The sequence below is a fragment of the Catellatospora paridis genome (assembly GCF_009720365.1).
GTDB classification, from domain to species: Bacteria; Actinomycetota; Actinomycetes; order Mycobacteriales; family Micromonosporaceae; genus Catellatospora; species Catellatospora paridis.
This window is the reverse complement of the sequence record NZ_WBZD01000021.1, coordinates 57214-284083: the sequence shown is the minus strand read 5'-3', so window position 1 is coordinate 284083 and position 226870 is coordinate 57214. Positions and strand designations below refer to the sequence as shown.

General features: G+C 72.2%; 219 protein-coding genes, 1 tRNA gene and 1 pseudogene (2 of these 221 running past the window's edge). 108 read left to right on the top strand and 113 right to left on the bottom strand.

Going from position 1 to position 226870, the window contains the following annotated elements:
• On the top strand, positions 1–197 hold the final stretch of the coding sequence (locus F9C41_RS35295) for a hypothetical protein (RefSeq protein WP_155391177.1). The gene continues 772 nt to the left of window position 1, outside the view; the window shows 197 of its 969 coding nt (coding positions 773–969); its start codon lies beyond the left edge, outside the window; it ends in the stop codon at positions 195–197.
• Between the two features lie 92 nt (positions 198–289).
• Here the strand turns inward: F9C41_RS35295 and F9C41_RS35290 are convergent, their stop codons facing one another.
• Together F9C41_RS35290 and F9C41_RS35285 are read right to left on the bottom strand one after the other, a co-directional pair.
• Complete coding sequence (locus tag F9C41_RS35290) at positions 290–1330, bottom strand: enoyl-CoA hydratase/isomerase family protein (RefSeq protein ID WP_155391176.1); 1041 nt, start codon at positions 1328–1330, stop codon at positions 290–292.
• A gap of 115 nt (positions 1331–1445) precedes the next feature.
• Positions 1446–2117 carry a GOLPH3/VPS74 family protein gene (locus tag F9C41_RS35285; protein WP_155391175.1) on the bottom strand — a complete coding sequence of 224 codons (672 nt, stop codon included), beginning with the start codon at positions 2115–2117 and terminating at the stop codon, positions 1446–1448.
• 294 nt (positions 2118–2411) lie between these two features.
• Here F9C41_RS35285 and F9C41_RS35280 point away from each other — a divergent pair, with 294 nt between their 5' ends.
• Positions 2412–3851: an APC family permease gene (locus F9C41_RS35280; protein WP_155391174.1), complete on the top strand. Its 1440-nt coding sequence runs from the start codon at positions 2412–2414 to the stop codon at positions 3849–3851.
• 76 nt (positions 3852–3927) lie between these two features.
• Here F9C41_RS35280 and F9C41_RS35275 read toward each other — a convergent pair whose 3' ends face one another.
• Positions 3928–5901, bottom strand: a complete 1974-nt coding sequence (locus F9C41_RS35275; RefSeq protein ID WP_155391173.1) for a primary-amine oxidase — start codon at positions 5899–5901, stop codon at positions 3928–3930.
• Between the two features lie 126 nt (positions 5902–6027).
• Here F9C41_RS35275 and F9C41_RS35270 point away from each other — a divergent pair, with 126 nt between their 5' ends.
• From F9C41_RS35270 to F9C41_RS35260, 3 genes are all read left to right on the top strand, one after another.
• Entirely contained in the window at positions 6028–6564 is a 537-nt protein-coding gene (locus tag F9C41_RS35270) for a GNAT family N-acetyltransferase (protein ID WP_155391172.1), read from the top strand.
• 4 nt (positions 6565–6568) lie between these two features.
• The gene (locus F9C41_RS35265; protein ID WP_155391171.1) at positions 6569–7036 is read left to right on the top strand and encodes a GNAT family N-acetyltransferase; all 468 of its coding nucleotides are present in this window, start codon (positions 6569–6571) and stop codon (positions 7034–7036) included.
• Positions 7037–7236: 200 nt separating this feature from the next.
• Positions 7237–7995, top strand: coding sequence for a formylglycine-generating enzyme family protein (locus F9C41_RS35260; RefSeq protein ID WP_155391170.1), 759 nt, complete (start codon positions 7237–7239; stop codon positions 7993–7995).
• 85 nt (positions 7996–8080) lie between these two features.
• Here F9C41_RS35260 and F9C41_RS35255 read toward each other — a convergent pair whose 3' ends face one another.
• The 8 genes from F9C41_RS35255 to F9C41_RS35220 all read right to left on the bottom strand — a co-directional run bounded on the left by F9C41_RS35255 (position 8081) and on the right by F9C41_RS35220 (position 14876).
• Positions 8081–9142 (bottom strand): hypothetical protein, encoded by a 1062-nt coding sequence (locus F9C41_RS35255; protein WP_155391169.1) that lies wholly within the window; start codon positions 9140–9142, stop codon positions 8081–8083.
• A 114-nt stretch (positions 9143–9256) separates the two neighbouring features.
• Positions 9257–10147, bottom strand: coding sequence for an aminoglycoside phosphotransferase family protein (locus F9C41_RS35250; protein WP_196280088.1), 891 nt, complete (start codon positions 10145–10147; stop codon positions 9257–9259).
• 105 nt (positions 10148–10252) lie between these two features.
• Complete coding sequence (locus tag F9C41_RS35245; RefSeq protein ID WP_155391167.1) at positions 10253–10696, bottom strand: hypothetical protein; 444 nt, start codon at positions 10694–10696, stop codon at positions 10253–10255.
• Positions 10696–11100 carry a hypothetical protein gene (locus F9C41_RS35240; protein WP_155391166.1) on the bottom strand — a complete coding sequence of 135 codons (405 nt, stop codon included), beginning with the start codon at positions 11098–11100 and terminating at the stop codon, positions 10696–10698. Before F9C41_RS35240 ends, F9C41_RS35245 begins: the two co-directional genes overlap by 1 nt.
• Positions 11101–11144: 44 nt before the next feature.
• Positions 11145–11783 (bottom strand): GOLPH3/VPS74 family protein, encoded by a 639-nt coding sequence (locus tag F9C41_RS35235; RefSeq protein ID WP_155391165.1) that lies wholly within the window; start codon positions 11781–11783, stop codon positions 11145–11147.
• Between the two features lie 80 nt (positions 11784–11863).
• A complete protein-coding gene (locus tag F9C41_RS35230) occupies positions 11864–12868 on the bottom strand; it encodes an acetamidase/formamidase family protein (protein WP_155391164.1) in 1005 nt (334 codons plus the stop codon).
• A complete protein-coding gene (locus F9C41_RS35225) occupies positions 12865–14328 on the bottom strand; it encodes an APC family permease (protein WP_407924769.1) in 1464 nt (487 codons plus the stop codon). The genes F9C41_RS35230 and F9C41_RS35225 overlap by 4 nt, the downstream gene beginning before the upstream one ends.
• 131 nt (positions 14329–14459) lie before the next feature.
• On the bottom strand, positions 14460–14876 hold the full coding sequence (locus tag F9C41_RS35220) for a helix-turn-helix domain-containing protein (protein WP_196280085.1): 417 nt from the start codon (positions 14874–14876) through the stop codon (positions 14460–14462).
• Positions 14877–15057: 181 nt separating this feature from the next.
• Here F9C41_RS35220 and F9C41_RS35215 point away from each other — a divergent pair, with 181 nt between their 5' ends.
• Complete coding sequence (locus tag F9C41_RS35215) at positions 15058–15777, top strand: FadR/GntR family transcriptional regulator (RefSeq protein WP_155391161.1); 720 nt, start codon at positions 15058–15060, stop codon at positions 15775–15777.
• Positions 15774–16496 carry a sterol desaturase family protein gene (locus tag F9C41_RS35210; RefSeq protein ID WP_155391160.1) on the top strand — a complete coding sequence of 241 codons (723 nt, stop codon included), beginning with the start codon at positions 15774–15776 and terminating at the stop codon, positions 16494–16496. The genes F9C41_RS35215 and F9C41_RS35210 overlap by 4 nt, the downstream gene beginning before the upstream one ends.
• 63 nt (positions 16497–16559) lie before the next feature.
• On the opposite strand, the gene F9C41_RS35205 is transcribed toward F9C41_RS35210, so the two are convergent.
• From F9C41_RS35205 to F9C41_RS35190, 4 genes are all read right to left on the bottom strand, one after another.
• A complete protein-coding gene (locus F9C41_RS35205) occupies positions 16560–17156 on the bottom strand; it encodes a GNAT family N-acetyltransferase (RefSeq protein ID WP_155391159.1) in 597 nt (198 codons plus the stop codon).
• On the bottom strand, positions 17153–18652 hold the full coding sequence (locus tag F9C41_RS35200) for an APC family permease (protein WP_155391158.1): 1500 nt from the start codon (positions 18650–18652) through the stop codon (positions 17153–17155). The genes F9C41_RS35205 and F9C41_RS35200 overlap by 4 nt, the downstream gene beginning before the upstream one ends.
• Positions 18653–18702: 50 nt before the next feature.
• Positions 18703–19320, bottom strand: a complete 618-nt coding sequence (locus F9C41_RS35195) for a GOLPH3/VPS74 family protein (RefSeq protein WP_269059018.1) — start codon at positions 19318–19320, stop codon at positions 18703–18705.
• A 253-nt stretch (positions 19321–19573) separates the two neighbouring features.
• Positions 19574–21418, bottom strand: coding sequence for a M14 family zinc carboxypeptidase (locus F9C41_RS35190; protein ID WP_155391156.1), 1845 nt, complete (start codon positions 21416–21418; stop codon positions 19574–19576).
• A gap of 164 nt (positions 21419–21582) precedes the next feature.
• Between F9C41_RS35190 and F9C41_RS35185 the strand changes: the two genes are divergently transcribed.
• The 6 genes from F9C41_RS35185 (at position 21583) to F9C41_RS35160 (ending at position 31049) form a co-directional block, all read left to right on the top strand.
• Positions 21583–21855 (top strand): Smr/MutS family protein, encoded by a 273-nt coding sequence (locus F9C41_RS35185; protein ID WP_120319484.1) that lies wholly within the window; start codon positions 21583–21585, stop codon positions 21853–21855.
• A 131-nt stretch (positions 21856–21986) separates the two neighbouring features.
• A complete protein-coding gene (locus tag F9C41_RS41920; protein ID WP_155391155.1) occupies positions 21987–23828 on the top strand; it encodes a tetratricopeptide repeat protein in 1842 nt (613 codons plus the stop codon).
• A gap of 122 nt (positions 23829–23950) precedes the next feature.
• The gene (locus F9C41_RS35175) at positions 23951–26551 is read left to right on the top strand and encodes a fibronectin type III domain-containing protein (RefSeq protein WP_230690239.1); all 2601 of its coding nucleotides are present in this window, start codon (positions 23951–23953) and stop codon (positions 26549–26551) included.
• 93 nt (positions 26552–26644) lie between these two features.
• Positions 26645–27667: an AAA family ATPase gene (locus F9C41_RS35170; RefSeq protein ID WP_155391154.1), complete on the top strand. Its 1023-nt coding sequence runs from the start codon at positions 26645–26647 to the stop codon at positions 27665–27667.
• On the top strand, positions 27664–28842 hold the full coding sequence (locus F9C41_RS35165; protein ID WP_155391153.1) for a DUF58 domain-containing protein: 1179 nt from the start codon (positions 27664–27666) through the stop codon (positions 28840–28842). The genes F9C41_RS35170 and F9C41_RS35165 overlap by 4 nt, the downstream gene beginning before the upstream one ends.
• The gene (locus F9C41_RS35160; RefSeq protein WP_230690238.1) at positions 28836–31049 is read left to right on the top strand and encodes a transglutaminase TgpA family protein; all 2214 of its coding nucleotides are present in this window, start codon (positions 28836–28838) and stop codon (positions 31047–31049) included. The genes F9C41_RS35165 and F9C41_RS35160 overlap by 7 nt, the downstream gene beginning before the upstream one ends.
• A gap of 73 nt (positions 31050–31122) precedes the next feature.
• On the opposite strand, the gene F9C41_RS35155 is transcribed toward F9C41_RS35160, so the two are convergent.
• Positions 31123–31401: a hypothetical protein gene (locus tag F9C41_RS35155; protein ID WP_155391151.1), complete on the bottom strand. Its 279-nt coding sequence runs from the start codon at positions 31399–31401 to the stop codon at positions 31123–31125.
• Positions 31402–31594: 193 nt separating this feature from the next.
• On the opposite strand from F9C41_RS35155, the gene F9C41_RS35150 reads away from it, so the two are divergent.
• Complete coding sequence (locus tag F9C41_RS35150) at positions 31595–32290, top strand: Clp protease N-terminal domain-containing protein (RefSeq protein WP_155391150.1); 696 nt, start codon at positions 31595–31597, stop codon at positions 32288–32290.
• A 145-nt stretch (positions 32291–32435) separates the two neighbouring features.
• On the opposite strand, the gene F9C41_RS35145 is transcribed toward F9C41_RS35150, so the two are convergent.
• From F9C41_RS35145 to F9C41_RS35135, 3 genes are all read right to left on the bottom strand, one after another.
• On the bottom strand, positions 32436–35681 hold the full coding sequence (locus tag F9C41_RS35145; RefSeq protein ID WP_407924768.1) for a lamin tail domain-containing protein: 3246 nt from the start codon (positions 35679–35681) through the stop codon (positions 32436–32438).
• A 168-nt stretch (positions 35682–35849) separates the two neighbouring features.
• Entirely contained in the window at positions 35850–36278 is a 429-nt protein-coding gene (locus tag F9C41_RS35140) for a hypothetical protein (protein WP_155391148.1), read from the bottom strand.
• Positions 36279–36333: 55 nt separating this feature from the next.
• On the bottom strand, positions 36334–37833 hold the full coding sequence (locus F9C41_RS35135; RefSeq protein WP_155391147.1) for a peptidase M16 family protein: 1500 nt from the start codon (positions 37831–37833) through the stop codon (positions 36334–36336).
• A 62-nt stretch (positions 37834–37895) separates the two neighbouring features.
• On the opposite strand from F9C41_RS35135, the gene F9C41_RS35130 reads away from it, so the two are divergent.
• A complete protein-coding gene (locus tag F9C41_RS35130) occupies positions 37896–38486 on the top strand; it encodes a hypothetical protein (RefSeq protein WP_155391146.1) in 591 nt (196 codons plus the stop codon).
• A 22-nt stretch (positions 38487–38508) separates the two neighbouring features.
• Here the strand turns inward: F9C41_RS35130 and F9C41_RS35125 are convergent, their stop codons facing one another.
• On the bottom strand, positions 38509–39351 hold the full coding sequence (locus F9C41_RS35125; protein WP_230690237.1) for an alpha/beta fold hydrolase: 843 nt from the start codon (positions 39349–39351) through the stop codon (positions 38509–38511).
• Between the two features lie 61 nt (positions 39352–39412).
• Between F9C41_RS35125 and F9C41_RS35120 the strand changes: the two genes are divergently transcribed.
• From F9C41_RS35120 to F9C41_RS35095, 7 genes are all read left to right on the top strand, one after another.
• Positions 39413–40207 carry a TetR/AcrR family transcriptional regulator gene (locus F9C41_RS35120; RefSeq protein WP_155391145.1) on the top strand — a complete coding sequence of 265 codons (795 nt, stop codon included), beginning with the start codon at positions 39413–39415 and terminating at the stop codon, positions 40205–40207.
• 98 nt (positions 40208–40305) lie between these two features.
• A complete protein-coding gene (locus F9C41_RS42245; RefSeq protein ID WP_407924605.1) occupies positions 40306–40383 on the top strand; it encodes a putative leader peptide in 78 nt (25 codons plus the stop codon).
• 159 nt (positions 40384–40542) lie between these two features.
• Positions 40543–41958 carry a sulfatase family protein gene (locus F9C41_RS35115; RefSeq protein ID WP_155391144.1) on the top strand — a complete coding sequence of 472 codons (1416 nt, stop codon included), beginning with the start codon at positions 40543–40545 and terminating at the stop codon, positions 41956–41958.
• A gap of 60 nt (positions 41959–42018) precedes the next feature.
• The gene (locus F9C41_RS35110; protein WP_155391143.1) at positions 42019–43062 is read left to right on the top strand and encodes a formylglycine-generating enzyme family protein; all 1044 of its coding nucleotides are present in this window, start codon (positions 42019–42021) and stop codon (positions 43060–43062) included.
• Between the two features lie 91 nt (positions 43063–43153).
• The gene (locus F9C41_RS35105; RefSeq protein WP_155391142.1) at positions 43154–43654 is read left to right on the top strand and encodes a potassium channel family protein; all 501 of its coding nucleotides are present in this window, start codon (positions 43154–43156) and stop codon (positions 43652–43654) included.
• A gap of 84 nt (positions 43655–43738) precedes the next feature.
• Positions 43739–44266, top strand: coding sequence for a SigE family RNA polymerase sigma factor (locus tag F9C41_RS35100; protein WP_155391141.1), 528 nt, complete (start codon positions 43739–43741; stop codon positions 44264–44266).
• Positions 44263–45435, top strand: a complete 1173-nt coding sequence (locus tag F9C41_RS35095; protein WP_155391140.1) for a hypothetical protein — start codon at positions 44263–44265, stop codon at positions 45433–45435. The genes F9C41_RS35100 and F9C41_RS35095 overlap by 4 nt, the downstream gene beginning before the upstream one ends.
• Positions 45436–45509: 74 nt before the next feature.
• Here the strand turns inward: F9C41_RS35095 and F9C41_RS35090 are convergent, their stop codons facing one another.
• Positions 45510–46382 carry a winged helix-turn-helix transcriptional regulator gene (locus F9C41_RS35090; RefSeq protein ID WP_155391139.1) on the bottom strand — a complete coding sequence of 291 codons (873 nt, stop codon included), beginning with the start codon at positions 46380–46382 and terminating at the stop codon, positions 45510–45512.
• A 579-nt stretch (positions 46383–46961) separates the two neighbouring features.
• Here F9C41_RS35090 and F9C41_RS35085 point away from each other — a divergent pair.
• The 6 genes from F9C41_RS35085 to F9C41_RS35060 all read left to right on the top strand — a co-directional run bounded on the left by F9C41_RS35085 (position 46962) and on the right by F9C41_RS35060 (position 51714).
• Positions 46962–47531, top strand: a complete 570-nt coding sequence (locus tag F9C41_RS35085) for a septal ring lytic transglycosylase RlpA family protein (RefSeq protein ID WP_230690236.1) — start codon at positions 46962–46964, stop codon at positions 47529–47531.
• Positions 47532–47557: 26 nt separating this feature from the next.
• Entirely contained in the window at positions 47558–48199 is a 642-nt protein-coding gene (locus F9C41_RS35080) for a hypothetical protein (RefSeq protein WP_155391137.1), read from the top strand.
• Between the two features lie 95 nt (positions 48200–48294).
• Entirely contained in the window at positions 48295–49995 is a 1701-nt protein-coding gene (locus F9C41_RS35075; RefSeq protein ID WP_155391136.1) for a proline--tRNA ligase, read from the top strand.
• A gap of 84 nt (positions 49996–50079) precedes the next feature.
• Positions 50080–51072 (top strand): GNAT family N-acetyltransferase, encoded by a 993-nt coding sequence (locus F9C41_RS35070; protein WP_155391135.1) that lies wholly within the window; start codon positions 50080–50082, stop codon positions 51070–51072.
• A 4-nt stretch (positions 51073–51076) separates the two neighbouring features.
• Positions 51077–51331 carry a hypothetical protein gene (locus F9C41_RS35065; protein WP_155391134.1) on the top strand — a complete coding sequence of 85 codons (255 nt, stop codon included), beginning with the start codon at positions 51077–51079 and terminating at the stop codon, positions 51329–51331.
• Positions 51328–51714, top strand: a complete 387-nt coding sequence (locus F9C41_RS35060) for a hypothetical protein (protein WP_155391133.1) — start codon at positions 51328–51330, stop codon at positions 51712–51714. The genes F9C41_RS35065 and F9C41_RS35060 overlap by 4 nt, the downstream gene beginning before the upstream one ends.
• A gap of 15 nt (positions 51715–51729) precedes the next feature.
• On the opposite strand, the gene F9C41_RS35055 is transcribed toward F9C41_RS35060, so the two are convergent.
• Positions 51730–52896 (bottom strand): LCP family protein, encoded by a 1167-nt coding sequence (locus tag F9C41_RS35055; protein ID WP_155391132.1) that lies wholly within the window; start codon positions 52894–52896, stop codon positions 51730–51732.
• A 186-nt stretch (positions 52897–53082) separates the two neighbouring features.
• Here F9C41_RS35055 and F9C41_RS35050 point away from each other — a divergent pair, with 186 nt between their 5' ends.
• The gene (locus tag F9C41_RS35050) at positions 53083–54051 is read left to right on the top strand and encodes a GNAT family N-acetyltransferase (RefSeq protein ID WP_155391131.1); all 969 of its coding nucleotides are present in this window, start codon (positions 53083–53085) and stop codon (positions 54049–54051) included.
• Between the two features lie 105 nt (positions 54052–54156).
• On the opposite strand, the gene F9C41_RS35045 is transcribed toward F9C41_RS35050, so the two are convergent.
• The 3 genes from F9C41_RS35045 to F9C41_RS35035 all read right to left on the bottom strand — a co-directional run bounded on the left by F9C41_RS35045 (position 54157) and on the right by F9C41_RS35035 (position 57479).
• Entirely contained in the window at positions 54157–55773 is a 1617-nt protein-coding gene (locus F9C41_RS35045; protein ID WP_155391130.1) for an IS200/IS605 family accessory protein TnpB-related protein, read from the bottom strand.
• 643 nt (positions 55774–56416) lie between these two features.
• Positions 56417–56854: an NUDIX domain-containing protein gene (locus F9C41_RS35040; protein WP_196280084.1), complete on the bottom strand. Its 438-nt coding sequence runs from the start codon at positions 56852–56854 to the stop codon at positions 56417–56419.
• A gap of 76 nt (positions 56855–56930) precedes the next feature.
• Positions 56931–57479, bottom strand: coding sequence for a TetR/AcrR family transcriptional regulator (locus F9C41_RS35035; RefSeq protein ID WP_155391128.1), 549 nt, complete (start codon positions 57477–57479; stop codon positions 56931–56933).
• A gap of 101 nt (positions 57480–57580) precedes the next feature.
• Between F9C41_RS35035 and F9C41_RS35030 the strand changes: the two genes are divergently transcribed.
• Positions 57581–58729 (top strand): FAD-dependent oxidoreductase, encoded by a 1149-nt coding sequence (locus F9C41_RS35030; RefSeq protein ID WP_155391127.1) that lies wholly within the window; start codon positions 57581–57583, stop codon positions 58727–58729.
• A 39-nt stretch (positions 58730–58768) separates the two neighbouring features.
• Here the strand turns inward: F9C41_RS35030 and F9C41_RS35025 are convergent, their stop codons facing one another.
• A complete protein-coding gene (locus tag F9C41_RS35025) occupies positions 58769–59470 on the bottom strand; it encodes an MBL fold metallo-hydrolase (RefSeq protein WP_230690235.1) in 702 nt (233 codons plus the stop codon).
• A gap of 132 nt (positions 59471–59602) precedes the next feature.
• Here F9C41_RS35025 and F9C41_RS35020 point away from each other — a divergent pair, with 132 nt between their 5' ends.
• Positions 59603–59917 carry a hypothetical protein gene (locus tag F9C41_RS35020; RefSeq protein WP_155391126.1) on the top strand — a complete coding sequence of 105 codons (315 nt, stop codon included), beginning with the start codon at positions 59603–59605 and terminating at the stop codon, positions 59915–59917.
• Between the two features lie 9 nt (positions 59918–59926).
• Here F9C41_RS35020 and F9C41_RS35015 read toward each other — a convergent pair whose 3' ends face one another.
• Positions 59927–60565 (bottom strand): DUF47 domain-containing protein, encoded by a 639-nt coding sequence (locus F9C41_RS35015; protein ID WP_230690234.1) that lies wholly within the window; start codon positions 60563–60565, stop codon positions 59927–59929.
• A gap of 34 nt (positions 60566–60599) precedes the next feature.
• Entirely contained in the window at positions 60600–61568 is a 969-nt protein-coding gene (locus F9C41_RS35010) for an inorganic phosphate transporter (RefSeq protein WP_230690233.1), read from the bottom strand.
• Between the two features lie 124 nt (positions 61569–61692).
• Here F9C41_RS35010 and F9C41_RS35005 point away from each other — a divergent pair, with 124 nt between their 5' ends.
• Positions 61693–62424 (top strand): DUF7873 family protein, encoded by a 732-nt coding sequence (locus F9C41_RS35005; protein ID WP_155391125.1) that lies wholly within the window; start codon positions 61693–61695, stop codon positions 62422–62424.
• Between the two features lie 22 nt (positions 62425–62446).
• A tRNA-OTHER gene (locus F9C41_RS35000) sits at positions 62447–62534 on the top strand.
• Between the two features lie 269 nt (positions 62535–62803).
• Here F9C41_RS35000 and F9C41_RS34995 read toward each other — a convergent pair.
• From F9C41_RS34995 to F9C41_RS34985, 3 genes are all read right to left on the bottom strand, one after another.
• Complete coding sequence (locus F9C41_RS34995) at positions 62804–64027, bottom strand: right-handed parallel beta-helix repeat-containing protein (protein WP_230690232.1); 1224 nt, start codon at positions 64025–64027, stop codon at positions 62804–62806.
• Between the two features lie 92 nt (positions 64028–64119).
• A complete protein-coding gene (locus F9C41_RS34990; RefSeq protein WP_230690247.1) occupies positions 64120–66090 on the bottom strand; it encodes a right-handed parallel beta-helix repeat-containing protein in 1971 nt (656 codons plus the stop codon).
• The gene (locus tag F9C41_RS34985; protein WP_155391124.1) at positions 66090–67397 is read right to left on the bottom strand and encodes a glycosyltransferase; all 1308 of its coding nucleotides are present in this window, start codon (positions 67395–67397) and stop codon (positions 66090–66092) included. Before F9C41_RS34985 ends, F9C41_RS34990 begins: the two co-directional genes overlap by 1 nt.
• Positions 67398–67624: 227 nt before the next feature.
• Here F9C41_RS34985 and F9C41_RS34980 point away from each other — a divergent pair, with 227 nt between their 5' ends.
• The 3 genes from F9C41_RS34980 (at position 67625) to F9C41_RS34970 (ending at position 69609) form a co-directional block, all read left to right on the top strand.
• On the top strand, positions 67625–68356 hold the full coding sequence (locus tag F9C41_RS34980) for a hypothetical protein (protein ID WP_155391123.1): 732 nt from the start codon (positions 67625–67627) through the stop codon (positions 68354–68356).
• A gap of 32 nt (positions 68357–68388) precedes the next feature.
• Positions 68389–68799 carry an RDD family protein gene (locus F9C41_RS34975; protein WP_155391122.1) on the top strand — a complete coding sequence of 137 codons (411 nt, stop codon included), beginning with the start codon at positions 68389–68391 and terminating at the stop codon, positions 68797–68799.
• Positions 68800–68922: 123 nt separating this feature from the next.
• Positions 68923–69609: a M23 family metallopeptidase gene (locus F9C41_RS34970; protein WP_155391121.1), complete on the top strand. Its 687-nt coding sequence runs from the start codon at positions 68923–68925 to the stop codon at positions 69607–69609.
• Positions 69610–69705: 96 nt separating this feature from the next.
• On the opposite strand, the gene F9C41_RS34965 is transcribed toward F9C41_RS34970, so the two are convergent.
• Both F9C41_RS34965 and F9C41_RS34960 read right to left on the bottom strand, forming a co-directional pair.
• Positions 69706–71217, bottom strand: a complete 1512-nt coding sequence (locus F9C41_RS34965; RefSeq protein ID WP_155391120.1) for an MFS transporter — start codon at positions 71215–71217, stop codon at positions 69706–69708.
• Between the two features lie 24 nt (positions 71218–71241).
• Complete coding sequence (locus tag F9C41_RS34960) at positions 71242–71802, bottom strand: TetR/AcrR family transcriptional regulator (RefSeq protein WP_196280083.1); 561 nt, start codon at positions 71800–71802, stop codon at positions 71242–71244.
• Between the two features lie 281 nt (positions 71803–72083).
• On the opposite strand from F9C41_RS34960, the gene sigK reads away from it, so the two are divergent.
• The 10 genes from sigK to F9C41_RS34910 all read left to right on the top strand — a co-directional run bounded on the left by sigK (position 72084) and on the right by F9C41_RS34910 (position 80100).
• Complete coding sequence (gene sigK, locus F9C41_RS34955; RefSeq protein ID WP_373311808.1) at positions 72084–72701, top strand: ECF RNA polymerase sigma factor SigK; 618 nt, start codon at positions 72084–72086, stop codon at positions 72699–72701.
• 132 nt (positions 72702–72833) lie between these two features.
• Positions 72834–73571 carry an anti-sigma factor gene (locus F9C41_RS34950; RefSeq protein ID WP_155391118.1) on the top strand — a complete coding sequence of 246 codons (738 nt, stop codon included), beginning with the start codon at positions 72834–72836 and terminating at the stop codon, positions 73569–73571.
• Positions 73572–73670: 99 nt separating this feature from the next.
• Complete coding sequence (locus F9C41_RS34945) at positions 73671–74315, top strand: fasciclin domain-containing protein (RefSeq protein WP_155391117.1); 645 nt, start codon at positions 73671–73673, stop codon at positions 74313–74315.
• Between the two features lie 105 nt (positions 74316–74420).
• Positions 74421–76016 (top strand): molybdopterin-dependent oxidoreductase, encoded by a 1596-nt coding sequence (locus tag F9C41_RS34940; RefSeq protein ID WP_155391116.1) that lies wholly within the window; start codon positions 74421–74423, stop codon positions 76014–76016.
• A gap of 31 nt (positions 76017–76047) precedes the next feature.
• Entirely contained in the window at positions 76048–76458 is a 411-nt protein-coding gene (locus tag F9C41_RS34935; RefSeq protein WP_155391115.1) for an ACT domain-containing protein, read from the top strand.
• 137 nt (positions 76459–76595) lie between these two features.
• Positions 76596–77720, top strand: coding sequence for a sensor histidine kinase (locus F9C41_RS34930; RefSeq protein WP_155391114.1), 1125 nt, complete (start codon positions 76596–76598; stop codon positions 77718–77720).
• The gene (locus tag F9C41_RS34925; protein ID WP_155391113.1) at positions 77717–78400 is read left to right on the top strand and encodes a response regulator; all 684 of its coding nucleotides are present in this window, start codon (positions 77717–77719) and stop codon (positions 78398–78400) included. The genes F9C41_RS34930 and F9C41_RS34925 overlap by 4 nt, the downstream gene beginning before the upstream one ends.
• Positions 78397–78930, top strand: coding sequence for a hypothetical protein (locus tag F9C41_RS34920; RefSeq protein ID WP_155391112.1), 534 nt, complete (start codon positions 78397–78399; stop codon positions 78928–78930). Before F9C41_RS34925 ends, F9C41_RS34920 begins: the two co-directional genes overlap by 4 nt.
• A 211-nt stretch (positions 78931–79141) precedes the next feature.
• On the top strand, positions 79142–79306 hold the full coding sequence (locus F9C41_RS34915) for a hypothetical protein (protein WP_155391111.1): 165 nt from the start codon (positions 79142–79144) through the stop codon (positions 79304–79306).
• Between the two features lie 101 nt (positions 79307–79407).
• Positions 79408–80100, top strand: a complete 693-nt coding sequence (locus tag F9C41_RS34910) for a hypothetical protein (protein ID WP_155391110.1) — start codon at positions 79408–79410, stop codon at positions 80098–80100.
• A gap of 14 nt (positions 80101–80114) precedes the next feature.
• Here F9C41_RS34910 and F9C41_RS34905 read toward each other — a convergent pair whose 3' ends face one another.
• Complete coding sequence (locus F9C41_RS34905; protein ID WP_155391109.1) at positions 80115–80948, bottom strand: hypothetical protein; 834 nt, start codon at positions 80946–80948, stop codon at positions 80115–80117.
• A 223-nt stretch (positions 80949–81171) separates the two neighbouring features.
• On the opposite strand from F9C41_RS34905, the gene F9C41_RS34900 reads away from it, so the two are divergent.
• On the top strand, positions 81172–83220 hold the full coding sequence (locus F9C41_RS34900; RefSeq protein ID WP_155391108.1) for an Hsp70 family protein: 2049 nt from the start codon (positions 81172–81174) through the stop codon (positions 83218–83220).
• Between the two features lie 83 nt (positions 83221–83303).
• Here the strand turns inward: F9C41_RS34900 and F9C41_RS34895 are convergent, their stop codons facing one another.
• Together F9C41_RS34895 and F9C41_RS34890 are read right to left on the bottom strand one after the other, a co-directional pair.
• Entirely contained in the window at positions 83304–83828 is a 525-nt protein-coding gene (locus tag F9C41_RS34895; RefSeq protein WP_155391107.1) for a hypothetical protein, read from the bottom strand.
• 97 nt (positions 83829–83925) lie between these two features.
• Positions 83926–85047, bottom strand: coding sequence for an AI-2E family transporter (locus F9C41_RS34890; protein WP_155391106.1), 1122 nt, complete (start codon positions 85045–85047; stop codon positions 83926–83928).
• Positions 85048–85061: 14 nt separating this feature from the next.
• Here F9C41_RS34890 and F9C41_RS34885 point away from each other — a divergent pair, with 14 nt between their 5' ends.
• The 4 genes from F9C41_RS34885 (at position 85062) to F9C41_RS34870 (ending at position 91393) form a co-directional block, all read left to right on the top strand.
• A complete protein-coding gene (locus F9C41_RS34885) occupies positions 85062–86477 on the top strand; it encodes an efflux RND transporter periplasmic adaptor subunit (RefSeq protein WP_196280082.1) in 1416 nt (471 codons plus the stop codon).
• The gene (locus F9C41_RS34880) at positions 86474–87271 is read left to right on the top strand and encodes an ABC transporter ATP-binding protein (protein WP_155391105.1); all 798 of its coding nucleotides are present in this window, start codon (positions 86474–86476) and stop codon (positions 87269–87271) included. The genes F9C41_RS34885 and F9C41_RS34880 overlap by 4 nt, the downstream gene beginning before the upstream one ends.
• On the top strand, positions 87268–88452 hold the full coding sequence (locus F9C41_RS34875) for an ABC transporter permease (RefSeq protein ID WP_155391104.1): 1185 nt from the start codon (positions 87268–87270) through the stop codon (positions 88450–88452). Before F9C41_RS34880 ends, F9C41_RS34875 begins: the two co-directional genes overlap by 4 nt.
• Positions 88453–88522: 70 nt before the next feature.
• Positions 88523–91393 (top strand): AfsR/SARP family transcriptional regulator, encoded by a 2871-nt coding sequence (locus F9C41_RS34870; RefSeq protein WP_155391103.1) that lies wholly within the window; start codon positions 88523–88525, stop codon positions 91391–91393.
• Positions 91394–91537: 144 nt separating this feature from the next.
• On the opposite strand, the gene F9C41_RS34865 is transcribed toward F9C41_RS34870, so the two are convergent.
• Positions 91538–92023: an NUDIX hydrolase gene (locus F9C41_RS34865; RefSeq protein WP_155391102.1), complete on the bottom strand. Its 486-nt coding sequence runs from the start codon at positions 92021–92023 to the stop codon at positions 91538–91540.
• Positions 92024–92162: 139 nt separating this feature from the next.
• On the opposite strand from F9C41_RS34865, the gene F9C41_RS34860 reads away from it, so the two are divergent.
• Positions 92163–92576, top strand: coding sequence for a YbjQ family protein (locus F9C41_RS34860; RefSeq protein ID WP_196280081.1), 414 nt, complete (start codon positions 92163–92165; stop codon positions 92574–92576).
• Between the two features lie 76 nt (positions 92577–92652).
• On the top strand, positions 92653–93492 hold the full coding sequence (locus tag F9C41_RS34855; RefSeq protein WP_196280080.1) for a SigB/SigF/SigG family RNA polymerase sigma factor: 840 nt from the start codon (positions 92653–92655) through the stop codon (positions 93490–93492).
• Between the two features lie 13 nt (positions 93493–93505).
• Here F9C41_RS34855 and F9C41_RS34850 read toward each other — a convergent pair whose 3' ends face one another.
• The 3 genes from F9C41_RS34850 to F9C41_RS34840 all read right to left on the bottom strand — a co-directional run bounded on the left by F9C41_RS34850 (position 93506) and on the right by F9C41_RS34840 (position 98237).
• Positions 93506–95602: an amylo-alpha-1,6-glucosidase gene (locus F9C41_RS34850; RefSeq protein WP_155391099.1), complete on the bottom strand. Its 2097-nt coding sequence runs from the start codon at positions 95600–95602 to the stop codon at positions 93506–93508.
• Entirely contained in the window at positions 95599–96789 is a 1191-nt protein-coding gene (locus tag F9C41_RS34845; protein WP_230690230.1) for a glycosyltransferase family 4 protein, read from the bottom strand. Before F9C41_RS34845 ends, F9C41_RS34850 begins: the two co-directional genes overlap by 4 nt.
• Positions 96790–96887: 98 nt before the next feature.
• On the bottom strand, positions 96888–98237 hold the full coding sequence (locus tag F9C41_RS34840) for an MFS transporter (protein ID WP_230690246.1): 1350 nt from the start codon (positions 98235–98237) through the stop codon (positions 96888–96890).
• A gap of 77 nt (positions 98238–98314) precedes the next feature.
• On the opposite strand from F9C41_RS34840, the gene F9C41_RS34835 reads away from it, so the two are divergent.
• Complete coding sequence (locus F9C41_RS34835; RefSeq protein ID WP_155391097.1) at positions 98315–99280, top strand: GlxA family transcriptional regulator; 966 nt, start codon at positions 98315–98317, stop codon at positions 99278–99280.
• A 118-nt stretch (positions 99281–99398) separates the two neighbouring features.
• Here the strand turns inward: F9C41_RS34835 and F9C41_RS34830 are convergent, their stop codons facing one another.
• Positions 99399–100304, bottom strand: coding sequence for a hypothetical protein (locus F9C41_RS34830; protein ID WP_230690229.1), 906 nt, complete (start codon positions 100302–100304; stop codon positions 99399–99401).
• A 34-nt stretch (positions 100305–100338) separates the two neighbouring features.
• Here F9C41_RS34830 and F9C41_RS34825 point away from each other — a divergent pair, with 34 nt between their 5' ends.
• The 5 genes from F9C41_RS34825 (at position 100339) to F9C41_RS34805 (ending at position 105601) form a co-directional block, all read left to right on the top strand.
• Entirely contained in the window at positions 100339–100545 is a 207-nt protein-coding gene (locus F9C41_RS34825; RefSeq protein WP_155391096.1) for a DUF2277 domain-containing protein, read from the top strand.
• Between the two features lie 105 nt (positions 100546–100650).
• Entirely contained in the window at positions 100651–101289 is a 639-nt protein-coding gene (locus F9C41_RS34820; RefSeq protein ID WP_155391095.1) for a flavin reductase family protein, read from the top strand.
• A 129-nt stretch (positions 101290–101418) separates the two neighbouring features.
• Positions 101419–102588 (top strand): sporulation protein, encoded by a 1170-nt coding sequence (locus F9C41_RS34815; protein WP_155391094.1) that lies wholly within the window; start codon positions 101419–101421, stop codon positions 102586–102588.
• 123 nt (positions 102589–102711) lie between these two features.
• Positions 102712–103068: a VOC family protein gene (locus F9C41_RS34810; protein WP_155391093.1), complete on the top strand. Its 357-nt coding sequence runs from the start codon at positions 102712–102714 to the stop codon at positions 103066–103068.
• A gap of 142 nt (positions 103069–103210) precedes the next feature.
• Positions 103211–105601 carry an ATP-binding cassette domain-containing protein gene (locus F9C41_RS34805; RefSeq protein WP_155391092.1) on the top strand — a complete coding sequence of 797 codons (2391 nt, stop codon included), beginning with the start codon at positions 103211–103213 and terminating at the stop codon, positions 105599–105601.
• 113 nt (positions 105602–105714) lie between these two features.
• Here F9C41_RS34805 and F9C41_RS34800 read toward each other — a convergent pair whose 3' ends face one another.
• From F9C41_RS34800 to cutA, 4 genes are read right to left on the bottom strand one after another with little or no spacing between them, the layout of a single operon-like run.
• Entirely contained in the window at positions 105715–107265 is a 1551-nt protein-coding gene (locus F9C41_RS34800) for an MFS transporter (RefSeq protein ID WP_269059017.1), read from the bottom strand.
• A gap of 48 nt (positions 107266–107313) precedes the next feature.
• Positions 107314–107454, bottom strand: coding sequence for a hypothetical protein (locus F9C41_RS34795; protein ID WP_155391091.1), 141 nt, complete (start codon positions 107452–107454; stop codon positions 107314–107316).
• 9 nt (positions 107455–107463) lie between these two features.
• Positions 107464–108090, bottom strand: a complete 627-nt coding sequence (locus F9C41_RS34790) for a DUF998 domain-containing protein (RefSeq protein WP_155391090.1) — start codon at positions 108088–108090, stop codon at positions 107464–107466.
• A 34-nt stretch (positions 108091–108124) separates the two neighbouring features.
• Positions 108125–108466, bottom strand: coding sequence for a divalent-cation tolerance protein CutA (gene cutA / locus F9C41_RS34785; RefSeq protein WP_230690228.1), 342 nt, complete (start codon positions 108464–108466; stop codon positions 108125–108127).
• Between the two features lie 134 nt (positions 108467–108600).
• Between cutA and F9C41_RS34780 the strand changes: the two genes are divergently transcribed.
• Positions 108601–108759, top strand: a complete 159-nt coding sequence (locus tag F9C41_RS34780) for a SigE family RNA polymerase sigma factor (RefSeq protein WP_196280079.1) — start codon at positions 108601–108603, stop codon at positions 108757–108759.
• A 134-nt stretch (positions 108760–108893) separates the two neighbouring features.
• Here F9C41_RS34780 and F9C41_RS34775 read toward each other — a convergent pair whose 3' ends face one another.
• The 4 genes from F9C41_RS34775 to F9C41_RS34760 all read right to left on the bottom strand — a co-directional run bounded on the left by F9C41_RS34775 (position 108894) and on the right by F9C41_RS34760 (position 113410).
• Positions 108894–110249 carry an extracellular catalytic domain type 1 short-chain-length polyhydroxyalkanoate depolymerase gene (locus F9C41_RS34775; protein WP_155391089.1) on the bottom strand — a complete coding sequence of 452 codons (1356 nt, stop codon included), beginning with the start codon at positions 110247–110249 and terminating at the stop codon, positions 108894–108896.
• 139 nt (positions 110250–110388) lie between these two features.
• A complete protein-coding gene (locus tag F9C41_RS34770; RefSeq protein WP_155391088.1) occupies positions 110389–111402 on the bottom strand; it encodes a LacI family DNA-binding transcriptional regulator in 1014 nt (337 codons plus the stop codon).
• Between the two features lie 107 nt (positions 111403–111509).
• Positions 111510–112250 (bottom strand): EcsC family protein, encoded by a 741-nt coding sequence (locus F9C41_RS34765; protein WP_155391087.1) that lies wholly within the window; start codon positions 112248–112250, stop codon positions 111510–111512.
• A complete protein-coding gene (locus tag F9C41_RS34760) occupies positions 112247–113410 on the bottom strand; it encodes an amidase family protein (RefSeq protein ID WP_155391086.1) in 1164 nt (387 codons plus the stop codon). The genes F9C41_RS34765 and F9C41_RS34760 overlap by 4 nt, the downstream gene beginning before the upstream one ends.
• Before the next feature lie 62 nt (positions 113411–113472).
• Between F9C41_RS34760 and F9C41_RS34755 the strand changes: the two genes are divergently transcribed.
• A complete protein-coding gene (locus F9C41_RS34755) occupies positions 113473–114564 on the top strand; it encodes a winged helix DNA-binding domain-containing protein (protein WP_155391085.1) in 1092 nt (363 codons plus the stop codon).
• Positions 114565–114635: 71 nt separating this feature from the next.
• On the opposite strand, the gene F9C41_RS34750 is transcribed toward F9C41_RS34755, so the two are convergent.
• A complete protein-coding gene (locus F9C41_RS34750) occupies positions 114636–116150 on the bottom strand; it encodes a multicopper oxidase family protein (RefSeq protein ID WP_230690227.1) in 1515 nt (504 codons plus the stop codon).
• A gap of 179 nt (positions 116151–116329) precedes the next feature.
• On the opposite strand from F9C41_RS34750, the gene F9C41_RS34745 reads away from it, so the two are divergent.
• The 3 genes from F9C41_RS34745 (at position 116330) to F9C41_RS34735 (ending at position 121019) form a co-directional block, all read left to right on the top strand.
• The gene (locus F9C41_RS34745) at positions 116330–117544 is read left to right on the top strand and encodes an MFS transporter (protein ID WP_155391083.1); all 1215 of its coding nucleotides are present in this window, start codon (positions 116330–116332) and stop codon (positions 117542–117544) included.
• A gap of 143 nt (positions 117545–117687) precedes the next feature.
• A complete protein-coding gene (locus tag F9C41_RS34740; protein ID WP_155391082.1) occupies positions 117688–118524 on the top strand; it encodes an alpha/beta fold hydrolase in 837 nt (278 codons plus the stop codon).
• Between the two features lie 71 nt (positions 118525–118595).
• Complete coding sequence (locus F9C41_RS34735) at positions 118596–121019, top strand: Tex family protein (RefSeq protein WP_155391081.1); 2424 nt, start codon at positions 118596–118598, stop codon at positions 121017–121019.
• A gap of 155 nt (positions 121020–121174) precedes the next feature.
• Here the strand turns inward: F9C41_RS34735 and F9C41_RS34730 are convergent, their stop codons facing one another.
• Positions 121175–121474: a hypothetical protein gene (locus tag F9C41_RS34730; RefSeq protein WP_155391080.1), complete on the bottom strand. Its 300-nt coding sequence runs from the start codon at positions 121472–121474 to the stop codon at positions 121175–121177.
• A 274-nt stretch (positions 121475–121748) separates the two neighbouring features.
• On the opposite strand from F9C41_RS34730, the gene F9C41_RS34720 reads away from it, so the two are divergent.
• A complete protein-coding gene (locus F9C41_RS34720; RefSeq protein WP_196280078.1) occupies positions 121749–124070 on the top strand; it encodes an Ig-like domain-containing protein in 2322 nt (773 codons plus the stop codon).
• Positions 124071–124181: 111 nt separating this feature from the next.
• Here the strand turns inward: F9C41_RS34720 and F9C41_RS34715 are convergent, their stop codons facing one another.
• Entirely contained in the window at positions 124182–124628 is a 447-nt protein-coding gene (locus F9C41_RS34715; protein WP_155391078.1) for an Rv0361 family membrane protein, read from the bottom strand.
• Positions 124629–124696: 68 nt separating this feature from the next.
• On the opposite strand from F9C41_RS34715, the gene F9C41_RS34710 reads away from it, so the two are divergent.
• From F9C41_RS34710 to F9C41_RS34700, 3 genes are read left to right on the top strand one after another with little or no spacing between them, the layout of a single operon-like run.
• Complete coding sequence (locus F9C41_RS34710) at positions 124697–125620, top strand: LLM class F420-dependent oxidoreductase (protein WP_155391077.1); 924 nt, start codon at positions 124697–124699, stop codon at positions 125618–125620.
• A gap of 34 nt (positions 125621–125654) precedes the next feature.
• Complete coding sequence (locus F9C41_RS34705) at positions 125655–126473, top strand: helix-turn-helix domain-containing protein (protein WP_155391076.1); 819 nt, start codon at positions 125655–125657, stop codon at positions 126471–126473.
• Entirely contained in the window at positions 126470–126853 is a 384-nt protein-coding gene (locus F9C41_RS34700; RefSeq protein ID WP_155391075.1) for a VOC family protein, read from the top strand. The genes F9C41_RS34705 and F9C41_RS34700 overlap by 4 nt, the downstream gene beginning before the upstream one ends.
• 133 nt (positions 126854–126986) lie before the next feature.
• Here the strand turns inward: F9C41_RS34700 and F9C41_RS34695 are convergent.
• From F9C41_RS34695 to F9C41_RS34645, 11 genes and pseudogenes are all read right to left on the bottom strand, one after another.
• Positions 126987–128261 (bottom strand): annotated as a pseudogene (locus tag F9C41_RS34695) (MFS transporter); the annotation flags it as partial.
• Positions 128258–128857 (bottom strand): winged helix-turn-helix domain-containing protein, encoded by a 600-nt coding sequence (locus F9C41_RS34690; RefSeq protein WP_155391073.1) that lies wholly within the window; start codon positions 128855–128857, stop codon positions 128258–128260. The gene F9C41_RS34690 and the pseudogene F9C41_RS34695, both read right to left, overlap by 4 nt.
• A 62-nt stretch (positions 128858–128919) precedes the next feature.
• Positions 128920–129831, bottom strand: coding sequence for an N-acetylglucosamine kinase (locus F9C41_RS34685; RefSeq protein ID WP_155391072.1), 912 nt, complete (start codon positions 129829–129831; stop codon positions 128920–128922).
• A 45-nt stretch (positions 129832–129876) separates the two neighbouring features.
• Positions 129877–131100, bottom strand: a complete 1224-nt coding sequence (locus F9C41_RS34680) for a family 16 glycosylhydrolase (protein ID WP_230690226.1) — start codon at positions 131098–131100, stop codon at positions 129877–129879.
• Between the two features lie 191 nt (positions 131101–131291).
• Positions 131292–132101: a carbohydrate ABC transporter permease gene (locus F9C41_RS34675; protein WP_155391071.1), complete on the bottom strand. Its 810-nt coding sequence runs from the start codon at positions 132099–132101 to the stop codon at positions 131292–131294.
• Positions 132098–132973 carry a carbohydrate ABC transporter permease gene (locus F9C41_RS34670; RefSeq protein ID WP_155391070.1) on the bottom strand — a complete coding sequence of 292 codons (876 nt, stop codon included), beginning with the start codon at positions 132971–132973 and terminating at the stop codon, positions 132098–132100. The genes F9C41_RS34675 and F9C41_RS34670 overlap by 4 nt, the downstream gene beginning before the upstream one ends.
• Before the next feature lie 6 nt (positions 132974–132979).
• Positions 132980–134386 (bottom strand): N-acetylglucosamine/diacetylchitobiose ABC transporter substrate-binding protein, encoded by a 1407-nt coding sequence (ngcE, locus tag F9C41_RS34665; protein WP_230690225.1) that lies wholly within the window; start codon positions 134384–134386, stop codon positions 132980–132982.
• A gap of 22 nt (positions 134387–134408) precedes the next feature.
• Positions 134409–135143 (bottom strand): sugar isomerase domain-containing protein, encoded by a 735-nt coding sequence (locus F9C41_RS34660; RefSeq protein ID WP_155391069.1) that lies wholly within the window; start codon positions 135141–135143, stop codon positions 134409–134411.
• 216 nt (positions 135144–135359) lie between these two features.
• Entirely contained in the window at positions 135360–136319 is a 960-nt protein-coding gene (locus F9C41_RS34655; protein WP_155391068.1) for a MurR/RpiR family transcriptional regulator, read from the bottom strand.
• 225 nt (positions 136320–136544) lie between these two features.
• Positions 136545–137945, bottom strand: coding sequence for a hypothetical protein (locus tag F9C41_RS34650; RefSeq protein WP_155391067.1), 1401 nt, complete (start codon positions 137943–137945; stop codon positions 136545–136547).
• Positions 137946–138212: 267 nt separating this feature from the next.
• Positions 138213–138416, bottom strand: a complete 204-nt coding sequence (locus F9C41_RS34645) for a hypothetical protein (protein ID WP_155391066.1) — start codon at positions 138414–138416, stop codon at positions 138213–138215.
• Between the two features lie 378 nt (positions 138417–138794).
• Here F9C41_RS34645 and F9C41_RS34640 point away from each other — a divergent pair, with 378 nt between their 5' ends.
• The 4 genes from F9C41_RS34640 to F9C41_RS34625 all read left to right on the top strand — a co-directional run bounded on the left by F9C41_RS34640 (position 138795) and on the right by F9C41_RS34625 (position 144661).
• Complete coding sequence (locus F9C41_RS34640; protein ID WP_155391065.1) at positions 138795–139577, top strand: AlkZ-related protein; 783 nt, start codon at positions 138795–138797, stop codon at positions 139575–139577.
• The gene (locus tag F9C41_RS34635; RefSeq protein WP_155391064.1) at positions 139564–140298 is read left to right on the top strand and encodes a dienelactone hydrolase family protein; all 735 of its coding nucleotides are present in this window, start codon (positions 139564–139566) and stop codon (positions 140296–140298) included. Before F9C41_RS34640 ends, F9C41_RS34635 begins: the two co-directional genes overlap by 14 nt.
• Before the next feature lie 247 nt (positions 140299–140545).
• Positions 140546–143941, top strand: a complete 3396-nt coding sequence (locus tag F9C41_RS34630) for a glycosyl hydrolase (RefSeq protein ID WP_155391063.1) — start codon at positions 140546–140548, stop codon at positions 143939–143941.
• A 162-nt stretch (positions 143942–144103) separates the two neighbouring features.
• Positions 144104–144661: a hypothetical protein gene (locus tag F9C41_RS34625; RefSeq protein WP_155391062.1), complete on the top strand. Its 558-nt coding sequence runs from the start codon at positions 144104–144106 to the stop codon at positions 144659–144661.
• Positions 144662–144726: 65 nt separating this feature from the next.
• Here F9C41_RS34625 and F9C41_RS34620 read toward each other — a convergent pair whose 3' ends face one another.
• Both F9C41_RS34620 and F9C41_RS34615 read right to left on the bottom strand, forming a co-directional pair.
• Positions 144727–145095, bottom strand: coding sequence for a nitroreductase/quinone reductase family protein (locus F9C41_RS34620; protein ID WP_155391061.1), 369 nt, complete (start codon positions 145093–145095; stop codon positions 144727–144729).
• Between the two features lie 34 nt (positions 145096–145129).
• Positions 145130–146449, bottom strand: a complete 1320-nt coding sequence (locus tag F9C41_RS34615) for a glycosyltransferase family 2 protein (protein WP_155391060.1) — start codon at positions 146447–146449, stop codon at positions 145130–145132.
• Between the two features lie 302 nt (positions 146450–146751).
• Here F9C41_RS34615 and F9C41_RS34610 point away from each other — a divergent pair, with 302 nt between their 5' ends.
• The 3 genes from F9C41_RS34610 to F9C41_RS34600 all read left to right on the top strand — a co-directional run bounded on the left by F9C41_RS34610 (position 146752) and on the right by F9C41_RS34600 (position 150238).
• On the top strand, positions 146752–148263 hold the full coding sequence (locus F9C41_RS34610; protein WP_155391059.1) for a methionine--tRNA ligase: 1512 nt from the start codon (positions 146752–146754) through the stop codon (positions 148261–148263).
• A 194-nt stretch (positions 148264–148457) separates the two neighbouring features.
• Positions 148458–149330, top strand: a complete 873-nt coding sequence (locus tag F9C41_RS34605) for a DUF72 domain-containing protein (protein ID WP_155391058.1) — start codon at positions 148458–148460, stop codon at positions 149328–149330.
• 92 nt (positions 149331–149422) lie between these two features.
• Positions 149423–150238: a glycosyltransferase family 8 protein gene (locus F9C41_RS34600; RefSeq protein WP_155391057.1), complete on the top strand. Its 816-nt coding sequence runs from the start codon at positions 149423–149425 to the stop codon at positions 150236–150238.
• A gap of 14 nt (positions 150239–150252) precedes the next feature.
• Here the strand turns inward: F9C41_RS34600 and F9C41_RS34595 are convergent, their stop codons facing one another.
• The 12 genes from F9C41_RS34595 to F9C41_RS34540 form a co-directional block, all read right to left on the bottom strand.
• Positions 150253–150927: a GAP family protein gene (locus F9C41_RS34595; protein WP_155391056.1), complete on the bottom strand. Its 675-nt coding sequence runs from the start codon at positions 150925–150927 to the stop codon at positions 150253–150255.
• A gap of 60 nt (positions 150928–150987) precedes the next feature.
• On the bottom strand, positions 150988–151527 hold the full coding sequence (locus tag F9C41_RS34590; RefSeq protein WP_155391055.1) for a hypothetical protein: 540 nt from the start codon (positions 151525–151527) through the stop codon (positions 150988–150990).
• 26 nt (positions 151528–151553) lie between these two features.
• Positions 151554–152036, bottom strand: a complete 483-nt coding sequence (locus F9C41_RS34585) for a hypothetical protein (protein WP_155391054.1) — start codon at positions 152034–152036, stop codon at positions 151554–151556.
• Between the two features lie 22 nt (positions 152037–152058).
• Positions 152059–153345, bottom strand: a complete 1287-nt coding sequence (locus F9C41_RS34580; RefSeq protein ID WP_155391053.1) for an MCE family protein — start codon at positions 153343–153345, stop codon at positions 152059–152061.
• Positions 153342–154658 carry an MCE family protein gene (locus F9C41_RS34575; RefSeq protein WP_155391052.1) on the bottom strand — a complete coding sequence of 439 codons (1317 nt, stop codon included), beginning with the start codon at positions 154656–154658 and terminating at the stop codon, positions 153342–153344. The genes F9C41_RS34580 and F9C41_RS34575 overlap by 4 nt, the downstream gene beginning before the upstream one ends.
• Complete coding sequence (locus F9C41_RS34570; protein WP_230690224.1) at positions 154655–155779, bottom strand: MCE family protein; 1125 nt, start codon at positions 155777–155779, stop codon at positions 154655–154657. The genes F9C41_RS34575 and F9C41_RS34570 overlap by 4 nt, the downstream gene beginning before the upstream one ends.
• Entirely contained in the window at positions 155779–156861 is a 1083-nt protein-coding gene (locus F9C41_RS34565) for an MCE family protein (RefSeq protein ID WP_230690223.1), read from the bottom strand. The genes F9C41_RS34570 and F9C41_RS34565 overlap by 1 nt, the downstream gene beginning before the upstream one ends.
• Positions 156858–157886, bottom strand: coding sequence for an MCE family protein (locus tag F9C41_RS34560; RefSeq protein WP_155391051.1), 1029 nt, complete (start codon positions 157884–157886; stop codon positions 156858–156860). The genes F9C41_RS34565 and F9C41_RS34560 overlap by 4 nt, the downstream gene beginning before the upstream one ends.
• On the bottom strand, positions 157883–159136 hold the full coding sequence (locus tag F9C41_RS34555) for an MCE family protein (RefSeq protein ID WP_155391050.1): 1254 nt from the start codon (positions 159134–159136) through the stop codon (positions 157883–157885). The genes F9C41_RS34560 and F9C41_RS34555 overlap by 4 nt, the downstream gene beginning before the upstream one ends.
• Positions 159137–159211: 75 nt before the next feature.
• On the bottom strand, positions 159212–160009 hold the full coding sequence (locus F9C41_RS34550; RefSeq protein WP_120319370.1) for an MlaE family ABC transporter permease: 798 nt from the start codon (positions 160007–160009) through the stop codon (positions 159212–159214).
• 1 nt (position 160010) lies between these two features.
• Positions 160011–160769: an MlaE family ABC transporter permease gene (locus F9C41_RS34545; protein WP_155391049.1), complete on the bottom strand. Its 759-nt coding sequence runs from the start codon at positions 160767–160769 to the stop codon at positions 160011–160013.
• A gap of 103 nt (positions 160770–160872) precedes the next feature.
• Complete coding sequence (locus tag F9C41_RS34540) at positions 160873–161829, bottom strand: ABC transporter ATP-binding protein (protein ID WP_155391048.1); 957 nt, start codon at positions 161827–161829, stop codon at positions 160873–160875.
• Between the two features lie 174 nt (positions 161830–162003).
• On the opposite strand from F9C41_RS34540, the gene shbA reads away from it, so the two are divergent.
• The gene (gene shbA / locus F9C41_RS34535; RefSeq protein ID WP_155391047.1) at positions 162004–162621 is read left to right on the top strand and encodes an RNA polymerase sigma factor ShbA; all 618 of its coding nucleotides are present in this window, start codon (positions 162004–162006) and stop codon (positions 162619–162621) included.
• Positions 162622–162676: 55 nt separating this feature from the next.
• Complete coding sequence (locus F9C41_RS34530) at positions 162677–163546, top strand: hypothetical protein (protein WP_155391046.1); 870 nt, start codon at positions 162677–162679, stop codon at positions 163544–163546.
• Positions 163547–163636: 90 nt separating this feature from the next.
• On the opposite strand, the gene F9C41_RS34525 is transcribed toward F9C41_RS34530, so the two are convergent.
• The 4 genes from F9C41_RS34525 to F9C41_RS34510 form a co-directional block, all read right to left on the bottom strand.
• The gene (locus F9C41_RS34525; protein WP_155391045.1) at positions 163637–165370 is read right to left on the bottom strand and encodes a lamin tail domain-containing protein; all 1734 of its coding nucleotides are present in this window, start codon (positions 165368–165370) and stop codon (positions 163637–163639) included.
• 83 nt (positions 165371–165453) lie between these two features.
• Positions 165454–166014 carry a DUF6939 family protein gene (locus tag F9C41_RS34520; protein ID WP_155391044.1) on the bottom strand — a complete coding sequence of 187 codons (561 nt, stop codon included), beginning with the start codon at positions 166012–166014 and terminating at the stop codon, positions 165454–165456.
• Between the two features lie 89 nt (positions 166015–166103).
• Positions 166104–166823, bottom strand: a complete 720-nt coding sequence (locus F9C41_RS34515; protein WP_230690222.1) for a GNAT family N-acetyltransferase — start codon at positions 166821–166823, stop codon at positions 166104–166106.
• Positions 166824–166866: 43 nt separating this feature from the next.
• A complete protein-coding gene (locus F9C41_RS34510) occupies positions 166867–168762 on the bottom strand; it encodes a serine/threonine-protein kinase (protein ID WP_155391043.1) in 1896 nt (631 codons plus the stop codon).
• A 219-nt stretch (positions 168763–168981) separates the two neighbouring features.
• On the opposite strand from F9C41_RS34510, the gene F9C41_RS34505 reads away from it, so the two are divergent.
• Together F9C41_RS34505 and mctP are read left to right on the top strand one after the other, a co-directional pair.
• A complete protein-coding gene (locus F9C41_RS34505) occupies positions 168982–169248 on the top strand; it encodes a DUF3311 domain-containing protein (protein WP_155391042.1) in 267 nt (88 codons plus the stop codon).
• A 2-nt stretch (positions 169249–169250) separates the two neighbouring features.
• On the top strand, positions 169251–170894 hold the full coding sequence (mctP, locus tag F9C41_RS34500) for a monocarboxylate uptake permease MctP (protein ID WP_155391041.1): 1644 nt from the start codon (positions 169251–169253) through the stop codon (positions 170892–170894).
• A gap of 92 nt (positions 170895–170986) precedes the next feature.
• On the opposite strand, the gene F9C41_RS34495 is transcribed toward mctP, so the two are convergent.
• The 3 genes from F9C41_RS34495 to F9C41_RS34485 form a co-directional block, all read right to left on the bottom strand.
• The gene (locus F9C41_RS34495) at positions 170987–171232 is read right to left on the bottom strand and encodes a DUF2630 family protein (RefSeq protein WP_155391040.1); all 246 of its coding nucleotides are present in this window, start codon (positions 171230–171232) and stop codon (positions 170987–170989) included.
• Between the two features lie 193 nt (positions 171233–171425).
• Entirely contained in the window at positions 171426–171845 is a 420-nt protein-coding gene (locus tag F9C41_RS34490; protein ID WP_155391039.1) for a PPOX class F420-dependent oxidoreductase, read from the bottom strand.
• Positions 171846–171906: 61 nt separating this feature from the next.
• Positions 171907–172476: an NADPH-dependent FMN reductase gene (locus F9C41_RS34485; protein WP_155391038.1), complete on the bottom strand. Its 570-nt coding sequence runs from the start codon at positions 172474–172476 to the stop codon at positions 171907–171909.
• Between the two features lie 86 nt (positions 172477–172562).
• Here F9C41_RS34485 and F9C41_RS34480 point away from each other — a divergent pair, with 86 nt between their 5' ends.
• On the top strand, positions 172563–173024 hold the full coding sequence (locus F9C41_RS34480; protein WP_155391037.1) for a MarR family winged helix-turn-helix transcriptional regulator: 462 nt from the start codon (positions 172563–172565) through the stop codon (positions 173022–173024).
• 190 nt (positions 173025–173214) lie between these two features.
• Positions 173215–173898 (top strand): SDR family NAD(P)-dependent oxidoreductase, encoded by a 684-nt coding sequence (locus F9C41_RS34475; protein ID WP_155391036.1) that lies wholly within the window; start codon positions 173215–173217, stop codon positions 173896–173898.
• 8 nt (positions 173899–173906) lie between these two features.
• Here F9C41_RS34475 and F9C41_RS34470 read toward each other — a convergent pair whose 3' ends face one another.
• The 4 genes from F9C41_RS34470 to F9C41_RS34455 form a co-directional block, all read right to left on the bottom strand.
• Positions 173907–174368: a tetratricopeptide repeat protein gene (locus F9C41_RS34470; protein WP_155391035.1), complete on the bottom strand. Its 462-nt coding sequence runs from the start codon at positions 174366–174368 to the stop codon at positions 173907–173909.
• A 177-nt stretch (positions 174369–174545) separates the two neighbouring features.
• Positions 174546–175376 carry a GNAT family N-acetyltransferase gene (locus tag F9C41_RS34465; RefSeq protein ID WP_196280077.1) on the bottom strand — a complete coding sequence of 277 codons (831 nt, stop codon included), beginning with the start codon at positions 175374–175376 and terminating at the stop codon, positions 174546–174548.
• Positions 175377–175485: 109 nt separating this feature from the next.
• On the bottom strand, positions 175486–176688 hold the full coding sequence (locus F9C41_RS34460; protein ID WP_155391033.1) for a CU044_5270 family protein: 1203 nt from the start codon (positions 176686–176688) through the stop codon (positions 175486–175488).
• A 9-nt stretch (positions 176689–176697) separates the two neighbouring features.
• Entirely contained in the window at positions 176698–177243 is a 546-nt protein-coding gene (locus tag F9C41_RS34455; protein ID WP_155391032.1) for an RNA polymerase sigma factor, read from the bottom strand.
• 125 nt (positions 177244–177368) lie between these two features.
• On the opposite strand from F9C41_RS34455, the gene F9C41_RS34450 reads away from it, so the two are divergent.
• From F9C41_RS34450 to F9C41_RS34440, 3 genes are read left to right on the top strand one after another with little or no spacing between them, the layout of a single operon-like run.
• The gene (locus F9C41_RS34450) at positions 177369–177905 is read left to right on the top strand and encodes a PadR family transcriptional regulator (RefSeq protein WP_155391031.1); all 537 of its coding nucleotides are present in this window, start codon (positions 177369–177371) and stop codon (positions 177903–177905) included.
• Positions 177902–178597, top strand: a complete 696-nt coding sequence (locus F9C41_RS34445; RefSeq protein WP_155391030.1) for an ABC transporter ATP-binding protein — start codon at positions 177902–177904, stop codon at positions 178595–178597. The genes F9C41_RS34450 and F9C41_RS34445 overlap by 4 nt, the downstream gene beginning before the upstream one ends.
• A complete protein-coding gene (locus tag F9C41_RS34440; RefSeq protein ID WP_155391029.1) occupies positions 178594–180054 on the top strand; it encodes an FtsX-like permease family protein in 1461 nt (486 codons plus the stop codon). The genes F9C41_RS34445 and F9C41_RS34440 overlap by 4 nt, the downstream gene beginning before the upstream one ends.
• 12 nt (positions 180055–180066) lie before the next feature.
• Here F9C41_RS34440 and F9C41_RS34435 read toward each other — a convergent pair whose 3' ends face one another.
• Together F9C41_RS34435 and F9C41_RS34430 are read right to left on the bottom strand one after the other, a co-directional pair.
• A complete protein-coding gene (locus tag F9C41_RS34435) occupies positions 180067–180630 on the bottom strand; it encodes a TetR/AcrR family transcriptional regulator (RefSeq protein ID WP_155391201.1) in 564 nt (187 codons plus the stop codon).
• Positions 180631–180662: 32 nt separating this feature from the next.
• Positions 180663–181460 (bottom strand): alpha/beta hydrolase, encoded by a 798-nt coding sequence (locus F9C41_RS34430; RefSeq protein ID WP_155391028.1) that lies wholly within the window; start codon positions 181458–181460, stop codon positions 180663–180665.
• Positions 181461–181603: 143 nt separating this feature from the next.
• Here F9C41_RS34430 and F9C41_RS34425 point away from each other — a divergent pair, with 143 nt between their 5' ends.
• Positions 181604–182074, top strand: coding sequence for an aminoacyl-tRNA deacylase (locus F9C41_RS34425; RefSeq protein WP_155391027.1), 471 nt, complete (start codon positions 181604–181606; stop codon positions 182072–182074).
• Positions 182075–182150: 76 nt separating this feature from the next.
• Here the strand turns inward: F9C41_RS34425 and F9C41_RS34420 are convergent, their stop codons facing one another.
• On the bottom strand, positions 182151–183602 hold the full coding sequence (locus tag F9C41_RS34420; RefSeq protein ID WP_155391026.1) for an aminotransferase-like domain-containing protein: 1452 nt from the start codon (positions 183600–183602) through the stop codon (positions 182151–182153).
• On the opposite strand from F9C41_RS34420, the gene F9C41_RS34415 reads away from it, so the two are divergent.
• The 4 genes from F9C41_RS34415 to F9C41_RS34400 all read left to right on the top strand — a co-directional run bounded on the left by F9C41_RS34415 (position 183601) and on the right by F9C41_RS34400 (position 186980).
• Positions 183601–184539 carry a DMT family transporter gene (locus tag F9C41_RS34415; protein WP_155391025.1) on the top strand — a complete coding sequence of 313 codons (939 nt, stop codon included), beginning with the start codon at positions 183601–183603 and terminating at the stop codon, positions 184537–184539. The two genes, F9C41_RS34420 and F9C41_RS34415, sit on opposite strands and share 2 nt — an antisense overlap.
• 2 nt (positions 184540–184541) lie before the next feature.
• Complete coding sequence (locus tag F9C41_RS34410; RefSeq protein WP_155391024.1) at positions 184542–185159, top strand: FMN-binding negative transcriptional regulator; 618 nt, start codon at positions 184542–184544, stop codon at positions 185157–185159.
• 86 nt (positions 185160–185245) lie between these two features.
• Complete coding sequence (locus tag F9C41_RS34405) at positions 185246–186358, top strand: LCP family protein (RefSeq protein ID WP_155391023.1); 1113 nt, start codon at positions 185246–185248, stop codon at positions 186356–186358.
• A gap of 88 nt (positions 186359–186446) precedes the next feature.
• Positions 186447–186980: a GNAT family N-acetyltransferase gene (locus F9C41_RS34400; protein WP_155391022.1), complete on the top strand. Its 534-nt coding sequence runs from the start codon at positions 186447–186449 to the stop codon at positions 186978–186980.
• Here F9C41_RS34400 and F9C41_RS34395 read toward each other — a convergent pair.
• Genes F9C41_RS34395 through F9C41_RS34385 form a run of 3 tightly spaced genes read right to left on the bottom strand, consistent with a single transcriptional unit; the run spans position 186977 to position 189133 of the window.
• Entirely contained in the window at positions 186977–187771 is a 795-nt protein-coding gene (locus F9C41_RS34395; RefSeq protein ID WP_155391021.1) for an alpha/beta fold hydrolase, read from the bottom strand. The two genes, F9C41_RS34400 and F9C41_RS34395, sit on opposite strands and share 4 nt — an antisense overlap.
• Positions 187772–187791: 20 nt before the next feature.
• A complete protein-coding gene (locus F9C41_RS34390; protein ID WP_155391020.1) occupies positions 187792–188535 on the bottom strand; it encodes an SRPBCC family protein in 744 nt (247 codons plus the stop codon).
• A 1-nt stretch (position 188536) separates the two neighbouring features.
• Positions 188537–189133, bottom strand: coding sequence for a winged helix-turn-helix domain-containing protein (locus F9C41_RS34385; RefSeq protein WP_155391019.1), 597 nt, complete (start codon positions 189131–189133; stop codon positions 188537–188539).
• Positions 189134–189304: 171 nt separating this feature from the next.
• Here F9C41_RS34385 and F9C41_RS34380 point away from each other — a divergent pair, with 171 nt between their 5' ends.
• Positions 189305–190126: a hypothetical protein gene (locus F9C41_RS34380; protein WP_155391018.1), complete on the top strand. Its 822-nt coding sequence runs from the start codon at positions 189305–189307 to the stop codon at positions 190124–190126.
• Positions 190127–190196: 70 nt separating this feature from the next.
• On the opposite strand, the gene F9C41_RS34375 is transcribed toward F9C41_RS34380, so the two are convergent.
• The 3 genes from F9C41_RS34375 to pip all read right to left on the bottom strand — a co-directional run bounded on the left by F9C41_RS34375 (position 190197) and on the right by pip (position 192614).
• Positions 190197–190664: a GNAT family N-acetyltransferase gene (locus F9C41_RS34375; RefSeq protein ID WP_230690221.1), complete on the bottom strand. Its 468-nt coding sequence runs from the start codon at positions 190662–190664 to the stop codon at positions 190197–190199.
• A complete protein-coding gene (locus F9C41_RS34370; RefSeq protein WP_155391017.1) occupies positions 190661–191248 on the bottom strand; it encodes a TetR/AcrR family transcriptional regulator in 588 nt (195 codons plus the stop codon). The genes F9C41_RS34375 and F9C41_RS34370 overlap by 4 nt, the downstream gene beginning before the upstream one ends.
• Before the next feature lie 415 nt (positions 191249–191663).
• Positions 191664–192614 carry a prolyl aminopeptidase gene (pip, locus tag F9C41_RS34365; protein ID WP_155391199.1) on the bottom strand — a complete coding sequence of 317 codons (951 nt, stop codon included), beginning with the start codon at positions 192612–192614 and terminating at the stop codon, positions 191664–191666.
• Between the two features lie 43 nt (positions 192615–192657).
• Here pip and F9C41_RS34360 point away from each other — a divergent pair, with 43 nt between their 5' ends.
• Together F9C41_RS34360 and F9C41_RS34355 are read left to right on the top strand one after the other, a co-directional pair.
• Positions 192658–193173, top strand: a complete 516-nt coding sequence (locus F9C41_RS34360; RefSeq protein ID WP_155391016.1) for a MarR family winged helix-turn-helix transcriptional regulator — start codon at positions 192658–192660, stop codon at positions 193171–193173.
• A gap of 155 nt (positions 193174–193328) precedes the next feature.
• Positions 193329–193592 carry a hypothetical protein gene (locus F9C41_RS34355; protein ID WP_155391015.1) on the top strand — a complete coding sequence of 88 codons (264 nt, stop codon included), beginning with the start codon at positions 193329–193331 and terminating at the stop codon, positions 193590–193592.
• A 42-nt stretch (positions 193593–193634) separates the two neighbouring features.
• On the opposite strand, the gene F9C41_RS34350 is transcribed toward F9C41_RS34355, so the two are convergent.
• A complete protein-coding gene (locus F9C41_RS34350) occupies positions 193635–194549 on the bottom strand; it encodes a bile acid:sodium symporter family protein (RefSeq protein ID WP_407924766.1) in 915 nt (304 codons plus the stop codon).
• Between the two features lie 132 nt (positions 194550–194681).
• Entirely contained in the window at positions 194682–195353 is a 672-nt protein-coding gene (locus F9C41_RS34345; protein ID WP_155391013.1) for a FadR/GntR family transcriptional regulator, read from the bottom strand.
• A gap of 431 nt (positions 195354–195784) precedes the next feature.
• On the opposite strand from F9C41_RS34345, the gene F9C41_RS34340 reads away from it, so the two are divergent.
• The 3 genes from F9C41_RS34340 (at position 195785) to F9C41_RS34330 (ending at position 199473) form a co-directional block, all read left to right on the top strand.
• The gene (locus tag F9C41_RS34340) at positions 195785–197050 is read left to right on the top strand and encodes a phosphotransferase family protein (protein ID WP_155391012.1); all 1266 of its coding nucleotides are present in this window, start codon (positions 195785–195787) and stop codon (positions 197048–197050) included.
• 273 nt (positions 197051–197323) lie between these two features.
• Complete coding sequence (locus F9C41_RS34335; RefSeq protein WP_155391011.1) at positions 197324–198583, top strand: L,D-transpeptidase; 1260 nt, start codon at positions 197324–197326, stop codon at positions 198581–198583.
• Between the two features lie 263 nt (positions 198584–198846).
• Positions 198847–199473: a hypothetical protein gene (locus F9C41_RS34330; RefSeq protein WP_155391010.1), complete on the top strand. Its 627-nt coding sequence runs from the start codon at positions 198847–198849 to the stop codon at positions 199471–199473.
• Between the two features lie 44 nt (positions 199474–199517).
• On the opposite strand, the gene F9C41_RS34325 is transcribed toward F9C41_RS34330, so the two are convergent.
• From F9C41_RS34325 to F9C41_RS34315, 3 genes are all read right to left on the bottom strand, one after another.
• Positions 199518–200396 carry a hypothetical protein gene (locus F9C41_RS34325; protein WP_155391009.1) on the bottom strand — a complete coding sequence of 293 codons (879 nt, stop codon included), beginning with the start codon at positions 200394–200396 and terminating at the stop codon, positions 199518–199520.
• 111 nt (positions 200397–200507) lie between these two features.
• Positions 200508–201224, bottom strand: coding sequence for a YqeB family protein (locus tag F9C41_RS34320; protein WP_155391008.1), 717 nt, complete (start codon positions 201222–201224; stop codon positions 200508–200510).
• Between the two features lie 144 nt (positions 201225–201368).
• Positions 201369–202214, bottom strand: coding sequence for a slipin family protein (locus F9C41_RS34315; protein ID WP_155391007.1), 846 nt, complete (start codon positions 202212–202214; stop codon positions 201369–201371).
• A 205-nt stretch (positions 202215–202419) separates the two neighbouring features.
• Between F9C41_RS34315 and F9C41_RS34310 the strand changes: the two genes are divergently transcribed.
• From F9C41_RS34310 to F9C41_RS34300, 3 genes are all read left to right on the top strand, one after another.
• Complete coding sequence (locus tag F9C41_RS34310) at positions 202420–203595, top strand: geranylgeranyl reductase family protein (protein WP_407924767.1); 1176 nt, start codon at positions 202420–202422, stop codon at positions 203593–203595.
• A 121-nt stretch (positions 203596–203716) separates the two neighbouring features.
• Positions 203717–204652: a transporter substrate-binding domain-containing protein gene (locus F9C41_RS34305; protein ID WP_155391005.1), complete on the top strand. Its 936-nt coding sequence runs from the start codon at positions 203717–203719 to the stop codon at positions 204650–204652.
• Positions 204649–205650: a hypothetical protein gene (locus F9C41_RS34300; protein WP_155391004.1), complete on the top strand. Its 1002-nt coding sequence runs from the start codon at positions 204649–204651 to the stop codon at positions 205648–205650. The genes F9C41_RS34305 and F9C41_RS34300 overlap by 4 nt, the downstream gene beginning before the upstream one ends.
• A gap of 6 nt (positions 205651–205656) precedes the next feature.
• Here F9C41_RS34300 and F9C41_RS34295 read toward each other — a convergent pair whose 3' ends face one another.
• Positions 205657–206013, bottom strand: coding sequence for a VOC family protein (locus tag F9C41_RS34295; RefSeq protein WP_196280075.1), 357 nt, complete (start codon positions 206011–206013; stop codon positions 205657–205659).
• Positions 206014–206094: 81 nt separating this feature from the next.
• Here F9C41_RS34295 and F9C41_RS34290 point away from each other — a divergent pair, with 81 nt between their 5' ends.
• From F9C41_RS34290 to F9C41_RS34280, 3 genes are all read left to right on the top strand, one after another.
• A complete protein-coding gene (locus F9C41_RS34290) occupies positions 206095–206679 on the top strand; it encodes an RNA polymerase sigma factor (RefSeq protein WP_230690220.1) in 585 nt (194 codons plus the stop codon).
• Positions 206679–207587: a hypothetical protein gene (locus tag F9C41_RS34285; protein ID WP_155391002.1), complete on the top strand. Its 909-nt coding sequence runs from the start codon at positions 206679–206681 to the stop codon at positions 207585–207587. The genes F9C41_RS34290 and F9C41_RS34285 overlap by 1 nt, the downstream gene beginning before the upstream one ends.
• Before the next feature lie 91 nt (positions 207588–207678).
• Positions 207679–208137, top strand: a complete 459-nt coding sequence (locus F9C41_RS34280; protein ID WP_155391001.1) for a VOC family protein — start codon at positions 207679–207681, stop codon at positions 208135–208137.
• Between the two features lie 76 nt (positions 208138–208213).
• Here the strand turns inward: F9C41_RS34280 and F9C41_RS34275 are convergent, their stop codons facing one another.
• Both F9C41_RS34275 and F9C41_RS34270 read right to left on the bottom strand, forming a co-directional pair.
• The gene (locus tag F9C41_RS34275; protein WP_196280073.1) at positions 208214–208909 is read right to left on the bottom strand and encodes a hypothetical protein; all 696 of its coding nucleotides are present in this window, start codon (positions 208907–208909) and stop codon (positions 208214–208216) included.
• A gap of 10 nt (positions 208910–208919) precedes the next feature.
• Positions 208920–209480, bottom strand: a complete 561-nt coding sequence (locus F9C41_RS34270) for a TetR/AcrR family transcriptional regulator (RefSeq protein ID WP_155391000.1) — start codon at positions 209478–209480, stop codon at positions 208920–208922.
• Positions 209481–209771: 291 nt separating this feature from the next.
• On the opposite strand from F9C41_RS34270, the gene F9C41_RS34265 reads away from it, so the two are divergent.
• Positions 209772–211022, top strand: a complete 1251-nt coding sequence (locus tag F9C41_RS34265) for a hypothetical protein (protein ID WP_155390999.1) — start codon at positions 209772–209774, stop codon at positions 211020–211022.
• Between the two features lie 22 nt (positions 211023–211044).
• Here F9C41_RS34265 and F9C41_RS34260 read toward each other — a convergent pair whose 3' ends face one another.
• Positions 211045–211551, bottom strand: coding sequence for a DinB family protein (locus tag F9C41_RS34260; RefSeq protein WP_155390998.1), 507 nt, complete (start codon positions 211549–211551; stop codon positions 211045–211047).
• A gap of 231 nt (positions 211552–211782) precedes the next feature.
• On the opposite strand from F9C41_RS34260, the gene F9C41_RS34255 reads away from it, so the two are divergent.
• Positions 211783–213207 carry a glycerophosphodiester phosphodiesterase family protein gene (locus F9C41_RS34255; protein WP_155390997.1) on the top strand — a complete coding sequence of 475 codons (1425 nt, stop codon included), beginning with the start codon at positions 211783–211785 and terminating at the stop codon, positions 213205–213207.
• 39 nt (positions 213208–213246) lie between these two features.
• Here F9C41_RS34255 and F9C41_RS34250 read toward each other — a convergent pair whose 3' ends face one another.
• The 4 genes from F9C41_RS34250 to F9C41_RS34235 form a co-directional block, all read right to left on the bottom strand.
• Positions 213247–214554: a GAF domain-containing protein gene (locus F9C41_RS34250; protein ID WP_196280072.1), complete on the bottom strand. Its 1308-nt coding sequence runs from the start codon at positions 214552–214554 to the stop codon at positions 213247–213249.
• Between the two features lie 185 nt (positions 214555–214739).
• A complete protein-coding gene (locus tag F9C41_RS34245) occupies positions 214740–216347 on the bottom strand; it encodes a GTPase family protein (RefSeq protein ID WP_196280071.1) in 1608 nt (535 codons plus the stop codon).
• Complete coding sequence (locus tag F9C41_RS34240; protein ID WP_230690245.1) at positions 216344–218068, bottom strand: GTPase family protein; 1725 nt, start codon at positions 218066–218068, stop codon at positions 216344–216346. The genes F9C41_RS34245 and F9C41_RS34240 overlap by 4 nt, the downstream gene beginning before the upstream one ends.
• Positions 218069–218201: 133 nt before the next feature.
• Positions 218202–219317, bottom strand: coding sequence for a TetR/AcrR family transcriptional regulator (locus tag F9C41_RS34235; RefSeq protein ID WP_155390995.1), 1116 nt, complete (start codon positions 219315–219317; stop codon positions 218202–218204).
• 104 nt (positions 219318–219421) lie between these two features.
• Between F9C41_RS34235 and clpX the strand changes: the two genes are divergently transcribed.
• Positions 219422–220681, top strand: coding sequence for an ATP-dependent Clp protease ATP-binding subunit ClpX (gene clpX, locus F9C41_RS34230; protein ID WP_155390994.1), 1260 nt, complete (start codon positions 219422–219424; stop codon positions 220679–220681).
• Positions 220682–220691: 10 nt separating this feature from the next.
• Here clpX and F9C41_RS34225 read toward each other — a convergent pair whose 3' ends face one another.
• Positions 220692–221612 (bottom strand): ornithine cyclodeaminase family protein, encoded by a 921-nt coding sequence (locus tag F9C41_RS34225; RefSeq protein WP_155390993.1) that lies wholly within the window; start codon positions 221610–221612, stop codon positions 220692–220694.
• Between the two features lie 117 nt (positions 221613–221729).
• On the opposite strand from F9C41_RS34225, the gene F9C41_RS34220 reads away from it, so the two are divergent.
• Positions 221730–223172: a sulfatase-like hydrolase/transferase gene (locus tag F9C41_RS34220; RefSeq protein WP_155390992.1), complete on the top strand. Its 1443-nt coding sequence runs from the start codon at positions 221730–221732 to the stop codon at positions 223170–223172.
• Between the two features lie 4 nt (positions 223173–223176).
• Here the strand turns inward: F9C41_RS34220 and F9C41_RS34215 are convergent, their stop codons facing one another.
• A complete protein-coding gene (locus F9C41_RS34215) occupies positions 223177–223707 on the bottom strand; it encodes an NUDIX hydrolase (protein WP_155390991.1) in 531 nt (176 codons plus the stop codon).
• Between the two features lie 65 nt (positions 223708–223772).
• On the opposite strand from F9C41_RS34215, the gene F9C41_RS34210 reads away from it, so the two are divergent.
• The 3 genes from F9C41_RS34210 (at position 223773) to F9C41_RS34200 (ending at position 226472) form a co-directional block, all read left to right on the top strand.
• Positions 223773–224372 (top strand): maleylpyruvate isomerase N-terminal domain-containing protein, encoded by a 600-nt coding sequence (locus tag F9C41_RS34210; RefSeq protein ID WP_196280070.1) that lies wholly within the window; start codon positions 223773–223775, stop codon positions 224370–224372.
• Between the two features lie 65 nt (positions 224373–224437).
• Entirely contained in the window at positions 224438–225232 is a 795-nt protein-coding gene (locus F9C41_RS34205; RefSeq protein ID WP_155390989.1) for an N-formylglutamate amidohydrolase, read from the top strand.
• Positions 225233–225281: 49 nt separating this feature from the next.
• Positions 225282–226472 (top strand): GNAT family N-acetyltransferase, encoded by a 1191-nt coding sequence (locus F9C41_RS34200; RefSeq protein WP_155390988.1) that lies wholly within the window; start codon positions 225282–225284, stop codon positions 226470–226472.
• Between the two features lie 62 nt (positions 226473–226534).
• Here F9C41_RS34200 and F9C41_RS34195 read toward each other — a convergent pair whose 3' ends face one another.
• Positions 226535–226870: the 3' end of a hypothetical protein gene (locus F9C41_RS34195; protein WP_155390987.1), read on the bottom strand. 2775 nt of this gene lie beyond the right edge of the window; only the last 336 of its 3111 coding nucleotides appear in the window; its start codon lies off the right edge, out of view; its stop codon occupies positions 226535–226537.

Here is a 226870-nt window from a genome sequence, read left to right as displayed (position 1 = left end):
CACACACCCATGCCCTGGCGCTGCACGATCGCAGCCTGCTCACGTTCGCACTCTGCGAAGCCGGCATGTGGGAACAGGCGGGCGAGCAGTTCGAGGCCACGAACCATCGGGTGTACGAGTACCCGTGGTACTACAAGGCGTACTCCCAGCGCCACCTCGTCGAAGCACACCGCAGAGCGATACGCGGCCGCCGTTAGCCCCGTGACCGCAGCGGTTCACCGCGCACAGCCGGCCAGTCGACACGGGGTCGCCCGACTCGGCTCCTTGCCTTCGACCACGATCATCGCTTTCACCCGCGAAGGTCGAGGTCCTCGGCCGTGGGAGCGAAGTAGCCGGCGATCGTGTCGACGTCGACACCGGCGAGGTCGGCCGGCTTCCAGTGCGGGTTGCGATCCTTGTCGATGATCTGGGCGCGTACCCCTTCGGCGAAGTCCACCGATCTCAGCATGGCCGCCGACAGCCGGTACTCCTGCTCCAGCGCGGCTTCCAGCGACGGCAGCCCGGCCGCGGTGCGCAGCGAGCGCAGGGTGACCACCAGCGCGGTCGGTGACTTGGCGGCGATCTCTGCGGCTGCCGCGCGCGCCGCCGGGGCAGGGTCGGATCGCAGCCGGTCGAGGATCTCGGATACGGAGTCGGCGGCGTAGCACCGGTCGATCCACTCCCGGCCTGCGGCCAGTTCGCCCTCCGGCACGGCGAGCGCGTGCGAGGCCACGGCACTGGCGGCGTCGGCGCCGGCCAGCGCCGCGGCCAGCCGTGGCAGCCGATCGGCAGGCACGATGTGGTCGGCGAGCCCGGCGTGGACGGCGTCGGCGGCCCCGATCGACGCCCCGGTCAGGGCCAGGTGTGTGCCGACCTGCCCGGGTGCGTGCGACAGCAGCCAGCTGCCGCCGACGTCGGGGTGGAAGCCGATGCCCACCTCCGGCATCGCCAGCCGGGAGCGTTCGGTGACGATCCGTACGCCGGCGTGTGCGGAGATGCCGATGCCGCCGCCCATCACCAGGCCGTCCATCCAGGCCACGATCGGTTTGCGGTATCGGGCGATGGTGGCGTTGAGCCGGTACTCGCGGGCCCAGAACTCCAGTGACCTGCTGCCGCCGGACACCGCGTCGGCGTGGATCGCGCGGATGTCGCCGCCCGCACACAGCCCGCGATGACCGGCGCCGGTGACCAGCACCGTCCGGACCCGGTCGGAGGCGGCCCACAGGTCGAGGGCCTGCTGCATGATCGTGACCATCTCGGTGGTCAGCGCGTTGATGGCCCGCGGCCGGTTGAGTGTGATCCGGCCCAGTTGGCCGGTGAGCCGGGTCAACACGGACGGCGGGGCACTCACGAGGCAGCCTCTCTCGCGGCACCAGTGGCTCTTCGATCAACTCACGAAGATCATCATGGTATAACAGCGCCACTTGTCGATGGCCGCGCGACGGCACCCCTCCGGGCCCTGATGGTCAGCGGCGCACCCGCCGGGCCAGGGCCGCCTTCGTCGTCGACACACCCTTGATGATCGCCTGTTCGGCGGGGTGCATCCGGTCGAGCAGCAGAGCAGAGTTGTACGCCGCCTCGTCCGGCCCGACCGTGGGGATCGCCTCCCACATCTCCATCGCCGCGACCAGCCCCGCCAGCACGGCGTAGTGGGCGTCGGCCGGCGCCTGCCGGCGGCCCGGCGGGTCGCGCAGCACGCCCAGCATCAGCGAGCGCGGCCGCGCCGCGGTGAACGGGTTGACCGCCACCAGGCGGCTCTGCCGGCTGAGCACGCCGCGCTGGACCTCCTCGATCACCGCCTGTCGCTTGAGCCGTTCGGCGACCAGCAGATACAGGTCCTCGCGCAGGTAGTCGATCCACGACGCGGCCGGATGGGTGACGGGCTCCTGGCCGGCGACCTTGCCGAGCACATGGTCGAGGACCGGGTCACCGGTGAACGTGGGCGTGGTGCGCACGAGCACCGCGCCCTCCTCCAGCGCGATCGCGCGCTGCCAGCCGAGCTCGATCAGCACGGCGGCGGCAAGGCCGAGACCGAACACCTCGTCGCCCGCGTGCCGCTTGCCGGTGTATTCGTGGTGGCCGATGAGAAACAGTTCGTCGGCCACGGCGAACCTGTCCGAGACGGAGAAAGTCGACATGGGGATCCTAGGTGATCACTACTCGGCGGGGGGATCGTTTCCGCATGCCGCGATGCATGCTCTCGTCTGTGCAAATTGGAAAGGCTAGTGGACATCACCGATCCGTTCAACTGCTCAGACATAGACCTTAGCGAACTACATTAACGAAGCGTTACATGTATTGATCCATGTACCTGCACGCATTACTATGCACCGACCGTTCACCCCGAAACCAGGACTAGAGGAACCATGAGCACCTCTGAACAGACACGGGGAGCCGCGATCCCCTCGGGCGCTTCGTCGCCCTTACCGCCCATGCTGGCCCCCGCCGACCTGGGCCTGGCCCGCCGCCGGCTCAGCACCAGCTCGCTGGTCTTCTTCACCGTCTCGGCCAGCGCCCCGATGACCGTCCTCGCCGGCGGCGTCGTCGCGACGTTCGCCGTCACCGGCTCGGTCGGCGTGCCGCTGGCGTTCCCGCTCGTCGCCGCCGCACTGGCGCTGTTCGCCGTCGGCTACGCCGCGATGAGCCGTCATGTCGTCAACGCGGGCGTCTTCTACGCCTACGTGTCACAGGGACTCGGCGGGGCGCTGGGGGTCGGCGCCTCGTTCGTGGCCCTGCTGGCATACAACGCCATCCAGATCGGCCTCTACGGCCTGTTCGGCGCCGCGCTCGGCGGGTTCGTCGAGGCCAACGGCGGCCCCGCACTTGCCTGGTGGGTATGGGCACTGGCCGCGCTCGCCCTGGTCGCGATCCTGGGCCTGCTGCGCGTCGACCTCAACGCCAAGGTCCTCGCCGTACTGCTCATCGCCGAGGTCGCGGCCGTCGTCCTGTTCGACTTCGGCGCGCTCACCAACCCCGCCGGCGGCACCGTCACCTTCGACGGCCTCGACCCGGGCAACCTGTTCGGCCCCGCCATCGGCGGCGTGCTCGCCTTCACCGTGGCCGCGTTCGCGGGCTTCGAAAGCGCCGGCGACTACGCCGAGGAGGCCAAGGACCCCCGCCGCACCGTCGCCCGGGCCCTGTACGTCGCCATCGCCATCACCGGTGTCCTGTACGCGCTGTCGGCGTGGGCTCTGACCGTCGGCGCGGGCCCCGACAACGTCGTCGCCCAGGCCCAGGACCCCGCCGCGGGCCTGCCGTTCTCACTGATGGCCGCGCACTTCGGCGACACCGTCGCCAACATCGCGAACCTGCTCCTGCTCACCAGCGTGTTCGCCGCGCTGCTGTCGTTCCACAACACCGTCGCCCGGTACCTGTTCGCCGCCGGACGCGAGAAGGTGCTGCCCGCCGTCCTGGCCCGCACCGGCCGGCGCACCTCCGCGCCGTTCGTCGGCTCGCTGCTGCAGACGATCCTGGCCGTCATCGTCGTGGCCGTGTTCGCCGCGCTCGAACGCGACCCGGTGATGGAACTGTTCACCTGGCTGTCCTACGTCTCGGCCGTCGGCCTGCTCGTGCTCATGGTCGGCACGTCGGTCGCAGTGCTGGCGTACCTCAACCGGCACTCCGGCGCCGAGACGCTCTGGCAGCGCACCATCGCCCCGGTGCTGGCCACCCTCGCCCTCGGCGCGATCACCGTCATGACGATCGTGAACTCCGACGCGATGCTGGGCGCCGAGGCAGACTCGCCGCTGCGCTACATCCTGCCGGGCCTGGTCGGTGTCGCCGTCGTGCTCGGCGCCGCCTGGGGCCTGGTGCTGCGCTCGGCGCAGCCCGCCGTGTACGAGCGGATCGGCAAGGGCGGCCCGGCGGAATGAGCCGCGCCCCACGGGGGGCCACAGATGTAAAGGATGGGGCGGACGCCGACGCGTCCGCCCCATCCTTACGCCCTGTTCAGGACGAGCAGCAGCCGCCGCTGTCCCCCTCGGCCGCCGGTGAGGCGCAGTGCGACGCCGTCGAGGCGGGCACGTCCAGCGTCGGGTTGCGGTCGAAGAAACCGACCGGCTTGAGCGTGAACCCGGCCCGGTCCACCGGCATCACCGGCCAGTCCTCGGTACGCGGGAAGTGCGTCAGGCCGAACGTGTGCCACAGCACCACGTCGGTCGCCGTCAGGTCCCGGTCCTGTGCCGTCCACGCGGGCAGCCCCGTGCCGCCGGCGTGCTGGTTCGGCAGGTCCCCCGACGGGTAACGCTCCGCCGGGTCGTAGCGGGTCACCCACAGGTGGTGCGTCGCGAACGCCGCCCGCTGCGAGATCGACGCCGTCGGATCCGCGGCCAGCACCGGCTGGCCCTGCGGGTACAGCGCATAGCCGACCGGCTGGCCCAGCCGGTTGTGCTTGGCCGGGTTCACCACGTGCCAGGCGCGGGCGCTGGCCGGCTCGGCCATCCTCGCGCCCTGCGACTCGCGCTCCACCGGCGTCACCAGCTTCGTGAACGCGTTGCCGTGCGGGTTGTCCGGCCCGACCGGCAGCCGCTGCAACTGCACCTCGTTGACCGTGTTGGCGACGCCGTCGACGGTCATGTCCAGCCGGGCGCACCACATGTGCTGGTGGTACGGCCCGCCCAGCCCCGGCGCGACCTCGTCGGCGAACGGGCTGCCCGGCACGTACGACGAGGTGAACATGACACCGGTCGCCTTGCACTCCAACTCGATCGTGCCGTCCAGGTACAGGTACCAGTAGAAGCCGTAGTCGTAGTTGCCGACCGTCACGAAGAACGAGATCACCAGCCGCCGCTGCCGGCGCGTCTCCGACGAGCCGGTGAACAGGTCGGTGTGCTTCCACAGCACCCCGAAGTCCTCCTCGTGCATGCAGATCGCGTTCGGCCGCGGCTGCGGCTCCCCCAGGTCGTCGGCGACCACCGCGTCGAAATAGTGGATCTCACCGAGGCAGTCGCAGCCCAGCTGCAACGCGTTGACCTGCGCCCCCAGGCTGTACTCGCCCGCGTCGAAGTAGTTCTGCCACCACCGCGCCGGCGACGGGTCCGCGTACGGCACCACCATCTCGGCGATGCTCGCCCGGTAGATCACGTCGCGGCCGTTGAGCGACAGCTGGTGCAGGGTCAGGCCCTCGCGGGCGTCGAACCCGATCCGGAACTTCCAGCCCTCCCAGCTGACCACGTCGTCGTCGACGGAGAAGCTCGGCCCCTCCGGCTGGGTGATCTCGATCGGCTTCAGCGTGGTACGCAGCGGGCCGACATAGGCCGGGTCGTCGTGGTTGTGCTCCTCGGCCGGCACCGGCAGCAGCACGTCGTCGATCAGCTCGATCACCCGCCGCTGCGTCAGGTCGACGTAGGCCACCACGCCGTCGACCGGGTGCGCCCACGGGTGGTCGGCCTCGCGGTGGCGCACGAACGACAGCACCCGCACCATCCGCCGACCCTGCTCGTCCGGCTTGGTCGCCGCACCCGCCGACAGCGGACACGGACACACCAGGTCCAGGTCGGTGATGCCGCGCCGCGCCATCGCCGCCTGCCAGCCCGCGTCCGCCTTGACGATCTCGTCGGCCGCGATGTACTCCTCCAGCATGATCGCCGGCTGACCGTCCCGGACCGGGTCCAGCACCCGCCGGCTGTCCACCTCGCCCTTGGACAGCGACACCACCGTGTCGGTCGCCACCCCGGTCGCGACGTCCAGCAGGATCACCCGGGCCCGCCGCGGCACCAGCGCACCGCCGCTGTCGAGCACCTCGCCCTTGACCGGCTCCTCCAGGCCCACATACGTGAACCGGGTGCTCTCCTGGACCAGCCCGGCGGCACTCAGCACGGCACGGGCCTGGCGCATCTCCTCAGCACTGAGCCGGGCCAGCGGGTGCGCACCGGCCGGTTCAGGCCGCTGCGAAGGTATCTGGTGCAGCGCTGAAGAACTCATCAGTGCGCCTCTTTCATCGGCAATCTCGGACACGCGAACATCCTCATCGCAGTAAAGTCCGATGTCGAGCCCGAACATCGCGCGACGGCGCTCTATGCCCGACAGCGGTCGATCGGAGTCACGCCCATGTTCGATGCCCAGCCCACCCTGACCGGTGCACTCGTCCACGCCAGGCCGCTGCGCGAGGCCGACTTCGACGGCCTGTACGCCGTCGCCGCCGATCCGCTGCTGTGGGCCCAGCACCCGCAGCAGGACCGGCACCAGCATGACGTCTTCCGGCGGTTCTTCCTCGACGCGCTCTCCTGCGGCGGCGCGCTCGCGGTCGTCGACGCCCGCGACCACCGCCTCATCGGGACGTCCCGCTACCACGGCCACGACGCACAGCGCCGCGAGATCGAGATCGGCTGGACGTTCCTCGCACGCTCCCACTGGGGCGGCGCCTACAACGGCGAGCTGAAACACCTGATGCTCCACCACGCCTTCAGGTTCGTCGACACCGTCGTCTTCCTGGTCGGGCCGACGAACGTACGCTCGCGGCGGGCGGTGGAGAAGATCGGCGGGGTGCGCTCAGGCACGAGACCGGACGCGAGCGGCTCACCCAGCGTGGTCTACCGGATCGCGTCCGACGACTGGCCCGAGGGCCGTGCCGGCAAGGCAGGCTGAAGCGATGGAGCTCGTGGACGTCGAGGTCAGACTCTCTGTCGAGAGTGAGCGCCTGGCGCAGTTGATGGAACTGTTCGCCGCCGAATGGTGGACGGCGGGCCGCCGCCCCGACGATGTGGCAGCGATGTTGACCGCCTCCGACCTGGTCTTCGCCCTCGTCGAACGGTCGACCGACCGCCTCGTGGGATTCGCCCGCGTCCTCACGGACGGCGTCTACCTGGCCTGCGTACTCGACGTGATCGTCGCGTCTCACGCCCGCGGCTCAGGTATCGGCCGCGTGCTGCTCGACGCGATCGTCGACCATCCCAGGTTGGCCGGTGTGCGCAGCATCGAGCTCGTCTGCCAACCCGAGCTCATGCCGTTCTACCGGAACTGGGGCTTCACCGAGGAGGTCGGCCGGTCGCGGCTGATGCGGCGATCCTGCGACCCGCGACTGGCACCGGCTCCACCACCGCCGCGTGATCACAAATGACGCGGGTCGGCTTCACGCCTGTGTGAAAGGGCCTGATCGGCCGGGCAGACACCCGCGAGTAGCTGGTACGGCCGTCACGGTTGTTCGCTGGGCTGCTGCAACTCGCGCTGGCGGTATTGGCTGCCTCGAGCGGGTGCACAGTGCCGGCGTCGCCTCGTGCTCGCCCAGCCTGTGCGGCCGGGCTGCTAGCGTTCGGCGCCATGTGGACTGAGGAGATCGTGGCCGGGCGGCCGGCCCAGCGGCACATTCCGTCCGGCGTGATCTTTCGGGCGGTGCCGGGCGGGATCTTCCGCATGGGTCTGTCAGAGGCGGAACTCGCGGCGGTCCGCGCAATCGAGCGCGCCGGAGGAACCGAGGACACACTTGAGCCGTTCTTCGCCAGCGCCGGGGCTGCCCAGCCGGTACGCGAGGTGCGGGTCGAACCGTTCCTGATCGCCCGGCACCCGTTGACGGTCGCGCAGGTCCGGCACTGGCTGCCCGAGTACTACGACGACTACGCCAACGCGGACTCCGGCACGGCCCGGCTCGAAGACGACCTGGACGATCTGCTCGAGGCGCTGCCGTTCAGGCTGCCGAGCGAGGCTGAGTGGGAGTACGCGGCCCGGGCCGGCACCACCACCTTGACCTTCTACGGCGACGGGAAGCCCGGCGAGGACCTGCTGCTCGACGACTTCGGCGATGAGCAGCGGACGGCCGCCGCCGAGAACGCCTTCGGGCTGGCCGCGATGGGCTCGGCGAACGAGATCTGCACCGACGTGTGGCTTCCCGGGTTCGTGGGCGCCCCAGCGGATGCCCGCCCGCGCACAGGAGACGGACCCAGGGTGGTACGCGGCGGCGCCGCCGACCTCTACCCGTGGCAGGGCTGCGACGAATGGCTGCTCCTGCTCGCCGCGACCCGCTATGAGCACGCTCAGTTCACCGCGGTCCGCCCGGCCGTGCCACTGCCACCCCGCAGCTAGTCGGAGCCGCCGGGCGAGACGGATGCACCGCAATGCCTGCCATGCCACTCACCGGACAGCAGCTCAGCCGACGACCCGTGACTGTCTAAAAAGGATCCCGAACGTACCCGAGGTTCATGCGGTCGTAGATCGCGCGCAGCCACGGCAGGCGGACCTCGGGCAGCCGGGCCAGCGTGTACACGAACAGACTCCGGTCCAGGCTGAAGGGCCGTGCCGGCAGCAGCGCCGACGGGTCGTCGCGATGGATCTCGTCACGCAACGAGCCGCCTCCCCGAACAAGCCTGCGGTCGCGAGGAAAGGCCAGAATCGCCCACATGTCCCAGGCAAGCGGCACCACAGCGGCCGCCCCGACCTGCGGCCAGTGCTCGCCGGTCCGCGGATGCTGCGGCACGAGCGCGATGTCAGCCGACACCGCAGGCAGGCCCGGTCCGGCCAGGGCCAGGGTCCGGGCCAGCGGTCCCGGTGGGAGCAGCGCGTCAAGCGGTCGACGGAACACGTCGGCGACCGGGCCGTCCGGGACGATCACCGGGGCCCCGCCGGACACGGCCAGCAGATGGGCCAGCCCGATCCCGGCGGCGGCCTCCCACCGCGAGTCCCAGCGGCCGTCCGGCCTGACCAGAGGTGTTCCGGGCCTGCGGCGTCGCAGCGTCTCCCAGTCGACCGGCGGGTCGGTCGCCGGTTCGCCGGGCAAGCCCCGGACCGCCCGCGGGTCCAGCCACACGGCCTGCCAGCACTCGCAGTCGTCGACGTAGGCCGCCACCGCGGTGCCGCACCGCGCACAGGCCATGTTGGGTCCGGCCCGGCCGTCCAGCCCGTAGCAGCCGACCAGGCGGTCCGCTATGAAGACGGTCTCCCGGATGTCGCCCGTCGCGACCGCGACGACACCCGTCGGCCCGTACGGCACCGAATACACCGGCGCGTACACGCCACGCGCGGCCGCCTCGACCTCACCGACCTCGTCCCAGAGGCGGTGCGGTGGTCCATAGGCGTGGGGGCGCACCGCGTACGTTCCGGGCTCCATCAGCACGCCGAGCAGCTCGTGGCCGAAGTGCCGGTGGGCGTGGGCGTCGGCGTGGGCGGGAAGCGGAACCTGCGACACCGGCACGGTCAGCGTGGCACCACAGCGCGCACATGCGAACACCGTCATGCCATCCTCCGTGCGTCACACGGCTACCGCAGGGATCGCCGCGTCCGGGCCCTCGCCCAGATGTTCATCATGTCCAGCGGGTCAACCCGAATACGAGGGCCCGGTGGACGGATGTCATCCCGCGGCCAGGATGCGCGCCAAGGTGCGCCGGCCCATCAGGCTCATGGCCGGATTGCTGTCGACGTAGTACCAGGCCGCGCCGATCGCCTGCTGGAAGGCCCAGGCCTTGCCGCGCTCCCAGGTCGCGCCGTCGCAGCCGAGTTCGGCGCGCAGCACCTGCCGTGGTCCGGCTTCGAGCAGATGCCACGCGCCCACCAGGTCCAGCGCGGGGTCGGCCGGTCCGAGCCCACCGACGTCGAGCACCCCGGCCAGACGCCCGCCGGAGACGAGCACGTTGCCGGGGATGAGGTCGCCGTGGTTCATCACGTCCGGGGTGTCACCCCGCGGCAGGTCACGCAGCCGCGACCACAGCCGCCGCAGCCGCGGCACGTCGAACAGCTGCTCGCTGTGACCGAAGCAGGTCTGCACCCAGTCGTCGTGCCTGCGCAGGTCACCGCCGCGGCCGCCGCCGCTGAACCGCCGCCCGCCGGTGCCGATGGCGCGTACGTCGGTGATGAACCTGGCGAGGTCACGTGCGAACGCCTCAGAGTCGCCGGGATCGTCGTCGGTGGCGATGACGCCCGGCACCCACGTCTGCACCGACCACGGCATCGGATATCCCGGTCCGGGCTCACCGAGCGCCACCGGTTCGGGCGTCGGGAACCGCGTACGCGACGCCAGCTCGCGACCCGCGGCCGCCTCGGTCTCCAGCTCACGGCGGGTCTTCGCGACATCGCCGGGCTGCAGCGGGAAGCGGCCGGTGAGCCCGTCACCGATGCGGAAGATGGCGTTGACCGTGCCCTGCGAGCGCAGCTCGGTGACCGGCAGGTCCTGCCACTGCGGGAACTGCTCGACGATCAGCGCGCCGACCGTCTGCGGGGTGACGGTGAGCTGGTTGGCATGCATCTGCACTCAGGCAGCATTCCTTCGATCGCGCCAGCTCGGCAAACGAATTCGCCACGGACGCAGTAGAGGGCGGAAATCGCGGGTCCTTGCGGCACGACCGCATGCTCAGCCCAGGTTGGCCGCGTCCGGGCCTTCGCCCCAGATGTTCATGGCGGTCCAGCGGGTCAGCCCGTAGACCAGCGTCCAGCCGACGGGTGTCAGGTAAAGCGCCACGATGACGTACGCGGCGATGGTGCCGGCCTGGATCCGGTCCCGCAGCGACTGCTCGCCTTCGCCTTTCAGAGCCCGCCGTCCGCGCCAGGCCAGCAGTGCCGCGAGCAGCGGCACGAGCCACGCCGCGACCATGGCGAGCAGGGTGAGCACCCCGAACGGCTGGGTGATCGAGCCGCGGACCGACGTGCCTTCGGGCAGCGGCCCGTAGACCATGTCGTAGACGCTGTTGCTGTTGCCGCCGTGGACGCCGCCGAGCAGCGCGTACAGGAAGGCGAACACGGCCAGCCCGAAGGCCCAGACCAGGGTCAGCTGCGCGCGCCAGAGTCGGTCGGTCATCAGTCGAGGATCCAGTTCAGCAGCAGGCGGCCGGGCGGGGTCAGGGTGAAGGCGATGAACGCGACGGTGAGCCCGCCCGCGAGGTACATCCACCGCCGCAGGCCGTCGGGCATCTGGCGGCGTCGCCTGGCCAGCGAGGTGAACGACATCAGCAGCGACAGCGTCGCCAGCGGCGGGCCGACCATCGCGATGAGGATGGCGGGCACGGCGAACCACCCCAGCACGCCCGGGAGCGCGTCGCCGGGGGCCTGGCAGCCGATGTCCGCCGAGCAGTGCGTGGTCCCCTGGAAGGTGAACAGGAACAGGTACGGGATCGCGGCACCTGCGACGTAGAGCGCGACGCTCGCGAGCTGCGCGGCGACGAGCAGCCGGGCGGCGAGGAAGCGGGGCGCGGGCGCTGACACGCTCGGAGCATACGATTCGCCGATCTTCGGCACCAGGTCCATGGTCAGCCGTGTGCCTGCAGGGCGACCGCGGCGACGGCGGTGTCGACGGCGGCGAGCAGGTCCCGGTAGGCGGGGGCCAGGCGGCCGGGCAGTTCGGCCAGGCGCTGGCGCACGGTCGACGGGGACAGGGTCGGGGCGACGATGTTCAGGTCGACGGCGTTGGCGATGCAGGCGAGCAGCGCCGAGTGGGGGTCGAAGTCGGCGGGGCGGCCGATCAGGAAACCGAGCCGCACCACCGAGCGGGTGGCCTCGTTGGGGTCGGTCGCGGGGAAGCGGACCTGCACCCGGCCGGTGAAGCCGCGGCTGGTCTCGCGTTTGACGACGCCGCGGCCGACGAGGCGGTAGGCGACGAGTTCCTTGATGTCGCCGCGCAGGTGCTCGACCCACTGATGCACGCGGTGACCCGGGCCGACCCGCTGCAGCAGTGCCACGATCTGGTCGACGACCGGGTCGCCGTTCTGTTTGGCGGTCCAGCCGGTGACGCGGCCGCCGTCGACGGTGAGCGTCTCGGCGATGAGCAGTTCGCCGAGTGCGGCCGCGGCCAGGCCGACCGACAGCACGTCGTGGTTGAGCTTCGGCTTGCCGCTGTATTCGTCGTGCCCCATCACGAACAGCTCGTCCGCGAGCGCCAGCTCTGGCATCGATTCCCCCCAATGGACCCCGGAAACGCGTTGTGGCCGGAGCGGTCGCTCCGGCCACAACGCCTGATCTGTTCCTGCTGTTACCGGTATGCCGCGCCCAGCGCCTTGAGCCGCTGGTGCACTCCGTCGTACGCGCCGGCGCGTCCCAGGTACGCCTTGGCCACCTTGGCGACCATGGTGTAGTTGGTGTCGCAGACGTTGCCGACGGGCGCCTCCCCGGCCTGGCTGACCAGCTGCAGCGCGTCGAGCAGGTCGAGGCCGGTCAGCTCGGACACCCAGGTCACCAGGTCGTGCTGGCTGATCCGGAACGCGTCCTCCAGCGGCCGGGCCGAGCCGGTCGCCATCAGGTGCGTGTCGGACTCCAGCCGCGGCCACGGCGTGCCGACGCCCTTGATCAGGTCGACGACGAGCACGGTCTCCATCGCGGCCTCGACGGCGACGCCGGACACCTCGCCCTGGCCCTGGCGGGCGTGGCCGTCACCGACGGCGAACAGGGCTCCTTCGACGTTGACGCCGAAGTAGGCGGTCACGCCGGCCCGCAGTTCCGGGGTGTCCATGTTGCCGCCGTGCGCGTCGGGCGTGATCGTCATCCGGGCCTCGAACGCGCCCGGCGCGACGCCGACCGTCCCGTGCATCGGGTCCAGCGGCAGGTCCACCGTGAAGTCCGAGTTGCGGGCCGAGTAGCGGGCCACGCCCGCGGCGAGGTCGATGTCGTACACCCAGACCCGCTCCTCCAGCGGCGGCTGCAGCGTCGCGGTGTGCGACGTCGACGTCAGCGCCCCGAAGTGCGGGAAGGTGCTCGACACGGCCCAGTCGCGGGCCGGGGTGATGGACACGAAGTGCAGCGCCAGGGTGTCGCCCGGCTGGGCGCCTTCGACGAAGAAGGGGCCGGTTACCGGGTTGAGGTACGGGAAGCGGCAGACCTGCGAGGGCAGGTCGCCGAATCCGCGCACCACGCCGCCGAAGCAGTCCTCGGTGCGGATCTTGAGCACGTCCCCGGGGCGGACCTTGGCCACGGGCGGGTTGGGCCCGAAGGTGTAGGCGAGCTGCTCCGGTGTCGGGTTGAACTCGATGTACTCGCTCACGCGGCGTCCACGCCGCCCTCGGTGCCGCCGACGCCGGACAGCTTGGGCCGGCGGCCCATCGCGAACAGCACGCCGAGCACGACCAGGCCGAGGCCGATCCAGATGAAGCCGGTGATCTGGGTGTAGAGCTTCATGTTGATGAGCACCGCCACCAGCAGGCCGGCGCCGACCACCGGCACGACCAGGTGCAGCAGCCAGTTGCGGCTGCCGTTGCGCACCACGTAGTGCCAGATGACCGCGGCGTGCAGCGCCAGCCAGGCGACCATCGCGCCGAAGTTCACCATCGTGGCGATGAGTGTGATGGTGTCCTCGCCCTTCTCGGTGAGGTAGTACAGCGCGGTGCCGCTGATGGCCAGCGAGACCAGTGCGGTGAACAGGACCGCGTTGACCGGCGACGCGTGCTTGCTGGACACCTTGGCCAGGAACTTGGGCAGCTGCTTGTCGCGGGCCATCGCGAACAGCAGGCGCGACAGCGCGGTCTGGGCGACCATCGAGTCGGGCAGGCCCCACGCGATCGCGGTGGCGACCAGGCACAGCGTGGCCAGCCACGGGGCGCCCGCAGCGGCCTCGGCGGCGGCGTAGAACGCGTTGCCGATGGTCGCGGCGTCGCCGTTGATCAGGCCGGCCGGGTCGGTGACGAACAGCGACGCCACCCAGGTCTGGGCGATGAAGATCAGACCGGCGAGCAGCAGCACCACGGCCATGGCGCGGCCGACCTGGCGGGAACCGCCCTTGCTCTCCTCGGCCAGCATCGAGATGCCGTCGAAGCCCAGGAAGCTGAGCGCGGCGACCGACACCGAGCCGAGCACGATGCCGAAGCTGAAGTTGTCGGAGTTGAAGAAGGCGCTGGTCCAGTCGCCGTTGCCGCGGCCGTCGGCCAGGCCGATGACGCCCATGACCAGGAAGATGCCGAGGACGATGAGCTCACCGGCGATCATGATGTTGATGGCCACCGCGGTGAGCCGGATGCCGAAGTAGTTGATCACGGCGTTGATGGCGACGAAGCCGACCAGCCAGATCCACGCCGACACCGACGGCACCGCCGCCTCGATGGTGACCGAGGCGACCAGGTAGAGCAGGCCGGGGACCAGGAAGTAGTCGAGCATGATGGCCCAGCCGGCGATGAAGCCGACCGGTGCGGCGATGCCGCGGCCCGCGTAGTTGTAGACGGAGCCGGCGATCGGGAACGCCTTGATCATCTGCGCGTACGACGAGGCGGTGAACAGCATCACGATCAGGCCGGCGATGTAGGCCAGCGCCACCATGCCCTGCGAGGCCGCGTACACCGACCCGAAGATCGCGAACGGCGCGATCGGCACCATGTAGATGAGGCCGTAGAAGAGCAGGTCGGTGAAGGTGAGCGAGCGGCGCAGCTGCGGGGTGTACCCGAAGGAGCTGAGCTCGGGGTCACCGGCCGGTGTGGCCGCGTCCCCCGTGGCCGCCGTGGCAGGCGTTAGCACGGACATAACCGGTGCCTCCAGTAGTTGTCTGAAGTTCGACGTAGAGTGGCGCGGCGTTCACGCCAACGTCTCATTTGCGAGCACTACCAGTGCGCCGCATAGATGTCCGATCCGGACAAGTCTCGTACCGGCTAGTTGTCCGTGCCATCCAATGCGGCCAGCGCGTCCCGGACGAACGGATGAGTCGCCGACAGGTTCGTGTCCGCGAGCACCATCGACAGCAGCCGCCGCGCATCGTCGACCGACGCGTCCCCGACCTCCTTACGCCGTCGCCGCCGCCCGTCGCTGGCCTGCTGCTCGGCCCGCACCGCCGGATACATGCCCGACAGCAGGCCGCCGGTCTGCAGCACCTCGTCACACCGGCGCGCCAGATCCTCGGTCGGCCAGCGCTCGCCCGACTCGACCTTGGCGATCATCGCCTCGCTGTGCGGCATGCGCTGCGCCAGCCGGCCCTGCGAATACCCGCGCACGCCACGCCACCAGCGCAGCTGCGCCGCGAAGTCCCGGGCTGCCGACGCCTGCGCGCGGCCCGTCAAGGGCTCGGTCATGCCCCGCCTCCGAGGGGTCAGTGTCCACAAAGGACGTACCGTACCGCCCCACCCCGTGCGGCTGAAATCACGAGACAGTAAACAACACCGAATCGCAGCAGTCCATGCGTGAACCCCCGTGAACCGACATGACTGGTCAGACCACTTGACCACCTGACCGGTTTCGTCGATGGTGGACATCATGACATTCGCGAAGATCGAACGACGATCACTGCCCGGCGAGGTCTACGACCGCGTGCTCGGCGAACTCGTCGCCGGCTCGCTCACCCCCGGCCAGGCGCTGCCCAGCGAACGCGCCCTGGCCGAAGCGCTCGGCGTCAGCCGACCCGCCGTACGCGAGGCGATCGGGCGCATGGCCCACGCCGGCCTGGTCAAGGTCCGCCAGGGCGGCGCGACCACGGTCAGCGACTTCCGCCGCACCGGCGGCCTCGACATCCTCCCCCACCTGCTACTGCCCGGCGGCGACCTCGACCTCGCCGTCGCCCGCAGCATCCTCGAAGCACGCCTGGCCATCGGCCCCGTGGTCGCCGGCCTGGCCGCCGAACGCCACGGCCATGCCGCCGCCCTGCCCGCCGCCGTGACCGCCATCGAGACCGACACCGACCCCGTCGGCCGCCAGCGCCAGGCCCTGGCCTTCTGGGAACTGGTCGTCGACGCGGCCGACTCCGTCGCGTTCCGGCTGATGTTCAACAGCCTGCGCGCCGCCTACGAACCCGCACTCGTCGCCCTGTCAGCCGTCATGGCCGACGAGGTCGACCGCATCGACGCCTACCGGGCACTGGCCGCCGCGATCACCGGCGGCGACGCCGACGCCGCCCCCCGCCTGGCCCACGACCTGCTCAGCCACGCCACCCAGGCCCTGCTCCACGCCCTCGACCTGCTGGAAGGAGCCCGCAGATGACCCCGACCGACAAGGCCGCCGCCGAGCGCGCCGCCCGCGATCGGCTCGCCGCCGACGAGGCCGCCGCCACCGGCCCGACCCGCGCCGCCGTGACCCTGCGCCAGATCTTCGCGCGGTTCTGGCGCCACCCCAGCCCCTGGATGATCCTCACCGTGCTGGCCACCGCCCTCACCTGGCGGATCGCCGAAGGCGGCTGGACCCTCACCGACCTGCGCGCACCGGCGCTGCTCGTCGCGGCGTTCCCCGCCCTCGAATGGCTCGTGCACGTGTTCGTCCTGCACTGGCGCCCCCGGAAGATCGCCGGACTGACCATCGACACCGAACTGGCCCGCGACCACCGCCGCCACCACGCCGACCCCCGCGACATCCCGCTGGTGTTCATCCCCTGGCGCTCACTGGCCCTCGTCATCGCCGCCTACACCACCGTCGCGCTGCTGGCGTTCCCGCGGCTCGGCGAAGCCCTCACCTTCATCCTCGCCGTCGCCGCCGTCGGCCTGGTCTACGAGTGGGCCCACTACGCCATCCACAGCGACTACCGGCCCCGCGGCAGGCTCTACCGGGCCGTATGGCGCAACCACCGGCTGCACCACTACAAGAACGAGCACTACTGGTTCACCGTGACCACCGCCGGCACCGCCGACCGGCTGCTGCGCACCTACCCCGACCCGGCGACCGTGCCGACCTCCGCCACCGCCCGCAACCTGCACGCGGCGGCCTGAACCCGCACACACGAAGCGGGGGCGGTGATCAAATGATCACCGCCCCCGCTGTCGATCCCGCGGTCAGCCCTGCGGCTCGCGCCACATCGGGTACATCGGCGGACCGTCGTCGGGCAGGTGGTAGGCCTCACCCAGCAACGCGAACCCGTGCCGCAGGTACAGATCCCGCGAACCGGCGCTCGACGCCTCCAGGTAGGCCGGCACGCCCGCGGCGTCCAGCTGCGCCAGCCGCCGCCCGAGCAGCTCGCTGCCCAGACCGGTGCCCCGCAGCCCCGGCCGCACGGCCAGCAGCGCCAGATGCCAGTGCGGACGGCCGTGCGGGTGGTGCTCCGCGAACGTCTCGTCCAGCAGCGCGAACCGGGCCGCGTGCGGCCCCGCCAGCTCCGCCAGGCGCTCGTCGTACGCGTCGATCCACGGCGCCTCGACCGTGTTGTCGAACCAGACCGCGACCGCGTCCTCGCCCGCCACGTCCACGGCCCCGAACTTCAGGGCGTGCTCGGCGAACCAGGCGAACTGCCCGGCCATGATGCGCTCCCGCTCGACCGGTGAGTCCAGCAGCCAGTGCGACACGGCCAGTTCCTGGAACGACGCGGAGATGAGCCGTCCCGCGGCCGCGGTGTCCACGGCCGAAGCCGTCGACACCGCGTCCGAGCCGGTCATACGCCGACCTTCGGGGCCTCCGCCGGCGCGACCTCGGTCTTGCCGCCCTCGACGCCCTTGCCGATCGCCGCGTACAGCGCCGGCTTGGTGCTGCGCAGCACCAGCGCCCAGACCACGCCGATGACCGCGACCAGCAGGTACAGCCCAGGCAGGATCCAGCGCGCCGCGTGGTCGTCGCCGGTGCCGAGCATGGTGCCGTAGTCACGGACCGTCTGCTGCACCGCCCAGATCAGGAACAGCGCCGACACGACCGGGGCGATGACCCGGGTCCACAGGCTCTCGCCGCGCTTGTCCTTGGCGAAGTACAGCACCACGGCGACGCTGGTGCCCGCGAGCAGCAGCAGCACGCCGAAGCCGCCGGTCATGCCCAGCCAGAAGAACAGGTGGGTGAACGGGTCGAGCTGGAAGATCGCGTACACCAGGATGACGGCCAGGCCGATGACGCTCTGCAGGATCGAGGCGCCCACCGGGGCGCCCGAACGCGCACCGGTGCGGGCCAGCGAGCGCGGCAGCACGCCCTCACGGGCCAGCGAGAACGTGTAGCGGGCCACGGTGTTGTGGTACGACAGCATCGCCGCGAAGGCGCTGGTCACCAGCAGCACGTTGCCGGCGTCGGCGAAGAACGAGCCCAGGTGCTCGCCGGCCAGCACGAACATCAGGTCGGCCTGGGCGGCGTGCTCCTGCGACTGGGCCACGATGTTGTCCGGGCCGGTGGCCACGGTCAGCGCCCACGCGGTCAGCGCGTACACGAACACCATGACGCCGAGGCCGCCGAACGAGGCCAGGGCGATCGTCTTGCGGGAGTCGCGCGACTCCTCGGCGAACACCGGCGGAGCCTCGAACCCGACGAACGCGGTGACGGTCACGGTCAGCACCGCACCCAGCGCGCCGCCGATGAACAGGTTGTCCGGCGCGAACGCGGCGAAGCTGACGCCGTCGGCCGGGTTGGCGAGGAACACCACGTCGTACAGCAGCACGATGGCGAGTTCGGCGACGAGTACGACCAGCAGCAGCTTGCTGTTGATCTCGACGCGGGACAGGCCGAGCACGGTGACGGCGAGCCACGCGACCAGGGCCAGGATCCACCAGGCGACCTCGACGTTGAACATCACGGCGAGCAGGCCGGAGCCGGCCGCGCCGAAGATGCCGTAGAGGCCGACCTGAAGCAGGTTGTAGCCGAGCACCGCGGACAGTGCGGCGGCCACGCCGGCCGGCCGGCCCAGGCCCTGGGAGATGTAGGAGTAGAACGCGCCGGCGTTGCGGATGTGCCGCGACATCGCGACGTAGCCGAACGTGAACAGCGCCAGCGCGGCGCCGATGAGCAGGATGCCCAGCGGGAAGCCGATGACCTGGACGTTGGCCCAGCCGGCGACGATGACGCCGCCGATGACCATGAGCGGTGCTGCGGCGGTCAGCGCGAACGACGCCACGGACGCCGAACCGAGCCGGTCGGCGGCCAGTGCCGACGACAGCGCGGAGCTAGGGGGTGCGGACACGGTGTTGCTCCTTGAGGGGTGGGGGGTGAAGGGGGGTGGAGGGTGTTGGTTCAGGTGAGCTTCGCCACGGCTTTGCTGACGGCGAGTTCGGTCTCGGCGATGAGCACCCGCACCGGCTCGTCGAGCACCGCGATGATGCTCGACAGTTTGCGGCCGCGGACGTCGTCCCAGGCGAAGGTGGTGCTCAGCCCGGTCGCGAAGGCGAGCCCGGCGAGGATGCGGTCCTCGACGGACATCTCCTCCTGCCGGCGCAGCCGGCCGATGAGCCTGGCGGTGGGCCACGCCGCGTCGTTCACGGACACCGGCATGTATCGGCGCTGCACGCTGAGCAGTCGGCGCGTCTCGACCAGTTGGAGCGCCCCCGCGGCGGTCATCCTGACGGCGATGTCGGACTCGGCGCTGAGCCCGAGGAAGGTGAGCCAGTCCCGCACCGGGTGCAGCTGCGGCTCTGCCAGCAACTGCCCGTGTACGCGGGCGGCCAGCGCGTCGGGCGGCGGCGGGGCGTTGCGCACCGCCACCCCCTCGGCGGCGGGACGCACCAGGTCCAGCATGCACAGCTCGGCCAGCAGCGCTGCTGCCAGACCGAATCCGACGGCTTTGGCGTGCAGCCGGGAGTCGCCGCTGACATCGTCATGCGTCATCAAGTAGAACTCGTCGGCTATGGGCACGAGAAGGCACCCTACAGAATGGATCTACCCGCTGTCACCGCCGAGCACGCACTGTTTACCTTCCCCCAACCGCAGGTAGCGTCCTATATGGATGCCTGAGAGCGTTTGCATGCGCAATATTCCCAGCCGATATCGCACGACCGGGCACGAACAGGGCGACCCCACCGCCGCACCGGTCATCGGACCAGCACGGACGGTGAGGCCGCCCCGGCAACGCGCCGCGCAGCCCGGCCTCAGCGGGCCGGGCGAGCCGTCACGACTGCGTCACCGTGATGTTGTCCAGGCCCGCCTCGACGAGGCTGGCCGTGCTCGCGTCCGCCGCCTCGACCAGGAAACGGACACTCTGTCCCGCGTACGCGGTCAGGTTCGCCGACGCTGCGCCCCAGGCCCCGTTGCGGTTGCTCGCCGCGCCGGTGATGGTGGCCAGCACCGTGGTGCCGCCGCTGTGCACGACCGAGATCCGCAGGTAGTCGGCGCTCGACGAGTTCGAGCCGTGCGCCAGGTACCACTGCCAGTTCGCGTTCAGCGTGCCGGTGGCCGGCAGCGTGATCGCGGGTGAACGGATGGAGCTGACGCCGCCGTCGAGGTCGAAGTCACCCGCTGCCGTGCCCGCCGACAGGCCTGTCGCCAGGTCGTTGCTGCCCGCGAACGGGGCCAGCTGCTTGGCGCCGCTGGAGTTGGTCGCCTGCGCCGTGCCCCGCGCCCACTGGCCGAGAGTGGCCGTGTCGGTGCTGCCGGGGTTGACGGTCCAGCCGGTCGCGGTCTCGAACGTGTCGGACCAGACCGTGGTGCCGCCGCCGCCGGTGCCGCAGTACGTCGACTCCTTGCCGATCACCCGGTACGGGCAGTCGGCCTGCTGCAGCAACATCAGCACGGCGGCCCGGTTGCGGGTGGTCTGCGCCGTGATGACCTCGTCGGGCGGGTAGAAGCCGCCGCCGCTGCCCGAGCTGCCCGGGTACATCTCGAAGGTGTACGCCCAGATCCGGTGGGTGGCCCACATCCAGTCGATCGACGTGCCGTCGGCGACGTAGAGGTCGCTGGACTGCTGGGGGGTGTAGGTGTTCGTCGCGGCCATCTGCTGACCCAGCGTGGCGAACGTGTTGTACTCGTCGGCGCTCATGCCGGACGGGTTGTTGGCCGTCGTGTAGCCGAACGGCCACAGGATGAGCTGCGAGTACGTGTGGAAGTCGATGTTGGCCTTGATCTGCTGAACGCCGCCGACGACCCGGCTGTTGACGAAGTTGCGCAGGTTCGTCGACTCCGGCGCGGAGAAGGCCGACGGCCCGCGGTAGGTCTCGCTGCTGGTCGTGCCACTGGACCCGCCGCAGCAGCCCCACTGGTAGGACCAGTTGCGGTTGAGGTCGGTGCCGACGTTGCTCGAGCCGCTGTTGGGCTGGCGGTTCTTGCGCCACGACCGGTAGCTGCCGGTGGCGATGTCGTACTCGCCGCCGTCGGGGTTCATGTCCGGGATGATCCAGATCTCACGGCTGTTCACGATGTTCGTGATCGCGCTGTCGGAGCCGTAGCCGCTGGTGAACAGGTTCATCAGGTAGATGGCCATCTCCACCGTCAGGTGCTCACGCGCGTGCTGGTGGTGGTTGAACATCACCTCGACCTCGTTCTCGTCGGTGGCGACGTTGTCCGAGATCTTGATCAGGGGCATGTTGCGCCCCTCGTAGGAGTTGCCGATCGTCGTCACCCGGAAGATCGACGGGTACGACGAGGCCAGCGAGTTGATGACGGTCATCATCTCGCTGTAGTCGTGGTAGTTGGAGTCGGCCGGCGGGAACGCCAGCGCCTGCACGTGGTCGTCCTGGGTCGGCGCGAGCACCCTGGTCACGGTGAAGCCGAGGGCCTTGATCGCGGCGGCCTCACCCGGGGTGGCGGTGACGTCCATGATGCCGTGGTCGAAGCCGTCGATGGCCGCACCGGTGCCGGCGATCGCATTGCGCTGGGCCAGGGTGTTGATGCCCTGGACGGTGTAATGGCCGGACGTGCTGACCTCGGGACCGAGCGGGGCGCCGTCGGCCGGTCCGGTCAGGACCATGGTGCCGGCGAGCGCCAAGGTGGATACGAAGACGGTTAACCGTCGCCGCATGACTGCCTCCAAGCGGGGGTAAAGGAGGCTCACAGCAGACCACCAGTTACATGGTCATTGCAATATGTCGATCTATGAAAGTGGTGCTGACGCGCAGGTCGAAAGGTTTCGGTGTACCCGGGGACGCTGACCAGCGCCGATCACAACAGGTACGCTCAGAGGCGATGAAACTCGTACTCGATCTGCACGACATCTTCAACAAGGGCCGCGACATCGAGCGGGCCTTGAACGACATCATGGCCGAGGCCATCGCCAAGAAGGCCCCCATGATCGAGATCATCCCCGGCAAAGGCTCCGGCGCCCTGAAGAAGACAGTCCTGCGCTTCCTCGAACAAAAAGAGGTAAAAGCCCTCTACCACCGCGTAGAGAAGGACTCCAAAAACTTCGGCCGCCTCTTCGTCCACTTCAAGCACAACACCCCCCGCGGCCGCCGCTAGCGACGATCTTGCGCGGAATGCGGGGACGACACACTCGTACCGGACAAACCAGCAACAGTTCGCGCAAGATCGTCGCGATCTTCGCCGCCGCGGGTGGCGAGAGGTCGGGGGGTGTGGGCAGGATGTGAGCCGTGCCGTCACCGACCTCGCTGTCAGACATCCGAACCGAGGCGCTCGCCCGCCGTGACCGCGGCGATCTGAGCAGCGCCCGCACGCTGCTGGAGCAGTCCCTCGAAGCGGCGATCATGGCCGCCGGCGAGGACCACCCGGAGGTGCTGGTCACCGGCCACCTGCTCGCCACCATGCACCGCCAGTCCGGCGACCTCGGCGCCGCCCGCCGGGTGCTGGAGAACGCGCTGTACAACGGCGGCTACCGCTTCGGCGAGGAGCACCCGCTGCTGCTGGCGATGTCGTTCGACCTCGCGCAGATCGCCGACGAGCTCGGCAACCGCCACGAGGCGCGCCGCCACTACACCAGGGTCGCCACGCACGGCCCGCAGGCGCCCGGCTTCGACCCGCAGCCGGTCCAGGTCGCCCGCGCCTGGCTCGGCCCGGACGCCCCCGCGCAGGTCGCGCCCGCGGCGGTGACCCCCGCGCCGCCGCCCGCACCGCGGCCGCCCGAGGACAGCACCGCGGTGCTCCCGCCGCCGTCGCGGCCGACCACCTACGTGTCGCAATCCGCCCCGGCAACGCCGGAGACCCCACTCCCGCCCAGCACCCCGGCGGACCAGGCCCCGCAGCCCACGCCACCGGTCTGGCCGCTGCCCCCGTCGACTCCGCAGACGACCCCGACGCCGGACCCGGACGACCGCACGGCCGTGGTCATGCCGGCGAGCGCCTCGACCACGCCGCCCGCCGACCGGGCCCCGGTGCTCACCCCGCCGCCGAGCACCGCCCCGGCCGCGCCGCAGCCACCAGACGACCGCACTTCGCTGCTCAGCCCACCCGCACGGCCGACCACCCCGGCCACCCAGGCCACGCCGACCACCCCGGCCAGGCCGGCCGCACCGCAGGCGGCCGACCGGACCGCGCAGCGGATCCCGCCCGCGCAGCCCACCGACGCCGCACCCGCACCCGAGGACGACCGGACCGCACCCTACGGTCTGACCATTCCGCCACGGCACGACCAGTCGGCGACCCGGGCCATGCCCATCGTGCCGACCCCGCCGTCCGTTCCGCTGCCGCCCGAGCGCGCCCGGCCCGCGCAACCCGAACCGTTCCCGCCGACGCCGCCGCACCAGCAGCCCCGGCCCGAGACCGCGCGCCCCGAGCAACCCCACCAGCACTCGGCACACCAGCAACCGCCGCGCCACGACCTGCCACCGCACCAGGAGCAGCCGCCGCGCCAAGACCTGCCGCCGCGCCATGACATGCCGCCGGTCGGCCAAAGCCACCACACCGCCGACGGCCGCCCCGCCGCCATCCCGGTGGCGCCACCGCCGCAGACACCGGCACGACACCTGCCCCAACAGCCGCAGCACGTCCCCACGCCGACCGTCTTCGCACCGCCCACCCCGATGGCCGCGCCACCGCGACGCAGCCGCGGCCCGGTCATCGCCGCGACCGCCGCGGCGATCGTCGCCGTGCTCGCCGCCGTGGCCACGCTGCTGCTGGTCGTGCTGCCCAAGAACGACGAGCAACCACCCGGCCCCGGACCGACCGGCAAGCCCGCCCCCGCCAGCGACATCTTCGTCACCAGCGCCCCCAACGGCGACATCACCATCAGCTGGTTCGACCCGTCCGACGGCTACGCCGCCCAGGTCCTGCTCGCCGCCCGCAAGGGCGAGCAGGTCGCCACGATCGGCAAGCCCGCCAACGGTGATACGCAGTACACGGTCACAGGCCTGAACCCGAACTGGGACTACTGCTTCGTCATCATGAGCATCTACAGCGACGTTGACCTGCTGCAATCCACGCCGGTCTGCACCGAGCGCGCCGCGGCGGACGCACCGCCGCCCAGCGTCACACCATGAGCGTCCTCACTCGACTTTCACCGTTGACCTGCAACGCCTAAGATGACGTCGGTTTCTGGGGAGAACGCCAGTCGGCGAGCGGGGTGGCTCCGACACCCCGCGCTCATGGGGAGGGGCGATCCGTGGCGGATCTGTCACCGAGCGCGATCACACGCAGGGCACGGACCAAGGGTGGCGTAGTCACCATCGTCACGGTGCTGGCGATGCTGGCGGCCGTGAGCCTGACCTGGTTCGGCATCAGCGCCAACGACCAGGTCTCCGCCGGTTACGACAGCAGCTCCTGGCTGTGGAGCCTCACCCGCGGCGAACTCGCCCGGGTCAACGGTCTGACCGGCAAGGTGGACACCCGAACGCAGGCCCTCGCGGTCTCGCAGGGCCACTACGTGCAGGTCAGCCAGTCCGACCGCTACCTGATCGTGCGCGACCAGCACACCGGCCGCATCAGCGCCCTCGACCCGGCGACGCTGCAGCTCACCGCATCGCAGGAGTCCCAGGCGGGCCTCGGCGTGCAGGTCGCGCTGCACAACCAGGCGGCGTTCATCATCGACCCGGTGCAGGGCGTGGTGCGCCAACTGGACCCGGCGACGCTGCAGCCGATCGGCGAGCCGCTGCGCTACCCGCCGGGCATCACCGGCGGCCACTTCGACGGCACCGGCCGGCTCTGGATCGCCGTGCCCAGCCAGGGCACCGTTTCCGTGATCACACCCGCACCGCTGACGCCGCCGTCGGGCGGCACCGGCGGCAGCGGGCCCACGCTGACCCGCACCGAACCGGTCGCCGAGGCGTTCCACGACCTGGCACTGTCCGCACTGGACGACGGTGTGGCGGTGCTGGACCAGACCAACGGCTCACTGACCCTGCTGCGCGGCGACGACCTGAAGAAGGTCGAGATCGCCGGTGCGGCGGGCGGTGCGCTGCCGGACCGTTCGACCGGCAAGGACATCGCGGTGACCGTCGTCGACGGCCGCAAGGTGTATGCCATCTCCGGCGAGCAGGTGCACGAGTTCACGATGCCCGGCGACGGCGGGACGGTGCGCCCCGCCGTGGCCTGGGCGGGCCTGTTCTACCTCGCCGACGACGCCGCGGGCAAGGTCTACGCGATCGACCGCGACGGCAAGCTGGTCAACACGATCGAGGCGGGCAAGCCCGGCGGCCGGCTCGACCTGGAGGTGCGGGAGAACCAGCTGTTCATCAACGCGCCCGATGGCACGACCGCGCGCGTGGTCAACGACAAGAACCAGGTCAAGGTCGTCGACAAGTTCAACGACGACGTGGTGGGCGGCGACCCGCCGCCGGTGACGCCGCCGCCACCGCCGAAGCCGCCGATCGGCAAGCCGGGCGCCCCGCGCAACGTCACCGCCGCGGCAGGCGACTCCCAGGTGCGGCTGAACTGGGGCAAGGCCACCGAGAACGGCTCGAAGATCACCAAGTACGTGGTGGAGGGCGACGGGCGGACCTGGACCGTCGGCGCGCGCAACCGCTCGCTGGTGGTCGACAAGTTGACCAACGGCACGACGTACACGTTCACGGTGTACGCGGTCAACGGCAAGGGCAGCGGCCCGTCGCGCAAGAGCAACCCGGTGATGCCGACCGGTGACGTGCCCGGTCCGCCGACGGACGTGAAGGCGGTCGAAAGTCCCGACGGCACTGTCGAGGTGAGCTGGACCGCCGCCAACGGCCAGGGCCGCAAGATCACGCGGTACGAGGTCACGGCGATCGACTCCGGCAGCGGCGCCCTGATCGGCACCACCACCGGCGCCACGAAACTGGTGGTCAAGGACGGCGAGCTGGAATACGGCACGCAGTACGCGTTCACCGTGGTCGCGATCAACGACAAGGGCGCCGGTTCGGAGGTGTCGCAGCCGTCCGGTTCGGTGGTGCCGTTCAACAAGCCCGCACAGGTCAACAACCTGTCCGCGGCCACCGTCGGCTCGGCCAAGGGCACGGTCCGGGTGACCTGGCAGGCCCCGGCCGACAACGGCCGTGAGATCACCGGCTACAAGGTGACCGCGGGCGGCAAGACGCAGACCGTCACCGCGACCAACGCGACCCTGGAGGGCTTCGGCAACGGCGAGATCGTCGGCGTCGACGTCGCCGCGGTCAACGAGGCCGGCACCGGCCCGAAGGACACCACCAGCGCGAAGACCATCGCCGACGCGGCCGTGTCGAACGTGTCCGCCGGTGGTGCGACCTACAAGGGCTTCACGGTGAACTTCGCCTACGACGACGGCGGCGGCACCGCGACCTGCACGGTCACCATCAACGGCGCGGCTCGCGCGGTCGCCTGCAACACCGGCGCGGGCGGCTACGCGGTCAACGAGGTCGCGACCGACAGCGCGTTCACGATCACGGTGTCGGTGCAGAACGCCACCGGCCAGACCGCGACGTCGAATCCGGTAACGGTGCGCACCAGGCGGCTCAACGGCACGGTCCGCTGTGTGGGCTGCTCCGATGGCATCGGCATCTACAGCAACTCACGCCAGGAGAGCAGCGAGGCAGTCGGCGAGGCTCAGAACGGCGACACGTTCAAGGCCTTCTGCTGGAAGCAGGGCACCGCCGGCAACCAGAGCGGCGACGCGGAGCTGTTCGCGGCCGGGGAGAACAGCAACAAGCGCAGCGACAAGTGGATCCAGATCACCTACCGCGGCAATCAGCGCTACGTCCCCTTCATCTGGCTCAACCTGGACGACGGCGACGACTACAACGACGTGCCGCAATGCTGATCCGCTGAGCTTCCCCGGCACGAGCCCGCAAGGCTTCGTGCCGGGGAACTTCTGTTTCTCCGCCCCTTCCGAGCACAAAGGACACCGCCCGTCATGAACCAGCCCCTCCCACCGCTGTCCGCCGGTCAGGTCCGCGCGTTCGCCGACCTGACCGCGAAGCTGTCCGGCGCGATCTCGACCGTGGTGCTCGGCAAGCCGGAGGTGGTCCGGCTGGCGCTGGTCGCCATGTTCGCCCAGGGCCACGTCCTGCTCGAGGACGTGCCGGGCACCGGCAAGACGACCCTGGCGCGGGCGATCGCGGCATCGGTACAGGGCGCGTGGCGGCGCATCCAGTTCACGCCCGACCTGCTGCCCTCAGACGTCAGCGGCGTGACGATCTTCAACCAGGCCAGCCGCGGCTTCGAGTTCCACCCCGGGCCGATCTTCGCGAACATCGTCATCGCCGACGAGATCAACCGGGCCTCGCCGAAGACACAGTCGGCGCTGCTGGAGGTCATGGAGGAGCGCTACGTCACCGTCGACGGCGTACGCCACGCGGTGCCGCGGCCGTTCATGGTCGTCGCGACGCAGAACCCGGTCGAGATGGACGGCACCTACCGGCTGCCCGAAGCGCAGCTGGACCGGTTCCTGATGAAACTGTCCGTCGGCTACCCCGACGAGGCCGTCGAGATCGAGGTGCTTCGCGGGCACACGCTGCGCTCCCCCGACGCGATCACCCCCGTCACCGACACCAAGACCATCGGCGAGGCCGTCGCGCTCGCGCACCGGGTGCACATCGCCGACCCGCTGTACGCGTACGCGGTACGGCTGGCCGTCGCCACCCGCGAGCACAAGCACGTACGCGTCGGCGTCAGCCCCCGCGGCGTGATCGCACTGACCCGCGCCGCCAGCGCGTACGCGCTCACCGAAGGTCGCGCCTACGTGCTGCCCGAAGACATGAAGGTGCTCATCGAGCCGGTGTTCGCCCACCGCGTGCTGCTCACCCCCGACGCGCAGCTGCGCGGGATCACCGCGATCGAGGTGCTGCGCGACGCGATCGAGGCCGTGCCCGTGCCGCTGCCCGGCCAGGAGTCCCCCACCGGTGAGCCGGCCACGGCGGCCCGGCACGCCGGATGATCGTCACGCTGCGGGGGGTGGGCCTGACCGCCGGCGGCGTCGTGCTGCTGGCCGCCGGCTTCACCTTCGGCTACCCCGAACTCGCGGTGCTCGGCGCGACCGCCGTCATCGCCCAACTGCACGCGCTCGTCCACGCCGCCCTGCGACCACGGCTGTCGGTCACCCGGTCCGTCGAACCCGACCGGGTCTCCCGCGGCGAAGGCAGCACCGTCACCCTGACCGTACGCAACACCGGCCGATTCGGCGCCGCGACGCTGGTCGCCCACGACCAGTGCGGCCGCGCCGGGCAGAGCGCCACCGTCCCCGTGCCACTGCTGCGACTACGTCCCGGCCACGACACCGACGTGTCCTACCCGGTGCCCACCGACCGCCGCGGCGTCGTCGACGTCGGCCCGCTCCAGGTCACCCGCCGCGACCCGCTCGGGCTGGTGTCGGTGTCACGCAGCCACGGCGACACCGCCCGCATCTGGGTCTACCCCAAGAGCCACCTGATCCAGGCCGTGCCCGCGGGCATCTCCCGCAGCCTCGACGGCCGACTCGACCGCGTCCCCCACGGCGCCATCACCTTCGACACCCTGCGCGAATACGTCATCGGCGACGAACTGCGCCACGTCCACTGGCGCACCAGCGCCAAGGTCGGCGAACTGATGGTCCGCGAACACCTCGACACCAGCCTCCCGCAGCTCGTCGTGCTGCTCGACGACCGCGCCGGCTCCTGGGCCGACCGGGACACGACCGGATCGGCGTCGTTCGAGAGCGCCTGCGAGGCCGCCGCGTCGATCGTCGCCGCCGCGACCCGCGAAGACCTGCCCGTGACACTGCACCTGGTCAGCGGCCCCGCAGCGGGCGGCGGGCGGATCCGCGGCGCCGCCCGGGGTCTGCTCGACCTGCTCGCCGAAGCCGAACCCGCACCCGGCGGCGACGAACTGCTGGTCACCGCGACCAGCCGGCTACGCCAGCACCGCCCCGGCGACACCCTGATCTACCTCACCGGCACCGCCGGACTGACCGACCTCGCGCTGGTCTCCGGACTCAAGGGCCCGTTCCCGTCCGTCGCCGTCGGCGTGCTCGGCCCACGACTCGCACAGGAGCCGCAGCCGGCCGGGGTGCTGCTGCTACGCGCCGAGGACGGCGAGGACTTCGCCGCGGTATGGGACGGAGTCGCCCGATGGTAGCCCGCGCGCTGCGCATCCTCCTGCCACCGGCACTGCTCACGGCGATGCTCGTGCTCAGCGGCCTGACCGCCGACCGGATCTACAACGGCACCCTGTTCACCGTGCTCATCGCAGGCGCCGCCGCCGGATCGGTGCTGATCAGCCTCGCCATGACGCGGCTGCGGGCCTGGGCCGTCGCGCCACTGTCGATGCTGGGCCTCGCCGGCTACCTCGCCCTTGCGCTGCACCTGTCCGCCCAGCGCGCCGGCATCACCGGTGACCTGTCGACGATCGCCAGAGAATCGCTCGGCGACGGCATCCCTCGCCTGCTGGCCGTGCTGGTCCCCGTCGAACCGCAGCCCGACACCATCGCGGTGCCGGTCATCGCCACCTGGCTCGCCGGGCTCATGGCGATGGAACTGACCACCCGCGCCCGGCGCACCCTGATCGGGCTGACCCCACCGGTCCTGCTGTTCACCGGAGCACTGTGGCTCGTCGGCCCGGCCGCACCGCGTACCCCCTGGTTTGCACTGGCCTTCGCGGCGCTCGCCATCGCGGCCCTGGCGTTCACCGGCCGGGTCCGCACCCCCGACACCGGCATCGACCCCGCCACCCGTAAGGCGCTGCGGCTGCGCGCCGCGCTCGCCGGAGGCACCGGATTCGCGCTGATCCTCGCGCTGGTCGCCGGGGCCGCGCCGCCCGTGGCACAGCAGGTCACCGCCGCGCCGTTCGACCCGCGCAGCCTCATCGAGCCGCCCGACCTGGACGCCCTCGACGAGAACCCGCTGATCAGACTGTCCGGCTGGGCCCTGCAGCCACAGGAGAAGCTGCTCGACGTCGACGTGGCCGCCGACGCCCGGATCCGGCTGGCCGTGCTGTCCGACTACGACGGCGTCACCTGGAAGGTCGGCGCGACCTACCGCCCGGCCGGGCGCAGCCTGCCCCGCCCGCCCGGCGAACTCGCCGGCAAGCCCGTGCAGCAGCGCCTCACCGTCGCCGGTCTCACCGGCAAGCTGCTGCCCGCCGCCGCCACCCCCAGCCACGTCGACGGCGTACGCGTCGCCTACGACCAGTCCACCGGCACCATGCTGCGCCCGGAAGGGCTGACCGCAGGCATGACGTACACCGTCACGTCGCTGCACAGCGAACCCGACGTCAACCTGCTCCCCGTCGCCGACGTGCCCTCAGGCACCACGATGGCCCGCTACATCGCGCTGGGCCCGAACGTGCCGGACAACATCAGCCGGCTCGCGCAGCGGCTCGGCGCGGACAACGGCGCCCCGTACCAGCGGGCCCTGGCGATCGAGCAGTTCCTCGCCGAGCACTACAAACTCGACCCGCAGGCGCCCAGCGGGCACGCGTACCCCAACCTGAACTTCTTCCTGTTCGGACCCGCCGGCACCGGCGCGGGCAAGGGCACCTCGGAACAGTTCGCGGCGTCGTTCGCAGTGCTGGCCCGGCTGCTCAACCTGCCCAGCCGGGTCGTCGTCGGATTCACCGCCCGCGCCGGCCAGCACGCCATCACCGCCGGCGACGCGCTGGCCTGGCCCGAGATCTACTTCACCGGCCAGGGCTGGGTGCCGTTCCACCCGCTGCCCGACGCGAACACCGAGACCAAGCCCCTGGAAGACGAGTTCAAACCGCAGCCCGAGACGTCGCAGCCGCCACCGTCGGAAGAGCCGATCCCGACGCTGGCCCCGACCGCCGACGCGTCCAGCGCCGCCCCCGCAGCGAGCGGCACGGCCGCCGGGGGCGCGAACGTGGCCCTGGTCGCCGGAGCCGGCGGTGGCGGGCTCGTGGTGCTGCTGCTGGCCGGGTTCGTGGTGTTCGTGCTGCTCGCTCGCGGTGCGCTGCGCCGGCGCAGGCTCGACGAGGGCAGCCCCGACTCCCGGATCGAAGGCGCGTGGCTGGAGGTCGGCGACGCGCTACGGCTGGCCGGGCGGCCCGCCCCAGAGCATCTGAGCGCCGTGGAGGTCGCCGCGCACGCGGCCGAGGCCGCCGCACCGGTACGCGGCAAGCACGAGGTGCGCCTGGCCGCGCCCGCGCTGGACGAGCTCGCCAACACGGTCAACCAAGTGGTGTTCGGACCGGGCACGGCCGGAGACACCGAGGCGGAGGCGGCGCGGAGCCGGGCGCTGGCGTACATCGACGAGCTGAAGGCACGGCGCTCGTGGTGGCGGCGGCTGCTGTGGACACTGCACCCGGGCCCGCTGCGCTGGCGGCGCTGACACCGAAGCCTGACCGAGCCTGCCCGGCGGTCCACCGCCCGACGATCATGCGGCGGTGGACCGGGCGGCCGGGTCAGGCGAAACGCTCCCCGCGTATCACGGCCTGGGCGACCCGGCGCAGCTGCTCCGGATCAGGCTCGAAGCCCGCGGCGATGTCCGGGTGCAGACCCTCCCGGGTCTCCCGGAGGATCCAGGCGGCGACCTCGTCCTCGCTCTGCCCGTCGTACTGCTCGGCGACGCGGTTGGCGGCCAGTTCGAGCGCGGAGGTCAGCTGCGCTTCCAGCGGCTCCTGGAGTTTGCGTTCCACCGCGTTGAGATCGTCGCCGTCGAGCGACACGTGCACCTCGGTCATGATCAATCCTCCGGTCGTCGGCCCTGTGCTACCCGGGAAGAGGCTGCGCCAAGCATGGCGTACGCCATCCACCGGCGGTCTCTTCGACCGGCCGTGCCCTGCCCTTGTTTCCGAACGGGCCTGCCGACAGCCCGGACCGTCATCGTCAACCCTGGGTTGACGATGGCCATGCCGTCAACCTAAGGTTGACGGCATGGCTGAGACACCTCGACTCGACGACCTCATCGACGTCATCAAGAAGCGCCACCCCGACGGCGACACGCTGCAGCAGCTCAGCGACGCCGTCGTACTGGGCCAGCACCTCGGCGAACTCGCCGACCACCTCATCGGGCACTTCGTCGACCGGGCCCGCCACTCCGGCGCGTCCTGGACCGACATCGGCCAGAGCATGGGTGTCTCCAAGCAGGCCGTGCAGAAACGCTTCGTGCCCAAGGAGTCCGACGCCTCCGAGTCCGACCTGCGCACCTTCGCCCGCTACGACGACGCAGCCCGCCAGGTCCTGGTGCTCGCCCAGCAGGAGGCCATCGCCGCCGGACACGAACACATCGGCCCGCAGCACCTCGTATCGGCCATGCTGCGCAACCCCGCCAGCCCTGGCACCCGCGCCGTCGCGGCCACGGGCACCGTCGAGGCGGTACGCGCCGCGCTCACCGAGCGCTTCCCCGCCACCGGCACCCCCGGCACCGCCCCCGTGCCGTTCGCCCCCCAGGGCAAGAAGGCCCTCGAACTCACCCACCGCGAGGCCCTTCGCCTCGGCGACGAGCACATCGGCACCGAACACCTGCTGCTCGGCATCCTCGACCTGGCTGAAGGCGACACCGTCGACCTGCTCACCCGCTGCGGCGTGACCAGGGAGAACGCCGAGTCCGCGCTCGCCGGACTCCGCTGACCGCCGCAGGGCACCGCTGCGAACCACCGGCGATGTCCGGCGCGCCACACACCGGGCCGGGCACCGTTCACCCCGGTCTGTGGCCCGGGTAGATACGACGTGGGGCCGGGGCGCTCTCGCGCACCCGGCCCCACGTGCCCCACCGCTAGTTCGTGATGGTGCCCTGGCCGACGATGTCGGCCAGGTCCACGGCCCGCGGGTCGGCCACGACGCCGAGCCACAGCTTCTCAGCGGGCTCGGTCACCTTGTCCTTGCGGGTCTCCACCGGGAACGCGACCGACACCTGACCCGCCGGGATGGTCCGGCAACCCAGGTACGGCGTGAAGTCCAGCAGGATTCTGGCAGTGTCCGGCACGGTTGCTCCGCACACGCTCAGATCCTGGGACAGCGGCCGCGACAGCGTCACCGTGAACGGCAGCGGCTGCCCCTCGACGGCCGTCGCGTCCGAGACCCGCAGCGAGGCACGGGTACGGAACACGGCCACCTGCGGGTCGTGGTCGCTGGCGCCGCGGGCGCCGTCACCGTCGTGGTCGGCGGCCCAGTCGGCGTTGATGTGCGCCGCCCGGATCTTCACCAGGTCACCGTAGAGCTCGTCGTTGACGAACAGGTGGTCCAGCGTCTGCGCCTGGCCCTGGAAGACGTACGAGTAGGCGCTGCCGGGAACCTGCGCGGCCAGATCAGACCACAGGTTGTGCAGGCCCAGGTCGTACAGCGGCTTGAGCTGGTCGGACGGGGTGTCGCTGTCGGACATGGCGATCGGGTCGTCCGGACGCGGGAACACGTTCAGGTCGCCGCCGTACACCACGCGGGCGTGCGGGGACGCCGACTCGATCGCGGCGACGATCGCCGCGCCGTAACGGGCCTGCTCGGTGCGCTGACCGACCCGCGCCTGCGGCGTCGACGAGTAGTGGTTGGAGACCGCCCACAGCTCGTAGGTGTCGGTGCTGCCGGGCTGCGCCGCGACGGTGAACCGGGCCACCTGCGGGGCACGGGTGAACACGTTCGACCCGTCCACGCCGGTGGACGTGTCCACGTCCGAAGGCAGCACCGCGTTGAGCGACTTCGGGTTCTGCACGTCGGCGTTGTAGCCCAGTGCCGCCGACCGGAACTCGACCCCCGGCGTCGCCGTCAGCACCGCCGACGGAGCGGCCAGGGTGAGCCGGTCCGTGCGGTACAGGAACCCGGCGACGATGCCGCGCACGTCCGAGCCGTCCCGGTCGTACGCCGCGTCGTAGGCCGGACCGCCCGCGGCCGCGACCGCGATCGCCAGTTCCTGCAGCGTGTCCGGCTTGCCGTCGGCGTTGTTGACCTCGCCGCAGACCAGCGCGCCGCCGGTGACGGAGCAGATGTCCTGGTCCTCGGCCTCCTGCACGAGCAGCAGGTCGGGGCCGTGCAGGTCGTTCGCGATCTGCGAGGCCAGCGCGCCCAGGTGCGCCTGGTAGTCGGCCTCATTCAGCGGCACGTAGTCGAACGGCGGCGAGACGCCCGGGCAGCCGGAGTTGCCCAGGTAGTCGCAGCCGTCGAACGGGTCGTCGCGGAAGTCGTACAGGTTCTCCACGTTGTACGTCGCCACGGCCAGCTCACGGTCGCGGTTGATCGGAGCCGGGGCGCTGTTGGCCGACGGGTCCGCGCCCGCGCCGAACGCGGCGGAGGCGACCTGGATGCCGTACTTGTCGAACGAGAAGTTCAGACCGCCGACCGCGTCCGCGGTCAGCACGTCGAACGTGTGCGCCGGCGGCAGCATCGCCGCGCTGTCCTGCGCGGTCCACTTCACACCGGTGGTGCCCAGCATGATCCGGGTGCCGTTGCCGTCGTCGAAGACGTGCGCGGTGTCGTTGTCCATCGGGTGCGCGTCGCGGTACACCCGCCGGGTCAGCGGGTCGGTGCGGTCCAGCAGCGCGTCGTCGACGTCGAGGACGTACACCTCGGAGTCGGCGGTCGAGGCGAACACGTCACGGCCGCTGGCCGCGACACTGCCCGCGCGGACCCGCAGCTGCTCGCCCTCGTGGCGCTCCCAGAACCGGTTCGCCGCGGCGAGGTCCTGCGGCGGCACGGCGTTGGTGACCCCGGTGTCGGTGACCCCGGACTCGATCATGCGGACCAGCGACGCCGAGGACAGTTGGGTCATGAAGAAGTACTCCGAGACCCGGGCCCGCAGCACTACCTCGTCGCCGACGGTCGGCACGTAGCCGCCGATCAGCGAGGAGAAGCCGCCCATGAACACGAAGATGCCGTCGGAGCTGGTCGGGTCGCCGTCGGTGGCGCCGGTGCGCGACTGCAGGTAGAAGCCGTACTGCGCGGCGCCGGCCGCGGTGCGGGCCAGGGTCCGCTGGGTGATCACGCCGCGGACGTCGTACAGCGTGCTGCTGGTGCCCGTGCCGGTGGCCGGGGCGAGCGGCGAGCGGTCGGTCACGCCGTTCTCGGCGTCGGTGGTCGGGCCCTGCACCTCGCCGACGGTCAGCACCCGGTTGACGGTGACGGTGAACCCGCACGTCGAGGTGGTGCCGTCGAGGTCGGTCGCGGTCATCGTGACGGCGTACGAGCCGGGCGGCAGGCCCGCGTCGGCGGTGATCGTCGCGGTCGCGGTGCCGCCCGCGGCGGTGGCCGGGGTGAACGCGGTGCGGGTGATCGTGCCCGCGGCCGGGGCCGGGGCGATGTTCGTGATGGCGAGGTCGACGATCGTGTCGTCGGCGTCGGTCGCGGTGACCGCGCGGACGCCCGCCTCGCCCTGGGCCACGGTGAGCGCGCCGCCGCAGGTCAGGGTCGCGGGCGCGTCGACGGGGCCGCCGCCGGAGCTGTGTGCGCCGAGGCCGTCGACGGTGTCGACGGCGTAGCCGACCCAGCCGGTCGCCGGGTCGAACGCGTCGCCGGTCTCGGTGTCGCCGAGCTGCACGGCCGCGTCGCGGCGGATCGTGTTGTCGGCGGTGCTGTTCAGGCCGGTGCCCCACTCGGTGCCGGGGTCGGTGCCGACCTGTCCGAGCGAGTCCACGATCGTCCCGGCCGCGCCGCCCTTGCGCAGCACGATCGCGTCGTCGCCGTTGTAGAAGCTGGCGGCGCTGGTCTGGTCGGCTTGGGCCAGGATCGCGGCGTTGGCGCTGGCGTGGGCGAGCACGAACACGTCACCGTCGGCGACCGTGCCGGTCAGCGCGATGGTGCCACCGGCGGTCGTCGCGCCGTTGAAGTAGAACTGCACGACATATTGCCCGGCGGCCAGGTCCACGGCCGAGCCGGTGCCGTTGTAGAACTCCAATGCCTTGTTGTTGGAGCTGCCCTCGACGTACTCGGAGATGAGCAGGTCGGTCGGCGCGGCCAGGGCGGCGGGTGACGCCGCGGTGAATCCGGCCAGCACGGCAAGCACAACAGCGGCGCGCAAAGTGCGACGCATCGATATCCTCCTGGGGTTTAGGAGGATGACCCTACTGGCCGGTCACGAAGAGGTAAACCCACCCCGATGACCCGCGGATGAATACTGCGCACGTGAAATCCAACACCGGCCGATAAGGACCGAATCACCACTCGCGGGCCGACACGGGCCTGGCACAACTTCGCCACGGCTGCCTCAGACGTGCTGTTCCTGGGCCAGCTTGCGGTAGATGAGCACGCCGGTCACGGCGAAGTAGAAGGCCATCATGGCGAACATGCGGGCGAGGCCGGCCGGGCCGGGATTGCCGGGTAGGAGGCCCGTCAGCATGGTGAGCAGCGTGCCTGCCAGCGTCAGCGCCCACAGCGCCACCGTCCAGCGCGGGGCGCCGCTCAGGAACCACCGCACGTGGCGCCCCATGGCCAGCGGGCTGTTCCGGTTCGACTGCCGGCGCATCGACACGATCATGCCCGGCAGGATGATCACCACGACGAACCAGAACGACACGAGGCCGATCGTCTCGTCACCGCTGTTCGCGGGCAGCCAGCTCCAGACCGCCAGCGCGGCGCTCAGAGCAGCGACCGTCAGCGAGGCACGGTGCAGTCGAGTGAAGTATTTCGAGGTCACGGGCATGATCGTACGAGCGGTGTCAAATCCTCGACGGCCTGACCTGCGGTTTCGCTCAGTCGTGCGCGATCCGGTGGCGGCGCGGCGGCACCCGGGTGACGAGCTTGTCGACCCCGGTGAATCCGCTGACGTCGGCCAGGCAGCCGTGGCGGACGTCGCCGAGCAGGGTCTCACCGCGCCGCTGGACCAGCATGGCGTCGCGCATCGGGAAGGTGTGCACCGTGCCGTCGGCCGCGACGAGGTGGCAGGCGTCGTCGCCCAGCACGAGCCCGTCCTTCGCCCCGCGCAGCCGCCGGGCCAGTGACGGGCGCAGCAGCTCGCCCTGCGGGGCGTACGAGCCGGTCGGGCAGCCGGTCCGGGCGATGCCGTCGAGCGCCGCGTCCACGCCGTTGGGGACCACCAGCAGCGCTGACGGCAGCCACGAGGCGGCGGCGGCCCGCACGTCCGCCGGACCCAGCCGGGCCGCGGCTGCCACCTGGGCCTCGCCGAACTCGTCGGACACGTCGAGCAGCTCGCGGTGCCCGGCGTCGGCCAGCGGAGCCTGCGCGTGCGCCTGCTCGGCCGCGTCGAGCAGGCCCAGGCGCTCCAGCTGCCCGCGCAGCTGCGGATCCTCAGCCGGGGACCGGTGGTATCGGGTGACGATGGCGTCCAGCTCGGCGGGCACCGGATCCTCGGCGGCCAGCCGCCGCAGCTCCTGCCACAGGATCCGGGCCGCGAGCGCGCTGTCGCGCTGCCTGGCCTTGCCGCGCAGGTGCAGGCTCAGGCCCAGTTCCAGGCGCCCGTCGCCGACCGGGGTGGACCATTCCGTGGACCAGGCTTTCACTGCGGCGCCGTCCAGCGCCGCGTCGACCCGGGTGCCGAGCAGCCGCAGCAGCAGGAACGCCTGGGGACCGGCGGTGGCCCCGACGGCGATGGCGGGTGCGACGACCTCGTCGGCATACCAGGCCGGTCCTGAGGAGCCGCCGCGCACCGGGGAGGTCGCGTGGGCGGCGCGCGGCCCGGCCGGCAGCGGCAGCCGCAGACCGGCCGGGGGCGGGCCGGTGCAGGTGAGCACGGCGTTGCCGGCGGTGAACCAGCGGGCCAGGTGGGCGCGGACCTCGTCGGCTGTCAGCCGGTGCAGGTCGACGGCGGGCCAGCGCAGCAGGCCGGGTCCGGTCGGGCCGAGGCGGTGTGCCAGCAGCGACCCCCACGGGTCGCGTACCGCGTCGTCGATGTCGAGGTCCAGCTCGCTCGCCCGGTCGGCGGGGTCGAGCTGCTGCGCGGTCAGCGCGAGCCCGCTCAGGTCCGGGTTGGCGATGAGCGCGGCGAGGTCGCTCAGGTCCTCGGCGACCTGTTCCGGGTCTCCGGAGAGGGTGAACGAGGTCTCGAGCAGGCCCGTCGTCTCGTCGGGCTCCGCGAGCAGGCTCAGCAGCAGGTGCCGGACGGCCAGGTGGGTGATGCCGAGCTGGTCGACGTCTTCGTCGCGGGCGCCCACCGCGAACGCCAGGGTGGCGGTGAAGTCACCGGGCATTTCCTGCCAGAGCACCCGTACGCCGTCGATCTGCGACCGCTGCATGCGCGGATCGTACGTTCCCGGGGCAACCGACGGGCCGCCTGCGCGGGCCTTACTCTCACGCCATGCGAATCCCCTTCCGTGCGCTGCACCCCCGGCAGTTCCGCGGGCTACGGCTGTTCCTCGTCATCACCGTGGCCGCGCTGGCGGCGGGGCTCGCGGGCTCCGCGCTGCTGCCTGCCGAGCATCGCGGGCTGGCGGTCGGGCTGATCCTCGCCGCAGGCCTGGCCGCGGGCTGGTTCGCGCTGTCCGGGTTCCGTCCGGTGTGGACCGCGGTGGCGGCGGTGCTGGGTTTCCTGTTCGTGGTGATCGTGCTGCGCGAGACCGGGCCGAGCCTGCTGCAGCTGCGCGGTGGGCAGGTGGAGGCGCAGGTCATGTCCGTGCGGGAGAGCAGCGGGTCGGCCGACCGCTACCACTACGCGATGGCCGCCCACTCCGGCCGCGCCGTCGGCGGCGAGCTCACCGTCGACGAGAACGCCTACCGCATCGGCGAATCCGTGACCGTGGTCGAGGATCCGGACGGGCTGGCGCATCCGATGCTGCCCAGCCAGCTCACCGAGCACCGGCAGAGCTGGCTCGCGGTCATCGTGCTGTACCTGGCCACGGCGGCGCTGTGCCTGCTCGCGGGGCGGCCGCGGCGGGCGAAGGCGAGCTGATCGGCCGCGGTGGCGCCCGGCCTCAGATCCGGGACTCCAGCCAGGGACGCAGCACCGGCAGCACGGCTGCGGCCTGCATGGCCTGCATGTGGTCCAGGCCGTCGAGGACGGCCACGTCCCAGCCGAGCGCCTCGAGTCCGGTCCGCTCGCGCAGCACGGGTCCGGCGATGTCGACGGTGACGCCGCCCCACTGCTCGGCGTACTCGATGGTGTCGGCGGAGCCGACGACGCACAGCCGCGGGCAGGTCAGCGACGGCTGGGCGGCGCGGTCGTCGAAGTCGTGCAGTGCCTCGTACAGGGTGACGAACTGCCGGGTCTGGTCGACGGTCGTGGTGACGGAGACGGTCGACCAGTCGCCGGGCACTGTCTCGGTGGGTGCGGGCGGGTTCTGCACGGCCGCCAGGGACGCCGCGTGGGCGGCGGTGGTCACCGCGAGCATCGCCGCGTACGGGCCGCCGACCGGCGGGTAGCCGCCCATGACCAGCGCGGACAGCCGGTCGGTGTGCAGGGCGAGCTGCTGGCCGAGCAGGCCGAGCCAGGAGTAGCCGTAGTAGGCGAACCGGTCGGCGCCGGCGGCGTCGGCGACGGCGAGCAGGTCGCGGGCGGCGTTGGCGGGGGTGAGGGTGTCGGGCTTGGGGTGTGCCATGACGTGCCCCTCGTAGTCGAAGGCGACGACCCGGAACCGGTCGCGCAGCCCGTCGGTCAGGGACCGGCCGAGTGCCGGGTCGGCGCCCCAGGCGCGCATGGCCTCGGCTTTCGGGCCCTCTGCCGGGGCCGGGACGGGTAGGAGCAGGACGGGTCCGTCACCGTGCACCTCGAACCCGATCGTGCTGCCGTCGTGCAGCGTCGCGCTTCCCATCATCATCTCCGTATGCTGTAAAGCGATCCTCGACCAGACATTAGCTTACGGCGTACGGAGTTGTCACATGACGTTGTACGGCGGCCAGGGCGACCCGGCCCGGACCATGGCGCTGCTGTGGCGGGCCCACTCCCCCGCCACCGAGGACGCGCCCCGGCAACGCACCGGCCGCGCCGCCCCGGGACCGAAACAGGGCCTCACCGTCGACGCGATCATCGAAGCCGCCATCGCCGTCGCCGACGCCGACGGCATGGACCGGCTGTCCATGCGCGCCGTCGGCGATCGGCTGGGCACCTCGGCGATGGCGCTGTACACCTACGTGCCGAGCAAGCGCGAACTCGTCGACCTGATGTACGACCACGCCCACGCGGGCTGGCCGCAGACCTACCCGACCGGCGACGCCCCGCGGTCCGCCGTGCTGGCCTGGGCCGACGACCTCTGGGACCGCTACCTGCGCCACCCGTGGCTGCTGCAGGTCTCCTACGCCCGCCCCGTGCTCGGCCCGCACGAGCAGTCGGTCCTCGAATCGCTACTGGGCATCCTGCACGGGGCCGACCTGCCGCCGCAGTCGCTGCGGCCCGGCGTCAGCGCACTGTTCCACCTCGTACGCGGCGCGGCGCAGACCGCCGCCGAGGGCCGGGCCGCGGCGGCCGCCACCGGCACCTCCGACCAGCAGTGGTGGACCGAACGATCCGCGCTGCTCGCCCGGCTGGCCCCCGACTTCGCGTCACGCTTCCCGCACTCCACGGCCCTGGGCGGCGCGTCCTCCGACATGGACTACGACCCGGTGCGCCAGGCCAGACGAGCCCTCGACGGCGGCCTGCGCCTGCTCCTGGACGGCCTGCTCCCGCCGGACGACTGACCGCTCCCGCAGTCCGGCACCGAGCTGTTCACAAACTTTCGCATCACGAAATATTGAGTTTCTTGAGATCCTCGCCGGTGCTTCCTAGGCTCTGACACATGGAGCGCAGGCCCTTGTTCACGGCCCGCCGGCACGTCGATCTACGACGGCAGGCGAGCTCGCTCTGTCTGCGCTGACCTGCGCGCTCACGCCGCCCACGGGCGGTTGACCGCCCGCGCTGCTCGACGCGGTCGCGTGGCACCGCCACCGCCGCCCGCTCCCCTCCCACCGGCCGCACGCCGGGCACCCCATGCTGCGCGGCGTGACGCCGCCGTGCGCGTACGAAAGGAAAGCCCATGTCCGAGAGCACCCCCTCGCTCAAGCGGCGCACGTTCCTCGCGGCGTCGGCCGCGGCGGGCGCGACCGCGGCCGCCGGCTGGCCCACGGCCGCCGCCCAGGCCGCCGATACCAGGCCCAACATCCTCGTGATCGTCACCGACGACCATCCGAAGCAGACCGCGTGGGCGCTCCCGAAGACGCGGGCGTGGCTGACCGGCAACGGCGTCGAGTTCACCCGCGGGCACGCGACCACGCCGCTGTGCGCGCCGGGCCGCTCCTCGATCTTCACCGGCCAGTACGCGCACAACCACGGCGTACGCGGCAACCAGCACGCCACGAACCTCAACCACCACTCCACCGTGCAGCGCTACCTGCAGCAGGCCGGCTACCGCACCGGCCTGTACGGCAAGTACCTCAACGGCTGGGACGTCGACGACAACCCGCCCCACTTCGACGAGTTCGCGGTGCTCGCCCCACCCACCTACACCAACGGCACCTGGAACGTCGACGGCACCGTGCAGACGATCAACAACTACACCACGACCGTGGTGAAGAACCGGGCCCTGAAGTTCCTCGACCGCACCGCCGCCGACACCCGCCCCTGGTTCCTCTACCTGGCCCCGTACGCCTCGCACGGCCCGAACACCCCCGAAGCCAAGTACGCCGACACCGCGGTCCCGGCGTGGGACGGCCGCCCGTCGGTGCCCGAGGCCGACCGCAGCGACAAGCCCGGCTTCGTCCAGGACGCCACCGGCACGCTGGCCGACGGCCGCAACATCCGCACCAACCAGCTGCGTACGCTGCTGTCGGTCGACGACGCCGTGCAGGCCGTGCACGACAAGCTCGAAGCCCTCGGCCAGCTCGACAACACGCTGGTGTTCTTCATCGCCGACAACGGCTTCGCCTGGGCCGACCACGGCTGGACCAAGAAGTCCGTGCCCTACACCCCCGTCGTCGAGGTGCCGTTCTTCGTGTCCTGGCCGGCCGGCGGCCTCGACACCGGCGCCGACGACAACCGGCTCGCGGCCAACATCGACATCGCGCCGACCATCCTCGACGCCGCCGGGATCACCCCGGACGCGCAGTACCCGCAGGACGGGCACTCGCTGCTCGGCACGCACCGGCGCAACCACGTGCTGACCGAGTTCTTCAAACACGGCACCGGTGCGGGCGGACCGCACACCTGGGCGTCCTACATCGGCGCGAACAAGCAGTACACCGAGTACTACCAGCTGCACACCGACGCCAACGGCCTGCCGACCGGCTCGGGCGCGATCCTGTTCCGCGAGTACTACGACCTGGTCAACGACCCGCACCAGCTGACCAACAAACTGCACAACGCCACCCCGGCGCAGGAACAGGCGCTGGGCATCCCCGCGCTCGCGGCGCAGCTGGCCGCCGACCGCGTCAGCTCCGGCAGCACCGCACCCTGACCCGCCGGACTGCCCGGCGGCGGGGTGCGTCCCGCCGCCGGGCCCCAGGAAGGACCACCCATGGCCGCGCACCCGCCCGCCTGCTGCGCACCCGCCGCGGGCAGCAGCACGCCTGCCCTGCTCACGCTTGCCGCACGACCGGCGGGCGAAGCAGGCGCCGCCGCTGCTGCGCACCCCGTGGCCGCTCCAGCTGCCGGGCACCCACACCGCTCTCACGCCGCCGACCGCGCACACCCGGGGACGCTGTCGCGGGCCGCGTCGCGCACCGTCGCACTGCCCGGCGGCAGGTTCCTGATGGGCACTGACGACGCCGAAGGCTTTCCCGCCGACGGCGAGGGCCCCGTCCGCGAGATCGAACTGGGCCCGTTCCGCATCGACCCGACCACGGTCACCAACGCCCAGTTCGCGACCTTCGTGAAGGCCACCGGGCACGTCACCGACGCCGAGCGGTTCGGGTTCTCGTTCGTGTTCGACGGCTTCCTGCCGCCGCAGGTCGCCCGGCAGGCGCAGCGGGTGCAGGCCGCACCCTGGTGGGCGGTGGTGCCTGGGGCTGACTGGCGGCGCCCGTACGGGCCCGGCTCCGACGTGGGCGCGCTGCAGAACCATCCCGTGGTGCACGTGTCCTGGCACGACGCGCAGTCCTACTGCGACTGGTCCGGGACCCGGCTGCCGACCGAGGCCGAATGGGAGTATGCCGCCCGCGGCGGCCTGGAGCAGGCCCGTTACCCGTGGGGCGACGAGCTGACCCCGGGCGGGCGGCACCTGTGCAACATCTGGCAGGGCGAGTTCCCGACCCGCAACACCGCCGCCGACGGCCACCTCGGCACCGCCCCCGTGAAGTCGTACCGCCCCAATGGGTACGGCCTGTTCAACGTCGCCGGCAACGTGTGGGAGTGGTGCGCGGACTGGTTCAGCGTCGACTTCCACGTCACCGGCCCGCGCGTCGACCCGGCCGGGCCCGCCGACGGCACGTCACGCGTGATGCGCGGCGGCTCGCACATGTGCCACGCGTCGTACTGCAACCGCTACCGCATCGCGGCCCGGTCGGCGAACACGCCGGACAGCTCCGCGGGCAACATCGGCTTCCGCGTCGCCGCGGGTTGACCGAGCCCGTGCCCCGCCGACGGCCCAGGCCGACCGGCGAGCCCCGTCGCGGCGCGACTCCCGACCGCGCGCCGTCGGCGAGAATACCGACATGTCGGTTATCCATCGGCCGCTCGGGCACGCGCTGGTCAACAGCGCGCTGCTGGTGGTCGTCTACTTCGTCGTGCCCACCGACACCGACGACAATCCCTGGTCACTGGCCATACGCGCCCTGCTGACCCTCGGCGGGCTGGTCCTCGCCGTGGTGCTCATCCTGCGCCAGGTGAACCGCCAGCTCGGCGACGCGCAGGCCCCGCTGACCGGCCTGCTCGCCGCGCTGGTGGCCGGGGTGCTGTTCTTCGCGCTCGCCGACTACCTCGTCGCGATCCACGGTCCGGGCCAGTTCGTCGACCTGAACACCCGCCTCGACGCCCTGTACTTCGCCCTGTCCACGCTGGCCACGGTCGGTTTCGGCGACGTGCACGCGCAGGGCCAGTTCGCCCGGGGCCTGCTGTGCGCGCAGATGCTGTTCAACGCCGTCATCATCGCCACCGGGCTGTCCGTGCTCTCCAAGCAGATCGCCGCCCGGGTACGCGAGCGCCGCGGCAGCTGACCTCCTTCGTCTAGTCTCACGGTCCGCCCAACCGGAGCCGCCGCGGCACCCGTCGACCGGGTGAGTGCGACTACCGGAGGTGTGATGAACGGGGAACAGGAGCGGGAGTACGTCGCGTACGTGACCGCCCGTCTGCCCGCGCTGCGGCGGATCGCCGCACAGCTGGCAGGAGACCCGCATCGGGGCGACGACCTGGTGCAGCAGGCCATCACCAGGCTTTATGTGAAATGGCGGCAGGCGAGCCAGGCCCGCAACCTCGACGCGTACCTGCACACCATCCTGGTGCGGACCTTCCTGGACGACCGCCGCCTGGCCTGGAGCCGGGTCGACCTGGCGCCGGAGGCGGGCACGGAACGGGCGGCGACCGGCGCGGACGTGGACACCCGCCTGGATCTGCAGGTGGCACTCGGCCAGATGCCGCCGCGGCAGCGTGCCGCGGTGGTGCTCCGCTTCCTCGCCGATCGCTCGGTCGAGGAGGTCGCGGAGATCCTCCAGGTCTCGCCGGGGACGGTGAAGAGCCAGACCTCCGACGGCCTGGCCACCCTGCGGCGGCTGCTCGGCGAGCAGCCCGAAGCCGCCCCGACGACCACAGCGAAGGGAGCAGTCCGATGAGAGACGAGGATGTGCTGGGCGCGTTCCGGGAGGACCCGCTGCCGGCCTCAGGGGTGGACCTGGCGCGCGCGGTGCGCACCGGCCGACGGCAGCACCGGGTGCGGACCGCGGGAGCGGCCGGGGCGCTGGTGCTGCTGCTGGCGGGCAGTGCGGCGGTGCCCGCCTGGTTCACCGCCGCGAACGGCCCGGGCAACGTGGGGGCGAGCCCGGAGGTCACGATCGGACCTCCGCCGCCGCCCTGCCCGAGCCCCGTGCCGACGCCGATGGTGTCGGCCTCGCCGCAGCCGGCCGGAACCGCACCGGTCGAGTTCGACGTCATGCGGCGCTGGGTCGACGTCAGCGGCGTCTCCGACCTGTCGGTGCAGCAGTTCATCACCGGGCGGTACTGGCAGTACGTCGACTTTTACGACGCGCAGGAGCGGTTCACCGTCGAGGTGATCGTGTTCGCCGCGGGCGGCAAGCCCATGTTCGGCACGCCTGAGGCCCGCGACTTCGGACCGGTCGACCTGACCGGTGCCGAGAGCGCCGGCCAGATCGGCGGCCGGCCCGCGTCGTGGCTGCCCGGACGGCAGGGCATGTTCGGCAAGCACGCGGCCCGGCTGGGCTGGCAGTGGGCCGACGGCGGATGGGCGTTCGTCGCGGCCGCCGACGGTGCCCAGGAAAGCGGCCAGGAGCCGTCGGCCGAGGCCATGGCCGCGCTGCGGGCCATGGCGGCGCAGGTCGCCGGCGAGCTGGTGATCGGTCGGGGGACGGCGGTGACCATGCCGTTCACGGTGCCGGGCGTGCCGGAGTGCTCGCGGCTGACCGGGACGAACATCTATCGGGGCATCCACGCCAATGGCACCCCGTTCGTCCGGGCGGGCCTGACGTTCAGCCGGGCGGACAACACCGACCCGCTGCTGTTCCCGCCGGACGTGGTGACGACCGTGATCGCGGACTCGGTGGAGACCCCGGCGGACAAGCCCGGCCAGGCCACCGAGCAGGTCGACGGCCGTCCCGCGGTGGTCGGTGACGCCTACGTGTTGCTGCACGGGCTGGACGGGTTCGCACTGGAGGTCAGCTCACCGCTGCGCCGTGACCCGCTGCTGGCGTACGCGCGATCGGTGCGCATCGTCGAGGGCGCGCACGGCGACGAGACCAAGTGGACGGATCGGCCCATCCGGCCGTGACCGTCGGCATCGCCCCCGCGGCAGCCTGGCTGCGGGGGCGATGTCATGCGGTAGGGCGGGCCCGGTCCGGTGCGCTAACGGCCGATCTGGCGGACCGCCTCCAGCGCCGCGGCGACCGCGGCCGGGATGTCGGCGACCGGGTAGATGCCGTGCCGCACCACCCGATCCCGGTCGATGACGAGGATGACCCGTTTGTGGCGGATCTGCTGAGCGGCCCGGAAGGTCGGCAGTCGTAGGGCGGCGGCCAGTTCCAGATCCACGTCGGACAGCAGTGGAAACGGGATCTCCTCGGCCGCGGCGAAGGCGGCCTGCTCGTCCGGTCGCTGGGTGCTGACACCGTGGATGGTGGCACCGGCTGCGGCGAAGCTCTGCCACGCCGTACGGAAGAGGCGGTTCTCCAGCGTGCAGCCGGCAGCGCCCGGAATCCGGCTCCAGCCGGGGGGCACCGCGGTGCCGGTCGCCGGATAGGTGAAGAGCACGGTGAGACCGGCGTCCGCGACCACGTCGCCGACGTCGCCCCGCGTGCTCGGCAGGGTGAGTCCGGCCGGTACGCGGCTGCCGGGCAGGGCCGCGACCCGGGCTGCCTCCCGGTCGCCATCGCCGCCGTGGGTGGTCGCGGTCAACGATCCGTCGCCGAGCACGAACCGGTCGGCCCAGTCCTGCATGCCCACGAGCACCGGCAGCAGGCCGTGGCCGGAACCGGTCAGCACGTACTCGTGTCGCACCGGATTGGTCTGATACGGCCGGCGCTCGACGACGCCGTGCTCGACGAGGTGGCCGAGCCGTTCCGTCAGCACCTTGCGGGAGATGTCCAGCTCGCCGACGAGGGCGTCGAACCGGTGGTGGCCGCGGGCGATCTCGCGCAGGACCAGCAGGCTCCACCAGTCGCCGAGGACGGCGGCGGCCTGGGCTATGCCGCAGGACTCGTCGATACGTGGCTTGATCATCAGCTTCCCTCCCGATGACGCCCATGGTACGTTCCCCAACGGAACTGAGTAGGTTCCCAAAAGAAACTGACTGAACCGAGGTGACACATGGTGCCGTCCTATCGGGCGAACGGGGGCGGGCGGGTCTCGGCCCGGCGCGGAGCCTCGTCCGGCACGCCCGACCACCTCGGCCACGTCGCCGCCGGCGCGGCCGAGCGCCCCCTACCTGCTGGGCGTGGCCGTGCCGGCGTTCATCGCGTCACCGGTCGGGCACTGTCCCACGCCGAGCGGCGTGCCGTCACGAGCGGAGCGGGCGCGTGACGCGCGGCGGCGCCACCCATGACCTCCGTGAGAGCTATCCGGTCGTGGACCGGCCATGGTGGAGGCCGAAGCCGCTCAGGCGCCGCTGAGCCGTCGCCGCTGAGGCACGAGGCTACGGGGCGGTGTCGTTCGATCGGGCGAAACTTGTGGGGCAAATCTGCCCAATATGCTCGATCCTTTTGACATGGCATGTGTAGGCCTCGATACGGTCGATTCGGCCCCGGTCCGCCGATCGTGGCGGCCGGCGCCCGACCCTGTTGCCTACGGAAGGTCAACACCTTGCCCGGCCGACATTCACTGCCCCCTAAGCCCCGTCGCAAGCTCGCCCCGTTCGCCACCGCCACCGTCGCCACGGCTGTCCTGGTCGGAGGCGGTCTGATCGCCCACGAAGTGGCCGCCGAACCCCAGCACACCGATCCCACCGCGATCTCCGGAGAGTCCGCCGCGTCGCCGCCGCCGTCACCGAAGGTCACCGACGCCGCAGCCCGCCGCGAGGCCCCGCAGCGCCCATCCCGCGGCAACCGCAACGCCTCCGCGCCGAGCCCGACCGGCACCCCCGCGGTGCTCGACTCCGGCACCTGCAAGGCGTCCTTCTACGACGAACCGCAGGGCACCGCCAACGGCGAGACCTTCGACCCGGACGCGCTGACCGCGGCGCACAAGTCGCTGAAGTTCGACACCCGGGTCCGCGTCACCAACACCGCCAACGGCAAATCCGTCGTGGTGCGCATCAACGACCGCGGCCCGTACATCGCCGGGCGCTGCCTGGACCTGTCCCGGGCCGCCTTCGCCGAGATCGCCAACCTGGGCAGCGGAGTGACGACTGTCCGGTACGACATCCTCGCCTGACCGATCGGACATGCCAGGATGTCTATGTGACGACGGTATACCTCGAGCTCGGCTCGAAACGGATCTTCGCGTGCGCGCTGGAGTGGCCCGGCTGGTGCCGCTCCGGCCGCGACGCGGAGCGGGCGCTGGCAGCGCTGACCGCGTACGCCGAGCGCTACGCCGTGGTCGCCGAGCAGGCGAAGATCCCGTTCGAGCCCGGTGACGTGCGCGTCGTGGAACGGGTCCGCGGCGGCACGACCACCGACTTCGGCGCGCCCGAGCAGCCCGCGAGCGCCGACTTCGCACCCCGCGACCGCGACACCGCGCAGCGGCAGGCCGCGCTCGTGCAGGCCGCCTGGGACGTGTTCGCCGACGTCGCCGCGGTGACCCCCGCCGAGCTGCGCAAGGGTCCGCGCGGCGGTGGACGCGACCGGGACAAGATGATCGACCACGTGATCGGCGCCGAGGCGTCGTACGCCCGCCGGATCGGGGTCAAGCATCCCGCGCCCGCCGCCGGCGACACCGCGGCGCTCGCGGCCCTGCGCGCCGACATCCTGGACGTGCTGGCGAGCCCGTCGGACGGCACGTCACCGCCGCGCGGGGGCTGGCCCGCGGCGTACGCGGCGCGGCGCATCGCGTGGCACGTGCTCGATCACGCCTGGGAGATGCAGGACCGCGCCACGCCGTAATCCGCTCGTGCCGCATACCCCCTGCTCATAGGATCGGCGGATCGCCCGGCGGACGCACCGCCGGTCCGACGGCAGAGAGTGCAGGTGTACGTGTCATGCGCTGGTCAGAGCTCTACGTCCCGACCCTCCGCCAGGACCCGGCGGGGGCGGACGCCGTCAGCCACCGGCTGCTCCTGCGCGCGGGCTACATCCGCCAGCTGATGGCCGGGCACTACTCGCTGCTGCCGCTGGCCGTGCGGGTCCGCGCGAAGATCATCGAGGTGATCCGCGACGAGATGTCGCGCATCGGCGCGCAGGAGTTCCTGCTGCCCACCATGCAGCCGGCCGAGGTATGGCAGAAGAGCGGCCGCTGGGACAAGATCGGCGCGGAGATGTTCCGGCTGACCGACCGCAAGGGCGCCGACCTCGCGCTGGGCATGACCCACGAGGAGATCTTCACGACCGTCGCCACCGAACTGCGTTCCTACCGCGACCTGCCCCAGCGCTGGTACCAGTTCCAGACCAAGTTCCGCGACGAGCCCCGGCCCAAGAGCGGCCTGATCCGGGTCCGCGAGTTCACCATGAAGGACTCCTACAGCTTCGACGTCGACGCCGCCGGGCTGGACCGCTCCTTCGACCTGCACCACGAGGCCTACACGCGGATCTTCGGCCGGCTCGGCATCCCCGCCATCGCGGTCGAGGCGTCCAGCGGCATCATGGGCGGCAGCGACTCGGTCGAGTTCATGTCCCCGACCGCCGCCGGCGAGGACCTGGTCGTGCACTGCGGCTGCGGGTACGCCGCGAACGTGGAGAAGGCCACCTCGCACCTGCCCGCGGCCGCCGACGGCGACGGCCCGGCTGCGCCCGAGGCGTTCGACACCCCCGACGTGCGCACCATCGAGGACCTGGTCACCGGCTTCGGCGTCACCGCCGACCGCCAGGTCAAGACCCTCGTCTACGTCGTCGACGACCAGCTCACCCTGGTGCTCATGCGCGGCGACCACGCGCTGGTCGAGCAGAAACTCATCGACACCCTCGCCGCGGTGAACGTACGCCCCGCCCACCCCGAGGAGATCCGCGACGCGCTCGGCGCGCTGCCCGGCAGCCTCGGCGGCGTCGGCGTCACCGGCCTGCCGATCCTCGCCGACCTCGCGCTGACCGGCCGCCGCGACATGACCACGGGCGCCAACCGCGACGGCGTACACCTGCGCGGCGTCGACGTCGCCCGCGACATCGCCGTCGACCGCTGGGCCGACCTGCGCGAGGTCGTCGCCGGCGAGCCCTGCCCCCGCTGCGAGCAGCCCCTGGACGTGCTGCGCACCGTCGAGATCGGGCACATCTTCAAACTCGGCGGCCGCTACACCGAGACCCTCGGCGTCACCGTGCTCGGCGCCGACGGCGAGCGGGTCAACCCGGTCATGGGCTCCTACGGCATCGGCGTCGAGCGCGCGCTGGCCGCGATCGTCGAGACGCACCACGACGACAAGGGCATCGTGTGGCCGGTCGCGGTCGCGCCGTTCGAGATCGCCATCGCGGTGCTGGGCGACGCCGAGCCGGTCGTCACCGCCGCGGAGTCGCTGTACTCGGGGCTGCGCGGGCAGCGCATGGACGTGCTGCTCGACGACCGGTCCGAGCGCCCCGGCGTGAAGTTCAGCGACATCGAGCTGATCGGCATCCCGTACCGGATCACGGTCAGCGCCCGCGGCCTGGCCGACGGCACCGTCGAATTCACCGACCGGGCCACCGGCCACACCGAGCGCATCCCGCTGGCCGGCGCGATCGCCCACGTCACCGCCGCGGTGCGCGCCACCGAGTGACCACTCACCGGTGCGCGACGTACCGTTCATGCCGCGCGGGCGGCACGGACGGTACGTCGCGCACCGGGCTACGAGGAGGCGCGAGTGCACCTGCGGATCCAGCGGCAGCACACCGGCAGTGCGCAGTCACGTGAGCTGCGCCGGGAATTCGTGGCGGAGTTGGCGCGCCGCTACCCGGAGCAGGACTTCGGAGCCGACGCAGTCACCGACGAACTGCCGGTGCTGGACGCGCCGGGGGCGGCCTGGTTCGTGGTGTACGACGGAAAGCAGCCGATCGGCTGCGGCGGCCTGCGCGGGCTCGACGAGCACACCGGCGAGATCAAATGGGTGTACCTGCGCGAGGCCGCCCGCGGCCGCAACGCAGGCCGCTCGCTGCTGGTCGAGCTGGAGGACACCGCGCGCAAGCTCGGCTACACGCGGCTGCGGCTGAGCACCGGCGACCGCCAGCCCGAGGCGCTGGGCCTGTACCTCTCCGCCGGCTACCGGCCCGTCGACGACGGCGTGCCCACCCCGCACCGGCTGGAGAAGGACTTGAGTCCGCGGCCGGACGACGTGTACGTGGACGTCCGCAAGTACGACGGCTGCCGGCACTGGAACACCACCCTGCGCCGTCTCGGCACCGACGAGCACGGGACGTGGCTGGGCGGCACCCCGCACACGCCGTGGCGGCGCGGCCGACGCGCAGCGCACTTCCCGCAGGCACCGCATGTCATGCTCGTGCCGCACGAGGGCGGCTGGGTCGCCAACTTCCACGCCCCACCCCGGCGGACCGCGGTGTACGTCGACGTCACCCTTCGCCCGTCGTGGACCGGACCCGCCCACGTCACCATCCACGACCTGGACCTCGACGTGGTACGCCGCCGCGACACCGGCGCGGTCGAACTGCTCGACGAGTACGAGTTCGCCGAGCATCAGGTCGCGTACGGGTACCCCGAAGACGTGGTCGCCGAGGCACGGCGCACCGCCGATCACCTGCTGGCCGCCGTGACCGCCGCTCGCGAGCCGTTCGGGTCCGCGCACATGCCCTGGCTGGGCCGGCTGACGGGCGCGCCGACCGGGTATGAGGATGTAGCATGATGTTATGAGCCGACGCGTCACGGTCAACGTCCCCGACGAGGTCGCCGAACGCCTCGAACGGGAGCCGAACGTCTCCCAGTACGTCACCACCGCGATCCGCGACCGGATGCGCCACGAAGAACGCCTCGCCGCCACCCGGCGCATGCTCGCCGACGCCGGTTACCAGCTCACCGCCGAAGGCATCGAGCGCATGCGCACCCGTCTGGCCGAACACGACGCCCGCCGCACCGCCGCCCGCGGACGCGAGCAGGCCGCGTGAACATCCACGTCGTGCTCGACAGCAGCGCCCTGGCCGCCTACGCCCGCCTGGACACCATGGCCGTCGGCGAACTGATCACGGTGGTCGCCGAGAACGGCGGCACGGTCGGCGTTCCCGCGCCCGTCTTCGCCGAGGCCTACCGCATCGTCGACGAGGACGAGCGCAAACGCCTGACCCGGCTGCTCACCGACGACGTGTACACCCTGATCCTGCCCATGCTGTCCGACGACCTGCTCGACGTCGCCGAACTCGGCCTGCGGCTGCCGCTGCCGCTCGCCCACGCGGTCACCCAGACCCGCCGGCACGGGGCGTCCCTGGCGACCCTGGAGCCGGATGCTGTGCGCGACGACCTAGACGACTACGACGTCCTCCACCTGAACTGACGCCGCCGGCTGCCGTTAGGGCTTCCTGTTGACGAAGTTCGGGTAGAGCGCGATGAACTCGCCGAGCTTGTCGAGCGCGGCCGCCTTGAACATCAGCTTGGACTCGTCGTTGATGTCCTCGAACGACTCGCCGTCGATCTTGTAGCCGTTGAACCAGCCGGCGTTCGTCTTCAGCGACACCAGGTCCGCCGCGGCGAGGTCCTGCAGCGCGAAGAAGAAGTCGATCACCTCCATGCCCTGGGGCAGGCTCAGCAGCATCGACTCGCCGGCTGCCCGGATCAGGTCGTTCACCTTGCCGAGGTCGGTTAGCACGCCGGCCGAAGTCGCCTTGCTCACGATGGCCTGGATGAGCTGCTGCTGGTGGCGCTGGCGGCCGTAGTCGGTGGAGTTGTCGGGCAGGTAGCGCTGGCGGGCGAAGTCCAGCGCCTCCCAGGCCTGCATGTCCCGGCAGCCCTTCTTGTGCACGAAGCGCTGGTTGCCGGTGCGGTCGGCGTAGCGGTCGGCCTCTTTGGCGTCGGCCATGCCGCCGACGTACTTCGGCTTGCCGTTGATCACGAAGTGGTGGATGGACTTCGTGTCGTCCTCGACGCACATCCGCACGCTGCCCAGCGCAGTGATGATCTTATTGAAGCCGTTGAAGTCGATGACCGCCGCGGCCTCGAAGGTGATGCCGGTGAGCTTGCTGATCGCCTGCGTGGCGGCCTTCAGGCCGCCCTTCCAGTCGCCTTGCGGCCCGAGGCCGGCCTGGAAGGCGCCGTTGATCTTGCGGTGGTCCTTGCCGGGGATCTCCACCCGCACGTCGCGCGGCACCGACATCAGGTACGCCTCCTGATGCGTGCCCGACACGTGCACGATGATGATCGTGTCGGAGCGGGCGTCGTCGGCCTTCTGCCCGGGCCGGATGTCGATACCGAGCAGCAGCACGTCGAAGGAACCCTTGAGCGCCTTGGCATCGGGCACGGCCTGCCCGGACGGGCCGGCCAGGACGTCGGCCCCGGCCAGGTCGACGGCGTCCTCGAGGGTGCCGACGACCGAGCGCAGCATGACGATGCTGGTTCCGGCGATCATCATCAGCACGGCGCCGAACGTCAGCACGAGCTTGCTCCACAGCGGCGCCTTGCCGCGGGCGGCGGACTTGCGGGCAGTGGGGGCGGCGGGGGTACGGGGGCGGCGCTTGGGCACGGGGGATGGTCCTCTCCACGGGCGACGTGGTGTGCCCGCTCCCACAAAGGACGCGGCGACCCGCCGTTGGTGTTGCCGCGCGACCGCGGTGAACTTCGTCCGCCGCCACGGGTGCCGCCCGCGCCCCCGCACGGCGGGTAGGGCATTCTCGATCCGGAACCGAACCGAGCCGAGGGAGGCCGTGCCGTGGCGCAGGTGCGCATCGTGCTGGAGAACGCCGACGATCCGGTGTCGCGGGAGCTGACCGCGGAGTTCTTCGCCGACATCGCCACCCGGTACGCGGGCGCCGCGACCGCCCCGCCCCCACTGGACCTCGCCGAACTGCGCGCCCCGGACGGCACCTGGCTGGTGCTGTACGACGGCGACGAGCCAGTCGGCTGCGGCGGCCTGCGCCGATGCGACGACCACACCGCCGAGGTGCGCCGCCTCTTCCTGCGCCCGGCCGCGCGGGGCCGCAACCTGGCCCGCACGCTCATGGCCGAACTGGAGGACGTCGCCCGCCGCCGCGGCTACCGGCGCATCCGGCTGGACACCGGCGACCGCCAGCCCGAGGCGCTGCGGATCTACCTGACCAGCGGCTACCAGGAGATCGGCGACTACAACGGCAACCCCAACGCCCGGCACTGGCTCGAGAAGGACCTCACGCCGCGGCCCGGCGACGTGCGCGTGGTGGCCCGCAAGTACGACGGCCGCCTGCACTGGCACGCCACCCTGCCCCGCCTCGGCGAGGACGAGCACGGGGTGTGGCTGGGCGCCACCGCGCACACCCCGTGGCGGCGCGGCGCCGAACCTGCCGTGTTCATCCCGGCCACGCACGTGGTGCTGATCCCGCACGAGGGCGACTGGGTGGCCGCGTTCAACGCCTCCCCGCACCGCACCGAGATCTACATCGACGTGTCCGACCGGCCGGTGTGGCACAGCCCGGACGAGGTCGTCTCGATCGACCTGGACCTCGACGTGGTACGCCGCCGCGAGTCCGGCGAGGTGCTGCTGCTCGACGAGGACGAGTTCGACGAGCACCGGGTCGCGTTCGGCTACCCCGACGACGTGGTCGCCGCAGCCCGGCGCACCGCCGAAGAGCTGCTCGCCGCGGTACGCGCCCACACCGAGCCGTTCGGCACCGCGAGCGTGCCGTGGCTGGAGCGGATGCGCTGACCGTAGGGCCGCCTGGCGCCGGCCGCCGGTTCGCACCAGGTGTCCGGCTTCCTCAGCTGCTCAGCTGCGGTCGCCCACCTCGGTCTTGAAGGTGCGGAACCGTTCCTACGAACTGTGCATGAGTTGCGCATGCGCAGTCGTGTGCCCCGAACGGTGTTGAGCACACTGGTCGCCCGCGTTCGGGTCGCAGTCCGGCGACGCGCATCGTGTGCGCGGTCCGGGAATGCGACGGCGAGGTCCCTCACACCCAGGCACGTCCGGTCCGGCCTGGAGGCTCCGATGCCCCACCCGATCACGCTGGTCGGGTGGGGGCGGTGACGTCCGTCGCCGGGCCTTGTGTCCCTGGGCGCGTCTTGCGATCACGATGCTCGCCGCGTCGTGACGGGTGATCTTCTTGGTGGGGCTGTCCATGGGCTTGTGCCAGTGTTCGGCGCCCCACTTGGAGGTGTAGGCCGGGTCTACCGCCACGATGGTGATGCCGGTCTGATCGGCCATCGAGGTGAGCCTGGCCCGTAGCCGGCCGGTCGGGAACCGGGAGATGAGCCGACGGAACCGCTTCCTACGCCCGTGCTTCTCACGGGTCTTCTCAGCAGCGAAGTCCAGGTCTTCGATCGCGATCGCCTTCACGCCGCAGGTCTTGGCCCAGTGCAGCAGCCGGCTCAGGGCATGGCGGACCTGCGCGTCACGATGGTTGGCGCTGCCGGACAGGTCGTAGAAGAACCGGCGCGGCGCACCGACCGGGTTGCCGTGGGTGTCCAGGTGCCAGGCGGCCAGGTGGTCGTCGTTGGCGTCCACGCCGACACACCCCGCGACCAGGGCAGCCGCCAGACCGATGGTGGGTACGGACGGGTGCTGCCACGACGCGGCGAGGTACCAGCGGACCCGCTGGGCGTCGAAACTGATCCGGTACGCCACGGCGCGGTCGGCTGCGATCCGGTCGGCCCACTCCTGCCCGCGGTGGGCGAAGCTGACACGGCAGGCGAACAGGTAGCGGCCGTGCGGGGCGTTGGCCAGATGGGCCATAGGCGCGGGCAGCTTCATCGACAGCTGCCCGTCGTCGGTAACGCGAATGGTCTCGTTACCGAACCGTTTGCCGGACTCGCCGTCGGCCGACAGGAACCAACGTGCGGCCTGCCACCGCTGCCGCCACTGCGGCTCGGTCAGTCCCGCCTCTGCGAGGTGATGGCGGGCGTTGAGCAGGCGACGGCCGCCACGGACCACCCGGACCCGGCCGCCGTCGTACTCCGCCAACGCGGCCGCGTGCCGGGCGGTCAGGCACGCCAGACGTCGCGCTTTGGCATGCCACTCCTGCCGCGACCGGCACCCGCCCGGCACCCGCTTGGTGCCCTTCTGCCCGACCGGCTGGGACAGGCGGTGGGCCAGCATGTCGATGCCCGCCTGCAGACCCTGGACATGAGCGGCCAGACCACGGCGTGCCAGTGCCCACTGGTCATGCGAAGCTTTGGTGATCGATCCGGCCCACCGCGACGACGACAACCCCGTCAAATCCCGCTTACGCTCGGCCCATCTGCGGCTGTCGTGCCCGCGCCCGTCAGCACAACGCTGCTTGAGATCACCGGCGGCCAGGGAACCCAGGTGCGCACCCACCACCCGCAGCACCAACTCGTCCTGGTCCGTGAGGTTCTTCAGACGGGTCCGGATCGCCACCCCAGACGGGCCCGGCACCACGAACGGCCCAGCGATCGAGCGCAGATCAGCCATAAACGGCAGCCGCCAACCCGCAGCGAGCACTGGTATCCACCGACCGGCACCCGCCGGCGCGGCAGGACTCCCGCACCACAACCGTCACGAACCGCACCCTAACATCCACCCACATACATGCATAAACAGATATACACATTTGGCCAGCAGCAGTTCACAACCCCCGGCCGCGATAGTTGGGTAGTGCGTTCTCGTGGTCGGACGTCGAGGTGCGCAGCCAGACTCTGGTCACGGTCGGCGCGGGGTCCCATGCCCGCAGGATGCCGAGGGGTCAGGGCGTATCCCCGAGACCCCTGCCGACGAACTCCGGGAGCAGGCCGAAGCTTCTGATCTCGACCTCGTCACCCGGCTGAAGATCGCAGGTGACCAGGCCGGCGGGCTCGCCCTCGAAGGACAGCAACTAGAAAGTCCGATCCGAGCACTCGGCAAACCAGAGCTGCCCTTCCCTCCTCGGTCCGGCTGGCGCTCCGCCAACCGTAGGGCGCGCCGATCCTGGCCCGCAGGTCGACGATCACCGGCGAGCTTCGGTCCAACGCTTCCAGGGCCAGGCCGGGTACAGAAGCTGCCGGACTGAGTTGACCACGGCGGTCATCTCGACATAAGTAACGATCTCCTCCGCGCTGTGGAGGTTACCTGCCGTGGGCTACCGTGCCCGCGCATGCGCTTTCAGAGCCGAGTACACCCACTTGGAGACTGGCGCGTTGTCGGGTAGGTCCGCAAGGTCGACGGCTGCCCACCGGGCTTCGGAGATCTCCCCGTTCGGGCTCAGCTCATCCGAGATCGCGCACAGGCGGACTATCTTCAGGTGGCCTTGCCTGCCCCCGTTGGTGGTCAGGTGTTCCTCCAGAACGAGGGCGACCGGCTCCGACTTCAGGCCGAGTTCCTCGCTGCACTCGCGCCTGGCCGCCTGCTCCGGGGTCTCCCGGGCCGGCTTGTATCCACCTCCGGGCAAGCTCCATAAGGACTGGTCGCCGTAGCTGTGTCGGACGAGGAGCAGCCGGTTGGCGTCGGCCGAGTGAATGATCAGTGCCTTCACGCCATGGGTGGTCGGCCTGGCGATTCGCCAGTACACCTTGCGCATGCAATGGAGCAGCCGGAACGCGTACGGCGAAATCCTCATAGAGAGCTCTTGGCGCGCATGGCTTCCGGTATCCGTTCTAGTCAGCAGTGAGGTAGCGCTGGATCGTCGGGCCGAGCCAGTGCACCAGTTCATCCTCGGACATCGCCACCACCGGCGGGAACCGCAGGATGTAGCGCGCCAGCCCGATGCCGAGCATCTGTGCGCTGATCATCGCGGCGCGCACCGGCGCGTTCGCCGGGTCGCCGGTGAGGGCGGCGATGCGCGGGGCGAGCTGCCTGGCGAAGATCTCGCGCATGCGCTCGGCCGCGCCATCGTTGGTGATGCCGGTCCGCAGCAGCACCTGTAGTGCCTCGCCGGCCTCCCACTGCCGCAGGAAGTGCCGGACGAACGCCGACCCGAGCTGGTCGCGCGGTACGTCGGCGAGGGCGTCGAAGCGCAGGTCGAACTCGGCGGCCGCGGCGAACAGCTTCTCCTTGCTGCCGAAGTAGCGCATCACCATGGCGGGGTCGATCTGCGCGTCGGCGGCGATGGACCGGATGGTGGCCCGTTCGTACCCGTCGGCGGCGAACCGCTCACGGGCGGCCGAGAGGATGATCGACTTCGTTTCCGTCGAGGTACGCCGCATGCCAACAACTGTAGGCCAACAACTGTTGACAATCAATCCGGGGTACGCCTATCGTCGATGTCAACAGATGTTGGCCAACAAACGTTGACCTGGAGGAAGCCATGTCCACCCCGACCGTCGACGTCCTGATCGTCGGAGCCGGCCCCGCCGGACTCACCGCAGCGGTCGCGCTCACCCAGCGCGGACACACCGTCACCGTCGTCGACACGCAGGCCGAGGGCGCCAACACGTCCCGCGCCGCCGTCGTGCACGCCCGCACCCTGGAGGTGCTCGAGCCGCTCGGCGTCAGCGCCACCCTCGACGCCCGCGGGATCCGCGCGTCGCGGTTCACCATCCGCGACCGCGACCGGCTGCTCGTCGCGGTGCCGTTCGGCGGGCTGCCCACGCCCTTCCCGTACACGCTGATGATCTCCCAAGCGGAGACCGAGGCCGTGCTGCTGGCCCGGCTCAAGGAGCTGGGCGGCACGGTGCTGCGCCCTGCCACGGTGCGCACGGTCACGCAGGACGACACCGAGGTCACCGCGACCCTCGACGACGGGCGGCAGCTCCGCGCGGCCTACCTCATCGGGGCCGACGGCATGCACAGCACAGTCCGCGACAGCACCGGGATCGGCTTCACCGGCGGCGCCTACGCCGAGTCGTTCGCGCTGGCCGACGTCCGCCTCGACGGCGCGGTCGACCGCACCGAGGTCATCCTGTACTTCTCCCCCGCCGGGATGGTCGTCGTCGCTCCGCTGCCCGACGGCACGCACCGCATCGTCGCCACCGTGGACGAAGCGCCCGAACGGCCCGACATCGCGTTCGTGCAGCACCTGCTCGACACCCGCGGGCCGAAGGCGTCACCGGTCGTCGTACGCGAGGTGCTGTGGGGTTCCCGGTTCCGGGTGCACCACCGCGTCGCCGACACGTTCCGCCAGGGCCGGGTGCTGCTGGCCGGCGACGCCGCCCACGTCCACTCCCCGGCCGGCGGCCAGGGCATGAACCTCGGCATCGACGACGCCGCCGCCCTCGGCGACCGGCTCGCCCAGGTCCTCGACGGCGCTTCACCGGACCTGCTCGACGAGTACGCCGCCACGCATCGCGCGCACGCCCACCAGGTCGTCGCGCTGGCAGACCGGCTCACCACCCTGGCGACCGTGCCGGCGGCCTGGCGACCGGCCCGCAACCTGGTGCTCGGGCTGCTCGGCCACAGCACCGCCTTCCAGCGCCGCCTGGCCTGGCAGCTGGCCGGCCTGAACCGCCGCCGGTGAGCCCCACCGCCCGACCGTGCCGGCTGTGCCGAGGGTGAACTAGATCCGCAGGCGCAGGCCCGGCTGGGCCAGGATCACCGGGCAGCCCGCATACCGGGCGGCCTCGTCGAGCAGGCGCCCGTGGTCCAACCAGGAACGCAGGTGCGTCAGCACCAGCAGGCGCGCCCCGGAACGCGCCGCCAGCCGCCCCGCGTCACCGGCGGTGAGGTGCCGCGGCACACCCGTGTCGTCGAACCCCGCACCCTCGGCCAGCAGCACCTCGCAGCCCTGGGCGAGCTTGTCCAACGCCTCGCAGGGCGCGGTGTCGCCGGAGTAGCACAGTGCGTCGCCGACCCGGAACGCGTACGCCTCGATGCCGTGCTCGACCGGCGCGACGGCGACCTCCAGCGGGCCGGAGCGCAGCGGCCCCGACGGCAGCTCGTGGAAGGCGAACTGCGGCGCCGGATGCCGCCAGTTCAGCTCGTCGCGCAGGTTCGCCGGCCCGTACACGTCAAGCGGCGCGGCCCCGACCCGCTGCCGCAGGTAGGCGACCGAGCTGAGATCGGCACAGTGGTCCGCGTGCGCATGGGATATCAGCACCGCGTCCAGCGCCGCCGGATCGCAGTGCCGCTGCAACGGCCCCGCCGCACCCGTGCCCAGGTCCAGCAGCACCGAGTGTCCGTCCTGTTCGACCAGGTAGCAGGACCCGGCACTGTCCGGGCCGGGCACGGACCCGGCACATCCCACGACCGTCAGCAGCATCGTCAACCTCCCCGTAGGTGCCACCATGATGCCGCAAGTCGCGCTGTCACGTGACCGTCGTCATCGTGACCACGTATGGACGATGTCGCACCAACGCCGCACAATGGACCACCCAGCGAAAGGACCTTGATCATGTCCCGGTTCCCTGAGGTCGTCGAGCGCATGGCGATCGACCCCGAGTTCGCCGCGCACGCCCGCGCCAACCCAGACGAGGTCACCGCCGAATACGGGCTGAGCCCAGAGGAGGCCGCCCAGATGCTGGCGTTGACCGACGCCGGCTCGGGTGGCCCGACCGAACTCGACCAGCGCCTGTCCAAGAGCGGTATCGGCAGCGGCGGGCTGGCGGGCCTGCTGGCGGCCGTCGACCGGTCCAAGAAGGACGACGACGACAACGCCACCGACCGGCCGCTGGGCCGCTGGGTCGGGCCGGGCGCGAACGACAAGTGACCCCGGCGGTCACAGGCTGCGTTTGAGCATCGCGTCGGCGAGCGCGTCAGCGCACTCGGCCAGCCGCAGCCCCACCACGTCGAGGCGGCGCAGCAGCTCGCGCTGCTTGAGCACCGGGCCGGTGACCTCGCCGCTGAGCAGTTCGGCCAGGCCCTGGGCGTAGAGGTGGCGGACCCGGCCGGAGCGCTTGTGCGCGGCCAGCGCCGCCTCGGCGGCCTCGGCCGGGCGGTCGACCAGCCGGTCCAGGGCTCGGCGCAGGTCGCGCAGCCCGACGGCGACCTGCTCCAGCATCGCCACCGCGTTGTGGTCCAGGCGCACGCCGTAGAGGTCCGTCTCGCGTACGTAGTCGCGCAGGTGGTCGAGCACGTCGTCGACGGAGCGGGACAGCCGGAACAGGTCCTCGCGGTCGATCGGGGTGGTCAGCGTCGCGGCCAGCTCGGCGACCAGCCGCCCCCGGTGGGCGTCGCCGTCGTGCTCGATCTCGGCGATGCGCAGCCGGGCCAGCGGCGGCTCGATGTCCCCGATGGTGACCGACACCGCCAGCGCCACCCCTTCGAGGGCGGCGTCGATCTGCGCCAGCACGATCGCCAGCACCCGCTTGGGCGCACGCCCCGCGAGATCGTCCAGCACCCGCCGCAGCCTGATCACGGTCGCCACCCCGGTGTCGTCGCGGGCCGGGCGGTCACAGCGTGCTCCGCAGGGCCAGGCCCGCGGCGTAGCCCAGGGCGAGGCTCGCGGGGACGGTGACCAGCCAGGCGGTCAGCACCGGGGTGGCGAACTGCCAGCGGATGCGGCGTACGCCGGTGCTGGCTCCCGCGCCGACCAGGCCCGCGGTGGCGGACTGGGTCATGCTGACGGGCACGCCCATGCCGGCGCTGCCGAACACGGCGGTGGCCGAGGCGAGCCCGGCGGTGACCAGCGTCCACGGACGCTGCGGGGTGAGCCCGCCGGTCACGCCCTGGGCCATGCGCCGCAGGCTCAGCACCGCCCCGGCCGCGAACACCGCCGCCGTCGCGCAGAGCAGCAGCAGCGGCGGGGCCTGCATGCCGGGGGCCCGGTGGGCGACGCCGAGAGCGACGCCGACCACGGCGAACATCTTCTGCCCGTCGTTGGCGGCATAGGCCAGGCTCTGCCCGGCGAACGCGGTGACATGCGCGTACCGCATCGCGCGGGGCAGCCGCGCGGTGGTCGGCAGCCGGCGGGCGGCCAGGCCCAGCAGGTAGCCGAGGCCGCCGCCGAGCAGGGGCGCGAGCGCGGCGACGGCGAGCACGACGGCCAGCGTGGACCAGGCGGGCGGCACGCCGAGCCCGGCGCCGACCCCGGCGAGTCCGCCGAGGACCGCGAGGGTGACGCTGGTCGGCACGCCTCGCCAGGCCAGGGTGAGCACGAGGGCCAGGGCCACGCCGACCCCGGCGAGCACGACCAGGGGTCCGCGGACGCCGCTTGCGTTGACCAGGCGGTCGGTGAAGGTGTGCGCGACGGCCAGGCCGAACAGTGCGGGACCGGCGATGATCGCGGCGAGCAGCACGGCCAGCACTCCGTAGAGCGGCAGTTCCCGCTGGCGCAAGGCCAGGGCGAGCAGGGCCGCGCCGTCGTTGGCGCCGCAGACGAAGACGAACCCGGTGGCCAGCATCGCAAAGCCGATCACCACGGCCGACCACCCCCGACTCCGCCAGGAGTTCACCGTACTTGATCAACAGAGTTCCGGCGGCGGGAATCCGGATTGCCGCCCGCATGGGTGATCCTCTAGCGTCACCCGTCGGGAGGAACACTTCATGGCGAAGCTGAACCAGATCATCGCGGTCGAGAAGGGCATCAAGAGCCGCTCGTTCCAGGACCTGACCGAGGCCCACCACGCCGTGCAGAAGCCGGCGCTGCTGTCGGGCATCTCGCGGACGTATCAGGCCAAGGACGAGGAGGGCGAGCAGCTGCCGCCGGAGTCCACGAAGGTGCAGACCCGCGCCGAGGACGTGCTGCGCCAGATCGGCACGACGCTGACCCGGCTGTTCGACGTGACCGCGACCAAGGACTCGACCAACTGCGTGGCACGCGCCGACGTGACGGTCGACGACCGGGTGCTGCTGTCCGACGTGCCGGTGACCTACCTGCTGTTCCTGGAGAAGCAGCTCACCGACCTGCACACCTTCGTCAAGAAGCTGCCGGTGCTGGACGCCGCCGAGTCGTGGGTGTTCAGTGACTCCGCGGACTGCTGGTCGACGGAGCCGGTGCGCACCATCCGCACCAAGAAGGTGCCCCGCAACCACGTCAAGGCCGAGGCGACCGAGAAGCACCCGGCGCAGGTCGAGGTGTACTACGAGGACATCGCGGTGGGCTACTGGACCACGGTGAAGTTCTCCGGGGCGCTGCCGGCCAAGCGGGTGTCGACGCTGCTGGAGCGGGTGGAGAAGCTGCAGCAGGCGGTCAAGTTCGCCCGCGAGGAGGCCAACAACGCCGAGGCGGTCGACAAGCACGTCGGCGACCGGGTCTTCGGTTACCTGTTCGCCTGACCCATGAACTCCCCGCCGGAGGGCGGGGGGCGCGGAAGCGCAAGCTGAAGCTGAAGTCGAAGCTGAACAACGCGGTCACAGTGTGGGTTCGAGTCCCACCCCCCGCACCACCTGCGGGGGTAGCCCAACATGGCAGAGGCAGCCGCGATCAATCTCAGATTCTCGCTCCAGACTCAGCATTCGCCGCCGATCACCAGATCGACCGCGTACGGGCGAAACCCCCGGGGTGCCGGTTCGAGCCCGGCCCGCACCTCTTCCTGGTGCGGTAGTCCAAACGGCAGAGACACGGGGTCTTCATGCTGACCCGTCCGCTTAAACGTGCTGGTGTGTGCAATTCGGCGGCACTCCGAGGCCCGGGGGAAGGACACTCCCCCGGGCTTCACCATGTCCGGCGGCAGGCCGTGTTGGCCAGGCCTTTCGTAGCGCCCGTGACGGTGTTGTCGCAGGCGACGATGTTCGCGGCGACGGGCGCGAGGTGGAAGCCCCAGCCGGGGCCGTCGACGGCGGCGGTGTTGCGGGTGAACACGTTGCGGTCGCCCCAGCCGTCGGCCACCCGGTGGGTCTGGAAGCCGTCACCGCGCGAATGCCGGCCGGTGTTGCCGCGGATCAGCCAGCCGTTGCCCTTCACGTCCACCCACGAGTCGGCGTACGAGCCGGTCATGGCCGCGCCGTCGAACGTGTTGCCCTCGACGATCCCGCCGGTGGTGCCCTCCTTGACGTCGACGGGCTCGGCGGTCACGGCGCTGATCCGGTTGCCGCGGATCACGTTGCGGTCGCTGCGGTCGGGCTCGCAGGCGGTGACGTCGCACCAGTTGCTCGTCGCGGTACCGATGTAAACGCCCTCGCCGAACTTCGCCCGCCGCAGCCCGGTGTCGCGCACGGTGCTGTGCTGCACCACGTTGTCGGTGCTGTTGGCGCGCAGGTGGATCGCCTCGTCGCCGACGTGTTCCACGGTCAGGCCGGTGAGCACGGCGTGGCTGGTGCGGTCGAGCATGACGCCCTTCTGCCCGTTGCGGACCGTGAACCCGGTCAGCCGCCAGTGATCTGCGCCTTCGAGGTGCAGGGCGTACCCGTGGCCGGTGCCCCCGCCGTCGAGGACCGCGCCGGGGCCACCGCACAGATGCACGGGCTTTCCGGCGGTGCCGGGGGTGGTGACGGCGAAGCGGCCCTCGTACACCCCGTCCTTGAGCCTGATGCTGTCGCCGGGCTCGGCCCGCGACAGGGCGGTGGCCAGCGCGGAGGCGTCACCGACGGCCACCGTGGCAGGCGGGCAGGCGTCCGCGGCCCGGGCAGGAGACCGGCCTGGAGCGCTGCTCGGCGCGGCCGCCGTGTTCGCGTGCGGGCTGCCCGTCGTGGTCGTGGTGCCGGGGGCCGACCCGGCGTCGTGGGAAGGCGACGGGGTCGCACCGGGTCCGGTGGCCGGACCCGGCTGCGGCCCGGCGCAGGCGGCCAGTGCCATCAGCAGCAGGACGAGCGTCCCTGCCAGCAACGACGTCGCGGCGAACGGCAGCGCCCGGGCGAGCCAGCGCCGCCGCGGACGCTGCGCGACACCCGCAGGCTGCGCCCCGAGGCCGTCGGCCAGCGACGGTTCCAGCCGCGCCACCGCCCGCGGTGTCGCCCGACGTCGGCGGGACCACGACCCCGCCCGCCGGTGCCCGGGCCTGCAGACCTCGGGCGTATCAGCCGAGGGTCGACTCACTCGGCCATCACCGGCACCCGGGCCCGGCCGCGGGCGACCTCGCGCGGGCTCGGCCTGCCGTGCTCGTGCCGTCCGCCGGCCGGCTCGCCGCCGTCGTGGGGGAACAGCGGTTTGGTCGCCGCGTACGGGTGGCCGTGGTCGTCGCGGCGGCGGCGGAACGCCAGCACGACGATCAGCAGCAGGATCGCGGTCCACAGCAGCGTCATCGGGCTGGCGTAGTGGCGCACCCGCGCCCAGAGCGTGCTGGTGTCCAGCCAGGCGTCGGTCTGGTTGTCGCGCAGGGTGACCTTGCCCGCGGCCCGGCCGGTGTCCAGCGCACTGGGGCCGATGCCGGTGACCGCGTTGCCCGCGGCGACCGAGCCGCCGACCGCGCCGACGAAGGTGACGCCGTGGCCGTTGGCGTCGTGGATGGTGTTGCCGCGGACCTCGGCGACGGAGTCGCGCACGTACACCCCGGTCTGCGTGGTCTCGATGAGGTTGCCGGTGATGCGGGCCTTGGCGACGCCGTCGCGGATCGCGATCGCCTGGCGGCGCTGGCCTTTGAGCCGGTTGGCGGTGACGGTCAGGTCGCGGGCGCCGAGCCGGGCCACGATGCCCATGTCGCCGCCCTCGACCTGGTTCTCCTGGATGCTGACGGCGATGCCGCCGAGGATCTCGAAGCCGTAGTGGCCGTTGCCCCGGGCGGTGCTGTGCGAGACGGTGTTGGCGCCGTAGCTGGCGGTCGACTGCCCGGACGCCGAGGGGCCGTCGGCGAGCGGCCGGCCGCTGAGGGTGAACCCGTTGCCGCCGTTGCGTTCGGCGGTGGTGTTGGTGATGCGCACCTGCTGGGTGGCGCGGGAGAGCAGGAAGCCGTCGCCGCCGTTGTCCTTCGACACGGTCCGTTCGATGACCGCGTTGGTGGCGAAACGGTGCAGCACGACTCCGTGCTGCAGGCTGTCGCGCACCGTCGTGTCAGTGATCTTGATGCCGTCGGCGCTGGACACGAACAGCCCGTACGCGTTGCCGATGAGCTCGCTGTCGCGGATGGCCCCGGACACGTAGGACAGGCTGGGCACGGTGAACCGGCTGTCCGGGGTGGCGACACGGCCGCCGGACAGGACCCGAACCTCGCCCGGCAGGAGCCGGCCGGGGCTGGCTGCGCCGGGGCCCTCGACCGCGCCGGTGTCGGGCCGGTCCGTGCCGGTCAGGCTCACCCCGCCGGTGCGGCCGCTCCAGAAACCCAGGTGGGACACGCGGGTATGGCTCATCGCGAAGTGCCCGCCGATGGCCCGCAGGTAGGCCCGGCCGTCGCCGACCTCGGTGTCGGGTTTGCCGGTGCGCGGATCCCAGCTGGTCACCCGTACCGGGGCCTGCTTGGTGCCCTCCAGGGTCAGGCCGCCGCCGAACGACACGATCGCCACGAACCCGCTGCTGCGGCTGGCCAGGCGCAGTTCCAGTCCGCCGGGGTGGGCCAGCTTCAGCCGGGCCCCGGAGTTGACGTAGATGTTCTCGGTGAGCAGGTACGCGCCCTGCGGCTGGCGGACGAACGTCTGCGGCGCCAGGCGCAGCAGGTCGTCGACCGTGTACGCGGCCGTGCGCGCGGTCAGCACCAGCGTGTAGCCGCCCGCGGTGTCCAGCCGGTAGGGCTGGTTCCACTTCTGCGTGCTGCTGCCCGGGGCGCGGCTGAGCAGGTCGCGCAGCGGGGCCACCGCGGTGACCGCGCGCACCTGGTTGAGCCACTGGTCCTCGGCGGCGACCAGCGCGGCCTGGCGCTCGGAGTCGGCCGCCGCGGTGTCGGCGGCGGCGGCGTGGGTCGCGGTGCGGGCCGCGGACGGGGGCGCGGCGGCCGCGCCGGGTGCCCCGCCCGCGACGAGCAGCAGCGCGGCCAGTAGGGCGAGCACGGCCGCGGCCCTAGCCGAGCGCCGGAGCGTGGCAGCGGCCGGGCCGCGGCGGCCGGGCGCGGACTCCATGGGGCGGGCCGGCCGCATCACGCCGCCTCCGACGGCACGGCCACGGCCCGCCGACCGGCGGGAGTGGACGGGGACGGGGACGGGGACAGCGTGCTCGCGGCCTGGCCGTCGCCGCCGATCCGGTCGGCGCCGCGGGTGAGCCAGCCCTGCCGGTTCATGGTGGCGAACGCGTACAGCTTGATCGGCAGGGAGATCAGAATGACGACGGCCGCCACCAGCGGCAGCATCAGCAGTTCCCGCGGATGCCGGCGCAGGTGCGACCAGCCGCGGATGCCGCGACCGGCCAGCAGCCAGAACAGCACCACCACCGCGCCGCGCGGGCTCAGCTCCAGCCGGGACAGCAGCAGGTAGCCCAGGGCCATGCCCATGGTCACCGGGGTCAGCAGGATCTGCAGCACGGTGATCTTCGTGACCAGCGGGGTGCGCCACAACCAGCCCTTCCACAACGCGGTCAGGTAACAGCGGTACGAGTTGCGGCTCCAGCGCACGCGCTGCTTCACGAAGGCCGAGAACGTCGCGGGGAACATCGACATCGCCCGGGCCGAGGACTGGTGCACGGTGCGGTAGCCCGAGGCCAGCACCAGCCAGGTCAGCCTGCCGTCGTCGCCGGCCACGCAGCGCCGGCCGAGGAAGAACTCGTTCTCCAGGTGATCCAGCACGGGCAGGACCACCGCCCGCCGGTACGCGGCGGTGCGGCCGGAAAGGCAGGCCACCGCCCCGGCCCGGCCCATCGCCGGGACGTAGTCGTAGTAGCGCAGGTTGACCAGCCAGTCCGCGACGCGCCGCCAGACGCTGGTGGTGCGCTGGTGCACGTTCTGCTGCGTGCCGACGCCGCCGACGGTCGGGTCGGCGAACGGCATCTGCACGGCCGCCAGCAGCCCCCGCTGCCAGCGCGTGTCGGAGTCCACCAGCACGACGAGCTCGCCGCGGGCGGCGCGGATGCCGACGCCGAGCGCCGAGCGCTTGCCGCGGTGGGTGAACGGCAGCACGCGCAGCCGCCGGTCGTCGACGGCGGCCAGCCGCCGCAGCACCTCCGTGTCGCCGACGTCGGGCACGATCACGACCTCGTCGGGGTCCTGGGCGAGCCAGCTGCGCAGGCATTCCAGCAGGATGTCGGGATCCTCGCGATAGGAGGGCACCACCACCGACACCGAGGTGCGGAAGTCGTTGAGGATCGGCCGGTCCAGCCGGGACAGCAGCACCCGGTAGAGCCACAGCCCCCACACGAACGCGCCGGCCAGCCCCAGCGGCATCAGCTCGCGCCACGAGGTCTCGGCGGCCGCGGCGACCAGCCACGACCAGACGCCGTCGAAGATCCGGGACAAGTGCCGCCTCCAGCGTTGCGGCGGGCCGCCGTGGCCCGCTCCACCGCTGTAAACCGGTGCGCGCCCGGAAACGGGCCGCCCCCGTCCGGGCGTTTGTCCCACCGCCGACCGATCGCCGGCCGACGGGCGGGACCGGTGCGCCGGCCGTCGGACGCGAACATCCGCTACCGGCGGGTATTACTTGGGCATTCACCCCGCTATGTGGCTGTCTGGCGTAAATTCATGTTATGACCGATCCCGCGAGGGCGCGGCATGGCGTGCCGGGCCTCGCCCTCGGCGCCGCGATGCTCGTCGCCGAACGACTCCGCAGACTCACCGGCCCGGTCGACCCGGCCGAGCAGGCCCGCATCGAGGACATGCTCACCAGCGGCGTCGAGCCGTCCCCGGCCAGCGCACGCTCCCCGGTCGCCATCGCCGTCGGCCTCACCCAACAGAGCTTCGACCTCGCCGTACGCACCGGAACCCGGGTCGGCGAGGCCACCCGCGACCAGGCCCGGCGGCTGGCCGGCGCGACCCGCGCCGCACTGCCCTCGGCGTCGCCGATCGACACCGCCCGCGACGTCGTCACCGCCGCCGGGCTGCGCGGGCGCGACACCCTCGTCTCCAGCCGCGCCGCCGCGGCCGTCGCGCTGCGCGACACCGTCGACGAGAGCCTGACCTGGGTCGAGAAGTCGATCGTGCCGCGCATGGTGGACAACCTGATGCCGTACCTGATCAACAGTGTGGTGCCGCGGCTCGTCGAGGGAGCCATCCCCGAGATCAGGCGCAAGGTCATCCCCGTCGTGATCGACGACATGACCCGCGACCCGCGGCTCCAGGAACTGATCACCGAGCAGAGCCGCGGCGTGCTCGCCAACGCCACCGACGAGCTGCGCGAAACCTCCGCGACCGCCGACGACCGGATCGAGTCCTCGTTCCGCCGGGTCTTCCACCGCCACAGCGCGAACGGTGATCGGTGACCGCGGCTGGCCAACATCCACCGTATGCAGGCATGGTTTCCCGGATCGCAGGGCTGGCCATCGACGCCGGCCTGCTCGCCGTCGCCTCGTCCTTCGCCGTGTCCGGCGTGCCGGCGGTCTGGTCCGCACTGGCCGGCGAGCCCCCCGGCTGGCTCAAGGCCGCGTCGGCGGTGGTCGCCGCGGTGCTGCCGGTCGTCTACTTCACCGGCTGCTGGTGGATGACCGGCCAGACCCTGGGCGCGCTGCTGTTCGGCACCGTCGTACGCCGCACCGACGGCCGCCACGTCGGGTTCTGCCGCGCCCTGTTGCGCGCGCTCATCGGCCTGGCCATCCCCGTGCTGTGGCTGGTCGGGATGGTCGGCGTGCTCACCGACGACAGGCGCCGCGCCTGGCACGACCGCCTCTTCGGCACCGTCGTCCGCTACGCCGAACGCGGCCCCTGAAACGGAAGGGCAGCTCAGCGTCACGGACGGCCTCCTCGCACGCGCCGCCCCGGCGATGTCGTGGCGGCTGCCGTCGGATTGCGGCGGGCTGCCCGGCCCGACCCGCGGGAGTAGGGTCGGGCGGTGCGTTCCCACCTTGTACCGCTCGGCCTCGTGACCGTCCTGGCGCTCGCCGCATGCGGCGGGGCTGCGGAAAGGCCCGTGTTCACGCCCGCGGCGGCGGCCACGCCCGCGCCGAGCGCGACACCGGACGCCGCACCCTCGCCCTCCCCCGCCGCGTCGCCGCCCGCGGTCCACCACGTGTTCCCCGTGCTGGGCAAGACCTCTTACGGGCGCACCCACCACGACTACCAGGCCACGGACATCATGGCGCCGTGCGGCGCGACCGTCGTCGCGGCCATCGACGGCGTCGTGCTGGAGATCTCGCCGGTGGACCTCTACGACCCGAAGACCGACGACGGCGCGACCCGCGGCGGCAAGGCGGTGTCCGTGCTCGGCGACGACGGCGTGCGCTACTACGGCTCGCACTTCTCCGCGATCGACTCGAAGATCCGCGCCGGGGTACGGGTCACCGCCGGGCAGCAGCTGGGCAAGGTCGGCCGTACCGGCCTGGCCAGCGCCTGCCACCTGCACTTCGGCATGTCCCCGGTGTGCGCCCGCACGGGCGACTGGTGGATCCGCCGTGGCGTGATCTGGCCCTGGCGCTACCTCGACGCGTGGCGCAAGAACACCGCCAAGTCCCCGGTCCCCGAGATCACCACCTGGGAAAGCAAGAACGGCTGCTCCACCAAGCCGCCCAAGGGCGCCTGACACCCCCCATAGATAAACGCTGGCCTATCTGGATGAGAATTCGGCGATCGAACTCATCCAGATAGGCCAGCGTCTATGACAACCGGGGTCGTCGCGTCAGCCGACGTGGACCGCGCCCTCCGTCGGCAGGTCCGACTTGCGGACCTTGATCAGGACCGTGATCACGATCGCGGAGACGACCAGCAGGCCGCCGCCCCAGGCGAACGCCGTCGCGAACCCGTGCACCGCGGCCTCGGCCTGCACGAAGCCCGCCAGCTGCGGGTCCATGCCCGGCTTGAGGTGCTCGGTCGCGTAGTCCGTGGTCGCGTTGAGCGCGAACGTGCTCAGCAGCGCCGCGCCCAGCGAGCCGCCCACCTGCTGGGTGGCGTTCAGGGTGGCGCTGGCCGCACCGGCGTCGTGCTGCGGCACGCCGACCAGCGCGAGGCTGGACAGCGGCACGAACGTGAAGCCCAGGCCCAGACCCAGCACGAGCGCGCCGGGCAGCACGTGGCTGGCGTACCCGGTGGTCACGCCGATCTGGGTGAAGAACAGCATCGCGCCCGCGGCCAGGACCGCACCGGCGATCATCAGCGGCTTGGCGCCGAGCTTGGGCAGCAGCTGGCTGGCGATGCCGGCGGAGATGAACACGCCGCCGGAGATCGGCAGCGAGGCCAGACCGGCCTCGATCGGGGTGTAGCCGAGCACGCCCTGGAAGTAGAAGGTCAGGAAGAAGAACGCGCCCATCAGGCCGGCACCGGTCAGGGTGCTGGACAGGTACGCGCCACCGCGGTTGCGGTCGAGCAGGATGCGCAGCGGCAGCAGCGGGTTCTTCGAGAACTTCTGGATGACCACGAACACGACCAGCAGCAGCAGGCCGCCGCCCATGTAGGCCAGCGCCTCCGGGGAGTCCCAGCCGTGCTCCGGCTCGGCGGCCTTGGTCAGGCCGTACACCAGGGCGACGAGGCCGAGCGTGACCGCGACCGCGCCGGGGATGTCGTAGCGGGTGTTGCCGTGGGCCTTGCTCTCGGGCACGAACGGGATCGCCGCCGCGATGGCGATGACCGCGATCGGGATGTTCACCAGCAGGCACCAGCGCCAGTCGGCGTACTCGGTGAGCACACCGCCCAGCAGCAGGCCGACCGCCGCGCCGCCGCCGGCGATGGCGCCGTACACGGCGAACGCCTTGGCGCGCTCCTTGGCGTCGGTGAACAGCACGGTCAGCAGGGCCAGGCCGGCCGGGGCGAGCAGCGCACCGAACGCGCCCTGCAGGCCGCGCGCGGCGAACAGGCTCGGCCCGTCCCAGGCCAGGCCGCCCAGCGCGGACGCGGCCGCGAAGCCGATCGCACCGGCGATGAAGGTGCGCTTGCGGCCCCAGTAGTCGGCGATACGGCCGCCGAGCAGCAGCAGGCCACCGAAGGTCAGCGTGTACGCGGTGAGCACCCACTGGCGCTCGGCGTCGGAGATGCCGAGGTCGGGCTGCATCTTGGGCAGGGCGATGTTCACGATGGTCGCGTCGAGCACCACCATCAGCTGCGCGATGGCGATGATCGTCAGGGCGAGCCAGCGCCGGGGGTTCGGGGCGGCGGCGGAAGGCTCCGCTGCCTCGGGTCGGGAGACCGTGGTGGTCATCGTCGTGCCTTTCGGTGGGGGTTTTCAGCGGGCCAGGACGGGGAGCAGGACCTCGTCGCAGACCCGGGCCAGGTACTCGTCGTCGAGCGGCCGGCCGTGTCCGAGGTGCCTCGCCATCAGCAGTGCCGTGACGAGGTCGGGGAAAAGGCTGTCGAAGGGCTGCGGCTTGATCTCGCCGCGCTGCACCGCGCGCTCCAGCAGCGCCTCGGTGTGCCGGTGGATCTCGGGATACACCTGGCCGCGGACGATGCCGGCAAGTTCGGGGTCGGTCTGCATCGCGAAGGACAGCGCGTGGATCAGCGGCCCCTCGTCGACCACGCAGCGGGCCGCAGCGGCGAGCAGCTCGATCAGGTCGCCGCGCAGGCTGCCGGTGTCGGCGGGCGTGACGTCCTCGACCTGCTGCTGGCGCAGCACCTGGGCGACGAGGTCGGGCTTTCCCGGCCAGTGCCGGTACAGCGTCGCCTTGCTCATGTGCGCGCGCGACGCGATCGCGTCCATGGTCATCTTGTCGTAGCCGACCTCGCACAGCAGCTCGCGCACGGCGGCGCACAGGGGCGCTCCGGCGGGCACGCGGGCACGGCTCATGACAGGCTCCGGGGGGAAGGGAGATGCGGAACGGTACGGTTCCGTTTCCTGACCATACGCAGATGACCTGGTCAGGCGCGCTCCCCTGAGAGGTGGATCACCTGATCGATGTCGACCTTCACGTGACCGCCGGTTCCTTCCTGTCGCGGTGACGACACGAGGCGGGCGATGATCGCAGTGGGTGGTAGACGAGATCGGACCCATCCGCGGCGGGTTCGGCGCCGAATCATCGGTGATACGCAAGTGACGGGTGAACAGATCCACGCCGGAAGGGCGGAACTGTGAACGGTGACGAACAGCCGTACCAACGGCCCGATCGGCTGTCGAGCGTGCCCGACGTGGCGCCGCCCGCCGACGCCGAGACGCTGCTGCGGGCCGTGGCCCGCGGCGACGAGGCCGCCTTCACCAGGCTCTACGAGCTGGTCGCGCCGCGCGTCTACGGGCTGGCCCGGCGCGTCGTGCGCGACCCGGCGCAGGCCGAGGAGGTCGCGCAGGAGGCGCTGGTCGAGGTGTGGCGCACGGCCAGCCGCTTCGACCCGGCCCGCGGCTCGGCGACCGCGTGGGTCTTCACCATCACCCACCGCCGCGCCGTGGACCGGGTGCGCTCCGAGCAGGCCGCGCTGGACCGGGTGCAGCGGATGGCGCCGGAGGCGACGCAGACGCCCGCCGACGAGGTGGTCGAGCAGGCCACCGCGCGGCTGCAGCGCCAGCAGGTGCGCCGGTGCATCAAGACCCTCACCGACCTGCAGCGCGAGGCGATCACCCTGGCCTACTACGGCGGTTACACCTATCAGCAGGTGGCCCAGTTGCTGGGCGCCGGGCTGCCCACCGTGAAGACCCGCATGCGCGACGGCCTGATCCGGCTGCGCGACTGCCTCGGCGTGGAGGTGTCGGCATGAGCGAGCGGAGCGAGCGAATCATGGGCTCGGTATATGCCGGCGGCGAGCGGAGCGAGGTGTCGGCATGAGCGAGCAGAGCGAGCGAATCATGGGCTCGGTATATGCCGACGGCGAGCGGAGCGAGGTGTCGGCATGAGCGAGATCCACTCCCTGGCCGGTCCGTATGTGCTGCACGCGCTGGACGAGTCCGAGCGCGAGACGTTCATCCAGCACCTGCGCGGGTGCGAGACGTGCGCGGCCGAGGTGGCCGAGCTGAACGAGACCGTGGCGCGGCTGGCCGACGATGCCTGGTCGGTGCCGCCGCCGGCGCTGCGGGAGAACGTGCTGGCCGCGGTGCGGCGCACCCGGCAGATCCCGCCGGCCCGGCCGGTGCGCGTACGGCGCGAGCCCACGCGCTGGTGGCGGCATCCGGCGGCGCTGACCACGGCCGCGTGCCTGCTGGTCGCGGCGCTGGTCGGCGGGGCGACCTGGACGGTGCAGGAGCAGCGGTTGCGCGACGAGCGGGCCACGGCGCAGGCCGCGCAGCAGCAGCTGGCGCGTACGCAGGCGGTGCTGACCGCGCAGGACGCGACGGTGCGCACGTCCACCGTGGCCGGTGGCGGCAAGGTCACCGTGGTGGCCTCACCCAGCCAGGACGCCGCGGTGATCCTGCTGGCCACGCACTCGCCGGGGGCGCAGAAGGCGTACCAGTTCTGGCTGATGGAGGGCACGACGCCGCACTCGGCCGGGGTGCTGGCCGCCGGGCAGGGCACCGCCACGCACCTGGTCAGCGGGGTCAACGCCGCCGACGCGATGGGCCTGACCGTGGAGCCGGCCGGTGGTTCGGCCAGCCCGACACTGCCCATCATTGCTGAGATACCTATGAAATAGAAAAAAACCGACAAAAATCGCGCTAATCGCACCAAACCATGACGGGTTCAGTGTCGAATCACCGGTGGAGGTTTTCACCGGAGGAAAGGAACCACCGTCATGTACGGGAAGAGGAAGCTCACCGCGCTCGCGGCCGTCGCCGCGTTCTCGCTCTCGCTGGCGCTCAGCGCCTGCGGGAGCGAGACCGTGGCGCCGGCCGCGGTGCCGACCGCCCTGCCGACCACGGTCCCGACGGCCCTGCCGTCCATGCCCGCCGGCACCGCCGGCGGCGAGTTCGGACCGGCCTGCGCCAGCATTCCCACCGACCCGGCCAACCCGGGCAGCCTGGAGATGATGGCCCAGCAGCCCGTCGCCACCGCGGCGGCGGCCAACCCGCAGCTGTCCACGCTGGTCGCCGCGATCCAGGCCGGCGACCTGGCCGACACGCTCAACAGCGCCGAGGCCGTCACCGTCTTCGCGCCGACCAACGAGGCATTCGCGAAGATCCCGAAGGCCGACCTGGACAAGGTGCTCGCCGACAAGGACATGCTCAAGAAGATCCTGACCTACCACGTGGTATCCGGAAAGACCGCGCCCGACGCGCTCGCCGGCACCCACAAGACGCTCGAAGGCGCGGACGTCACGGTCACCGGCAGCGGCACCGAATTCAAGGTCAACGACACCGCGATGATCGTCTGCGGCAACATCCAGACCCGCAACGGCGTGGTCTACCTCGTCGACAGCGTGCTCATGCCTCCGTCCTGACCGACGGCGGGAAGGGCGCCTCCGCCGCAGCCGCGGCACGAGCATCGGCTCCGCCAGCCTTCCGCGCGGAAGGCGCCCTTCCCGACTCCTCCAAGGAGGACTCCCATGCGACGTCTCATCCGTCCCGCGCTCAGCGGGCTGCTGGCCGCCGCCGGCGGCATCGCCACCGCCGAACTCGTCGCCTCGCTGGTGCGGCCCGAGTCCTCGCCGCTGGTCGCCATCGGCGGCACCGTCATCGACGCCACCCCGACGCCGGTGAAGGAATTCGCCGTCGCGACCTTCGGCACCAACGACAAACCGCTGCTCATCGGCACCATCCTGGTCGTGCTCGCGGCCCTGGCCGCCGCGGTCGGCGTGCTCGCGGTGCGCCACCGCACCGCCGCACTGCTCGCCATCGGCGCGCTCGGCCTGGTCGGCGCGGCCGCCGCGCTGGCCCGCCCCGGCGCCCGCCCGCTCGACGCCCTGCCCTCCCTGCTCGCCGGAGCGGTCTCCGCCGGACTGCTCGCCTGGCTGGCTCCGAAAGCCGTCACCGCACCCCCGCCCCCATCCCCGGCGTCCGGGACGAGCCCAGCCGCAGGCACGTCCGAACCCGCGACTGCGCCAGAGTCGGGAACACCGCCAGTCCACGAGACGGCGGCCGCACCAGGCCCGACTGGACGGCGCTCGTTCCTCGTCGCGGCCGGGCTGGTGGCACTGGGCACCGCGCTCGCGGGCGGCCTCGCCGCGATCATCCGCCGCACCGGCGCCCAGGCCGCAGACGAGGCCCGCGACGCGATCACCCTGCCCGCTCCGGCCGACGCGGGACCGCCCCCGGAGCAGACACCCGGCTTCTACACGCCCAACCAGGACTTCTACCGCGTCGACATCGCGCTCACCGTGCCGCGCATCGATCCACGCCAGTGGAGCCTGCAGATCACCGGGATGGTCGACCGGCCTGTCGAGCTCAGCTTCGACGACCTGCTCAAGCAGCCGCTGATCGAACGCGACATCACGCTCAACTGCGTGTCCAACGAGGTCGGCGGCCCGTACGTGGGCAACGCGCGCTGGCTCGGGGTGGCGCTCGCACCGCTGCTACGTGCCGCGGGCGTGCAGGCCGGCGCGGACCAGATCGTCGCCCGGGCCGCGGACGGCATCACCATCGGCACCCCGGTCGCCACCGTGCTCGACGGCCGCGACGCGATGCTGGCACTGGGCATGAACGGCCAGCCGCTGCCACCGGAGCACGGGTTCCCGGTCCGCATGCTCACCCCCGGCCTCTACGGCTACGTCGGCGCCGCCAAATGGATCACCTCACTGGAACTGTCGACCTTCAGCAGCTTCGACGCGTACTGGGTGCAGCGCGGCTGGGCCGCGATGGGCCCGGTCAAGACCGCCTCGCGCATCGACCGGCCCAAGGCGTTCGCGCAGCTGGCGGCGGGCACGGTGACCGTCGCCGGGGTCGCCTGGGCCCAGCACCGCGGCATCAGCGCGGTCGAGGTCCAGGTCGACGACACGCCGTGGCAGCAGGCCCGACTGCTGCCCGTGCCGTCCACCGACACCTGGGTGCAGTGGGTCTGGGACTGGCCCGCCACCACCGCCGGCAGCCACACGCTGCGGGTACGTGCCGTCGACGCCACCGGAGCGGTGCAGACCGAGCAGCGGGCCGACCCGTTCCCCGACGGCGCGACAGGTTGGCAGACGCTCGCGGTCACGGTGACCTGAGATGACCCGCGGACCTGACAGGATGGCAGTCGTGACCGGAGAACGCGACCTGGGCGCGCTGCTGCACGGCCTGCAGCCCCAGCGCCACCCGTACGAATACGTCTTCACCACCGTCACGGGCAAGGTCCCGCCGGGGGTGCACCCGGTCGTCATGGTCGCCGAGCCGGAGGGCACCACGCTGGTGGTGATGCGGGCCGAGGCCGACGCGGCCGGGCTGCCCTACGACTTCGTCGCCGCGTGGATCACCCTGCGGGTGCACTCGGCACTGGACGCCGTCGGGCTGACCGCAGCCGTCTCCACCGCCCTGGCCGACGTCGGCATCAGCTGCAACGTGGTGGCCGGATACTTCCACGACCACCTGTTCGTCGGCTGCGCCGACGCCGACCAGGCGATGGCCGTGCTGGCCGGCCTGGCCACCGCCACTCGCCCGATCCCCGCCTGAACCTCGGCAAGGCCGAGGCGATCACCGCATGCAGCCCCGGCTGCGACTGAACACCCGCGCCTACTCCCCGGGGAGTAGGCGCGTTCACTCCCGCCGTGCGACGACGGGGCACCCCCGCCGCGCCTAGCGTGGTGACCATGACCTGGGAACACCCTCAACGAGTCCGGGGCCGCCGATTCCTCCCCGTGCTCATCGCCCTGATTCAGATGGTCGGGGTGACCTTCGCCGCGACAGTTGCCGGCAGCCACAACGATGTGGTCGCACCCCGCGCGCTCGACTGGTTCGGCTACGCCCTGCTGGCCGGGTCCGCCGCCGCGATGTGGCTGGCCCGCGTGCACGTGTACGCCGCCCTCGCCACGGTCAGCGCCCTCACCCTGGCCTACGTCGCACTCGGTTATCCATGGGGCCCGTTCTTCCTCGCCTTCCTGTTCAGCCTGATCGCCGCCGTGGTGCTCGGGCACCGGGCCGCGGCCTGGGTCACCGCCGGGCTCGGGTACGCCCTGCTCGTGCTCGTCGGCTGGCGGCTGCGCGAGCAGGCCCTGCTGTCCTGGCACTGGGTCGTGGTCGCGGGCGTGCTCGTCGGGGTGCTGCTCATCGCGCAGGTGATGCGCAGCAACCGCGACCGGATGCTGGAGCTGCGCCGCCGCCGGGTCGGCGACGAGCGGCTGCGCATCGCCCGCGAGGTGCACGACGTCGTCGCCCACCACATCTCCCTGATCAACGTGCAGGCCGGGGTCGCGCTGCACCTGCTCGACGACGACCCGGAGCAGGCCCGCACGGCGCTCGCCGCGATCAAGACGGCCAGCCGGGACACCCTGCGCGAGCTGCGCGCGACCCTCGGCGTGCTGCGCGGCGTCGACGAGCAGGCACCCCGCAGCCCTGCGCCGAGCATCGACCGGCTCGACGAGCTGGTCGAGCGGTTCGCCGGGGCCGGGCTGCGGGTCGACGTCCGGGTCACCGGCACACCCCGCGAGCTGCCCACGTCCGTGGATCTGGCGGCGTACCGGATCGTGCAGGAGTCGCTGACCAACGTGCACCGCCACGCCGGGGTCGACCACGCGCAGGTGACGATCGGCTACGACGCCGACGAGCTGGTCGTCGACGTCACCGACCGGGGCCGCGGCGGAGACACCGCCGACGGCAACGGCCTGTCCGGGATCCGCGAACGGGTCGCCTCGCTGGGCGGTACGGTCGCGATCGGACCGCGTGCCGAGGGCGGGTTCACCGTCTGCGCGGTCCTGCCCACCGGGAGCGAATCATGATCACCGTCTTGCTGGTCGACGACCAGGCGCTGGTCCGCGCCGGATTCCGGGCCCTGCTGTCCGCGCAGGACGACATCACCGTGGTGGGCGAGGCCGGCGACGGCGAGGAGGGCGTACGCCAGACCGCCGCGCTGCGCCCCGACGTCGTGCTCATGGACATCCGCATGCCGCGCCTGGACGGCATCGAGGCCACCCGCCGCATCGCCGCCGACCCGGCGCTGGCCGACGTCAAGGTGGTCATCCTGACCACGTTCGACCTCGACGAGTACGTGTTCGACGCGCTGCGCGACGGGGCCAGCGGCTTCCTGGTCAAGGACACCGAACCCGCCGACCTGATCCAGGCGGTACGGGTGGTCGCCCGCGGCGACGCGCTGCTGTCCCCCGGCGTCACCCGGCGGCTCATCGCCGAGTACGCCCAGCGCTCGCGGCGGCCCAGGGACTCCGGCCGGCTGGCCGCGCTGGACGCGCTCACCGACCGCGAGCGCGAGGTGATGGCCCTGGTCGCCGCCGGGCTGTCCAACGACGAGATCGCCGAACGGCTGTTCGTCAGCCCGGCCACCGCCAAGACCCACGTCAGCCGCGCCATGGTGAAACTCGGCGCGCGCGACCGCGCCCACCTGGTCGTCGAGGCGTACGAGACGGGCCTGGTCCGGCCCGGCTGGACAGGAGACAACCCGTGACCGCCACCGCCACCCCCGTCCGGCGCACCCCGCGCACGCGGCCCGGCCCGCCGCGGCTGCCCCGCAACGCCCGCCGCCTCCTGCTCACCGCGCACGTCGTCACGTCCGTCGGCTGGCTCGGCGTCGCCTACGCGCTGCTCGTCATGGCACTGAGCGCGCAGGCGTCCGCCGACCCGGGCACCCGCGTGGCGACGTACGCCCTGATGCTGTCCTTCGACAACGCCGCGATGCTGCCCCTTGGCCTGGCCGCCCTGGTCACCGGCGTGATCCTGGGCGTGGGCAGCCACTGGGGCGTGCTCCGCCACTGGTGGGTCGCCGTCAAACTCGTCCTCAACATCGCCGTGCTGGTCGTCCCGATGCTGACCCGCCACCCCGCCCTGGTGGACGCCGTCGACACCGCCCGCGCCGGCCTGCTCACCGAGCCCGCCCAACAGGTCCTCGACGGCTCCATCGCCTCGGTCGTCGTCCTGACCGTCGCCACCGTGCTGTCCGTCTACAAACCGTGGGGCAAGACCGGCGCTCCCATCTGAGGCGTGAGCCGCACCGGACAGCACAAGTGGTGATCACTTCCTACGATGTGGCGATGTCCACCACCGAGTCCCCTGTACCGGACGAGGCTGCGACACGCTCGCCGCGGCGTTCGCCATCGCCTGGCTGGTTCCCCCGACCACGTCGGCACCCGCCGGCCCGAGCGGCCTGCTGGTCGTCGTCTACGGCGACGGCCGGGAGATCTGCGGTGACGTGAAAGGCATCGACGCCGGATTCGTGGTGGTCACGGTGACGGAACCCGAAAAGGTCACCGGGAACCTCACCGTGCACACACCGTATGTAAGAGACTTCATGCTCCGGGCGGACTCGGTGGTCTCCATGCGGGGAGCCGACGAGTGCGAAAGGCCCTACGACTGACCGGCGTCCGTCACGGCGTCACCGGCAGACCCGATCCCGCCGACGAAGGCGAGCCGGAAACGGCAGGAGAGCGTGCCGCTGTCTCGCCTACCATCGCCGCCATGCACCCCGATCTGCACGCGGCCGTAACGGAGCTCTACGCCGTGTTCGCGCGGCACCCGCGTGCCGAGCGCATCGGCTACTGCGGCCACTGCGTGAACGACGCGGAGGCCCTGGTCCTGCAGCGGGTGCCGCTGCGCCGGCTGACCGCGGGCGACCTGGAACGCTTCACCTTCAAGCTGCTGTCCACCTGGGGCGATGAAGCCGATCTCCGGCACTTCCTGCCGCGCATCCTGGAGCTGTTCGCCACCGGCGAGCAGCGCGACGGCCACCTGCTGACCAAGACGCTGAGCAACGTCCGCTACCACGGGACGGCCTGGGCACCGGACGAGCTGGCGGCGGTCGAAGGCTACCTGCTGGCGCTGATGCGGCAGGTCCTCACCGACCGCGACTCCCCTCTCCGGATCACCGCGCTGCTGGAGGGCGCCGCCGAGAACGGGCACACGGTCAAGCCGTATCTGGCCGTCTGGGCGGACGAGCCCGGCGAGGCGGCGACGCTGCGGCTGGCTTACCTCATCGACGACTTCGGCTGGACCTTCTCCCGCGACGACCGCTACCACCGGGAGGTCCGGGCCTGGCTGCGCACCGGCACTCCCGCCGGCAGGCTGGAGGCGGCATTTCTGGCGACCGACGACCCGGAGGCGGCGGACTGGTTCGGCCAGGCGCTGGAGCAGCTCGAATTTTTGACCACCTGACGTGACGCACCCGGTCACGCCCACAGGTAGAGGCCGCAGCCGTCGCTCAAGTACGGAGCCGCCCAGGTGAAGAAGTCCTCCAGCCACGGGTCGTGGACCTCCCCGGCGGGCTCTCCCACCGGCGGAGGCATGGGCAGCCGCAGTGAGCGCGGGCCCGTGCGGTTGACCTCGACGATCGCCGCGGCCAGCGACCGGCGGTAGGCGCACAGACCCGCCCGGACGGGTCCCAGGTCCGCCGGCGTCGGTGCCTCGTCGTCGCCGGTCGGCGCCGGACCGGGTTCGGGAACCGGCGGCGGCGCCGGGATCCCGGCGAGGCGGTCCCGGGCGGCCAGGAACTCCTGCGACGTCGCCCGGGCCACCGGTCGCGCACCCGCCAACGCCACCGCGTCCAGCGACGCCCGTCGGCAGGCGGCCAGCTCTCGGCGCTCGTCCCAGAGGCGCAGCCGGTCCAGGTAGGAGTCCAGCCGACCGGCCGTGACCTCGGCGTACCACCAACGCCAGCGGGCAAACTCGGCCCCGGCCTGCGCCGGGCCGAGGCTCGACCACGCGGCGTCCCGCCACGAGGGCGGGAGCAGCGGATTCGCGCCGATCACGGCCACCCGGAACGACGGCCACCCGGCCCCGTCCACCGGCAGGTCCACCACGTCGCGGAGATCCTCGTCGGCCCGCCGCCACGCGTCGGCGGCGTCCCGCCCGGCAGAGACGGCATCATTCGCGCACGGCTCGGCCGCGCCGCCCGGAGACCAGCCCGTGGCCAGGAACGCCGCCCGCTGCGCGGCGATGCGGCGCGCCAGCTCGGCGGCCGTCATCCCGGCACGCGGCCGCATCGGCACCCAGTCGCTGCCCACCGGGGCAATGTAGACCAGCCCGCACCGTCGCCGCCGGGCATACCCGAGCGCCCCGGAGCAGTGGTGGGATCCGCAATGCGGGCGGTCTGGCGCACAGATCGTTAACCCGGACACGCGAACGGTTAACTCGCCTGCAACAGCCGGTCGTTAGCATCGGCGACCATCAACGCGGCTGACGACGGCGTCACTTCGGGTCGCTTCGAGGCAAACTCGGGAGTTCGCTATGGCACAGCACCTCCTGGTAGTCGACTTCGGCACGTACCAGACCACGGCGGCACTCGTCACCGGGGCGCAGGTCCATCCGGTGCCGTGCCCGGTGACGGGCGCGCTCAGCTGGCCCTCGGCGGTCTGCCTCGACGGGAGCGACCTGCTGGTAGGCACGGCCGCGGTGCACCGGCGCGAGGCGATTCCCCGCTGGTTCGCCGCCGGGCCGCGGCAGTCGCTGGACAGCGGCGAGCCGGTCCGGCTGGGCGACCGGCAGGCCTCCGCCCCGGAGGTGCTGGCCGTGTTCCTGCGTACGCTGCATGCGGAGGCCGAGCGCCGGTTCGGCGTCACCGTCGACCGGCTGGCGCTGACCGTGCCGGCCGCCTACGCCCCGCACGACGGGCGTCGCGAAGCGCTCATCGCGCTGGCCGCCGACGCCGGTTTCCCCGACGTCGAACTGGTCGCCGACGCCACCGCGGCGGTCATGGACCCGCACACCCACGGCGACCTGCCGGACGGCGCGCTGGTGCTGGTCTGCGATCTGGGTGCGTCGTGGACGGTGTCGCTGGCCCGGATACAGGACGAGCGCCCGCAGGTGCTGGCGCACGAGACCTCGGGCAGCGGCCAGGACTTCGACCTGCTGCTCGTCAACGACCTGCGGGCGGTGCTGCACGACTGGCTGACCCCGGCGCTGCAGTCGGGCGGCGACACCGGGCTGCACGCGCGGTATGCGGCAGGCGACTTCGTGCGCTCCGTCAAGCACCGGCTGGCCGACACAGACGAGGTGGTGGACCGGATGACGCCGCACGCCCCGCCGTACCGGCTGAACCGGGGCGGGCTGGACCGGCTGGCCGAGCCGGCGCTGCGATGGCTCGTGGCGAGCTGCCGGGCGGTGGTCGCCCGGTCCGGGTTCGGGCTGGCCGACGTGAGCGGCGTGCTGCTGGTCGGCGGCGCGTCGCGGCTGCCCGCGGCCCGCGCGGTGCTGCACGCCGAGCTGGGCCGCCCGGTGCGGCACCCGGCGGAGCCGGAGTACGCGGTGATCCGCGGGGCGGCGCGCTGGGCCGGGCGGGTCGCCGCACGGCGGGTGCCGGCCACCATCGCGTCGTGGCGGATGGAGCCGCTGAGCTGGGACCTGCCCGACGGCCGGGCCCGCCTGGTGCGCTGGCTGGTCGCCGAGGGCGGGCAGTACGGCCCCGGGGCGGCGCTGGCGCAGGTGCGCACCGCCGACGACCGGGTGTACGACCTGACCGCGCAGCGTGAAGGCATCCTCATGGAGCACCGTGTCGCGGCCGGGGCGGTGTTGACCTCGGACACCGTCGCGGCGGTGGCGCGTTCGGCGAAGCTGCTCAGCGGCGACCGGGCCGCCAAGCGGCACCAGCTGCGGGTGGACGGGGACTGGCTGCTCACCCCCGACCACGAGCTGCTGGTGGAGTGCGAGCGCTCCGGGGCGTACGTGCGCATGCGGTCCATCGCCAACGGCGCGGTCGTCAACGAAGTGCGCCCGAAGCAGCGCGCCGGCGACGGCAGCGGCAAGGTGTTCGTCGGGCCCGGCGGCCGGCTGGCGCTGGTCTCCTGGAGCACCGGCGGGCAGTTCAGTGTGTGGGACGTGGCCAGCGGGCACCTGACCAGCAGCTTCCAGGCGGCGTCGAACAACAAGCCGGTGAAGGTGCTGGTGCACGAGGGCCAGTGGCGGCTGATCGCCGAAGCGGACCGCAAGGTCCACGTCGGACGGTACGTGCGTGACGTGGCGACGATGTGGGACCTGGGCACGGGCACGGTCGTCGAGGAGATGGTCGGCGAGGACCTGCACCGCCGCTACGACGGTTACACCGAGCACAGCCCGCACGACGGCTTCGCGCCGCAGTGCGACAGCCCCGACGGGCGGCTGCGTGCCGGGACCGCGGGCACCGCGGTGTGGCTGCACGAGTCCGGCACCGACGAGGAGGTGTTCCGCACCGACATCGCGGCCGCGCGCTCGGTGCGCACCGCCTTCAGCGCCGACGGCCACCACCTGCTGGCCCGCTGGTCCACCGCCGACACCACCTGCGTGGACGTCTGGCAGGTCTGACCTTCACCCCTTGCGGCAACTCTTGAAGACTCGCGCCCTCAGCCGCTGGGCGAAGGCGCGAGTCTTCAAGAGTTGCGCGAGGGTCAGCAGGAGGCGACGGGGCGGACGTTGGCGACCGTGGTGAGGTGGACCTCCAGGGTCTCGCCCGCGGCGGTGTTGAGCCACATGGCGCCCGCCGGGGCGCCCTCGGCGACCTGGCCGCAGGCCTTGCCGCCGTTGCCGAGGCTGACCTCGACGGACGGCGCCTGCTCGGTGGGCCACCAGGCGGACAGGCCGGCGAACGCCATCAGCGCCACCGAGACGATGGTGGTGCGGATGCCGGAGCGCAGCTGACCGCTCATCTCGGCCGGGTCGGCGGGCGCGGCGGGGTCGCCGGTCGGCCAGGCCACCTTGCCGACCATGACGATCGACCACAGCGCGGTGGCGAACGCGCCGACCGAGCCGCCGGTGGCCAGCCACTGCAGCCAGTCGGGGCCGGGCGCTTCCGCGCCCATCTTCAGCACGCCGCAGAAGCCGATGAAGCCGAGCACGCCGAGTTGTACGCCGTGCCAGCCGCGCGCCGAGTCGATCAGCTTGGCCAGCGGATCGGCACCGTCGACTGTGGACACAGCGGAGGGGAGGTTGCCGTCGGGTTGCATGCCGACAGTCATACCCCATACATGGAAGTGGTGGTGTGTCGGCCTTCCGTCCCCGCCGCCCGCGCCCTCAGATACGGTCCAGGTGCGGCATCGCGATCTTCCGCATGGTCAGCTGCACGCCCGTGACCACCGGGATCGCGATCAGCGCGCCGAGCGCGCCGAGCAGCACCGCGCCGATCAGCGCGGACAGGATCACGGCCAGGTCGGACACGTCGACCGAGCGCCGCAGCACCCGCGGCGCGATGACCCAGTTCTCCAGCTGCTGGTACAGGATGAAGAAGACGACGCAGGCGATGCCGGCCGTCGGCGAGTGCGCGAACCCTGCGATGACCACCACGACCGCGCCCAGCGTCGCGCCGATCTGCGGGATCAGGTCGCACACCGCGACCACCATCGCCAGCGCGAACGCGTACGACACCCCGACGATCAGCAGGAACACGAACGTGCTCACCCCGGCGACGAACGCGATCCCCAGCGAACCGAGCAGGTAAGCGCCGATCTTCTCGAAGATCTCGTCGCCGATCTCGCGGGCGGTGTCCCGGCGCGAGGCCGGGAACAGCTTGTAGAAGCCCTCCTTGAGCCGGGTCCACGCGGCCAGGAAGTAGATGGTGAGGATGAACACGGTGAGCACGTTGAAGATGACGCCGAACACGGCCTGCACGCCGCCCAGCGCCCCGCCGAGGGCCTTGGTGATGTTCTCGTTGGTGGCGGCGTCCTTCAGCCGGTCGATCACGTCGAACCGCTGGTTGAAGTCGGCCACCTGCGGGTTGCGGTTGAGCCCGTCGAGGTAGGCGGGCAGGTTCTCGATCAGTTCACCGGTCTGGGTGACCAGCGGTGGCGCCAGCGCGCCCAGGCCGCCGCACGCGACCAGCACCACGGCCAGCGCGACGATCGTGACCGCGAGGCCGCGCGGCAGCCCGCGCCGCTGCAGCCACGCCACGGCCGGGTGCAGGCCGATCGCCAGGAACAGCGCGGCGAGCATCAGCAGCAGCACCGACAGCGTCTCACGCACCGCCCAGGTGAGCACGATCGCGCTCATCAGACCGAGGCCGCCCAGGAAACCGACGACGAACACGTGCCGGTTTCGGCGGGCCGCCTGCGCGTCCGGCGTGCCCGGGTCCACTTCCGGGCGCCGCTGCGCCGGGGCCGTCTGCTTGGCCTCGTCCTGCGTCGTGTCGTCTGTCGCCATCGCGCACCTCCGCGATGAGACTGCCACATCGGGTGACGTCACGGCAGCGCCCGGATGGCCACGGGTTGACCATCCTGGATAGGCTCGCGCAGGTGCGCACCCCCCTTCGCAGCACCGCACGACCCGCGCTCGCCCTCGGCACGGTGCTCCTGCTGACCTCGCTGACCGCGGCGTCCTGCGAGGACACCGCCGACGTGACCGTGGCCGAGGTCGGCCGGTCCACCGTCAGCGAGGTCGTCGACGCCCCCGCCTCGGTCACCGCCCGCGCCGCCGCGACCGTCACCGCGCCCGCCGAGGGCACCCTGGCCGGTCTCGTCGTCACGCCGGGCCAGCAGGTCGCCAAGGGCCAGCTGCTGGCCGTGATCGACTCCCCCGCCACCCGCACCCGGCTGCGCCAGGCCAAGCAGGCCCTGGACGCGTCGAAGCGCTCCGGCGGCGGCACGGTGCGGGTCGACCTGTCGGCCGCACGGCGCAAGCTCGACGCATCGGCCCGCGAGGCGTTCGACCACGCCCGTGCCGCCGCCGAGCAGGTCGCCGACCCGTCGACCAGGGACGCGCTGCTCGCCCACGTCACCGCCGCCGAGGCCGGCTACCGGCAGGCGTCGGCCGGCGTGGCCGCGGCCGCCGCCGCGGTGCAGCGCGGCGTGGCGTCGCTCGGCTCGGCGATGCAGGCGCTGGGTTCGGCGCAGCGGCTGCAGGCCCAGCAGGCGTACGACCTGGCGAAGGCGAGCGTGGACGCACTGACCCTGCGCGCCCCCATCGCCGGGGTGGTGCAGCTGGGCGGCACCTCGTCCGCCGCGGCCGGCCCGGACCTGAGCAGCCTGCTCGGCGGCCTGGGCACCGGCGCGCCCGCCGGGGTGACGGGTCCGGTCGCGGCGCCCGCCGGGGTCGCCGCGGCCCCGGCCGTGGGGGCTCCGGTCAGCGCCGGCTCCGCGATCGTCACCGTGGTCGACACGAGCGTGCTCGGCATCGTCGCCGACGTCGACGAGACCGACATCCTGCTGGTGCGCACCGGGATCACCGCCGAGGTGGAGCTCGACGCCGCGCCCGGGGTGCGGTATCCGGCCCGGGTCGGCGCGGTCGACGTGCTGCCGACGCCGAACAGCCGCGGCGCGGTGGCCTACCGGGTGCACCTGACGCTGGAGACGCCGTCGGGTGCGCCGACGCCGCGGCCCGGCATGAGCGCGGTGGCGCGGCTGAAGGTGCGCGAGGCCGCCGACGTGACCGCGGTGCCCGCCGCGGCCGTGTTCACCGGCGAAGGCCGCGACAGCGTCTGGGTGCGCGGCGCGGACGGCAAGGCGCAGCGGCGCACGGTCGTGGTCGGCGCGTCCGGGATGGACACCCTGCAGATCACCGACGGGCTGCGCGAGGGCGAGCGGATCGTGGTACGCGGCGTGGACCGCGTCACCGAGGGGGCGACCCTGCCGTGACCTCCGACGCCGCGATCGAGGCGATCGACGTGGCCCGCACGTACGCCCTGGACGGGGTGAGCGTGCCGGCGCTGCGCGGGGTGAGCCTGTCCATCGGGCACGGCGAGCACGTGGCTCTCGTCGGACCGTCGGGCTCGGGCAAGTCCACCCTGATGCACCTGCTCGGCGGCCTGGACCAGCCGACGTCGGGCAGGCTGCGCATCGGCGGGCGCGACGTGGCCGGGCTGACCGCGGCGGAGATGGCGCACCTGCGCAACGCGACCATCGGTTTCGTCTTCCAGTCGTTCCACCTGCTGTCGCGCACCAGCGCGCTGGACAACGTGGCGCTGCCGCTGGTCTACCGCGGGATGGGCGCGCGCGAACGCCGCGAGCGGGCCGCGCAGATGCTGGAACGCGTGGGGCTCGGCCACCGCATCGGGCACCGGCCCAACCAGCTCTCCGGCGGCGAGCAGCAGCGCGTGGCGATCGCGCGGGCACTGGTCACCGAGCCCGTCGTGCTGCTGGCCGACGAACCGACCGGCAACCTCGACCAGGCCACCGGCGCGGCGGTGCTGGAACTGCTGGAGCAGCTCAACACCGCCGAGGGCGTGGCGGTGGTGCTGGTGACGCACGACCGCGAGGTCGCCGCGCGGGCCCGCCGCCAGATCACCATGCGCGACGGTCGCATCGTCGCCGACACCGCCGTCGTCGACCGGACCGCATCGGCCGGCGCACCGGACGCCGCGCGGGCCGACCACGCGGGTCCCGCAGGCGGCCACGGCACGCCCACCGACGCCGGGGAGGACCGGCGATGAGGCTCGCGGAAGCATGGCGGGTGGCTCTGGACGCGCTGCGGGCCAACCGGATGCGCAGCGGACTGACCATGCTCGGCATGGTGATCGGCGTCGGCGCGGTGGTCATCCTGGTGGCGCTGGGCACCGGCACCAAGAACGAGGTGCAGGCCCAGGTCGAAGGGCTCGGCTCGAACCTGCTGCTGGTCGTCCCCGGGCAGGTCAGCCTCAATGCCGCCCCGGCCGTCTCCCGGCTCGACCAGTCCGATCTGGACGCGATCATCCGCATCGCCGGTGACCGCGACCGGGTCGCCGTGTCACTGACCTCCGGCGAGAACGTGCGCGCCGGCAACGAACAGGTGTTCACCAGCCTGCTCGGCGTGCTGGAGACGACCCCGAAGGTGTTCCTGCGCGACGTGCGCAGCGGGGCATACCTGACCCGCACCGACGTGGAGACCGGACGCCGCGTCGCGGTGCTCGGCAGTTCCGTGGCCAGGACCCTCTTCGGCGAACGGGACCCGGTCGGACAGCAGGTCACCATCGCCGGGGTGCGGTTCCGGGTGATCGGGGTGTTCGCCCCGCTGGGGCAGAGCCTGGGCGTGGACCGCGACAACGAGGTGCACATCCCGCTGTCCACGGCGCAGCGATTGCTCGCGACCAAGCGGGTGGACGCGTTCGCGGTCAAGGCGCCCGACGCGCAGACCATCGACCGGCTGGGCCGCGACATCGTCGCCGAGCTGCACCGCCGCCACCCCGACGAGGAGTTCAGCGCCGTCACGCAGGAGCAGATCCTCGGCGTGCTCGGCGACATCCTGGGCGTGCTGACCGCCGTGCTGGCCGCGATCGCGGGCATCTCACTGCTGGTCGGCGGGGTCGGCGTGTCCAACATCATGCTGGTCTCGGTACGCGAACGCACCCGCGAGATCGGGCTGCGCATGGCGCTGGGCGCGCGGCCGCGCGACATCGGGCTGCAGTTCCTGCTGGAGGCGGTGCTGCTGACCACCATCGGCGGCCTGCTCGGCATCGCCTTCGGCGTCGGCGCGTCGCTGGCCACGGCCGCGCTGAGCCCGGTGCCCGCGGCGCTGACCTGGTGGTCGATCGCGCTGGCGTTCGGTGTCAGCTGCGCGGTGGGCATCGTGTTCGGCGTGGTGCCCGCGCAGCGGGCCGGCCGGCTCGACCCGGTCGTGGCGTTGCGTACCGAGTGACGGGAACGTGAGTGAACCGCCGTCAGCGGATCGTAGTCTGTACGCCGGCAAGCGTCCGCGGGGAGGCACGGTGTCAATCTTGTTCCGGCTGCTGGGGCCGGTGGCCCTCGGCCGGGGCGGGAACCCGGGCGGCGTCCCCGTGCCCAAAGTCCGGTGCATGCTGGCGGTGCTGCTGCTCGACGCCGGCCGGGTGGTCAGCCTGGAACGGCTCACCGATGAACTGTGGGGCGACCAACCGCCCCGCTCGGCTGTGGCCAACCTGCGCTCGTACGCCCTCGCGCTGCGCCGCGCCCTGGCCGCCGCGGACATCGACCCCGACCGGCTGGCCACCACACCCGGCGGATACCGGCTGCACGTCGCGCCCGGCGAGTACGACGTGTCGGTCTGGGAGGCGCTGGCCGACGAGGGCACCGCGGCGCTCGCCGAGGGCCGGGTCCACGACGCCGTGACGCGGCTGGGCAAGGCGCTGGCCTGCTGGACCGGTCCGGCACTGGCCGACGTCCCGGTCGGCCCGGCGCTGGCCGCCCGCGCGACCGCGCTCGACGAGCTGCGCACCGCCCGCACCGAGGACCTGTTCGAAGCGAGGCTGCTGGCAGGCGAGGACATCGCGCTGGTCACGCCACTGCGCGAGCACATCGCCGGGCACCCCACCCGCGAACGCGCCTACGGCCAGCTCATGCGGGTGCTGTACACCGGCGGCGACGCCGCCGCCGCACTCGACGTCTACCAGCAGGCCCGGCAGGCGCTCGCCGAACAGCTCGGCCTGGAACCGGGCGACGCGCTGCGCGAGGTCCAGGCCGCGGTGCTGCGCCGCGACCCGGCGCTCGCCCCGAAACCCGCGAACTCCGCCGTGCGGCCCCGCCAGCTGCCGCCGAACCCCGCCGACCTGGTCGGGCGCGAGCGTGAACTCGCCGAGATGAGCGGCGCCACCGCCGGGGTGCGCAACATCCACGGTCCCGGCGGGGTGGGCAAGTCCGCGCTGGCGATCCGGCTCGCCCACACCCTCGCCGAGGACTATCCCGACGGCCAGCTTTATCTCGACCTGCAGGGCTCCAACCCCCGGCTCACCCCGCTGGACCCCGGCGACGTGCTCCACCGGTTCCTGCGGGCGCTCGGCACACCCGACGGCGACACCCCGGCCGACGCCGCCGAGGCGGGCGCGATGTTCCGCACCCGGCTGGCCGGGCGGCGCCTGCTGGTGCTGCTCGACAACGCCGTGGACGCCGCACAGGTGCGCCCGCTGCTGCCCGGCACCCCCGGCTGCCTGGTGCTGGTCACCAGCCGCCGCGCGCTCACCTCGCTGGACTCCGCCGCGCTGCTGCCTCTGGACGTGCTCGACGAGGCCGACGCGCTGCGGCTGCTCGGCAGCCGCGCCGACGCCCGCGCCGCGCAGCAGCTCGCGGCCCTGTGCGGGCGACTGCCGCTGGCGCTGCGCATCGCCGCGGCCCGGCTCGACGCCCGGCCGGACTGGTCAGCGGCGGACCTCGTCGAGCGGCTGGTCGACGAACGCGGCCGGCTCGACGAGCTGCACACCGACGACATGGCCGTACGCTCCTGCTTCCAGGCCAGCTACCGGGCCCTGGACGCGCCGGCCGCGCGCGCGTTCCGGATGGCGGGCCTGGCCCGCGCACCGCACCTGAGCGTCACCGCGATGGCGGCGCTGCTCGGCCAGACGCGCGCCGTCGCCGCCTCCGCGCTGGACCGGCTCGTCGAGGCGCGCCTGGTGGACATGTCGGCGGGCCGCGTCCAGCTGCACGACCTGCTGCGCCTCTACGCGGCCGAGTGCGCGCTGCACGACGATCCGCCGCAGGAGCGGGCCCAGGCGCTGCACCAACTGTTCGTGTACTACGTGGGCACCGCACACCGGGCTCTGCAGCAGGTCGTGGGCATGGTCCGGCCCGTCGACGCCGCGCTGCAGGGCCCAGAGGGCACCGGCCTGGTGCCGATCAGCACGCTGGCGGAGGCGAGCAGCTGGCTCGACGCCGAGCTGGCCGCCGCCGCCGCGGTCGCCACACAGGCCGGCGAGGCGACCCCCGTGGACCGGCGGTATCCGGCGCAGTTGCTGCGCGCAACGAGCCTCTACCTGCTGCGGCGCACGCCCGACGAGGTCGATCGGCTCGCCGCGCTGGCCCTGCGGCTGCACAGTTCCGACGACCCGCACTCGGCGGCCATCGCGCACAACATGCGCGGCCAGGCGTTCTACTTCCGTCGGCGCTACGCCGAGTCGCGGGAGTCGCTGGAGCGGGCGCTGGCGCTCTGGCGGGCGCATGACGACCTCGACGGCATCGCGGCGGTGACGAACAGCCTGGGCATCCTGGCCAGCCGCACGGGCGAGCCGGACCTGGCACTGCGCCACTTCCAGGACAGCCATGACGCGCTCGCCGGCCTCGGCGCGACCAAGCTGCGAGCGCTGGTGCTGCTCAACGCCTGCGAGGTGCTCACCTCCCAGGACCGGGTCGACGAGGCCATCGCCACCGTGCACCGCAGCCTCGAACTGGTCCGCGGCGAGCAGGGGACCGTCCACGCCATGATGGCGGTGGGCGTCCTGGCCCTGCTGCACGCCAAGGCCGGCGACCACCGGCGGGCCCTGAGCTACTGCCGGCGCAGCATCGCGATGGCCGACGAGCAGAGTGACGGCGCGTACTTCGTGGACATGACCCTGGTCCGCTCGGAGATCCACCTGCGCGTCCGGCGCCCCGACCTGGCCCGCTCGGACACGCAGACGGCGCTGCGCCGGGCCCGCGACATCGACGACTACGGTCGGCAGGGCGCGGCGCTGCGACAGATCGCCAAGGTGCAGCAGGCCGCCGGCGACCGCGCGGCGGCGGCGCGCTGCCGGGCCGAGGCGTCCCGGCTGTTCAACCAGTACGGCAAGTCGCAGGAGCAGGCAATCGAGGTCTTCCTCGCCGATGATGGCCCGGCCCTCCCGCACCCTCCGTAGGCAGCTCGCGCTGCCAGCGTGGGATGGCCGGGCCATCACCGCTTCCCCGCGACCGCACCCCCGTCCCGGACGCGGTGAGCACACTCTAGGCAGTAGCGCATACAGCGGTCGATATATTGACCGATCCGCGTATCCGCTCCGCCGTCAGCGCACGTAACTCCAGCTCACCATCTCGCCGTCGCGGTAGGGCATGACGCCGTGGAACGGACGCGGGTCGTCGTCGAAGACCATCGGCAGCCACTCGCGGTCGCTGGCCCACATCGGCACGTCGTACAGGCGCTCGCGGGGCACCCAGCCCAGGGTGCCCTCGTGGTTGCCCTGGTGCGGCTCGCCGTCGAACTCGTCGACCCGGAACACGAACCCGAACCAGTCCTCGCCGCGGCGGCCGAAGCCCGGCCAGGAGACCGTGCCGCGCAGCGACAGCCGCCGGGCGATGAGCCCCGACTCCTCCTGGACCTCGCGTTTCACGCCGGTCAGCACGTCCTCGTCGCGCTCGACCCGCCCGCCCAGGCCGACGTGCTTTCCGAAGTGGATGTCGTCGGGCCGCTTGTCGCGGTGCAGCAGCAGCACGCTGTCCCCGTCGGGGGACAGCACGTAGGCGAGGGTGGCGATGATCGGCGTCAGCGGCATGACGCGATGGTCGCACGCCGTACGGACGATGCCCCGTCTGCCTCATTAACACAAAAAGGTGGTAAATGAGTACCGAATGATTACGTTTTCATTCACGATGGACATACCACTCTTATCGGACGTTCAGGAGGTGGTGTTCATGCGTGATGTCGTCAACCGCGGGGGCGTGCTGGTGGTGACCACCGACCAGCTGCCAGGTCACGTGATCCGGGCCGTGTACGGCGAGGTGCTGGGCCTGTCGGCGCGCACGCTGAGCGCCTACAGCGAGGGCTTCAAGTCGCCCCTGGACGGCACCGGGGTGAGCATGGACGTGCGCATCCACATGCTGACCGAGTGCCGCCTGGAGGCCGTCGACCGCATGGCGCGCGTCGCGTCGCGGATGGGCGCGAACGCCGTGCTGGCCATGCGGTTCGACCACCGCCCGATCACCGAGTCGTGGATCGAGATCTGCGCGTACGGCACCGCGGTGCAGGCGGAGGTGGCGAGGTTGCCGCGCCCTAGAAAGCCGGCAACCCCGGCCACCGAAGCTGACATGTCGCTAAAATCCGCTTAGTGAGTCTGACTGCTGAAGGCCGGTGACCCGATGCCGCGCAGAGCGGCGCGACCGGCATGACCGGCGGATGGCGGCGATGAGCACCCATGCGGACGCGTTGAGGATCGATGCCGTGCTGGGCTCCACGGAGCTCGCCGGTGAGGCGTGGACCGCCGAGCGCGACCGCCGCGTGTCGGTGGCGCTGGCCAGGCTGCACCGCATCCCGGCGGACGACCCCGCACGGGAGCGGGCCCGGGCCGCCGTCATCCGCGCCGGCATGCCGCTGGCCCGGCGGCTGGCCCGGCGGTTCAGCTTCCGCGGCGAGGACCCCGACGACCTGGTCCAGGTCGCGCTGCTGGGGCTGATCAAGTCGGTGGACCGCTACGACAGCAGCCACGGCGTCCGGTTCGAACACTTCGCCGCCCCGACCATGCTCGGCGAGCTGCGCCGGCACTTCCGCGACCGCGGCTGGGCGCTGCGAGTGCACCGCCACCTGCAGGAACTGCACCTGGAGATCAGCCGAGCGGTGCCGCAGCTGTGCCAGTCCCTGCAGCGCACCCCCGACATCGGCGACCTGGCCACGTTCCTGGGCCGGGACGAGAACGACATCCGGGACGGGCTGGAATGCGCGCATGCGTATGCCATCGGCTCGCTCAACAGCGTGGTGCGCAGCGGCAGCGGCTTCGCCGAACTGGGCGAGCTGCTCGGCGAGCAGGACCGGCGGCTGGAGTCGCTGCCCGATCGCCACGCCATCGGACGCGCGGTGGCCGGGCTGTCGCCCCGCGACCGGCACATCCTGGCGCTGCGCTTCGCCGCCGACCTGACCCAGGCCGAGATCGCCCAGCGGCTCGGCCTGTCCCAGATGCACGTGTCCCGCCTGCTCGCCCGCTGCCTGCAGCACCTGCGCCAGACCCTGGCCGCGCAGGGACTGACCTGAGCCGCCGGGAATCTCAGTTGATCACAGTGGAGGGTTCGGGCAGGCCGTGCACCTGGGCATCGGTGCCCGACGCCGCGATCTTCAGCAGCGACCCGGCGAACGGCAGCCGGTCCACCGTCACGGTGCCCCACTCCTGCGGCAGCCGCGGCCGCAGCACCAGTCTGCGCTTGGGCACGTCCAGGTCCAGGCCGAGGAACGCGCGCACGATCAGCAGCGGCGCCCCGCTGGCCCACGCCTGCGGCGAGCACGAGGTCGGATACGGCACCGGCGGGCGGTAGCGGTCCGCCGGGAAGCCGCAGAACAGCTCGGGCAGCCGCCCGCCGAACGACATCGCGGCCCGCAGCAGGCCGTCGGTGAGCCGGTGGGCCAGCTCGACCGCGCCGGGGATGTGGGCGTACCGCATCAGCCCGGCCACGCACAGCGCGGTGTCATGCGGCCACACCGACCCGTTGTGGTAGCTCATCGGGTTGTACGCGCCCATCCGGTCCGACAGCGTGCGCAGCCCGTACCCGCTGTCCATGTCCGGCTCGGACAGCCGCGCGATCAGCTGCGCGGCGTGCTCGTCGGTGACGATGCCGGTCCACAGGCAGTGCCCGGGATTGCTGGACATGGCGTCCATGCGGCGCTTGCGCCCGTCCAGCGCGATCGCGAAATAGCCGTCGTCGGGCAGCCAGAACGCCTCGGCGAACAGCGAGCGCAGCTTGTCGGCCCGCGCCCGGCAGGACTCGGCCAGCGCCGTCTCACCGAACGCGTCGGCCAGGTCCGCGCGGGCCAGCCACGCGGCATAGGCGTACCCCTGCACCTCGGCCAGCGCGACCGGCGGCTCGGCGAGCTGGCCCGCCGCGTCGTTGATCCCGTCCCAGCTGTCCTTCCATCCCTGGTTGAACAGGCCACGGTCGGTGGCGCGCTGGTATTCGATGAACCCGTCGCCGTCCCGGTCGCCGAAGCCGTCCATCCACGCCAGCACCGCGTCGGCGGCCGGCAGCAGCGCCCGCACGTCGGACTCGGCCGCGCCCCACTTCCAGGCCTCGCCGAGCAGCGCCACGAACAGCGGGCTGGCGTCGATCGTGCCGTAGTAGTGCATCCCGCCCAGCGCGGACGTGCTCTGCGGGCCGAGCCGCAGCTCGTGCAGGATGCGCCCCGGCTCCTCCTCGTTGCACGGGTCGACCTGGCGGCCCTGCAGCGCGGCCAGCGTGTACAGCGTGCCGACGGCCAGCGACGGGTCCAGCGGCAGCGCCATCCACGAGGTGAGCAGGCTGTCGCGGCCGAACAGGGTCATGAACCAGGGCGCGCCCGCGGCCACGAAGGTGTGCGCGGAGTCCTCGCCCGCGGCGATGCGCAGCGCGTCGAGGTCGCGCACGCTGCGCCGCAGCACCAGACCCAGCCCCTCGTGCTGGGTCCGGATCGAGGTGACCTGGCGGCGCCACGAGTGCTCCTCGGCCTCCTCAGGCGTCAGGTGCTCGCGGAAGCGCGGCTCGATGCGGCGGCTCTCCACCACCGGATGCACGATGATCTCGGTGCGCCACTCGTCGCGGGCCGGGATGACCACCTGCCAGCTCAGCCCGTTGTGGCTGCTGATGGGCTCGCCGGTGGCGTGCACGAGCAGGCCGCGCGAATTGTCGGGCCGGCTGAACACCAGGTTGACCCCGCTGGCCTGGGCGTGCGTCGCCGAGCCGGCCGCATGGCCCTCCTTGACCGCGAACAGGTCGGCGAAGTCGGCGTCGACGTGCAGTTCCAGGTGCACCAGGGTGGCCTCGCGGCCGACGTTGGTCAGCGTGACGACCTCGCGCATGCCCTCGCCCACCACGCGCTGTCGCACCACCAGCAGCGTGCTGTCGGCGTGCCCCGCCGCCGGCGCGCGCCGCAGCATGAACCGCGACGCGAACGTGTCGGTGTCGGCCACCGACAGCGGCTGCGGAGGCTGCCCGTCGATGCGCAGCTGCCAGCGCGAGATGATCCGGGTGTCCCGGAAGAACAGGCCCTGCGCGCCCCCCGGGTCCATGTCCCCGTTGGGCGCGCAGATGCTGAACGTGGTGCCTTCGACGATGGTGACCTGACCCTGGCCGATCGGCTGCGGGTCGCCTGCGTTGAGCGGTGCGGGATTCGTCACCGCTCACCCGCCGTGGTCAGCCGTCCGGCACGGACCGCCGAGTGCCCGTTGCGGCCCGACGTGCGCGGCCCACGCCGCTCCGCCAGCGCGGTCCGGTACGCCTGCACGTAGCCGACCGCCATGCGCTGGTCGCTGAAGCGCCGCACCACCTGCTCGCGGCACTCCGCCGGGTCCAGTTCCGACGCCGCCCGCAGAGCCGCCGGCAGCTCGGTCGGGTCCTCGCAGATGAAGCCGCTCACGCCGTGCTCCACCACCTCGGGCACCGCACCGCCGCGCAGCGCCACCACGGGCGTGCCGCAGACCATCGCCTCGATCATCACCATGCCGAAAGGTTCCTCCCACTGCACAGGAAACAGCAGACAGCGGGCATTTGCCAGCAACTCACGCTTGAGTGTCGCGTCGGCGATGCCGATCATCTGGTCGTTCGGCCCGAGCAGCGGCTCGACCTGCTCGGCGTAGTACTTCTTCTCCGCCGGTTCGGCACACTTGCCGGCCAGGATCAGCGGCAGCCCCGCCTCGTGCGCCGCGAGCACCGCGGTGTGCGCGCCCTTGTCGGCGTTGAAACGGCCCAGGAACAGCGCGTAGTCCTTCTTCTCCCGCTGGAACGGCCAGTCCTGCGGGCGCAGCCCGTTGTGCACGACCCCGATCCAGTTCAGCTCCGGGGCCAGCGAGCGCTGCCGCTGGCTGATGCCGACCAGGGACAGGTCTCGGTCCAGGGTCTGGTAGTAGCCACGCAGCTCCGAGTCGACCGGACCGTGCACCGTGGCGATCGTGGGCAGGCCCATCGCGTCGTACGCGGGGGCGTTGAGCGGCCCGGCGAAGGTGTGGTCGTGGACCACGTCGACCTCGCCCGCGGCGGCCATGCTCTCCACCACCCGGCGGGTGAGCGTGGCGTAGATGATCTCGGGTCCGGGCTCACCCAGCCGTTCCGGCACGGCCCGTTCCCACACCTGCCAGAACCTTGCTTTCGTGCCATCCCGACCGGCGCCGATCACGGTCACCCGGTGCCCCAGGTCGACCAGCGCGTTGGACAGGTCTGCGAGAACCGCCTCGATCCCCCCGTACGCGGCCGGTGGCACGTCGAAGTAGGGCGGCGCCACCATCGCGATCTTCAACGGGGCGGTGCCGTTGGCAGGCAGGGTGCTCTGCACCCTGGCGAGATGTTCGGGCGTGGGTACACCCTTCACCAGCGTGGTTATCACAGGTGTGTGCATACCCGGAGTAACCGGTTTTCATGCCTGCCCCGACCCAGACAAGATCCAGATCGGGACAGGTCAAACCGCGATCATGCAGCCAAACGCCAGCGCCGCAACACGCCCGGACGGGTGATGGCCAGGGACATCGCGGTCGCAGCCAGTGACAGCAGTCCGGCACCGTAGAACGCCGCGGCGTACGAGCCGCTGCTGTCCCGGACCAGACCGGCGACCAGCGCGATGCCCGCCGCGCCGAACTGGTGCGAGGCGAACACCCAGCCGAACACGATCGCCGCCGAAGCCCCGAAGTGCTGCCGGCACAGCGCGATCGTCGGCGGCACCGTGGCCACCCAGTCCAGCCCGTAGAACAGGATGAAGACCAGCATGCTCGGGTGCGGGTCGGCGGCGAACAGCTCCGGCAGCAGCATCAGCGACAGCCCGCGCAGCGCGTAGTAGACGCCCAGCAGCCAGCGCGGATCGAAGCGGTCGGTGAGCCAGCCCGACGCGATGGTGCCGACGATGTCGAAGACGCCGACCAGCGCCAGCAGGCTCGCCGCGGTGGTGGTCGGCATGCCGTGGTCGTGCGCGGCCGGGATGAAGTGCGTGCCCACCAGGCCGTTGGTGGTCGCACCGCAGATCGCGAACCCGCCCGCCAGCAGCCAGAACGTCCGGGTCTTCGCGGCGTCGCGCAACGCCCCCAGGGCCCGGCGGGCCGCACCCGTGCTCGCCGGCGCCGCGGCCGCAGGTGCGTCCGGGCCGCTGGTGGGGAGTCCGCGGCTGCCCGCCGTCCAGGCGGGCTGCCGGGACGAGTCACTAGCGGAGGCGCCGTACGCGGTGATGCCCAGGTCGGACGGGTCGTCGCGGAGCAGCCAGAGCACCAGCGGCACCACCAGCAGCGCCGACCCGGCCACGGTCAGCGCCGCCACCCGCCAGTCGTAGGCCTGCACCAGGCTCGCCAGCAGCGGCAGGAACACCAGTTGCCCCGCCGCACCACCGGCGGTCAGCACGCCCGTCACCAGGCCCCGGTGCTTGACGAACCAGCGGTTGGTGAACGTGGCCACGAACGCCAGCGCCATCGAGCCGGTGCCAAGGCCCACCAGCACGCCCCACAGCAGCATCAGCTGCCAGCTCGCGGTCATGAACACGGTCAGCCCGCTGCCCGCGGCGACCAGCAGCAGCGCCCCGGCCACCACCCGGCGCATGCCGAAGCGCTCCATCAGCGCCGCGGCGAAGGGCGAGGTCAGCCCGTACAGCACGAGGTTGATCGACACGGCGGCCGAGATGGTGCCGCGCGACCAGCCGAACGCCTGCTCCAGCGGCTCGATGAGCACACCGGGCGTCGCCCGGAACCCGGCCGCTCCCACGATGGACACCAGCGCCACGGCGGCCACCGCCCAGGCGAGATTCTGGCTTCTCGTCCGCTTCACCCTGTTTTCCAGCAACGTCACGTCGTCCATGGTCCGGAATTCATGCACCGACAAACAGTGGCCTGACCGCCACTATGTGAAAGAATTCGGCCATGACCGCTCGCCACCGTGTCGCCGTGCTTGCCCTCGACGGAGTCATGGCACTCGACCTCGGCATCCCGAGCCAGGTGTTCGGCTGCGCCACCGACAGCGCCGGCCACCGGCTCTACGAGATCCGCGTCTGCACCGCCGACGGCGGCCCGATCCGCGCCAGCGCCGGCTTCTCCGTGCAGCCCGACCACAGCCTCGACCTGCTCGACTGGGCCGACACCGTGATCGTGCCCGGCATCCACCGCGAGCGCCTGGCCGCCCCCACCACCGTCGCGGCCGTGGCCGCCCTCCGCACCGCCCACGCCGCCGGCAAACGGATCATGTCCATCTGCACCGGAGCGTACGTGCTGGCCGCCGCCGGTCTGCTCGACGAGCGCCCCGCCGCCACCCACTGGGCCTACGCCGAAGACTTCCGCGGCAGGTTCCCGCAGGTCGCACTCGACGCCGACGTGCTGTTCATCGACGACGGGCAGGTGCTCACCTCGGCCGGGGTCGCCGCCGGGCTCGACCTGTGCCTGCACGTGATCCGCCGCGACCACGGCAGCGAGGTCGCCAACCGGGCCGCCCGCCGCTGCGTCGTGGCCCCCTGGCGCGACGGCGGCCAGTCCCAGTTCATCGAACGCCCGCTGCCCGCCCCCGGCGACGCCTCCACCGCGGCGACCCGCGAATGGGTGCTGACCCGCCTCGGCGAACCCCTCGACCTGGACCAACTGGCCCGCCACGCGCGCATGAGCGTACGCACGTTCACCCGGCGGTTCCGGGAGGAGACCGGGCTGTCACCGGGCCGGTGGCTCACCCGCCAGCGCATCGAGCACGCCCGCCACCTGCTGGAGAGCACCGACCTCGCCATCGACCAGGTCGCCGACCAGGCCGGCTTCGGCACCGCCGTCTCGCTGCGCCAGCACCTGCGCGCCACGGTCGGCACCGCCCCGCTCGCGTACCGCCGCACCTTCCGCACCACCACCTGACCCGGTCCCCTGCACCCGCTCGCTCGGCCCGGCCGCCCCCGCGCTCCGCTTTTCACAGACGTTGGCCTATCCGGCTGAGTTCGATCTACAAATTCTCATCCAGATAGGCCAACGTCTATTACTGAGTGGGGTGCGTCGCGGCCGGGTCGGGCTGGGCGGTGGAGCGTTGGGCCGCGGGGACGAAGTGGCCGTTGCGACCCGCTCGCCACAGGCCCCACAGCGCGAGCAGCGCCGCCACCAGCAGCGGGCCGCCGTCTCGGACCAGCCCGTCCACCCCGAGCAGCAGCCGGCACAGCGGTAGGTGCACCAGCAGTACCAGCAATGTCAGCAGCACCAGCTGCAGCCGGGCCCACCTCTTGCCCTTGACCAGGAAGATGCTCAAGAACAGCGCCACGTAGCTGACCATCAGCGCGAACACGAACCAGCCCACGATCAGCGGCAGCAGGGTGACGTCACCGTCGAGCAGCCGCCCCGCCGCGACCACGCAGGCGACCAGCATCAGCGCGCTGTAACTGAACACAGCCACCCGGGTGGTCAGCACCCAGCCGGGCACCTGCGGACGGCTCGGCATCGGCTTGCGGGTCAGCCCGTCCCGGCTGATCCACCAGCGCAGCTTCGGCCGGCTCAGGAACTCCTGCACGCTCGCCGACCGATACAGCAGCAGCACCACGATCAGGCACAGCACCGCCACCACGCCGAACCCGATGATCCCGGGCACGGCCGGTGCGCCCTGCTTCGGCACGACCAGCCGGGCCAGCGCGAACAGCGTCGTCACCGCCAGGATCAGCCCGAACGGCGCGGCGCCGTGCCGGCCCCGCCACAGGTGGAAGATCAGCACCAGGAACAACAGCGAGCGCAGCAGCGCCCAGGCGGTGCGCACGAACAGCGGGTAGCCGCCGTCGGTGGCGTAGTACCAGTTCAGCCACTCGACCGAAGCCGTGGCCAGGGCGGTCATGGCGAGCAGGACGGCCAGCACGCGTACGGCGGCGGGTCGGCTCTCGGTCATCGGCACGGCAGTGGACACCCGTCAATGATGCCCAGCGAGCACAATGGCAACCATGTGCCGCAGTATCAAGACCCTTCGCCCGCCGTTCCAGGAGATCGTCACCGAGGAGGACGTGCAGGCCGCCGCGCTGCAGTACGTCCGCAAGATCTCCGGTTTCCGCGCCCCGGCCGCGCACAACGCCGAGGCCTTCGACAAGGCGGTGGCCGCGGTCGTCGCCGCGACCGCCGAGCTGCTGTCGACCCTGCAGGTGCGCCGCTGACCTGATGCCGCGTCCGTTCCCCGCCAGCGTGGCGGCCGCCGTCCCGGCAGGCTCGGCATCGGCCCCGGCACCGCGGGGCACGGACGCGACGCAAGGACGGCGGCAGTGCACCAGACCCTCGACCTCAAGGTGCTGTACTTCGGCACCCCCGTAGTGATCATCAGCTCGCGCAACCCGGACGGCACGACCAACCTCGCCCCGATGTCGTCGGCCTGGTGGCTGGGCAGCTCCTGCGTGCTCGGCCTGGGCGACAGCGCGCAGACGGCCGCCAACCTGCGCCGCGAGGGCGAGTGCGTGCTCAACCTGGTGCCGTCGACGCTGGTCGACGCGGTGGACCGGTTGGCGCTGACCACCGGCTCGCCGCAGCCGTCGCCGGGCAAGCTCGCCATGGGCTACCGGCACGTGCCCGACAAGTTCGCGGCCGCTGGGCTGAGCCCGCAGCCGTCGGAGCTGGTCGCGCCGGACCGGGTGGCGCAGTGCCCGATCCAGCTGGAATGCGAGATCAGCGGTGCGTTCCCGATCGGCGACCCGAAGCCGTTCGCCACCGCGTACGTCGCCGAGGTGCGCCGCGCCCACGTCGAGCAGGACCTGATCATCCCCGGCACCCACTACGTCGACCCGGTCGCCTGGGACCCGCTGATCATGAAGTTCTGCGAGTTCTTCGGCGGCGGCGACAACGTGCACCCTTCCCGGCTCGCCGAAGGCTGGCAGATGCCCCACGACCGCCGCCTCACCCCCGCCTGACGGACCGCCCCGCCCCTCCTCCAAGATCGACCGACTTGCCTGGCACCTGTGCGAAAGCGCGGCCAAGATACGCACAGGTGCCAGGCAGGTTCGCAGATCTTGGGGACGGGGCGGCGGCATGATGGAGGCATGGTCCTGCGGCGCATTCTCAGCAGCCTGGGGTTCGGCGGCGTCGACGTCGACACCGTGCTGTCCACCCCGGCGGCCCGACCGGGCGGCGCGTTCTCCGGGCAGGTGCGCCTGCACGCCAAGGGCGATGTGGAGATCACCTCGGTGCAGCTGCTGCTGGTCGCGAACGCCGGCGGCGGCGAGGTCGAGCTGGGCCGCTACCCGGTGGCCGACCGGCTGGCGCTGACCGGGGGCACCGGCCACGCCGTCGGATTCCACCTGGCCACGCCGTACGCGACCCCCGTCACGCTGGTCTACGGCCACCCGATGCCCGGGGTGACCGTCGGGGTGCGCACCGAGGTGACCGTCGCCCAGGGCTCGGCGAAGACCGACTTCGACCCGCTCGGCGTCGAGCCGACCGAGATCGCCCAGTACGTGCTGGACGCGCTCGGCACCATCGGCAGCCGCTTCGCGCGCAGCGAGCTGCGGCCGGGCTCGCCGGTGACCCAGGCGATCACCTTCTACGCCCCGGTCCCGCAGGGTCAGCCGGTCGGCCCGCACATCCCGCAGCTGGTGTTCACCCTTGCCGCGGACCCGCAGGGGCTCACCGTGGCGGCCGGGGTCGCGGGCCGGGCGGGCCCCGGCGACGTGCACCGGGTGAGCGAGGAGCAGTTCCGGGCGCTGGTCGCACAGCCGGTCCAGTGGATCGAGCTGGTCGACGGCTGGGTGCGCCGCGCCCTGGACCGCGTCGCGGCCCTGCCGGACCAGGACCCGGGCTCGTTCATGCGGCCGCCGGTGCAGGCCGGACCGGCCGCGCCGGGACAGCCTCGCCAGCCGTACGCCTACCCGGCACAGGGCGGCGGCGGTTACCGGTACGGCGGCTACCGCGGCACCGGCACGCTGATCGGCGCCGGACTGGGCGGCGCCGCGCTGGGCTTCCTCGGTGGCATGGTCATCGGCGACATGATCCACGACGCGCTCACCCCGGACGTCGCCCCCGACGCGGCGGCAGCCGACGCCCAGGACGCCGGCACCGCGGACGCCCAGGACCCGGGCACCGCCGACACCTACGCCGACCCCGGTTACGCCGGGCAGGGTCAGGGCCCGGAGTCCGGCGGCTACGAAGCGGGCGGTTACGACCCCGGTGGCTACGACTCGGGCGGGTTCGACTCCGGGTTCGGCGACTTCTGACGGCCGGGCGGGAGACCGGCCGGAAACCGGCCGCAGACCGGTCAGGAATGGAGAAGCCCCCGGCCAAGCCGGTCACCTAGAGTGACGGCGACGGACATCACCACCACGACCTGGGAGTGAAACATGACCGACTCTTCGACCGCGGGCATCCTGACCGTGCTGCACCCCGTGTCCGACCTCGACGCGGCGAAAGCCGTGTACACCGCGCTGCTCGGCGTGCAACCGCAGGCCGACTCGGCCTACTACGTCGGCTTCGAGGCCGCCGGCCAGCACATCGGGCTGGTGCCCGGCGGCGGGCCGCAGGGCATGACCTCGCCGGTGGCCTACTGGCACGTGCCGGACATCGAGGCGAAGCTGGCCGAGGTGACCGCCGCGGGCGCCAAGGTCAAGGAGCCCGCGCACGACGTCGGCGGCGGCCGCCTGGTGGCCACCTTCACCGACCCCGACGGCAACGTCCTCGGACTCCTCCAGGACAAGTGAGCGGCGACCGCACGAGTGACCGGCCTGACGCCTCGGCCGGTCACCCAGCGTGTCCGAGGCCACAGGGGTTCCACGCCCCGAAGCCCCGTGGCTACCGTGGTTGCTGCGCCGAACGCCGACCCCGCCGACAGATGGAGACACGATGAGCAAGGCCACGAGGACGGACCAGCAGTCGCCTGAGGTGCACGCCGCCGACAGCCACGACCTGATCCGCGTACACGGCGCGCGCGTGAACAACCTCAAGGACGTCAGCGTCGAGCTCCCCAAGCGCCGGCTCACGGTGTTCACCGGCGTGTCCGGCTCGGGCAAGAGCTCGCTCGTCTTCGGCACGATCGCGGCCGAGTCGCAGCGGATGATCAACGAGACCTACAGCGCCTTCGTGCAGGGCTTCATGCCGACGCTGGCCCGGCCCGACGTCGACGTGCTCGACGGGCTGACCACCGCGATCATCGTCGACCAGGAGCGGATGGGCGCCAACGCCCGCTCCACCGTCGGCACCGCCACCGACGCCAACGCGATGCTGCGCATCCTGTTCAGCCGGCTCGGCAAGCCGCACATCGGCTCGCCGCAGGCGTACTCGTTCAACGTCGCCTCGATCAGCGGCGCGGGCGCGGTCACCATCGAGAAGGGCGGCACCACCACCAAGGAGAAGCGCAGCTTCAGCATCACCGGTGGCATGTGCCCGCGCTGCGAGGGCATGGGCCGGGTGAGCGACTTCGACCTGTCGGCGATGTACGACGACAGCAAGTCGCTCAACGAGGGCGCGCTGACCATCCCCGGCTACAGCATGGAGGGCTGGTTCGGCCGCATCTTCAGCGGCTCCGGCTTCTTCGACATGGACAAGCCCATCCGCAAGTACACCAAGCGGGAACTGCACGACCTGCTCCACAAGGAGCCGACCAAGATCAAGGTCGAGGGCATCAACCTGACGTACGAGGGCCTGATCCCCAAGATCCAGAAGTCGATGCTGGCCAAGGACGTCGAGGCGATGCAGCCGCACATCCGCGCCTTCGTGGAACGGGTCATCACCTTCGGCACCTGCCCCGACTGCGAGGGCACCCGGCTGAGCGCGGCGGCGCGCTCGTCGAAGATCGGCAAGGTCAACATCGCCGACGCCTGCGCGATGCAGATCAGCGACCTGGCCGCCTGGGTCCGCGGCCTGAACGAGCCGTCGGTCGCCCCGCTGCTGGCCAAACTGCAGCACACCCTCGACTCGTTCGTCGAGATCGGGCTCGGCTACCTGTCCCTCGACCGGCCCGCGGGCACGCTGTCGGGCGGCGAGGCCCAGCGCACCAAGATGATCCGCCACCTCGGCTCCTCGCTCACCGACGTCACGTACGTCTTCGACGAGCCCACCATCGGCCTGCACCCCCACGACATCCAGCGGATGAACGGCCTGCTGCTGCGGCTGCGCGACAAGGGCAACACGGTGCTCGTCGTGGAGCACAAGCCCGAGGCGATCGCGATCGCCGACCATGTCGTCGACCTCGGCCCCGGCGCCGGCACGGGCGGCGGCACCGTCTGCTTCGAAGGCACCGTCGAGCAGCTGCGGACCAGCGGCACCCTCACCGGCCGCCACCTCGACGACCGGGCCACCCTCAAGGAGAAGGTGCGCACCGCCACCGGCAGCCTCGCCGTCCGCGGCGCGAAGGCGAACAACCTGCGCGACGTCGACGTCGACATCCCGCTCGGGGTGCTGACCGTCATCACCGGCGTCGCCGGCTCCGGCAAGAGCTCACTCGTGCACGGGTCGATCCCCGACGACGAGGGCGTGATCTCGATCGACCAGGGCGCGATCCGCGGCTCGCGGCGCAGCAACCCGGCGACCTACACCGGGCTGCTCGAGCCGATCCGCAAGGCGTTCGCGAAGGCCAACGGCGTCAAGCCCGCACTGTTCAGCGCCAACTCCGAGGGCGCCTGCCCCACCTGCAACGGCGCCGGCGTCATCTACACCGACCTGGCGATGATGGCCGGCGTGGCCACCGTCTGCGAGGAGTGCGAAGGCAAGCGGTTCATGGCCTCGGTGCTGGAGTACCGCTTCGGCGGGCGCGACATCAGCGAGGTCCTGGCCATGTCGGTGACCGAGGCCGAGGAGTTCTTCGGCTCGGGCGAGGCCCGCACGCCGGCCGCGCACGCCATCCTCGACCGCCTCGCCGACGTCGGCCTCGGCTACCTCAGCCTCGGCCAGCCGCTCACCACGCTGTCCGGCGGCGAGCGGCAGCGGCTCAAGCTGGCCACGCACATGTCCGAGAAGGGCGGCGTCTACGTCCTCGACGAGCCCACCACCGGTCTGCACCTGGCCGACGTGGAGCACCTGCTCGCCCTGCTGGACCGGCTGGTCGACTCCGGCAAGTCGGTCATCGTCATCGAGCACCACCAGGCGGTCATGGCGCACGCCGACTGGATCATCGACCTCGGTCCCGGCGCCGGCCACGACGGCGGACTGGTCGTGTTCGAGGGCACCCCCGCCGACCTCGTCGCCGCCCGCTCCACCCTCACCGGCCAGCACCTCGCGACGTACGTCAACCGCTGACCGGAGCACCCCGGGTCCGCCACCTGTCTCGCGTCGCCCCGACCGGCGAAAGCCATCGGGGCGACGCGGAGCACGGGACGATCCGCGCGGGCGGCTCGGCTGACGAGGGCTGGTCAGGCGTCGAACAGGGTCGGCTGGTCCAACGCCGGTTCCTGGCGCGACCGGTCCACGCCCCCCGCGCGGGCTCCGTCCGGCGGCGAGCCTGTGGCGACACCGGGTGACGCCGGCTCCCGGCCCGCGGCCCGCCGACTCGCGCGTACGTCGATCAGCGCGATGACCAGCGAGATCAGCACGAAACCGATGGTCACCCACAGCCCGTGCCGGAACGCGAGGGCGAAGTCCCCGCCGGTCGCGGCGACCGTGGCGAAGAAGACCGCGCCGACCACGGCGATGCCCACCGCCGCGCCGATGCGCTGGCCTGTCTGCAGCACTCCCCCGGCGCTGCCCGCGCCCACGACCGGCACCTCGGCCAGCGTCAGCGTCTGGTTCGGCGCGATCACCAGCCCGCTGCCGATGCCGGCGATCAGCAGCGGCAGCGCGGTGGCCCAGCCGTCGTGGCGGCCCGGCACCAGCTCGACGGCGATCTCGACACCCACCAGGCCGATCGCGACCAGCCCGAGCCCGATCGCGATCAGGGCGCGGCCGACCCTGGTCACCACCCGGCCGCCGAGGCTCGCCGAGACCGCCGAGCCGAGCGCGAACGGCACCGTCGCGACACCCGCCTGCAGCGCCGTGTAGTGCAGGCCCTGCTGCAGGTAGAGGGTGAAGATGAAGAAGATCGCGGTGAACCCGGCGAAGTAGGCCAGCCCCAGCAGCGCGCCGAGGGCGTACGACCGGCGGCGGAACAACCCCAGGTCGACCATCGGATGCCCGTGGCGCGTGTACCGGCGCTCCCACGCGACGAACCCGCCCAGCACCGCCACCCCGGCCACCAGCAGCAGCCACTTGCCCTGCCCGACCCAGACCTCCTCCTGGATCAGCGGCAGCAGCACCAGCACCACACCCGCGGCCAGCAGCACGACCCCGACCGGGTCGAAGCTCTCCTTGCGCCGCTGGTCGTCGCAGAACTTCGGGATGAAGCGGTACGCCAGTCCGATCGCCAGCGCCCCGACCGGCACGTTGACGTAGAACACCCAGCGCCAGCCCTCGGCCACCCCCGCGGCCTGGATCAGCAGACCGCCGAGCAGCGGGCCGATCGCGGTGGAGATGCCGACGGTCGCACCGAGCAGGCCGAACGCGCGACCCCGCTCCGCGCCCCGGAACAGCTGCTGGATGAGCCCGCTGATCTGCGGGTTGATGATGCCGCCCGCCGCACCCTGCACGATGCGCGCGACCACCAGCCACAACGCGCCCTGGGCCAGCCCGGCCGCGGCACTGGCCAGCGTGAACAGCGCGACCCCGGCCACGAACGCGTTGCGCCGCCCCTTCATGTCACCGAACCGGCCCGCGGGCACCAGCAGCAGACCGAAGGCCAGGGCGTATCCGGAGACCACCCACTGCAGCGCGCTGTCGGAGGCGTGCAGTCCCTCGCGGATCGACGGCAGCGCCACGTTGACGATGCTCACGTCGAGCAGCGCCATGAACCCGCCCACCAGGCACACGCTCAGAGCGCGCCAGCGGCGCGGGTCCGGCGTGTAACCGTCGCCGCTGCCACCCGTATGCACAGCTCAGAGCCTATCGGCGAACTATGCCCGCGAGTCGGTTTTCGCCCGTCACCGACCGGATCGGACCCGGTGGACGACGGACAGGCCCTCCGTCAGGCGGTGCAGCAGCTCGCGCCGCGGGACCGTCGCGTTGATCAGCCGCACCGCTTCCTCGGCGAGGGCCAGGTGCGGGGCATCCGTGGATGCCATTGGGCAAGGTCAGGACACCGCGGTGCGGGTTCTGGCCCGTCGGGCGAGCAGGGTCAGCCAGGTCCAGCCGGTCAGCAGGGACAGGCGCTGCCACAGCCCGGCCGTGTCCACCAGGCCCGGATCCTGCTGGAAACCGACCCCGGACAGGAAGAAGAAGCCGAGGAAGGCCAACCCGGACAGCACCGAGTACGCCGCCCAGCCGCTGCCGGAGCCGGCCGCCAACACGAAGGTCGCCGCGGCGAGACTGAAGAACGCCAGCACGGAGAACAGGTCGTGCAGGATGCCCGCGGTGGTGTGGTCCACGAGCAGGTCCGGGGTGCCCGCCGGGTAGCCGCTGACCGGGTCCGTGACGAACAGGCCCGCACCGACCAGGCCGACCCCCCAGAGCCCGACGAGCACCGCGCCGATCTTCCGGCGTACCCCCGCAAGGCGTACCAGCCCGGCCGCGAACGCGACCGTGAGCAGGCCGCAGACCAGGAACACCGCGGTCTGGGCCCAGCCGTACGGGCCGAGCGCCAGCGAGCTGACCGGATGGCGCAACGCGTCGTAACCACCCGGCTTCACCGCGCCCTGGATCAGGAACGCGACGACGAACAGCGGACCGGCGAGCACGCCGCAGGTGCACAGAGCCTTCATGTCCGTCGATTGTGCTCCGCTCCGTCCACCGGCGTCACTGCCCGGTTTCGGCGGCCACCCAGTCCAGGTAGGCGGGGTTGCCCGCGACCACCGGCGTGCAGACGATCTCGGGCGTCTCGTAGGGGTGCCGGTCGAGGATGTGCCGCTCCAGTGCCGGATAGCCCGCGGCCGTGGTCTTGAAGACGAGCATGAACTCGTCGGCCTCCTCGACCGCGCCCTGCCAGCGGTACACGCTGCGGATCGGGCCGCCGAGCTGCGCGCAGGCCGCGACCCGCGCCTCGAGCGCCGAACGGGCCAGCGACAGCGCCGCGTCCCGGTCGTCCAGAGTCGTGACGACCTGGACGAACTTCGCCTCGCCCATCTCCACCTCCGTCATCGCCGCGTACCGGCCACGCTAACGCCCGCCCTGCGGGCAGCCACGACACGGCACCGCATAATGCTCGCCCCGGCTCCGCGAAGGGTTCCACCCGCGGCAGCGGTGACAGACGTGTACCCGTCGAGGAGGCATGGGTGGAGGACTTCGAAGACTTCGTGCGGGCGCGGTCGAACGCGCTCGCACGGACCGCATACCTGCTCACCGGTGACCGGCACCTGGCCGAGGAGCTGCTGCAGGACACCCTGTCGCGGGTCGCGGAACGGTGGCGGGAGCACTCGCGCTGGCGGCTCTGACCGCGGGTCTGCGGTACCGCCGTCGGCAGCTGCCGTCGCCCGGCCGGGACCGGCCAGCCGCAGCGGATCCGGCCTGACGGCCGCCGCCTCCGCTCGTGCCTTTCGGGGCACGATCGGAGGCGGCGGTCATCAGCTCACGCGATGGTGCAGGTGCTGCCGTTCAGGGTGAACGACGGTGGCTTGCCGGTGTTGCCGGTGTGGTTGGCGTTGAACCCGATGGTGGTGCTCGCGCCGGGCGCGAGGGTGCCGTTGTAGTTCAGGTTCCGGGCGGTCACCGCACCGCTGGTCGGCGAGTACGTCGCGTTCCAGCCGGAGGTGATCGCCTGCCCGCCGGGCAGGGTGAACGCCAGCGCCCACCCGTTGACCGTGGACGATCCGGTGTTGGTGATGGTGATGTTCGCGGTCAGGCCGGTGTTCCACGCGTTGACCGTGTACCCGATCCGGCACGCGCCCTGCGGCTGCGGGCTCGGCGGCACGCTCGGCGACGGCGGGGTGCTGGGCGAGGGCGGGGCGCTAGGTGACGGGGGCGTGCTGGGCGACGGCGGGGTCGACGGGCTCGGCGGCGCGGAGGTGAGGCCGAAGAACTGGATCGCCATCAGGGCCTGGCCGCTCAGCGGCAGGTTGTGGCCGACGCCGGCCAGGCTGACGCCCTCGACCGCGACGCCCGTGCCCGAGCCGCCGTAGCGGGTCCGGGTCCAGCCGGACTGGGGTGTGTCGGTGAACGTCGGGGTCTGGCTCAGGCCGTGCACGTTGGTCCACTGCTTGATCGCCTCGCCGAAGTTCGGGTAGCGCAGCGTCGCGTCGTCGGTGCCGTGGAACAGCTGCATGCGTGGCCGCGGGCCGCTGTAACCGGGGTAGGCGGCGCGGACCTGGTCGCCCCACTGCTGGGCTGTCTTGATCAGCTGGCCGTTGGCGCAGGTGCTGTTCCACATCGACCCATCGGTGGTGGCGAAGCACCCGAACGGCACGCCCATGAAGGACGAGCCCGCCTTGAAGACGTCCGGATACGCCCCCAGCAGGACGTTGGTCATCATGCCGCCGGACGAGGCGCCGGTGGCGTAGACGCGGTTGGCGTCGCCGTCGCGGTTGCTCAGCACCCACCGCACCATCGAGACGATGCCGAGCGAGTCGCTGCCGCCGTTGTGGGTGAGCGAGGCCGACGACGACACGTCGAAGCAGCTCCCGCTCCGGGTCGCCGACGGGTAGATCACGATGAACTTGTACTGGTCGGCCAGCTGCGCGAACTGCGTGCCCGAGTAGAAGGCCGGGCCGGTCCCGGTGCAGTAGTGCACGGCGACCACGACCGCGGGCCGGGCGCCGATGTTGTCGGGCACGTACAGGTGCATGCGCAGGTTGCTGGGGTTGGTTCCGAAGTTGGTGACCTCGGTGAGCGTCGCCGCCATGGCAGGTGGCGAAGCGACCACCAGTCCTCCCACGACGGCCAGGGCCGAGGCGGCGACCGCCAGCAGCGTCCTGACTCCTCTTCGCATGGTGTCTCCTCCCGCGGCGGGGCAGCGCCGCTGAGAAACGTTTCCAATATGTAAGCGAATGCATTCGCCCGAACCATAGACGTCGATGCGAAGCGGGGTCAAGGCAAGCCGGGGACCGGTACTTTCGGCGCACCGGCCGTCAGGCGGCGACCGGCGGTGAGGTGGTGCTGGACCGGAGGATGAGGTCGGTGGCGAGTTCGATGCGCAGCCGGGGCGGGGTGTCTCCGGCGGCCAGGGTGAGGGCGAGCTCGGCGGCGGCCGCGCCCATCTCGGCCAGCGGCTGACGGACGGTGGTCAGGGCGGGGCCGCTCCAGCGGGCGAACTCGAGATCGTCGAAGCCGACCACGCTCAGGTCCTCGGGCACCCGGCGGCCGGCGCGGCGGGCCGCCTCGTACACGCCGAGGGCCAGCAGGTCGTTGCAGCAGAACACGGCCGTCGGCGGGGCGGACAGGGCGAGCAGGTCCCGGCCGTGGCGCAGACCGTCCTCGTAGGACAACGTGCCGGAACGCAGCAGCTGTGCCTCGACCGGCACGCCCGCGGCGTCCATCGCGGCCCGGAAGCCGTCGAGGCGGGCCCGGGCGGCCAGGAAGCCGGGCGGCCCGCCGATCATCGCGATCCGGCGGTGGCCCAGTTCCAGCAGGTGGCGGGTGGCGGTCAGGCCGCCGTTCCAGTTCGCCGCGCCGACCGAGGGCACGCTGTGCACCGGCTCGCCCGTCGGGTCCAGCGCCACCAGCGGGATCCCGCTCGCCGCGAGCCGGGCGTGCTCGCGGCGCATGGCCGCGCCGTACACCGCGATGACCGCGACCGGACGCCGCCGCAGCACCTGGTCGAGCCAGCCGGGACCCGACGCCGTCTCGGTGAAGCCGACCGCGAGCTGGCGCGCGCCCGCGACCTGCGCCACCCCGCGCATGATCTCGATGGCCAGGTGGCTCTCCAGCGCCTGGAACGCGACCTCCAGCATCGGCGCCTGGGTGACCGCGTCGGGGCGGCGGTAGTCCTGCTCCCGCAGCACCCGCTCGACCCGCTCGCGGGTCTCGGCGGCGACGCCGGGATGCCCGTTGAGCACTTTGGACACCGTCGGCGCGGACACCCCGGCCAGCCGGGCGACGGTCGCGACCGTGGTCTCCCCGCGCCGCCTGCCCCGGCGCGCCACGGGCGCGCCCCTGGCGGAGCGTGCTTCCGTGGCGGGATGACCGGGACCGGCTGACGGAGCCGGCGGTCCGGGCAGGTCGTGGCCGGTGACGGCCGGATCCACAGTGGTCACTGCGAGGCCGGGCGGGGGTGCGGCACGGCCGTCAGGGCCGGCGGGCGGTACAGGTTGATCGCGCGCGAGGCCAGGTCGTTCACGGTCGACGAGTTCGCCCACGCACCGAACACGATCGCGGCGAAGGGGATCGCCTTCGCGGCGACCTTGCGCACCGCCCGCATCCCGGCCATCTGCGCGAGTTTCCAGCTCAGCCGGCCCAGCGCCCGGGTCACCGGGGCCCGGGTCGCGGCGGTGCCGACACCCTTGGCCAGCGCGACGCCGACGCCCTCGCGGCCCTGGGCGACGCCGAGCGCCAGCCGGGCCGCCTCGGTCGCCTTGTGCACCCGCTGCAGCACCAGCAGATCGGTGGCCCGGTCGGGATGGGTCGGGTCGACGCCGTACACGGCAGCCAGGTGCAGCACCAGGCGGCTCTGCGTCCAGGCCAGGGTGGCCAGGTCGGCGATCGCGCCGGGTAGGCCGACCGAGCCCGACACCGCGCCGGTGAACCGGGCGTGCCGCCGGAACCGCTTGACCGCGAGCTGCGCCAGGCCGTCGGGGTGCATGTTCGGGTACATGGTGCGCATGCGGGTGACCCAGGCCGCGGCCTGCGGCCCGATCCGGGCCACCGCCTCCAGTGCCAGGTGCTCGGGGGCGTACTGGGGGTCGGCCTTCATCCGCTGCCACAGCCCCGGCGGCGGAGCGTCGCGGACGTCGAGATCGGCGTCGGTCGGCGCGAGCGCGCCCGGTTCGGTCATCGCAATACCTCCGCGAGTTCGAGCAGGGACTCGTCCGTGCCGGGTGCGCCGACCAGGCACAACCCAACGGGCAGACCATCCACGGCGGCGCCGGGGACGCTGAGCGCGGGCAGGCCGACGACGCTGGAGATGCCGGTCAGGCCCAGGATCGGGGCGCGCAGCGGGCCGGTGTCGACGCCGCGGCCGGGGGCGGGCGCGGGCGCGGTCGGGATCACCAGCACCGCGCCGTCGAGCAGCCGCGCCATCGTGGTGCGGACCGCGGCGATCTCCCGGTCGGCGGCCACCAGTTCCTCGTGGGTACGCGCCGACGCCAGGCGCACCCGCTCGCCCACGCCGGGGCCGAAGACGGGTTCGTGCTCGCGTACCCAGTCGCCGTGGCGCTGCCAGAACTCCCAGCCGGTGCGCACCGCGTAGGCGAACCGGTAGTCCGGTGCCGGGGCCGAGCCCCACAGCGGCTTCTCGTCGCACGGCAGCGTCGCCGCCAGCCGCTCCAGGGCGGGTTGCAGCGCCTGGCGCACCGCCGGCTCGGCCAGCTCCCACAGGTCGGCCGGGGCGACCAGGCCCCGGATCGGAGTGGTGTCGGGGCCGCCGGTCAGCAGCACGCCGGTCGCGGTACGCAGCAGCGCCAGGTCCCGGGTGAGCAGGCCGGGCACGTCGAACGAGCCGCACAGCGGCACGACGCCCGCCCGGCTGACCCGGATGTGGCTGGGCCGCAGGCCGTAGAGGCCGCACCAGCCCGCCGGGATGCGCACCGAACCGCCGGTGTCGGTGCCCAGCCCCAGGTCGGCCGAGCCCTCCGCGACCGCGGCGGCGGTGCCGTTGGAGGAGCCGCCGGTGATGTGCCCCGGTGCGGCCGGGTTGTCCGGCGCGCCGTAGTGCGCGTTGGTGCCGAACAGGCTGTACGCCATCTCGTCGGTGTGCGTCTTGCCGACGATGCGCGCGCCCGCGCCGGTCAGCACGGCCACCGCCGCCGCGTCGCGGGTCGCGGGCGGATGCGTGGCGAGCCAGGTGGGGTTGCCCGCGCCGGTGGGCAGCCCGGCCACGTCGAACAGGTCCTTGACGGCCAGGCGCACGCCTTGCAGCGGGCCGTCGGCCGCGGGGCGCGACGGGATGTCGTCCACCCAGGGCACGTACGGGCCGGGGATCGGCAGCTCGGTCATCGCACTCTCCTACCACGAGCGCCCGGCCGGACCGGCGGGCGCACCACGTAGCTTAAATGCCTATGGCCCCCGTGCTCAGTCGTCAAACACTCAACCGCGCCCTGCTGTCGCGCCAACTGCTGCTGAGCCGTGCGCGGATCCCCGTGCACGAAGCGGTCGCGCACCTGTTCGGGCTGCAGGCACAGGCCCCGAACCCGCCGTACGTGGCGCTGTGGAACCGGCTCGAAGACTTCGCACCGGGCGAGCTGTCGCAGCTGATCACCGACCGGCGGGCGGTCCGCATCGCGCTGATGCGCTCGACGATCCACCTGGTCACCGCCGAGGACTGCCTGGCACTGCGGCCGGTGCTGGCCGCGTCCATGGAACGCGGGCTGGCGGCCGGCTACGGCAAGCAGCTGGCCGGGCTGGATCTGGACGCGGTCGCCGAGCACGGCCGGGAGCTGGTGGAACAGCGGCCGCTGACCTGGGCCGAACTCGGTACGCAGCTGGCAGCACGGTTCCCGGGCTACGAGGCGGCTGCGCTCGCACCGGTGGTACGCACGCGGGTGCCGCTGGTGCAGGTGCCGCCGCGCGGGCTGTGGGGATCGAGCGGGCAGGCCGCGCACACCTCGGCGGAGTCGTGGCTGTCCGCCGGGCTCGCCGTCCCGTCGGCCGACGACATGGTGCTGCGCTACCTGGCCGCGTACGGCCCGGCGAGCGTACGCGACGTGCAGGCCTGGGCGGGCGTGACCCGGCTGAAGGAGGTCGTCGAACGCCTGCGGCCGCGGCTGTCGGCGTTCCGCGACGAGCAGGGCGTGGAGCTGTTCGACCTGCCGGACGCGCCCCGGCCCGACGCCGACGTGCCCGCGCCGGTGCGCCTGCTGGGCGAGTTCGACAGCGTGCTGCTGTCGCACGCCGACCGCACCCGCATCATCTCCGACGAGCACCGCAAACGCATCTTCACCGTCAACGGCATCATCCGGGCGACCGTCCTGATCGACGGGTCCGTCGCCGGGATGTGGCGCGTCGAGCGTGAACGCGGCCGGACCGTGCTGGCCGTCGAACCGTTCACCGAGTTCACCACCACCGACCGCGACGCGGTCACGCAGGAGGGGGCACGCCTGCTGGCCTTCGCCGCCGCCGACGCGGCCGCGCACGAGGTCCGCATCGCCTGACGGCTCCGCAAAGGGGACGCCGTCGCCGGCGGCAGCGCTGCTCCCGCCGGCGACGGCCCCCATCCCCCGGATCAGTGGCGCCCGCCGTGGGCCAGGTGCGAGGCGTGGTCGATGACGCCCGGCTTGCCGCCCGGCGGCACCACCACGAACTGGCCCATCATCCCCGAGTCCTCGTGGTACAGGACGTGGCAGTGGAACATGTACGGGGTGTCCGCGTCCTCATAGTCGCTGAACCGCATGATCAGCTCGTAGGGCACGTTCGCCGGCAGGTAGACGGTGTCCTTCCAGCCCGACAGCTGCGGCGGCGGCGCATCCCCGTCGACCGTGAGCACCTGGAACTGCACGTCGTGGATGTGGAAGTTGTGCGGGGTGCCGTCGTTGTTGACGACCTTCCAGATCTCGACGCTGCCGCGTTCCGGGGCGGCGTCGACGCGCGTCATGTCCATCTGCTTGCCGTTGATGGCGTGTCCGCTCATTTTGAACGGGCGCTCCTGCACAGCGTCCTTGCGGTCCAGCCGCGGGACCTCCACGAGCTGCTGCGGCACGGCCGGGCGGGGAGCGAGCGTGCCCGCGGCGCGCAGCTGCAGTACGTCGAGGGTGTCCGCGCCGCCGGTGAACCGGCCGAACGGGCCCGTGCCCAGATCCTGCGGGTAGCTGCGCAGCACGGCCCGCTCACCGGCCTTGACCGTCACCACGATCTCGGCGCGCTCACCGGGCGACAGCATGATCCGGTCGGTGTCGTACGCCGACGCCAGCAGGCCCCCGTCCGTGGCCACCAGGGCGAACCGCCGATCGTCGGCGAACCCGAAGTCGTAGGAGCGGGCATTGGAGCCGTTGAGCAGGCGCAGCCGCACCCGCTCGGTGGTCACGTCGAGGTACGGCCCGACGGTGCCGTTGACCGCGATCGTGTCGCCGAGCACGCCGACCCCGCCCAGGAACGAGGAGCTGTCGTCGAGCTTGCCGCCGCTCTCGAACTTCTTGTCCTGCACGATCAGCGGGATGTCGTCGACACCGTACTCGTGCGGCAGCGCGTCCACCGACGTCGCCGGGTCGTCGACCAGGAACAGCCCGGCCAGGCCCCGGTACACGTGCCCGGCGGTCTCGCCGTGCAGGTGCGGGTGGTACCACAGCGTCGCCGCGGGCTGGTCGACCAACCAGGTCGGCGACCACGTCCTTCCCGACCCGACCAGCTGGTGCGGGCCGCCGTCGGCCGCCGCGGGCAGGTGCATGCCGTGCCAGTGCACCGTGGTGGTCTGGTCCAGGGCGTTGGTCACGTTGACCACGACCTGTTCGCCGCGGGTGGCCCGCAGCGTCGGGCCGAGGAAGTCGCCGTTGAACCCCCAGGTCGGCGTCGCGCCGCGGCCGAAGTCGTGCTGCCCGGCCTGCGCCTTCAGGTCGAACACCCGGCGGCCGGCCTCCATCCGCGACGGCGCGAGCGGCGGCACCGCCAGCGGCCGGGTGAAGTCGACCTCGTCCGCGGTCGAGATCACCTGCGCGTTCCAGATCCACACACCGGCTCCGGCGCAGACCGTGCACAGCAGCAGCACCACCACGCCGATGACCGCCAGCACCCTCCTGAGGCGCACCCTGACCAGCTCCCTTCCCCGAGTCCCTGTGAGCGCAGACAGGGTGCCGGGTGGGAGGCGGCCGCGTCGAGCAATCGGCACCGATACCGGGGGCCTGCCAGGGTCATCCCTGGGCCTGTGTCTGAGTTCACGGGGTAAACCCGGACGGGTTATCCCGTGCGAGCGCCTACCGTCGAACGGTGACCGCGACCCCCCGCACCGAGACCGCCGCTCCGACCCGCGCACCATGGCCGCTGGCGGGACTGCTGGTGGTGGCCGCGGGCACCTTCCTGTCGGTGACGACCGAGATGCTGCCGATGGGCCTGCTCAGCTCCATCAGCCGCGACCTCGACGTCAGCGAGCCCACGGTGGGGCTGCTCGTCACCGGGTACGCGCTGATGGTCGCGCTGTTCGCCGCGCCGCTGGGCCGGCTGACCGCGCGCTTCCCACGCCGCGGACTGCTCGTCGCGACCCTGGTCGCCTACGCCGCCAGCAACGTGATCATGGCGCTGAGCACGGTCTACCCGCTCGCGGCCGCGGCCCGGCTGATCGGCGGCCTCACCCACGGCGCGTTCTGGGCCATCTGCGCCGGGTACGCCGCCCGCATGGTCACCCCCGACCGGGTCGGCCGCGCGGTGACCCTGGTGTTCACCGGCGGCACCGTGGCGATCCTGCTCGGCGTGCCCGCGGGCACCGCACTCGGCGTCGCCATCGGCTGGCGGGCCGCATTCGCCGTGCTCGCCGGGATCGCGCTGATCCTGGCGTTCGTCGGCTGGCGGCTGCTGCCCGACTACCCGGGCGAGGCCCTGGGCGGCGAGATGAGCCTGTTCCAGGTGCTGCGCACGCCGTCGGTGGCGATCGTCGTGGTCACCACCGCGGTGACGATGCTCGGCTACTTCAGCTTCTACACCTATATCTCGCCGTTCCTGCAGTCCACGGGCCTGAGCGAGGCGGCGCTGAGCGCGGCGCTGCTCGGCTACGGCGCGGCCGGCGCGGTCGGCCTGCTCGCCGCCGGGCTGCTGGTCGACAAGCGGCCCCGGTTCGCGATGCTGGCGGGCACCTGCACGCTGACCGTCGCGCTGATCGCGCTCGCCCTGTCGGGCCACTCCGCCGCCGCGGCCGTCGCGTCGGCCGCCGTCGCCGGCATGGCGCTGAACGCTCTCGCCACGCTGGTGCAGGCGGCGATCCTGCGGGCCGCCCCGGTCGGCGCCGCCGACACCGCCGCCGCGCTGAACGCGTCGGCGTTCAACGTCGGCATCGGCGGCGGCGCGCTGGTCGGCGGCATGGTGCTCGCGGGCTGGGGACCAACTGCGCTGCCGATCGTCGCCGCGCTGCTGACCTGCGCCGGAGTGTGCGGCGTGGCGTACGGGCGGCGGGCGGGCTTCCCGGCCGCCATCCCGTCGTCGGTCGGCTGAGCCGAGACCACCAGCCCCACCGTCGTCAGCGGCGGCAGCCCGATCGAGGCTGCCGCCGCTGCTCGCATACCCGGATGCGCTTGAGCACGTGCCGCCGCTAAACTGCGAACAGTGTTCGCTGTTTAAACCCGAGGGGAGCAGTCATGGAACGGGTCACGGCGCCGGACGGCGCGAGCATCGCCCTGCACTCGACCGGAACCGGGCCCGGCGTCGTCCTGGTGCACGGCGGTGGGGTCACCATCCACGAGTACCGGCGGCTGATCGCCCGGCTCTCCGACCGGTTCACCGTGCACGCCTACAACCGGCGCGGCCGCCTCGACGCCCCCGCCCGCCGCGAGCCGTACTCGGTCGAGCACGAGATCGACGACCTCGGCGCGGTGCTGGAGCACACCGGGGCGCGCAACGTCATCGGGCACAGCTACGGCGGATTCGTCGCCCTGCGGGCCGCGCTGCGCCTGCCGATCGAACGCCTCGCCCTCTACGACGCGGCGCTGCACATCGACGGCACGCCGGACGGGACCTACCTCGACGCCCTGGACGAGGCACTGCGCGCGGGCAAGACCGCCCGTGCCGTCGCGATCGTGGCCGCCGGGGTCAACACCCACTCCGCGGTGTCGCGGTGGCCGCTGAGCGTGCGCACCGCGATCTGCCGCGTGTTCCTGCGCACCCCGATCGGCCGCCAGATGGGCGATCTGCTGCCGATGACCATGTTCGAGATCCGGCAGGTGCAGGCCCACGGGGGCTCCGCCGACGCTTACGCGGGAGTGACCGCCGACGTCCTGCTCGCCTGCGGCGCCAACGCGCCCGGCTACTTCGAGGAACACCACGAGAAGCTGGCCCGCGTCATCCCGCGCGCCCGCACCATGGTCGTCCCCGGCGCACGCCACGACGCGATCGCCATCGCCCCGACCCGCCTGGTCGACCCCATCGCCGAGTTCCTCTCCTCCCCGCTGACCTCCCTGCCCACCGCCCCCGCCTGACCCGACACCGCACCGCCCCCACCCCGCCCCCTGCGTGCCAGGACGGCGGGGTGCGGGCAGAATGTCTCACCGTGACGACGTCCATTGCGCAGCGCATTGCCGAGGAACTCGGCGTACGGCAGAACCAGGTGAACGCGGCGGTCGAGCTGCTCGACGGCGGATCGACCGTCCCGTTCATCGCCCGGTACCGCAAGGAGGTCACCGGCGAGCTGGACGACGCCCAGCTGCGCACCCTCGAGGAGCGCCTGCGCTACCTGCGCGAGCTCGAGGAGCGTCGGTCGACGATCCTGGAGTCGATCCGCTCGCAGGGCAAGCTCGACGACGCCCTCGAAGCGATGATCAACGGCGCGGACTCGAAGGCGCGGCTGGAGGACATCTACCTGCCGTACAAGCCCAAGCGGCGGACCAAGGCGATGATCGCCCGTGAGGCCGGGCTGGAGCCGCTGGCCGACCTGCTGATCGGCGACCCCTCGCACGACCCGCACACCGCCGCCGCGGACTACGTCGACGCCGACAAGGGCGTCGCCGACACCGCCGCCGCACTGGAAGGCGCCCGCTCGATCCTGGTCGAGCGCTTCGGCGAGAACGCCGACCTGATCGGCGCGCTGCGCGAGCAGATGTGGACCCGCGGTCGCATCGTGTCGAAGATGCGCGACGGCAAGGCCGAGGAGGGCGCGAAGTTCTCCGACTACTTCGACTTCTCCGAGCCGTACGCGAAGCTGCCCAGCCACCGCATCCTGGCCATGTTCCGCGGTGAGAAGGAGGAGGTGCTCGACCTGGTCATGGAGCCCGACGAGCCCGCCGCCGAGGGCGCGCCCGCCGGCCCGACCATCTTCGAGCAGCGCATCGCCGCCGCGTTCGGCATCAGCGACCGCGGCCGCCCCGCCGACAAGTGGCTCAACGACACCGTGCGCTGGGCCTGGCGCACCCGCATCCTGGTGCACCTGGGCCTGGACCTGCGCACCCGGCTGTGGCAGGCCGCCGAGGAGGAGGCCGTCCGGGTCTTCGCGATGAACCTGCGCGACCTGCTGCTGGCCGCCCCGGCCGGCACCCGCGCCACGATGGGCCTGGACCCCGGCTACCGCACCGGTGTGAAGGTCGCCGTCGTCGACGCCACCGGCAAGGTCGTCGCCCACGACACCATCTACCCGCACGTGCCGCACAACCGCTGGGACGCCTCGCTGGCCACCCTCGCCAAGCTCGCGGCGGCGCACAACGTCGAGCTGATCGCGATCGGCAACGGCACCGCGTCGCGGGAGACCGACAAGCTCGCCATCGACCTGATCAAGCTCGCCCCGCAGCTCAACCTGACGAAGATCGTCGTCTCCGAAGCGGGCGCGTCGGTGTACTCCGCGTCGGCGTACGCCTCGCAGGAGCTGCCCAGCCTCGACGTGTCGATCCGCGGCGCGGTCTCCATCGCCCGCCGCCTGCAGGACCCGCTCGCCGAGCTGGTGAAGATCGACCCGAAGTCCATCGGCGTCGGGCAGTACCAGCACGACCTGTCCGAGGTGAAGCTGTCCCGCTCGCTGGACGCCGTCGTCGAGGACTGTGTGAACGGCGTCGGCGTCGACGTCAACACCGCCTCCGCGCCGCTGCTGGCCCGGGTCTCCGGCATCAGCACCGGCCTGGCCGAGAACATCGTCATGCACCGCGACACCAACGGGCCGTTCCGCTCGCGCACCGCGCTCAAGGAGGTCGCGCGGCTGGGCCCGAAGGCGTTCGAGCAGTGCGCCGGCTTCCTGCGCATCCCCAACGGCGACAACCCGCTCGACGCGTCCAGCGTGCACCCCGAGGCCTACCCGGTGGTGCAGCGCATCCTGAAGAACAACAGCATCGAGATGGCCAAGCTCATCGGCAACGGCTCGCTGCTGCGCACCCTCAAGCCCACCGAGTACGCCGACGACGTCTTCGGCCTGCCGACCGTCACCGACATCATCAAGGAGCTGGAGAAGCCCGGCCGCGACCCGCGTCCCGCCTTCAAGACCGCGTCCTTCAAGGACGGCGTCGAGAAGATCGGCGATCTGCAGCCCGGCATGCTGCTGGAAGGCGTCGTCACCAACGTGGCCGCGTTCGGCGCGTTCGTCGACGTCGGCGTGCACCAGGACGGCCTGGTCCACGTGTCGGCGATGTCGCGGAACTTCATCAGCGACCCGCGCGAGGTGGTCAAGTCCGGTGACGTGGTCAAGGTCAAGGTGCTCGACGTCGACATCCCACGCAAGCGCATCTCGCTGACCCTGCGCCTGGAGGACGAGGCGGCCCCGGCCGGCGGCGCGCGCCAGGGCGGCGGTGGCGGTGGGGATCGCGGCCAGCGCGGTGGCGGCGGTCAGCGCGGCGGTGGCGGTGGCGGTGGCGGTGGCCAGCGTGGCGGACAGGGTGGCCAGGGTGGCCAGGGCGGTCAGCGCGGCGGGCAGCCGCGCCAGCAGCGCAGCGAGCCGGTCGCCAACAGCGCCATGGCCGACGCCCTGCGCCGCGCCGGCCTCGACAAGCTCCGCTGAGCCTGGGGGCGCACCGATCGCTCTTTCTATAGACACTGGCCTATCTGGTTGAGTTTGATCGCAAAATACTCATCCAGATAGGCCAATGTCTATGCAAGACGGGCTGCTGTGGCGGCTCGGCCGCCGCCGGGACCCGGTCGCCGGGCACGGGCGGATCAGGCCGGGACGCGGCGTGACCTGCGTCCGCGGTGGCCGAGTGCGACGAGGCCCACGCCGCCTGCGACCGGCACCAGGCTGCCGACGGCGAACAGGACGTTGTTGCTCTTGCCGTCCTCGATGTCGGCGACCTGCACCTGCCGGAACCTGAGGTCCTCCTCCCCCTCCGCCTCGGACAGCTTCTGCTCGGCGTGCGCCAGCTCCCCGTCGAGCTGCGTGTACCCGTACACGGCCACCGCCCCGATCAGCAGCCCGAACCCGACCAGCACCACTCCCAGTGCGTACCAGAGTCTCCACATGACCTCTGCCCTCCTGCCCCTGCCGATGATGGGCGAACCTACGGCCGGACAGACCCGCACCGCCCCATCCGCGACACGTATCCGCAGGCCACCCTCCCGAGCCAGTCCCCGCTCCGGCCCGGAGCGGGAGCCGACGCCACCGCACATCGTCCGATCGCGACCGTCAGCCTCGCCGCACGGAACCCGTCTGCCCGGCGGTGTCGGGTTGCCGATACCTCGGCCTTCTCGATCAGCTCGTTGAACGGTCGAGCTTGGTCTATGAAGGAGGATCCGCGTGCGCGGACGGGCAAGCAGGGCGGCGCTGGCGGCGCTGATGGGCGTGGCGGCCGCAGCCGGCGGGGTGATCGCGGGCGGGTCGCCCGCCTGGGCCCATCACCAGGTGACGGCGACGTACACCGCCACCGGCGGCGAGCAGGTCTGGAACGTCCCCGCGGGCGTGACGAGCGTGCACGTCGTCGTGGTCGGCGCGCGCGGCGGGAACGGGGCGGGCAGCGGCGAGGACGGCCGCCCCGGCGCGCGGGTCGAGGCCGACCTGGCGATCCCGGCGGGCGTCACCCGGCTGTGGGTGGAGGTCGGCGAGCGCGGTGGCGACGGCGGTGACGGCGCGTTCCCCGGCTTCGGCGGGGGCGGCGAGGGCGGCGCGGGCGCTCCGTTCAACGGCGGCGCGGGCGGTGGCGCGTCCGATCTGCGCACCTGCTCGCTGGGCAGCGCATGCGACTCGGCCGCGTCGCGGCTGGTCGTCGCCGGTGGCGGGGGCGGCGGTGGCGGGGGCTGCTTCGCCGCGAGCTGCGCCCCGTCCGGGGACGGCGGCGACGGCACCGCAGGCGGGGCGGGCAACGGCGGCCTGCCGTTCGGGCCGCTCGGGCTGGTCGGCTTCCCCGGCGCGTACGCCGTCGGCGGGGTCGGCGCGCTCGCGCCCGGCACCAGCGGCGGAGGCGGCGGCGGTGGGGGCGGCGGCTGGTACGGCGGTGGCGGCGGCTCGTCCGGCGGCGCTCCCCCGGTGCCGCTGATCTCCGGGTTCGACGGCGGCAACGGCGGGTCGGGCGCGAGCCACACCGCCGCGGGCGCGAGCAGCGTCAGCATCGCCGAGACCGCCGACGACGCCTCGGTCACCATCTCCTACCAGGTACGCGACACGACGCTGAGCTACCTCGGCGCGACCTCGGGCCCGGTCGGCGCACCGGCGAACCTGCGCGCCAGGCTCACGTACACCACCGGCGGCGCCCCGATCCCGGGCGCGACGGTGCAGTTCACGCTGGCCGGCACATCAGGTTGCAGCGCGGTCACCGACGCGGCCGGAGAGGCGGCGTGCACGGTCACGCCGCAGGCCCCTGCGGGCAGCCGCGCGCTGACCGCCTCGTACGCCGGCGACACCACCCGGCACGCGTCGAACGTGTCCGCCACGTACGAGGTCAAGCGCAAGCCGACCACGCTGACCTGGACCGGAGACGTCACCGGCGACTACCACGACCCGGTCCGGCTGGCCGCGAACCTGACCTTGACCGACACCGGCGCGGCCCTGGCGGGCGAGCCGGTCGCCCTGGCGCTGAACGCGACCGAGTCCTGCGACGCGGTCACCGGCGGCGACGGGGTCGCGAGCTGCACGGTCGTGCCCCAGGAGACGCCGGGACCGTACACGGCGACCGCCGCCTACGCCGGCGACGAGGTGCACCTGCCCAGCGCGGCGACCACCAACTTCACCGTGACCAGGGAGCAGACCCGGCTCGCCTACACCGGTGACGTGAACGTCGCCAACGACGAACCCGCCCGGCTGGCCGCCCGGCTCACCGAGGGCTCGACGCCGCCGCTGCCCGGTGACGGCACGCCCGTCGCCGGGGCCCCGGTCACGTTGACGCTGGGCAGCGGCCCGTCGGCGCAGTCGTGCACCGCGTACACCGACGCCGGCGGGGCCGTGGCCTGCGTGATCACCGACGTGGCGCAGCCGCTGGACGCCGCCGGCCGGCTGCCCGTGTCGGCCGGCTACGCCGGTAACTCCTTCTACGAGCCGAGCCAGGCCGCCGCGACGGTGGGCCTGCAGCACGAGACCGGCCGGGCGTACGCCCTCTCGGGCAAGTTGAAAGTCCTGGTCGGCACCGCGACCCTGCCCGCCGCGCCGGACACCGGCGCGGTGCGCACGGCCGACCCGTCAGCCACCGCCACGCCCTGCACGGCGACGGTGAACGTGCTGGTCCTGCGGGCGGGGGCGCTGTGCGCGAACGTCACCACCCGCACCGCCCCGGGCGGCTCGACCGCGACCGCGACGGTCGGCTCGGTCGAGCTGGGCCTGCCCGGCCTGCCCGCGATCGCGCTGCGCGACATCCGCACCACGTCCGTCACGGACTGCGCCGGGTCGACCGGCGCGGTCACCGTCGGGCAGCTGCTGGTCGGCGGCGTCGCGGTGACCGTGACCACCGGTCCGAACAGCACGGTCGCGATCCCGGGCGTACCCGGCGCGAAGATCGTGTTCAACGAGCAGGTGCCCGTCGACGGCGGGCTCACCGTGCACGGCGTGCACCTCGTCGTCCCGCAGACGCTGGCCGTCAGCGCCGACCTCGTGCTCGCCTCCGCCACCAGCGACATCCACCACTGCCGCTGACCGGCAGCGGGCGGGCCGGGGGACAAAACCCCCCCCCCCCCCGGGCCGCCCCCCGGCGGGGGGGGGCGGGGGCCACACCCCCCCGCCCGCCCGGCTATCCCGCCTGACCGGCTACAGGCAGACCCGCCACTGCCCGTCCTCCTTGAGCAGCGGGAGGCCCAGCACGTACTGCGAGCCGTCGTCGGCCCTGGTCAGCTCCAAGGTGACGACGCCGCTCACGGTCGAGTTGTGCTGCTCCACGTTGACGCCCGCCACCGAGTAGCCGCTGATCCTCGGCCGGGCGCTCTGCTCCGCGATGTACTGCTGCTCGCTGGTCAGTTCACGGGTGCGGCGGCACAGGCTCGCGTACGCACCGGCGTAGTCACCGGCGACCAGGTCGTCGGCGTACGCCACGGCGGCGTCCCGGGGCGGGCCGGTCAGCGTCATGATGCCGCGGTACGCGAAGAAGCCGGCGACGCCCGCGCCACCGCAGCAGAGCACGAGGACGATCGCGGAGATGATGAGGATCTTGCGTACCGGGCTCTTCGGCTTCGGTGGGCCGGGCGGCAGCGACGTCATGGCACTCACTGTGCGCGACGACCGCAAGAGCGCTGGCGCATCGCCCCGCGACACGGCAGGGTCACCGTATGCGTGAGTTCCGGTTCTCGTCGAACGTGTTCTCGGTGCCCTCCGGCGACGCCTTCGTGCGGCGCTGCCGGCTGGCCGAGCAGCTCGGCTACGACACGATGTTCGCCGCCGACCACCTGGGCGCGCCCGCGCCGTTCCCGGTGCTGGTCGCGGCCGCGGCGGCGACCGAGCGGTTGCGCGTCGGCACCCTGGTCCTCAACGTGCCGTTCTGGAACCCGGCGCTGCTGGCCCGGGAGATCGCCACGACCGACCTGCTCACGGGTGGTCGACTGGAGGTCGGCCTCGGCGCCGGGCACATGAAGTGGGAGTTCGACGCGGCGGGTCTGCCGTTCGCCCCGTTCGGCGTCCGGGCCGGGCAGCTCGACCGGATGATCGGCGAGCTGGGGCGCTGGTTCCGGACCGACGACACCAAGCCGCTGCCCGGCGGCGCGCCGCCGGTGCCGGTGCAGAAGCAGGGCTTCGGCGGGTACGGGCCGCCGCTGATCGTCGGCGGCACCGGGGACCGGGTCCTGCGCATCGCCGCCGAGCACGCCGACATCGTCTCGGTGGCCGGGGCATACCAGGTCAAGGGCGCGGACCCGGGCACGTTCCGGCTGGCCTCGGCAACGGAGACCGACGAGCGGGTGGCGTTCGCGCGCACGCACGCCGGCCCGCGCGCTGAGCGGATCGAGTGGCATGCGCTGATCCAGCGGGTGGTCGAGACCGGCGACCGGCACGCCGCCGCGAAGCAGGTGGCCGTCGACACCGGCGGTGCGATGACCGTCGAGCAGGCGCTGGAGTCGCCGTTCCTGCTGTTCGGCACGGTCGAGGAGATGGCCGCCCAGCTGCTGCGGCAGCGCGACCGCTACGGCTTCACCTACCTGACCGTGCACGACCCCTACCTGGAGTCCTTCGCGCCGGTGATGGCGGCCCTGCGGCCCTGAGAATCTGCGTCCGCCATGGGAAAATGGCTCCGGTATGACTATCGCGGAGCATGTCGACGGCGTGCCGGCACCGCACCTGCGGCACTACGTGCGCCAGTACCTCGGCTATCACTACCGCGGGTTCGCCCCGGGAGTGCACCTCGGCCTGCCCTCGCCCGACCTGACCGTGGTGATCAGCTTCGCGGAGCCGACCCTGGTCTCGCTGACCTCCGACCACGAGCCGAGCGGCTATGCCGCCCTCGCCAGCGGCCTGACGATGGCTCCCGCGTTCATCCACCATGACGGCACCCAGTTCGGGGTGCAGCTGGCGCTCACCCCCGCGGGCGCCCGCGCCCTGTTCGGCATGCCTGCCGCGGCACTCGCGGCTGCGGTCGCGCCGCTGTCGCTCGAACCGCTGACGGAGCGTCTCCGGGCGGCGTCGTGGCCGCGGCGGTTCGCGCTGCTGGACGCGGCGCTCACCCGCCGCCTCGACCCGGTGGAGCCCGCGCCCGAGCTGACCTTCGCCTGGCGGCGGATCATGCGCTCGGGCGGCGCGCTGCGGGTCGGCGAACTCGCCGCCGAGACCGGCTGGAGTCGGCGTCACCTGTGCGCCCGGTTCGCCGCCGAGTTCGGCGTCGGGCCCAAGGACGCGCTGCGCCTGGTCCGCTTCGGACGCTCGACCCGGCTCGTACGCGAACCGCACCGTCCGGCCCTCGCCGACATCGCCGCCGCGTGCGGGTACTACGACCAGGCCCATCTGGCCCGCGAGTGGCGCGAGTTCGCGGGTGTCGCGCCGTCACACTGGGCGCAGTCGGAGGAGCTTCCCATTCTTCCAAGCCACGACCAGGTCGAAGCGGCCACGCTGGAGCCATGAGTGACAACGCCATGGTCTGGCCCTGCCTGACCTACACCGACGCGCACGCCGCCATTGCGTTCCTGGAGGAGGCGTTCGGGTTCAAGGCCACCGCCGTGCACGGCGCCGGCCCCACCGTCGAGCACGCGGAGCTGCGCTGGCCGCCCGGCGGCGGGATCATGCTCGGCAGCCCGCGCCCGGACAACGCGCACGACATCCCCGCCGGCCAGGGCCTGGTCTACCTGGTGACGGATCAGCCGGACGCGCTGTTCGCGCGGGCGGTGGCGGCCGGGGCGACCGTGCTGCGGGAGCTGCGCGACGAGAACTACGGCTCGCGCGGCTTCAGCGTCCGCGACCCGCAGGGCGTCATCTGGAGCTTCGGCACCTACTCGGGTGAGTGATCCACATCCGCCATCGGGAGCCCCGCCCACGGGGGCGGGGCTCCGGCTCGTACGGGTGGCCGAACAGATCAGGATCATCGTCCTGTCCGGACCGGACACCTCGTCCGGCGGCGGTGCGCGGGCGGCGTCAGCCGGTGGGCGCCAGCTCGGCGACTTCGCGCTCGGGCACCGGCTTGCGCCTGGCTTCGCGCCAGGCGGGCAGGTAGAGCGGGGCCGCGGCGGCGAGCACCACCGCGCCGACGAGCATCGCCGTACTGATACTCGTGGCGGCGGCGAGCGCGGTGAGCGCGACCCCGCCGAGTGCTCCCGCGGGCTGGCCCATCATCGAGTTCAGCGAGATCACGCTGGTCCGGTACGGGCCGTCGACCTGGCGGTGCAGCAGCCCGGTGTGCAGCGGGTTCGACGCCCCGTGCACGGCGTAGCAGGCCAGGAACGCGATCAGCACGCCGACGGGCCCGGCGAACAGTCCCATGCCGACGACCGTCACGCCCTGCAGAATCCGCAGCAGCGCGGCCCCCGGGGCGGCCCCGGGCCAGCGCAGCAGCAGCGGGGTCAGGGCGGCCCCGGCGGCCGAGACGAGCCAGGCAGCCGACGTGGCCGGGCCGAGCAGCGCGGCGGCCCGGTCGGCGTCGCCGACGACCTCGGCGAGCCGGACCGGCAGCAGCGACTCGAAGGTGACCATGCCGAAACCCCAGAACAGCTCTACGGCCACCAGCGCGAACAGCACCCGCGACCGGCGCAGCAGCCCGAACGCCTGCCCGATCATCCGCGGCGCCTCCCGCACCGAGGCGCGCAGCGCGGACGCGCCGCGCGCGGGGCGTACCTCGACCATCAGCCACAGCAGCACGACCAGGGCGACCACCTGCATCGCCGTGGCCGCGACCACGGGGACGGTGAGCGCGCTGAACGGCCCGATCGGGCCCAGCGCGATGAGGCCGCCGGACAGCAACGCCCCCGCGGAGATCGCCACGCCGATGACGGTGCCGGCGAGCCCGAGGCCGGGTTCGTACTTCGCCTCCGGGTCGGCGGCCAGGGTGGCGTCGACGTACCAGGACTCCAGCGGGCCGGAGTCGAGGGCCCGGTGGATGCCCTGCAGCGCCCAGACGGCGAAGAACAGCGCGACCGAGTCGGCCACCACGAACAGCCCCAGCGACAGCAGGTTCACCACCCACGCGGTGGCCAGCACCGGCTTGCGGCCGAGCGCGTCGGCCAGCCCGCCGGTGGGCAGTTCCAGGGCGAGCACGAGGATGCCCTGCGCGGTGGCGACCAGGCCGATCTGCGGCAGGGTCAGCCCGCGCTCCTGCATGAGCAGGATCAGCACCGGGATGATGAGCCCGGCGGGCAGCCAGCGCAGCCCGTGCAGCAGCAGGAACCGGCGGCGCACCTGCTTGACCGACAGCGCGCTCACCGCAGCTCCTCGGCCCGCGGGAAGGTCGCCAGGAACACGTGCACCTGGGCAGCGCCCGCCTCCTCGGCGAGCGCGGGGTCCGTGCGGTACTTCACGATCAGCTCCCAGATCTCCTCGTTGAGTGCCCGCAGCCGGTCCGGCGCGACGGTGACCATGGCGTCGCTGATCGTCGCCGCCTCCCGCCACTCCTGCGGGGCCGTCTGCTGCATCGCCAGCCAGCCTTCGGCCTGCTCGCACAGGAGCTGCAGCTGCTGGCTCTCGATCCATTCGGCGGCGGCGCGGGCGTCGGGGTCGTCGTCGAAGTCCGTCGGCCGCCAGGTGCTGGCGTCGTGGGCGGCGCGCCAGAAGCGCTGGCGGCTGGTGCCCAGTTCCGCCTCCTCGGCGACGAGGCCGACGTCGGCGAGCTGGCGCAGGTGGTAGCTGGTCGCGCCGGTGTTGGTGTCGAGCAGCCGGGCGAGGGTGGTGGCGGTGGCCGGGCCGTCGATGCGCAGCAGCCCGAGCAGGCGGGCCCGCAGGGGGTGGGCCAGGGTGCGGATCTGCGCCGCGTTCAGGCGCACGACGCTGTGCGGGGCAGCGTCCGACTCGTCGTCTTCCATGAGATGCACAGTAGTTGTGCAAACTAGTTATGCACAATAGTTGTGCATTATTTTTCGACGGGTCAGCGGCGTGCCGCAAGGCGGGCGGCGCCCAGTTCGCCGGGGCCTGCGACAACGACTCCGGTGCCGGGGAAACGCTCCGCGATCAGGCGGATCACGGCTTCGCGGACGGGGGCGGAGGTGGTCAGGACGCTTCCCGCCAAAACGACGGGACCGGTGGTGTGGACCTCGGCGAGGGTGTCGGCCAGGTGGGTGGCGGCCCGTTCGACGAGCGCGAGGGCCTGCGGGTCGCCGTGTTCGGCGGCGGCGCTGACCAGGGGCGCGAGCTGGGACAGGTGGCGCGGCGGCTGGGCGTGCAGGGCGCCGATCAGGTCGTCGGCGGCCTGACGGGAGGGGGCGGCGGGGACCGTCCCGAGCACGGTCACGGCCACACCGCGGGTCAGGTGCCCTTCCGGGACACGGGTGTACAGCTCACGCGCCGTCAGCGCCGCCGCCTCGCGGCCCAGCCAGAAGCCGGAGCCGAGGTCGCCCAGCAGCCAGCCGATGCCGTCGGCGGTGGTGGTCATCAGCCCGTCCTCGATCCGGGCGGCGATGGCCCCGGTCCCCGAGATGAGCACGGTGCCGCACGGTTCGGGCGTCCCCGCCGCGTAGGCGACCTCGACGTCGCCGACCGGTCGCACCGGCACTGTCAGTCCGAGCGCGGCGAACGCGTCCGAGAACGCTTCGGCCACCACCGGGTCGGTGAACCGGCCGGTCCCCGCGATGCCCATCACCGCCGCCCGCACGTCACGCGGGTCCAGGCCGGACAGTGCCGCCCGCACGGCGTCCGCGACCGAGGTCACGGCGTCGGCGAGCGGCACGGACACCGGGTTGCCGGCGCCCGCGCGGCCGAAGCCGGCACGGACGCCGTCGAGGGTGGTGATCAGCGCCCGGGACGAGGTCCCGCCTACGTCGAGTCCGAGGACGAGGGTCACGGGCGCTGATCCTTTCACTTCACGGCGAACCTGGACAGTGCTGCGTCAGCAGCGGCCCAGGTCCTCCCACTGCTGGGTCCAGCCGGGCTCGCTGCCCTGCGTCCACCAGCGGGCGCGCCACAGGTGCACGCCGTCGCCGGACTTCGGGCCGCCGGGGTTGCCGTTGGCGCTGCGCTCCCACTTGACCTGGTTGCCGGTGGTGTACACGCCGCTGATGTTCCACAGCGGCGCGTTGACGCAGCCGGTGCCGCCGGTCGGCGGGGCCGACGGCGACGGCGACGTGCTCGGCCGCGGGGACGGCGAGGACGAAGGCGGAGTGCTCGGGCCGGTGCTCGGCGACGCGGTCGGGCAGGTGCCGGTCGCGCCGACGCTGTCGGTGTGGCTGACCCCCTGCGCCCGGTACGACGCGACGCGGGCGTTGGCCTGCGCCGGGGTGAGCACCTCGTTCTGCGTGTAAAGCAGGTAGTCGACCTGCTGGCGGTAGGTGGCCAGGCCGCCGGTGTGCGCGGCCGAGTCGATGAACCACAGGTTGAAGTTGATCGACATGTTCGTCTCGGGGTAGTAGATGCCGCTGTGGTCGGCGACCAGTGCCCCGTCGATGTAGTACTTCACGTGCCCGGCCGAGACCGTGAACACCATGTCGTGCCAGCCCGCGAAGGACTGCCTCTGCTCGCCGTGGGCGTTGACGGCCTCCCACGGGTCGGGGCGGTAGGTCTCCCAGGTGGTCTCGTACATGATGTTCGACGGCTCGCCCCACCCGCCGTTGGGCAGGTACTCGAAGTCGATCTCGCCGTAGTTGGGGTCCATCGGGGCGGCCAGCGGGGTGATGGTGAAGAACGTCTCCACCAGGTGGTCGCCGTCGTTGCCGGAGACCGGCGCGTCGGTGAACTTGATCCGCGAGGCGTACGTGCCCTCGAAGAACTTCTGCTGGTGCAGGAACTCCGCCTGTCTGGTGCCGCCGGACGTGCCGTCGGTGGACGCCTGCAGCTGCAGGGACTTCGCGCCGTCCACGGTCGGGAACGAGACATTGGACGCCGGCCAGGACGCGCCCGGGATGCCCGGACCGCCGGAGTTGGTGCGCACCGACCAGCCGCGCTGGTTGATCAGCGGGTCGGCCGGTCCGCTGTAGCTGAAGTCGTCGAACAGGGCGTTGCAGACGGCCGCCGAGGCGACCGCGGTGGTGCCCGCGGTCAGCGCGACGATCGTGCCGGCGGCGAGCGCCGTCACAGTCGCGCCCACTGCGGCGACGATGGGACGTCGGAGGGTCACTGTTCTCTCCTTTCGGGGTGGCGGACTACGGTGGTGGGCAGCCCCGGCGCGCCGCGTGAGAGGCGGCGCGCCGGGGTCCTTCTGCCCCCGCGGTCCGTGGGAGGTGCCTTCTTGCGGGCACGGTCGGGCACGCCGAAGAGCGCGCTCTCCCCGAGTTCGGCGTAGACGCTCGTCCGTGCGGTCTGTGGGTGTTACTTGAGGGCGCCGGAGGTCAGCCCGGCGCGGATCTGCCGTTGGAAGAAGACGTACGCGAGCAGGACCGGCAGGATCGCGATGACCAGCCCGGCGAACAGGCCGCTCCAGTCGCTGCGCGCGCCCTGGCTCACCGCGAGCGCGGCGAGGCCCTGGGAGATCACATAGTGGTCGGGGTCGGGGTTGAGCACCCTGGGCAGCAGGTACTGGTTCCACAGGCCGAGGAAGTTGAAGATGCCGACGCTGACCATCCCCGGCCGGGCCATCGGCAGCATGACCCGGAAGAACACCCCGGCGTGCGACGCGCCGTCGATGAAGGCGGCCTCGGCGACCGCGCCGGGCAGCGAGCGGAAGAAGCCGTGCAGGAAGAAGACCGTGAACGGCAGGGCGTACGCGGCGTACACGAGGATCAGCCCGTGGTAGGTGCCGAGCATGCCGAGGTTGTCGACGACGAAGAACAGCGGGACCAGCGCGAGGAACACCGGGAACAGCATCCCCGCGATCAGCGTGTAGTACAGGAACCGGTTGCCGGGAAACTCGTAGCGGGCCAGGCAGTACGCGGTGAGCGCGCCGAGCAGCATGGTCAGTGCCAGCGAACCGCCCACCACGATCACCGTGTTGAACAGGTACTGCCCGATCGAGGCCTGCTCCCAGGCCCGCGACCAGTTGTCGAACTGCGGCGAGGCGGGCGGCGTCCACGGGCTGTCGAAGATCTCGGCGTCGGTCTTGAACGACGACATCAGCGCCCACAGCAGCGGCAGCGTCACCAGCACGGCCCACAAGGTGAGGAAGGCGTGTTTGGTCCTCATGCCAGCTCCACCCGCTCCCGCTTGGTGACCCGCAGCAGCAGCACCGCGATGGACAGGGTGAGGAAGAAGATCGCCACTCCCATCGCCGAGGCGTAGCCGAACTTGCCGAAGGTGAAGGCGGTCCGGTAAAGCCCCAGGCCCATGACCTCGGTGCTGTTGTCCGGGCCGCCCGGCCCGACCGTCATGATCTGCACCAGGGCGAAGCCGTCCAGCGCCGCGATGCCCAGGTAGATCCAGCCGACCTGCACGCTCTCCCAGATCAGCGGGATCGTGATACGCCGGAACACGGTCATCGGACCGGCCCCGTCGATCGCGGCCGCCTCCATGATGTCGCCGGGCACCGACTCCATGGCGGCCGAGAACAGCACCACGTAGAAGCCCACCGACGACCAGATCATCACGGCCATCACGCACCACAGCGCCAGGTTCGGCTCGGCGAGCCAGGACTGCCGCCACGAGTCCAGGCCCAGCGCCGACAGCGCACCGTTGAGCAGCCCGCTGTTGGGGGTGTACACGAACTGCCACAGCACCGCGATGATCGCGACGCTGAGCAGTTGGGGGAAGAAGTACACCACCCGGTAGACCCTGGTCCCCCTGGTGCCGGCCGCGAGGGCCAGCGCCAGCACGATGACGGCCAGCGGCACGACAAGCAGCATCAGCCCGTTGTTGCGCAGGCCCGCCAGGAACAGCGGGTCATCCCACAGCTTGCTGAAGTTGTCGAACCCGGTGAACTCCGGCGCGCTGTCCACGCCGTTCCAGTTCGTGAACGCCAACTGGAACGCCTGCAGGTACGGCGACAGCACGAACGCGCCGTACAGCGTCAGGGGCACGATCAGCGCCCCCGCCAGGAACCGGTACTTGCCGTGCCGCATGGCCCCTCACCGCTGGTGTTTGACGATGGAACTGTCCTTGGCCACCGCGTCGGCGGCCTTCTGCACGCGCTCGGCCCACTGCTGCGGGTTGATCCGCTTGGTGGCCAGCTCGCCGGTGGCGTCGTCGAGCGCCTTGCTCAGCGGCGCGTACCAGGTCCGGAACTTGTAGCTGAACACGTTCGGACCGGCCGCCTTGACCGCCTCGGCGACCGAGCCCAGGCCGCTGCTCAGGCTCAGCCCGTCGGTCGCGCCGTTGACCACCGGCAGCGCCTTGGCGCTCTCGGCGAAACCGCGCGCCACCTTCTGTGAGAACAGGTGCCGCAGGAACTCCAGGCCGCCGGGCGCGTTCTTGGCCTTCGCGGGCACGATGAACGACTCGCTGCTGGCGGCCATGACCGCCCCGTTGGGCAGCTTGTCCGAGCCGGTCAGCGCGGGCACGGTGCCCATCACCATGTCGAACCCGGCCGGGGTGACCGCCTGCTGCTCACCCTCCAGCCACGACCCGCACGGGATGAACGCGACCTGGCCCTTGCACCATGCGTTCTGCGCCTCGGTGTGGGACAGGCCCTCCGAGCCGGGCAGGATGTGCCCGCGCACCGCGAGCTGGTGGATCGCCTCGGCGGCGGCCAGCATCGCCGGGCTCTGCCACGCCCCGGGCTGCAGGTTGTCGACCGACTTCACCAGCTCGAAGCCGCCGGCCTTGGCCGCCAGCGACACCAGCGGGTCGTTGAGATACTCCGGGTACTTGCCCTGCCAGGTCCACGGCGCGAGGCCGGCCTTCTTGATCTCGTCGTTGAGCGTGAGCATCTCGTCCCACGTCTTCGGGAACGTCCACCCGTGCTTGGCGAACAGCGACTTGGAGTACCAGACGCCCCACAGCACCGACGAGTAGTTGAGCACCAGCGGCTTGCCGTCGAACGTGCCGTCCTCGATCACGCCCGGCATCAGGGTGTCGCGGAACTTCTTGCTCGGGTCGTCCAGGCTCGGCGCGTCCAGCAGGGAGGTCAGGTCGGTGAGCTTGCCCGCCGAGACGAGCGTGGCCAGGTCGAGGCGGCCCGCGCCGCTGTTGTCGACCACGTCCGGCGGGCTGTCGGCCACGAAACGCGGCTGCAGCACCTCACCGACGCCCTGGATGCCCTTGTGGTCGACGGCGACCTTGGGGAACTTCTGCTTCAGGCTGGTACCGGCGTCGATCGCGTACTGGTCGCCGTACCCGCCCTTGAAGATCACGACTTCGAGGGCCGCTTCGGCCGATACGCCCAGGGGGTTCTCGGCACTGGTGTCGCCCTGCTTGACCTTGTCGTCGTCACCGCCGCCCGCGGTGGCACAGGCCGCCAGGCCCGTGCTCGCCGCGACGGCGGCCACGCCGGCCAGCGCGCTGCGTCTTGTAAGGTTCATGGTGTCGCCCTTCATGCACTTCAGGAGGGGTTGATAGTTAGGCGATACGCCGGATGCGCCCGGCGTATCGCGCTTCCAACTGCTGGTTGTGCTCATAGCCGCCCGCGATGTTCGCGGACAGGTAGATGGGCGGGGTCTGCCCCGCCTCGGCCAGGCGCCGGACCACCTCGGTGACCACCATCTGGGCCAGCACGGCCGCGGTCACCGACGACACCGCGCCGGACTGGTTCTCTCCGATCACGTCGCCGTACGGCGCGCCGTTGTCCAGCACCACGTCGGCGATCTCCGACAGGCGCTTGCCCGAGGGGTGGCGCGGCTCGGAACGGGCCGTGTGGTCCAGCGAGGTCACCGCGATCAGGCCGTGCCCGCGCTCCTTGATCAGCAGCGCCAGCTCGACCACAACCCCGTTGATGCCGGAGTTCGAGGCCAGCATGAACACGTCCGCGGGCTGGATCGGAGCCAGCTCGTAGAGCCGGTGCGCCACCTCGGTGCGCCGCTCCAGCAGCTGGTCCTCCAGGACTTCGCGCGGCTCGCCGCCCCACAGCACGATGTCGCGCAGCGCGATGCGGTTGGTCGGCACCAGCCCGCCGGCCCGGCCCGCGATCTCCATCGCGAGGGCCTCGGAGTGGCCGCTGCCGAAGGCCTGCACCACCCCGCCCGCGTTCAGGCTCTCGGTGATCAGGTCCGCGGCCCGCTGCACGTTGCCGGCCTGCTCGGTGCCCACCTTGCCCACCAGCTCGGTGATGGCTTCCAGGTACGTCTGCGCGTTCATCTCGCTCCTTGTCCGTTGTGCTGCCTTACCCGGTCGCCCCACCGGGACCGGTCCGCCACGTGGCCGCCACGACGTTCTCCCCCGGCTGCCCCGGTCCCCGGCGGCCCGGTCCCGGCGTCTGCCCTGCCCTGGCCGAGGGCGCGTGCGCAGGGGCAGCCCGGCCCTGCCCGGCGGCCCGGTCCGCGCGCCACCCGGTGCGGCCGCCGGAGTCGGCCCTCAGTCCGCCGCACTGCGGGGGACGACCGGCCGGGACAGGTCCGCGGCCTCCCGCGCCGCGCGGCGGCGGTGCGAGGTCGGCTCGTCGTGCAACCGGTGCGCCTGCACCGCGCGGGCGGTCACTTCAAACGCCTCCGTGGTACGCGCATACGTGCGCTGCGCCACCGCGACGTAGATCAGGTCGAGGGCGACCAGCTGGCCGTGCAGCGCCGACAGCGCCGCGAGCCGGAACGTCGTCTCGTGCACCGCCGTGGTCAGCACCACGTCCACGGCCTCGGCCAGCGGCGACTTGTCGAACGAGGTCACCGCGACGGTGAGCGCGCCCGCGTCGGCGGCCTCGGCGAGCACCTCGATCACTTCGCGGGTGCGGCCGCTGTGCGACAGCCCGATCGCGACGTCACCGGGGCCGAGCAGGGCCGCGTTGGTCAGCGCCTTGTGCGCGTCCTCCCGGTGCCAGCAGGGCACCCGGATGCGCTCCAGCCGGAACGCCAGCTCGCGAGCGGCGGTGCCGCTGCTGCCGATGCCGAACAGCTCCACCCGGTTGGCCCCGGCGATCGCGTCGGCGACCCGTGCCACCTGGGCGAGGTCGAGCCGGGCCGCGGTCTCCTGGATGGCGCGGGCGTCCGCGCTGGCGATCACGCCGAGCACCCGGTCCATCGGGTCACCGGGTTCGATCTCGCGATCGATGTCGGTCTCCCAGCGCGCCTGCGCCTCGCGCCCACTCTCGGTGGCGATGGCGACCCGCAGCGCGGCGTATCCCTTGAAGCCCAGGACCCGGCAGAACCGGGTCACCGTCGCGGTCGACGTGCCGGCGCGCTCAGCGAGGTCCACGATGGAGGCCTGCGCGGCGAGCACGGGGTCTTCCAGGATCTGCTCCGCCACCCGCTGCAGCGCGTCGGGCAGGTTGGGCAGCTCCATCCGCATCCGGCCGATCACACCCTGCACAACAATTCCCTTCATCGCGGTCCGTTGATGAAGAAAATTACGACCCACAGTCCAAAGTGTCAATGCCGAACAACAAAAATTTTGACGCGATAACCCGTTACACCACAGCAATAATTTTGATCGCCCCTCGCGATCGGACCCGCCCACTCGCGGCAACTCTTGAAGACTGGCGGCCTCAGAATGCCGCTTAGGCCGCAAGTCTTTAAGAGTTGTCGCAGGTGGGACGAGGTGGCGGTCGGGTCAGATGCGGACGAAGCCGATCATGGCGGAGCCGATGCCGGCCTGGAGGACGGCGGCGGAGACGAGGACGGCGGCGGGCCAGAAGCGCTCGGTGCGGGCGCACAGCCAGGCCGCGCCGACCTGCAGATACACCGCCAGGAAGATCCACAGTCGGACCGTCTCGCCGCGGTTGATCCCCCACAGGTCGAGCACCACCAGCACCGCGATCCCGGACAGGGTCAGCACCGCGGCCGGGTGCGCCGACCGGTGGCGCACCGCGTCGACGGCAGCCGCTGCGAGCATCACGCAAGACGCGACCCCGCCGGCCAGCGCCAGGTACCACAGGTTGCGGGTCACCCACATCCCGTACGGCCGCCAGCGGGAGTTGAAGTCGTTGGCGTCGGCCAGCACGTACCCGAAGTTGTCGAACAGGTCGTAGCCGAACAGTCCCCGCATCGCCGCGTAGCAGCCGGCGAACCCGGCCAGCGTGAGCCCGAGCAGGCGCAGCGCGTCCGGCCAGGACATCGTGCGCTGCCGCAGCGCGACGCCGAGCAGCGCCGCGAACACGATGCCCAGCACCAGCGGCAGCGCCTCGAAGAAGACGGTCAGGTAGAGCGCGCCGCCCAGGCCGAGCGCGTACCCGGCCCGGCCGGTCTTCAGGAAGCGCACGTGCAGCCACAGCGCGAGCAGGATCGGCACCGGGGAGACGGCGTTGAGCACCGGGACGAAGTACAGCGCGCCGGGCAGGAACAGCCCCAGGACCAGGGTGTACAGCGCGATCCGGCGGTCGCCGGTCAGGTCGCGCACGATGAGCCACAGCAGCACGGCGGACAGGTTCGCCACGGCCAGCACGGCGACGCCCATCGCGGCCGGGCCGAGGCCGAGCGCGTCGAGCAGGAAGTACAGCATGGTCTTGCCGGGCATGTTGGTGCGCGCGTGCGGCGGCAGCTGCTCGACCAGGCCCATGTAGTCGCCCATGAACTCGCCGAGGCCCCAGCGCTGCGACGGGGAGTGGAACGAGTTGGCGCGGTCGCTGACCACGATGTCACCCAGCGACGGCAGGGCGTACCGGCGCAGCAGCAACTGGAGCGGGATCACCGCGAGGAACCACCCCGCGACCACGGCCCCGTCGAAGCGCCCGGGCAGCCGGCGCGACAGCCACAGCAGCCCGAGCACGGCGGCCGCGACCACCAGGGCGGGCCACACCACGTGCCACTCCCCGGCCGCGCGGTCGTACGGATAGGTCCATCCGGCCAGGCGCGACCCCGTCGGCAACCGCCGCAGCATCATCGCCACGACGGCGAGCACGGTCAGGCCCGCTCCCGCGAGCGCCGCCCAGGCCACCAGGCGCGGCACGCCCGGCCGCGAGTAGACCGGCGAGACGGCGCCCGCATCCCGCTTCTCGACCAGAACCCTGTCCACGTGTCGCCTCTCCTCGCCCGTGCGTGACGTCCGCAGGGGCTAACGAGCCAGCACGCGAACAGGGCCCCGACCGAGGTCGGGGCCCTGTTTCAGCGGGTATGCGGGCCGGTCAGGCGGCGGTGGCGCGGGGCGGCGCGGCAACGCTGCCGGCCCGTCGCGTCCACGTGACAGCGGTGTCGGGGCGGCCGCCGGAATCCGATGGCGGTCTCGGTTCCACGAAGGCTCGCAGGGCGGAGGCGGACAGCACCTCGCAGCGGACGGCCGGGGTCACGCCGGCACCACCTGGCTATCGCTCACGATCGAGAGGATGTCCTCGACCGAGACGTTTGCCCTGTTCGCGACATGTTCGATCGGAACATTGCACGCGATGGCCTCACGGATCGCAGAACGCCACACCTTGTCGGCATCGTCGGCGCGACCGGCAGATGCCTCGTCCACCAGGCACAACGCCAGATCGGAGTTGACGTACACAGTCGATCTCTCCCTCCATGACGCCCAGGGTCTCGGGGCGCCGTGCGGGCGACCCGGCGACCGGGTGCCCTCACCTGAACAAGGCTCCGCCAAACGGGGGCGCGAAACATCCGCCACCACGCGGAAAGCCCGAACAAGTAAAAAAGGATTAACGTCCCGATAACACGCACCGCCCCCAGCGAGATCATCCGAGTTGCCCGGCAAGTGGGCGCATCCCGGCTCATGATTCGCACATGTGCCCGGCAAGTCGGACGATCTTCGCGGTGCGGCCGGACGGGGTCGAACGCGGCGGGCGGGGCGAAACCTCGCGGCCTGCCGCGACGTGACGAAAGGTCGCAGAGCGGCCGGGCGTCGGGGGTGGCGGTTACGCTCCGGCGCATGGTCGATGATCAGGAACTCGCCCTGGCCCGCGCGCGGGGCGACCGCTGGCTGCCCGAGGCCCGGCCGCAGACCGTCGAGGAGGCGGGCCGGTTCGTCGACGACGTCGGCTGCGCGCTGCTGTTCCCGGCCGCGAACGCGCTCGCGCCCTCGCTGTACGAGACCGTCGCCGACGAGGACGCCGTCGCCTGGGCCGACGGCATGGGCGAGGCCGAGTCCACCGTGTGGACCTGGAAGGACGCGCTGCCCGAGGCCGGGCTCGCCTGGTACGGCAAGTTCCTGTTCCGCCGCGCGAGCCTGCTCTCCCCCACCCTGCTGCGCGCGCTCTACACCGGCGACGGCGAGCTCGACGACCACGAGGACCTCGACCTGCCCCGCGAGGCGCACGAGATCGCGCGGGCACTGCTCACCGGGCCGCTGACCTCGCGCGCGCTGCGCGAGCTGATCGGCGACCGGGCCGCCTACGACCGCGCCATGACCGAACTGCAGCGCCGTCTGCTGGTAACGTCCGCTGGCGTGCGCGAGCAGCGCGCCGGCTGGCCGGCTTCCATCGTGGACCTGACCTGCCGCCGTTTCGACGTCGGCGGCGGGCACGACGCCGCCACGGCGACGAGCCGCTACCTGGAGACCGCCGTCGAGGCGACTCCGGCGCAGCTCGCGCGGGCGTACGGCTGGACCGCCGCCGTCGCCCGGTCCCACCTGGACGCCCTCGTCGACGCCGGACAGGCGCGGCGACGGGCTTCCGCTTACCGCAGCCAAGGAGCAACCGATGTGCCACAGTGACGACAGCCAGGCCCCGAAGGCCCCGAACGCGGGCGCGGTGGCCGAGCACGGCCCGCTCGAACTGCACGCCGAGGACGGCAACACCCTCGCCGCGTACCGGGCGGTCCCGCAGACCCCGAACGGCATGAAGATCGTCGTGCTGCCGGACGTGCGCGGCCTGCACCCGTTCTACGTCGGGCTCACCCAGCGCCTGGCCGAGGCGGGCTACGAGGCGATCGCCATCGACTACTTCGGCCGCACCGCCGGGGTGTCCCAGCGCGACGAGAGCTTCCCCTACATGGAGCACATGCCGCAGGTCACGCCCGCGCACGTGTACGCCGACACGGCGGCCGCGATGGCGGTGCTGACCGAATCCGACCCGGACGCGTCGGTGTACACCATCGGGTTCTGCTTCGGCGGCAGCCAGTCGTGGCGGCTGGCCGCCTCCGACCTCGACCTGGCCGGGGTGATCGGCTTCTACGGCCAGCCGGCGCGGGTCGCCGACGTCGTCGACGAGGTGGAGAAGCCGATCCTGATGCTGGTGGCGGGCGCGGACTCGACGCCGGTCAGCGAGTTCGAGAAGTTCGCCGCACAGCTGGAGGAGGCCGGCGTCGGCCCCGAGATGCATGTGTACGAGGGCGCCCCGCACTCGTTCTTCGACCGCTCGTTCGAGCAGTGGCAGGACGCCTGCACCGACGCCTGGAACCGGATCATCTCCTTCACCACCCGGCACCGCCACTGACCGACGAGCCATTGACAACGGCTCTGTGAGAGCGCTCTCACAGGGCCGTTGTCACGTTATGCCGTCCCGCCTTCGTCACGCTGTGTCCACGTCCCGGGATTTACTCAGATGCCATGGCCCCGAAACATTGACGTATCGAGTGGTTGCCCGATAGTTTGCGCTCAGAGAGCGCTCTCACAGCTCTCACCGGCACACCGCTCCTCCGTTCTCCCTCGCCATGCCAGCCCCAGCCCCGGAGGCCAAGCACATGGAACCGTCCATCCGGTCCGTGACCCCCGACGGCGAACCGCGCCGCGCGGGTCGCCGACGTCAGTCCTGGGCGCGCCACCGCGCCCTCGTCCTCGGCTCGGTCGCCGTCCTGGCCGCAGCCCTGTTCGGCATCGCCGTCGCGCAGACCGCCCAGGCGGGCACCGTCGGCGCCGGCAGCTACCTCGACAGCCTGCCCGCGGGCCGCTCGGTGCCCGCCGGCTGCGGATCGCTGTCGACCAACCCGCGTCAGTACGTCACCGCCAACGCCCCCGCCGGCGGCGTGCCCACCAACGACTGGTGGTCGTCGCTGCTGTTCAAGAAGTTCGACTGCAGCTACAGCGAGCCGCTGCACGCCCACCCGATCTCCTACGACACGCTCGCGGGCGGGCTCGGGTTCTCCTACAACACCACCCCCGCGATCAGCGGCAGCGCGACCGGGGTCGGCGAGTTCCACTACCCCTACGTGCAGGACATGCTCGTCGGCGTGGCCGGCCTGAACTCCCCCGACAGCAAGGTCGACGGGTGGAGCGACTGGACCGTCACGCCGTACTGGAGTGACGGCGCGCGGACCATGAAGGCCACCATCGGCCACGGCCTGCCGTTCGCGTACTTCCAGGTGACCGGCGGCAACGCGCAGATCACCACGGCGGGCACGCCGACCGTGTGGTCCAACAGCGGCGGCCAGATCGGCTTCAACGTCAACGGGCGCGACTACGTCGCGTACGCCCCGACCGGCTCCACCTGGACGGTCAGCGGCACGTCGATCAGCTCGACCCTCAACGGCCAGGGCTTCTTCTCGGTCGCGGTGCTGCCCGCCGGCGCCGACCGGGTCGCGCTCGCCAACACCTACGGCCAGTACGCGCACGCGCACGTCACCGGCACCCGGGTGTCGTACAGCTACAACCAGGCCGCCAGCACGCTGAACACCACGTACACGTACCTGACCACGGCGCGGCAGGGCTCGCAGACGGCCACCGTCGCGGCGCTGTACCCGCACCAGTGGAACAGCCTGACCGGCGCGACGCCGCTGGCGAACACGTACACCAGCGCGCGCGGCCAGATGAAGATCCTCACCGGCATCGGCTCGTTCACGACCTCGATGAAGTACACCGGCGTGCTGCCCGAGATCCCGGCGGTCGCGGACAGCTCCGGCGGCGACCTCACCACGATCACCAACTTCCTCAACGCGGTGGCGGGCAACCCGGCCGACTTCCGCGGCGACGACACCTACTGGACGGGCAAGGGCCTGGGCCGCGCCGCGCGCATCGCCGAGATCGCCGACCAGCTCAACCTGACCTCGATCCGCGACACCGCGCTGAGCACCATCCGCACCCGGCTCAACGACTGGTTCACCGCGTCGGCGGGCAAGACCAGCCGGGTCTTCTACTACAACAGCGCCTGGGGCACCCTGCTCGGCTACCCGGCCTCCTACGGGTCCGACCTGGAACTCAACGACCACCACTTCCACTACGGCTACTTCGTGGCCGCCGCGGCGACGCTGGCCAAGTTCGACAAGACCTGGGCCACCAACAGCCAGTACGGCGGCATGGTGGACCTGCTGATCCGCGACGCCAACAACTACGACCGCACCGACACCCGCTTCCCGTACCTGCGTGACTTCGACATCTTCGCCGGTCACGACTGGGCGGCCGGGCACGGCGCGTTCGGCGCGGGCAACAACCAGGAGTCCTCGTCCGAGGGCATGAACTTCGCCAACGCCCTGATCCAGTGGGGCCAGGCGACCGGCAACGCCGCGGTGCGCGACGCCGGCATCTTCATCTACACCACGCAGTCCGCGGCCATCGCCGAGTACTGGTTCGACGTGCGCAACCAGAACTTCCCGGCCGCCTTCGGGCACAACACGGTCGGCATGGTCTGGGGCGACGGCGGCGCGTACGCGACGTGGTTCTCCGGCGAGCCGGAGATGATCCAGGGCATCAACATGCTGCCCATCACCGGCGGCCACTTCTACCTCGGCGACAACCCCGCCTACGTGACGACCAACTACAACGAGCTGGTCACCAACAACGGCGGCCCGCCCACGGTCTGGCAGGACATCCTCTGGGAGTTCCAGGCCCTGGGCAACGGCACCGCGGCGCTGAACAACTTCAACGCCAACAGCGGGTTCACCTCCGAGGAGGGCGAGTCCAAGGCGCACACCTACCACTGGATCCGCAACCTGGCCGCGCTGGGCAACGTGGACACCTCGATCACCGCCAACCACCCGCTGGCCAAGGTGTTCAACAAGGCGGGCGCGCGCACCTACGTCGCGTCCAACATCAGCAACGCGGCGATCACGGTGACCTTCTCCAACGGCACCACGCTGAGCGTGCCGGCCTGCAAGACGGTCACCTCCGGCGCCTTCACCTGGACCGGCGGCAACGCCTGCGGCGGCGGCAACCCGACGCCGTCCAACCCGCCCTCGAACCCGCCGTCCAACCCGCCCTCGTCGCCGCCCGCGTCGCCGTCTCCTCCGGCCTCGCCGTCGCCGTCCACCTCACCGAACCCGCCCGGCAGCTTCGCCGCCACCCGCTACCTGCAATCCGGCGGCGGCCTGCCCGGCACCCAGAGCGCGGCCGGCTCGGTCACCGTGGCCGCGGCCAACGGCAACTGGGACGGCAACCCGCACAGCGCCCAGGTGTTCAACGCGACCGGCCTGAACGCCACGCACAACGGCGGCGCGACGAACTTCGACATGTTCCTCGACGCGGGCACCGGTGTCGGCAACGCCACCCAGGTCCGGGTGTCGTACGACTTCACCGGCAACGGCAGCTTCGACCGGGTGGAGACGTACAACTACTTCCCCACCGACCCGGTCGCCGGATACGAGCACTACACCCAGGCGTTCGGCGTGAAGACCACCACCGGATCGTTCGCCAACCTGGCCAACGGCTCGGTGCGGGTCGAGGTCTGGAGTGCCATCGGCAGCGGGCCGAGCACCCTGGGCATCGGCAACCAGTCCCGGCTCGTGCTGCCCTACACCGGCACCACGAGCCAGCCCTCGGTCAACGTGGCTCTGAACAAGCCGACCCTGGTGTCCAGCACCGAGGCGGCGGGTTACCCCGGTTCGGCGGCGGTGGACGGCAACGCCACCACCACCCGCTGGGCCAGCGCCTTCTCGGACCCGCAGTGGATCCGGGTCGACCTGGGCCAGACCTACTCCATCAGCCGGGTGCGGCTGGTCTGGGAGGCGGCCTACGGGTCGGCGTACCAGATCCAGACCTCGCCCGACGGCAACACCTGGACCACCATCCGGTCCGTCACCGGCGGTGACGGCGGCGTCGACGACCTCACCGGCCTGACCGGCTCGGGCCGCTACGTCCGCGTCAATGGCACCACCCGCGCCACCGCCTGGGGCTACTCCCTCTTCGAATTCGAGGTATACGCCCCCTAATTGATACAAGGAAGGGCACCTTCACATCGCTATGCGTTGTAGAAGGTGCCCTTCTTAATGCCTGTCGTAGCGCGAGCTGGGCCGGCGATGACGCGACGCTGACGTCACCGTGACGCCCCCGCTGGAACCTGTTGTCACCGCTCCATCGACACAGGAGGAATCATGCGACAGCTCCACCGGGCCATCACGACGATCGCAGCGCTGGCCCTCATCGGCATCGCGGCCCCCACCTCACCGGCCGCCGCGGCGGAACCCGACACGCACTGCGTCGCCCGCGCCAACGTCGACAACCCGCAGGCGGTCTGCTTCGACACCTTCGCCAAGGCGCTGCAGTTCGCCAGCGGCGGCGTGCTCTACGACCTGCCCAAGGGCAGCAGCGTCTCGGCCAGGGTCGACGCGCTGAACGCCGGGTTCGGCGTCAACGTCGTCAACACGGTGATCAGCATCGAGTACACCGGCAGCAGCTACACCGGCTCGGACCTGATCTGGACCGGCACCTCCGGCAACTGCAGCACACCGACCGGCAACGTCGACTACTACGCCACGGGCATGCCGGCGGGCTGGAACAACGTCATCACGTCGTTCAAGACCTACGCCAACTGCTGGGTCAAGCACTACGAGTCCCCCGGCTTCGGCGGCGCGGTGATCGGCTACGGCCCGACCGACTCCTACATCGGCGCGGTGATGGACAACCAGACCAGCTCGCAGCGCTGGAGCTGACCGACGACGCCCACCGGGACGGGCGCTCCTGCCGACACACGGCCGGAGCGCCCGTCCGCTCGCTGTCAGTGCGACGGGTGGACGGCCACGACCAGCGCGGTGCCCGCCCAGTCGGAGAGCTCCTCGCCCTCCTGCCAGCCCTGGTAGCGGGCGGCGAGCAAACGGCGGGCCTCCGCCTCGGCGTACGGGTCACCGGTCACGGGGCGGGCCTCGGCGGGAACCGCGCCGTCGGGGGTCAGCTCGCGTGGCCCGCCGACCCGCCATAAGACCTGCGGGTCGGCGAGGATGTTGCGCACCCAGTCGGCCCGCTCGCGGTCGCCGGACATCAGATAGATCACCCCGCCGCGGGCCACATACCAGATCTCGACGGTGTGCCACTGGCCGGTGTTGCGACCGACGGTGCTCAGATAGCCGTATTCGCTGCTCTCAGTCATTCATACGATCTTGCTAGTTGAAGCGAGGTTGAGGTCAAGAAGCTGTGACGCGGAACAACGTCACTTCTCCGAAGTGGTCGGTGCGCGCCTGCGGATAGCGGCGTCGCAGCAGCGAACCGAAGAAATCCGGGCTGGTCAGCGCGGGCACGTCCGCCGTGAACGCCTTCTCCGCCGGGCCGCCGGTGTAGACCAGCACGACCTCGTGCGCCTGCCGCAGCCCCAGCCGCAGGAAGCGCGACAGCTCGCGCTGCTCCAGGAAACGCCACACGTCCACGCTCACCACCGTGTCGAACGTGCCGTCCGGGTACGGCGACCACACGCCCAGCAGGTGCAGGTTGCGCTCGGACAGCGGCCGCCCGTGGTCGTAGGTGACCGACCCCTCCCCGAGCGCCACCTCGTCGGTGCCGAACGCCTGGCACAGCACCGCGCCGCCCAGCTCCGCGCCCAGCAGCTGCGACACCTCGGGCAGCCGGCCGAGCCCCAGCTCGGCGCAGACTGCCAGCATCCGGCGGTAGTGCCGGATCTTCCGGGTGACGTCGGTGGGCGCGGGCATGTCGACCAGCTCAGCGGCCAGGCTGCGGTGCTTGTGCCGGAACAGCTCCAGGTTGGCCTGGTAGTCGCCCGCCAGGTTGGTCAGGTCGCGCACCGCGGGCACGTGGAAGCCCGCGGCCAGCCCGTCGTAGCCGAACGCGTCGTCGCCGAGCACCTGGTGAATGCGATACGCCAGGTCGGTGTCCTCGAATCCCCAGCGGGCACCGTACTCCTCGTCGAACATGCCCGCGTCGAACACGGTCTGCCGAGGCATGGACACGTTGTTGGTCAGCGCGAACACCCACGGCGCCCCGGCCAGCCACTCCTGCGGCGAACTGTCGCGGCCCGGCACCCGGAACCGGAAGTCCTCGTGCACCGGGCGCACCAGATCGACGGTGAGCGGCTCGCCCGCCTGCGCCGCCGCCAGCACCGCCCAGTCGCCCTCGTAGCGCTTGCCGATCAGCACCGCGGGCCCGTCGCGCCCGTCGTGGAACGCCAGGTGCCGGGCCAGCAGGTGCGGCTCGGTCAGCACGTCGCTGTCGAGGAAGCAGACCAGCTCACCGGCGGCCAGGCGCACCGCCTGGTTACGCGCCGCGGCCCGCCCCAGGTTCGCGGGCAGGCTGTCGAACCGGAACCGGAAGGGGTACGCCGCACCGGCGAGTTCCGCATACGGCACCGGATCGGAGCCGTCGTTGACCACGACGACCTCGAACAGGCCCGGGTCCAGGCTCTGCCGGCACAGCGTGGACAGGGTCAGCGCCAGCGTGTGCGCATCGCCGAACGTCGGAATGAGCACACTCAACCGCGGTGCACCGCCGGACATGTCACTCCTTCAGCGGCGGGGCCGCGCTCTCACGGGGCTTACCGTCCGATCCTGCTGCTTTCGAGAGAGCGCTTCAACAACTACCCAGCCAGTGGAACATGTCGATCGTTCAACTTCTGCCCGGAAACCTCGTCGCAGGCACGGCCGCCCGGTGCTACCTTGGCGGCGTGATCTTCTCGTCGTGTCCGGTGATGATGCCCCGCTACCGGGGCTGCTGACACGCGCGTTCACGACCGCGAGGCCCGAGTCCGGGGCCTCGGCACGGGTCGACGCTCCGGCTTTCCTGAAGCCAGGAGGAACCCATGACCCGCATCTACCTCACCACCACCATCCCGTACGTCAACGCCGCCCCGCACCTCGGCTTCGCCCTGGAGGCGGTGCAGGCCGACGTGCTCGCCCGCCACCATCACGGCCTCGGCCACGAGGTCAGGCTGCTCACCGGCACCGACGACAACTCGCTGAAGAACGTGCTCGCCGCCGAGCAGGCGGGCGTGCCGGTGCAGGATTTCGTCGACGCCAACGCCGCCCGGTTCGCGGGGCTGCGCGAGCCGCTGGCGCTGTCGTACGACGACTTCATCCGGACCAGCCGCGACCCGCGCCACTCCCCCGGCGTCGAACGGTTCTGGCGCGCGTGCGCGCACGACCTCTACACCGACACCTACACCGGCCTGTACTGCGTGGGCTGCGAGCACTACCTGACCCCCGACGAGCTCGACGGCGCCGGGCACTGCCCCGAGCACGGGGTGCCGCCGCAGCGCATCGAGGAGCAGAACTGGTTCTTCCGGCTGTCGAAATACGCGCAGCCGCTGCGGGCGGCGATCACGAGTGGGCGGCTGCGCATCGAGCCGGAGTCGCGGCGCAACGAGGTGCTCGCGTTCATCGACGCCGGCCTGCGCGACTTCTCCGTGTCACGGTCGCAGCAGCGGGCGCGCGGATGGGGCATCACCGTGCCCGACGACCCCGACCAGGTGATCTACGTGTGGTGGGACGCGCTGGGCAACTACCTGACCAGCCTCGACTACGGCACCGACGGGCAGGCGTACCGCACCTGGTGGGAGGGTGCGGACCGGCGGGTGCACGTGATCGGCAAGGGCGTGCTGCGCTTCCACGCCGTGTACTGGCCGGCGATGCTGCTGTCCGCCGGGCTGCCGCTGCCCACCGACATCCTGGTCCACGACTACCTCACCGCCGACGGCCGCAAGATCAGCAAGTCGTCCGGGGCGACCGTCGACCCGGTGGCGCTGGTCGACGCGTACGGCACCGACGCGGTGCGGTGCTGGCTGTTGCGCGAGGTGCCCCGGGTCGGCGACGCCGACTTCACCGTCGACCGGCTGGTCGCCCGCGCCAACGAGGACCTCGCCGGCGGCGCGGGAAACCTGGTCAACCGGATCGTCACCATGGCGCACCGGTTCCGGACCGGCCGCGTGGACCTCTCCGTGCCCGCCGCGGCGGACGCCAAAGACCTGGTCGCCGCCTGCGCGGATGCACCCGGGCTGATCGCGGCGGCGCTGGACGACTTCGACTTCCGGCGCGCCGCGGCAGCGGTGTGGGCGGTGGTCGAGGAGGCCAACCGGCACATCGACCGGGTGCGCCCGTGGGAGCTGGCCAAGGCCGAACGTGGCGGCGACGCCGAGGCCGGGGCGCGGCTCGACGCGGCGCTGGCCGTGCTCCTCGGCGCGTGCCTGGCGCTCGGCGACCTGCTCGCCCCGTTCCTACCCGGCGCATCCTCCCTGATCATCGCCCAGTGCACCCCCGACGCCTCCGGCGCACTCCCACCCGTGACCCCCCTCTTCCCCCGCCTCGAACCCCACTGACGGACACCCACGCCCGCGCCGCGCCCCCGCCCCGTTTTCCATAGACGCTGGCCTATCCAGATGAATAATTCGCGATCGAAGTCATCTGGATAGGCCAATGTCGATGACAAACGGGAGGCGGGGCTGGGCGTGGGGGAGCGGGTTTCGGGGTAAACGGCTCTTATCGGCCGGAGCAGGGCTGGGGTGATGGGCGCATGGGTGAGATCCGGGTCGGCACGGCCTCGTGGACGGACAGCACGCTGCTGGCGTCGGGGTGGTATCCCGAGACGGCGAAGTCGCCGGAGGACCGGCTGCGCTACTACGCGCGCCAGTTCCCGCTGGTCGAGGTCGACGCGACGTATTACGCGTCACCAGCCGAGAGCACCGTCGCGCTGTGGGCGACACGCACCCCGAAGGACTTCGTCTTCAACATCAAGGCGTTCAGCATGCTCACCGGCCATCCGACCAAGGTGAGCGCACTGCCCAAGGACCTGCGCCCGGAGACCGACAAGCCCAACGTCTACCCGGACGGGTTGAAGCCGCAGGCCTACGAGGAGGTGTGGACCCGGTTCCTGGCCGCGCTGGATCCGCTGGTCGAGGCCGGCAAGCTCGGCATGATCCTGTTCCAGTTCCCGCCGTGGTTCACCATCCGCCGCGACAACAAGCAGTACCTGCTGGAGGTCGCCAAGCGCTGCACGCCACTGCGGGTCGGCATCGAACTGCGCCACGAGTCGTGGTTCTCCGGCGACAACGCCGCCGAGACGTTGGAGTTCCTGCGCAAGCACAAGCTGCCGTACGTCTGCGTGGACATGCCGCAGGGGTACAAGAACTCCGTGCCGCCCGTGGTCGCCGCCACGGCCGACCTGGCCGCGGTGCGCTTCCACGGCCACAGCGACAAGTGGACCAGCAAGGACATCCACGAGAAGTTCGGCTACCTATACTCACCTCGCGAGTTGAAGGACTGGGCGCCGAAGCTGCGCGAGCTGGCCGGCGAGGCGGAGCAGACGCACGTGCTGATGAACAACTGCTACTCCGACTACGCCCAGCGCAACGCCGCCCAGCTCATCGACCTGCTCGGCGCGAAGTGACCCGAAGGCGCCGTGCAAGGAGTTGACGACCTCCGGTTAAGAACACAATGTGTACGGTGTAAAATCTTTAGATCTATGATAGACAATGTCCCATGGACATTGCCTTCGCCTTCGACGAGGCATACGCCGACCACGTCCAGGTCGCCGTGGAATCCGTGCTCGACTGCCATCCCGAGCGTCAGGACATCACGTTCTGGCTGCTCACCACCACTGACGTGGCCAAGGAGCGGGAGCCCGCCCTGCGCCGCCAGCTCGCCGGACGCGCCCGGCTGCGGCTGCTCACCACCGGCGACGGCTTCCGTGCCCTGCCCGTGGTCGACGAGGACTGGCTCGCCTACGTCAGCACCGGCATGTACCTGCGCCTGCTCCTGCCCGACCTGATCGGCGATCAGGCGCGGCGGCTGCTCTACCTCGACGTCGACGTACACGTCTGCGGCGACCTGTCGCCGCTGTGGGAGATCGACCTCGGTGACGCCCCGCTGGCCGCGGTCCGCGACGCTTTCACGGCCACGTTCGCCACGCACGGCGGCGTGCCCGGGGCGGGCGTGGAACACGACTCGGACGCGCCCTACTTCAACTCCGGCGTGCTGCTGATGAACCTGCCCGTGTGGCGGCGCGAGCAGGTGTCGGCGCGCTGCCTGGAATACCTGGCCGCATACGCCGGCCGGTTGCGCTTCCCGGACCAGGACGCGCTCAACCTCGTGGCGTACGGAAAATGGCTGCGGCTGCCGCACCGCTGGAACAACATGCGCAGCTTCGTGCTGGAGGAGCAGCCCCGCACGGCCGGCCCGGACGTGCGGATCATGCACTTCGCGGGGCCGCGCAAGCCGTGGACCGAGGGCTTCCGGCCGGGTTTCCGGCAGGATCGCCATCACGCGCTGGCCGCCAAGGTGGCCGCCTTCGGCTGACCGGTGGCATCGGATCAGTGGCCGAGGATGCCGCGCAGGCCGTGGCTGATCAGCAGGATGCCGAAGACCAGCAGCAGACCGGCCATGACCAGCAGGTGGTGCTTGGACAGCCAGGTCTTGAGCCGGTCGAGGTGCCTCGTGGCACGGTCGCCTCCGGCCAGGTAGAGGACCACCGGCACCGCCACCGGCAGGCATGCCACCACCGCGAAGAAGCTCAGCGCGACCATCGCCACGACCGTCGACGACGAGGCGAGGCTCTTGGCAGCGCCGACGCACAGGGCGAGGTTCTTCGGGTCGACGCCGTACATCAGCAGCGCCAGTATCGCCGCCTTCACCGGTGACCAGCGGTCGGCACTCGCCATCCACTTCGGCATGGCGTGCTGCCCGTCGGCCCGGCGGTGCCGCACGAGGTGCATCCATGCGGCGTACACCAGGACCAGCCCCACGGCGATGTGCACGATCTGCGAGACGGTGCCGCCCTGGTGTTCGCCGTCGAGGTAGCCGTAACCGGTGAGGATGTAGACGGCGGCCCCCACCGCGATCACCCCGGCCAGGGCCCCGGCCAGGAACGCGGGCCCGGCGATCCGGGCCCGGTCGGAGAACAGCACGAGGATCACCGCGATGATCGGCAACGGACTGGCCGCCACCCCCAACGCGTACGGCACCACCCCCGCGACCGCCCCGCCCACACCCCCATCCTCGGCGACGCCGCCCTGGCCGGGGCGGGTTCCCTCTGACGATCTTGCAGATCAGATCGCGGCGACGGCGGTGACCTTCCAGACGCCGTCGGTGCGGGTGAAGGTCAGCACGACGCGGTTCTGGTCGACCTTCTCGCCGGTGATGTTCACGTTGCGCCGGTACTGGTTGACGAAGAGCAGCAACTCCACCCGGTCGGGTGCGGCGGTGACCACGCTGATGCCGGTGACCTGGGCGGTCACCACCGCCTGCTCCTTGACCGCGGCGTCCTTCAGCGACGCGGTGGTGCGGGCGTACTCGTCGGCGAACGTGCCCGCGGCGAAGGACCGGCCGCCGGCCGCGCTCGCGTCGAAGGTGCGGTAGTCGTAGGAGAACAGCGCCGCGGCGGCGGCCGGGGCCACGGCCGCGCACTCCCGCGCGGCCGCCTCGGCCTCGCCCATGCGCGCCCGGTCGAACCAGAGGTACCACCCGACGCCCAGCACGACCGCGATCGCCAGCGACAGCGCGAGCACCGCCCGTCTCGGCCGGCGCGCCGGCCCGTCACCGTCGCGCGGCTCGTCGGCCTGCGCGTCGTCGACCTCTACCTCGGTCACAGCCATCTGCACGGTCACCGTCTCCCCTATCCCACGAACTGCAGCTTGGCGACCAGCCACGCGCCGCTGCCGGCGTCGCGGGCCAGGTCGAGCTGGATGCGGTAGTGGGCCACCCGACCCTCGGGCGCCTTCACGTTCTTCACCGTCGCGTCGGCGGCCACCAGCGCCACGGCCGAGTCGGCGTCGGACGACACCAGCCCGGCCCGCAGCGCGCTCCCGGTCGACTCCACCTTGTTCTCCAGCACCGCCGCGCGTACCGCGGGCATGCCCTGCTGGAACTGCTCGCCGAACTCGCCGGTCGCGGCGACCGCGACCCGGGCCAGGTCCTGGTCGATGGTGGCGGCGCTGACCGACACGAAGTCCACGACGAACTGGCGCGCCGCGGCCACCGCCTGCTGGCGCGTCCGCTCCTGCTGCTGCGCGTCGTGCCAGCGCCAGCCCAGCCAGCCGGCCGCGCCGAGCAGCACCACCAGCACGGCGGCCAACACCGTGGTCGACCTGAGTCTCATCGTCGTCTCCTTCGTCAGGCCGTCAGGGCGCGAGCCCGTTGAGCAACAGCAACTTCCAGGACTGCTCGCCCGCCGTCGCGGCCTGCCCACCGGTGCCGCCGAACTGCAGCGGCAGCCCGTCCGGGCCGATCACGAGCCCGGTCACCGGGTCGAAGCCCGAGCCGGGCGCCGGCGCGATGGGGCTCGCGCCGGCGCCCGGGCCCGCGGGCGCCGCACCCGCGCCCAAAGGCGCAGGGGACGGAGGGGCACCACCCCGCGGGGCTTGAGTGGAGCTTCGTACGCCCGAACCGCGTCCCAGCTCGGCGCCGGTGCACCGCAGGGACTGTCCGGACTTCGTGTAGTTGCAGGCCGGCGGGTCCCCGACGTTGAGCACCAGGCCCAGGTGGGCCGTGCCGTCGCCGGGCGCGACGGTGAACCCGCCCGCGACCACCAGCGGGTACGTCACCAGGATCTGCTCGATGCCGTTCAGCCTGCGCACGGCGACCCCGTTGACCGTGATCAGGTTGCCCAGCAGCGGGCCGAGTGACGGGTCGAGGTCGCGCAGCAGCGCCAGCAGCTCCGCCGAGGCGGGCGGCCCGTTGGCCAGCAGCCGGCGCAGGTCCGGGTCAGCGGCCCGCACCGTCGCGGACAGCTGCGCCAGCGCCTTGGCGAACCGTCGGATCTCGTCGGCGGACCGCGCCTGGGTCTCCAGCACGGTGGCCGAGTCCCGGATCAGCGCGACGGTCTGCGGCAGGTACGTGTTCGCGTCGGTGAGCAGCGCGTCGCCGGAGTCGAGCAGGGTGCGCAGCGCGCTCTCGTTGCCCGCGAACGCGGTGCCCAGCTCGTCGACCAGCACCCCGAGCTCCGCCGGATCGACGGAGGCGACCAGCGCGTCCAAATTCGACAGCAGCGTCTCCACGGGCAGCGGCACCCCGGTCCGGCTCGCCGGGATCACATCCCCGTCGGCCAGGTACGGCCCGGCGTCGGTGTCGGGGCGCAGGTCGACGTACTGCTCGCCGACCGCGGAGCGGTGCGCGACCACGGCACGCAGGTCGACGGGCACCCGGGTGCCGCCGTCCAGGCGCAGGTCGACGCGCACCCCGTCGCCGTGCAGGCGCACCGCGTCGACCCGGCCCACCGGCACCCCGCGGTAGGTGACCGAGGCGTTCTCAAAAATGCCCCCGGCCACCGCGAAGTCGGCGTGCACGGTGTACCGGCCGGTCAACCCGTCGCCGACGCCCACATAGCGCACCGCGACGTAGCCGACGCCGAGCACCGCCACCAGTGCGAACACCAGCAGCTGCAACCGGGCGAGCCGCGTGAGGATCATGCCTGGCCTCCCGTCAGCAGTTCGGGCAGGCCGCCGCGCACCCGGACCACCTCGCCGGTTGCCGGGTCCCAGCGGCCGTCGCGGGTCGCCGTGGTCCCGGCCAGCGGCAGCCCGGGCAGGCCCGACAGGATGCCGCTGGGCAGGATGCCGCTGGGCACCGGCAACGGCAGCGCGGGCAGGCTCGGCAGCGGCAGCGCAGGCAGGCTGGGCAGCGGCTGGGGCAGCGTCGGCAGCGGCAGGCCGGGTTTCGTCGGGGTGCCCGGTGTGGCCGGGCCTGCGGCCAGGGCGTTGGCCAGGATCGAGGCGGCGTCGAGGTCGAGCGTGGCGTGCAGGCGTACGAAGTCGCCCGCGATCGCCTTGCCCGCATTCGGCGGGAACGGGTAGGACAGCGCGAAGTCCAGCCCGCGCGGCAGCGCGTCGCCCGCCTTGACCAGCTGCTCCAGCAGCGGTTGCAGGGCGCGCAGCGAGCGCAGCGTGTCGTCGCGGCTGGCCTCGATGACACGCTCGCCGACCGCGCCCAGGTCACGCAGCGCCGTCAGCATCGCGGTGAGCTGGGGCCGCTGGTCGGCCAGCACGGTCAGGCCGGGCTCCAGCGCGTCCACGGCCTCGGCCAGTGTCCCGGTCTGCTCGGCCAGCCGGGCCGAGAACCGGTCCAGCGCCTCGATGGCCCGGACGATGTCGTCCTTCTGCGCGTCCAGCCCGGCCACGAAACGGTCCAGCTCCCGCAGCGCGCCCTTGGCGTCGCCCTCCCGGCCGGACAGCGCCTTGGTGATCTCGGCGTTGATCGTCTTGAGCTGCCCGAGGCCGCCGCCGTTGAGCAGCAGCCCGAGCGCGCCGAGCACCTCCTCGACCTCGGCACCGCGGCGGGTGCGGGCGAGCGGGATGGTGTCGCCGTCGGACAGCTCGCCCTGCGCGGCCTCGCCCTGCGGCGCGGCCAGCGCCACGAACTTCTCTCCGAGCAGGCTCGACTGGCGGATCGCCGCGGTCGCGTTGTCGGGCAGCGCGACCGTGTCGGCGACCTTGAGCCGCACCACCGCGGTCCAGCCGTGCAGCTCGATGCCGCTGACGCTCCCCACGGTCACGTCGTTGACCTTCACCGCGGCCTGCGGCACCAGGTCGAGCACGTCGGCGAACTCGACGCTCACCCCGTAGGACGGCCCGTCCGGCGCACCGCCCGGCAGCCCGACGTCGCAGCCCGCGAGCAGCGCCAGCGCGGTCGCGAATGCGGGAACGCGCCGTCGCCAGGCCGCCGATCGCGGTGCGCCGGTCCGGTCCGCGCGCGTGCCGACCGCGAGTCCGCCGTGCCGGGTCATTTCTTCACCACCGCGTTGAGCAGCTTCTTCAGCTCGGCGGTGAGGGGCAGCTTCGCCGTCTCGAGGGTCTTGGCCAGATCGGTGCAGGCCGCGGGCACCTGGGCCACCGGGACGCTGCTGACCAGCAGCGAGCAGACGAAGCTGGCCGGCTCGTACGGACCCAGCGCGTTGTCGCGGGTGTCGATCGTGCCCGAGCGCGGGTTGTACGCCAGGTTCAGGTTGGACAGCGCGAGCGGGGCCATGTCCAGCACCTGGGTCAGCGCCTTCTGCTGGCGCGCCAGCACCCCGGTCAGGTCGGCCAGCGCGGCGACGTTCGCCTTCAGCTCCGCGCGGTTGGCCTTGACGAACGCGGCGACGTCGGCCAGCGCCCGCGACAGCGCCCGGACCGCGGCGGCGAGGTCCGCGCGCTCGGCGGCCAGCTGCTCGGAGACGGCGGCGAGCCGGTCGTTGAACTCGCGCACCGTGCCGTCGCTCTTGGCCAGCATGGTGGTGAACTGCCGCAGGTCGGCGACCGAGCCGAACAGGTCGTCGCGGCCGGCCGACAGCGTCGACATCGCCTGCGACAGCCCGGACAGGGTCTGGTGCAGCTCGTCTCCGTTGCCGCGCAGGTTGGCCGCGCCGGTGCGCACCAGGTCGCGCAGCGCGCCGTCGGCGTTGGCGCCCTGCGGCCCGAGCGCGGTGCTCAGCTCGTCCAAGGATCGGTACACCTCGTCCAGCTCGATCGGCACCGAGGTGCGCTCCACCGGCAGCTCGGCCCCGTCGGGCAGCGCCGGTCCGCCGGTGTAGGCGGGAGTGAGCTGCACGTACCGGTCGCTGACGACGCTCGGCGGGACGATCAGCGCCTTGGCGTCGGCGGGCACCGGCCAGTCGGGGTCGTAGCGCAGCTCCACGCGTACCCCCTTGCCCTGCGGGGTGACCGCGACGACCTCGCCGACCTCGACCCCCAGCACCCGCACCTCGGATCCGGCGTGGATGCCGACCGCGGCCGGGAAGTGCACGGTCAACCGCAGCCGGGCCGGCTCCTGCCGCACCACCAGCGCCGCGGCCGCCACGACCACGGCCAGCACGGCCGCGCCCGCGACCCGCCGGGTGCGTATCCAGTGCATGTCGCGGAACAGCATCAGCGACCTCCCGTCGACGGGGTGAAGCCCTGCACGAGTCCGTCCACGTACGAGTCGAACCACCGGCCGTTGCCCGTCACGTTCGCGAACGCGGTGACGAACGGGGCGAGGCTGGTCAGCGTCGCCTCCAGCCGGGTGCGGTTGCGCTGCAGCACGCCGACGACGGTGCGCAGGTTGCGCAGCGCGGGGCCGAGGGTGTCCTTGTTGTCGGCGACCAGCCCGGACAGCTGCTCGGACAGCTCGACGGTCGCGCCGAGCAGGGTGTGGATGGCGTCGCGGCGGCGCTGCACCTCGGCCAGCAGCAGGTTCGCGTCGCCGAGCAGCTTGCGGAACTCCTCGTCGCGGCCGGCGAGCACCGTGGTGACGCCGCGGGTGTGCGACAGCAGCTCACGCAGCTGCTGGTCGCGGGAGGCGACGGTCTGCGAGAGCCGGGACAGGCCGGACAGCGACGCCTGCACGCTGGCGGGGGTGTCGGCGAACGTCTCCGACAGCACCGTGAACGCCTGCGCCAGCTGCCCGGTGTCGATCTCCTGCAGGGTGCCGGCCAGCCCTTCGACCGCCTGCATCACGTCGAACGGCGACGAGGTGCGGGCCAGCGGGATCTCGGCGTCCTCGGACAGCTTCCCGTCGCCCTGCGGTGCCAGCGCCAGGTACTTCTGGCCGAGCACCGTCTTGATCCGGATGGTGGCGCCGGTGTCGGCGCCGAGTTCGACGTCGCGGACGCGGAAGGTGACCCGCACGTACGGCCCGGACTCGCCGCGGGCCAGCGCGACCTCGGTGACCTTGCCGACCTTGACCCCGGCGATGCGGACCTCGTTGCCCTCGGCCAACCCGGACGCGTCCCGGAACGCGGCGTGGAAGGTGTCGCCGCCGCCGACCAGCGGCAGGTCGTCGATCCGGAACGCGGCCAGCAGCAGCCCGAGCGCGACGACGATGCCGACCGCGCCGACCAGCGCGGGCCGCGATCGCCGCGGCGGCCGCCCGGCGCGCGCGGCTCCTCGGCGGCCTTCGATCGCGCGGGCCGCGGCTGCCCGCAGGCGGGTCAGCGGCCGGAGCACGGGTGCCGGGATACGCCGCTTCACCGCCCACCTCCGGAGCACTTCACGGAAGTGCCGTCGAGCGTCGCCGGATTGAGCGTCTTGCCGGCAGCGACGACGCGGCCGTCGAAGTCGCACAGGTAGAAGTTGAACCACGACCCGTACGAGGCGGTGCGGGTCAGCGCGTCGAGGCGGCCAGGCGCCGTCGCGAGCGTCTGCTCGATCACGGCGGTGTTGTCGATCAGCGTGCCGGCGAGCTTGTTCAGCGCGGTGATGTCGGCGGCGACGCTGGGCCGGGCGTCGCGCAGCAGCGACGAGGTCGCGTCGGCCAGGCCGCTGAGGTTGGTCAGCGCGTCGCCGATCGCGGCGCGGTCCCCGGCGAGGCCGGACACCAGCAGTTGCAGCTGCTTGACGGTCTCCGACAACCGGGCGTCGCGCTCGTCGAGCGTGCCGAGCACTCTGTTCAGGTTGGTGATGACCCGGCCGATGACATCGTCGCGGTCGGCGAGCGTGCCGGTCAGCGACGCGGTGCGCCGCAGCAGATCGGCCACGGTGCCGCCCTCGCCCTGCAGCATCTTGATGATCTCGAACGCGAAGCCGTTCACCTCGTCCGGAGACAGGCCCGCGAACAGCGGTCGGAAGCCGTTGAACACCACGGTCAGGTCCAGTGCGGGCGTGGTCTGGGCGAGCGGGATCAGCCCGTGCTCGGGCAGCGGGGCGGTGCCGCCCGGCCCCTCGGCCAGTGCCAGGTAGCGCTGGCCGACCAGGTCCCGGTAGCGGATCCTCGCGCGTACGCCCGCGGCGAGCGCGACCTGCTCGTCGACGGTGAACTCCAGTTCCGCGACGGTGCGCTCGACCAGGCGGATCGCGGTGACCTCGCCGACCTTGACGCCCGCGATGCGCACGTCGTCGCCGACCAGCACGCCGGTCACGTCGGTGAACCGGGCGCGGTAGGTGTGCCCGCCGCCGAACCCGAACGAGCCCAGCGTCTGCGCCAGCGCGCCGGTCAGCACCAGCGTGACCGCGGCGAACGCCAGCAGTTTGAGCAGCGGACCCCGGACGCCCCTCATGACGCGTTCACCACCGTTCCACGCAGCAGCGGTCCCCACAGCAGGACCGCGACATCGGGTACCTGCTCGGGACCGGCCCCCTGGGCCAGCCCGAGCAGGGGCTTGAGCAGCGCCTGCTCCTGCGCGGTGCCGGCCGAGCCCATGTCGGCGTAGGGCAGCGGCGAGCGCTTCGCGCCGTACTCGTAGCCGTCGTCGATCGGGTGCTGGTCGGCGGGGACCTTCGGGTCGGGCAGGCCGCGGCACTGCGGGCCGTCGTCGGCGCCATAGACCGGCCGGTCGGCGGCGGTGAACTTGCCGTTGTCCCGGCCCACTTCGAGGGTGATGTGCATGCGGCCGGTGCCGAACACCTTCTCGACCCGCGGCTGCAGTGCGACCAGACCGCGCAGCAGGCAGGGATACTCCGGGGCGTACGCCGCCAGCAGCTCCAGCACCGGGCGGCTGACCTGCCCGACCTGGATGATGCGCGCGTCGTGGCGGTCCAGGAACTCCCGCCCGCGCCCGGCCAGGTCGGTGGTGTCGGCGAGGAACCGGCTCAGCTCGGCGCGCTGGTCGACGACGGTCCGCGCGGTGACGGTGACGTCGCGCAGCAGCGCCAGCAGGTCCGGCAGCGCACCGTGGTAGACGTCGAGCACCTGCGCCAGCCGCTTGACGTCGGTCGCGATGACCGGCATCTGCTCGTTCAGCGCGGCCAGGTAGGCGTTGGCGGTGCTCAGGTCGCGGCCGAGCTGGTCCCCGCGGCCCTCCAGGGCGTACGCGAGCGCGCCCAGCGTCGCGGCGAGCTTGTCCGGTCTGATCGACTGCAGCACCGGCAGTGCCCGGTCGAGCACCTGCTCCAGCTCCACGGCGCTGGCCGACCGGTCCTGGTCGATGACCGCCCCGGCGCGCAGCGGCGGCCCGGCGGGCGCGGCCGGCGGGACGAGTTCCACGTAGCGCTCGCCGAACAGCGTCTTGGGCAGCAGCCGGGCCGTGACGTCGGCCGGGACCAGCCCGATCAGCGCCGGGTCCAGCGCCAGCCGCAGCGTGGCGGCCTCGCCGTCGGCGCGGATCTCGCGCACGTCGCCGATGACGACGCCGCGCAGCTTCACGTCCGCGCCCTCGGACAGCTGCATGCCGACGTGGTCGGTGCGCAGCGTCACCCACTCCACCGGCGTGAACGCCCGCTGGTACACCAGCACCGACAGCGCCAGCGCCCCGACCAGCACCAGGACGAACCCGGCCCCCAGGAACCGCCGCCTGATCACCTCTCTCATGCCCGCTCCTCGCTGCGCTCGTCGCAGGCATGTCCCCGAGCCACCACGATTCGCTCGCTGCGCTCGCTCATGCCGTCACCCCGCGATCCGCACGGTGGTGCCCGCGCCCCAGATGGCCAGGGACAGGAAGAAGTCGACGATGTTGACCGCGACGATCGCGGTGCGCACCGCGCGTCCGACCGCGATGCCGACACCGGCCGGGCCGCCGCTCGCGGTGAACCCGTAGTAGCAGTGGATCAGCACCACCAGCACGCTGAACACCAGCACCTTGCCGAACGACCAGAGCACGTCGCCGGGCGGCAGGAACAGGTCGAAGTAGTAGTCGTAGGTGCCCGGCGACTGGCCGAAGTACACGGTGGCGATGCCGCGGGTCGCGACGTAGCTGGCCAGCAGGCCGAGCACGTACAGCGGGATCACCGCGACGAAGCCGGCGATCATCCGGGTGGTGACCAGGAACGGCACCGACGGGATCGCCATCACCTCGAGCGCGTCGACCTCCTCGGAGATCCGCATCGCGCCCAGCTGCGCGGTGAACCCGCAGCCCACCGTCGCCGACAGGGCCAGCGCCGCGACCAGCGGCGAAATCTCGCGGGTGTTGAAGTAGGCCGAGATGAAGCCCGTGAAGGCGCTGCTGCCGAGCTGGTTTAGCGCCTGGTAGCCCTGCAGGCCGACCTCGGTGCCGGTGAAGAAGGTCAAAAAGCAGATCACGCCGATGGTGCCGCCGACCACGGCCAGGCCGCCGGTGCCGAAGCTGATCTCCGCGAGCAGGCGGGCCACCTCGCGCTTGTAGCGGCGCAGCGTACGCGGCGTCCACGCCGCCGCCTTCAGGTAGAAGGCCAGCTGGCCGCCGAGGTTGTCCAACAGCCGCCACATGTCAGGACCCCTTCTGCGGCACGACCTGGAAGTACACCGCGGTCAGCACGAAGTTCAGCGCGAACAGCAGCATGAAAGTGATCACCACGGACTGGTTGACGGCGTCGCCGACACCCTTGGGCCCGCCCTTGGCGTTCATCCCCAGATACGTCGCCACCAGCGCGGCGACCAGCCCGAAGACCAGCGCCTTCAGCTCCCCGGAGATCAGGTCGGGCAGCTGCCCGAGCGCCTGGAAGCTCGCCAGGTAGGAACCCGGCGTACCGCCCTGCATGATCACGTTGAAGAAGTAGCCGCCGGACACGCCGACCACGCTGACCACACCGTTGAGCAGCACCGCAACCAGCATCGACGCCAACACCCGCGGCACGACGAGGCGGTGCACCGGGTCGATGCCCAGCACCCGCATCGCGTCCAGCTCCTCGCGGATCTTGCGCGCGCCGAGGTCGGCGCAGATCGCCGAGCCGCCCGCCCCCGCGATGATCAGCGCGGTCACGATCGGGCCCGCCTCGCGCACCACCGCCAGCACCGACGCCGCACCGGTGAACGACTGCGCGCCGAGCTGGCGCACCAGCGAGCCCAGCTGCAGCGCGATCACCGCGCCGAACGGGATCGACACCAGCGCCGCCGGCATGATCGACACCGACGAGAGGAACCACGCCTGCTGCACGAACTCCCGCACCTGCCACGGCCGCCGGAAGACGGCCCCCAGTGTGCGCCCGCAGAAGATCAGGAAGTCGCCGACGGCGACCAGCGTCCTCATGCCCGCTCCCCGCAGCGACCGGCGGCAGGATTCGTGCCCGTCGGCGTGACTCGCCCCGAACGCTCCCCCGCGGCAGGAGCACAGGTCCGTTTGCTGCACTCGCTCATACCCGCTCCTCCACGGCGACGGGCCGGAACGAGCCCGGCGGCGGGGTCACGCCGTTGGCCGCGCACCACTGGCCGGGGATCCGCTCGGCCCGGCGCGGGCCGTCGTCCGACGGGCGCAGCTGCAACGGGATCGGCGGCAGCGCGGCCAACCGCTGGCCGGACGCGGCCTCGGCGGCCAGCTCGTCGGCGTCCTTCTCCTCCGACATCCCGATCGGGCCGACCCGCTGCGCGTTGAGGAACTGCCGGACCACCGGCTCGGTGCTCGACAGCAGCATCTCCCGCGGCCCGAACATGGCCAGGTGCCCGTGGTAGATCAGCCCGATGTTGTCGGGCACCGTGCGGGCGGTGTTGATGTCGTGCGTGACGATCAGGAACGTCGCGTCCAGCTGCTGGTTGAGATCCACGATCAGCTGGTTCAGGTACGCCGTGCGCACCGGGTCCAGACCCGAGTCGGGCTCGTCGAACAGCACGATCTGCGGGTCCAGCACCAGCGCGCGGGCCAGCCCGGCCCGTTTGCGCATACCGCCGGAGATCTCGCCGGGCAGCTTGCGCTCCGCGCCGGTCAGGCCGACCATGTCCAGCTTCTCCGCGACGATCGCGCGGACCTCCGCCTCGGTCTTGCGGGTGTGCTCGCGCAGCGGGAACGCCACGTTGTCGTAGATGTCCATCGACCCGAACAGCGCGCCGTCCTGGAACAGCACCCCGAACAGCTTGCGCACCTCGTAGAGCTCCCGCTCGGGCAGTGCGGGCAGGTCCCGGCCCTCGATCCAGATCGAGCCGCGGTCCGGGCGCAGCAGCCCGACCAGGGTCTTCAGGAACACCGACTTGCCCGTGCCGGAGGGCCCGAGCAGCACAGAGATCTCCCCCGCGGGCAGGGTCAGGCTGACGTCCGACCACACGGGCGTACGCCCGAACGATTTGGTCAGCCCCTCGACCCGCACCTCGACGCCCACCGCGCTCCCTCCGTAGTCCGCCCTCACATATCGCGGCAGGGGTGCGCGGTGTTACACGAGAATTTCGCGCGATCGTCCGGGCTCGGGTTCCAGTGCCCGGCCGCAGGCCGATAAGGTGCACGTACTCGTACGTGCGGCGCGGCGGTCGGGGACCCGGGAGGAGGTGTCGTCGCCTTGACCTGGTCGGAGACCGAACTCGTGGCACGCGCCTCCCGCGGCGAGGCCGCCGCCACCGCCACCCTGCTGGCCGACGTGCGCCCCGGCGTGATCCGCTACTGCCGCGCCCGGCTCGGGCCGGTCGGCGGCGCGTACACCACCGCCGACGACGTGGCCCAGGACGTCTGCATCGCACTACTGCAGGCACTGCCCCGCTACCGGCAGCAGGGCGTGCCGTTCTCCGCCTTCGTGTACGGCATCTCCGCCCGCAAGGTCGCCGACGCGCAGCGCGCCGCGATGCGGCACCTGTCCGCCGCCGTGCCGTCACAGCGCGCCGAAGCCGACCCGATCGAACAGCCCGACGACACCCCCGGCCCCGAGCAGCAGGCGCTGGAGAACGACCAGGCCCGCCGCCTCGCCCGCCTGCTCAGCCTGCTCCCCGACCCGCAACGGGAGATCATCGTGCTGCGGGTCGCGGTCGGCCTCACCGCCGACGAGGTCGGGGTCTCCCTCAACATGTCGGCCGGAGCCGTCCGCGTCGCCCAGTCCCGGGCCCTGGCCCGGCTGCGCGCGCTCGCCGACGACCTGCGCGAGGACGCCGCGCAGCAGCCGGCCCTGGAAAGGAGGCCGGCATGAACGAGCGAATCAGCATCTTCGGTGGTGCCGCCGGCGAACTCGACGAGGAGGTGGCATGAGCTCGCTCGACCGTGATGACGCGCTGCTGGACGGGCTCGGCCTGGGCGGGGCCGCCCACTCCGACGACCCGCTCGCGGGGATGCTGGCCGCCTGGCGCACCGACCTCGCCGAGCCGCCGTTCGCGCCCTCCCTGGACCTCGACCTCGCCGAGCAGGCAGCCCTCGCCGACCCGATCGACCTCGACGACGTGTTCAGCGACGAGTCCGAGGAGCAGGAGCCCGTCGCGCTCCGCCCGGCCGCCAAGGGTCGACCCGGCGCGGGATCCGCTCGCCCCGCCGGTCGCCGCGACGGCTCGGCCCGGCCGGTGCGGGGTGGTCGGCTGCGGCCCGGCCGCCTGATGCTGGCGGCGGCGCTGCTGGTCGCCGTCCTCGGCGGCGGGCTCGTCGTCGGGGCCGGCGCCGGGCAGCCCGGCACCCCGATGTGGCCGGTCACGCAGCTCGTCTACGCCGAGCGGGCCGACTCCCGGGTGGCCGCGCAGGACGTCGAGGAGCTGCTGGCGCAGGCCGACCGCGCGCTGCGGGAGCAGCGGCCCGGCGACGCCGAGAAGCTCCTCCGCCAGGCCTGGGACCGGCTGGGCGAGGTACGCGAGAAGTCCGACCACGAGCGGCTGCGGGCCGAGCTGATGCGCCTGCTGACCGCCTTCGCGGCGGTCACCGCGCCGACCACCGCCCCGTCCGCGCAGCCGACGCCCGGCACCGCACCGCGCCCGACCGGCGGCACGACCACGCCCACCGCAAACCCGGCCGGAACACCGGCGCCCAGCCCCACCCCGGGCGGCGGCGGACTCCTGCCGGGCCTGCCCCCGCTGCTGCCCTCACTGCCGCCGATCCTGCCGTCGCTGCTGCCGGACCTGCCGCTGCTCTGACGCGCGCCGCTCAGGGCGCAGACGCCGAGAGCTCCACCCGTGCAGGCACGGGTGGAGCTCTGGTCGGTAGCCGCTGTCAGATGCCCGGGATCAGGGGCAGCTCAGGACCGCGTCGAGCGGGTCGGAGCTGCACAGGTCGAAGCCCGGTCCGCCGTCGGCGTTGTCGTTGCCGGACACCTCGTCATCGATCTTGATAAGGTCTCTGCCGTCCTCGCCATACACCATGTCGTTGCCGGTCCCGCCGCTGAGCAGGTCGTTGCCGGGGCCGCCGTAGATGATGTCGTCGCCGCCCCTGCCGTTGATGATGTCGTTGCCGCCGAGACCGCAGATGACGTCGTCGTTGAGGGTGCCCTCGATGATGTCGGTGCGCGCGGTGCCGGTGATGGTGCACACCGAACCGGCCGAGCCGACGGCGGTGGTCACGGTGTGGACGTTGTTCCCAGCCATCGGGTCCGGCGTGGCGGCGGCGATGCGGCTGCTGTTGGAGATCGGGCCGGTGGCCGTCGGGTCGACCTTCACCACCAGCGTGAACACCGCGGTCTCCGCGGAGGCGACGGCGGCTTTGGTCGCGGTCACCTCGCCGGTGCCGCCGACCACCGGCACCGTGCCGAGCGACCAGCCCGCCGCGGGGGTGAAGGACACGAACGTCGTACCCGCCGGGATCTCGTCGCCCAGCACCACGGACTGCGCGGCGTCGGGGCCGCTGTTGCCGACCGAGATCGTGTAGGTCAGGTTCGCCCCCGAGGCCACCGGGTCCGGCGCGTCGGTCGTCGTGATGGCCAGGTTCGCCGACGGCGGCTGCCCCACCGTGGTCGTCGTCGTTGCGCTGTTGTTGCCGCCGTTCGGATCGGTCGTGGCACTGCTCGCGGTGGCGGTGTTCGTGATCTGGCCGGTCGCCCCCGGGTCGACGAACACGGTGATGGTGAACGTGGTCTGCGCGTGGTCGGCGAGGGTCGCCGTGCTCGCGGTCACCGTTCCCCCGCTGCCCACGCTCGGCGTATCGAGCAGCCAGCCGGGGGCCGAAGCCGTGGCCGACACGAACGTGGTGCCGGTCGGCAGGGTGTCGACCAGCTTGACGGCCTGCGCGTCGTCGGGCCCGTTGTTGGTCACCGTGACGGCATAGGTGATCTGCTGCCCCGCCGTCACCGGGTCCGGTGAGTCGTTCTTGGTCACCGTGAGGTCTGCCGCGCCGATGACCGGCGGGCTGTTGCGGGGGGTGGGCGCTGCGGCCGTGAAGTCGGCGCTGCTGTCGTCGGTGTCGGAGGCCCCGGCGTCGTCGCGGAGTGCGGCAGTGGTGTTGCTCAGGGTCGGCGCCCGCCCGGCACCCTCGTACGACGACGCCGTGGTGCCGTAACCGACGAAGTCGCGTACGTCGGCGAGCGCAGCGCAGCCGGTGTCGCAGGTGAGCGCGGTCAGGCTGGTGACCAGGGCGACCTTGCCCGCGGTGGAGCTCATCGAGATGAAGTCGGCGGCGTTGTGGGTGGGCAGCGGGCTCGTGCCGCCGGCACCCGCCGCCTGCCGGATGAGGTAGTACGTGTCGGGGAGGATCACCCCGGCCAGCGGTGTGGTCTGCCAGGTGCTGCCGCCGACACTGGCGTACTGGACCGACCACCCGGTCACGTCGACCGCCGCGGCGCCACGGTTGAACAGCTCGATGAAGTCGTTGGTGTAGGTCGCGCCTACGTTGCCGCCGCCGCCGTACACCTGGCTGATCACGATGTCGGGTGAGGCGGCCAGCGCGGGCACGGGCAGGAACAGTCCCGCGGCCCCCGCCGACAGGCTGACCACGGCCGCCGACGCCATCCTGCGGACCCACTGACGCATGCGTACCTCCTCGAGCCCCGGACCGGGGACCTCCTGCTCCTGTCCGATCAACTGGGCATGCCCGAGATGGTTACTTAGCGCAATTAGTCGACTACGGAGGGCCAGTCGCCGAGCAGATGCCGGCGCAGCAGCGCGGCGTGCGACAGCGGGGTGCGCAGGTCGGCCGGGTCCCCATTGAGCGTGTAGTCCAGCAGCACCACCGGGCCACGCTCGGCCAGCTCGCGCAACCGCGCCACCTCAGGCGCGCCCGCACCCTCCAGCACGTGCCGATAGGTCGGCAGGTAGATCTCGCGGCGCGCCTGCTCGTAGCCGAGCAGGACCGTCCCGTGCAGACCGCGCCGGTGGCCGAGCGGCGGCCCGTACGCGGCCGCGGTGCGTTTGAGGCCCCGCATCGCGGTCACGGCCAGCTTGGCCGGGTCCACATCGGCGTGCATGAACACCTTCAGCGCCTGCCAGACGCCCTCGACGGACTGGCTGGTCACCCCGGGCGTGAAAGGCACCGGGATGTCGCCGTGCGGGTAGAACGGGCTCAACCGCACCCATGGCTGCGGCCCGCGCGAGGTCACGTCGACCACGACCGCCCCTGGATACGCCGCCTCGATCGACGCCGCGGCACGCCGCTTGCTCGCCACATGCACCTGCATCGAAGCCTCCCCCGTGCGACCGGTCAACGCATGATGTCGGGCCGGTACGACACCCGCCGCGCCCAGGACACGCGCGGAGCCGCCCGCGTTCAGATCTCGGTGACCGTGAGCACGCGGGCGTTCGGGGCGAGGTCGCCGATCTCGTTGCGGAGCTTGGCGCGGTCCGGGTCGGCCATGTAGGCGTCGAGGCCCGCCCGCGAGGCGAACGAGATCACGTGCACCTCGGCCTCCGGGCCGCGCAGCCGCTGCTCCAGCAGGCCGCCGTGGCGGGGCAGCAGCGACAGCACGTCGTCCTCATACCGCTGCACGGTCTCCTCGTGACCGGACGGGTAGTCGACGACCGCCACCAGCCGCAGCCGCGGCGCGACGGCCGGCCCGTCGAGCCGCTTCCAGAAGTGCACGTCGGAGGCGTCCCCCGGGTAGCCCTCGGTACGGCCGCTGGCGACGTAGCCGTGGCGGCGGTAGAACTCCGGCGCCTGGAACGAGAACGACGAGACGCTGATCCGGTCGCAGCCGCGGGCACGGGCCTCGTCCTCGGCGGCTGCCAGCAGCCGGCCTCCCCAGCCGTCGCGGCGGTGGTCGGCGTGCACCCACACCATGGAGATCCCGGCGCTGCCGCCCCAGGTCCAGCCGGTGAGCCCGGCGATCACCGTACCGTCGCCGCCGGTCACCCGCACCGACAGCGACCGCTCCTCGTGTACGCCCACGGCGGCGTTGTTGAACGCGGTCAGCTCCCGGTCCAGCAGCGCGGTGAGTTCCTCGTCCTTCTCCCCCACGAGCAGCAGCGCGGACGTGTATGCCTCGGTCACCTTCGGAGTATGCCCACCCCGAAGATCACCAGGCAACCGGTTCTCACACCGGGTTGGGCTGGAAGCTGGCCGTGATCAGGGCGAACTCGTCGAGGTTGTCCTGCCACTGGGACTCCGGCGTCGACCAGTAGATGGCGTGCGCCTGCTTCGGCCCGGTCACGAACCCACGGTTGATCACGTGGATCCGCCCGGAGTTGCCGCGATAGGTGAACTCCCAGTCCGCACAGACGATGAAGTAGTCGACCTTGACGATGTGCACCTTGCGGTAGTCGTTCCAGTCGCCCGCGGCGACGCGGTTGGCCTCCTGGCGCGTCCAGTCCGCGACCGGGTCCTTCTTCGGATTGTCGGACTGGTCGATGAGCAGCAGCCGTCCCCCATTGGGCTCCTTGAAGCGCACGATGCTGCGGTCGCGGGTGACCGTCCACGTACGCGGCACCGCGACCGCGAAGCCGGTGCGGTCACGGTAGAGGTGCCAGCCGTCGGGCAGCACGAGGCCGCTCGGCGACGGCGAGGGCAGCGCGCTCGGCGAAGCGGCCGCCGACGGGCTCGCGGATGCCGACGGCGAACCACCTGCTGCGACGTTGCCACGCGGCTTGCCGCCCAGGCGCGGCACGATCACGACTGCGAGCACGGCCAGCACGACGGCAGCCACCGCCAGCAGGGTCATCGCACGGCGCTTGCGCGGGCGTGCGACGAGCGCTCCGTCCGATGTGGCCGGTACCGGTGCGGCGCCGACAGCTCGATCCTCCGAGCCGCTCCCGGTCCGCTGCGCGGGCGCGGCGGAGGCGCCCTTCGGCTTGCCCGTGGCGGCAGCCCCGGACGCCGGTGTGGTGCCCGGCCCCGACGCGGACTCCCCAGGACCGTTGCCGGCGCCGGTGGTCGGCTTCGGCTCGGTGGTCTGCTTCGGGTCGGCGGGCCGCTGCGGGTCGGCGGGGCCTTGCTGATCCGCGGGGCGTTGCTGATCGGCGGGGCGCTGCGGGTCGGGCAGAGTCCGGGCGGGCCGCTCGGCTTCGGGCACGGCGGCAGCCCGTGCGGGAAGCGCCGGCGTCGGGGTCGTCCGCCGCTGGCCGGGCACGGCCCCGGGGCGTACGCCACCGAGGAAGCCCGCGGCTCCGCGGCGGCCGACGGCCACCCGCAGCAGCACCTGCTCGGCCTCGGCCGCGGTCATGCGCAGGCGCGGATCCTTTCGCAGCAGTCCCACCAGCAGCGGCTTGAGCGGCCCGGCCAGGCGTGGCGGGGCCGGCTCCTCGGTGGCCAGCGCGGCGAGCGTGGCCATGGCGTTCGGCCGGGCGTACGGCGACTGCCCCTCGACCGCGGCGTAGAGCGTCGCGCCCAGCGACCACAGATCGGCGGCGGGCCCGACCTCGCCGCCCTCGACGCGCTCCGGCGAGATGTACGACGGCGAGCCGAGGATCAGGCCGGTGCGCGTCACGGCGGGGTCGCCGGGCAACGTGGCCAGGCCGAAGTCGGTGAGCACGACGCGGCCGTCCTCGCCGAGCATGACGTTGCCGGGCTTGACGTCGCGGTGCAGCATGCCCGCGCCGTGCGCCGCCCGCAGCGCGGCCAGCACGCCCAGCCCGATGTCGGCCACCTTTGCGGGGGTGAGCCTGCCCTCCTGGGCCATCAGCGCCGCGAGGGACTTGCCCGACAGGTACTCCATGACGATCCACGGCCGACCGTCGACGGTGACGACGTCGAAGATGCGCACCACGTTGGGGTGGCTGAGCCGGGCGATGGCGCGGGCCTCCCGCAGCGAGCGGGCGTTCATCTCGGCGCGTTCGTCGTCGGTGAGCCCGGCCGGGGGCACGACCTCCTTGACCGCGACGTCGCGGTGCAGGGTCTCGTCACGGGCCAGCCAGACCATGCCCATCCCGCCCTGGCCGAGAGGTTCGAGCAACCGGTACCGGTCAGCGAGGACACGTGGGGGCACAGCGGGCATTCGAGGACCCTACCCAACAGTGCCCCGCCCTACACCACGCAGGTGACGCGAGTGTGATCCAGATCCAGTCGACCCTTCGGGCGTACGCCATCAACCGTTCGGCGCACCGAACCCGCCGTTCGGCGCGTGTCAGGGCGACGAACGGCATTTCGCCAGGCCGGGCCTGCGTATCCTCCCTCGCACCGTTGATCCGTCCCTTCGTGCGAGGAGGCACGTGCCATGGGTGAACCCGCACCCGACCGGCGACCCGGCGATCGCGATCACAGTCCCTGGAACTGGCTGCTGATCGTCCCGATCGTGCTGCCGCTGATCACGACCTTCTACAACTCGTCCAGTCCCGACCTGCTCGGCTTCCCGCGCTTCTACTGGCAGCAGCTGGCATACATCCTGGTCGGCGTATCCACCACGACGCTGGTCTACCGGATGACCAAGCGCCGCAACGGTGGGCCTCGGATCCCTGCCAGCCGCAGCAGCAGGGAGGGCTGACCATGTGGCGTGACCATCTCACCGAGATCATCGTGTTCGCGGTGCTGTTCGTCGGCGTCAGCGCGCTCGGCTTCGTGGCCGCCAAGTGGCGGCGGCCCGACAACATGGAACACCTCGACGAATGGGGCCTGGGCGGGCGCAACTTCGGCTCGTGGATCACCTGGTTCCTCGTCGGCGGCGACCTCTACACCGCGTACACCTTCGTCGCCGTGCCCGCGCTGGTCTTCGGCGCCGGGGCGATGGGCTTCTTCGCGGTGCCGTACACCATCATCATCTACCCGCTGTTCTTCCTGGTCCTGGTGCGGCTGTGGTCGGTGTCGCACCGGCACGGCCTGGTCACCCCGGCCGACTTCGTACGCACCCGGTTCGGCTCGCCGACGCTGGCGCTGATCGTCGCGATCACCGGCATCGTCGCCACGATGCCCTACATCGCACTGCAGCTCGTCGGCATCGAAGCGGTGCTCAAGACGATGGGCGTCACCGGCGAGTCCACCATCGCCCGGCACGCGCCGATCATCATCGCGTTCGCGATCCTCGCCGCGTACACGTACCAGTCCGGGCTGCGCGCGCCCGCGCTGATCGCGTTCGTCAAGGACACGCTGATCTACATCGTCATCCTGGTCGCGGTGTTCTGGCTGCCCTCGCAGCTCGGCGGCTGGGGCGCGATCTTCGACGCGGCGCAGGCCAAGTACGACGCCAGCCCCGCCGCCGGTGACGGGCTGCTGCTCAACGCCAACAACCAGCTGCAGTACATCACGCTGGCGTTCGGCTCGGCGCTGGCGCTGTTCCTCTACCCGCACTCGATCACGGGCGTGCTCGCCTCCCGCAACCGCGACGTGATCAAGCGCAACATGTCCGCGCTGCCCGCGTACTCGCTGCTGCTGGGCCTGCTCGCGATGCTCGGCTTCGCCGCGATCGCCGCCGGTGTCAAGCCGCTGCCCGGGGCCAACCCCGGCTCGGTGGACACCAACACCATCGTGCCGGTGCTGTTCGACAAGCAGTTCCCGGACTGGTTCGCGGGCGTCGCCTTCGCCGCCATCGGCATCGGCGCGCTGGTCCCCGCCGCGATCATGTCGATCGCCGCGGCCAACCTGTTCACCCGCAACATCTACAAGGAGTACCTCAACCGCGAGGCCAGCCCCGCCCAGGAGGCCAAGGTCAGCAAGGTCGCCTCGCTGGTGGTCAAGGTCGGCGCACTGCTGTGCATCGTGCTGCTGGACCCGCAGTTCTCCATCGACCTGCAGCTCATCGGCGGTGTGATCATCCTGCAGACGCTGCCCTCGGTGGCGCTTGGTCTGTTCACCCGCTGGTTCCACAAGGGCGCGCTGATCGCCGGCTGGGCGGCCGGCATGGGCCTGGGCATGTGGATGCTGTACCAGATCGCCAACCCGGCGACCGGCCGGATGCACTTCGCCGGCTCGGCGTTCCCGCTGGAGAAGTTCGGCTTCGACACCAAGGCGACCATCTACGTCGGCTTCGTCGCGGTGCTGGTCAACCTCATCGTGGCGGCGCTGGCGACGCTGGTGCTGCGGGCGGGCAAGGTCACCGACGGGCCCGACGGGACCGCACATGACGACTACTTCGTCGATGAGGACTCGCCCCGGCGCGGCACCGACTCCGAAGGGGAGCCGGTGGCCGTCGCCTGAGCTGTGCCCGGCCGCCGCGGGCATCGTACGCGGCGGCCGGGCACGGCCAAGGGTGGGCGCGGAGGTCCCCCGCGCCCACCCTCGCCTCGTCTCTACTGCAGGTAGCCCTCGACCTGCTTGATGTCGCCGGCCTTCGCGTCGTCCGGGTTCTCCCCCGCGTCCTTGAGCGCGCGGCGCCGGCGCAGCAGGTCCCAGCACTGGTCGAGCGTCTCCTCCAGCGACCGCAGCCGGACGGACTCGGTCTCGGGGTCGATCGCCCCCTGCACGCGCTTGGTCCGCAGGTCGTGCTCCTCGGCGACCAGGGAATCGATCCGCTCGAAGATCTGCTTCTCGTCCATACCCCCCAGCCTGACACGCCCCACCCGACCCCGCCCGCCGATCCGGCGCGTCCGACCGCAGCCTGACGCCCCGTTCCCCATAGACGTTGGCCTATCTGGATGAGTATTTGAAGATCAAACTCATCCAGATAGGCCAACGTCTATCGCGAACGGGGGTCGCGGACGGCGTGGGCCGCGTCGGGGTCGGGGCGAGTCAGCCGAGCCAGCCGTAGAGGCGGTCGACTTGGATGCGGACGGCCAGGCGCCCGTCGGCGACCATCACGGCCCGGTACTCGTCCCAGTCGGGGTGCTCGCCGCGGATGTCCCGGTACAGCCCCACCAGCTCCTCCACGGCCGCGTCGTGCGGGTCGGCCGCGGTGGCGGACAGCTCGGCGACGCCCTCGGCGACCGCGTACGTGCCCCCGCCGGGCGTCGTCACGTAGAAACTGGCCCGGGGGTCACGGCGCAGGTTGCGCACCTTGGCCCGGCCGGCCGTGCTGGAGAACCGGATCATCCCGTCGCCGGCCAGGTAGTCGACGTTGGACAGCTGCGGCCGCCCGTCGCGCTTGAGCGTGGCCAGCACGCCCCGGCCGGTACGCCCGATGACCTGCCACAGCCGTTCCTGCTCGCTCATGCCCGCACCTCCGTGGCCGGCCTCGGCCGCCTGATCAGTTCCGTCATCGCCCCGGCCCCGGTCACGCCGCGACACGTGCGGCGGTCATCAGCTCGGCCATCAGGCGCAACTCGTCCAGCATGCCCTGGGCGGCTGCGCCCATGGCCGGGTTCGGCACAAGCGTGCCGTCGGCGTCGACGACCTGGCGCAGAGCGACGTTGACCGACTCGGCCAGCGGCACCATGCGCAGCGCGCCCAGCACCGGCTTGAGCTGCTCGACCGCACGCATGCCGGCCGAGGACATGCCGTAGCTGACGAAGCCGGCGGGCTTGTGGTGCCACTCGCGGTACAGGTAGTCCAGCGCGTTCTTCAGGGGCGCACTGTAGCCGCGGTTGTACTCCGGCATCACGAACACGAACGCGTCGGCGGCGTCGGTGGCCTCGCTCCAGCGCCGGGTGTGCTCGTGGGCGTACGGCCCGCCGTCGACCGGCTGGCCGGGCTCGTCGTGGAACGGCAGGTTCAGCTCGGCGAGGTCGACCACATGCACCTCGAACCCGCCGTGGGCGGCCGCGACGCCGGCGAACCAGGCACCGATGACGTGGCCGATCCGGCCGGGACGGGTCGAGGCGACGACGATGTTGAGGCGGGGCATGTCGGGCTCCTAGCGATCGCTTGTTGACGTGTCACCAACCTAGCCGCTCTTTTGGTGACATGTCAACAAGGGCGTATGGTGAACCCGTGACCGAACCCCGCTGGCTCGACGAGAAGCAGGCCCGCGCCTGGCGCGGCTACCGGCGCATGCGCGCCCTGCTCGATCTCCAGATCACCCGCGACCTGGCCGCCGACAGCGGGCTGTCCGACGCCGACTACGACGTGCTGTCCAACCTGTCGGAGACCTCACCGCACCGGCTGCGCCTCACCGAGCTGGCCACGACGATGCTCTGGTCCAAGAGCCGGCTGTCGCACCACCTCACCCGCATGCAGCAGCGCGGCCTGGTCGACCGGGAGGAGTGCGCCGGCGACGCCCGCGGCTCGATCATCGTGCTCACCGAGGCCGGGCTGCGGGCCATCGAGGAGGCTGCCCCCCACCACGTCGCCTCGGTACGCCGGCACATGATCGACCTGCTCACCGACGACGAGATCGCCGCCCTCGACGCGCTCACCCACCGCGTCGTCACCCACCTGAACGAGACCACCTGACCGCGACCGCCAGATCCGACGCCGCGCCCGGCGGCGCGACGTCACCGAACGCCCAGCTCACCGACTCCACAGGTTGGCAAGGTGCCCTTCCTCTACGGATAGCGATGTGAAGGTGCCCTTCCTTCGATCGGGGTGCTCTAACCTGGACCGGCGAGCTGGGTGTGCGGTGTTCGGGTGGGAGAGGGTGGGGATGGGCGGGACGGCGCTGGTCACGGGCGGCACGGGTGGGTTGGGGGCGGCGGTGACGGCGACGTTGCTGCAGCGCGGATGGCGGGTGGTCGTGCCGTGGCACGACGAGCGGGAGTTGTCGCGGCTGCCCGCGGGGGTGGACGGGCTCGTGCTGGTGCAGGCGGATCTGACCGACGCCGCGGCGGTGGGCGCGTGTGCCGCGCAGGCCGCCGCCGACCCCGACCGGCCGCTGCGGGCCGTGGTGAACCTCGTCGGCGGGTTCGCGATGGGCGGGCGGGTGCACGAGACGCCCGTCGAGGAGTTCGAGCGGCTGCTGCGGCTGAACCTGCGCCCGTCATACCTGGTCTGCCAGGCGACGCTGCCGCACCTGGTCGGGGCGGGCGGCGGCGCGGTGGTGCTGGTGTCGAGCCAGTCCGTGCGCAAGCCGTTCAGCGGCGCGGCCGGTTACCTGACCGCGAAGACCGCCGTGCTGGGCCTGGCCGGAGCACTGCACGCCGAGTACGCCAAGGACGGCGTGCGCGTCAACACGATCCTGCCCGGCGTGATCGACACCCCCGCCAACCGGGCCGACATGCCCGACTCCGACCGCAAGGGCTGGACGGCCCCCGCCGACATCGCCGACGCCGTCGCCTACCTGTGCTCCGACGCCTCCCGGGCCGTACGCAACTCCCAGCTCGACGTCTGACCGCTCGCTCAGGAAGATCCGTCGCGGTGGTAGAGGCCGCCCTCGACGAACATCATCCGGGCGACCGGGTGGCCGGCCTCGGACGCCATCCGGAACCACTGCTCAGCCGCGGCGAGGCCGCTGCGCTGGTCGGCGAGGCGGCCCATGTCGAACATCGCCTCCCGGTCGCCCGCCCAGGCCGACCGGCTCAGCCAGTGCTCGGCGCCGTCCCAGTCGCCGGTGACCTTGAGCATGCTGCCCAGCGCCCGCATCGCGACCGGGTCGCCCTTCTCCGCGGCCGCCCGCATGAGGTGCATGTCCCGCAGCATGCGCCGGGTCATGATCGCGCGCATGCCGAACCGGCCCGCCGAGCGCACCCAGATCACGATGATGCCGACGACCCAGGCGATCCAGCCAACGGCGGTCAGCGTGCCGTTGCCGGACAGCATGCCCCAGACCGCGAGCACCGAGCCGAACAACAGGAACAGCATGAATTCCTCCCCAGGACCAGTGGTAACGGTCGCAACACGAAGCGTCAGTGTCAAGTGGACGGTTACGGACCCGGTTAGGCTCCCAGCAGCCACCGACGAAGGAAACGTCGACATCAGGACCGTGCTCGGCGGCGACGCCGCCCACTGCGTGATGACCGGAACCGCGGTGAAGCTGCTCTAACCCAGGTCCGGGTGGGGCAGGTAGCGGTCCAGCGCCAGCGGATCGGCGCCACTGGACAGGAACACGTCCATGTCGGCGATGGTGAACCCCGCCTCCAGCAGCACGGGCAGCAGCGGGTTCGGGCCGAACAGGCACAGCGTCGCGGTGCCCGCCGCACGGTGCCGGGCCAGCGCCGCGAGCACGGCGTCGGTGCAGTGCCGGGTGGTCTGCCCACCGGCCGGGCCGACCTGCACCCCGTCGCGGGTGTCACGCACCATGGCGTAGCCGGTGCCGGTGTGCACCGTGGTGACCCCGGGCAGGGCGGCGTACCAGGCGAGGTCGGCGTCGCGGCGCCCGCCGGAGGCGTCGGCGTCCAGCACGGCCACCGCGGCCACCGCATCGGGCCCGGCTTCCTCACCCGGCCCCGCCGGCCGGGCGGCTCCGGGTCCGGGCAGGGCGCCGAGCGGCCCGCGTAGGTAGAGCAGCGGGCAGATCGGGCGCATGCCCTGGCGGATGTAGAGGGCCACGGCGCGCGGGTCCGACGAGGCGAACGTGACCCGCGGCGCGTCCACGGTCAGCAGCCTGGTCAGCAGGGTCCGACCCAGGCCCGAGGACTGGTGTTCGGGCAGCACGAACAGGTCGGCCAGGTGGGTCAGCCCACCGCGGGCGAACGTCGCGCCGAACCCGACGACCACGCCGTCGGCGAAACCGGCCGTCAGGCGGCCGTTGTCGAGTTCGCGGTCCAGGTAGTCGGGGCGGTGCGGCCACTGCCCGAGATTGCCGAAGCGCCGCGCGACGGCGCGTACCCCCGCAAGATCGCCCGGGCCCGCCTGCCGCACGGTGTACACGCAGCGCAGCCTAGCCGACCGCAGGCCGCCGGCCGGGCGCGACGACCCGCGCGAGCTGCACGGACACGGGTGGCGGCGACGGCACACACCGTCGCCGCCACCCGTGCCGTCAGCGGTCGCCGGTCGCCGGGACGTCCTCGTCGGTGAACTCGGCGCGCGCGATCAGCTCGTAGGACCGCAGCTTTCCGGTCTTCGTCGCCTTCGCGCCCGAGCCCAGGTCCCAGATCTCCTCGGCGAGGGCCTGTCCGGTCGCCGGGTCGATGATCAGCCGGGTCTGGTACCAGCGGCCCCCGTCATCGCGGCGTACGAACCCGACCGCCTGGCCCCGTCGGCCGTGCTGGTCGGTGACCTCGCCGAGGGACTGCGTGCCCTTGATCTCGGCGAGCATCCGGTATGCGGCGGCCCGCACCGCCGGCGTCGCCGGGAGGTGGCCGACGAGCTCCTTGGCCGCCTGGAACAGCGAGTGGTTGTTGCGCACCTCGATCCCGCCGGCGTCGATCATGCCGCCCAGCTTCCGGGCCAGCTGCCGCGGATCCGTCGGCAGCGCCGCCAGCTGTTCCACGGTGTACGCGTTGCCGGCCAGGTAGTACTGGATCGCGCCCTTGACGTCCGGCCGCGCGCCGGTGTTCACCCGCTGCCTCCAGGGACCGGCGGCCGCGTCGATGACGACCGGGTCCGTTGCGGGCGGCGAGGGCGGCAGCGTCCACTGGGACGGCCTGCCGTCGGCCTCCCACGCGGCCCGGTCGGCGTCCGTGACCGGCCCCGCCCCCGCGTTGCGCTGGATGAGCATGATGCTCGGGTCAACCGGGCCGGTGGAGCTCCACTCTTCCATGATCGACCGCTCGTTGATCGTGTACCGCCCACCGGGTGGGCCGACCTCGACCGGGCTGCCGTTCTCCCGCCGGAGCACCCAGTAGCGGCCGTGTCCGGCCGGGTGCGAGGCGCTCTGCTCCGCGGCGGCCAGCAGCATCTGCCGGGCGGTCAGCGGCGCCGCGGCCCGGGTCGGGCTCGCCGCGCCGCTGGACTGCGGCGCCGGGGAGCCGGTCGCGGGCGCCGGGCCGTTCGTGTGCGGCACCGGATCGCTCGCGCCGACGGTCATGAAGACCGCTCCTGCCGCGGCCACCGCGACCGCGGGCAGCGCCCCGGCCAGCAGCAGGCGGCGGGTCGGGCGGGCGGGCATCGCGCGGACCGCCCCGCTTCGGCCCGGCGGGGCCGCGACGACCCCGTCCAGCACCCGCTGCCCCGCTTCGCTGCGGGCCCAGCCCGGCGCGGTGCGCGGTCGGGCAGCCCGCACCAGTTCGTCGATGTCCATGGTCTCTCCTCACACAGCCAGCGGGTCGGCGACGGTCGGCCGGGCATCCGCCTCGGCCTTGGTGATCAGCAGGTATGCCGCCCGGAAGCGGTTGCGGGCGCGGTGCAGCCGCACCAGGTACGCCGGACGGGACACGCCCAGCACCCGGGCCGCCTCGGCCGGGCTCAGGTCGAACCACGAGGCGGTGACCAGGACCTCCCGGTCCCGCTCGGTCAGCGCGTCGAGGGCGCGGCGCACCTGGTCGCGCAGTGCGACGTCGTCGGCGAGCCGGTCCGGCCCGGCCTCGGGCACGGCCAGGGTGGCCAGCCGCTCCCGCAGGTCCGCCGACGCCGCGCCGTGGCGGCGGCGGGCCAGCACCACGTTGCGGGCCACGCCGAACAGCCACGCCCGCTCCTGTCCGACCCGGACCCGGCCCAGCGAGCGCCAGGCGACGAGGAACACCTCGCCGACCACATCGGACGCCTCCTGGTGTCCGACGCGCCAGGCCGCGTACGCGTGGATGTCGTCGGCGTGGCGGCGGAACAGCTCCGCCAGCCGATCTTCAGGTTCTCCCATGACACCTCCGTAACCACTCTGTCGACGGGTACTTGTCGGCGCGGGCGGGCTCGATTACAGGTCCGCTGATTCTGGTCGGCGGAGCCCCTTGACGCCGACTATTCACTCGGTGAATAGTAACCGCCATGACAGCGTCCTATGTGCTCCTGGGGCTGCTGGCGCGGGGGCCCAGACACGGCTACGAGCTGAAACACGCCTACGACCAGCGGCTGCCGCGCGCCAAACCGCTCGCGTTCGGACAGGTCTACAGCACCCTGGGCCGGCTCGAACGCGACGGCCTGGTCACCCAGGCCGGGCAGGACCAGGCCGGCGGGCCGGAACGCACCGCGTTCGCCATCACCGACGACGGCCGCGCCGCGCTGGAGACGTGGCTCGGCGAGATCGAGGCGCCCGCGCCGTACGTCTCCGCCACCCTGCTCAGCAAGGTCGTCGTCGCGCTGCTCGTCGCCGACCCCGCCCGCGCCACCGCGTACCTCAGCGCCCAGCAGCAGGCACACACGAGCCGGATGCGCGAACTCACCCGGCTCAAGTCCGAACAGGACCTCACCGTCGGCGACCTCATCGCCGTGGACTACGCCCTCACCCACCTCGACGCCGACCTGCGCTGGCTGCAAACCGCGCTGCACCGCGTCGCCGATCTGCACCGGGAGGTGCAATCATGAGCCCGATCCTGACCGCCCGTGACCTGACCAAGACCTACGGCGTCCAGCCCGCCCTGCGCGGGATCGACCTCGACCTGCACGAAGGCGAGATCGTCGCCGTACGCGGCCGCAGCGGCTGCGGCAAGTCCACCCTGCTGCACTGCCTGTCGGGCATCCTCGCGCCCGACAGCGGCGAAGTCCGCTTCCGGGGCGACCGCATCGACGACACCGCGGAGCCCTACCGCAGCGAGTTGCGGCGCACGCAGTTCGGCGTGCTGCTGCAGCACGGGCACCTGATCTCCGAGCTCACCTCCGCCGAGAACGTCGCGCTGCCGCTGATGCTCGGCGGTGGCTCACGCCGAGCGGCGATGGCCGCGGCGGACACCTGGCTGGCCCGACTCGGCGTCGCGGAGGCCGCCGAGCAGATCCCCGGCCGGCTCTCCGGCGGGCAGTTGCAGCGGGTCGCGCTGGCCCGCGCCATGGTCACCCAACCCGTCGTGCTGTTCGCCGACGAGCCCACCGGCGCTCTCGACTCCCTGGCCGGCGAGCTGGTGATGAAGCTGCTCACCCGGGTCGCCAGGGAGCAGGGCACGGCCGTCGTGGTGGTCACCCACGACGCGACCGTCGCGGCGTATGCCGAGCGCGAGCTGGTGCTGCGCGACGGCGAGGTCGACCCGACCGGGCTGGGCGTCGCGATCGGAGTGCCCGCATGAGGCCGTCGGTGCTGCTGCGGCTGGCGCTGGCGGGCACCCGCACCGATCGGCTCCGGGTCGCGCTGACCGTGCTCACCGCCGCGCTGGCCGCGGCGGTGCTGCTGGTAGCGGCGACGGTGCTGGCGATCGACGCGGCCCAGCCGCAGTACCAGGTGCTCCTGCTCAACCACCTGGACCTGCGGCAGATGACCTCGGCGATCCTGGCGGTGGTCTGCATGCCGGTACTCGCGCTGGCGGCGCAGGCGGGGCGCATCGGCGCACCCGGCCGGGCCCGGCGGCTGGCCGCGCTGCGCCTGGCCGGAGCCTCACCTCGGCAGGTCACGGCGATCACGGCGGCGGAGACCGGGGTCGCGTCGGCGCTGGGCGGCGTCATCGGCCTGGCCGTCTACCTGGCCGCCCGGGTCGCGTTGCACCGGCAGGACAACGACCGCCTGTGGCTGCCGACCGACGTGCTCCCGTCACCAGGGCCGCTCGCGCTCATCGTGCTCGGGCTGCCGGTGGCCGCCGCGCTGGTCGCCGCGGTGCTGCTGCGCCGGGTGCACGAGTCGCCCCTGGACGTGGCACGAACCGTCGAGCCTGCCCGGCCGAAGCCGTGGCCGCTGCTGCTCATCGCGGCAGGCCTCGCAGCGTACGTGGGTGTCGGCGTGGGTTTCGACGGGTCGTGGCCGGAACCGGCGCCGCTGTTCGCCGGTGGCATCGCGGCCGCCGCCGGGCTGGTCTTCAGCATGGCGTGGCTCAGCGATCGCGGTGGCCGGCTGCTGCACCGGCTCGGGCGGGGACCCGCCGCGCTGCTGGCCGCCCGACGGCTGCAGGCCGACCCGTGGACCGGTAGCCGGACCGTCGGTGTGCTCGTGGTCTGCGCCTGGGTGGCCGGGGCGGCGGGTGCCTTGCGCGCCTTCGCTCAGGCGCAGCTCGCGGCCGAGGGCGAGCCGCAATCGTGGGTCCACGAGGTCACCGGCAACGTGATCATCGTACCCAATGCGAGCGACGACTTCTTCAACAGCATCGTGAAACTGGTTGATATGGCGGTCGGCGGCGCGGCGCTCATCGCGGCGGCGGGCGTGCTGCTCGGGCTGCTGGAGGCCGTCGCGGCCAGGCGGCGTGTGTTCGCCTCGCTCACCGCGACCGGCGTGAGCCGCGGGGTGCTGGTGCGGGCCGGGCTGTGGCAGGCGCTGGCCCCGGTCGTGGTGACGCTGCCCGGCGCGGTCGTGCTCGGCGCGGCCATGGCGTGGCTGGCCCTGCCCTCGATCGCGGAGGGGAAGGTGACGATGTGCATACCCGCGGACTGTTCGGATGCGGTGATGTCCGAGCGTGTCGGCTCGATCGCCTGGTTCGCGGACTGGACCGAGGTGGCGGCCGTCAGCGGTGCCGGGCTGATCGTCGTGGCGTTGCTGGCCGTGGCGGCCGGGGCGACGCTGCGGGCCCGCACCGACCTGGAGGCGTTGCGCGTCGGCTGAACGGCCTGCGCGTCACGGGCGCGGCACGAACGCGCCCACCGCGGCACGCAGGTTGTCGCGGGCTGCCTCCGGAGCGCCGAGGTAGCCCGCGACCATCGCCCCGTCGCGCAGCATGACCAGGGCGTCCGCGCCGAGCTGCGGGTCTGCGTACGCCATGGTGGTCAGCAGCTGGACCAGCGCGGCCCGGAACCAGGCGCGGTGCGCGACCACCGCCCGGTGCACGGGGTGGGCCGGATCGGGGAACTCGGCGACGGCGTTGATGAACGGGCAGCCCCGGAAACCGGGTGCGCAGATGTCCTCGCCGATGCCGTCGACCAGCAGCCCGAGCAGCCGGTGCGGATCGGCGGTGAGAGCCTGGGCGGCGTCGAGGCGGGCGCGGATCGCCGCGTCGGCGTGCTCGACGTACGCGCGGACCAGGTCGTCCTTGCCGGGGAAGTGCCGGTAGAAGGTGGCGCGGGTGACCTGCGCCCGCTCGATCACCCGGTCCACGCCGACCGCGTGGATGCCCTCAGCGTAGAAGACCTGGGCCGCGGCCGCGAGCAGGCGCTCGCGGGCCGCGGAAGGCCGTACGATCATGTCGGTCACCTGACCAGGGTAGGGACCACGGCTCAGCGCGCGTTGCGCACGGCCCAGGCCAGGGCGTAGTCGGCCACCTGCTGCCAGCCGTCCTGCCCGACCGTGTAGTGGCTGCGGCCGGGGAACTCCTGGTAGTCGGTGATCGCGGACGAGTGCCGGTACAGGCGGTGGTTGGCCCGGTTCACCGAGGCGGGCACGATGTGGTCGGCCCCGCCCGCGACGAACAGCAGCGGCGCGCGGTCGTCGCGGCGCACGTCGACCGCCAGCGGCGACTTCGCGTCGAGGTTGGCGAACGCGCCCTGGAACAGCGCCCGCGCGGCGGCCGGCACGTGGTAGCGGTCGTACACCTGGCGCGACTGCTCGGCGGTGAGCGTGTTGGTGAACGCGTAGTGGAACTGCTCGGCCGTGAGCGGCACGGCCTTGTTCCGGTTGGCCGGGTTGCCCAGCACCGGCGAGGCCGCCTTGAGCTGCGTGAACGGCAGCCGGTAGACGCCCTTTACCTGGCCGGAGTTGATGGCGACGCCGGCCGCGCCCAGGCCCCGGCCGAGCAGGATCTGCGTCAGCGCCCCGCCGAACGAGTGGCCCATGATGATCGGCCGGCGGTCCAGGTCGGCGATGATCCGCTCGTAGTGGTCCGCGACCTCGCCGACGCCCAGACCGGCCAGCGGCGACGGGTCCCGGCGCAGTGCCTCGACGCCGCCCTCCAGGCCCGGCCAGGACGGGGCGAGCACCCGGTAGCCCGCCTTCGTGTAGTGCTCGACCCAGTGCTCCCAGCTCAGCGGGGTCATCCACAGGCCGTGGATCAGCACGATCGTGTCGGGGGCGGTCATGGCCGGTCAACTCCTCGTCTAGTCGACAGAACGTTCTGTCTACCGCCTAACCTACGCCCGGCGCGGTTCGCCTTCAAGAGGAGGGAGAACGCTCGTTCTATGAGCTGGGTCACGGTGACGGCACGCGGGATAGGGTGCGAGACATGACCGGTACGGCGCTCGACGCGCTCGCCTCCACAGGACTCGACCACCGCGTGATCCGGCACGGGCCCGTGCGCAGCCTCGCCGAGGCCGCCGCCGCCCGCGGGGTGGAGATCCCCGACGTGGTCAAGACCATCGTGGTCCGGCGCGGGGACGACGACTTCCTGTTCGTACTGGTTCCGGGTGACCGGGTGATCTCGTGGCCGAAGCTGCGGGCGCTGCTCGGCGTCTCCCGGCTGTCCATGCCGGACGCGAGCGAGGCCAAGGCCGCCACCGGGTACGAGCGCGGCACGATCACGCCGTACGGGTCGCTCAAGCCGTGGCCGGTCATCGCCGACGAGCGGCTGCGCGGGCGGGAGATCACGCTGGGCGCGGGCGAGCACGGGGTGGCCGTCGCGGTCGACGCCGACGCGGCGGTGGCCGGACTGGCCGGCACCTTCGCCGACGTCACCGACCCGGAACCGACCAGGTGACCTCTCGCACCTCAGCCAGTTAGGCCCCTACCCGCCGCAGCTCACGGGCTCGCGCCGTTGACAAGGTGCCCTTCCGCTACGCGGGGCGATGTGCAGAGCTGCTGCTCGTCTCGCTGACGCGAGACGACGGTGCCCTTCCTTTCGCGAAGGCGCGGGCGAGGCGGGTGACGGCTTCGTCGTGGTGGGCGGGTGGGGCGGCGGTGAAGGTGAGGCGCAGGTGCGGGGCCGGGGGTTCGGCGGCGTACCAGGGGCGGCCGGGGAAGACGATGACGCCTTCGGCCGCTGCTGCGGTGGCCAGGGCCACGTCGTCGGTGCCGTCGGGTAGTGGGGCCCAAAGGTGCAGGCCGCCTCGCGGGACGGCGGGCGGGACGAGTTCGGGCAGGTGGCGGCGCAGCGCTGCGAGCAGGGCCTCACGGCGTTCGCGCAGGGCCGTGCGCAGGGCACGGCGGTGGCGGGTCCAGGCCGGTGAGGTGACGAAGTCCAGGGCGGCCAGCTGCATGGGGCCGGCCACGAAGAAGTCGTCGAGCAGGCGGGCCGCGCGCAGGCGCGCCCCGGCCGGGCCGCGTGCGCCGATGGCGGCCACGCGCAGGCCGGGAGCCGCCGATTTGGTCAGTGAGCGCAGGTAGACGATGTGGCCGTCGGGGTCGTCGGCGGCCAGCGGCGGCGGGGGCTCGCCGTCGATGGTGAGGTCGCGGGCGTAGTCGTCCTCCAGCAGGAACGCCCCGGCGGCGCGGACCGCTTCGGCGACCTCGGCGCGGCGGTGCCCGGCCAGGGTCGCGCCGTGCGGGTTGGCGTACAGCGGCTGGCAGTAGAACAGCCGCGCGCCGGTACGGGCGAACGCGGCGGCGAGCTGGTCGGGGCGTACGCCGTCGGCGTCGGCGGGCACCGGCACCACCCGCAGCCCGGCGGCCCGCGCCGCGGCCAGCGCGCCCAGGTAGGTGGGCGACTCGACGAGCACGGTGTCGCCGGGGCCGGTGAGCGCGCGCAGCGCGGTGGCCAGCGCGGCCTGGCCGCCGGGACAGATCACCATGTCGTCGGCGCGCAGCCCGGCCCCGGCCTCGCGGGCGAACCAGGCGCGCAGGTCCTCGCGCCCCTCGACCGGTCCGCGCTGCCACGACGCGGGCTGGCGGGCGGCGCGGGTCAGCGCGGCCCCCAGCGCGGCGGCGGGTTGCAGGTCGGCGTCGAGGTAACCGCCGGACAGCGGGATCGCGCCCGGCGGCGGTAACGCCATGAGCGCCTGCATCTCATCGTCGCCGGGCGGGCGTACGCCGAGCGCGACGGTCTGCCAGGACAGGTCGGGCACGCCGGGATCGTCGGGCGGGACGGCCACGAAGGTGCCCTTGCCGGGCCGCGCCTCGATGACGCCCTGCGCCGCCAGTTGCCGGATCGCCTCGGCGACGGTGACCGGTGAGGCCTGGTGCCGGGCGGTCAGCTCGCGCACCGACGGCAGCCGCGCGCCGGGACCCGCGACGGCGGCGAGCCCGCGCAGATCTTGGATAACGCGGGCCACTGCGTTACCGTTGCTCATGACGGACAAGAGTAGCGCTACTGTGCTGCGTACGGTAACGGCGGACCGGGTGACGGGGCTGACCCTGGGCGCGGTGGGGGTGCTGGCGTTCAGCCTGTCGCTGCCGCTGACCCGGATCGCCGTGCAGCAGCTCGACCCCTGGTTCGTCGCCTTCGGCCGGGCCGTCGGCGCGGCCCTGCTGGCCGGGGCGTATCTGCGGATCACCGGCGCACCACGGCCCACCCCGGCGCAGTGGCGGCGGCTGGCCGTCGTCGCCGCGGGCGTGGTGGTCGGCTTCCCGATGTTCACCTCACTGGCGCTGACCACGCAGACCTCCGCGCACGGCGCCGTCGTCATCGCCGTGCTACCCGCCATGACCGCGGTCTTCGCGGTGCTGCGGGCCGGCGAGCGCCCGCCGCCCGCGTTCTGGGCCGCCGGCGCGGCCGGGCTGCTGGCAGTGCTGATCTTCCTGGTCACCAGCGGCGGGGTCGGCGGTGCGCTGACCGTCGCGGACCTGTTCCTGCTGGCCGCCGTCGTGCTGTGCGGGCTCGGGTATGCCGAGGGCGGCGCGCTGTCGCGGGAGTTGGGCGGCGCCCGCACCATCTGCTGGGCGCTGCTGGTCGCGCTGCCGGTCACCGTTCCCGTGACCGCCGCCGCGGCGCTGGGCCACCCGCCGCGCGCCGACACCACCGCCTGGGCCGCGTTCGGCTACCTGACCGCGGTCTCCATGTTCCTGGGCTTCTTTGCCTGGTACGCGGGCCTGGCCCGGGGCGGCATCGCCCAGGTCGGCCAGATCCAGCTCGCGCAGCCGGTGCTCACCCTGGCCTGGTCGGCCCTGCTGCTGGGTGAGACCGTGACTCCGGCCTCGATCGCGGCCGCGCTGGTGGTGCTCGGCTGCGTCGTGCTGATCCAGCGCACCCGCGCGAGCGCGCCCGCACCCGCCGTCGGAAAGGTCTGACCGTGTACACACCCGCCCACTTCGTCCCCGACGAGGCCGCCGTCCGCGAGCTGCTTTCCGAGCACGGCGCCGCCGACCTGGTCACCGCGACCGCGGACGGCCTCGTCGCGACGACGCTGCCGTTCGTGTACGACCCCGACACCGGCCCGCACGGGGCGCTGCTCGGCCACCTGGCCCGCAACAACGACCAGTGGCGCCGCCCGGTGCTCGGCGAGGCCCTGGCCATCCTGCGCGGGCCCGACGCCTACGTCTCGCCCTCCTGGTACGCCGCCAAGGCCGAGCACGGCCGCGTCGTGCCGACCTGGAACTACGCCGTCGTGCACGCGTACGGCGAGCTGGTCGTTCACGACGACCCGGCCTGGACCGGGGCGCTGGTGCGCCGGCTGACCGACAAGCACGAGGGCCGCCGCCCGGCGCCGTGGTCGGTCGACGCCGCCCCCGAGGCGTTCGTCGGCGGGCAACTGCGCGCGATCGTCGGCGTGGAGCTGCGCATCTCGCGCCTGGAAGCCAAGTGGAAGCTCAGCCAGAACCGCTCGGCGGCCGATGTGGACGGTGTCGTGGCCGGTCTGCACGCCGACGGCGCGCACGCCGCCGCCGACGCCGTCGAACGCGCCCGCTGACCGCCCGTCGTCGCACTGCCGCCGGGGTCCGGCACGGACTACAGTTCAAGTCCCCCCGACAGCGCCACACCCCCGGAGCGCACCCCATGACGCGGTCAACTCGGCTGTTCATCGTCCTCGGCCTGGCGCTGGCGTTGGTGGGCGGCGCGGCCTACGCGGCGGTCCAGGTGACCAAGGACCGGGTGGATTCCGCAATCCCGCAGGTCGACCTGTTCGGCCCGAGCGAGGAGCCGTCGCCGTCGCCGAGCCCCAGCGCCTCGCCCACTCCCCCGGCGGGCGCGGACATCACGGGCCCGCTGAACATGCTCATCCTCGGCCGCGACACGCGCGAGGAGCAGAAGGGCTCGCCCGCGCACGGCGACGTGGTGATGATCCTGCACATCAACAAGGGCCTGACCAGTGCGTACCTCACCTCGCTGCCGCGTGACCTGCTCGTCGACATCCCGGCGTTCGCGCCGTCGCGCTTTCGCGGGGAGCGCAGCAAGCTCACCCACGCCCTGACCTACGGCGCCCGGATGCCCGGCGGGAAGTACGACATCGCGCAGGGCTTCCAGCTGCTGGCCAAGACGGTGAGCAAGTACACCGGGATCGCGCGCTTCGACGCCGGGGCCGTCATCTCGTTCAACGGCTACATCCGGCTCATCAACGCCATCGGCGGCGTCGACATCTACGTCGACCAGAAGGTCGTGTCCATCCACCGCCGCCCCGACGGCGTGCACCGCGCGATCTGCCGCGGCTGCGAGCACGGGTACTCCGGGCCGCGGATGACCTACAACGTCGGCAACCGGCACATGAACGGCTGGCAGGCGCTGGACTACGCGCGGCAGCGCTACATCACCGGCAGCGACTACGCGCGCCAGCGCCACCAGCGCCAGCTGATCAAGGCCATGCTGACCAAGGCGCTCAGCATGGACCTGCTCGCCAACCCCACGAAGCTGGACGACGTGCTCACCGCGCTGGGCGAGACCTTCACCTTCGACGGCCGCGGCCGCAAGCCCAGCGAGTTCGTGTACGCGCTGCGCAACATCCGCCCCGCGAACCTGACCCTGGTCGGCCTGCCCGGCGGCGGCGTCTACAGCGGCGGCGCCTACCGCGGCGAGCGCCTCGGCGGCGACCAGTCCACCTACTTCGCCGCCCTGCGCGCCGACAAACTCGACGCCTGGGTCAAGTCCCACCCCAAACTCGTCAACACCCGCTAGCGGGCGGGCCGGGCGGTTCGGGCACGCGATAACCTGACGGGCGATCATGCCCGGCAGCGGCCGGTGCCCTGCGCGGAAGGATCGGCACATGGCGGAGCAGACGATGACCGTGCGCGCGGCGGGGCCGCAGGACGTGCCCGCGATCGTGGCGCTGGTGGAGTCGGCATACCGCGGGGACAGCAGCCGGGCCGGGTGGACCACCGAGGCCGACATCCTGCAGGGCCAGCGCACCGACGCCGAGGCGGTCGCCGCGCAGGTCGCCGACCCCGACAGCGTGGTGCTGCTGGCCGAGCGCGACGGGGACCTGCTGGCCTGCTGCCACCTGGAGCGCCACGACGGCTACGCCTACTTCGGCATGTTCGCGGTGCGCCCACTGCTGCAGGGCAGCGGTCTGGGCAAGACGATGATCGCCGAGGCGGAGCGCTTCGCCGCCGACGAGTGGGCCGTGCCCGAGATGCACATGACCGTGATCTCGGTGCGGGAGGAGCTCATCGCCTGGTACGAACGCCGTGGTTACACGCGCACCGGGCAGACGAGCCCCTTCCCGTACGGTGACGAGCGCTTCGGCCTGCCGCAGCGCGACGACCTGGAGTTCGAGCTGCTCGTCAAGAAGCTCGCCTAGCCGACGAAGAACTCCTTGAGCACCGGCGCGACCGCCTCCGGCTTGAGCAGGTGCGTCTGGCCGGGCAGCGTGCGGTAGTCGGCGCCGGGCAGCGCCTGCGACAGGGCTTTGGCCCCGTTTCGCATGTAGACCGGGCTCTTGCCGCCGTCCATGACCAGCGCGGGCAGCTGCGCCCCGGCCCAGCGGGCGGCGTTCAGCGGCTGTCCGCGACCGGTGTCGCCGAGCACCCGGAAGTCGTACGGCAGCGTGTGCGCGACGGCCTTGAGTTTCTTGAAGTTCGGCGTGAGCTTCATGATCGCGATCACGATCCCGGGCACCCCGACGGTCTTCATGAACGTCGTCACGGCGTCGCCCCGGCGGTCCTGCGCGATCATCGCGTCCATCCTGTCCAGATAGTCGGCGGGCCGCGCCTCGTGCGTGCCGTCCACGACGAACGGCGGTTCGTACACGGCGAGCTTGCGCACGCCGCCCAGCCGCGCGGCGGCGTCGCAGGCCAGCACCGCGCCGGAGGAGATGCCGTACAGGTAGGCGCTGCCCCCGGCCTCCTTGATCAGCGCGTCGAGGTCCTCGACCTCGCGCTCGACGGCGTACGGCGCGGTGTCGCCGCTGCCGCCCCGGCCGCGCCGGTCGTAGGTGTAGACGGTGTAGGAGTCGGCCAGCAGCTTGGCCAGCGGCTCGGCCGGGCCCATGGCGCGGTGGCACATGGCCCCGTCGACCAGGATGACCGCCGGGCCCTGCCCGACCTTGCTGTAGGCGATCGCGGTGCCGTCCGCGGAGACGACGGTGTTCATGGGGTGCTCCTTGTCTGCCGTCACGCCCGGCCCTGCGTGTACAGGGTGTCCAACCAGGACTGCCAGGCGGCGGATTCGTCGGTGGGGGTGAACAGGTGGTGCATCGCGACCAGCGAGCCGGTGAAGCCGCGCACGAACCGGTACAGCGCGTCCGGGGTGCGCAGGGCCAGGGCGTGGGCGCTGACGTGGTAGACCTCGCCGGTGCGGGCGGCACCGTCGACGGTGAACGTGGCCGCGTCGCCGGGTTGCGGCGCGCCGGGCAGGCCGAGCGCGCCGTGCAGCAGCCGCCAGGCGTGCGGCCAGTCGCCGACCGGCGGGCCGAACACGGTCACCGGGACGGCGGTGCGGCCGCGGAACCAGGTGAGGTATTCGGCGAGGGTCCGGTGGAACAGCGCCAGGCCCAGGCCCATCGCCTCGAACTCGTCGGCCCAGTCGTCGCCGGGCAGGAAGCCGCTGGTCACCGTACGCACCACGGCGCTACCGCCGGCACGGCCCTCGATGAGGAACTCGTATGCCACGAACCTGCCGTCCGGGGCGGGCGCCGCGCCGTACGCCAGGCGGTGTCCCGGCTCCCACGCGGTGATCGGCAGCGTCGGGGCGTACCCACCGAAAGCCGTGCTCACCGTGCCACCCGGGCCGGGTGTCACCTCGTTGCGGCCCATGAACCAGGAGTCGATGCCGGGACCGGTCGCGATCGCGTCCCAGACCTGTTCCGGGGTCGCCTCGACCGGCAGCTCCTCGGTGATCTCGAAGTCTTTGCCCATGTCAGTGCTCCTCGGCCGGGCGGGCCACGCTCGGGTGCACGGCGACGATGATCCGGTGCTCGCGCCCGCCCTCGGCCTGCTCGTCGTGATATTTGCTCACCAGCGCGGTCACCGCACCGGCCAGCTCCTCGGCGAACGCGGACCGCTGCGCCGGGCTCGCGAAGCGCACCGTCCCGTCCATGGCGAACGTGGCCAGCCGCTTGTTCGCCCTGGCCGAGCCGGTGAGCAGCTCGCCGATGTCGCGCACGAGCCGCGCGGCCAGGGCCAGCAGCCAGCGCGCGGACAGCCGGTCGGGCGCCCGGCCCGGATCGGGCTGCACGGCCGACAGCGCGATCGGCGAGATGACATAGGACGCGGCGGTGGCCTGGAGCACGCGCTCGGTGACGTTGCCCTTGCGCCGCTCCTCGACCAGCTCGATGAGCCCGTGCCGCTCCAGCTCCCGCAGGTGGTAGTTGACCTTCTGCCGGGGCTGGCCGGTCTTGGCCGCCAGCGAGGTCGCCGAGCCGGGCTCGACCAGGGCGGCCAGCAGCCGGGCCCGGATCGGGTCCAGCGAGGCCTCGGCCGCGGCCGGGTCGTCGATCACCGCTACATCGAACATGCCCCGTATCCTGCTACCGACAAATTTTCTTGTCAAGCCGCGAGCTGCGCACGGACGCGAACCGGGCAGACGTGACTTTCGCTGGGGGCACGAACCCGGCGGAAGTCAGAAACACCACAAAAGATCAGCAGTAAGTAGAAGTGCCGATCACTCAGCGTTAGCGTCGAACCCATGACGAACCCGATCGCCGATATCAGCGTGCCGGAACTCAGCCGGCAGATCGCGCTGCTGGAGCATCAGGAGATCGCCCGCGGCGCGCTGGACGTGTGCACCCTCACCATGGACCTGCGCCACAAGTACCGCCGCGCCCTCGTCGCCCGCGACCAGGCGGCGCTGTCCCTGGTGCACCGCGAGCACTGGACCGCCGCCGACGTCGCCGAGGTCATCTGCGGCCACCGCGCCTGCGCCCCGCGCGCCGCGGTCATTCTGGAGTGGACCGGCCTGACCCCCGACGGCGGCACCGAGCACGACCTGGCCGAACGCCAGCAGGTGGCGGTGCAGCTGCGCGAACTGCTGTCCCTGGCGTACGACCAGGCGCTGCGGCTGCTGCCGGCCGCCCCGGTCGACGCCCACCTGCCCGACGAGCCCACCGAGCGGCTCGCCCACTGCGCGCACTGGCTGCGTTTCGTGGACGGCTACCGCGCCGCCAACGAGGCCTCGCGCATCCTGTTCGCCGCGATCCTGGTGCACCACCACGGCTGGGACCTGCGCGACGTGGCCGCGCTGGGCGGGGTGACCGCGGACGAGGTCTCCTCGGCGCTGGCGGCCGCGGCCGCGAGCCCGCCGTCCGATGCCGACAGCGGCCTGCTGGCCCAGCTGGCCCTGCTCGACCGCGTCCTGGAGCACAACACTGAACGCCTGCTCGCCGTACGCGAACGCGCCCTGGCCGACAGCCTCGCCGACGGAGTCCCGGAACGCATCGTCGCCGCCCACATCGGCCTACCCGCCCAGGAACGCTCCGCCAACCACGCCCCCGAACCCTGCCCCGCCTGAGGAAAGGAAGGGCACCTTCGCAACGCTCCGCGTTGTAGAAGGTGCCCTTCCTCTCGCCTCATGGCGCCGATCAGGGCTGCAGCGGCTTGGCGTAGCAGACGCTCATCTCCCACCGGTCGTACGGCGGGTAGTTGGGGATGCGGGTGAAGCCGGCCCGCTCGTACACGGCGATCGCCTCGGGCTGGCGGACGCCCGTCTCCAGCTTGAACCGGCTCGCGCCGACCCGGACCGCCAGCGCCTCGGCCTCGGGCATCAACCGCCGGGCGATGCCGCGGCCGCGCCAGGCCGGGTCGACGTACATGCGCTTGAGCTCCGCCTCGCCGCCGTCGAGCGGCTGCACCGCGCAGCACCCGATCGCCGCGCCGCCCGCGAGCACGAGCAGGAACCGGGCCGCCTCCCGGACGGTCGGGTGCTCGAAGTCGACCTCCTCGGGGTAGAGCGCGTCCAGCTCGACCCGCATCGCGCCGACCAGCGGCGCCAGCCGCGGATCCGCCGGCGACACCTCGATGATCTCCATGGTGGCGGCCTCCGTGCTCATTCTTTCGCTCCCAGCAGCAGCTCGAGTTGGTTGTCGACGGCCCGGACCAGCAGGTCGGGCGGATAGAGCTCAGGCGTGGCCACCCCGCACAGCGCCAGCCCCTCCAGCAGGGCGACCAGGTTGCGGGCCCGCAATTCCAGATCGTCCGGGGGTACGGCGTACGCGTCGCGCAGCAGCCCCGTCAGCCTCCGGATCCACGACTCGTGCCGGACCACGTGCTCGGCCAGCAGCGCCGGGTCGGTGCGCGCCGCCATCAGGAAGTAGGCCCAGACGGTCGAGGTCAGCCGCCGCTCCTCGTCGAGCGGCACGCCCTCCTGCAACACGGCCCGCAACCGCTCGCGCGGGCCGGCGAAGTCGCCCAGCGCGTCGATCCGCGCGACCATGCGCCGGTGCATGACGTCGCGGGCGTGGGTGAGCAGCGCGTTCTTGTCGCGGAAATAGTGCGCCACGCGACCCGTGGTGCAGCCCGCGGCGTCGGCGACCGCGCGCAGGGTGAGCCCGTCGAGCCCGTGCTCGCTGACCACCTGCCACACGGCGGCGGACAGCTGCTCGCGGCGCTCGTCGTGGTCCACCCGTCGGGGCACCCGCACCTCTTTTGCATCACAGCTGTTACGTAACAAGCGTTACGCTACCAGCCTCGCCGCCGGCCTGTCCAGGGGTTACGACGCCTGTGGCGTGCCCGTACGCCATACCTCCAGACCGGTGCCACACGCGCGCCGGCGACGCGGGGGCGACGGTGACCATCTCATCGCGGGCGGGACCGCCTGTGCAGCTGAAAACCCTCTCTCAGCGACCGGACGCGTCACCGGCGTGGGAGGGGCGCAGCGCCGTCGCGGAGGACGCCGTCGTACTGCACGCAGGAACGGAGTCCGGCCGGGGCGCTTCCGTCGATCCACCGACTTGCCTGGCGCCTGGTCGTATCTTGGGCCTGCTTTCGCCCAGGTGCCAGGAAGTCGGACGACCTTGACGCGAGCGGGCGGGGCGAGGTGGAGGCGGGTTCTAGCGGCGGGTGGCGAAGTGGTCGAGGGCGGTGAGGACGATGTCGCCGATGCCGCCGCGGGAGCCGTGTCCGGCCCGGTCGACCAGGGTCAGTTCGGCGTCGGGCCAGGCCTGGGCGAGGTTCCAGGCGATGTCGGCCGGGCCGCTGATGTCGAGCCGTCCGTGCACGAGCACTCCGGGGATGCCGGTCAGCTTGCCCGCGTTGGCCTGCAACTCGCCGTCCTCGAGGAACGCCGCGTTGGCCCAGTAGTGGGTGACCAGCCGGGCGAAGACCATCCGGAACTCGGGGTCGTCGAAGCGGGGGTCGGCCTGGAACCCGGTGGCGATGGCGACGTGCTGGTCCTCCCAGGTGCACCAGTCCCGCGAGGCCCGGTCGCGCACGGCCGGATCCGGGTCGGCCAGCAGCCGGGCGTACGCCGCGGCGAGGTCGCCGTCGCGCTCGGCCTCGGGCACGCCGTCGCGGAAGCGGGCCCATTCCTCCGGCAGGATGCGCCCCATCTGGCGGGTCACCCAGTCGACCTCGCGGTGCGTGGTGTTGGTGAGACTGAACAGCACCATCTCGGAGACGGCGGCCGGGTGGCGCTGCGCGTACGCCAGGGCCAGCGTGCAGCCCCAGGAGGCGCCGAGCACCAGCCACCGGTCGATGCCGAGGTGGGCGCGCAGCTGTTCGAGGTCGCGGATCAGGTGGTGGGTGGTGTTGACGCTGAGGTCGGTGGCCGGGTCGCCGGCGCTGGGCGTGCTGCGGCCGCAGCCGCGCTGGTCCACCAGCACCACCCGGTATGCGGCCGGGTCGAAGTAGCGCCGCCAGCCCGCGGTCGCCCCCGAGCCGGGGCCGCCGTGCAGCACGACCGCGGGTTTGCCGTCGGGGTTGCCGCAGACCTCCCAGTACACGAGGTTGCCGTCGCCGACGTCGAGCAGGCCGCTGTCGTAGGGCTCGAACTGCGGGTACACGACCACCTCCAAGAAAATACAACAGTGCTGTTATATTTGTAGCATGGCCCACCTCCCTGAACGCGAAGCGGTCGGCACCCTGCTGCGTCACGTGCTGGAGCTGCTCGACGGCGATGTGGCGAAGGTCTACGCCGAACTCGACCTGGCCGACTACCGCCCGCGCTACTCCCCCATGGTCCGCGCGCTGCTGGCACAAGGCCCGATGCCGATCCGCGACCTGGCCCGAGCCGTCGGCGTGACCCACTCCGCGGCGAGCCAGACCGTGGCCCAGATGAACCGGGCGGGCCTGGTCGACCTGACCCCGGGCGCGGACGCGCGCCAGCGCCTGGTCGGGCTGACCCCGAAGGCACACGAACTGCTCCCCTTGATCACCGCCGAGTGGTCGGCCACCACCGCCGCGATGCGCACATTGGACACCGAACTGTCGATGCCCCTGGTCGACCTCCTGACCGAACTCACCACCGCCCTCACCCGCCGCCCCTTCCGCCAACGCATCGCCGACGCCGGCCTCCCCACCCCACCCTCACGGCACCCCCAAGATCTCGGCGATCTTGCGTGAACTGTTGCCCATTTGCCCGAAGAGTGCGTGTCGTACCCACAGTTCAAGCAAGATCGTCCCCGCTGGAGGGGCATTACGGCGGCGGGGTGTCCGCGGGCATCGGCGGGCCGGGACGCTGCCCTGGCCGGTTGCCTCGGGTCCCTACCCTGCGCGGCATGGGGACTGGCAGAAAGAAGCAACGGACCGCGCTGGTGACCGTGGCCGGTCGCCGGTTCACCTGCCTGGTCTGTGGGAACAGGGAGTTCACCAGCCGCGAGATCCTGCTCAACACACCTGGCCTGGAACTGTTCGATCTGGCCTGGGCCAACCGGTCCTCGCTCGGCGTGATCTGCATGGCCTGCGGCTACGTGCACGAGTTCGTCGGCGGCGCGGTCGAGTTCTGGACCACCTCCGGCGGCTATCCGCCCGACGCCGGCTGAGCACCGGCGCCCTCCGCGGTCGAAGGACGCCGGCGTACGGCGTCAGTCCGTCAGGGCCGGCTCGGCCTGCACCGACCGGGCGGGCCGGACCAGGTAGCCGAAGGCGGCCGCGGTGAAGAACATGATGATGCTGTACACCGCGGCCGGCACCGCCAGCGCTGTGCTCGCCAGCAGCGTGGTGGCGATGAAGATGGCCAGCGTGCCGTTGTGGATGCCGATCTCCATTGCGGCGGCGACCGAGTCACCGCGGTCGAGCCCGGCCAGACGCGGCAGGAAGTAGCCCACCCCGAGGCTGATCACGTTGAACAGCAGCGCGACCAGGCCCGCGTCGGCGAAGTAGGTGGCGATGTTGTCCTTCTCCGACACCAGCGTGCCGATGATGACCAGCACCAGCACCACGACGGACAGGATGCGCACCGGCCGCTGCATCCGGTCGGCGAAGTCGACCGAGCGGTGGCGGATGAACATGCCGATCGCCACCGGGATCAGCACGATCGCGAACACCTGCAGCGACTTGCCGAACTGCAGCCCGATCTGGTCGGTGCCGGACAGGAAGTGGTTCAGCGCGAAGTTCACCACCAGCGGCAGGGTGAAGATGGCCAGCACCGAGTTCACCGCGGTCAGCGTGACGTTGAGCGCCACGTTGCCGCCGAACAGGTGGCTGTAGAGGTTCGCGGTGGTGCCGCCGGGCGACGCGGCCAGCAGCATCATGCCCGCCGCCAGCGTCGGATCCAGGTCGAGGAGCAGGACCAGCCCGAAGCACACCGCTGGCAGCAGCAGCACCTGACAGACCAGGGCCACCAGCACCGCTTTCGGGAACACCACGATCCGCTTGAAGTCGGCGACGGTGAGCCCGAGGCCGAGGCCGAGCATCACGATGCCGAGGGCGATGGGCAGGAACACCTGGGTCAGCACTGAATCCATAGCCGAAGATTCTTCATGGCCTGTGACCGACACCACATCAGCCAGACAGCCGACGTCCCCGCAGCGCCCGCAGCGCCCGCAGCGCCCGCAGCAAGTCTTAAAGAGTCGTGGCCTTCGGGACCTGCCGAGGCCGCGACTCTTTGAGACTTGCGCCAGAGGGAGAGGTCAGAGGGCTCGGCGGAGCCATTCTTCGACGCCGGCCACGTGGATGAGGGCCCAGGACTGGGCTACCTCGGGGCGGCGAGCGGTGATGGCGTCGAGGATGGCGAGGTGCTGTTCGCGGGTGCGTTCGACGGCGCGGTCCTGGGTGAGGCCGCGCCAGATCCGGGCTCGGGTGGTCGGGCCGGACATGCCGTCGATGATCGAGCACAGCACCGCGTTGCCGGTGCCTGCCGCGATCAGCCGGTGGAACTCCAGGTCGTTGGCGACCAGCTCCTCCATGGACGCGTCGGGGCCGATCTCCTCGACCACCGTGGCGAGCTTGGCGATGTCCTCCTCGGTCATCCGCTGCGCCGCGAGCGCCGCCGCGGCGGGTTCGAGGATGCGGCGCATCTCCAGGAACTGCAGCACCGTGTCGTCGCGGTGGAAGTCGACGACGAACGTCAGCGCCTCCAGCAGCAGCCCGGGTTCGAGGCTGGTCACGTACGTGCCGTCGCCCTGGCGGACGTCGAGGACCCGGATCAGCGACAGGGCGCGTACGGCCTCGCGCAGCGAGTTGCGGGACAGGCCCAGCCGCTCGGCGAGATCGGCCTCCTTGGGCAGCTTGTCGCCGGGGCGCAGCACGCCGGAGAGGATCATCTCTTTGATCTTCTCGATGGCCTCGTCGGTCAGTGCCATGGTGTGCTCCCTGGTGCGCTGGGCGGGCGGTGGGGAGTTTCTCGCGGACCGGCAGCCCGAACCCGTGCGCGTTGACGTTGTCGAGGCGCCCGGCGGCGCCGACGGCCCAGCCGGACGGCTCGGCCAGCGAGGCCAAGTTCACGCGGATGCCGAACAGGCCCGCGATCACCGTCTCGGCGGCCGCGACAGCAGCGTTGCTGTCTCTATTGGACATCCCCGCTCGGCGGTGCGATAGCGCCCTCCCCTGGTCGCCTCGGTCGACTGCCCCCATGGTGCACCTCCTCGCGCGTGGTGGATACGGCCGAGCAGGTCACAGGCCAGGTCGGGGCGGCCGACCCGGCGGCCGGGTCTTTTACGTCGACGTCACCGCCCAGGGCTGCGTCGCGAAAACCCGGCGACGAAGCGTGCCGGCCGGCGGTACCGTCCGCGGCGTGGGACGAGTCGTGACGTTGGTGCTGGTGGACCGGGCCGGAACCGTGCTGGGGGCGCTGCCGCCGTACGAGGTGGACCTGCCCTGGTGGCAGGAGGTCGCCGACGTCGTGGCCGGAGCCCGCGAACACCACGGCGTCGACGTCACCGTGCTGCGCCTGCTCTTCGCGGACCAGCCCGCCCCGCCCGGCGGCAAGGTCACCTACCTGGCCGAGGTCGACGGCGACCCCGGCCCGATCCGCCCCGCCACCGCCGCCCTAGTGCCGCACCCACGCCGCGCGCCATACGCCGAGGTCGGCGGGCCCGCGGACAGCCTCGCCTGGGCCGCCGACGCCCTCGCCGCCCGGGGACGCAGGCTCACCGCCACCGCCCAGCAGCGCACCTGGAACCTGTCCGCGATCTGGCGGCTGGAGACCGACACCACTCCCGTATGGCTCAAGCAGGTCCCGTTCTTCTTCGCCCACGAGGCAGCCGTGCTGAGCTGGCTGGGTGAGCACGCCCCCGGCACCGCGCCCGTCCCGCTCGCCGCCGACGGCGGCCGGGTGCTGCTCGACGACCTGCCCGGCACCGACCGCTACGGCGCCCCCGCGCAGGAGCGCCTGCTCATGCTGTCCAGCCTGCACACCGTCCAACTCGTCGCCTCCGGGCGGGTCGGCGAACTGCTCGCACTGGGCGTGCCCGACCAGCGGCCGCCCCGCCTGGCCGAGCGCCTGCGCGCGGTCGTGGCCCGCAACGCCCCACCGCAGCACGTCGCTGACGCGACCGAGCCGGCCCGGGCCACGAGCACCGACCTGCCCGAGCCACCGGCGGGCAGGCTCGGCGACCTGCCCGAGGCGCCGGCCGCCGGGCCGGCCGACCGTCTCGCGGTGCTGCTCGACGGCCTGGACGACCGGCTGGCCGAGCTGGCCGCGTGCGGGCTGCCGGACACGCTCGTGCACGGGGACTTCCACCCCGGCAACGTGCGCGGCACCGCCGACCGGCACGCCGTCATCGACTGGGGCGACTCCGTGCTCGGGCACCCGGCGATCGACCTGCTGCGGATGTGCGAGCGGCTGGCCGACCCCGAGCCGCTGCGGCGGGCCTGGGCGCGCAGCTGGCGGGCGGCCGTGCCGGGCTGCGACCCCGAACGGGCGGTGGCGCTGATCGAGCCGCTGGTCGCCTTGCGCAACGCCGCCGCGTACGCGGGTTTCCTCGATGCCATCGAGCCGTCGGAGTGGCCCTATCACGCCGACGACGTGCCGTACTGGCTGGCGCAGGCGGCGGCTTGAGCGGCTCGCGCCGGTCGCGTACGGACGTTCGGCCAGGTGGGAGGGTGACCGGCGGCAGAAGGTCGCGACCCCTGCCGAAGCCGTCGCGGACGGCCCGTGGCGATGTCATGATCCGAGAAGATAGGTGACCTTTACCCCATCCGGCTGGTGCCGAAGGAACCGAACAGGGCTCACGGAGCGTTCGGGCGATGCGGCAGGATGTTCCGCGATGTGTGGATCTGGGGAGCGGGGTAGGCGGCGATGAGCCTGAGGACGACGGCGCGCAGGGGCGCCATGGCACTGGTGCTGGCGGTGGTGGCACCGCTGGCGCTGACCGCGTGTTCGGCGGATGAGGGCACGCCCGCCTTCGTGGCGCCCACCCAGTCGGCGCCCGAGCCGGCGCCGGCCAGCACGGAGCCGCTGGCGCTGGCGGTGACGCCCGCCGAGGCGGCGAAGAACCAGCCGGTGAGCACCGAGGTCGGCACCCAGGTCAGCGGCGGGAAGGTGCAGTCGGTGACGATGACCGACGCGGCCGGGGCCGCGGTCGCGGGTGCCATGCGCGCCGACGGCACCTCGTTCGTGCCGGCCAAGCCGCTCAAGTACGGCAAGAAGTACTCGGCGACGGTCGTCGCGGTCGGCCCGGACGGGCAGACCACGGAGAAGAAGACGTCGTTCACGACGATGGGCAAGCCCAGCAAGAAGACCGGTGCGGGGCTGTACCTGTTCTCGGACCGCACGTACGGCGTGGCGATGCCGGTGGTCCTGGAGTTCACCAGCCCGGTGCCCGAGTCGGCGCGGGCGGCCGTGGAGCGCCGCCTGTTCGTCACGGTGGAACCGCCGCAGCCGGGCATCTGGCACTGGTCCAGCCCGCTGCAGGTGATGTACCGCGGCCCGCAGTACTGGCAGACCGGCACGAAGATCACCGTGCGGGCGGCGCTGGAGGGCGTGCCGATGGGCAACGGCCGCTACGGCGACGAGGACCGGCTCGGCGTCGGCAACATCGCCAAGGAGAAGATCGAGCTGATCGTCGACAACGCGACCAAGCGTTTGCAGGTGTTCCAGAACGACACGGTGGTCAAGACGATTCCGGTCAGCCTGGGCAAGACGAAGACGCCGTCGTCCTCCGGCACCATGGTGATCATGGACAAGCAGCAGAAGACGGTCTTCGACACCACCGACGACCCCGGCAACGTCGACCGCTACGTCGTCAACATCGAGTACGCCCAGCGCCTGACCTGGGGTGGCGAGTACATCCACGCCGCGCCGTGGTCAGTGAAAGACCAAGGCGTGCGCAACGTGTCGCACGGCTGCGTGAACATGTCCACGGCCAATGCGGTCTACCTGTTCAACCTGACCAGCATCGGCACGCCGGTCACCGTGAAGGGCACCGAACGCAAGATCAAACCCGCCAACGGCTGGACGGCGTGGAGCGTGGGCTGGGCCGACTACGTCAAGGGCAGCGCCCTGCCGGTGCCGCCGGAGCTGGCGGCGCTGGGCGACCCGCAGCCGTCCGCGTCGGCGCTGCCGTCGCCGAGCGTGTCCCCGACGGCGTGACCCGGCTCACCTGACTTTCGTCAGCCACAGGTCCCGACCGACGACAGGTGCGGTCGGGACCTGCTCTTCCGCAGACTGGTAGGCGTTGGCCCGGGTTCGCCGCAACGGCGCGGCGGACCGGGGCCACCCAGACCTTCCTCGCGACACCCATCCCCTCCCCCGCCCTCGGGCCGCCTCCGGCGCCAGGGGCGGCCCCGTCTCCGGGTCCGGTCAGGGTCGCGCCCCTGATGCGGGACCCGCCGGCAGCGGCCAGGCTGGCCCGCATGGCACGCAGAAGTGGGCAGTGGGGGCGGCAGACGCTGGTATGGCTGCACGCCGTCACCTCGATCGGCTGGATGAGCCTGGCGCTGTGCCTGTGCGTGCTGCTGCTCGCCGGGCCGCCGTCGGGCTACGAGGCCGCCCGCACCCTCGACAAACAGCTGCTGGCGCACCTGGGCACGTCGTCGGCGTTCACCGGACTGATGCTGTCCGCACTGACGGCCTGGGGTTACCTGCGCTACTGGTGGGTGCTGGCGAAGTTCGCCGTCACCCTGACCCAGCTCTACGTCGGCATCGCCATCCTCAGCCCGCGCCTGGACGCGCTGGCCGAGGCGGGCGCGGCCGCCGACGCGGGCCCGATGATCGCGGCGTCGGCGCTGATGGCCTCGGCGATCGCCGGGCAAGCCTGGCTGTCGGTGGCCAAACCCTGGCGGCACACCCCGTGGGCCGACCCACGGTGGCGCACGCCGCACTTCCCGACCTGGCTGTACTGGGCCGCGGTCGCCGTCCCGGTGCTCGACTTCGTGGTCTGGCGGGCGGTGTTCGGCGCACCCGCCCCGCTGCTCTCCCTGATCATCGTGCTGGTCTTCCCGTTCTACCGACGCCGCCGCCTGCGCCCGGCCATGGCCTGACCGGACGCGCCGTGCACCCTGGCCGCGCGGACACCGGCGCGCCGCTACGAGATCTCGCCGGACGCCCTCAGCAACACACGGTTGCCCAGCGGCCGCACCAGCCGCACCGTGTACTCCGCGGTGCGCAGCATCGCATCCCGGATGCAGTCGCCGCTGCCGCCCGGGGAGGCCGCGGGCGACGAGGCGACGATCCGCAGACGCACGGCGACCGCCGTCGCGGACTCCACCGCCTCGGCGGCGTACTCGTGCACCGGCTGCCCGGCACACGGCTCGGGCGGCGTCGACAGGCGGACCGTCAGCGTCACCCCGTCGGCGGCGAGCCCCGCCGAGCCCATCACCCCGTCCGTGTGCTCCACCGGCCAGAACGCGGTGTCGGCCGGTGCGGCGACGGCCAGCGGCCGCATCGACTCCGGCGCGGTGAACAGCCACGCGGGCAGCATGCGCGGGCCCCGGTCGGTCAAGAACTCGGCTTCGCCGAGCGCCACCTTCGTCACCAGCAGCGGCGGCGGCGTGGCGTCTGGTGCCGATGCGGGGTCGCCGACGGCGACGAGCAGGTCGTACGCCTGTCGGGCGCCGATCGCGGGCAGTTCGAACGCGCCGTCCGACAGCGTGGCACGGACCGTCGCCGGACCGTCCGGCAGCGCCGCCTGCAACGTCAGCCGCCCCTGCGACATGGCGATCTTCGCGTCGCCGGAGGTGTAGCCGTACTCCTTCACCCGCCCGCTGAGCAGCAGGATCGGCCGCGGCGTGCGATCGACCGGGAAGTCGGCGAACCGCGCCAGCTGCGCCGCGACGTCCGCGGGCGGTGCCGCCTCGCCCACGAGCGGCACCGCGCCGCCGCGCTCGGGCACCGGCGCGCATCCGGCGAGCACGAACAGCGGCACGGCGAGCAGCCGGGCCGTGAGCCGGGTCAGCTGGCGCATGGAAACTCCCCCGAGACGACGACGTTTGTCACTCCACCGACGCATCGCACCTGCCCCCGGTTGCACATCACCACCGTGGACGATCCGGACACCGGCACCGGCGGGCGGACCCTATGCGGCTTGGTCCTCTGTGGCGGGCGGTGTGGCCAGCCGCCAGTACTGGCGGCGCTGCTCCTCGCGTACCAGCACGCCCAGCCGCCGCAGCTCCTGGCGCAGCACCGCGGACTCGGCCTCCTCGCGCTTGGACAGCGCCTTGGCGCGGGCCGCCAGCAGCGCGTTCGCGCCGTCCGGCAGGCCCGGCAGGTCCGGCACCCAGAGCCGGAACAGGTCGCGGTGCGGGTCGCCTTCGTCCCGCCACGGGTAGCCGTGTGCCGTGAACGCGGCCCGCAGCTCGGCGGGGCGCAGGTCGGAACTCTCCCGGGCGTGTTCCCAGCCGTCCGCGCCCTGCAGCACCAGCTGCTTGCCGTCGACGAAGACGGAGGTCACACCGGCCCGGGCGACCGTGTGGGACGGCCCGTCGACGCGGGCCAGCACGGCCGCGTCATCGCGCACCGTCACCGTGAGCCGCTCACCGATCGCAGTGAGCACCAGCAGCAGCCCCGCGACCAGGCCCAGGCCGAGCGCGCCGACGGTCGCCCACGGTTCGGGGATCTGCGCGATCAGCTTGAACGGGCCCTGCAACGGCGCCCAGGACAACCCGGCGATCCAGCCCGCGGCCGCCTTGAGCAGCCAGCCGAGGGCCATGCCCGCGATCGGGAACCCCCAGGCGATCAGCGCCCGCTCGCCGGCGGGCACCGCCACCACGGTCTCCGCGTCGCCGTGTGCCATCGCCGTCCTCTCCGTCGCTTCCCGACCGCCGCCGAGAGTAGTCGACGAAATGGCGTGTCCGCCCGGGAGAGGTGTGGGCTCCCGGGTGGACACGCCGTCGCGGGGCTCATGCCCCGCCGCTCGCTCCGCGTGCCGTGCCTGCCGTCAGTTCGGCGTGCTGTGCTTGTCGAAACCGATGTACAGGCGGGCCTCGGCGTTGCCGCCGAGCGCGGTCATCGTCTCCAGCTCGCGCAGCCGCAGCAGCGCCGGGTGCTCGGCGTACACGGCCGCGGCCTCGGCGAGCCGGCGCAGCGCGTCGACCTCGGCCTCGACCCGGATGCGTTGGGCCGCGGCGTCGGCCTCGGCCGCCAGCCGGGTCGCGTCGCGCCGGGCCGCCGCGGTGACCTGGTCGGCCTCGGCGCGGGCGCGGGCCTCCAGCACGTCCTTCTCCGCCTTGGTGCGGGCGTCGACCAGCTGCGCCTCGGCGAGCCGCTGCGCGGTCAGCACCCGGTTCATGACCTCCTGCAGGTTGCCGGGGAAGACGATGTCCTTCACGTCGGCCCGCAGGATCTCCACACCGTAACCTGCCGCGGCGCCCTGCACGTCGCGCAGGATGTCCTCGGACAGCTGGTTGCGGTTGGTGAGGATGTCCTCGAGCGTCATCGAGGCCAGCGACCGGCGGGCCGCCAACTGCACGTCGCTGTACACGCGGTCGGTGTAGCTGTCCACCCGCTCCACCGCGGCCACCGGGTCGACGACCTTGAAGTGCGTCAGGATGCTCACCCGCAGCGCGACCTTGTCGGAGGTCAGGATCTCCTGGCCCTTCAGGGTCAGCTCACGCTCACGCATGTCCACCAGCGTCACCTCGACGACCGGGCCGCGCTTGCCGAAGCGGCCGCTCGCGGCGGGCAGCTCGTAGCGGCCGGCTTCGAGCACGTCGGTGAGCCTGCCGTCCACGTAGCGCAGGCCGCGGTGGGTGTTCTTGATGACGATCTCGTTGATGGTGCCCATGGCGATTCCTCGGGAGAAGGGAAAGAGGGTCGCCCCGGAGCGGGTCCGATGGCTAGGACGGGTATCAGGCTAAAGAGGCCTGTCAGCATGGAATGACGGATTCCAGTGCACTTTGTCTGGCAGACACCCGCTATGAGCCCGCCGGGGCGAGCTCACTCCATCACGGACGCCGTTGCCCGGCAACGGATTTTCGACTCCCGTGGCGGTGTACGCGGCGATGGCCGATGCTGGAGGCGTGTACGACGTCGCGATCGTCGGGGCCGGGCCGGCCGGGTCCGCCGCCGCGCTCGCCGCGGCACGAACCGGTGCGCAGGTGCTGCTCGTGGACCGCGACGTGTTCCCGCGCGACAAGGCCTGCGGCGACGGTGTCGCCCAGCAGGGCCTGGACGTGCTGGCCGGGCTCGGGGTCACCGGGCTGATCGACGGCTCCGCCCCGATCCGGTCGCTGCGCCTGACCGGGCCGGGCGGCGCGCAGGCGGCCGGTGAGCTGCCCGAACCCGCCTACGTCATCCCGCGCGCAGTGTTCGACGCCCGCCTGGTCGCCGCCGCGGTGCGGGCCGGTGCGACGTTCCGGCGGCACACGGTACGCAGCCTCGCGGTGCGCGCGGACGGCGTCGACCTCGGCGAGGGCCTCGCCGCGCGGGTCGTGATCGGGGCGGACGGCGCGAACTCCACCGTGCGCCGCGCCCTGGGCCTGCCCCGCAACCCGCCGGACCGGCTGGCCGTGGCCATCCGCGCCTACACGCCCGACCCGGCGGCGCACCCGTCCGCCGCGTCCGCCCGCGGGCTGGAGCAGCGCATCGTGATGACCGGGCAGCGGTGGCCCGCCTACGCGTGGTCGTTCCCGATCGGCGACGGGCGGCGCAACGTCGGCTACGGCGAGCTGGTGTCCGGCGGCCCGCTCAACCGGGCGCACCTGCTGGATCGGATGCACACGCTGCTCGGCGACACCGCTGCGGGCGAACTGTCCGACGCGCGGGCGCATCACCTGCCGCTGTCGACGTGGCGGCCCCGGCCGGGGCACGGGCGGCTGCTGCTGGCCGGTGACGCGCTGTCGCTGATCAACCCGTTCACCGGGGAGGGCATCTTCTACGCGGTGCTGTCCGGTGCGCTGGCGGGCCGGGCCGCGGTGTCGCCGGGCGGCCCGGCCGCGGGACGGGCCTACACGGTCGCATTGCGCCGCCGACTGGGCCGCCACCTGCGGCATACCAACGTGATCGCCCGGCTGACCGGCCGGCCCTGGGTGGTGGACGCAGGCCTGCGCGCCGCCGCCCGCCACCGGCATGTCTTCGACGGCTTCGTCGGCCTGGGCCTCGGCGACGGCCTGCTCACCCCGCGGCTGCTCACCGCCGTGGCCGCCGCCGTCCTCCACCGCGCCTGACGTCCCGCTCCCCGCCGTGCCTGATCGGGTGCTTCACCTAAACGTTGCATTGGCAGGCGTCACGCGCTGGATGCGGACGACTACATTGGACCGGCGCCGTCCACCTACCTGAGGACCGCCGATGACTGAGACTTCTGCCCGGCCGCGCTGGCGGCCGCTGCTGACCGCCACCGCGGTGACGCTGACGATGCTGTTGGCGGGCGCTGCGGCCTGCGGACCCGAGGGCACCGCGCCGAAGACCGTGGACGACCTGTTCAAGAAGACCGACGTGTACGGCCAGCCGAAGATCAAGGTCGGGGTCGCCGAGGACCAGCCGCTGATGGGCCAGATCGTGAACGGCCGGTTCGAGGGCTTCGACATCGAGATCGCGCGTTACCTCGCCGAGTCGCTGGGCTTCAAGGGCGACAGCCGCATCGAGTGGGTGCCCCTGCAGACCGAGGACCGCGAGAACGCGCTCGTCTCCGGCCAGGTGCACCTGGTGGTGGCCAGCTACTCGATGACGCCCGACCGGGAAAAGGAGATCGACTTCGCCGGCCCGTACTTCGCGACCAAGCAGGAACTGCTGATCCGCACCGTGGACCGCGACAAGATCCGCAACCTCAACGACCTCGCCCAGCCCGGCCGGGAGACCTGCGTGGTGGGCGGATCGACCGGCGAGCGCCAGTTCACCGACCGCGCACTGAAGGTGTACCCGGCGGCGACCAACCGCGAGTGCCTGGAACGCCTGCTGTCGGGCAAGTCGCACGCGTACTCCACCGACGAGACCATCCTCGCCGGCTACCTGTCCGAGCACCCGAAGGACCTGTTCATCGTCGACGTGCCGATCGGCGCGAACGAACGGCTGGGCGTCGGGGTGTCCAAGCAGGATCCCGAGCTGCGTGACCTGGTCGCGTTCTTCCTGCGCAAGAGCTACGACAACGGCCGTTCGACGGGCACCAGCGCGTGGCTGGCGGCGTACCGGCGCACGCTGGGGCCGTGGCTCGGCGACGACACCACCCAGCCGCCCATCGACGCCCCGGACCTGGTGGACTACGACGAGAAGGCGCAGAAGCCATGACCGAGGCCGGCGGGCCGGGGCTGCCACCACCCCGCAAGCGTTATGCGTGGCGCGCCGGCCAGGGCTTCTGGACGGTGGCGGTCGGTGTGCCCGCCGTCTTCTCGGTGATGCGGCTGTGGGTCGAAGCGGGCGGGGAGCTGCAGACGACGCTGCTGCTGGTCGCCAACGTCGGGCCGATCAACCTGATGGCCGCGCTGTTCACCACCGCCACCCGGCTGGTGACCACGGGGCTGGTCGCGGTGTTCGCGCTCGGCGCGGTGCTGGCGGTGAGCACCGCCGACCGGCCGCGGCGCCCGCCGCTGTTCGCGCGGTGGTACGCGATGGCTCCGCCGTGGTTCCTGGCCGGGCTGTTCGCCATCGCGCTGGCCGCCTGGCAGATCATCTACCTGCCGCTGCTGGTGGTGGCCGCCGTCGCGGTGTTCCAGCGGGAACTGGCCACGCTGGAGTGGCCGCGCTGGCGCTGGGCGGCGACGATCGGCGTGGCACTGGCCGGATACGGCTGGCTGGTCGCGCCGACGGTGCTGCAGGCCTGGCGGACCGGCGAGCTGTTCGCGGTGGCGCTGCTGGTCGTGCCGCCGGTGCTGGCACTGGGGGTGAGCGGGCCGCTGCCCCGGTGGCTGGTGCTGCCGGCCGCGGCGCTGGCGCAACTCGGCATCGCGGTCGTGCTGCTGGTCGCGGCCGTGCCCGTGGTGCTGACACCGGTGCTGCCGATGACGGTCACCACCGTCGCCACCCCGGCCGGGGTGCCCGAGGAGGTGCGTGGGCACGTCATCAGCACCGACGACGTCAACACGGTGATCCTGCAGGAGCGCGGCGGCGTGCGGTACATCGACAACGACGCGATCGAGGCGCGCGTGCTGTGCCCCACCGCGGAGGAGCTGGTGCGCTACCGGTTGTGGGTGCGCGAGTTCCACGTCGAGGACTCGCTGCTGGGCGCGCTGGGCCGCCGGGTGCGCCCGATGACCCCGGTCAGCGCGGTCTGCCGCATCCCGACCTGAGCGCGGTCACCACCAGACGAGGCAGAAGGGGTGGCCGGCCGGGTCCGCGTACACCCGGAAGGTCTTGCCGCCGCCGGGCAGCGGGCTGGCGCCCAGCGCCAGCACTCGCGGCTCGGCCTGCTCGATGTCGTCGACCCGCACGTCGAAGTGCATCTGCTGCGGGTGGGCCGGGTCGGGCCAGCGCGGCGGCGTGAAGTCGGCGACCCGCTGGAACGCCACCCCCGGCCGATCCGGCGCGTCGCCGATGACGACCCAGTCGCCCTCGTCCTGGACTCGCTGCATGCCGAGCAGCTGCTCGTAGAACCCGGCCAGCGCGCCGGGGTCCGGGCAGTCGATGATGAGGCCGTGCCAGCGTCCGATCACGGCGACCATCCTGCCGCACGGGACCGACAGGTCGGCGTGCAACACGAAGCGCCCAGCCGGCCATAGGTAGGCGTGACGACCATGATGCAGCGCAGCGACGGGCAGTTGTGGGCCGACGCCGCAGACGGCGACCAGGCGGCGTTCGGGCTGCTCTTCGACCGGCACGTGAAAGCGGTGTACAACCACTGCTTCCGGTTGTGCGCCTCGTGGAGCACGGCCGAGGACGCGACCCAGGCCGTGTTCCTGACCGCCTGGCGCAGGCGATCCGACATCCGGCTGGTCGACGATTCGGCGCTGCCGTGGCTGCTGACCGTCGCGACCAACGTGGTACGCGACGAGCGCCGCTCCGCGCGACGCTGGCTGGCCGCGACGCTGCGGCTGCCGCCCGACCGCGACACCGCCGACCTGGCCGACCACGTGGCCGGGCGGGTCGACGACGAGCGGCGCATGCGCGCGGTGCTGCGGGCGGCGCGCCGACTGCCGCGGGCCGAACGCGAGGCGCTGGCGCTGTGCGTGTGGTCATCCGTGTCCTATGCCGACGCGGCACAGCTGCTCGGCATCACCGAGGCGTCGGTACGCGCGCGGGTCAGCCGCGCCCGGGCCCGCCTGACCCGGCTGCTCGGCGACGCCGCGGCACCGGTTCCCCACGAGACGCAGGAGGCGTGATGACATACCTCGACCAGCTGCCCCCCGAGCGGGATCTGCCCGCGGCCAGGCAGGCTCGGATGCGGCACCGGGTCCTCGCCGGGCTCCCCGGCCCGGTCCGTCCCGTGCGCCGCCGCCGCACACTGGCGGTGCTGGGCGCGGGCCTCGCCACGGCCGCCTGCGCCACGGCGGTCGTGGTGTGGACCGGTGGGCCGGGCGGCGAGCGACCGGAACCTGAGGTCGTCGCGCTGGGCACCGGCGTGCTGTCGCCGATGGTGCGCCGCACCGGTGACCTGTGCCTGACCCACGCCCGGCAGCAACTGAACGATCCAGATCACCCGCGGGAGTACACGTTCCACTGGCCCGAGGGGGCACGGCCGAGCCTGGTCAACTACGCCGAACGGGAGAACCGGGCGGTCACCGTGTACCGCCTGGACCAGACGATGATCTGGTGCAGCATGGAGCCGACGGTCCCGCCGTCGGACGAGTGGAGCAGCGGCCTGGGCTACGGTCCGGCGCCGAGCTGGCTGCCGGGGCCGGTGGCGGGCCAGTCGGCCAGCCACAGCGACATGGACGGCGGCGAGGCCCAGGTCGCCGGGTACATCAGCCGGCGCGTCGCCAAGGTGGTCCTGGACGACGGGCAGGGGCACCGCAGCACGGCACGGCTCGCTGAGGGCACGTTCGCGGTGCTGAGCGACGGTGCCCTCGCGCCGGACAAAGGCCAGTTGATCAGCTACGACGAGCAGGGCCGCGAGATCGACCGGCGGTACGCGTTCGACCTCGGCCCGGTCGGCACCAGTTGCTGGATCGACCCGGCGGGCAAGGTCGTCGTGTACGGGATGGATCGCAAGGACGCGCCGGTCCCCTCCCCTGCGGGCTGTGGAAAGGCCGAGCCGTGGGCGCCGTCGAAGGGCTGGACTCCGGCGTAGCACCAGGCGCGCGGCGGGCGGATGTCCGGTGACGGGCGTTAGATGGGGAGCGGACGCACCGCTCCCCATCTCCGTAGGCAAGGAGACCGTGATGCAGAAGATCACCCCGTACCTGTGGTTCGACACCCAGGCCGAGGAGGCCGCCGCGCACTACACCTCGATCTTCAAGAACTCGCGGATCGTCAGCGTCGTGCCCGGACCCGAGGGGCGGGCGATGCTGGTGAACTTCGAGCTGGAGGGCCAGGCGTTCGTCGGACTCAACGGCGGGCCGACGTTCCACTTCACCGAGGCGATCTCGTTCTTCGTGGACTGCGCCGACCAGGCCGAGGTCGACGAGATGTGGGCGCGGCTGTCCGAGGGCGGCGAGGAGGGCCAGTGCGGCTGGCTCAAGGACCGCTACGGCGTGTCCTGGCAGATCGTGCCGAAGGTGCTCGCCGAGCTGATGGGCGATCCCGACCCGGCGAAGGCGAGCCGGGTCATGCACGCCCTGCTCGGCATGACCAAGCTCGACATCCAGGGCCTCCAAGACGCCTACGACGGCAAGTCCTGACCACTCCGGATGTCAGGAAGGGCACCTCCGACAACGCATAGCGATGTGAAGGTGCCCTTCCTTCGGGCGGTGCGGGTTAGTTGCCGGTGGACGCTGCGACGGCGGTGGCGGGCGCTTCGGGGGCGGCTTCGGTGGACGGGGCACGCCACAGGGCCACGGCCAGCCAGAGGCAGCCGGCGGCGACGAGCAGGCCGTGTCCGACGCGGACGGCCGGCGGGGTGAAGAACTGCGGCAGGAAGGCCGCGAAGCCCGCCGCGAACAGCACCCCGGACAGGCGCGGTAGGACGCCGGAGCGGGCGATCGCCACGGCGGCGAGGACCGCGCCGACGCCGAGCAGGACCAGCCCGATGCCGAAGGTGGTGATCGCGACGGGCTGGTAGCGGATGCCCTCGGCCAGGCCGAGCAGGTCGAGCTGCGCGCCGCCGGTGCTCTCGGTGGCCAGCACGTGCAGCGCGAAGTCCTCCGCGCCGTAGTACGGCAGGGTCAGCCCGACGCCGAGCCAGGCGGTCACCGCGGCGGTCAGCGCGAGCGGTTCGGCCCGGGTGCCGTCGACGACGCGGCGCACCGCCAGCAGGGCCAGCGGCACGAGGATGAACCCGATCATCGCGAACAGGTGGGTGGCCACCCACCACGGCGAGGACATGGACTCCTGCGCGCCCTGCAGCGTGGTCTCGTCACGCCACGGGCGCAGGCCCGGGTACAGGGCGAAGAGGACTCCGGCGGCGGCCAGCGCGGCGGCGGCGAGGCGGATGCGGGCAAGGGGGGCGGACACGGTCGTCTCCTCAGGGGTGAGCTGGCAGGGAATCGAAGAAGGCGTCGATGAGCTGCTGGTATGTCTCGTCGAGGTCGGTCGGCAGGCCGAAGCCGCCGGCGGACTCCAGCGAGGCGAAGCCGTGCGCGATGACGCGCAGCCGCCGGATGGTGTGGATCTGCGCGGCGGCGTCGAGCTGCCAGGGCCGCAGCGCGGCCTGGATGATCTCCAGCTGCCGGATGCCGGCGGCGGCGAGCTCGGGGTGGTGCAGCGGGTCGACGGGCATCGCGGCGTAGCGGGCGGGGTGTGCCGTGACGTAGGCGCGGTAGGCGTGCATCAGCGCGGTGATCGCGTCCCGGCCGCTGCGGCCCATCGCGGCGGCGGCGAAGCGGTCGGCGAGTTCGTTGAGCACGCGGACGCCGACCTGTGTCTTCAGCTCGGCGAGGCCGCCGACGTGCTTGTAGAGCGAGGGGGCGGCGACGCCGCAGCGCGTGGCGACCGCGGCGAGGGTGAGCGCGTCGATCCCGTGCTCGTCGATGACGTCGACGGCCGCCTGGACGACGGCCTGAGTGGACAGTCCGGCTCTGGGCACACCGTCACCTCCTCATGTGGCTATGTTCCGTAGCCTTAAAGCTACTAGCATTAGCCATCGCCGTCAAGCAAGGGTTCGGCACCCGGTCAGGCGCGCTGCTGAAACCGCTCAATCATGGACATAGGGGACTAAATCCGATACAAAGGGCATACCTGATCGAGCGTGTGGCGGGAAGCGCTCCAGGTGTGCCGACCACGGCTCCCCCTGACACCTCGTGCCTGCCGCTACGCCTCACAGGCCTATGTCCATGGTCTACGAGTCGGCTCGGTCGATTCGGGTTCGGAGGCTGGCATGTCGATTCGAAGGTCCCTGGCGACAGGGGCGGCGGTGGCGACCGCGTTCCTGCCGGGGCTGCTGAGCGCCGCGCCGGCGCAGGCGGCGGTGATCCCCGGCGTGGGCTCGGCCCCGCTCGTCGCATACGCGGACCGCAACTTCACCGGCGCCAAGCAGTCCTACGGCGCGGGCGTGTTCGACGCCGCCAAGAAGGAACTCGGCGTCGTCGGCAACGACGCCATCACCTCGCTCTACGTCGCCTCCGGATACCGGGCCCTGGCCTGCGACAACGGCGGCTCCGAGGGCAACGTGAACAAGGGCTCGCTGGGCACCTGCCGCTACTACGACGCCGGGCTGCACGAGTTCGTCGGCGGCGAGCTCAACGACAAGATCTCGCTGCTGGCCGTCATGGGCAAGCCGGTCAAGGGCGCCGCCGTCACCGCGTTCCAGGACACCAAGTTCACCGGCACCTCCCTGCCACTCGGCTCGGGCGGCTTCGGCCAGGTCTCGGGCAACCTGTCCACGCTCGCCGACTCGGTGAAGTCGCTGAAGGTCACCGACGGATACCGCGTCGTCACCTGCGACAACGACGCCAAGCCGGGCACCGCCAGCCTCGACCTCGGCAAGTGCCGGCTGTTCCGCGGCGGCGAGCACGCCACCGTCGGCAGCGACATGGAGAAGAAGATCTCCCTGGTCGCCGTGGGCGCGCCCCCGCTGATCGCCACCAGCGACGCCAACCTGGGCGGCCTGCGCCAGTCGTTCAGCCCGGGCGTTTACACCGGGCTCGCCAACGAGCTGGCCACCGTCGGCAACGACAAGATCAGCTCGCTGCGCGTCGGCGACGGCTGGCGCGTCGTCGGCTGCCGCAACGACAGCACCGGCCCGAGCGGGCAGGGCGACCTCGGCCTGTGCCGGATGTTCGGCGCGGGCGAGCACAACCTGGGCGGCAACGCGCTCAACGACGGCATCTCCACGCTCGTCGTGCAGGCCGGCCCGGCGTCGGGCAACCTGCTCAACGTGTACGCCGACCGCGACTTCAAGGGCGCCACGGCCACCTTCGGCCCCGGCATCTACACGGCCGGCGACCTCGCCCCGGTCGGCAACGACGCGGTCAGCTCGCTGCGGGTGCCCGGCGCGGGGCGCGCCGTGCTCTGCGACAACGACTCCGGTCAGAACCTGGGCACCTGCCGGCTGTTCGTCAAGAGCGACCACCTGTTCGTCGGCGGCGACCTCAACGACAAGACCTCGCTGATCGCACTGGCCCCCTAACCGGTGACGCGGACGGCTGCCCTCAGGCTCCGGTCACGCCGTCGACTCCTTCGCGCAGGAAGTCGGCATGGCCGTTGTGGCGGGCGTACTCGTGGATCAGGTGCAGCATCACGAACCGCAGCGAGACGTCCTCGCCCCAGCGGGCGTTGTGCGCGACCACGTCCAGCGACGCCGCCTCGGCTTCGATGCGGCGTGAGTGCTCGACCTCGGTCTGCCAGGCCGTGAACGCCTCGGCGCGGGTGGCGCCGGTCGGGTCGTACGCCACCTGGTAGTCGTTGACCGGCGACCAGACCAGGGTGATGTCCTCCCCCGCGATCACCTTGCGGAACCAGGTTCGCTCGACCTCGCACATGTGCCGGACCAGGCCGAGCAGGGTCAGCGTCGACGGCGGCATGGACCGCTCGCGCAACTGCTCGTCGGTCAGCCCGTCGCACTTCCAGGCCAGCGTGGACCGGTGGTAGTCGAGGAACTGCCGCAGCATCTCCCGCTCACCGGCGATCAGGGGAACATCAGGGCGCTCGGTGGTCATCACGAAGATCCTTCCGCCAGAGCTGCCATTTCTACCAGGCCGCCAGTGCGGGTTCTCGGCGAGATCGCGGTTTCGTGTCAGAAGGTGCGGTCCGAACGCAGATCATGACACCGGGCAGCGATCTTGCCCCTGCAGCCGGCAACGATCCGGTCCACGACGGACAGCCGGAGTTCCCTGGGTGGTCACCGCGTTTTCGCGGCGCGTTACGCCCTTTTTCGTACGGTCCGTGCCATGGTCACCACCTCACCGCGTACCCCCTCGTGGCGCTTGCGGACCACGGCGGCGCTGGCCGCCCTCGCCCTGTGCGGCACCGTGGCGGCCGCCGCGCCTGCCGCCGCCGCACCCGGCGACGTCGTCGTCTCCGCCGACTTCTCCTCCGGCACGCTGCCCGCCGGGTGGCGGGCCGTCGACGGCGCCTGGACCGTGCAGAACGGCCGCCTCGTCGGCACCTCCACCAGCTCCTCCGCCAACAACAAGATCACCTTCGGCCGCTACCTGACCCACTTCCGGCTGGAGGCGACGGCCCGGTTCGAGTCGGTCACGGCGGGCACCCGCTGGGCCGCGCTCGGCCTGGACGTGCCCGCCGACGGCGCGACGCCGTGGTGGATCGCGACGATGCGCAGCGGCACCACCGCGAGCAACGGCGTCGAGTTCGCGCAGCGCACCACGGGCAACGCGTGGAACGTCACGAACACCGCCGCCGCCCCGTACGCGGCCGGGACCGGCCGGGACGTGCGCATCGCCGTGGAGGTGCACGGCAGCCAGGCCCGCTGGCTGTTCGACGGGGTGGAGGTGCTGCGCACCACTGGCCTGCAGCGCTCGACCGGGGGCGGGCAGGCGCTGTTCGTCAACGGCGCGACGGTGTCCTTCGACGACGTACGCGTGACGGAGCTGGCCGCGTCCAACGCCTACCTGCGCGCGCCCGGCAACCCGGCCGCGGTCATCGCGCACCGTGGCGCGTCGTCGGCCGCGCCGGAGAACACCCTGGTGGCACAGGAGATCGCGCGCCGCGCGGGCGCGGACTGGATCGAGAACGACGTGCAGCCGTCGGCCGACGGGACGCCGTTCATCCTGCACGACAGCACCGTCGACCGGACCACCAACGGATCCGGGTCCATCCGCAGCCTGACGTCGGCGCAGCTCAAGGCGCTGGACGCCGGGTCCTGGTTCGCGCCGCACTACGCGGGCACCCGCATCCCCACCCTGGCGGAGCAGCTGGCCGATCTGCGTACGCGCGGCGGCAACCTGCTGCTGGAGATCAAGGGTGCGCACACCCGCGACCAGGTCGCGAAGATCGTGGCGGTGATCCGCGAGCAGCAGATGACGGGCCGGGTGTTCGTCCAGAGCTTCGACGTGCCCTCGCTGCAGTACTGCTACGAGCTGGCCCCGGAGCTGCCCATCGGCCTGCTGCGCAGCACGCTGGACGCCGACCCGGTGGCGCTGGCCGGGCAGCTGCACCTGACCGCGTACAACCCGGCGGGGTCGGCGCTGCTGACCCGGCCCGCCCTGGTCGGCGACCTGCACCGGGCGGGCGTGGCGGTGATGGCGTGGACGATCGACAGCGCGGCGCAGTGGCGCTCGCTGGACCAGCTCGGCGTGGACGGCATCATCACCAACCGCCCGGCGGAGCTGGTGGGCTGGATCTCGGCGGGCTGAGGTGACGGGGGTTCCCGCCAACCCGGAGGGAACCCCCGTTCAGCGGTCGGTGCGCAGGAACGTCAGCGACTTCAGGTGGTCGATCAGGGCATCCATCTCCGCGAGCTTGTATCCGGCCTGCTCGCGCAGCTCGATGTCCATGCTGTGGTCGACCAGAGCGCGCAGCGAGAAGCTGATCCTGGTCATCCGGTTGAGGAACCGCTCCCGCAGGTCCTCGGCGAAGGCCAGGTGCTGGTCGGTGAGCCCGCCGTCGTCGAGGTCAGCCGCGCCGGCGAGTTCGAGCGCCAGGCTCGCCTGGCCCGCGAAGACCGAGGCCATCTCGACGTCGACCGCGTCGAAAGGCCCCTCGGCGGGCTTCTTCGCCAGCAGTATCGCGCCGAGCATGGTCTCCTGCCCGGTCAACGGCGTGATCAGGATCTGCCAGGGGTGAGCCGCACCAAGGATGTCCCGCAGCCGCGGATCGGCGCCCGGTTCGACGACCAGCACCCGGCGCTCGGCCATCACCAGGGCGCACACGGACAGCAGCGCGTCCGGGGCGTCGACGAGCAGCTTCAGCGTGCCCATGGCCTGGACCGACGTGACGGTGAGTCCGTCGGGCGAGAGCAGCACGACGCAGGCTCCGTCCGCCCGGTCGGCCCGCTCCGCCTGGCTGATGAGCTCGGCCATCAGCGCTTCGGGCCCCACGCCGCCGAGCACCCGCTCGGTGATCATGACCATGGCCTCCTGCCAGGCGTGGCGGCGGCAGGCCTCGGTGAAGATGCTCGCGTTGCCGATGGCGGCCGCGGCGACCCGGGCGAAGTCGATGATCAGCTCCTCGTCGACGGCGCTGAACTCCGCTGCCCCCTGCTTCTCCGTCAGGTAGAAGTTGCCCAGCAACCGGCCGCCGGACAGGATCGGCACCCCGAGGAACGACGTCATCGGGGGATGGTGCTCCGGAAAGCCCACCGAGGACGAGTGCCGGGAGATGTCGGCGACCCGGACCGGGTGCGGCTCGTCCAGCAGCAGCCCGAGCAGTCCGTGCCCCTCGGGCAGGTGTGCCATGCGGTCGGCGGTCGCGGCGTCCATGCCGTCGAACACGAACTCGGTGATGTGACCGTCCTCGACCACGCCCAGCGCGGCGTATCGGGCCCGCACGAGGTGCCGTGCGGTGACCACGAGCCGCTGCAGCACCTGGATCAGATCCACCCCGCGGGCCACCTCAAGATTCGCCCGCAGCAGCGCGCGGATGCGCTCGTCACCAGCACCGAGGGCGCGGGCGCGCTCGATCAGTCGCTGCAGAGCCAGATCCAGCTCCAGCCTGCCGGCATGGGTGTAGCGCACCGCGGAGCCGAGACTGCCCGCGTCCAACTCTCTGCATCCCGTCAACTTCGCCGCAAACGGCTCACCACCGGCCATACTTCACAGCCTTCCGGTCGGAGGGCAGATCCAGAAGCCTTGACGGAGCCTTCTAGGAAGCATATTCCCTGATCAGGGCGCTGCGTCGATCCGGAAGTGCTGATTTCGGCGGTGACCCGAGCCCTCACCGGCAGCGGTCATCGGCGAGCCGTGCCGCCCGCGGCCTCACGCAGGGCGGCGCGGGCGGTCGTGTAGTCGGTGAGGACCGCGGTCGCCGGGGCCTCGACGAGCTGCTTGACCACGCCCTGCACCGAGGTGCGCAGCCGTCTTTCGGCGCGGCGGCGGCGGGCGCGGGCGGCCAGCCGGACCACCGGGCGCACCAGCACCGCGATGAGGAAACCGGCCAGCAGGCCGCCCGCCAGCAACGCCGTCGGCATCGGCAGCCAGCCGTCCACCAGGGGCGTACGCAGCGGCGGCAGCGCCAGCGCCTGCATGCCCAGCCGCACGCCCAGCCACAGCAGGCCGACCAGGGCCACCGCGGTCACCAGCCACTGCAGCAGCCCCACCGCCCGCCACCACCAGCGTTTACGGGCGACCCCGAGATCCGTCTGCGCGACGGCGCGGTCGAGCGCGTCGGGCAGCTCGTCGCGGTGCGCGCGCACCGCCGCGAGCATGGCGTCCTGCCAGGGCGCGGGCAGCGGCGCGCTCGCCCGGTCGGCGGCCTCGCGCAGCGCCTTGGTGACGGCGGCCGTCGCGGCGGGCGACGCCGGGGCCAGTGACGTGGCGGCGGGGACGGCGGCCCGGTGGTCGCCGAGGTGCAGCCGTTCGAGGGGGTCGGGACGGGTGCGGCGGATCCAGCGCAGCAGCGGCCAGCCGGTCATCTTGCGGGCCCGGTGCACGTATGCGGCCTCGACCGCGGCGGCCACCGTCGGCACCGCGGCAGCCTGCGACAGTGCCGCCGTGAGCGCCCGGCTCGCCTCGTTGTCCAGGGCGGCCTTCGGCGGTTCGGCGGCGACGGCCGGGGCCAGCTCGGCGGTGACCCCGTCGAGGTCGGCGGCCAACCGTCGCACCGCGGCCTGGCGGGCGACGACCGCCTGCCGGATCGCCTCGACCAGCGGGTCCAGCCCGGGTGGGCCGACCGTGGAGGTGGTCAGGACGGGCAGCCCGTCGAGGCCGTCGGCGGCCAGCAGGCGGCGCAGGTCCGTGGTGCAGTCGGCCAGGTCGGGACCGGACAGCAGGTCGACGGCGTTGAGCGCGACCACGGTGATGTCCCGGTGGCGGTGGAACTGGGCCAGGTAGCCGGCGTGCACGATCTTGTCGGCGTACTTCTGCGGGTGCAGCACCCAGACGATGAGGTCCACCACGGACAGCAGCCGATCGGCCTCGGCCCGGTGGGCCGCCTGCACCGAGTCGTAGTCGGGCAGGTCGAGCAGCACCAGCCCGGTCAGGTCGGGCCCGGTCCCGCCGTCGCGGCTGTAGCGGCGGTCCACGCCGAGCCAGTCCAGCAGCGGGTCGGCGCTGTCGGGGCCCCATACGCAGGCGTGCGCCTCGCCGGTGGTGGGCCGGCGTACGCCGGTCTGCGACAGCGGCACCCCGGCCAGCGCGTTGAAGATGCTGGACTTGCCCGTGCCGGTCGCCCCGGCCAGCGCCACCACGGTGTGCAGCTGCGACAGGGCCAGCCGCTCCCCGGCCCGCCCGATCAGGGCCTGGGCCGGGGCGAGGTCGCGTTCGGGCAGCCGGTCGGCCGTGGCAGCGGTGAACCGTTCGAGCGCCGCCATCCGCTCGACCACCGTCGGCGCGCTCACCCGGCGGCCCCGTCGCGGGAGATCGGGTCGGCCCGGCGGGCCGTGTCGACGGCCGCGACGGCGGCGCGCAGCCGCTGCCCGTCCTCGGCGGACACGCCGGTGCCTTCGAGCACGGCGTGGAAGCGGGCCGCCTCCTGTAGCAGCAGACCGTCCACCTTGGTCAGGAAGTCCTGCCGGGCGCGTTCGGCCAGGCGGCGTACGGCGTCGTCGCCGAAGATGGCTTCGAGCACCTTCTGCGCCGCGACGGTGGTGCCCGCCCCGACGGCGATCTCCGCGCCGGTCGGGATGAACGCCGTGGCCGCGAACACCAGGATCATCAGGCACAGCCCGAGCGCGTTGACGGCGTACGCGCTGAACTTCGCGGCGAACAGCTTGCCGCCGGACTCGTCGCGGACCAGGTCGAGCACGCCGCGCTGCCAGTCGCGGACCACCCGGTCGGCGCGGGCGTCGATGTCGGGGCCGACCCGGGGCAGGCCCGGATGGGCGGCGAGCAGCGCACCGCCCGCGGGGTGGGCGCGCCAGGCGGCGGCCGCGTGTTCGGCGGCGTCGGCGGCCGCGCCGTGCACGAAGACGACCAGCTGCGACTCGATCGCGGTGATGAGCTGGTCGGTGGGGCGGGGGCGGCCGGTGACCGCGCTGACGAGCTGATCGCGCCACCGGCCGACCTTGGCCTGCAGGCTGCGCATGAACTCGCCGGTGCCGACCAGTTCCTGCCAGCGGGCGAGCACTTCGCCGCGGAACATGGTCCCGTCGCGGATGCCCTGGTCGACGGCGCTGGCGGCCTCGCGGTAGGCGCTGTCGACCGACGCGCCGAGCGCCTTGGCGGCTTCGGTCTGAGCGTCGGCCTCGGCGGCGAGCCGGGCGGTGGCGGGCGACAGCGCGGCGACCGCCCCGTCGACGGTCTGGCGCACCACGGCCGCGCGGGCCGCGGCGGAGCGGGCGAGTTCGTCCAGCCACTCGCGCAGCGGCGCGACGGCCTGTTCGGACAGCAGCCCGTGCTGGTCGAGGCGCTGCTCGTCGATGACGAACATGGGCACCCCGCCGAGCCCGTGCTCGGCCAGCATCTCGGTCAGGTGCGGGGTCACCTCGGCGTCGGCGCCGGGCGGCACCCGGTTCAGGATGATCGACACGGCGGTGCCCCGGTCGCGGGCGGCGTGCAGCAGCTCCCACGGCACGGCATCGGCGTAGCGGACCGCGGTGGTGACGAACAGCCACAGGTCCGCGGCGGCCAGCAGCTGCTCGGCCAGCGCCCGGTTGTCCTCCTCGACGGAGTCGATGTCGGGCGAGTCGAGCAGCGCGACGCCGGGGCTGAGCACCGCGACCGGCACGACCAGCAGGCCGATGCCGTCACCGCCGGCGGTGCCGGTGCGGCCCAGTCGCGGCAGCAGGTTGGCCTCGCTGAACCAGGCGGCGTCGGACGGGTGGCAGACCAGCACCGGCGCGCGGGTGGTGGGCCGGCGCGCGCCCGCGACGCTGACCGGCGCGCGCACGATGCTGTTGACCAGTGTGGACTTGCCCGCGCCCGTGGAGCCGCCGGCAACCGCCAGCAGTGGCGCGTCCAGCCGCGCCAGCCGCGGGATGAGATAGTCGTCGAGCTGCCCGGCGGTGGCCTTGGCCAGGCTGGTGGCGGCGGCCGCGCCCGGCAGGGTCAGCGGGTAGCGCACCGCGGTGAGTGCGTCGCGCAGCCGTGCCAGTGCCCCGCCCAGCCCCGCGTCCGTCATGGCCACCACATATCCAGCATGGCGGAAACTATGCGCCTCGGCGTCCGGGTGCCGAAACACGATCATCGGACGACCGGTCGCGGTCTCTGCCATGATCCGTGTCCGCCGACGGCCTCGGCACCCGTCGGTCGCTTCAGAGCCGGGTCGCGGCGACGGACGCGCCGGCGGCGGCAAGGCAGGCGCCGTAGCCCTCGGCGCGGGCGACGATCCGTCCGGACACGACCCGGACCGCGGCCTCGGTGGCGTCGCTGACGGCGTCCACACCGGCCGCCGCGGCCAGCTCGCCGCTCTCGTCGTACACGATGCGCAGGCGCGGCCAGGCCGGGCGCGGGAACGCCGCGGTCAGGCAGCGGCGGAACTCGGCGAGCATCAGCCGCGCCAGCGGCATCAGCTCGCCGGGCGTGCCGCTGACCAGTACGGCGGTGACCTGCGCGCCGGGCGGCGCGGCGCGCACCGCCTCCTCGACCGCGGCCAGGCGGTGCAGGCCGAGCACGGCCACCACGCCGTCGGCGGCGAGGTCGACCGGCTCGCCGTGGACCGCGTCGGGGCGGGTGCCCGACTCGTCGGCGAAATCGGGCAGCGTCCACGGCTCGTCGGCCGGGCGCAGCGGCGGGACGTGCGCGGCGTACACCGGCTGCCAGCTGTCGCTCAGGTCGAGCTCGCCCAGGTGCTCACAGGTGGCGACGATGTGGAACGGCTCGACGAAGCCGGGCGAGGTCTGCGCGAGCACGCTCGCGCCCTGCAGCGTGGTCAGCGCGGCCTCGGCCACCCGCACCCGCCGCCCGCCCGGCTTCGGCAGGACGGCGGCGGGACGGAGCCCCTCCAGGGCCAGCCCGAGCAGGATCGCCTGCAGCTTGAGCAGCTGGGCGAAGGGCCGCCGGACCCGGTCGTCGTCGAGCACCTCGGGCACCAGCTCCAGCGCGGGCGGTGCCGCGTCGGCCAGGCGGGTCGTCACCGGCAGCCGGGCCAGGGTCGCCCGGGCGTACGCCCCCAGCGCCTCCCGCTGCGTGCGGCCCGGCGCGGGCGGCGGGCCCTCGGCGCGCTCGGCGTCGTCGGCCAGCACCGCGAAGTAGAGGGCCCGCTTGCCGGGGAAGTTGGAGTAGACCGCGCCGCGGGTCAGCCCGGCGCGCCCGGCGATGCCGTCGACGGTGGCCTCGCGGTAGCCGCGCGCGGCGAACTCGGCGCGGGCCGCCGACAGCACGCCGGCGCGGTTGCGCTGCTGGGCCTGGGCCCTGGTGAGGCGGCTCATCCCTGCTCCCCGTGTCCGTCCGGTAAGCAAGATAACGCGGCACTCGGATGTTGTCATCATCTGCCGGTATCATCTGAAGGTCGTCCGACCCCCGAGGAGCGCCCGTGACCCGCAGCGACGTGCTGGCCTGCTCCTTCTGCGCGAAGACGCAGCGCCAGGTGCGCAAGCTCATCTCCGGCCCCGGGCAGGTCTGCATCTGCGACGAGTGCGTCGGACTGTGCAACGAGTTGATCGAGGAAGAGGCCACCGAGCAGGCGGCGGCCGCCCTGCTGCACCCGCCGACCCCGCGCGACATCCACGCGGCCCTGGAGCAGTACGTAGTCGGCCAGGAGGCCGCCAAGACCTCGCTGTCGGTGGCGGTCTACAACCACTACAAGCGGGTCGCCGCCCGCACCGCGACCCCGACCGGGGAGCCGCAGGTCGAGCTGGGCAAGTCCAACATCCTGCTGATCGGCCCCACCGGCTGCGGCAAGACCTACCTGGCCCAGACACTGGCCCGCACCCTGGGCGTGCCGTTCGCGATCGCCGACGCCACCGCGCTCACCCAGGCCGGATACGTCGGCGAGGACGTCGACAGCATCCTGCTCAAGCTGATCCAGGCCGCCGACGGCGACGTCCGGCGGGCCGAGACCGGCATCGTCTACATCGACGAGATCGACAAGATCGCCCGCGGCGGGGCCGACCGCACCGCCGTGCGCGACGTCTCCGGCGAGGGCGTCCAGCAGGCCCTCCTCAAGATCCTCGAAGGCAGCACGGTACGCGTGCCGCAGCCGAACTCGCGCAAGCAGCCCGCCGAGGAGTTCCTGCAGATCGACACCACCGACGTGCTGTTCATCCTCGGCGGGGCGTTCGCCGGCCTGGAGGAGATCATCGAGACGCGCTCGCGACGGCGCGGCATCGGCTTCGGGGCCAACATCCGCGCCGCCGAGCCCTCGCTCGACGAGGTCATGCCCGCCGACCTGGTGACGTTCGGGATGATCCCGGAGTTCGTCGGGCGGCTGCCGATCGTCACCACGGTGCGCCCGTTCGACCGGGCCACCCTGATGCGCATCCTCACCGAGCCGCGCAACGCGCTGATCAAGCAGTACCAGCTGCTGTTCGAGCTGGACGGGGTGGAGCTGGAGGTGACCCCCGACGCGGTCGGGGCGATCGCCGAGCAGGCCCTGCTGCGCCGCACCGGCGCCCGCGCGACCCGGGCCATCCTCGAGGAGATCCTGCTCAACGTGATGTACGAGGTGCCCAGCCGCGACGACGTGGCCCGCGTCGTGATCGACCGGGCAACCGTGCTGGACAACGTCAACCCGACGCTGATCCCCCGCGACCACCCCGCCCGCCGCCGCGCCCACCGCGCCGACACGGCCTGACCGTCCCGCCTCAGCCGAGCAGGTCGATGACCGTCGCGTCGGCGCGCGAGACCCTGCCGTAGACCGCCCACAGCAGGGCCAGGTCCTGCCAGGGCAGGCCGACGGGGGCGTACACGGTCGGCCGGTCGGTGCCGTCCCGGGCGGGCAGGTCCCCGCGCAGCACGTCGCCGAGCGTGCCTGCGGCCACCCCGGCCTCCAGCCCGACGTTGCCCAGCGCTCCCCCGGTCGCGGCCAGCATCCGGTCGTCGACCACCACCCGGCTCGCCAGCAGCAGATCCGCGGGCAGTTCGACCTTGCCGGGCTCGTCCGCGCCGAGCGTGGTCAGGTGCTGGCGGGGACGCACCTCGTCGGCGCGCAGCAGCGGGCGGCGCGACCAGGTCGCCAGCACCACCACGTCGGCGGCGCGCGCCACCGCCGACGCGCTCTCCAGCGGCAGCGCGGCCAGGTCCGCGGCACGGCCCGGCTCCAGGTCGGTCGCCACCACCTCCCGCCAGGGCCGCAGCCGGCGCAGTCCGGCGGCCACGACGCGGGCCTGCGCCCCGGCGCCGACGAAGCCGAGCGTGCCGGCGCCCGGGTCGGCCAGCAGGTGCGTGCCCAGCGCCGCGGCCAGCCCGGTGCGCCAGGAGGTGACGCTCGACGAGTCGGCCAGCGCCAGCAGCTCGCCCGAGTCCAGATCGTGCAGGCAGACCACGCCACGCAGCGCGGGCGAGGCGGCCGGGAACTTCGCGTTGACCTTCACCGTGTACGCGGGCACGCCCGGCAGCAGCCCCGGCATGAGGCAGGTCGCGGTCCCCGGGCCGGGCAGTTCGGTGCGCACCCGCAGCGCAGGCTGCGCCGGGGCAGGCGCACGGAAGCCCTCGCCGAGCAGCTCCAGCACCTCGTCCACGTCGACCGCGCGGTCGACATCGGATCGGGTCAGCAACACGGTCACGTGTGGAAGGTTAGTCCCGCCGCCCGGCGGTCCGAGCCGAAGCCGTTAACAAACTGATCATCTTGTGAACGGGCGTTTCAGCCGACCATCGGATGACCTTGGTGACAGGTTGTCCCGATGCGATATCTGATGCGCCGTGCTCGGCGGCTGGCCGCGGTCCTGGCGACGGCCCTCGCCGCGGCCGTGTTGCCGGTCGCCGACCCGGTCCCCGCCCACGGCGGTCGGGACCGCCCGGCCGGCCCGGAGGCGAACGCCGCGGACCCGGCCGATGGGGCGGGCCGCGGGACGGCGCACGGCTCGACGCGGCGCCAGACGCGACCGAACGTGCTGATGGTGGTCCTCGACGACGCCCGGCCCGAGACCATGGCCGCGCTGCCGCAGACCATGGCGTGGCTCGGCGACGGCACCGCCTACCCGAACGCCGTGGCCGCCACCCCGAGCTGCGGTCCCAGTCGGGCCACCCTGCTGTCCGGCCGGTACGCGCACAACCACGGCGTGCTCCACCAGGCCGATGTCGGCAATCTCGACCACACCCGCACGCTCGAGCACACGCTGCACGCCGCCGGTTACGCCACGGCCGCCGTCGGCAAGTTCACCAACAACTGGGCGCTCGACCAGACCCCGCCCGGCTTCGACCACTCCGCCCTGGTCGGCGGCGGGTACACCGATGAACGGTTCGTGGTCGACGGCAGGCAGCGGCGCGTGCCGTACGCGACGAGGTTCATCGGCGACCAGGTGAACAGGTACCTCGACGGGTTCGAGGCCGACGACGCCCGGCCGTGGTTCGTGTACGCGGGTTTCACCGCCCCGCACGCCCCGTGGACCCCCGAGCCGCAATACGCCGACCGCGCCTTCGACTGGACACCGAGTCCCGCGGTCGGCGAGGCCGACCGCTCCGACAAGCCCGCGTACGTGCGCCGCCACCGCGCGGGCCGGGCCGCGGGCGACGTGATCCGACTGGGCCAGCTGCGCACGCTGCTCTCGGTCGACGACGCGCTGGCCCGCGTCCGCGACCGCCTGGACCGCCTCGGCGAGCGGCGGGACACGCTCGTCGTGCTGGTGTCCGACAACGCCAAGTTCTGGGGCGAGCACGGCCTCGACGAGAAGTTCATGCCGTACGCCGCCGCGTACCGGGTGCCGCTGTTCGTGTCCTGGCCGGGGCGCATCCCGCGGGGCGCCGACGAGCGGCTCGCGTCGACCGTCGACGTCACCCCGACCGTGCTGGCCGCGGCCGGGCTGACCGCGGACTACCCGCTCGACGGCCACGACCTGCGCGGCGACGTGCGCCGTGCCGCGACGCTGCTGGAGTACTGGCAGGACTCGCACAACGGCGGCTTCCCCACCTGGGCCTCCCGCGTCGCCCCCGGCGAGCGCCAGTTCACCCGGTACGTCGACCTCGCCGGCGAGCCGATCTCGCAGGAGTACTACGACCTCGAGGCCGACCCCTGGGAGCTGGTCAACCTGCTCGGCGACGCCGACCGGGGCAACGACCCCGACGTCACCGCCGATGCCGCGACCCTGTCGGACTGGCAGACGTGCGCGGGCCCGGCCTGCCCATGAGGGATCAGGCGGGCTGCGCGCGCCAGGCCAGGTAGCGGTGCCAGGCCTGCAGGCCGTCGGGCACCCACTCCCACTCGCCGAGCCGCGCGGCGATCTCGTCCTCGGTGAGGAAGGCGTGCCAGGCGACCTCCTCGACCTGCGGGTCCACCGGCCCGTCGCAGCGGACCTCGTACAGGGCCGAGAACCAGGAGTGCTCGGGCGTCTCGTACAGGAAGGTGAACAGCGGCTGCGGGGCTGGCAGCCCGGACACGCCGAGTTCCTCCTCGGCCTCGCGCAGCGCGGCGTCGTGGTAGGTCTCCCCGGCGCCGACGACACCGCCGACGAACATGTCGTAGCAGGACGGGAAGACCAGCTTCTGCGCCGTGCGCCGGTGCACGAACAGCCGGCCGTCACCGGTGCGGGCCAGCACGAACACGCAGCGGTGAGTGAGCCGCCGGGCGTACGCCTGCGCCCGCGTCGCCTGTCCCACCACCCGGTCCTGCGCGTCGACGATGTCCAGCAACTCCCCCGCCGACCGCGGCTCCTGCTCACCCATGCCGCCATTCAACACGCCCCCGAATGATCATGAAACGGCACGCCGGGAGGGACGAGAATGGGGCCATGTCCGATATCGACGGCGACCTCGCCGCGTGCGCCGAGGCACACGCCCGGTTGCACCAGACTCTGCAGAAGATCGACGACCAGACGGTACGCGCGCCGAGCCGGTTACCCGGGTGGACCGTCGGGCACGTGCTCACCCACCTCGCCCGCAACGCCGACAGTGTCGTGCGGCGGCTCGACGGCGCTGCCCGGGGCGAACTCGTCGACCAGTACCCGGGCGGCGCGACCGGCCGGGCCGCCGAGATCGAGGCGGGGCAGGGCCGGCCCGCCGCGGAGATCATCGCTGACCTGGCCGCCGCCGACGCGGCCGTGGACGCCGCCTTCGTCCGCGCCACCCCGGACGTGTGGCAGCGCACCGTGCGCGCCGGAGGCGGCGACCTGATCCCCGCCACCCAGCTGCTGTTCGCCCGGTGGCGCGAGGTCGAGGTGCACCACGTCGACCTCGGCCTCGGCTACGGCTGGGCGCAGTGGCCCGACGGCCTGGTCACCCGGTGGCTGCCCGGGCTGCTCGGCGAGCTGCGCGAGCGCGCCGACGAGCGGGCGCTGATGGCCTGGGCGCTGGGCCGCGCGCCCGTCCCCGAACTACGGCCCTGGGGCTGACCGCACGTCACCTGTCACACCCGCCGGATACCGTCACGGTGATCTTCAGAGAGCAGGTGGGTGCCATGTCGGTTCCGGTGTTCCGTGTCGACCAGGGGGACGCGTCCTCGCCGGTCGTCCTGCACGTGCCGCACTCGTCCCGGCAGATCAGCGGTCCGGCGCGGGCCTCGATCGCGCTCGACGACACGGCACTGCTCGCCGAGCTGGACCACATGACCGACGCGCACACCGACCTGATCGCCGCCCGGGCGGCCGGGGCGGCGCGGGTGCGGCCCTGGACGTTCGTCAACGAGTGGTCGCGGCTGGTCGTGGACCCCGAGCGCCTGCCCGACGAGCAGGAGGAGATGGCCGCGGTCGGCATGGGCGCGGTGTACACGCGCACCTCGCACGGGCAGCGGCTGCGTCCTGACGACGCCGCCTTCGCGCAGCGGCTGCTCGACGCGCACTTCCACCCGTACGCCCAGGGCATGACCGACCTGGTCGACGAGCGTCTGGCCGCGACCGGTCGGGTGATCGTCGTCGACGTGCACTCCTACCCCGCGCTCGCGCTGCCCTACGAGCTGCACGGCGACGGCCCCCGCCCGGAGATCTGCCTGGGCACGGACCGCACGCACACCCCGCCGTGGCTGCGCGACGCCGCGGCGAAGGCGTTCGCGGGCTACGAGGTCGGTTTCGACAGCCCGTTCGCCGGCTGCTACGTGCCGCTCAAGCACCACGGGACCGACGAGCGGGTGTCGGCGCTGATGGTCGAGATCCGCCGCGACCTGTACCAGGCCGAACCCGGCGGCGACCCGCACTCCGGCCTGGACCGGCTGGCCGCGTCACTGGCCACCCTGGTCGACGCCCTCGACGCCGCCTGAGCGGAGATAACCGCGGGACGGGTGGCCGGGCGGCTGGCAGGATGGCCGGGTGACGTACGAGGTGCGGCCGCTCGGGCCGGAAGATCAGAAACTGGCGTGGGACCTGGGCAGTCTCGCCTTCGGCTACCACGAGCAGCCCATGCCCGACGGCTGGAACCCGGACTCGTCCGGCCGCCGCACCCTCGGGGTGTTCGACCCGGCCGGGCGGCTGGTGGCCAAGGCCGTCGACCGCGAGCAGGGCCAGTGGTTCGGCGGGCGGGTCGTGCCCACGTGCGGCGTCGCCGGTGTCGCCACCGCACCCGAGCTGCGCGGACGCGGGCTGGGCCGGCTCGTGCTCACCCGGCTGCTCGAAGGCGCGCGCGACCGCGGCGCGGTGCTCAGCACCCTGTTCGGCACCACCCCGCTGCCGTACCGGGCGCTGGGCTGGGAGGAGGTCGGCGCGATGACCTACTGGACGGTGTCCACCCGCGCGCTCGGCGCCGTCCGCCCCGACCCGAAGACCACGCTGCGGCCCGCGACCGAGGCCGACATCCCGGCCGTGTACGAGATCTACCGCCAGGTGGCCCGTGCGGGCACCGGCCTGATGGAGCGGTCCGGCCCGGCCTTCGGCGCGACCCCGGCCCAGCTGCTGGCCGACTACCATGGCTTCACCGTCGCCGTGGACGACGCGGGCACGATCGTCGGCTACGCCAGCTGGGATCGCGGACCCGGCTACGACGCGAGCGGCAAGCTCACCGTCGACGACCTGATCGGGCTGACCCCCGAGGCGACCCGCACGCTGCTGGCGATGATCGGCGGCTGGGCCAGTGTCGCGCCGACCACGGTGCTCCGACTCGGCGCGACCGACCCGGCCTGGTCGCTGATCGTCCGGACCGACGCCAAGGTCGCCACGGCGCAGCCGTGGATGGCACGCGTCGTCGACGCGTCCGGCGCGGTCGCGGCACGCGGCTGGCCGCGGCGCCTGGCCGGGGAGGTCGACCTGGACCTGGTCGACGACGTCTGCCCCTGGCAGCAGGGCCGGTGGCGGCTCACGCTGTCCGGCGGCGAGGGCCGCCTTGCGCCCGGTGGCGCGGGCACGGTCCGGCTCACTCCGCGCGGCCTGGCCGCCTGGTACGCGGGCGCGGCCACCCCGGAGCAGCTGCGCCGGACCGGCTTCCTGACCGGAGGCGACGCCGACACCGACGAGATCCTGCGCACCGCCACCGCCGGCCCGCCGCCCACCCTGCACGATTACTTCTGACCGGCCACCCGTTGTGAAGGGCACCTTCTACATCGCATGGCGATGTGAAGGTGCCCTTCCTTTCACGCGGGGCGGCGGGTGCGGCCGATGGAGAGCAGAAGGCCGCAGGCGATGAGGGCGAGGCCCGCGACGGCGGCGTAGAGGGGCAGGTCGGCGGGGATGCCGAGGTAGACGGTGATGCCGAGGATGCGGGACAGGCCCCACGGGAGCAGGGCCATCTGGTCGTTCCAGACGGTGAGGGCCCGTTCCAGGCCGACGGCCGCGATCAGGCCGCCGATCAGGCCCAGCGGGACACCGGCCGCGACCAGGGTGAGGCCGACGGCGCGGCGGCGCAGCAGGCCGTACCGGTCGCGCAGGACGACGGCGGTGGCCACGAACAGCCAGCAGAACGCGGCGAA

Coding starts and splice junctions, on each gene's coding strand:
- F9C41_RS34545 (WP_155391049.1), bottom strand. CDS start 160,769: ATGAGGACGCTGGTCGCCGTCGGCGACTTCCTGATCTTCTGCGGGCGC.
- F9C41_RS34670 (WP_155391070.1), bottom strand. CDS start 132,973: ATGCGGCACGGCAAGTACCGGTTCCTGGCGGGGGCGCTGATCGTGCCC.
- F9C41_RS34810 (WP_155391093.1), top strand. CDS start 102,712: ATGACCGACTCTTCGACCGCGGGCATCCTGACCGTGCTGCACCCCGTG.
- F9C41_RS35090 (WP_155391139.1), bottom strand. CDS start 46,382: ATGATCAAGCCACGTATCGACGAGTCCTGCGGCATAGCCCAGGCCGCC.
- F9C41_RS34440 (WP_155391029.1), top strand. CDS start 178,594: ATGAGGCCGTCGGTGCTGCTGCGGCTGGCGCTGGCGGGCACCCGCACC.
- F9C41_RS34385 (WP_155391019.1), bottom strand. CDS start 189,133: ATGTTCGATGTAGCGGTGATCGACGACCCGGCCGCGGCCGAGGCCTCG.
- F9C41_RS35285 (WP_155391175.1), bottom strand. CDS start 2,117: ATGTCGACTTTCTCCGTCTCGGACAGGTTCGCCGTGGCCGACGAACTG.
- F9C41_RS34330 (WP_155391010.1), top strand. CDS start 198,847: ATGGCACGCAGAAGTGGGCAGTGGGGGCGGCAGACGCTGGTATGGCTG.
- F9C41_RS35165 (WP_155391153.1), top strand. CDS start 27,664: ATGATCGTCACGCTGCGGGGGGTGGGCCTGACCGCCGGCGGCGTCGTG.
- F9C41_RS34255 (WP_155390997.1), top strand. CDS start 211,783: ATGGTCACCACCTCACCGCGTACCCCCTCGTGGCGCTTGCGGACCACG.
- F9C41_RS34890 (WP_155391106.1), bottom strand. CDS start 85,047: ATGGCGACAGACGACACGACGCAGGACGAGGCCAAGCAGACGGCCCCG.
- F9C41_RS34990 (WP_230690247.1), bottom strand. CDS start 66,090: ATGCGGCCGGCCCGCCCCATGGAGTCCGCGCCCGGCCGCCGCGGCCCG.
- F9C41_RS34325 (WP_155391009.1), bottom strand. CDS start 200,396: ATGCGCCAGCTGACCCGGCTCACGGCCCGGCTGCTCGCCGTGCCGCTG.
- F9C41_RS35220 (WP_196280085.1), bottom strand. CDS start 14,876: ATGACCGAGCCCTTGACGGGCCGCGCGCAGGCGTCGGCAGCCCGGGAC.
- F9C41_RS34795 (WP_155391091.1), bottom strand. CDS start 107,454: ATGGCATCCACGGATGCCCCGCACCTGGCCCTCGCCGAGGAAGCGGTG.
- F9C41_RS35035 (WP_155391128.1), bottom strand. CDS start 57,479: ATGCGGCGTACCTCGACGGAAACGAAGTCGATCATCCTCTCGGCCGCC.
- F9C41_RS34940 (WP_155391116.1), top strand. CDS start 74,421: ATGCGACGTCTCATCCGTCCCGCGCTCAGCGGGCTGCTGGCCGCCGCC.
- F9C41_RS35215 (WP_155391161.1), top strand. CDS start 15,058: ATGACATTCGCGAAGATCGAACGACGATCACTGCCCGGCGAGGTCTAC.
- F9C41_RS35160 (WP_230690238.1), top strand. CDS start 28,836: ATGGTAGCCCGCGCGCTGCGCATCCTCCTGCCACCGGCACTGCTCACG.
- F9C41_RS35210 (WP_155391160.1), top strand. CDS start 15,774: ATGACCCCGACCGACAAGGCCGCCGCCGAGCGCGCCGCCCGCGATCGG.
- F9C41_RS34710 (WP_155391077.1), top strand. CDS start 124,697: ATGCGTGAGTTCCGGTTCTCGTCGAACGTGTTCTCGGTGCCCTCCGGC.
- F9C41_RS34240 (WP_230690245.1), bottom strand. CDS start 218,068: ATGACGGACGCGGGGCTGGGCGGGGCACTGGCACGGCTGCGCGACGCA.
- F9C41_RS34210 (WP_196280070.1), top strand. CDS start 223,773: ATGTCCGATATCGACGGCGACCTCGCCGCGTGCGCCGAGGCACACGCC.
- F9C41_RS34855 (WP_196280080.1), top strand. CDS start 92,653: ATGAGCACCCATGCGGACGCGTTGAGGATCGATGCCGTGCTGGGCTCC.
- F9C41_RS35190 (WP_155391156.1), bottom strand. CDS start 21,418: ATGCGGCGACGGTTAACCGTCTTCGTATCCACCTTGGCGCTCGCCGGC.
- F9C41_RS34910 (WP_155391110.1), top strand. CDS start 79,408: ATGCACCCCGATCTGCACGCGGCCGTAACGGAGCTCTACGCCGTGTTC.
- F9C41_RS34610 (WP_155391059.1), top strand. CDS start 146,752: ATGACCCGCATCTACCTCACCACCACCATCCCGTACGTCAACGCCGCC.
- F9C41_RS35005 (WP_155391125.1), top strand. CDS start 61,693: ATGGCGAAGCTGAACCAGATCATCGCGGTCGAGAAGGGCATCAAGAGC.
- F9C41_RS42245 (WP_407924605.1), top strand. CDS start 40,306: ATGGAGCGCAGGCCCTTGTTCACGGCCCGCCGGCACGTCGATCTACGA.
- F9C41_RS35135 (WP_155391147.1), bottom strand. CDS start 37,833: ATGCAGCGGTCGCAGATCGACGGCGTACGGGTGCTCTGGCAGGAAATG.
- F9C41_RS34425 (WP_155391027.1), top strand. CDS start 181,604: ATGACCGGTACGGCGCTCGACGCGCTCGCCTCCACAGGACTCGACCAC.
- F9C41_RS35065 (WP_155391134.1), top strand. CDS start 51,077: ATGAGCCGACGCGTCACGGTCAACGTCCCCGACGAGGTCGCCGAACGC.
- F9C41_RS34390 (WP_155391020.1), bottom strand. CDS start 188,535: ATGGGCAAAGACTTCGAGATCACCGAGGAGCTGCCGGTCGAGGCGACC.
- F9C41_RS34740 (WP_155391082.1), top strand. CDS start 117,688: ATGGAACGGGTCACGGCGCCGGACGGCGCGAGCATCGCCCTGCACTCG.
- F9C41_RS34600 (WP_155391057.1), top strand. CDS start 149,423: ATGGACATTGCCTTCGCCTTCGACGAGGCATACGCCGACCACGTCCAG.
- F9C41_RS34305 (WP_155391005.1), top strand. CDS start 203,717: ATGACTGAGACTTCTGCCCGGCCGCGCTGGCGGCCGCTGCTGACCGCC.
- F9C41_RS35125 (WP_230690237.1), bottom strand. CDS start 39,351: ATGATGATGGGAAGCGCGACGCTGCACGACGGCAGCACGATCGGGTTC.
- F9C41_RS34815 (WP_155391094.1), top strand. CDS start 101,419: ATGGTCCTGCGGCGCATTCTCAGCAGCCTGGGGTTCGGCGGCGTCGAC.
- F9C41_RS34430 (WP_155391028.1), bottom strand. CDS start 181,460: ATGACCGCCCCCGACACGATCGTGCTGATCCACGGCCTGTGGATGACC.
- F9C41_RS35130 (WP_155391146.1), top strand. CDS start 37,896: ATGCGAATCCCCTTCCGTGCGCTGCACCCCCGGCAGTTCCGCGGGCTA.
- F9C41_RS34675 (WP_155391071.1), bottom strand. CDS start 132,101: ATGAGGACCAAACACGCCTTCCTCACCTTGTGGGCCGTGCTGGTGACG.
- F9C41_RS34925 (WP_155391113.1), top strand. CDS start 77,717: ATGATCACCGTCTTGCTGGTCGACGACCAGGCGCTGGTCCGCGCCGGA.
- F9C41_RS35095 (WP_155391140.1), top strand. CDS start 44,263: ATGAGAGACGAGGATGTGCTGGGCGCGTTCCGGGAGGACCCGCTGCCG.
- F9C41_RS34320 (WP_155391008.1), bottom strand. CDS start 201,224: ATGGCACACGGCGACGCGGAGACCGTGGTGGCGGTGCCCGCCGGCGAG.
- F9C41_RS35115 (WP_155391144.1), top strand. CDS start 40,543: ATGTCCGAGAGCACCCCCTCGCTCAAGCGGCGCACGTTCCTCGCGGCG.
- F9C41_RS34395 (WP_155391021.1), bottom strand. CDS start 187,771: ATGAACACCGTCGTCTCCGCGGACGGCACCGCGATCGCCTACAGCAAG.
- F9C41_RS34605 (WP_155391058.1), top strand. CDS start 148,458: ATGGGTGAGATCCGGGTCGGCACGGCCTCGTGGACGGACAGCACGCTG.
- F9C41_RS35260 (WP_155391170.1), top strand. CDS start 7,237: ATGTGGACTGAGGAGATCGTGGCCGGGCGGCCGGCCCAGCGGCACATT.
- F9C41_RS35150 (WP_155391150.1), top strand. CDS start 31,595: ATGGCTGAGACACCTCGACTCGACGACCTCATCGACGTCATCAAGAAG.
- F9C41_RS34705 (WP_155391076.1), top strand. CDS start 125,655: ATGACTATCGCGGAGCATGTCGACGGCGTGCCGGCACCGCACCTGCGG.
- F9C41_RS35270 (WP_155391172.1), top strand. CDS start 6,028: ATGTTCGATGCCCAGCCCACCCTGACCGGTGCACTCGTCCACGCCAGG.
- F9C41_RS34640 (WP_155391065.1), top strand. CDS start 138,795: ATGGTCGATGATCAGGAACTCGCCCTGGCCCGCGCGCGGGGCGACCGC.
- F9C41_RS34420 (WP_155391026.1), bottom strand. CDS start 183,602: ATGAGCAACGGTAACGCAGTGGCCCGCGTTATCCAAGATCTGCGCGGG.
- F9C41_RS34550 (WP_120319370.1), bottom strand. CDS start 160,009: ATGTGGCGGCTGTTGGACAACCTCGGCGGCCAGCTGGCCTTCTACCTG.
- F9C41_RS34470 (WP_155391035.1), bottom strand. CDS start 174,368: ATGCTGTTCCTGTTGTTCGGCTCGGTGCTCGCGGTCTGGGGCATGCTG.
- F9C41_RS34280 (WP_155391001.1), top strand. CDS start 207,679: ATGCAGAAGATCACCCCGTACCTGTGGTTCGACACCCAGGCCGAGGAG.
- F9C41_RS34960 (WP_196280083.1), bottom strand. CDS start 71,802: ATGAGCCGTGCCCGCGTGCCCGCCGGAGCGCCCCTGTGCGCCGCCGTG.
- F9C41_RS34520 (WP_155391044.1), bottom strand. CDS start 166,014: ATGCAGGTGCATGTGGCGAGCAAGCGGCGTGCCGCGGCGTCGATCGAG.
- F9C41_RS34760 (WP_155391086.1), bottom strand. CDS start 113,410: ATGACCGAGCTGCCGATCCCCGGCCCGTACGTGCCCTGGGTGGACGAC.
- F9C41_RS34570 (WP_230690224.1), bottom strand. CDS start 155,779: ATGCTGTTCCGCGACATGCACTGGATACGCACCCGGCGGGTCGCGGGC.
- F9C41_RS34975 (WP_155391122.1), top strand. CDS start 68,389: ATGGTTTCCCGGATCGCAGGGCTGGCCATCGACGCCGGCCTGCTCGCC.
- F9C41_RS35255 (WP_155391169.1), bottom strand. CDS start 9,142: ATGACGGTGTTCGCATGTGCGCGCTGTGGTGCCACGCTGACCGTGCCG.
- F9C41_RS35275 (WP_155391173.1), bottom strand. CDS start 5,901: ATGAGTTCTTCAGCGCTGCACCAGATACCTTCGCAGCGGCCTGAACCG.
- F9C41_RS34315 (WP_155391007.1), bottom strand. CDS start 202,214: ATGGGCACCATCAACGAGATCGTCATCAAGAACACCCACCGCGGCCTG.
- F9C41_RS34835 (WP_155391097.1), top strand. CDS start 98,315: ATGACCGCTCGCCACCGTGTCGCCGTGCTTGCCCTCGACGGAGTCATG.
- F9C41_RS34765 (WP_155391087.1), bottom strand. CDS start 112,250: ATGACCGAACCGGGCGCGCTCGCGCCGACCGACGCCGATCTCGACGTC.
- F9C41_RS34900 (WP_155391108.1), top strand. CDS start 81,172: ATGGCACAGCACCTCCTGGTAGTCGACTTCGGCACGTACCAGACCACG.
- F9C41_RS34825 (WP_155391096.1), top strand. CDS start 100,339: ATGTGCCGCAGTATCAAGACCCTTCGCCCGCCGTTCCAGGAGATCGTC.
- F9C41_RS35250 (WP_196280088.1), bottom strand. CDS start 10,147: ATGCATGCCAACCAGCTCACCGTCACCCCGCAGACGGTCGGCGCGCTG.
- F9C41_RS34460 (WP_155391033.1), bottom strand. CDS start 176,688: ATGGACATCGACGAACTGGTGCGGGCTGCCCGACCGCGCACCGCGCCG.
- F9C41_RS35045 (WP_155391130.1), bottom strand. CDS start 55,773: ATGGCTGATCTGCGCTCGATCGCTGGGCCGTTCGTGGTGCCGGGCCCG.
- F9C41_RS34405 (WP_155391023.1), top strand. CDS start 185,246: ATGACGCGGTCAACTCGGCTGTTCATCGTCCTCGGCCTGGCGCTGGCG.
- F9C41_RS34260 (WP_155390998.1), bottom strand. CDS start 211,551: ATGACCACCGAGCGCCCTGATGTTCCCCTGATCGCCGGTGAGCGGGAG.
- F9C41_RS34235 (WP_155390995.1), bottom strand. CDS start 219,317: ATGAGCCGCCTCACCAGGGCCCAGGCCCAGCAGCGCAACCGCGCCGGC.
- F9C41_RS35245 (WP_155391167.1), bottom strand. CDS start 10,696: ATGACCGACCGACTCTGGCGCGCGCAGCTGACCCTGGTCTGGGCCTTC.
- F9C41_RS35020 (WP_155391126.1), top strand. CDS start 59,603: ATGTCCCGGTTCCCTGAGGTCGTCGAGCGCATGGCGATCGACCCCGAG.
- F9C41_RS34655 (WP_155391068.1), bottom strand. CDS start 136,319: ATGAAGGGAATTGTTGTGCAGGGTGTGATCGGCCGGATGCGGATGGAG.
- F9C41_RS34400 (WP_155391022.1), top strand. CDS start 186,447: ATGGCGGAGCAGACGATGACCGTGCGCGCGGCGGGGCCGCAGGACGTG.
- F9C41_RS34490 (WP_155391039.1), bottom strand. CDS start 171,845: ATGAGCGAGCAGGAACGGCTGTGGCAGGTCATCGGGCGTACCGGCCGG.
- F9C41_RS34215 (WP_155390991.1), bottom strand. CDS start 223,707: ATGGGTGAGCAGGAGCCGCGGTCGGCGGGGGAGTTGCTGGACATCGTC.
- F9C41_RS35110 (WP_155391143.1), top strand. CDS start 42,019: ATGGCCGCGCACCCGCCCGCCTGCTGCGCACCCGCCGCGGGCAGCAGC.
- F9C41_RS34625 (WP_155391062.1), top strand. CDS start 144,104: ATGCGACAGCTCCACCGGGCCATCACGACGATCGCAGCGCTGGCCCTC.
- F9C41_RS34875 (WP_155391104.1), top strand. CDS start 87,268: ATGAGGCTCGCGGAAGCATGGCGGGTGGCTCTGGACGCGCTGCGGGCC.
- F9C41_RS34730 (WP_155391080.1), bottom strand. CDS start 121,474: ATGTGGAGACTCTGGTACGCACTGGGAGTGGTGCTGGTCGGGTTCGGG.
- F9C41_RS35100 (WP_155391141.1), top strand. CDS start 43,739: ATGAACGGGGAACAGGAGCGGGAGTACGTCGCGTACGTGACCGCCCGT.
- F9C41_RS34530 (WP_155391046.1), top strand. CDS start 162,677: ATGAGCTCGCTCGACCGTGATGACGCGCTGCTGGACGGGCTCGGCCTG.
- F9C41_RS35105 (WP_155391142.1), top strand. CDS start 43,154: ATGTCGGTTATCCATCGGCCGCTCGGGCACGCGCTGGTCAACAGCGCG.
- F9C41_RS35025 (WP_230690235.1), bottom strand. CDS start 59,470: ATGCTGCTGACGGTCGTGGGATGTGCCGGGTCCGTGCCCGGCCCGGAC.
- F9C41_RS34775 (WP_155391089.1), bottom strand. CDS start 110,249: ATGCGAAGAGGAGTCAGGACGCTGCTGGCGGTCGCCGCCTCGGCCCTG.
- F9C41_RS34375 (WP_230690221.1), bottom strand. CDS start 190,664: ATGAGCACGGAGGCCGCCACCATGGAGATCATCGAGGTGTCGCCGGCG.
- F9C41_RS34660 (WP_155391069.1), bottom strand. CDS start 135,143: ATGAACGCGCAGACGTACCTGGAAGCCATCACCGAGCTGGTGGGCAAG.
- F9C41_RS35075 (WP_155391136.1), top strand. CDS start 48,295: ATGCGCTGGTCAGAGCTCTACGTCCCGACCCTCCGCCAGGACCCGGCG.
- F9C41_RS34965 (WP_155391120.1), bottom strand. CDS start 71,217: ATGACCACCACGGTCTCCCGACCCGAGGCAGCGGAGCCTTCCGCCGCC.
- F9C41_RS34415 (WP_155391025.1), top strand. CDS start 183,601: ATGACGGACAAGAGTAGCGCTACTGTGCTGCGTACGGTAACGGCGGAC.
- F9C41_RS34575 (WP_155391052.1), bottom strand. CDS start 154,658: ATGACCCGGCACGGCGGACTCGCGGTCGGCACGCGCGCGGACCGGACC.
- F9C41_RS35120 (WP_155391145.1), top strand. CDS start 39,413: ATGACGTTGTACGGCGGCCAGGGCGACCCGGCCCGGACCATGGCGCTG.
- F9C41_RS34630 (WP_155391063.1), top strand. CDS start 140,546: ATGGAACCGTCCATCCGGTCCGTGACCCCCGACGGCGAACCGCGCCGC.
- F9C41_RS34755 (WP_155391085.1), top strand. CDS start 113,473: ATGGCCCCCGTGCTCAGTCGTCAAACACTCAACCGCGCCCTGCTGTCG.
- F9C41_RS34790 (WP_155391090.1), bottom strand. CDS start 108,090: ATGAAGGCTCTGTGCACCTGCGGCGTGCTCGCCGGTCCGCTGTTCGTC.
- F9C41_RS34495 (WP_155391040.1), bottom strand. CDS start 171,232: ATGGACGAGAAGCAGATCTTCGAGCGGATCGATTCCCTGGTCGCCGAG.
- F9C41_RS34450 (WP_155391031.1), top strand. CDS start 177,369: ATGACAGCGTCCTATGTGCTCCTGGGGCTGCTGGCGCGGGGGCCCAGA.
- F9C41_RS35170 (WP_155391154.1), top strand. CDS start 26,645: ATGAACCAGCCCCTCCCACCGCTGTCCGCCGGTCAGGTCCGCGCGTTC.
- F9C41_RS35155 (WP_155391151.1), bottom strand. CDS start 31,401: ATGACCGAGGTGCACGTGTCGCTCGACGGCGACGATCTCAACGCGGTG.
- F9C41_RS34360 (WP_155391016.1), top strand. CDS start 192,658: ATGGCCCACCTCCCTGAACGCGAAGCGGTCGGCACCCTGCTGCGTCAC.
- F9C41_RS34220 (WP_155390992.1), top strand. CDS start 221,730: ATGCGATATCTGATGCGCCGTGCTCGGCGGCTGGCCGCGGTCCTGGCG.
- F9C41_RS34620 (WP_155391061.1), bottom strand. CDS start 145,095: ATGACTGAGAGCAGCGAATACGGCTATCTGAGCACCGTCGGTCGCAAC.
- F9C41_RS34205 (WP_155390989.1), top strand. CDS start 224,438: ATGTCGGTTCCGGTGTTCCGTGTCGACCAGGGGGACGCGTCCTCGCCG.
- F9C41_RS34805 (WP_155391092.1), top strand. CDS start 103,211: ATGAGCAAGGCCACGAGGACGGACCAGCAGTCGCCTGAGGTGCACGCC.
- F9C41_RS34285 (WP_155391002.1), top strand. CDS start 206,679: ATGACATACCTCGACCAGCTGCCCCCCGAGCGGGATCTGCCCGCGGCC.
- F9C41_RS34945 (WP_155391117.1), top strand. CDS start 73,671: ATGTACGGGAAGAGGAAGCTCACCGCGCTCGCGGCCGTCGCCGCGTTC.
- F9C41_RS34445 (WP_155391030.1), top strand. CDS start 177,902: ATGAGCCCGATCCTGACCGCCCGTGACCTGACCAAGACCTACGGCGTC.
- F9C41_RS34435 (WP_155391201.1), bottom strand. CDS start 180,630: ATGATCGTACGGCCTTCCGCGGCCCGCGAGCGCCTGCTCGCGGCCGCG.
- F9C41_RS35280 (WP_155391174.1), top strand. CDS start 2,412: ATGCTGGCCCCCGCCGACCTGGGCCTGGCCCGCCGCCGGCTCAGCACC.
- F9C41_RS34980 (WP_155391123.1), top strand. CDS start 67,625: ATGACCGATCCCGCGAGGGCGCGGCATGGCGTGCCGGGCCTCGCCCTC.
- F9C41_RS34300 (WP_155391004.1), top strand. CDS start 204,649: ATGACCGAGGCCGGCGGGCCGGGGCTGCCACCACCCCGCAAGCGTTAT.
- F9C41_RS35040 (WP_196280084.1), bottom strand. CDS start 56,854: ATGCGCAAGGTGTACTGGCGAATCGCCAGGCCGACCACCCATGGCGTG.
- F9C41_RS34265 (WP_155390999.1), top strand. CDS start 209,772: ATGTCGATTCGAAGGTCCCTGGCGACAGGGGCGGCGGTGGCGACCGCG.
- mctP (WP_155391041.1), top strand. CDS start 169,251: ATGTGGCGTGACCATCTCACCGAGATCATCGTGTTCGCGGTGCTGTTC.
- F9C41_RS34715 (WP_155391078.1), bottom strand. CDS start 124,628: ATGACGTCGCTGCCGCCCGGCCCACCGAAGCCGAAGAGCCCGGTACGC.
- F9C41_RS34930 (WP_155391114.1), top strand. CDS start 76,596: ATGACCTGGGAACACCCTCAACGAGTCCGGGGCCGCCGATTCCTCCCC.
- F9C41_RS35205 (WP_155391159.1), bottom strand. CDS start 17,156: ATGACCGGCTCGGACGCGGTGTCGACGGCTTCGGCCGTGGACACCGCG.
- F9C41_RS34860 (WP_196280081.1), top strand. CDS start 92,163: ATGCGTGATGTCGTCAACCGCGGGGGCGTGCTGGTGGTGACCACCGAC.
- F9C41_RS34355 (WP_155391015.1), top strand. CDS start 193,329: ATGGGGACTGGCAGAAAGAAGCAACGGACCGCGCTGGTGACCGTGGCC.
- F9C41_RS34560 (WP_155391051.1), bottom strand. CDS start 157,886: ATGAGGGGCGTCCGGGGTCCGCTGCTCAAACTGCTGGCGTTCGCCGCG.
- F9C41_RS34635 (WP_155391064.1), top strand. CDS start 139,564: ATGTGCCACAGTGACGACAGCCAGGCCCCGAAGGCCCCGAACGCGGGC.
- F9C41_RS34555 (WP_155391050.1), bottom strand. CDS start 159,136: ATGAGAGAGGTGATCAGGCGGCGGTTCCTGGGGGCCGGGTTCGTCCTG.
- F9C41_RS34615 (WP_155391060.1), bottom strand. CDS start 146,449: ATGTCCGGCGGTGCACCGCGGTTGAGTGTGCTCATTCCGACGTTCGGC.
- F9C41_RS34485 (WP_155391038.1), bottom strand. CDS start 172,476: ATGCCCCGCCTCAACATCGTCGTCGCCTCGACCCGTCCCGGCCGGATC.
- F9C41_RS34290 (WP_230690220.1), top strand. CDS start 206,095: ATGATGCAGCGCAGCGACGGGCAGTTGTGGGCCGACGCCGCAGACGGC.
- F9C41_RS34585 (WP_155391054.1), bottom strand. CDS start 152,036: ATGAGACTCAGGTCGACCACGGTGTTGGCCGCCGTGCTGGTGGTGCTG.
- F9C41_RS34345 (WP_155391013.1), bottom strand. CDS start 195,353: ATGGCACTGACCGACGAGGCCATCGAGAAGATCAAAGAGATGATCCTC.
- F9C41_RS34865 (WP_155391102.1), bottom strand. CDS start 92,023: ATGCCGCTGACGCCGATCATCGCCACCCTCGCCTACGTGCTGTCCCCC.
- F9C41_RS34690 (WP_155391073.1), bottom strand. CDS start 128,857: ATGGAAGACGACGAGTCGGACGCTGCCCCGCACAGCGTCGTGCGCCTG.
- F9C41_RS35265 (WP_155391171.1), top strand. CDS start 6,569: ATGGAGCTCGTGGACGTCGAGGTCAGACTCTCTGTCGAGAGTGAGCGC.
- F9C41_RS35235 (WP_155391165.1), bottom strand. CDS start 11,783: ATGCCAGAGCTGGCGCTCGCGGACGAGCTGTTCGTGATGGGGCACGAC.
- F9C41_RS34475 (WP_155391036.1), top strand. CDS start 173,215: ATGGGCGGGACGGCGCTGGTCACGGGCGGCACGGGTGGGTTGGGGGCG.
- ngcE (WP_230690225.1), bottom strand. CDS start 134,386: ATGAAGGGCGACACCATGAACCTTACAAGACGCAGCGCGCTGGCCGGC.
- F9C41_RS35030 (WP_155391127.1), top strand. CDS start 57,581: ATGTCCACCCCGACCGTCGACGTCCTGATCGTCGGAGCCGGCCCCGCC.
- F9C41_RS34510 (WP_155391043.1), bottom strand. CDS start 168,762: ATGCCCGCTGTGCCCCCACGTGTCCTCGCTGACCGGTACCGGTTGCTC.
- F9C41_RS34580 (WP_155391053.1), bottom strand. CDS start 153,345: ATGATCCTCACGCGGCTCGCCCGGTTGCAGCTGCTGGTGTTCGCACTG.
- F9C41_RS34455 (WP_155391032.1), bottom strand. CDS start 177,243: ATGGGAGAACCTGAAGATCGGCTGGCGGAGCTGTTCCGCCGCCACGCC.
- F9C41_RS34950 (WP_155391118.1), top strand. CDS start 72,834: ATGAGCGAGATCCACTCCCTGGCCGGTCCGTATGTGCTGCACGCGCTG.
- F9C41_RS34505 (WP_155391042.1), top strand. CDS start 168,982: ATGGGTGAACCCGCACCCGACCGGCGACCCGGCGATCGCGATCACAGT.
- F9C41_RS34380 (WP_155391018.1), top strand. CDS start 189,305: ATGACGAACCCGATCGCCGATATCAGCGTGCCGGAACTCAGCCGGCAG.
- F9C41_RS34335 (WP_155391011.1), top strand. CDS start 197,324: ATGGCACTGGTGCTGGCGGTGGTGGCACCGCTGGCGCTGACCGCGTGT.
- F9C41_RS34700 (WP_155391075.1), top strand. CDS start 126,470: ATGAGTGACAACGCCATGGTCTGGCCCTGCCTGACCTACACCGACGCG.
- F9C41_RS34885 (WP_196280082.1), top strand. CDS start 85,062: ATGAGACTGCCACATCGGGTGACGTCACGGCAGCGCCCGGATGGCCAC.
- F9C41_RS35185 (WP_120319484.1), top strand. CDS start 21,583: ATGAAACTCGTACTCGATCTGCACGACATCTTCAACAAGGGCCGCGAC.
- F9C41_RS34525 (WP_155391045.1), bottom strand. CDS start 165,370: ATGCGTCAGTGGGTCCGCAGGATGGCGTCGGCGGCCGTGGTCAGCCTG.
- cutA (WP_230690228.1), bottom strand. CDS start 108,466: ATGACGGAGGTGGAGATGGGCGAGGCGAAGTTCGTCCAGGTCGTCACG.